The 228,741-nt window shown below is 52.3% G+C and carries 230 protein-coding genes, 7 pseudogenes, 2 CRISPR repeat arrays, 2 riboswitches and 5 other annotated features (2 of these 246 only partly in view); of the genes and pseudogenes, 53 read left to right on the forward strand and 184 right to left on the reverse strand.

Features of this window, described 5'->3' with window-relative positions:
• A protein-coding gene (locus tag GYMC52_RS13705) for an MMPL family transporter (RefSeq protein WP_013524283.1) crosses the window boundary here: on the reverse strand, positions 1–2,561 show its 5' portion. The gene continues 604 nt to the left of window position 1, outside the view; the window shows 2,561 of its 3,165 coding nt (coding positions 1–2,561); it begins with the start codon at positions 2,559–2,561; the stop codon falls past the left edge of the window.
• Positions 2,558–3,010: a MarR family winged helix-turn-helix transcriptional regulator gene (locus tag GYMC52_RS13710; protein ID WP_013524284.1), complete on the reverse strand. Its 453-nt coding sequence runs from the start codon at positions 3,008–3,010 to the stop codon at positions 2,558–2,560. The genes GYMC52_RS13705 and GYMC52_RS13710 overlap by 4 nt, the downstream gene beginning before the upstream one ends.
• A 278-nt stretch (positions 3,011–3,288) precedes the next feature.
• Between GYMC52_RS13710 and GYMC52_RS13715 the strand changes: the two genes are divergently transcribed.
• Entirely contained in the window at positions 3,289–4,569 is a 1,281-nt protein-coding gene (locus GYMC52_RS13715) for an alkaline phosphatase (RefSeq protein ID WP_013524285.1), read from the forward strand.
• A 311-nt stretch (positions 4,570–4,880) separates the two neighbouring features.
• Here GYMC52_RS13715 and crcB (GYMC52_RS13720) read toward each other — a convergent pair whose 3' ends face one another.
• From crcB (GYMC52_RS13720) to modA, 3 genes are all read right to left on the reverse strand, one after another.
• Positions 4,881–5,231: a fluoride efflux transporter CrcB gene (gene crcB / locus GYMC52_RS13720; protein ID WP_013524286.1), complete on the reverse strand. Its 351-nt coding sequence runs from the start codon at positions 5,229–5,231 to the stop codon at positions 4,881–4,883.
• Positions 5,231–5,620: a fluoride efflux transporter CrcB gene (gene crcB, locus GYMC52_RS13725; protein ID WP_013524287.1), complete on the reverse strand. Its 390-nt coding sequence runs from the start codon at positions 5,618–5,620 to the stop codon at positions 5,231–5,233. Before crcB (GYMC52_RS13725) ends, crcB (GYMC52_RS13720) begins: the two co-directional genes overlap by 1 nt.
• 45 nt (positions 5,621–5,665) lie before the next feature.
• Positions 5,666–5,728: riboswitch (Fluoride riboswitch) on the reverse strand.
• 48 nt (positions 5,729–5,776) lie between these two features.
• The gene (gene modA, locus GYMC52_RS13730; protein ID WP_013524288.1) at positions 5,777–6,568 is read right to left on the reverse strand and encodes a molybdate ABC transporter substrate-binding protein; all 792 of its coding nucleotides are present in this window, start codon (positions 6,566–6,568) and stop codon (positions 5,777–5,779) included.
• Between the two features lie 135 nt (positions 6,569–6,703).
• Here modA and GYMC52_RS13735 point away from each other — a divergent pair, with 135 nt between their 5' ends.
• The gene (locus GYMC52_RS13735; RefSeq protein ID WP_013524289.1) at positions 6,704–7,627 is read left to right on the forward strand and encodes a helix-turn-helix transcriptional regulator; all 924 of its coding nucleotides are present in this window, start codon (positions 6,704–6,706) and stop codon (positions 7,625–7,627) included.
• A gap of 112 nt (positions 7,628–7,739) precedes the next feature.
• On the opposite strand, the gene pheT is transcribed toward GYMC52_RS13735, so the two are convergent.
• The 6 genes from pheT to GYMC52_RS13765 all read right to left on the reverse strand — a co-directional run bounded on the left by pheT (position 7,740) and on the right by GYMC52_RS13765 (position 14,163).
• Positions 7,740–10,154 (reverse strand): phenylalanine--tRNA ligase subunit beta, encoded by a 2,415-nt coding sequence (pheT, locus tag GYMC52_RS13740; RefSeq protein ID WP_013524290.1) that lies wholly within the window; start codon positions 10,152–10,154, stop codon positions 7,740–7,742.
• Positions 10,155–10,175: 21 nt separating this feature from the next.
• Positions 10,176–11,210: a phenylalanine--tRNA ligase subunit alpha gene (gene pheS, locus GYMC52_RS13745; RefSeq protein WP_013144536.1), complete on the reverse strand. Its 1,035-nt coding sequence runs from the start codon at positions 11,208–11,210 to the stop codon at positions 10,176–10,178.
• Between the two features lie 100 nt (positions 11,211–11,310).
• Positions 11,311–11,546 (reverse strand) — a binding site (T-box leader).
• A 55-nt stretch (positions 11,547–11,601) separates the two neighbouring features.
• The gene (locus GYMC52_RS13750) at positions 11,602–11,973 is read right to left on the reverse strand and encodes a hypothetical protein (protein ID WP_013524291.1); all 372 of its coding nucleotides are present in this window, start codon (positions 11,971–11,973) and stop codon (positions 11,602–11,604) included.
• Between the two features lie 41 nt (positions 11,974–12,014).
• On the reverse strand, positions 12,015–12,770 hold the full coding sequence (locus tag GYMC52_RS13755; protein ID WP_013524292.1) for a TrmH family RNA methyltransferase: 756 nt from the start codon (positions 12,768–12,770) through the stop codon (positions 12,015–12,017).
• Positions 12,767–13,291 (reverse strand): peptide-methionine (S)-S-oxide reductase MsrA, encoded by a 525-nt coding sequence (gene msrA, locus GYMC52_RS13760; protein ID WP_013144533.1) that lies wholly within the window; start codon positions 13,289–13,291, stop codon positions 12,767–12,769. The genes GYMC52_RS13755 and msrA overlap by 4 nt, the downstream gene beginning before the upstream one ends.
• Before the next feature lie 128 nt (positions 13,292–13,419).
• Positions 13,420–14,163: an HI0074 family nucleotidyltransferase substrate-binding subunit gene (locus tag GYMC52_RS13765; RefSeq protein WP_013524293.1), complete on the reverse strand. Its 744-nt coding sequence runs from the start codon at positions 14,161–14,163 to the stop codon at positions 13,420–13,422.
• A 127-nt stretch (positions 14,164–14,290) separates the two neighbouring features.
• Between GYMC52_RS13765 and sspI the strand changes: the two genes are divergently transcribed.
• Together sspI and GYMC52_RS13775 are read left to right on the forward strand one after the other, a co-directional pair.
• On the forward strand, positions 14,291–14,500 hold the full coding sequence (sspI, locus tag GYMC52_RS13770) for a small acid-soluble spore protein SspI (protein WP_013524294.1): 210 nt from the start codon (positions 14,291–14,293) through the stop codon (positions 14,498–14,500).
• A gap of 195 nt (positions 14,501–14,695) precedes the next feature.
• Positions 14,696–15,232 carry a hypothetical protein gene (locus GYMC52_RS13775; RefSeq protein WP_013144530.1) on the forward strand — a complete coding sequence of 179 codons (537 nt, stop codon included), beginning with the start codon at positions 14,696–14,698 and terminating at the stop codon, positions 15,230–15,232.
• 197 nt (positions 15,233–15,429) lie between these two features.
• Here the strand turns inward: GYMC52_RS13775 and GYMC52_RS13780 are convergent, their stop codons facing one another.
• The 24 genes from GYMC52_RS13780 to GYMC52_RS13900 form a co-directional block, all read right to left on the reverse strand.
• Positions 15,430–16,518, reverse strand: a complete 1,089-nt coding sequence (locus tag GYMC52_RS13780) for a M42 family metallopeptidase (RefSeq protein ID WP_013144529.1) — start codon at positions 16,516–16,518, stop codon at positions 15,430–15,432.
• Between the two features lie 93 nt (positions 16,519–16,611).
• Positions 16,612–17,097, reverse strand: coding sequence for a dUTP diphosphatase (locus tag GYMC52_RS13785; protein WP_011232188.1), 486 nt, complete (start codon positions 17,095–17,097; stop codon positions 16,612–16,614).
• Positions 17,098–17,112: 15 nt separating this feature from the next.
• Positions 17,113–17,364, reverse strand: a complete 252-nt coding sequence (locus GYMC52_RS13790) for a DUF1294 domain-containing protein (RefSeq protein ID WP_013524295.1) — start codon at positions 17,362–17,364, stop codon at positions 17,113–17,115.
• Positions 17,365–17,421: 57 nt separating this feature from the next.
• Complete coding sequence (rplT, locus tag GYMC52_RS13795; RefSeq protein WP_011232190.1) at positions 17,422–17,781, reverse strand: 50S ribosomal protein L20; 360 nt, start codon at positions 17,779–17,781, stop codon at positions 17,422–17,424.
• Between the two features lie 25 nt (positions 17,782–17,806).
• The gene (gene rpmI / locus GYMC52_RS13800; protein ID WP_011232191.1) at positions 17,807–18,007 is read right to left on the reverse strand and encodes a 50S ribosomal protein L35; all 201 of its coding nucleotides are present in this window, start codon (positions 18,005–18,007) and stop codon (positions 17,807–17,809) included.
• A gap of 13 nt (positions 18,008–18,020) precedes the next feature.
• Positions 18,021–18,542, reverse strand: coding sequence for a translation initiation factor IF-3 (infC, locus tag GYMC52_RS13805; protein ID WP_074044349.1), 522 nt, complete (start codon positions 18,540–18,542; stop codon positions 18,021–18,023).
• 56 nt (positions 18,543–18,598) lie between these two features.
• Positions 18,599–18,732: a sequence feature (ribosomal protein L20 leader region), on the reverse strand.
• A 226-nt stretch (positions 18,733–18,958) separates the two neighbouring features.
• The gene (gene thrS / locus GYMC52_RS13810) at positions 18,959–20,917 is read right to left on the reverse strand and encodes a threonine--tRNA ligase (RefSeq protein WP_013524296.1); all 1,959 of its coding nucleotides are present in this window, start codon (positions 20,915–20,917) and stop codon (positions 18,959–18,961) included.
• A 59-nt stretch (positions 20,918–20,976) separates the two neighbouring features.
• Positions 20,977–21,207 (reverse strand) — a binding site (T-box leader).
• 45 nt (positions 21,208–21,252) lie between these two features.
• Positions 21,253–22,128, reverse strand: coding sequence for a putative sporulation protein YtxC (gene ytxC / locus GYMC52_RS13820; protein WP_011232194.1), 876 nt, complete (start codon positions 22,126–22,128; stop codon positions 21,253–21,255).
• 347 nt (positions 22,129–22,475) lie between these two features.
• Positions 22,476–23,417 carry a primosomal protein DnaI gene (gene dnaI, locus GYMC52_RS13825; protein WP_013144524.1) on the reverse strand — a complete coding sequence of 314 codons (942 nt, stop codon included), beginning with the start codon at positions 23,415–23,417 and terminating at the stop codon, positions 22,476–22,478.
• An 11-nt stretch (positions 23,418–23,428) separates the two neighbouring features.
• Complete coding sequence (locus tag GYMC52_RS13830) at positions 23,429–24,814, reverse strand: replication initiation and membrane attachment family protein (protein ID WP_013524297.1); 1,386 nt, start codon at positions 24,812–24,814, stop codon at positions 23,429–23,431.
• 104 nt (positions 24,815–24,918) lie between these two features.
• A complete protein-coding gene (nrdR, locus tag GYMC52_RS13835) occupies positions 24,919–25,380 on the reverse strand; it encodes a transcriptional regulator NrdR (RefSeq protein ID WP_013144522.1) in 462 nt (153 codons plus the stop codon).
• A gap of 67 nt (positions 25,381–25,447) precedes the next feature.
• Entirely contained in the window at positions 25,448–25,846 is a 399-nt protein-coding gene (locus tag GYMC52_RS13840; RefSeq protein ID WP_013144521.1) for a hypothetical protein, read from the reverse strand.
• Positions 25,847–25,969: 123 nt separating this feature from the next.
• On the reverse strand, positions 25,970–26,344 hold the full coding sequence (gene speD, locus GYMC52_RS13845) for an adenosylmethionine decarboxylase (protein WP_011232199.1): 375 nt from the start codon (positions 26,342–26,344) through the stop codon (positions 25,970–25,972).
• Positions 26,345–26,658: 314 nt separating this feature from the next.
• Positions 26,659–27,687 carry a glyceraldehyde-3-phosphate dehydrogenase gene (locus GYMC52_RS13850; protein ID WP_011232200.1) on the reverse strand — a complete coding sequence of 343 codons (1,029 nt, stop codon included), beginning with the start codon at positions 27,685–27,687 and terminating at the stop codon, positions 26,659–26,661.
• 116 nt (positions 27,688–27,803) lie between these two features.
• Entirely contained in the window at positions 27,804–28,409 is a 606-nt protein-coding gene (coaE, locus tag GYMC52_RS13855; protein WP_013524298.1) for a dephospho-CoA kinase, read from the reverse strand.
• Positions 28,410–28,436: 27 nt separating this feature from the next.
• Positions 28,437–29,261 carry a DNA-formamidopyrimidine glycosylase gene (gene mutM, locus GYMC52_RS13860; protein WP_013524299.1) on the reverse strand — a complete coding sequence of 275 codons (825 nt, stop codon included), beginning with the start codon at positions 29,259–29,261 and terminating at the stop codon, positions 28,437–28,439.
• A gap of 329 nt (positions 29,262–29,590) precedes the next feature.
• The gene (gene polA, locus GYMC52_RS13865) at positions 29,591–32,227 is read right to left on the reverse strand and encodes a DNA polymerase I (protein ID WP_041469283.1); all 2,637 of its coding nucleotides are present in this window, start codon (positions 32,225–32,227) and stop codon (positions 29,591–29,593) included.
• Between the two features lie 153 nt (positions 32,228–32,380).
• Positions 32,381–34,129 (reverse strand): two-component system histidine kinase PnpS, encoded by a 1,749-nt coding sequence (pnpS, locus tag GYMC52_RS13870; RefSeq protein WP_013524301.1) that lies wholly within the window; start codon positions 34,127–34,129, stop codon positions 32,381–32,383.
• Positions 34,122–34,829 (reverse strand): response regulator transcription factor, encoded by a 708-nt coding sequence (locus tag GYMC52_RS13875; protein WP_011232206.1) that lies wholly within the window; start codon positions 34,827–34,829, stop codon positions 34,122–34,124. The genes pnpS and GYMC52_RS13875 overlap by 8 nt, the downstream gene beginning before the upstream one ends.
• Before the next feature lie 207 nt (positions 34,830–35,036).
• Entirely contained in the window at positions 35,037–35,504 is a 468-nt protein-coding gene (locus GYMC52_RS13880) for a MaoC/PaaZ C-terminal domain-containing protein (protein WP_011232207.1), read from the reverse strand.
• Between the two features lie 84 nt (positions 35,505–35,588).
• The gene (gene mdh, locus GYMC52_RS13885; protein ID WP_013524302.1) at positions 35,589–36,527 is read right to left on the reverse strand and encodes a malate dehydrogenase; all 939 of its coding nucleotides are present in this window, start codon (positions 36,525–36,527) and stop codon (positions 35,589–35,591) included.
• Between the two features lie 26 nt (positions 36,528–36,553).
• Positions 36,554–37,825 carry an NADP-dependent isocitrate dehydrogenase gene (gene icd / locus GYMC52_RS13890; protein ID WP_011232209.1) on the reverse strand — a complete coding sequence of 424 codons (1,272 nt, stop codon included), beginning with the start codon at positions 37,823–37,825 and terminating at the stop codon, positions 36,554–36,556.
• Positions 37,826–37,897: 72 nt separating this feature from the next.
• Positions 37,898–39,016 carry a citrate synthase gene (gene citZ / locus GYMC52_RS13895; RefSeq protein ID WP_011232210.1) on the reverse strand — a complete coding sequence of 373 codons (1,119 nt, stop codon included), beginning with the start codon at positions 39,014–39,016 and terminating at the stop codon, positions 37,898–37,900.
• 293 nt (positions 39,017–39,309) lie between these two features.
• Positions 39,310–39,765 (reverse strand): DUF441 domain-containing protein, encoded by a 456-nt coding sequence (locus GYMC52_RS13900; protein WP_013524303.1) that lies wholly within the window; start codon positions 39,763–39,765, stop codon positions 39,310–39,312.
• Between the two features lie 93 nt (positions 39,766–39,858).
• Between GYMC52_RS13900 and ytvI the strand changes: the two genes are divergently transcribed.
• A complete protein-coding gene (gene ytvI, locus GYMC52_RS13905) occupies positions 39,859–40,977 on the forward strand; it encodes a sporulation integral membrane protein YtvI (RefSeq protein WP_013144514.1) in 1,119 nt (372 codons plus the stop codon).
• A gap of 142 nt (positions 40,978–41,119) precedes the next feature.
• Here ytvI and pyk read toward each other — a convergent pair whose 3' ends face one another.
• The 6 genes from pyk to dnaE all read right to left on the reverse strand — a co-directional run bounded on the left by pyk (position 41,120) and on the right by dnaE (position 49,955).
• Positions 41,120–42,883 (reverse strand): pyruvate kinase, encoded by a 1,764-nt coding sequence (gene pyk, locus GYMC52_RS13910; protein WP_013524304.1) that lies wholly within the window; start codon positions 42,881–42,883, stop codon positions 41,120–41,122.
• Positions 42,884–42,910: 27 nt separating this feature from the next.
• Positions 42,911–43,870: a 6-phosphofructokinase gene (pfkA, locus tag GYMC52_RS13915; RefSeq protein ID WP_011232214.1), complete on the reverse strand. Its 960-nt coding sequence runs from the start codon at positions 43,868–43,870 to the stop codon at positions 42,911–42,913.
• Between the two features lie 180 nt (positions 43,871–44,050).
• Positions 44,051–45,028, reverse strand: a complete 978-nt coding sequence (accA, locus tag GYMC52_RS13920) for an acetyl-CoA carboxylase carboxyl transferase subunit alpha (RefSeq protein WP_011232215.1) — start codon at positions 45,026–45,028, stop codon at positions 44,051–44,053.
• A complete protein-coding gene (accD, locus tag GYMC52_RS13925; RefSeq protein ID WP_013144512.1) occupies positions 45,013–45,885 on the reverse strand; it encodes an acetyl-CoA carboxylase, carboxyltransferase subunit beta in 873 nt (290 codons plus the stop codon). The genes accA and accD overlap by 16 nt, the downstream gene beginning before the upstream one ends.
• A 39-nt stretch (positions 45,886–45,924) precedes the next feature.
• Positions 45,925–46,608, reverse strand: coding sequence for a FadR/GntR family transcriptional regulator (locus tag GYMC52_RS13930; protein WP_013524305.1), 684 nt, complete (start codon positions 46,606–46,608; stop codon positions 45,925–45,927).
• A 59-nt stretch (positions 46,609–46,667) separates the two neighbouring features.
• Positions 46,668–49,955 (reverse strand): DNA polymerase III subunit alpha, encoded by a 3,288-nt coding sequence (gene dnaE / locus GYMC52_RS13935; protein WP_173346440.1) that lies wholly within the window; start codon positions 49,953–49,955, stop codon positions 46,668–46,670.
• Between the two features lie 104 nt (positions 49,956–50,059).
• On the opposite strand from dnaE, the gene GYMC52_RS13940 reads away from it, so the two are divergent.
• Entirely contained in the window at positions 50,060–50,401 is a 342-nt protein-coding gene (locus tag GYMC52_RS13940; RefSeq protein ID WP_013524307.1) for a YtrH family sporulation protein, read from the forward strand.
• Positions 50,398–50,901: a sporulation membrane protein YtrI gene (ytrI, locus tag GYMC52_RS13945; protein ID WP_013144509.1), complete on the forward strand. Its 504-nt coding sequence runs from the start codon at positions 50,398–50,400 to the stop codon at positions 50,899–50,901. Before GYMC52_RS13940 ends, ytrI begins: the two co-directional genes overlap by 4 nt.
• A 152-nt stretch (positions 50,902–51,053) precedes the next feature.
• Here ytrI and GYMC52_RS13950 read toward each other — a convergent pair whose 3' ends face one another.
• The gene (locus GYMC52_RS13950) at positions 51,054–52,001 is read right to left on the reverse strand and encodes a DHH family phosphoesterase (RefSeq protein ID WP_013524308.1); all 948 of its coding nucleotides are present in this window, start codon (positions 51,999–52,001) and stop codon (positions 51,054–51,056) included.
• Between the two features lie 100 nt (positions 52,002–52,101).
• Here GYMC52_RS13950 and GYMC52_RS13955 point away from each other — a divergent pair, with 100 nt between their 5' ends.
• Complete coding sequence (locus GYMC52_RS13955; RefSeq protein ID WP_013144507.1) at positions 52,102–52,410, forward strand: YtpI family protein; 309 nt, start codon at positions 52,102–52,104, stop codon at positions 52,408–52,410.
• Positions 52,411–52,495: 85 nt separating this feature from the next.
• Here GYMC52_RS13955 and GYMC52_RS13960 read toward each other — a convergent pair whose 3' ends face one another.
• Positions 52,496–53,803, reverse strand: a complete 1,308-nt coding sequence (locus GYMC52_RS13960; protein ID WP_013144506.1) for a CBS domain-containing protein — start codon at positions 53,801–53,803, stop codon at positions 52,496–52,498.
• A gap of 117 nt (positions 53,804–53,920) precedes the next feature.
• Positions 53,921–54,601 carry a metal-dependent hydrolase gene (locus GYMC52_RS13965; protein ID WP_013524309.1) on the reverse strand — a complete coding sequence of 227 codons (681 nt, stop codon included), beginning with the start codon at positions 54,599–54,601 and terminating at the stop codon, positions 53,921–53,923.
• Positions 54,602–54,740: 139 nt separating this feature from the next.
• On the opposite strand from GYMC52_RS13965, the gene GYMC52_RS13970 reads away from it, so the two are divergent.
• Positions 54,741–55,835, forward strand: a complete 1,095-nt coding sequence (locus GYMC52_RS13970) for a M24 family metallopeptidase (RefSeq protein ID WP_013524310.1) — start codon at positions 54,741–54,743, stop codon at positions 55,833–55,835.
• 130 nt (positions 55,836–55,965) lie between these two features.
• Here GYMC52_RS13970 and ald read toward each other — a convergent pair whose 3' ends face one another.
• The 3 genes from ald to GYMC52_RS19805 all read right to left on the reverse strand — a co-directional run bounded on the left by ald (position 55,966) and on the right by GYMC52_RS19805 (position 58,175).
• A complete protein-coding gene (ald, locus tag GYMC52_RS13975) occupies positions 55,966–57,084 on the reverse strand; it encodes an alanine dehydrogenase (protein WP_013524311.1) in 1,119 nt (372 codons plus the stop codon).
• An 89-nt stretch (positions 57,085–57,173) separates the two neighbouring features.
• Positions 57,174–57,938, reverse strand: a complete 765-nt coding sequence (locus GYMC52_RS13980; protein WP_013144502.1) for an SDR family oxidoreductase — start codon at positions 57,936–57,938, stop codon at positions 57,174–57,176.
• Between the two features lie 96 nt (positions 57,939–58,034).
• A complete protein-coding gene (locus tag GYMC52_RS19805; protein ID WP_013524312.1) occupies positions 58,035–58,175 on the reverse strand; it encodes a hypothetical protein in 141 nt (46 codons plus the stop codon).
• Positions 58,176–58,287: 112 nt separating this feature from the next.
• On the opposite strand from GYMC52_RS19805, the gene GYMC52_RS13985 reads away from it, so the two are divergent.
• A complete protein-coding gene (locus tag GYMC52_RS13985; protein WP_013524313.1) occupies positions 58,288–58,734 on the forward strand; it encodes a universal stress protein in 447 nt (148 codons plus the stop codon).
• Positions 58,735–58,820: 86 nt separating this feature from the next.
• Here the strand turns inward: GYMC52_RS13985 and argH are convergent, their stop codons facing one another.
• Entirely contained in the window at positions 58,821–60,200 is a 1,380-nt protein-coding gene (argH, locus tag GYMC52_RS13990; RefSeq protein ID WP_013524314.1) for an argininosuccinate lyase, read from the reverse strand.
• A 62-nt stretch (positions 60,201–60,262) separates the two neighbouring features.
• Positions 60,263–61,483 carry an argininosuccinate synthase gene (locus GYMC52_RS13995; protein WP_013524315.1) on the reverse strand — a complete coding sequence of 407 codons (1,221 nt, stop codon included), beginning with the start codon at positions 61,481–61,483 and terminating at the stop codon, positions 60,263–60,265.
• A gap of 180 nt (positions 61,484–61,663) precedes the next feature.
• Between GYMC52_RS13995 and GYMC52_RS14000 the strand changes: the two genes are divergently transcribed.
• Together GYMC52_RS14000 and GYMC52_RS14010 are read left to right on the forward strand one after the other, a co-directional pair.
• Positions 61,664–61,996, forward strand: coding sequence for a hypothetical protein (locus tag GYMC52_RS14000; protein WP_013524316.1), 333 nt, complete (start codon positions 61,664–61,666; stop codon positions 61,994–61,996).
• A 314-nt stretch (positions 61,997–62,310) separates the two neighbouring features.
• On the forward strand, positions 62,311–63,969 hold the full coding sequence (locus GYMC52_RS14010; RefSeq protein WP_013524318.1) for an acyl-CoA synthetase: 1,659 nt from the start codon (positions 62,311–62,313) through the stop codon (positions 63,967–63,969).
• Positions 63,970–64,013: 44 nt separating this feature from the next.
• On the opposite strand, the gene GYMC52_RS14015 is transcribed toward GYMC52_RS14010, so the two are convergent.
• The 6 genes and pseudogenes from GYMC52_RS14015 to GYMC52_RS14040 form a co-directional block, all read right to left on the reverse strand.
• Positions 64,014–65,105, reverse strand: a complete 1,092-nt coding sequence (locus tag GYMC52_RS14015; protein WP_230982703.1) for an ArsR/SmtB family transcription factor — start codon at positions 65,103–65,105, stop codon at positions 64,014–64,016.
• A gap of 38 nt (positions 65,106–65,143) precedes the next feature.
• The gene (locus tag GYMC52_RS14020; protein WP_013524319.1) at positions 65,144–66,340 is read right to left on the reverse strand and encodes an ATP-grasp domain-containing protein; all 1,197 of its coding nucleotides are present in this window, start codon (positions 66,338–66,340) and stop codon (positions 65,144–65,146) included.
• Positions 66,333–67,562 carry an ATP-grasp domain-containing protein gene (locus GYMC52_RS14025; RefSeq protein WP_013524320.1) on the reverse strand — a complete coding sequence of 410 codons (1,230 nt, stop codon included), beginning with the start codon at positions 67,560–67,562 and terminating at the stop codon, positions 66,333–66,335. The genes GYMC52_RS14020 and GYMC52_RS14025 overlap by 8 nt, the downstream gene beginning before the upstream one ends.
• The gene (locus tag GYMC52_RS14030; RefSeq protein WP_230982704.1) at positions 67,559–68,734 is read right to left on the reverse strand and encodes an MFS transporter; all 1,176 of its coding nucleotides are present in this window, start codon (positions 68,732–68,734) and stop codon (positions 67,559–67,561) included. The genes GYMC52_RS14025 and GYMC52_RS14030 overlap by 4 nt, the downstream gene beginning before the upstream one ends.
• A gap of 16 nt (positions 68,735–68,750) precedes the next feature.
• Positions 68,751–69,803 (reverse strand): annotated as a pseudogene (locus GYMC52_RS14035) (threonine aldolase family protein).
• A gap of 704 nt (positions 69,804–70,507) precedes the next feature.
• Entirely contained in the window at positions 70,508–71,029 is a 522-nt protein-coding gene (locus GYMC52_RS14040; protein WP_013524322.1) for a MogA/MoaB family molybdenum cofactor biosynthesis protein, read from the reverse strand.
• Positions 71,030–71,341: 312 nt separating this feature from the next.
• Between GYMC52_RS14040 and GYMC52_RS14045 the strand changes: the two genes are divergently transcribed.
• Positions 71,342–72,844, forward strand: coding sequence for a response regulator transcription factor (locus tag GYMC52_RS14045; protein ID WP_013524323.1), 1,503 nt, complete (start codon positions 71,342–71,344; stop codon positions 72,842–72,844).
• Between the two features lie 89 nt (positions 72,845–72,933).
• Here GYMC52_RS14045 and GYMC52_RS14050 read toward each other — a convergent pair whose 3' ends face one another.
• The 24 genes from GYMC52_RS14050 to sppA form a co-directional block, all read right to left on the reverse strand.
• Positions 72,934–74,082 (reverse strand): hypothetical protein, encoded by a 1,149-nt coding sequence (locus GYMC52_RS14050; RefSeq protein WP_013524324.1) that lies wholly within the window; start codon positions 74,080–74,082, stop codon positions 72,934–72,936.
• Positions 74,083–74,165: 83 nt separating this feature from the next.
• The gene (locus GYMC52_RS14055) at positions 74,166–75,308 is read right to left on the reverse strand and encodes a DUF6114 domain-containing protein (RefSeq protein ID WP_013524325.1); all 1,143 of its coding nucleotides are present in this window, start codon (positions 75,306–75,308) and stop codon (positions 74,166–74,168) included.
• A 274-nt stretch (positions 75,309–75,582) separates the two neighbouring features.
• A complete protein-coding gene (locus GYMC52_RS14060; RefSeq protein ID WP_013524326.1) occupies positions 75,583–76,188 on the reverse strand; it encodes a DUF6230 family protein in 606 nt (201 codons plus the stop codon).
• Between the two features lie 230 nt (positions 76,189–76,418).
• Entirely contained in the window at positions 76,419–77,327 is a 909-nt protein-coding gene (locus tag GYMC52_RS14065; protein WP_013524327.1) for a R2-like ligand-binding oxidase, read from the reverse strand.
• Between the two features lie 55 nt (positions 77,328–77,382).
• A complete protein-coding gene (locus tag GYMC52_RS14070; RefSeq protein WP_013524328.1) occupies positions 77,383–78,873 on the reverse strand; it encodes an aldehyde dehydrogenase family protein in 1,491 nt (496 codons plus the stop codon).
• A gap of 116 nt (positions 78,874–78,989) precedes the next feature.
• Positions 78,990–79,418: a hypothetical protein gene (locus GYMC52_RS14075; protein ID WP_013144482.1), complete on the reverse strand. Its 429-nt coding sequence runs from the start codon at positions 79,416–79,418 to the stop codon at positions 78,990–78,992.
• Between the two features lie 172 nt (positions 79,419–79,590).
• Entirely contained in the window at positions 79,591–80,697 is a 1,107-nt protein-coding gene (locus tag GYMC52_RS14080; RefSeq protein ID WP_013524329.1) for a Zn-dependent alcohol dehydrogenase, read from the reverse strand.
• 27 nt (positions 80,698–80,724) lie between these two features.
• Complete coding sequence (locus GYMC52_RS14085) at positions 80,725–81,051, reverse strand: hypothetical protein (RefSeq protein ID WP_013524330.1); 327 nt, start codon at positions 81,049–81,051, stop codon at positions 80,725–80,727.
• 16 nt (positions 81,052–81,067) lie between these two features.
• Entirely contained in the window at positions 81,068–82,813 is a 1,746-nt protein-coding gene (locus tag GYMC52_RS14090) for an ABC1 kinase family protein (RefSeq protein WP_013524331.1), read from the reverse strand.
• Positions 82,814–82,833: 20 nt separating this feature from the next.
• Positions 82,834–83,976 (reverse strand): thiolase family protein, encoded by a 1,143-nt coding sequence (locus GYMC52_RS14095; protein ID WP_013524332.1) that lies wholly within the window; start codon positions 83,974–83,976, stop codon positions 82,834–82,836.
• A 114-nt stretch (positions 83,977–84,090) separates the two neighbouring features.
• Complete coding sequence (locus GYMC52_RS14100) at positions 84,091–84,933, reverse strand: SDR family NAD(P)-dependent oxidoreductase (RefSeq protein WP_011232252.1); 843 nt, start codon at positions 84,931–84,933, stop codon at positions 84,091–84,093.
• A gap of 15 nt (positions 84,934–84,948) precedes the next feature.
• The gene (locus GYMC52_RS14105) at positions 84,949–85,740 is read right to left on the reverse strand and encodes an enoyl-CoA hydratase/isomerase family protein (protein ID WP_013524333.1); all 792 of its coding nucleotides are present in this window, start codon (positions 85,738–85,740) and stop codon (positions 84,949–84,951) included.
• 96 nt (positions 85,741–85,836) lie between these two features.
• On the reverse strand, positions 85,837–87,051 hold the full coding sequence (locus tag GYMC52_RS14110) for an acyl-CoA dehydrogenase family protein (protein ID WP_013524334.1): 1,215 nt from the start codon (positions 87,049–87,051) through the stop codon (positions 85,837–85,839).
• Positions 87,048–88,190: an acyl-CoA dehydrogenase family protein gene (locus GYMC52_RS14115; RefSeq protein ID WP_013524335.1), complete on the reverse strand. Its 1,143-nt coding sequence runs from the start codon at positions 88,188–88,190 to the stop codon at positions 87,048–87,050. The genes GYMC52_RS14110 and GYMC52_RS14115 overlap by 4 nt, the downstream gene beginning before the upstream one ends.
• 20 nt (positions 88,191–88,210) lie before the next feature.
• Positions 88,211–89,746: a long-chain-fatty-acid--CoA ligase gene (locus GYMC52_RS14120; protein WP_013524336.1), complete on the reverse strand. Its 1,536-nt coding sequence runs from the start codon at positions 89,744–89,746 to the stop codon at positions 88,211–88,213.
• Positions 89,747–89,881: 135 nt separating this feature from the next.
• Positions 89,882–90,232, reverse strand: a complete 351-nt coding sequence (locus tag GYMC52_RS14125) for an SCP2 sterol-binding domain-containing protein (protein ID WP_013524337.1) — start codon at positions 90,230–90,232, stop codon at positions 89,882–89,884.
• 136 nt (positions 90,233–90,368) lie between these two features.
• A complete protein-coding gene (locus GYMC52_RS14130) occupies positions 90,369–90,881 on the reverse strand; it encodes a hypothetical protein (protein WP_013524338.1) in 513 nt (170 codons plus the stop codon).
• Between the two features lie 232 nt (positions 90,882–91,113).
• Complete coding sequence (locus tag GYMC52_RS14135) at positions 91,114–92,304, reverse strand: acetate kinase (protein WP_013524339.1); 1,191 nt, start codon at positions 92,302–92,304, stop codon at positions 91,114–91,116.
• A gap of 378 nt (positions 92,305–92,682) precedes the next feature.
• A complete protein-coding gene (locus tag GYMC52_RS14140) occupies positions 92,683–93,672 on the reverse strand; it encodes a class I SAM-dependent methyltransferase (protein WP_013524340.1) in 990 nt (329 codons plus the stop codon).
• 119 nt (positions 93,673–93,791) lie between these two features.
• Entirely contained in the window at positions 93,792–94,292 is a 501-nt protein-coding gene (gene tpx / locus GYMC52_RS14145; protein WP_013524341.1) for a thiol peroxidase, read from the reverse strand.
• A 124-nt stretch (positions 94,293–94,416) separates the two neighbouring features.
• A complete protein-coding gene (ytfJ, locus tag GYMC52_RS14150) occupies positions 94,417–94,863 on the reverse strand; it encodes a GerW family sporulation protein (RefSeq protein WP_013524342.1) in 447 nt (148 codons plus the stop codon).
• Between the two features lie 11 nt (positions 94,864–94,874).
• Positions 94,875–95,564 carry a DUF2953 domain-containing protein gene (locus tag GYMC52_RS14155; protein ID WP_013524343.1) on the reverse strand — a complete coding sequence of 230 codons (690 nt, stop codon included), beginning with the start codon at positions 95,562–95,564 and terminating at the stop codon, positions 94,875–94,877.
• A 109-nt stretch (positions 95,565–95,673) separates the two neighbouring features.
• Entirely contained in the window at positions 95,674–96,144 is a 471-nt protein-coding gene (locus GYMC52_RS14160; RefSeq protein ID WP_013524344.1) for an RDD family protein, read from the reverse strand.
• Positions 96,145–96,156: 12 nt separating this feature from the next.
• Positions 96,157–97,164, reverse strand: a complete 1,008-nt coding sequence (sppA, locus tag GYMC52_RS14165; protein WP_013524345.1) for a signal peptide peptidase SppA — start codon at positions 97,162–97,164, stop codon at positions 96,157–96,159.
• A 107-nt stretch (positions 97,165–97,271) separates the two neighbouring features.
• Between sppA and GYMC52_RS14170 the strand changes: the two genes are divergently transcribed.
• Entirely contained in the window at positions 97,272–98,075 is an 804-nt protein-coding gene (locus GYMC52_RS14170; RefSeq protein WP_013524346.1) for an NAD kinase, read from the forward strand.
• Positions 98,076–98,238: 163 nt separating this feature from the next.
• On the opposite strand, the gene mbcS is transcribed toward GYMC52_RS14170, so the two are convergent.
• From mbcS to ezrA, 5 genes are all read right to left on the reverse strand, one after another.
• Entirely contained in the window at positions 98,239–99,831 is a 1,593-nt protein-coding gene (gene mbcS / locus GYMC52_RS14175; RefSeq protein WP_013144468.1) for an acyl-CoA synthetase MbcS, read from the reverse strand.
• Between the two features lie 137 nt (positions 99,832–99,968).
• Positions 99,969–100,172, reverse strand: coding sequence for an alpha/beta-type small acid-soluble spore protein (locus GYMC52_RS14180; protein ID WP_011232268.1), 204 nt, complete (start codon positions 100,170–100,172; stop codon positions 99,969–99,971).
• An 81-nt stretch (positions 100,173–100,253) separates the two neighbouring features.
• Positions 100,254–101,459, reverse strand: coding sequence for a tRNA uracil 4-sulfurtransferase ThiI (gene thiI / locus GYMC52_RS14185; protein WP_041469530.1), 1,206 nt, complete (start codon positions 101,457–101,459; stop codon positions 100,254–100,256).
• Positions 101,460–101,463: 4 nt separating this feature from the next.
• The gene (locus GYMC52_RS14190) at positions 101,464–102,609 is read right to left on the reverse strand and encodes a cysteine desulfurase family protein (protein ID WP_013524348.1); all 1,146 of its coding nucleotides are present in this window, start codon (positions 102,607–102,609) and stop codon (positions 101,464–101,466) included.
• Between the two features lie 377 nt (positions 102,610–102,986).
• Entirely contained in the window at positions 102,987–104,690 is a 1,704-nt protein-coding gene (gene ezrA, locus GYMC52_RS14195; RefSeq protein ID WP_013524349.1) for a septation ring formation regulator EzrA, read from the reverse strand.
• Between the two features lie 195 nt (positions 104,691–104,885).
• Between ezrA and hisJ the strand changes: the two genes are divergently transcribed.
• Positions 104,886–105,689 (forward strand): histidinol-phosphatase HisJ, encoded by an 804-nt coding sequence (gene hisJ, locus GYMC52_RS14200; protein WP_013524350.1) that lies wholly within the window; start codon positions 104,886–104,888, stop codon positions 105,687–105,689.
• 86 nt (positions 105,690–105,775) lie between these two features.
• Positions 105,776–106,252 (forward strand): GAF domain-containing protein, encoded by a 477-nt coding sequence (locus tag GYMC52_RS14205; RefSeq protein WP_013524351.1) that lies wholly within the window; start codon positions 105,776–105,778, stop codon positions 106,250–106,252.
• 54 nt (positions 106,253–106,306) lie between these two features.
• On the opposite strand, the gene GYMC52_RS14210 is transcribed toward GYMC52_RS14205, so the two are convergent.
• Positions 106,307–108,142, reverse strand: a complete 1,836-nt coding sequence (locus GYMC52_RS14210; protein WP_041469529.1) for a diguanylate cyclase — start codon at positions 108,140–108,142, stop codon at positions 106,307–106,309.
• Between the two features lie 335 nt (positions 108,143–108,477).
• On the opposite strand from GYMC52_RS14210, the gene rpsD reads away from it, so the two are divergent.
• Positions 108,478–109,080, forward strand: coding sequence for a 30S ribosomal protein S4 (gene rpsD, locus GYMC52_RS14215; RefSeq protein WP_013144461.1), 603 nt, complete (start codon positions 108,478–108,480; stop codon positions 109,078–109,080).
• A 46-nt stretch (positions 109,081–109,126) separates the two neighbouring features.
• On the opposite strand, the gene tyrS is transcribed toward rpsD, so the two are convergent.
• Entirely contained in the window at positions 109,127–110,386 is a 1,260-nt protein-coding gene (tyrS, locus tag GYMC52_RS14220; protein ID WP_013524353.1) for a tyrosine--tRNA ligase, read from the reverse strand.
• Positions 110,387–110,436: 50 nt separating this feature from the next.
• Positions 110,437–110,661 (reverse strand) — a binding site (T-box leader).
• Positions 110,662–110,816: 155 nt separating this feature from the next.
• Here tyrS and GYMC52_RS14225 point away from each other — a divergent pair.
• Entirely contained in the window at positions 110,817–113,567 is a 2,751-nt protein-coding gene (locus GYMC52_RS14225) for a transglycosylase domain-containing protein (protein WP_013524354.1), read from the forward strand.
• A gap of 353 nt (positions 113,568–113,920) precedes the next feature.
• Here the strand turns inward: GYMC52_RS14225 and acsA are convergent, their stop codons facing one another.
• On the reverse strand, positions 113,921–115,636 hold the full coding sequence (acsA, locus tag GYMC52_RS14230) for an acetate--CoA ligase (protein ID WP_013144457.1): 1,716 nt from the start codon (positions 115,634–115,636) through the stop codon (positions 113,921–113,923).
• A 174-nt stretch (positions 115,637–115,810) separates the two neighbouring features.
• On the opposite strand from acsA, the gene GYMC52_RS14235 reads away from it, so the two are divergent.
• The 8 genes and pseudogenes from GYMC52_RS14235 (at position 115,811) to GYMC52_RS14265 (ending at position 121,321) form a co-directional block, all read left to right on the forward strand.
• Entirely contained in the window at positions 115,811–116,443 is a 633-nt protein-coding gene (locus tag GYMC52_RS14235; protein ID WP_011232281.1) for a GNAT family N-acetyltransferase, read from the forward strand.
• Positions 116,444–116,535: 92 nt separating this feature from the next.
• Positions 116,536–117,180, forward strand: a complete 645-nt coding sequence (locus tag GYMC52_RS14240) for an acetoin utilization AcuB family protein (protein WP_013524355.1) — start codon at positions 116,536–116,538, stop codon at positions 117,178–117,180.
• Positions 117,177–118,346: an acetoin utilization protein AcuC gene (locus tag GYMC52_RS14245; protein ID WP_013524356.1), complete on the forward strand. Its 1,170-nt coding sequence runs from the start codon at positions 117,177–117,179 to the stop codon at positions 118,344–118,346. The genes GYMC52_RS14240 and GYMC52_RS14245 overlap by 4 nt, the downstream gene beginning before the upstream one ends.
• 319 nt (positions 118,347–118,665) lie before the next feature.
• Positions 118,666–118,862: pseudogene (locus GYMC52_RS20420) on the forward strand (IS1634 family transposase); the annotation flags it as partial.
• Positions 118,861–119,055, forward strand: a pseudogene (locus tag GYMC52_RS20295) (hypothetical protein); the annotation flags it as partial. The pseudogenes GYMC52_RS20420 and GYMC52_RS20295, both read left to right, overlap by 2 nt.
• An 81-nt stretch (positions 119,056–119,136) precedes the next feature.
• Positions 119,137–119,496, forward strand: a complete 360-nt coding sequence (locus GYMC52_RS14255) for a helix-turn-helix domain-containing protein (RefSeq protein WP_049777079.1) — start codon at positions 119,137–119,139, stop codon at positions 119,494–119,496.
• 16 nt (positions 119,497–119,512) lie between these two features.
• On the forward strand, positions 119,513–119,770 hold the full coding sequence (locus GYMC52_RS20045; protein WP_230982705.1) for a transposase: 258 nt from the start codon (positions 119,513–119,515) through the stop codon (positions 119,768–119,770).
• 363 nt (positions 119,771–120,133) lie between these two features.
• A complete protein-coding gene (locus GYMC52_RS14265; protein ID WP_013524357.1) occupies positions 120,134–121,321 on the forward strand; it encodes an IS701 family transposase in 1,188 nt (395 codons plus the stop codon).
• Here GYMC52_RS14265 and GYMC52_RS14270 read toward each other — a convergent pair.
• Positions 121,296–121,817 carry a hypothetical protein gene (locus tag GYMC52_RS14270; protein WP_041469272.1) on the reverse strand — a complete coding sequence of 174 codons (522 nt, stop codon included), beginning with the start codon at positions 121,815–121,817 and terminating at the stop codon, positions 121,296–121,298. The genes GYMC52_RS14265 and GYMC52_RS14270 overlap by 26 nt on opposite strands.
• A 150-nt stretch (positions 121,818–121,967) precedes the next feature.
• Here GYMC52_RS14270 and GYMC52_RS14275 point away from each other — a divergent pair, with 150 nt between their 5' ends.
• From GYMC52_RS14275 to GYMC52_RS14285, 3 genes are all read left to right on the forward strand, one after another.
• Positions 121,968–122,846 carry an IS982 family transposase gene (locus GYMC52_RS14275; protein ID WP_013523048.1) on the forward strand — a complete coding sequence of 293 codons (879 nt, stop codon included), beginning with the start codon at positions 121,968–121,970 and terminating at the stop codon, positions 122,844–122,846.
• A gap of 57 nt (positions 122,847–122,903) precedes the next feature.
• On the forward strand, positions 122,904–123,230 hold the full coding sequence (locus GYMC52_RS14280) for a winged helix-turn-helix domain-containing protein (RefSeq protein ID WP_230982706.1): 327 nt from the start codon (positions 122,904–122,906) through the stop codon (positions 123,228–123,230).
• 98 nt (positions 123,231–123,328) lie between these two features.
• Positions 123,329–124,516, forward strand: a complete 1,188-nt coding sequence (locus GYMC52_RS14285; RefSeq protein WP_012820647.1) for an IS701 family transposase — start codon at positions 123,329–123,331, stop codon at positions 124,514–124,516.
• A gap of 353 nt (positions 124,517–124,869) precedes the next feature.
• Here the strand turns inward: GYMC52_RS14285 and GYMC52_RS14295 are convergent, their stop codons facing one another.
• The 15 genes and pseudogenes from GYMC52_RS14295 to GYMC52_RS14365 form a co-directional block, all read right to left on the reverse strand.
• Positions 124,870–126,156, reverse strand: coding sequence for an MFS transporter (locus tag GYMC52_RS14295; RefSeq protein WP_230982707.1), 1,287 nt, complete (start codon positions 126,154–126,156; stop codon positions 124,870–124,872).
• A gap of 129 nt (positions 126,157–126,285) precedes the next feature.
• A pseudogene (locus GYMC52_RS19420) lies at positions 126,286–126,666 on the reverse strand (helix-turn-helix domain-containing protein); the annotation flags it as partial.
• A 10-nt stretch (positions 126,667–126,676) separates the two neighbouring features.
• Positions 126,677–127,236, reverse strand: a pseudogene (locus tag GYMC52_RS14305) (DUF6431 domain-containing protein).
• Positions 127,237–127,435: 199 nt separating this feature from the next.
• The gene (gene ccpA, locus GYMC52_RS14310; protein WP_013524359.1) at positions 127,436–128,428 is read right to left on the reverse strand and encodes a catabolite control protein A; all 993 of its coding nucleotides are present in this window, start codon (positions 128,426–128,428) and stop codon (positions 127,436–127,438) included.
• A gap of 304 nt (positions 128,429–128,732) precedes the next feature.
• A complete protein-coding gene (locus tag GYMC52_RS14315) occupies positions 128,733–129,815 on the reverse strand; it encodes a bifunctional 3-deoxy-7-phosphoheptulonate synthase/chorismate mutase (RefSeq protein ID WP_013144453.1) in 1,083 nt (360 codons plus the stop codon).
• A 211-nt stretch (positions 129,816–130,026) separates the two neighbouring features.
• The gene (gene ytxJ / locus GYMC52_RS14320) at positions 130,027–130,356 is read right to left on the reverse strand and encodes a bacillithiol system redox-active protein YtxJ (protein ID WP_013524360.1); all 330 of its coding nucleotides are present in this window, start codon (positions 130,354–130,356) and stop codon (positions 130,027–130,029) included.
• Positions 130,357–130,361: 5 nt separating this feature from the next.
• The gene (locus GYMC52_RS14325) at positions 130,362–130,757 is read right to left on the reverse strand and encodes a YtxH domain-containing protein (protein ID WP_013524361.1); all 396 of its coding nucleotides are present in this window, start codon (positions 130,755–130,757) and stop codon (positions 130,362–130,364) included.
• A gap of 15 nt (positions 130,758–130,772) precedes the next feature.
• Positions 130,773–131,186 carry a DUF948 domain-containing protein gene (locus GYMC52_RS14330; protein WP_013524362.1) on the reverse strand — a complete coding sequence of 138 codons (414 nt, stop codon included), beginning with the start codon at positions 131,184–131,186 and terminating at the stop codon, positions 130,773–130,775.
• Between the two features lie 145 nt (positions 131,187–131,331).
• Positions 131,332–132,636 carry a UDP-N-acetylmuramate--L-alanine ligase gene (gene murC / locus GYMC52_RS14335; protein WP_011232289.1) on the reverse strand — a complete coding sequence of 435 codons (1,305 nt, stop codon included), beginning with the start codon at positions 132,634–132,636 and terminating at the stop codon, positions 131,332–131,334.
• 158 nt (positions 132,637–132,794) lie between these two features.
• Entirely contained in the window at positions 132,795–135,149 is a 2,355-nt protein-coding gene (locus tag GYMC52_RS14340; RefSeq protein WP_013524363.1) for a DNA translocase FtsK, read from the reverse strand.
• A gap of 106 nt (positions 135,150–135,255) precedes the next feature.
• Positions 135,256–135,861 (reverse strand): YtpR family tRNA-binding protein, encoded by a 606-nt coding sequence (gene ytpR / locus GYMC52_RS14345; RefSeq protein WP_013524364.1) that lies wholly within the window; start codon positions 135,859–135,861, stop codon positions 135,256–135,258.
• 20 nt (positions 135,862–135,881) lie between these two features.
• Positions 135,882–136,679, reverse strand: coding sequence for a DUF1444 domain-containing protein (locus GYMC52_RS14350; protein ID WP_013524365.1), 798 nt, complete (start codon positions 136,677–136,679; stop codon positions 135,882–135,884).
• Positions 136,676–136,867 carry a hypothetical protein gene (locus tag GYMC52_RS14355; RefSeq protein ID WP_013524366.1) on the reverse strand — a complete coding sequence of 64 codons (192 nt, stop codon included), beginning with the start codon at positions 136,865–136,867 and terminating at the stop codon, positions 136,676–136,678. The genes GYMC52_RS14350 and GYMC52_RS14355 overlap by 4 nt, the downstream gene beginning before the upstream one ends.
• 40 nt (positions 136,868–136,907) lie before the next feature.
• Positions 136,908–137,438 (reverse strand): DUF84 family protein, encoded by a 531-nt coding sequence (locus GYMC52_RS14360; RefSeq protein ID WP_013524367.1) that lies wholly within the window; start codon positions 137,436–137,438, stop codon positions 136,908–136,910.
• Between the two features lie 45 nt (positions 137,439–137,483).
• Positions 137,484–138,560 (reverse strand): M42 family metallopeptidase, encoded by a 1,077-nt coding sequence (locus GYMC52_RS14365; RefSeq protein ID WP_041469267.1) that lies wholly within the window; start codon positions 138,558–138,560, stop codon positions 137,484–137,486.
• A 115-nt stretch (positions 138,561–138,675) separates the two neighbouring features.
• Here GYMC52_RS14365 and GYMC52_RS14370 point away from each other — a divergent pair, with 115 nt between their 5' ends.
• A complete protein-coding gene (locus GYMC52_RS14370) occupies positions 138,676–138,975 on the forward strand; it encodes a PepSY domain-containing protein (RefSeq protein WP_013524369.1) in 300 nt (99 codons plus the stop codon).
• On the opposite strand, the gene GYMC52_RS14375 is transcribed toward GYMC52_RS14370, so the two are convergent.
• Together GYMC52_RS14375 and trmB are read right to left on the reverse strand one after the other, a co-directional pair.
• The gene (locus GYMC52_RS14375; RefSeq protein WP_013524370.1) at positions 138,970–139,818 is read right to left on the reverse strand and encodes a YtnP family quorum-quenching lactonase; all 849 of its coding nucleotides are present in this window, start codon (positions 139,816–139,818) and stop codon (positions 138,970–138,972) included. The genes GYMC52_RS14370 and GYMC52_RS14375 overlap by 6 nt on opposite strands.
• A gap of 80 nt (positions 139,819–139,898) precedes the next feature.
• A complete protein-coding gene (gene trmB / locus GYMC52_RS14380) occupies positions 139,899–140,552 on the reverse strand; it encodes a tRNA (guanosine(46)-N7)-methyltransferase TrmB (RefSeq protein WP_013524371.1) in 654 nt (217 codons plus the stop codon).
• 208 nt (positions 140,553–140,760) lie between these two features.
• Between trmB and GYMC52_RS14385 the strand changes: the two genes are divergently transcribed.
• Entirely contained in the window at positions 140,761–141,030 is a 270-nt protein-coding gene (locus GYMC52_RS14385; RefSeq protein ID WP_013524372.1) for a YtzH-like family protein, read from the forward strand.
• A 109-nt stretch (positions 141,031–141,139) separates the two neighbouring features.
• Here GYMC52_RS14385 and GYMC52_RS14390 read toward each other — a convergent pair whose 3' ends face one another.
• The 6 genes from GYMC52_RS14390 to pepV all read right to left on the reverse strand — a co-directional run bounded on the left by GYMC52_RS14390 (position 141,140) and on the right by pepV (position 148,682).
• Positions 141,140–141,922 (reverse strand): phosphotransferase family protein, encoded by a 783-nt coding sequence (locus GYMC52_RS14390; protein ID WP_013524373.1) that lies wholly within the window; start codon positions 141,920–141,922, stop codon positions 141,140–141,142.
• Positions 141,923–142,230: 308 nt separating this feature from the next.
• Entirely contained in the window at positions 142,231–144,387 is a 2,157-nt protein-coding gene (pulA, locus tag GYMC52_RS14395) for a type I pullulanase (protein WP_013524374.1), read from the reverse strand.
• 101 nt (positions 144,388–144,488) lie between these two features.
• Positions 144,489–145,427 carry a hypothetical protein gene (locus GYMC52_RS14400; RefSeq protein WP_013524375.1) on the reverse strand — a complete coding sequence of 313 codons (939 nt, stop codon included), beginning with the start codon at positions 145,425–145,427 and terminating at the stop codon, positions 144,489–144,491.
• An 11-nt stretch (positions 145,428–145,438) separates the two neighbouring features.
• A complete protein-coding gene (gene thpR / locus GYMC52_RS14405; protein WP_013524376.1) occupies positions 145,439–146,017 on the reverse strand; it encodes an RNA 2',3'-cyclic phosphodiesterase in 579 nt (192 codons plus the stop codon).
• Positions 146,014–147,198, reverse strand: coding sequence for a maltose permease (gene malA / locus GYMC52_RS14410; RefSeq protein WP_013524377.1), 1,185 nt, complete (start codon positions 147,196–147,198; stop codon positions 146,014–146,016). The genes thpR and malA overlap by 4 nt, the downstream gene beginning before the upstream one ends.
• 68 nt (positions 147,199–147,266) lie before the next feature.
• Entirely contained in the window at positions 147,267–148,682 is a 1,416-nt protein-coding gene (gene pepV / locus GYMC52_RS14415) for a dipeptidase PepV (protein ID WP_083777766.1), read from the reverse strand.
• Positions 148,683–148,935: 253 nt separating this feature from the next.
• On the opposite strand from pepV, the gene GYMC52_RS14420 reads away from it, so the two are divergent.
• On the forward strand, positions 148,936–149,157 hold the full coding sequence (locus GYMC52_RS14420) for a DeoR family transcriptional regulator (RefSeq protein ID WP_008880936.1): 222 nt from the start codon (positions 148,936–148,938) through the stop codon (positions 149,155–149,157).
• A 94-nt stretch (positions 149,158–149,251) separates the two neighbouring features.
• Here GYMC52_RS14420 and GYMC52_RS14425 read toward each other — a convergent pair whose 3' ends face one another.
• Positions 149,252–149,998 carry a pseudouridine synthase gene (locus GYMC52_RS14425; RefSeq protein ID WP_013524379.1) on the reverse strand — a complete coding sequence of 249 codons (747 nt, stop codon included), beginning with the start codon at positions 149,996–149,998 and terminating at the stop codon, positions 149,252–149,254.
• Between the two features lie 104 nt (positions 149,999–150,102).
• On the opposite strand from GYMC52_RS14425, the gene GYMC52_RS14430 reads away from it, so the two are divergent.
• The gene (locus GYMC52_RS14430; protein WP_011232307.1) at positions 150,103–150,315 is read left to right on the forward strand and encodes a hypothetical protein; all 213 of its coding nucleotides are present in this window, start codon (positions 150,103–150,105) and stop codon (positions 150,313–150,315) included.
• A 217-nt stretch (positions 150,316–150,532) separates the two neighbouring features.
• Here the strand turns inward: GYMC52_RS14430 and GYMC52_RS14435 are convergent, their stop codons facing one another.
• Positions 150,533–152,158 (reverse strand): putative polysaccharide biosynthesis protein, encoded by a 1,626-nt coding sequence (locus GYMC52_RS14435; protein WP_013524380.1) that lies wholly within the window; start codon positions 152,156–152,158, stop codon positions 150,533–150,535.
• A 112-nt stretch (positions 152,159–152,270) separates the two neighbouring features.
• On the opposite strand from GYMC52_RS14435, the gene GYMC52_RS14440 reads away from it, so the two are divergent.
• Positions 152,271–153,581: an NAD(P)/FAD-dependent oxidoreductase gene (locus tag GYMC52_RS14440; RefSeq protein WP_013524381.1), complete on the forward strand. Its 1,311-nt coding sequence runs from the start codon at positions 152,271–152,273 to the stop codon at positions 153,579–153,581.
• 194 nt (positions 153,582–153,775) lie between these two features.
• Here the strand turns inward: GYMC52_RS14440 and GYMC52_RS14445 are convergent, their stop codons facing one another.
• From GYMC52_RS14445 to GYMC52_RS14480, 9 genes are all read right to left on the reverse strand, one after another.
• A complete protein-coding gene (locus GYMC52_RS14445; protein WP_008880941.1) occupies positions 153,776–153,955 on the reverse strand; it encodes a sporulation protein Cse60 in 180 nt (59 codons plus the stop codon).
• Between the two features lie 115 nt (positions 153,956–154,070).
• Positions 154,071–155,711: a M4 family metallopeptidase gene (locus tag GYMC52_RS14450; protein ID WP_013524383.1), complete on the reverse strand. Its 1,641-nt coding sequence runs from the start codon at positions 155,709–155,711 to the stop codon at positions 154,071–154,073.
• Positions 155,712–156,089: 378 nt separating this feature from the next.
• Positions 156,090–156,218 (reverse strand): hypothetical protein, encoded by a 129-nt coding sequence (locus GYMC52_RS20210; RefSeq protein WP_013524384.1) that lies wholly within the window; start codon positions 156,216–156,218, stop codon positions 156,090–156,092.
• A gap of 15 nt (positions 156,219–156,233) precedes the next feature.
• Complete coding sequence (locus GYMC52_RS14455; protein ID WP_013524385.1) at positions 156,234–157,508, reverse strand: helix-turn-helix domain-containing protein; 1,275 nt, start codon at positions 157,506–157,508, stop codon at positions 156,234–156,236.
• A gap of 345 nt (positions 157,509–157,853) precedes the next feature.
• Positions 157,854–158,168: a rhodanese-like domain-containing protein gene (locus GYMC52_RS14460; protein ID WP_013144427.1), complete on the reverse strand. Its 315-nt coding sequence runs from the start codon at positions 158,166–158,168 to the stop codon at positions 157,854–157,856.
• Positions 158,169–158,225: 57 nt separating this feature from the next.
• A complete protein-coding gene (gene leuS, locus GYMC52_RS14465; protein ID WP_013524386.1) occupies positions 158,226–160,643 on the reverse strand; it encodes a leucine--tRNA ligase in 2,418 nt (805 codons plus the stop codon).
• A 74-nt stretch (positions 160,644–160,717) separates the two neighbouring features.
• Positions 160,718–160,939 (reverse strand) — a binding site (T-box leader).
• Between the two features lie 91 nt (positions 160,940–161,030).
• Positions 161,031–162,230: an MDR family MFS transporter gene (locus tag GYMC52_RS14470; RefSeq protein WP_013524387.1), complete on the reverse strand. Its 1,200-nt coding sequence runs from the start codon at positions 162,228–162,230 to the stop codon at positions 161,031–161,033.
• A gap of 210 nt (positions 162,231–162,440) precedes the next feature.
• Entirely contained in the window at positions 162,441–162,605 is a 165-nt protein-coding gene (locus GYMC52_RS14475) for a hypothetical protein (RefSeq protein ID WP_013144424.1), read from the reverse strand.
• An 18-nt stretch (positions 162,606–162,623) separates the two neighbouring features.
• Positions 162,624–162,887, reverse strand: coding sequence for a YtzC family protein (locus GYMC52_RS14480; protein WP_011232317.1), 264 nt, complete (start codon positions 162,885–162,887; stop codon positions 162,624–162,626).
• A 292-nt stretch (positions 162,888–163,179) separates the two neighbouring features.
• On the opposite strand from GYMC52_RS14480, the gene GYMC52_RS14485 reads away from it, so the two are divergent.
• Positions 163,180–163,767 (forward strand): tRNA (mnm(5)s(2)U34)-methyltransferase, encoded by a 588-nt coding sequence (locus tag GYMC52_RS14485; RefSeq protein ID WP_013524388.1) that lies wholly within the window; start codon positions 163,180–163,182, stop codon positions 163,765–163,767.
• 57 nt (positions 163,768–163,824) lie between these two features.
• Here GYMC52_RS14485 and GYMC52_RS14490 read toward each other — a convergent pair whose 3' ends face one another.
• Positions 163,825–164,934 carry a tetraprenyl-beta-curcumene synthase family protein gene (locus tag GYMC52_RS14490; protein ID WP_013144422.1) on the reverse strand — a complete coding sequence of 370 codons (1,110 nt, stop codon included), beginning with the start codon at positions 164,932–164,934 and terminating at the stop codon, positions 163,825–163,827.
• Between the two features lie 338 nt (positions 164,935–165,272).
• Here GYMC52_RS14490 and GYMC52_RS14495 point away from each other — a divergent pair, with 338 nt between their 5' ends.
• On the forward strand, positions 165,273–165,821 hold the full coding sequence (locus tag GYMC52_RS14495) for a gamma carbonic anhydrase family protein (protein ID WP_013144421.1): 549 nt from the start codon (positions 165,273–165,275) through the stop codon (positions 165,819–165,821).
• A 22-nt stretch (positions 165,822–165,843) separates the two neighbouring features.
• On the opposite strand, the gene metK is transcribed toward GYMC52_RS14495, so the two are convergent.
• Positions 165,844–167,055, reverse strand: coding sequence for a methionine adenosyltransferase (gene metK, locus GYMC52_RS14500; RefSeq protein ID WP_013524389.1), 1,212 nt, complete (start codon positions 167,053–167,055; stop codon positions 165,844–165,846).
• A gap of 129 nt (positions 167,056–167,184) precedes the next feature.
• Positions 167,185–167,299, reverse strand: a riboswitch (SAM riboswitch).
• 218 nt (positions 167,300–167,517) lie between these two features.
• Between metK and pckA the strand changes: the two genes are divergently transcribed.
• From pckA to GYMC52_RS14515, 3 genes are all read left to right on the forward strand, one after another.
• The gene (pckA, locus tag GYMC52_RS14505; protein ID WP_013524390.1) at positions 167,518–169,104 is read left to right on the forward strand and encodes a phosphoenolpyruvate carboxykinase (ATP); all 1,587 of its coding nucleotides are present in this window, start codon (positions 167,518–167,520) and stop codon (positions 169,102–169,104) included.
• A gap of 376 nt (positions 169,105–169,480) precedes the next feature.
• Complete coding sequence (locus GYMC52_RS14510) at positions 169,481–170,140, forward strand: MFS transporter (RefSeq protein ID WP_230982708.1); 660 nt, start codon at positions 169,481–169,483, stop codon at positions 170,138–170,140.
• 655 nt (positions 170,141–170,795) lie between these two features.
• A CRISPR array of direct repeats spans positions 170,796–172,024; the repeat unit is 30 nt; unit sequence GTTTCAATCCCTCATAGGTACGATAAAAAC.
• Positions 172,025–172,131: 107 nt separating this feature from the next.
• Positions 172,132–173,010 (forward strand): IS982 family transposase, encoded by an 879-nt coding sequence (locus GYMC52_RS14515; protein WP_013523048.1) that lies wholly within the window; start codon positions 172,132–172,134, stop codon positions 173,008–173,010.
• A gap of 64 nt (positions 173,011–173,074) precedes the next feature.
• Positions 173,075–174,564: direct repeats of the CRISPR family, unit length 30 nt; unit sequence GTTTCAATCCCTCATAGGTACGATAAAAAC.
• A 201-nt stretch (positions 174,565–174,765) separates the two neighbouring features.
• On the opposite strand, the gene GYMC52_RS14520 is transcribed toward GYMC52_RS14515, so the two are convergent.
• The 3 genes from GYMC52_RS14520 to GYMC52_RS14530 form a co-directional block, all read right to left on the reverse strand.
• A complete protein-coding gene (locus GYMC52_RS14520; RefSeq protein ID WP_013524391.1) occupies positions 174,766–175,668 on the reverse strand; it encodes an Rpn family recombination-promoting nuclease/putative transposase in 903 nt (300 codons plus the stop codon).
• 279 nt (positions 175,669–175,947) lie between these two features.
• Positions 175,948–176,190: a DUF2584 domain-containing protein gene (locus GYMC52_RS14525; protein ID WP_013524392.1), complete on the reverse strand. Its 243-nt coding sequence runs from the start codon at positions 176,188–176,190 to the stop codon at positions 175,948–175,950.
• A gap of 92 nt (positions 176,191–176,282) precedes the next feature.
• On the reverse strand, positions 176,283–177,071 hold the full coding sequence (locus tag GYMC52_RS14530; RefSeq protein WP_013524393.1) for an alpha/beta hydrolase family protein: 789 nt from the start codon (positions 177,069–177,071) through the stop codon (positions 176,283–176,285).
• Between the two features lie 291 nt (positions 177,072–177,362).
• Here GYMC52_RS14530 and GYMC52_RS20390 point away from each other — a divergent pair.
• Positions 177,363–177,707: pseudogene (locus GYMC52_RS20390) on the forward strand (ABC transporter substrate-binding protein); the annotation flags it as partial.
• A 300-nt stretch (positions 177,708–178,007) separates the two neighbouring features.
• Here GYMC52_RS20390 and GYMC52_RS14540 read toward each other — a convergent pair.
• The 4 genes from GYMC52_RS14540 to GYMC52_RS14550 all read right to left on the reverse strand — a co-directional run bounded on the left by GYMC52_RS14540 (position 178,008) and on the right by GYMC52_RS14550 (position 180,393).
• Positions 178,008–178,604, reverse strand: a complete 597-nt coding sequence (locus GYMC52_RS14540; RefSeq protein WP_013524395.1) for a replication-relaxation family protein — start codon at positions 178,602–178,604, stop codon at positions 178,008–178,010.
• On the reverse strand, positions 178,552–179,712 hold the full coding sequence (locus GYMC52_RS14545; RefSeq protein ID WP_013524396.1) for an FtsK/SpoIIIE domain-containing protein: 1,161 nt from the start codon (positions 179,710–179,712) through the stop codon (positions 178,552–178,554). The genes GYMC52_RS14540 and GYMC52_RS14545 overlap by 53 nt, the downstream gene beginning before the upstream one ends.
• A gap of 130 nt (positions 179,713–179,842) precedes the next feature.
• A complete protein-coding gene (locus tag GYMC52_RS19810; RefSeq protein ID WP_013524397.1) occupies positions 179,843–180,013 on the reverse strand; it encodes a hypothetical protein in 171 nt (56 codons plus the stop codon).
• Positions 180,010–180,393, reverse strand: a complete 384-nt coding sequence (locus GYMC52_RS14550; protein WP_015731621.1) for a hypothetical protein — start codon at positions 180,391–180,393, stop codon at positions 180,010–180,012. Before GYMC52_RS14550 ends, GYMC52_RS19810 begins: the two co-directional genes overlap by 4 nt.
• Positions 180,394–180,629: 236 nt before the next feature.
• Here GYMC52_RS14550 and GYMC52_RS14555 point away from each other — a divergent pair, with 236 nt between their 5' ends.
• Positions 180,630–180,836, forward strand: coding sequence for a helix-turn-helix transcriptional regulator (locus GYMC52_RS14555; RefSeq protein ID WP_013524399.1), 207 nt, complete (start codon positions 180,630–180,632; stop codon positions 180,834–180,836).
• On the forward strand, positions 180,829–181,314 hold the full coding sequence (locus GYMC52_RS14560) for a PH domain-containing protein (protein ID WP_013524400.1): 486 nt from the start codon (positions 180,829–180,831) through the stop codon (positions 181,312–181,314). Before GYMC52_RS14555 ends, GYMC52_RS14560 begins: the two co-directional genes overlap by 8 nt.
• 65 nt (positions 181,315–181,379) lie before the next feature.
• On the opposite strand, the gene GYMC52_RS14565 is transcribed toward GYMC52_RS14560, so the two are convergent.
• The 46 genes from GYMC52_RS14565 to GYMC52_RS14785 all read right to left on the reverse strand — a co-directional run bounded on the left by GYMC52_RS14565 (position 181,380) and on the right by GYMC52_RS14785 (position 212,077).
• Positions 181,380–182,060 (reverse strand): N-acetylmuramoyl-L-alanine amidase, encoded by a 681-nt coding sequence (locus GYMC52_RS14565; RefSeq protein ID WP_013524401.1) that lies wholly within the window; start codon positions 182,058–182,060, stop codon positions 181,380–181,382.
• On the reverse strand, positions 182,060–182,473 hold the full coding sequence (locus GYMC52_RS14570) for a phage holin family protein (RefSeq protein ID WP_013524402.1): 414 nt from the start codon (positions 182,471–182,473) through the stop codon (positions 182,060–182,062). Before GYMC52_RS14570 ends, GYMC52_RS14565 begins: the two co-directional genes overlap by 1 nt.
• A gap of 35 nt (positions 182,474–182,508) precedes the next feature.
• Entirely contained in the window at positions 182,509–183,654 is a 1,146-nt protein-coding gene (locus GYMC52_RS14575; RefSeq protein ID WP_013524403.1) for a siphovirus ReqiPepy6 Gp37-like family protein, read from the reverse strand.
• A 71-nt stretch (positions 183,655–183,725) separates the two neighbouring features.
• Entirely contained in the window at positions 183,726–183,989 is a 264-nt protein-coding gene (locus GYMC52_RS14580) for a hypothetical protein (RefSeq protein WP_013524404.1), read from the reverse strand.
• Positions 183,989–184,462 (reverse strand): hypothetical protein, encoded by a 474-nt coding sequence (locus tag GYMC52_RS14585; protein ID WP_013524405.1) that lies wholly within the window; start codon positions 184,460–184,462, stop codon positions 183,989–183,991. Before GYMC52_RS14585 ends, GYMC52_RS14580 begins: the two co-directional genes overlap by 1 nt.
• 2 nt (positions 184,463–184,464) lie before the next feature.
• Positions 184,465–184,794 (reverse strand): hypothetical protein, encoded by a 330-nt coding sequence (locus GYMC52_RS14590; RefSeq protein ID WP_013524406.1) that lies wholly within the window; start codon positions 184,792–184,794, stop codon positions 184,465–184,467.
• Positions 184,795–185,697 (reverse strand): hypothetical protein, encoded by a 903-nt coding sequence (locus GYMC52_RS14595; RefSeq protein ID WP_013524407.1) that lies wholly within the window; start codon positions 185,695–185,697, stop codon positions 184,795–184,797.
• Positions 185,698–185,699: 2 nt separating this feature from the next.
• On the reverse strand, positions 185,700–186,563 hold the full coding sequence (locus tag GYMC52_RS14600; protein WP_013524408.1) for a phage tail family protein: 864 nt from the start codon (positions 186,561–186,563) through the stop codon (positions 185,700–185,702).
• Between the two features lies 1 nt (position 186,564).
• Positions 186,565–190,317, reverse strand: a complete 3,753-nt coding sequence (locus tag GYMC52_RS14605) for a phage tail tape measure protein (RefSeq protein ID WP_013524409.1) — start codon at positions 190,315–190,317, stop codon at positions 186,565–186,567.
• A 190-nt stretch (positions 190,318–190,507) separates the two neighbouring features.
• Positions 190,508–191,470: a DUF2726 domain-containing protein gene (locus GYMC52_RS14610; protein WP_013524410.1), complete on the reverse strand. Its 963-nt coding sequence runs from the start codon at positions 191,468–191,470 to the stop codon at positions 190,508–190,510.
• Between the two features lie 96 nt (positions 191,471–191,566).
• Positions 191,567–192,601, reverse strand: coding sequence for a phage tail tape measure protein (locus GYMC52_RS14615; RefSeq protein ID WP_041469263.1), 1,035 nt, complete (start codon positions 192,599–192,601; stop codon positions 191,567–191,569).
• Between the two features lie 196 nt (positions 192,602–192,797).
• A complete protein-coding gene (gene gpG / locus GYMC52_RS14620) occupies positions 192,798–193,088 on the reverse strand; it encodes a phage tail assembly chaperone G (RefSeq protein WP_013524412.1) in 291 nt (96 codons plus the stop codon).
• 55 nt (positions 193,089–193,143) lie between these two features.
• Positions 193,144–193,713 carry a major tail protein gene (locus tag GYMC52_RS14625; RefSeq protein ID WP_013524413.1) on the reverse strand — a complete coding sequence of 190 codons (570 nt, stop codon included), beginning with the start codon at positions 193,711–193,713 and terminating at the stop codon, positions 193,144–193,146.
• Positions 193,714–193,733: 20 nt separating this feature from the next.
• Positions 193,734–194,057, reverse strand: a complete 324-nt coding sequence (gp17, locus tag GYMC52_RS14630; protein WP_013524414.1) for a tail completion protein gp17 — start codon at positions 194,055–194,057, stop codon at positions 193,734–193,736.
• A complete protein-coding gene (locus GYMC52_RS14635) occupies positions 194,054–194,413 on the reverse strand; it encodes an HK97-gp10 family putative phage morphogenesis protein (RefSeq protein ID WP_013524415.1) in 360 nt (119 codons plus the stop codon). Before GYMC52_RS14635 ends, gp17 begins: the two co-directional genes overlap by 4 nt.
• Position 194,414: 1 nt before the next feature.
• The gene (locus tag GYMC52_RS14640) at positions 194,415–194,744 is read right to left on the reverse strand and encodes a phage head closure protein (protein ID WP_013524416.1); all 330 of its coding nucleotides are present in this window, start codon (positions 194,742–194,744) and stop codon (positions 194,415–194,417) included.
• Complete coding sequence (locus GYMC52_RS14645) at positions 194,741–195,019, reverse strand: head-tail connector protein (RefSeq protein ID WP_013524417.1); 279 nt, start codon at positions 195,017–195,019, stop codon at positions 194,741–194,743. The genes GYMC52_RS14640 and GYMC52_RS14645 overlap by 4 nt, the downstream gene beginning before the upstream one ends.
• A complete protein-coding gene (locus GYMC52_RS19815; protein WP_013524418.1) occupies positions 195,016–195,177 on the reverse strand; it encodes a hypothetical protein in 162 nt (53 codons plus the stop codon). The genes GYMC52_RS14645 and GYMC52_RS19815 overlap by 4 nt, the downstream gene beginning before the upstream one ends.
• A gap of 42 nt (positions 195,178–195,219) precedes the next feature.
• Positions 195,220–196,326: a phage major capsid protein gene (locus GYMC52_RS14650; protein WP_013524419.1), complete on the reverse strand. Its 1,107-nt coding sequence runs from the start codon at positions 196,324–196,326 to the stop codon at positions 195,220–195,222.
• 40 nt (positions 196,327–196,366) lie between these two features.
• Positions 196,367–197,101, reverse strand: coding sequence for a head maturation protease, ClpP-related (locus GYMC52_RS14655; RefSeq protein WP_013524420.1), 735 nt, complete (start codon positions 197,099–197,101; stop codon positions 196,367–196,369).
• Positions 197,101–198,342 (reverse strand): phage portal protein, encoded by a 1,242-nt coding sequence (locus tag GYMC52_RS14660; protein WP_013524421.1) that lies wholly within the window; start codon positions 198,340–198,342, stop codon positions 197,101–197,103. The genes GYMC52_RS14655 and GYMC52_RS14660 overlap by 1 nt, the downstream gene beginning before the upstream one ends.
• A gap of 33 nt (positions 198,343–198,375) precedes the next feature.
• On the reverse strand, positions 198,376–198,570 hold the full coding sequence (locus tag GYMC52_RS14665; RefSeq protein WP_013524422.1) for a hypothetical protein: 195 nt from the start codon (positions 198,568–198,570) through the stop codon (positions 198,376–198,378).
• Positions 198,571–198,574: 4 nt separating this feature from the next.
• A complete protein-coding gene (locus tag GYMC52_RS14670) occupies positions 198,575–200,275 on the reverse strand; it encodes a terminase large subunit (RefSeq protein ID WP_013524423.1) in 1,701 nt (566 codons plus the stop codon).
• Positions 200,275–200,772, reverse strand: coding sequence for a phage terminase small subunit P27 family (locus tag GYMC52_RS14675; RefSeq protein WP_013524424.1), 498 nt, complete (start codon positions 200,770–200,772; stop codon positions 200,275–200,277). Before GYMC52_RS14675 ends, GYMC52_RS14670 begins: the two co-directional genes overlap by 1 nt.
• Positions 200,773–200,861: 89 nt before the next feature.
• A complete protein-coding gene (locus GYMC52_RS14680; protein ID WP_013524425.1) occupies positions 200,862–201,269 on the reverse strand; it encodes an HNH endonuclease in 408 nt (135 codons plus the stop codon).
• 47 nt (positions 201,270–201,316) lie between these two features.
• The gene (locus GYMC52_RS14685) at positions 201,317–201,535 is read right to left on the reverse strand and encodes a hypothetical protein (RefSeq protein WP_013524426.1); all 219 of its coding nucleotides are present in this window, start codon (positions 201,533–201,535) and stop codon (positions 201,317–201,319) included.
• Between the two features lie 510 nt (positions 201,536–202,045).
• On the reverse strand, positions 202,046–202,264 hold the full coding sequence (locus tag GYMC52_RS14690) for a hypothetical protein (RefSeq protein WP_013524428.1): 219 nt from the start codon (positions 202,262–202,264) through the stop codon (positions 202,046–202,048).
• 15 nt (positions 202,265–202,279) lie between these two features.
• The gene (locus tag GYMC52_RS14695) at positions 202,280–202,726 is read right to left on the reverse strand and encodes an ArpU family phage packaging/lysis transcriptional regulator (protein ID WP_013524429.1); all 447 of its coding nucleotides are present in this window, start codon (positions 202,724–202,726) and stop codon (positions 202,280–202,282) included.
• Between the two features lie 99 nt (positions 202,727–202,825).
• Positions 202,826–203,086: a hypothetical protein gene (locus GYMC52_RS14700; protein WP_230982709.1), complete on the reverse strand. Its 261-nt coding sequence runs from the start codon at positions 203,084–203,086 to the stop codon at positions 202,826–202,828.
• Entirely contained in the window at positions 203,068–203,205 is a 138-nt protein-coding gene (locus GYMC52_RS19820) for a hypothetical protein (protein WP_013524431.1), read from the reverse strand. The genes GYMC52_RS14700 and GYMC52_RS19820 overlap by 19 nt, the downstream gene beginning before the upstream one ends.
• A 15-nt stretch (positions 203,206–203,220) precedes the next feature.
• Positions 203,221–203,649 (reverse strand): hypothetical protein, encoded by a 429-nt coding sequence (locus tag GYMC52_RS14705; protein ID WP_230982710.1) that lies wholly within the window; start codon positions 203,647–203,649, stop codon positions 203,221–203,223.
• Between the two features lie 158 nt (positions 203,650–203,807).
• Complete coding sequence (locus GYMC52_RS14710; RefSeq protein WP_013524433.1) at positions 203,808–204,128, reverse strand: hypothetical protein; 321 nt, start codon at positions 204,126–204,128, stop codon at positions 203,808–203,810.
• Positions 204,125–204,427, reverse strand: coding sequence for a hypothetical protein (locus GYMC52_RS14715; protein ID WP_015731618.1), 303 nt, complete (start codon positions 204,425–204,427; stop codon positions 204,125–204,127). The genes GYMC52_RS14710 and GYMC52_RS14715 overlap by 4 nt, the downstream gene beginning before the upstream one ends.
• Positions 204,428–204,440: 13 nt before the next feature.
• On the reverse strand, positions 204,441–204,995 hold the full coding sequence (locus tag GYMC52_RS14720; RefSeq protein ID WP_013524435.1) for a dUTP diphosphatase: 555 nt from the start codon (positions 204,993–204,995) through the stop codon (positions 204,441–204,443).
• 657 nt (positions 204,996–205,652) lie between these two features.
• Positions 205,653–206,480, reverse strand: a complete 828-nt coding sequence (locus GYMC52_RS14730) for an ATP-binding protein (RefSeq protein ID WP_013524439.1) — start codon at positions 206,478–206,480, stop codon at positions 205,653–205,655.
• Positions 206,422–207,195, reverse strand: a complete 774-nt coding sequence (locus GYMC52_RS14735) for an HTH domain-containing protein (RefSeq protein ID WP_230982771.1) — start codon at positions 207,193–207,195, stop codon at positions 206,422–206,424. Before GYMC52_RS14735 ends, GYMC52_RS14730 begins: the two co-directional genes overlap by 59 nt.
• 322 nt (positions 207,196–207,517) lie before the next feature.
• The gene (gene recT / locus GYMC52_RS14740) at positions 207,518–208,363 is read right to left on the reverse strand and encodes a recombination protein RecT (protein WP_013524442.1); all 846 of its coding nucleotides are present in this window, start codon (positions 208,361–208,363) and stop codon (positions 207,518–207,520) included.
• 15 nt (positions 208,364–208,378) lie between these two features.
• The gene (locus GYMC52_RS19825; RefSeq protein ID WP_013524443.1) at positions 208,379–208,555 is read right to left on the reverse strand and encodes a hypothetical protein; all 177 of its coding nucleotides are present in this window, start codon (positions 208,553–208,555) and stop codon (positions 208,379–208,381) included.
• Between the two features lie 9 nt (positions 208,556–208,564).
• Positions 208,565–209,500, reverse strand: a complete 936-nt coding sequence (locus tag GYMC52_RS14745) for a YqaJ viral recombinase family protein (RefSeq protein WP_013524444.1) — start codon at positions 209,498–209,500, stop codon at positions 208,565–208,567.
• Positions 209,501–209,609: 109 nt separating this feature from the next.
• Positions 209,610–209,810 (reverse strand): hypothetical protein, encoded by a 201-nt coding sequence (locus GYMC52_RS14750; RefSeq protein WP_013524445.1) that lies wholly within the window; start codon positions 209,808–209,810, stop codon positions 209,610–209,612.
• Between the two features lie 56 nt (positions 209,811–209,866).
• A complete protein-coding gene (locus tag GYMC52_RS14755) occupies positions 209,867–210,082 on the reverse strand; it encodes a hypothetical protein (RefSeq protein WP_013524446.1) in 216 nt (71 codons plus the stop codon).
• Complete coding sequence (locus GYMC52_RS14760; RefSeq protein WP_013524447.1) at positions 210,082–210,345, reverse strand: hypothetical protein; 264 nt, start codon at positions 210,343–210,345, stop codon at positions 210,082–210,084. Before GYMC52_RS14760 ends, GYMC52_RS14755 begins: the two co-directional genes overlap by 1 nt.
• A 20-nt stretch (positions 210,346–210,365) precedes the next feature.
• Positions 210,366–210,614 carry an AbrB/MazE/SpoVT family DNA-binding domain-containing protein gene (locus GYMC52_RS14765; protein ID WP_013524448.1) on the reverse strand — a complete coding sequence of 83 codons (249 nt, stop codon included), beginning with the start codon at positions 210,612–210,614 and terminating at the stop codon, positions 210,366–210,368.
• The gene (locus tag GYMC52_RS14770) at positions 210,611–211,390 is read right to left on the reverse strand and encodes a Rha family transcriptional regulator (protein ID WP_013524449.1); all 780 of its coding nucleotides are present in this window, start codon (positions 211,388–211,390) and stop codon (positions 210,611–210,613) included. Before GYMC52_RS14770 ends, GYMC52_RS14765 begins: the two co-directional genes overlap by 4 nt.
• Positions 211,391–211,440: 50 nt before the next feature.
• Complete coding sequence (locus GYMC52_RS14775) at positions 211,441–211,620, reverse strand: hypothetical protein (RefSeq protein WP_013524450.1); 180 nt, start codon at positions 211,618–211,620, stop codon at positions 211,441–211,443.
• Positions 211,621–211,858: 238 nt separating this feature from the next.
• Positions 211,859–212,077 (reverse strand): XRE family transcriptional regulator, encoded by a 219-nt coding sequence (locus GYMC52_RS14785; protein ID WP_013524452.1) that lies wholly within the window; start codon positions 212,075–212,077, stop codon positions 211,859–211,861.
• Between the two features lie 202 nt (positions 212,078–212,279).
• Between GYMC52_RS14785 and GYMC52_RS14790 the strand changes: the two genes are divergently transcribed.
• From GYMC52_RS14790 to GYMC52_RS14810, 5 genes and pseudogenes are all read left to right on the forward strand, one after another.
• Positions 212,280–212,957 carry a LexA family protein gene (locus tag GYMC52_RS14790; protein WP_013524453.1) on the forward strand — a complete coding sequence of 226 codons (678 nt, stop codon included), beginning with the start codon at positions 212,280–212,282 and terminating at the stop codon, positions 212,955–212,957.
• 69 nt (positions 212,958–213,026) lie between these two features.
• The gene (locus GYMC52_RS14795) at positions 213,027–214,415 is read left to right on the forward strand and encodes a recombinase family protein (protein ID WP_013524454.1); all 1,389 of its coding nucleotides are present in this window, start codon (positions 213,027–213,029) and stop codon (positions 214,413–214,415) included.
• 17 nt (positions 214,416–214,432) lie between these two features.
• Positions 214,433–215,119 (forward strand): annotated as a pseudogene (locus tag GYMC52_RS14800) (ABC transporter substrate-binding protein); the annotation flags it as partial.
• Positions 215,120–215,137: 18 nt separating this feature from the next.
• Positions 215,138–215,929, forward strand: a complete 792-nt coding sequence (locus tag GYMC52_RS14805) for an ABC transporter ATP-binding protein (protein ID WP_013524455.1) — start codon at positions 215,138–215,140, stop codon at positions 215,927–215,929.
• Positions 215,913–216,722 (forward strand): ABC transporter permease, encoded by an 810-nt coding sequence (locus GYMC52_RS14810; RefSeq protein ID WP_013524456.1) that lies wholly within the window; start codon positions 215,913–215,915, stop codon positions 216,720–216,722. Before GYMC52_RS14805 ends, GYMC52_RS14810 begins: the two co-directional genes overlap by 17 nt.
• 118 nt (positions 216,723–216,840) lie before the next feature.
• Here GYMC52_RS14810 and ytkD read toward each other — a convergent pair whose 3' ends face one another.
• From ytkD to GYMC52_RS14830, 4 genes are all read right to left on the reverse strand, one after another.
• A complete protein-coding gene (ytkD, locus tag GYMC52_RS14815) occupies positions 216,841–217,308 on the reverse strand; it encodes an RNA deprotection pyrophosphohydrolase (protein WP_013524457.1) in 468 nt (155 codons plus the stop codon).
• 58 nt (positions 217,309–217,366) lie between these two features.
• A complete protein-coding gene (locus GYMC52_RS14820; RefSeq protein WP_013524458.1) occupies positions 217,367–217,699 on the reverse strand; it encodes a hypothetical protein in 333 nt (110 codons plus the stop codon).
• 61 nt (positions 217,700–217,760) lie between these two features.
• Complete coding sequence (locus GYMC52_RS14825; protein ID WP_013524459.1) at positions 217,761–218,156, reverse strand: phage holin family protein; 396 nt, start codon at positions 218,154–218,156, stop codon at positions 217,761–217,763.
• A gap of 152 nt (positions 218,157–218,308) precedes the next feature.
• The gene (locus GYMC52_RS14830; RefSeq protein WP_013524460.1) at positions 218,309–218,749 is read right to left on the reverse strand and encodes a Dps family protein; all 441 of its coding nucleotides are present in this window, start codon (positions 218,747–218,749) and stop codon (positions 218,309–218,311) included.
• Between the two features lie 265 nt (positions 218,750–219,014).
• On the opposite strand from GYMC52_RS14830, the gene ytzI reads away from it, so the two are divergent.
• Positions 219,015–219,173, forward strand: a complete 159-nt coding sequence (ytzI, locus tag GYMC52_RS18910) for a YtzI protein (protein ID WP_015731617.1) — start codon at positions 219,015–219,017, stop codon at positions 219,171–219,173.
• Positions 219,174–219,195: 22 nt separating this feature from the next.
• Here the strand turns inward: ytzI and GYMC52_RS14835 are convergent, their stop codons facing one another.
• Positions 219,196–219,672 (reverse strand): S-ribosylhomocysteine lyase, encoded by a 477-nt coding sequence (locus GYMC52_RS14835; RefSeq protein WP_013524462.1) that lies wholly within the window; start codon positions 219,670–219,672, stop codon positions 219,196–219,198.
• 213 nt (positions 219,673–219,885) lie between these two features.
• On the opposite strand from GYMC52_RS14835, the gene yidD reads away from it, so the two are divergent.
• From yidD to GYMC52_RS14860, 5 genes are all read left to right on the forward strand, one after another.
• Complete coding sequence (gene yidD / locus GYMC52_RS14840; protein WP_013524463.1) at positions 219,886–220,128, forward strand: membrane protein insertion efficiency factor YidD; 243 nt, start codon at positions 219,886–219,888, stop codon at positions 220,126–220,128.
• Positions 220,129–220,215: 87 nt separating this feature from the next.
• Entirely contained in the window at positions 220,216–221,400 is a 1,185-nt protein-coding gene (locus GYMC52_RS14845; RefSeq protein ID WP_013524464.1) for a GTP-binding protein, read from the forward strand.
• A 79-nt stretch (positions 221,401–221,479) separates the two neighbouring features.
• Entirely contained in the window at positions 221,480–222,466 is a 987-nt protein-coding gene (locus tag GYMC52_RS14850; protein ID WP_013524465.1) for a metal ABC transporter substrate-binding protein, read from the forward strand.
• 282 nt (positions 222,467–222,748) lie between these two features.
• Positions 222,749–224,098, forward strand: coding sequence for a cytochrome ubiquinol oxidase subunit I (locus GYMC52_RS14855; protein ID WP_013524466.1), 1,350 nt, complete (start codon positions 222,749–222,751; stop codon positions 224,096–224,098).
• A 15-nt stretch (positions 224,099–224,113) separates the two neighbouring features.
• Complete coding sequence (locus GYMC52_RS14860; RefSeq protein WP_013524467.1) at positions 224,114–225,145, forward strand: cytochrome d ubiquinol oxidase subunit II; 1,032 nt, start codon at positions 224,114–224,116, stop codon at positions 225,143–225,145.
• Between the two features lie 106 nt (positions 225,146–225,251).
• Here the strand turns inward: GYMC52_RS14860 and GYMC52_RS14865 are convergent, their stop codons facing one another.
• On the reverse strand, positions 225,252–227,210 hold the full coding sequence (locus GYMC52_RS14865) for a beta-propeller fold lactonase family protein (RefSeq protein WP_013524468.1): 1,959 nt from the start codon (positions 227,208–227,210) through the stop codon (positions 225,252–225,254).
• A 96-nt stretch (positions 227,211–227,306) separates the two neighbouring features.
• Positions 227,307–228,741, reverse strand: the 3' portion of a protein-coding gene (locus GYMC52_RS14870; RefSeq protein WP_013524469.1) for a hypothetical protein. It continues 644 nt past the right edge of the window; only the last 1,435 of its 2,079 coding nucleotides appear in the window; the start codon falls outside the window, past its right edge; its stop codon occupies positions 227,307–227,309.

The raw sequence follows: 228,741 nt of genomic DNA on the forward strand, positions 1-228,741 counted from the left end.
ACAGCGATCGTCGCGTCTTCCCACTTCGTTCCTTTCACCGCCCGTTCGGCCGCGGCGCGAATGTCATCGATGCGGCCGAGCGCCGATGTTGAATACGGATTTTCTTTTAAAACGACATCGAACTTCACGATGCGGCGGTCTTTCGACATATACGCGTCTTTCGCCTGCGCAAAGTCTTTGCTTTCGCGCGCCTCTTTCGGCATGTGCCAGCCGGCCATTTCTTTCTCCGGGGCCGATGACAAATCGGCTAAATACGTTTCCGCCGTTCCGAGGCCGTCCGCCACTTTTTGAAGGCCGGACGCGCTTTGGTCCAAGCCATTTACAAGCTGGCCGAGCTGGCCGCCAAGCGCGGAGAAATGCTCAAGCAATTGGCGCTGGCCGCCGTTCACTTGCTCAAGCCCTCGGGAGAATTGCGGCAATTTGTCAACCGCCTGTTTCTGGCCGTCGGCCGCTTTCGTCAATCCGGCTTCGAGCTCACTAAGCCCGGCAATGACTTGATCCAAGCCGCCGTTGACCGCCGCTTGACCAGCCGCGAGTTGGGCGAACGATTCGTTCGCTTTCGCCAAACCGGCGCGCGCCTGCTCAAGCGCCCCGTTCAATTGCGTGAGGCCGTCCGCCATTTGTTTCGTCTGGCCGGACAAGGCGGCGACCGTCATTTTTGCTTGTTGGTATTGCCCATCTTGACGGAGTTCCGGATGCGACTGTTCGACTTGCCCGAGCATCGTCTGCACGGCGGCAAGCTGAGCGGCGACAGCTTTTAATCCCGCTTCGATTTGCCGGTACTGGCCGCTTAGCGCCGACAGCCCTTGTTCCGCCTGCTTGTAGCCGTCAAGCAGCTGCGTGGCGCCTTCCTGCAGCTTTTTCGCATTGTCGCGAAGCGTCACTAAGCCGTTTTTCAGCTCACCGGCGCCCATCGCTCCCCGGCGCACCCCTTGTTCAATTTGACTGAGACCGGTTTGCAGCTGGCGCAGGCCGTCTTCAAGCCGCTCCGTTCCGGAGACGAGCTGGCCGACGCCGGATGACGCCTTCTTCAGCTGCGGAGCGGACGAGGACAACTTTTGGCTTGCCGCCTCAAGGCCGGAGCCGATTTTCTCAATGCCCTCTTTGCCGGCGCCAAGGCCGCTTTTCAGCTGTTTCGCCTGTTCGGTGACAAACAGCTCCTGAATCGGCTCACCCGTCGGGCGCGTCGCCGAGCGGACGCTCGCCACGCCATCAACTTTTTCGATCTCACGGCTCATTTTCTCAATCAACGCCAGCCCTTCTTCCGAATCAAGCGGCTCTTTGCTTTTCAATACCACCTGCGTCGGCATGGCATCTCCCGGATTGAAATGATCGGCAATGATGTCAAACGCTTTGACGGAACGATAATGATCGCCGATCTCTTCCATGGAATCAAACGACAGTTTGCCATCATACGTCGCCAACACCGGCACGGTCACGACGGCGACAATCGCCAGCGCCAGAAGCGGACGGGCGAACGCAAATCGGCCAGCCGCGAGCCAAAGCCGGCTTTGCCCGTGCTCGAGCTTCCCCCGCACCGGCCAAAACAGCTTTTCGCCAAGCACCGCCATGAAAAACGGCACGAGCGTCACGAGCGCCAAAAGCAGCACCGCTACCCCAACGGCGACGGCCGCCGCCGATTGGTACAGCTTAAACGTCGACAACCCGATCGCCGCAAAGCCGATCATGACGGCAATGCCGCTTGCGGCCACCGTTTTCCCAGCCGTCCGGTACGTGGCGACGATCGCTTCCGCCCGGTCGCCGCGCTTCGCCAGTTCTTCTTTAAACCGGCTCAGCAACAAAATGCAATAGTCGGTCCCGATGCCGAACAACACGGCGACTAAAAACGTTTGCGTGAACGTCGACAGGGGGAAATTCACTTTATCTACTAAAAACGCAACGACCGACTGCGAGACGACATACGTCGCCCCGACCGCGAGCAGCGGAATGAGTGGCGCCACCGGCGAGCGGAACACGGCGAGCAACACAATTAAAATAAAGACGACCGTGATCCCCTCCGTTTTCTTCACGCCTTCCTGCGAGCTCGCTACGACATCTTCATCGATCATCCAGCCGCCGGTGAAATAATGCTCGACCTTGACGCCATCGACTGCTTTATACAGGGCGTCGGTCAATTGCTTCGCCGTCCGCCCAGCCGGGTCGATGCTGACGGAAATGAGCATCGTCGTTCCATCTTTGGAGATGAGTTCTTTTTCCAGCTCCCGGTTGGCAAACGGCGAGACGATGTTCGTGACATGAAGTTCCTCTTTTTTCTTTTCGAGCGCGTTTACCGCCCGTTCAATCTCTTTTTTATCGTCCGCCGTCAGCCCGCCTTTTTGGTAAAAGACAAGCACCGCGGATCGTTCGTTTTGCTTGTTTTCCTGGCCGTTTGCCTCTTTGATCAATTTTGCCGCCAATGACGACGAGTAGCCGTCGGGCACGCTCAGCTGCCCTTTTTCCCTGACAAGCTCGCCCATGTTCGGGGCAGTCGCCATGAGCACGGCTGCGATGATGATCCATGCCGCAAGCAAGAACCATCTTCCTTTGATGATCGCTCTCATTTTGCCTCTTCCACCTCCTGCAGCACGCGGGCCAACCGTTCATACGTACGGATGAACGTTTCAATTTCTTCTTCCGGGAAGCGGGCGATCACTTCTTCGACGAGCCGGTAGACGTTTCGGTCCATTTCCGCGATCCATGCTTCTCCTTGTTCCGTCAACGACAAGACAACGACTCGCCGGTCGCTCTCATCGCGGTCGCGGCGCAGCCAGCCTTTGTCGACGAGGCGATTCGTCATCGCCGTCACCGCGCTTTTATTCACGCCGAACATCGCCGCAAGCTCCGTTGACGTGCACGTCCCCCGCCGGCGGATGTAGCGAAGCAAATAATATTGATCGTGCGTCATCTCTTCGCAAAGACTGCCTTTGACAAGCGCCGCTCCGCGTTTCATCACGAGAAACGACACGGACAAATAGCGGTCAATCCATTCATCGATGTTTCGTCCCGGCATTGATTCACCTCCGATGGTTCAATCATTGAACAATCAACCAGATTCAACAGTAGATGGAGAGCTGTCATCCGTTTTGTTCAACTGTTGAACTATTAGTAACGATACCAAGGAAAAAAGAGAAAGTCAACAAGGAATGTTGCCAAAGGAGAAACCATTCTATCGTCCAATCTGAATAGAGAGGAAATTTTTTCAAAGCCATTACATTGCATTCACGAACGCTTAACATCTGGCTTGTACAATAAAAATGACAAAATCATCTGAAAAGGGAGAGGAGAACGATGTTCCAATCGAAACGCCGCACGGCTTTGCTCATCGCCGGGCTGAGCGCCGGACTGGCGCTGCATCAAGCCGGACAAGATGCATGGGCCGCCCCAGCGAAACAATCGAAGCCGTCTGAGGTGAAAAATGTCGTCCTTTTTGTCGGCGACGGCATGGGCACAGCGCATCGCAACGCCATTCGCCTTGCCACAAAAGGGATCGCTGGAGAATTGGAGATGGACGATATGCCATACAGCGGGCTTGTCCATACGAACTCCGCCGACTCGAAGTCATTCATCACCGACTCCGCTGCGGCGGCGACCGCGATCGCCTCAGGCGTGAAAACGTACAACGGCGCCATCTCTGTTGATCTGCAAAGAAAACCGGTGGAAACGATTTTGGAACAAGCAAAAAAAGCCGGCAAGGCAACAGGGCTTGTCACGACCGCCCAAGTGACGGACGCCACGCCGGCTGCGTTTGCCGCCCACACCGCCAATCGCTCTGCCCAAAGCGACATCGCCAAGCAATACATCGAACAAACGAAAGTGGATGTCATTTTGGGCGGCGGGGAAGATTACTGGTACCCTGCTGGAAATCCTGGCTATTACCCCGACCATCCAGCCGAAGATCCGGAAGAAGCAAGCAAAGGCACGCAAGGAAACTTGGTTGAACGCGCCAAGCAGCTCGGCTACACGTACGTCCGCACCGCCGATGAGCTGAAACAAGCGTCCGGCCGCAAGTTGCTTGGACTGTTTGCCAACGAAGAAATGTTCCAGCAGCGCCCCGAAGGAGAAGGAGATGTGTACAATCCCGTCGTGCCGCTGCCCGATATGACAAAAAAAGCGCTTGACGTGCTGTCGCAAAATAAAAAGGGCTTTTTCCTCGTTGTCGAAGAAGAAGCCATTGATGAAATGAGCCATGAAAACAACGGATCGCTCATGATCAAAGCGGGCCAGCAGCTTGACGAAGCGGTCGCCGTAGCGAAACAGTACGCCAAGCGCCATCGGGATACGCTCGTCCTCGTGCTCGCCGACCATGAATGCGGCGGCTTGACGATCGAAACGCCGGGCGGCACGGATGAGTCGGGAGACGGCAAAACGATCTCCGGCGAAGACGGCCCGTTTCCAATCGCCCGCTCTATGCAAACGTTCGCCCTCGACTGGACGACAACGGGCCACACCGCCGCCGATGTGCCGCTGACTGCCATGGGCCCGGGAGCGGAGCGATTCACCGGCATTTATGAAAATACGCGCATTCATGACATTCTCGAAGAATTATTGTTTGGAAAAAGCAAAAGATAACGCCATCCGTGTTTCGAACGTTGTCCTTCATCGATCTCCGTTTCCCCGCGAACAAATCGTTTGCGGGGAAGATTTTTCTATCCATTCATCCATACTGATTGCCTAGAAGGGCGGTGAAAAAACAATCATTCCTGCAAATCGGTCATTTTTGATCAAAGAGAAAAACAGATTTTACAAGGCTTATCAAATTGAAAAACACTGTTGTTGATTCACATTTTTCATTCAATCACCAGCCCTCTAAAAGCAAGCCAAGAACGTTCTTTTTCACAATCAACTAATTAAGAAACAATGCTTGTTTTTCGGCGCTGCAGTCACCGCCCCACGTGATAGCCAAGCCACGCGAGCCACACGCCACACAAATACGTAGCCGCCAAATAAACGACAACCTTCGCCCATTGGCGTTGCTGCATCATTTGCACGCTTTCCCATTTTAAGGTCGAAAACGTGGTGAACGCGCCCATAAAGCCCGTGCCGACAAGCAGTTTTGCGGCATCGGCGGCGCCGCTTCCAGCGAGCCAGCCGAGCAAGAAGGACCCAAGCAAGTTGACAATGAGCGTCCCTATGGGAAAACGCGGCGAACGCCGAGCCGCCCAGCGGCTGACGAGATAGCGGGCCATGGCGCCGAAAAAACCGCCGATCGCCACAAACAGCGGTGCGTACATTATCCAATCCCTTCCTTCCGTTCCGGTTGAGCGGCGGCATATCCAGCCCATGAGGCGAGCAACCCGCCAAACAGGCTGGCAGCGATATAAACGGCCGCCATGCCAAAGCGCCCTTGTTCCATCAATTCCACACATTCAACACTGAGCGTCGAAAACGTCGTATACGAGCCGACAAAGCCGGTTGTGACCGCGGTCTTCCACCATGGCGGCCATGCAGGGAGGCGGGTGAAGAAAACCGTGAGCCAGCTGAGCAAAAACGAGCCTGTCCAGTTGATGAAAAGCGTCCCGAGCGGAAAGCCGCCGACGGCGGCGGCGGGAACAACCAAACCGAGGCCATAGCGGACAAGCGCGCCGATCATGCCGGCTGCGCCGACAGCGAGATAGACCAATAAGGACCCCTCCTTCCAAAAATGAACAGACTCCTGCCGCATCCATCTGCAGCAGGAGTCATCAGCCGGAAGCCGGCGGTTATGGCGAACTCCATCGCCTATTCGATTGGCATCGCCTTTATTTTACCATATATCCCCTCCCGATGGGAAGCAGATTCAACGGCTTGGTCGGAACCCGTGTTGTTCGAATATTTGGAGCGCCTGTTCGCTCGTCAAATAATCATACAACTCCCGCGCCTCCTTGAGATGTTTGCTCGTCTTGACAACACCAAGCGGATAGATGATCGGGTCGTGCATGCCGCTTGGCACGGCGGCGGCGATCTTGACTTTGTCCGACACGAGCGCGTCCGTCCGGTACACAAACCCGGCGTCGACGTTGCCGGTTTCCACGTACGTCAGCACTTGACGAACGTCTTTCGCGTAAACGAGCTTCGCTTTCACCTGCTCCCACAGCCCCGCCTTTTCGAGCGTTTGTTTGGCGTACATGCCGGCCGGCACTGACTCGGGGATGCCGATCGCCACTCGTTTGGCGCGGGTGATGTCATCGAGCGACTGAATCGCCCCTTCTCCTTGTTTCGGAACGATGAGCACCAGCTCGTTGGCGAGCACGGTTTTTTCGTGTTTGGAATCGATCAGCCCTTCCTTTTTCAGTTCCTCAAATGGCTCGGCAGCCGCGGAGAAAAAGAGATCGACCGGCGCCCCTTCGGAAATTTGTTTTTGCAAGGCGCCCGACGCGCCAAAATTATATTGGATGCGGATGTTCGGGTGCTTTCGTTCAAACGCCGTTTTCGCTTCTTCCAGCGCTTCTTGCAGGCTGGCGGCGGCGGAGATGGTGAGCTCCACTTTGTCCGCCGATTTCGTTTGCCCAGCCCCCTCTTTCGAACCGCTGTCGCAGCCATACAAGCCGAACAACAAGACCACCGCGACAAGCCATGCCATTTTTCGCATCTACATCCCCCTTATCTCCATTCAGATTTTTATATGTAATGATATCTAATTATAAATAATGATAACTAGTTAAAAAAGAAAAATTTTTTCACATCGCTCTCTTTGCGCTACAATGAAAGAAAGGAGGATGGCATGATGACGGAGCCGCGGTCATACACGATTGAAGAAATCGCTTCCTTATTAAAAGTGTCCAAACTAACGGTGTACGATTTAGTGAAAAAAGGGAAGCTGCCCACCTTTCGCGTCGGGCGGCAAATGCGGATCACCGCGGATGATCTCAAGCGGTACATCGACTGGCAAAAAGGGGAGGCAAGCACCGTTTTTTCCGCCGTTTCACGGCCGACCGAAACCGCCTTTCGCCCCATCATCATCAGCGGTCAAGATATGGCGCTCGATTTGCTTGGCGTCCATCTCGAGAAAGGCGGCTCTTATCAATCGCTTCGCACCTATACGAGCAGCCTCAACGGGTTGATTGCGCTGTACAAAGGGCAATGTGACATCGTCAGCGTGCATTTGTTTGACGGGCAAACGGGTGAGTACAACCGCCCCTACGTTGAAAAGCTGTTGACAGGCCATGCGTACATCATGGTGAACTTGATGCGCAGGCCAATCGGGTTTTACGTGCCAAAAGGCAATCCGCGCGGCATTCAAACGTTTAGCGACTTAGGAAGGAGCGACGTCGTGATCGTCAACCGGGAAAAAGGAGCGGGGGCGCGTGTGCTCTTGGATGAACAGCTGCGCCTGCATGGACTGTCACCGTCCGCTATTCGCGGCTATGAGCGCGAGGAGACAAGCCATTTGAGCGTCGCCTCCGCGGTGGCGGCGGGTCTCGCTGATGTCGGCATCGGCACGGAAAAAGTGGCGCGAATGGCCGGCGTCGAGTTCATTCCGCTGATGAACGAACAGTATGATGTCGTCATGTTGCGGACGCCGGAGAATGAATCGCTCATCGCTTCCGTGCTGGACGTGCTCCGCTCCGATTCGTTCCGCGCCGAACTCGAAGCGCTCAGCGGGTACGATGTGTCACAAACCGGGCGCATCATGGCCGAGTACGGCTGACAGGGCATCCGCCTTTGTTGGCATCCTTCGTTTTCTGAATCCGTTTGGAAACGAGCTCTCATCAAAAAAAGCTGTTCCAAAAGCGAGTCGCTTTTTGGAACAGCTTTTCGTTTTACCCGCGCAGCACCGCGCCAAATTGTTTCTCGACTGCGGCGAGCACCCGCTCGTGGACGGCGGCGACTTCTTCATCCGTGAGCGTCCGCTCCGGATCGTAGTAGCGGAGCGAGAAGGCGAGCGATTTTTTCCCGTCCGGCAGGCGGTCGCCTTTGTAGACGTCAAAGAGGGAGACGTCTTTGACAAGCGGTTTCCCGGCTTCTTCGATCGCTTGCTTGAGGGCGCCGGCTTCGACGTTTTCATCGACGACCAAGGCAATGTCGCGCACGACGGACGGGAAGCGCGGAATCGGCTCGTAGCGGATCGCTTCGCTTTCGGCGTTCAACAGATCGGTTAAAGCGAGCTCGAACACGTACGTTTCTTTCAAATCGTACTCTTTTTGCACGGCCGGATGGAGCTGGCCGACAAAGCCGATGACCCGGCCGTCAAGCACAATGTCCGCCGTCCGTCCCGGATGCAAATCGGCGCGCTTGGCCGGTTTGTATTCGATGCGGGCGGCAAGTCCAAGCAAGTCAAACAGGCCATCCAAAATCCCTTTGGCAACGTAAAAATCAACGGCCTTTTTCTCGCCTTGCCACAAATGGGCGTGCCATAAGCCGGTGAGAACGCCGGCAAGCCGCTCTTTTTCCGCCGGTTGGACGTGTTCTCCTTTGGACAAGTAGACAGAGCCGATTTCGTACAAGGCGACGTCCTCGACTTGGCGGGCGCGGTTGTAGCTCGCCGCTTCGAGCAGATGCGGAATCAAGCTTTGCCGAAGAACGCTCCGCTCTTCGCTCATCGGCAGCGCCAAGCGGATCGGTTCGGCCGTCTCGAGCGCGAAGCGCGTCGCTTTGTCCGGGCTCGTCAACGAATACGTGATGGCTTGGAACAAGCCGGTTCCTTCCAAATAGCGGCGGACGCGGCGGCGCTTCGCTTGATGCGGCGTGAGCCCGCCCGGTTTCGCCTCAGCCACCGGCAGCGTCGCCGGCAGGCGGTCGTAGCCGTACAAACGGGCGGCTTCTTCAATGATATCTTCTTCAATCGCAATGTCGCGCCGGCGCGACGGGACGTGGATCGTGAACGTTCCGTTGTCTTCCGTAAACGGAAATTGCAAGTTCGAAAGAATCGCGGCCACTTCCTCTTTCGTCATCGCCGTGCCGAGGACGCCGTTGATGCGTTCGAGCGTGACCGTCACCACCACTGGGTCTTGGCGCCACACGCTCGCTTCGACGATGCCGCCGACGACCTCGCCGCCGGCGTATTCCGACATCAACGCCGCGGCGCGATCGAGCGCTTCTTTCGTCCGCGCTGGATCGATCCCTTTTTCAAATCGGGTGCTCGCCTCGCTGCGCAGCCCGTGGTCTTTCACAGCTTGGCGGATGATTGGGCTTGTAAAGTACGCCGCTTCAATGAACACGGTCGTCGTGTCGTCGCGCACTTCCGAATTCGCCCCGCCCATCACGCCGGCTAAGGCGACCGGCTCGCGGCCGTTGGTGATGACCAGGTGGTTCTCGGTCAGCTTCCGCTCGACATCATCAAGGGTGATGATCGTTTCGCCCGCTTTTGCACGGCGGACGACAATCTCCTTCGAACCGAGGCGGTCGTAGTCAAACGCATGAAGCGGCTGGCCGTACTCAAGCAAAATGTAGTTCGTAATGTCGACGACGTTGTTGTGCGGGCGAATGCCGGCCGCCATCAAACGCGCTTGCATCCAAAGAGGCGACGGGCCGATCCGGACGTTTTTCACAATCCGCCCGGCGTACAGCGGATTGTCTTCCGGCGCCTCAACGCGGACGGAAATGTATTCATGGACATGTTCGCTGTTTTCCTTGACCGCCGCTTCCGGCAGTTTTACATCGCGGCCGAGAATGGCGGCGACTTCATAGGCGACGCCGATCATGCTTAAACAGTCGGCGCGGTTTGGTGTCAAGGCGAGCTCTAACACTTCGTCATGCAAGCCGAGCCACTCGAGCGCATCGGCGCCGACCGGCGCGTCGCTTGGAAAGACGAAAATGCCGTCCGCGTATTCTTTCGGCACGACTTTCGTTTCGACGCCAAGCTCTTGGAGCGAACAAATCATGCCGTTCGATTCTTCGCCGCGCAACTTCGCCCGTTTGATTTTAAAGTTGCCCGGCAGCACCGCCCCGACTTTGGCGACCGCGACTTTTTGCCCTTTGGCGACGTTCGGGGCGCCGCAAATGATTCGCACCGGCTCGCCTTCGCCGAGATCGACGAGGCATTTCCGCAGTTTATCCGCGTTCGGGTGCGGCTCGCACTCGAGCACATGACCGATGACAACGCCGTTCATCCCGCGGTCAAGCGCCTCGACCCGCTCGACTTCAATGCCGCTTTTCGTAATCCGCTCCGCGAGCTCTTTGGCGGTGATGCCCGTCAAATCGACGTATTCCCCTAGCCAACGGTAAGAAACGAGCATTCCCAACTCCTCCTTTTTCTGTTACACACGCAAAAATTGCCGCAAGAAACGTAGATCGTTTTGATAGAAATGGCGGATGTCATCAATGCCGTATTTCAGCATCGCGATCCGCTCCGGCCCCATGCCGAACGCGAAGCCGGTGTACGTTTTCGAATCAAAACCGGCCATCTCAAGCACGTTCGGATGAACCATGCCGGCTCCTAAAATTTCGATCCAACCGGTGCCTTTGCAGACGCCACAGCCCCGCCCTTCGCAGCGGAAGCAGGACACATCGACTTCGACCGATGGTTCCGTGAACGGGAAAAAGCTCGGCCGGAAGCGGATGTCGCGCCCTTCCCCGAACAGCTTGCGGGCAAATTCGCGCAGCGTCCCTTTCAAATCGCTCATCCGGATGTTCCGGTCAACAACCAATCCTTCAATTTGCGTAAACTGGTGCGAATGCGTCGCATCATCGGTGTCGCGGCGATACACTTTGCCCGGGCAAATGATTTTCACTGGACCGCGCCCGCGGTGCTTTTCCATCGTCCGCGCCTGCATCGGCGACGTATGGGTGCGAAGCAAAATCTCTTCCGTGATGTAAAACGAATCTTGCATATCGCGGGCCGGATGGCCTTTCGGCAAGTTGAGCGCCTCAAAGTTGTAATAGTCGGTCTCCACTTCCGGCCCTTCGGCGACCGTATAGCCCATGCCGATAAACAAGTCTTCAATTTCTTCAATGACACGCGTCAGCGGATGCGGGTTGCCAAGACTCACAGGCCGGCCCGGCAGCGTCACATCAATCGCCTCGGCAGCCAGCTTCCGCTCCACTTCCTCCTGTTCCAGTTTCGCTTGTTTCGCTTCCAGCGCCTGTTGGATGGCCTCTCTTACTTCATTGGCAAGCGCGCCGATTTTCGGGCGCTCTTCCGGCGGCAATGCCCCCATGCCGCGCAGCACTTCGGTGATCGGCCCTTTTTTGCCTAAATAGGCGACGCGCACGTCGTTTAGCATTCTTAAGTCGCGGGCTTGGCCGATTTGTTCGAGCGCCTGGCGTTTCAGCTCGTACAGCCGTTCTTTCACATCAATCCCTCCTCATTTCAGTTGAACGCTCTCCCACTTACGCTCACGCGTAGAAGCGGGGGGCTTCTCGGTTTAAGATGATAAAAAAAACCCGCCCCCGGTAAGGGACGAGTTGTTGCTCGCGGTACCACCCTTGTTAACAGCCGAAATGCGCTGTTCACTTCATTGCGATAACGGCCGAAAGCCGGAACACCTTTACATCCCTCGTCGGGATGGTCCCGGTGTCAACTCAGGAGGTGAACTTCACTTGCGTCGGCCATAAAAACGCTCCCAGTCTATGGCGTTTTCTCCCTGGATGGCGAACAGCAAGCTACTTTTCTCCGTCATCGTTGTTGTCCGTATGGGAAATTGTCGCTATTCATTATACGCAAATGAGTGGGCAAAGGCAAGGTCAGGCCGAAATTTCTTTGCGCAGCTCATCGATTTCCGCTTCCTGTTCAATCGAGCGGATGGCAAGGCGCTCCATAATTTTTTCCTGCCGCACTTGCCCTCCCTTGAGCGCGGCGACATCTTTTTTGACCCCCAACATGTCCTTTTTCATAGCGTCCATGTCTTTTTTCATCGCATCCATGTCTTTTTTCATCGCATCCATGTCTTTTTTCATCGCCTCAACATCACTTTGGATGCGATCGACTTTGTCTTCGAGTTGTTTCACGCTTCCTTGCAGCTTGACGATATCCATGCGCATTTGTTCGATGTAGACCCCTTGAACATCAAGACGCTCAAGCACAGCGTTCAATAACGCCCGCAGTTCGCCATCCATCCGTCTCCGCCCCCCTTGTCCTATTGATTTTCCATTCTATTTTACCGCACCGCCTGCAAGGAATAAAGCAAAATTCCGGCCGCAACGGCGACGTTCAGCGACTCGGCGCGGCCGTAAATCGGGATGTACACGTTCTCTGTCGTTAGGCGCAGCAGGTCGGGTCGGACGCCGCTTCCTTCATTGCCGAAGAGCAAGGCGAACGAAGGCGATTGTGGAACGGTGCGGTAATCGACGGCGTTCTCCAAGGCGGTGCCGTACACCGGAATGCCCTGCTCCTTGAAACGCGCGATCCATTGTGCCAGATCGCCTTTGACAACCGGAAGGTGAAACAGCGACCCTTGCGTCGCCCGCACCACTTTCGGATTGTACAAGTCGGCGCATCCCTCACCGAGGATGACGGCATCGATCCCAGCGGCATCGGCGGTGCGGATCATCGTCCCAAGATTGCCCGGATCTTGCACGGCGTCAATCAGCAAGGCGGTCTTCACGCCTTCAAGCTCGGTCGACAGCTGCCGGCACACCGCGGCGATGCCTTGCGGCGTCTCCGTGCTGCTGATCGCCTTCATCACCGCTTCGGTCACGATCGTAACCGGGACACCTGTGACGTTCCAGCCGGGCGGGACAGCCGTCCGCTCATCAACGATCAGCTCGACAAGGGGCGCGTTGCTTTTTATGGCCTCTTCGACAAGATGAAACCCTTCAAGCAAAAACAATCCGGTCTCATCGCGCCCTTTTTTTGTCAGCAGCTTTTTCCATTGTTTGACGCGCGCATTTTTCGGCGATTCGATCCGCTTCACCGTTTCGTCCCCCAATGTTTGGCGATAAACTCATCGCGCCCGGACGCGGCGCGGTCTTGCTTGTAATGCTCCGGATTTTTCTTATGGTAGTTTTGATGATACTCTTCCGCCGGGTAAAACGTCGTCGCCGGCAAAATTTTCGTCACAATCGGCTTCGAGAAGCGCCCGCTTTCCTCGAGCGCCCGCTTTGACTGCTCGGCGAGCTGGCGCTGTTTTTCGTTATGGTAAAAAATCGCCGTCCGGTATTGCGGCCCGCGGTCGTGAAACTGGCCGCCGTCATCGGTCGGGTCGATTTGACACCAATACAGCTCCAAGAGCCGCTCATACGGAAAGACGTCCGGGTCGAAGGTGATTTGCACCGCTTCGTAGTGGCCGGTCGTGCCGGTTTTCACTTGCTCGTATGTCGGATTTTCCACATGTCCCCCTGTATAGCCGGAGACGATGCCGTAAATGCCATCGAGCTCCTCAAACGGCGTCACCATGCACCAAAAGCAGCCGCCGGCGAATGTCGCTTTTTCCATTGTGTCGTCACCTCATGCGTCAAGTTTCTTCCTTTGATTATAGCAAAATGTGTGCCGTTGTCATCTTTCACGACCAAAGCCAAGTTCCTTCACAAAGCCAGGCTCGTTCCGTTCCGCACGCCGGCCGCTCATGTCGCTGAGTCAAGCCGTTGTTTCATTTCGTCAAGCAAGCGGTCAAACAGCGGGATATAGTGGATGCGAATGCGTTCGTAAATGTCCATTGCGGTTTCTTCGTCATACGTATGGGACGTCCGGTTGCGGTCTTCCAGCATGCGAAGCCATGTCTCTCCGTCTTGAATCAACCCTTCCCGAAACGCCTCGCGAATCGTTTTCCTCGGACTCGTCACTTCAGCGTATCCCTGATGCTCCAAATAAAGTTTCATCCATTTCCATGCTAGTTCGTACGTGAATTCAAAGCGTTGAATGGTCGCATCAACAACAAGGTCATCCGTTTGGGCGTCTCTTGCGGCACTTTGCCGGAGTTTGGAGAGCGCCCGTTCGAAATCGTAAAATCGATCCATCAGCCGGCTCATTGTGACCATCACCTTCCCGTGCTCGTTCGTTTGAAAAATCGTCTTTCCTTCTTGGTCAATATTCATTTTTAGCTGTTCGTTGTGAATTTGATTGTAATCAACAACATCGATCGAATAAATGATCGGAAGTTCATCCAAGTCCGATTGCAGGAGGTACAGCGGGCCTCCCGGTTTTCGAAATTTGATCGCCAAATCGATATCCGATCCTTCCTTGTAATCGCCTCGTGCTCTTGAGCCGAACAAAATGACTTTTTCAATGACATCAGCATAACGGGAAAATAGATGGAGCAGTTGGCGAAATACCGTTCGTTCCAATCCATAGAGCGGTTTCTCGTCCATCGTCGCCATCACTCATTTCGGTCTAGTTTTTCCTCTATTATACCATATACGAGAGCCGCTCCATGTATAAATCCGCCGCCATTGGCAAACGATAACGGTGTACAATACGGCCAACGAGGTGAGACAAATGGATTTGAACTTGCGGGAAGCCATTATGCACAACGTAGCCAACAACTCGAAAGAGCAGCTGGAACATACGATCGAAGATGCGATCCAACGAGGCGAGGAAAAATATTTGCCCGGCCTCGGTGTCCTCTTTGAAGCCATTTGGACGCATGCCAATGAGCAGCAAAAAGACATGATGCTCACAACACTCGAGCAGGCGGTTAAACAGTAACCGCCTGCTTTTTCTTGCTCTTTCGCCCAACGCTTCTCTGTTCAAAAAGATCGAATCTCCAGCCGTTTGAGGAAGATGCCACGAAATCATTTCTGTCGGGAACAACCTACCGCCTATGTGGTTTTTTAATTTTATGCTACAAATAACTAGAATCATAGGAATCAATATGATAAAATTCACAAAAAAGAGAAAGGAATGATAATTTTGAAAAAATGGGCGTCTCTCATTCTCTTCCTGTTCCTGTTTACCATCCCTTTCAGCGTGTCGGGCGCCAGTTCATCCGCTCTTACAGATGCTGTAAACAAGCAGTTTAAAGACACTTTGACTTACTACAAAAACGGCTCTGTCCAAATTCTAGACAGCATCACCACATCAGCTGAAGTAGCCGAAAACAACACGACCGAAGCGAAAACGGTGAAAGTCGTGTTGGCCCAAGGGAGCGAAATTCGGGACAGCATTTTCATTTTTCACACCAAACAAATTTTTTATTACGATGTTGATGGCCAAACCCTTCTAGACTCGGCTTCCCTCACCAAAAATGACGCCATCAAACAATTTGAGAAAAAGCATAAAAATGAACTAGGCAAAAAGCTGAGCCCGTTCTCCTTTACCATTCTGCTCGTTGCTTTGCTGCTGACCATCACGTTTCCGCCGCTTGCGGCCGTTCTGTTCTACGGCGATGCTTCCACATCGCATCGACATGCATCCAAAGCCGTAGGCCTAAAAGCTTGACTTTCCCTCCCACGTCCTTGCAGGGGAAAGCAGGGGAGAATCCATCTTTCGTGAAGCAGGTGCGGTTACGGGCACACTTGCCTCATCCACCTGAACCTCTCCACACGGCAACGCCCACAACCGCCCCGTCTGCCAAACAGGACCAGCTGGCTTCATGGGCATACTGCCAAAAACACCGGCCGAATCGGCCGGTGTTTTTATTCGTCAAACGTCAGTTGTTTCACTTTGTCGGCGTCAAGCCGTTTGATCACCTCAACAAGCAGCTTGACCGTGTTTTCGTAGTCGTCGCGGTGCAAAATGGCGGCGTGCGAGTGGATGTAGCGCGTCGGGATGGCAATCGTGAGCGACGGAACGCCGATGCCGGTTAAGTGAATCGCTCCCGCGTCCGTACCGCCGCCTGGCATGGCGTCAAAATGGTGCGGAATGTTCAGCTCTTCCGCCACTTCGATGACAAATTCGCGCAAGCCGCGGTGCGACACCATCGTTGCGTCGTACAAGACGATGTGCGGGCCGGCGCCGAGTTTGCCCATCGCTTCTTTTTCCGACACGCCCGGCGTATCGCCGGCAATGCCGACATCAACAGCAAACGCGATATCTGGCTGAATGAATTGGGCGGCCGTGCGCGCGCCGCGCAAGCCGACTTCTTCCTGCACCGTGCCGACGCCGTATACCGTGTTTGGATGGTCGACGCCTTTCAGCTGCTTGAGCACATCGATGGCGACCGCACAGCCGATCCGGTTGTCCCATGCTTTCGCGAGCAGCATTTTTTCATTGTTCAATACCGTAAATTCAAAATACGGCACGATCATATCGCCCGGGCGGACGCCCCACTCCATCGCTTCCTCGCGGCTTGTCGCGCCGATGTCGATGAACATATCTTTGATTTCCACCGGTTTTTTGCGCGCCTCCGGCGGCAGAATGTGCGGCGGCTTCGAACCGATGACGCCGGTGATGTCGCCTTTTTTCGTCACGATCGTCACGCGCTGGGCGAGCATTACTTGGCTCCACCATCCGCCAAGCGTTTGGAAGCGGATGAATCCTTTGTCGTCGATTTGCGTCACCATAAAGCCGACTTCATCCAAATGGCCGGCGATCATCACTTTCGGCCCGCCCGATTTCCCTTCTTTTTTGGCGATCAAGCTGCCGAGGCCATCCGTTGTCACTTCATCCGCATACGGAGCTATGTATGTCTTCATCACATCGCGCGCTTCCCGCTCATTGCCCGGGACGCCTTTCGCATCGGTCAGCGCTTTCAGCATCGTCAACGTTTCGTCCAACTTCGCCATCTTGGCACCCCTTTCCGGTTTTGTCCACTTTTTTATTATACTTGAAAAGGCTGACGATTGGCAAAATGAATCATTCGCCACCCGAAAAAAAGATCAGTAGCGCTCGTTTTGCCGCTTGTGGTTCACTTCATTTTTCCGCCGATACGCCGCCTCGATGTCGTCGGAAGAAAAACCGAGCGCCACGCCAAGCCGCCAATACTCCGCAAACAGCGCATCATATTCCCCTCGCGCTCTCGTCTCCCCGAACCGCTCGGCGGCGCGAAACACGGCAAGAAACTGCTCGACAAGCGGCCGTCCCGCCGACGGAGCTTCGTTTTCTTCATAAAACAAGCCGCACTCCAGCCCGAGCGACAATAAAAAATGCAAGCCGTCAACATATTCCTCAAGCACTCGCTCGGCTGGCGCGGGCGGTTTGATGCTCCAAAATTTAAAGCAACGCGTCTCATTCGCGAGTTCACCCAGCTCCACAAGAAAGGCGAGCTGCTTGCGGGCAAACAAATCTTCCTCCATCAAGCCATGCTCCGTTTCAATGCGCCGATCCAACATGCGCTGCATATCGTAAAGCAAAGGCCAATTCATTCTCTCCTCCCCTTTCTACCTCATCCATCGCCAATAGAGAAACAGCTCCACCGCTGCCAACAGCGGCAAGCCATAGCCAAAAGCCCGATGGCGCGTTTTATGGCGAAACGTGTACATGCCCGCCATTGCCCCCAGAGCTCCGCCCAACCACGCCAGCAGCCAAAGCGTCCGCTCGGCGGTGCGAAAGCGGCGGCGCTTCGCCTTGTATTTGTCGACCCCCATCACGAAAAAAGCGAGAAGATTGATCGCTATCCCGTATTGTACCATATCGATCCCTTTCCTTGATAAGAAAATGGCCACCCTGATCAAGGATGGCCATCGTTGTTATTTATTCAAATTCGCTTTCGCCAAGTCGGCGAGTTGGGCGAACGCGGCTTGGTCGTTCACCGCCAAGTCGGCGAGCATTTTCCGGTTCACTTCCACGCCGGCCAGCTTCAAGCCGTGCATCAAACGGCTGTAGGACAAGCCATTTTGGCGAGCCGCTGCGTTGATGCGGACAATCCACAGTTTGCGGAAGTCGCGCTTCCGTTGACGGCGGTCGCGATACGCATACATGAGCGATTTCATCACTTGTTGGTTCGCGACTCTATATAATGCGTGTTTCGCGCCGAAATAGCCTTTTGCGAGTTTTAACACTTTTTTGCGACGTCTGCGCGTCACTGGTCCACCTTTTACGCGTGGCATAATCGTTCCCTCCTATAGTCGGTCGTTATTTCAAGTTGTCAAGCATTTGGCGGATGCGTTTGAAATCGCCAGGCGAGACAAGCGTCGCTTTGCGGAGATGACGCTTTTGTTTTTTCGTTTTATTGGCAAACAAGTGGCTCGTGTACGCGTGGCCGCGTTTTAATTTGCCGCTGGCCGTTTTTTTGAACCGTTTCGCCGAGCCGCGGTGAGTTTTCATTTTTGGCATCGCAGGTTCCTCCTTACTTGTTGTCGTTTTTCGGTGCGAGCACTAAAAACATGTTGCGCCCGTCCATTTTCGGCGCCGTTTCGACAACGGCAATGTCGGCGCACGCTTCCGAGAAGCGGTCAAGGACGCGCTGCCCAATTTCTTTATGGGTGATCGCCCGACCTTTAAAGCGGATCGTCGCCTTCACTTTATCGCCTTTTTCCAAAAACTTGCGCGCATTGCGCAGCTTCGTGTTGAAGTCATGCTCCTCGATCGTCGGGCTGAGGCGCACCTCTTTGACGTTGATCACTTTTTGTTTTTTGCGCGCTTCTTTCTCTTTCTTCTGCTGCTCGAAGCGGAATTTGCCGTAGTCCATGATGCGGCAAACGGGCGGTTTGGCGTTCGGCGCGACAAGCACAAGATCCAAGTTGCGTCTTGCCGCAATCTCAAGCGCCTCCTGCTTCGACTTGATGCCAAGCTGTTCGCCGTTTTGGTCGATCAAGCGCACTTCACGGGCACGAATTTGTTCGTTGATAATAAAATCTTTGCTAATAATGAGCCACCTCCAAGGTTTTTTCCGACTGGCTTGTTTGCCAGCAGAGCCCCACTTCCAGCCAAAAAAAAGCGCAGATGCACAAAGCACCCGCGCAGTACGTCCTTACACTCGCATTGACGAACCGTAACAACCTGCCAACAGCCGTCTTGGCGTCGGTCAGGTGAGAAGCGGGGTGCTTCTGCTTTTGTTACAAACAAGCAATCATTCCACTTTATACACTATACCACCTTGGCGATGGCATGTCAAGGAGCGGATCTTGATAAACACAACGCCCTTTATTATAGCGGATCAACATTCAATTGGCAAGAGAAAATCTTGTTCACGCCGCCATTTCTTTGAAAAACCGCCCATGACATGGGCCATCGCCACCGTTGCTTCCTTGTGGCGCTTGAACGTTTATGTCGCCTGTCAACGGTTTATTGCGCTTTCCCTAATCTTGTCCGTTTTTCCCGCACATCGTCAGCGAGCAAGGCCATAAACTCGTCAAGCCCCATCGTCCGGCTTTCTTTTTCTCCATAGCGGCGGACGTTGACCGCTCGCTCAGACACTTCTTTATCGCCGACAACGAGCATGTACGGGATTTTTTGCATTTGCGCTTCGCGGATTTTATAGCCGATTTTTTCGTCGCGCTCGTCGACTTCGACGCGGAAGCCGCGTTCTTTCAGCGTCCGCTGCACGTCATACGCGTAATCGAGGTGCGCCTCCGGCGACACGGGGATCACTTTGACTTGAACCGGGGCGAGCCATGTCGGAAACGCGCCTTTATACTCCTCGATGAGGAACGCGACAAACCGCTCCATCGTCGAGACGACGCCGCGATGGATGACGACCGGACGATGCGGCTTCCCATCCTCGCCAATGTACGTCAAATCAAAGCGCTCGGGCAACAGGAAGTCAAGCTGCACCGTCGAGAGCGTCTCGTCTTTGCCAAGCGCCGTGCGCACTTGCACATCGAGCTTCGGCCCGTAAAACGCCGCTTCCCCTTCCGCTTCGTAGTAGTCGAGGCCGAGCTCGTCCATGGCTTCCCGCAGCATGCGTTGGGCTTTTTCCCACATTTCATCGTCATCGTAATATTTTTCTTTGTCATGCGGATCGCGGTAAGACAAGCGGAACGAGTATTCCTCAATGCCGAAATCCTTATAGACTTCCAAAATCAAGTTGACGACGCGCTTGAACTCGTCTTTGATTTGGTCCGGGCGCACGAAAATGTGGGCGTCGTTGAGCGTCATGCCGCGGACGCGCTGCAGGCCGGTAAGCGCTCCAGACATTTCATAGCGGTGCATCGTGCCGAGCTCGGCGATGCGGATCGGCAGCTCGCGGTAGCTGTGCAGCTTGCTTTTGTAAATCATCATATGGTGCGGGCAGTTCATCGGACGAAGCACAAGTTCTTCGTTGTCCATCTCCATCGGCGGGAACATGTTTTCTTTGTAATGGTCCCAATGGCCCGATGTCTTGTACAGCTCGACGCTGCCGAGCACCGGTGTGTAGACATGATCGTATCCGAGCGCCACTTCTTTGTCGACGATGTACCGTTCGATAATGCGGCGGATCGTCGCTCCTTTCGGCAGCCATAGCGGCAAGCCTTGTCCGACTTGTTGCGATGTCGTAAACAGCTCAAGCTCTTTGCCGAGCTTCCGGTGATCGCGCTCTTTCGCTTCTTCAAGCAGGCGCAAATAACGATCCAAGTCTTCCTTTTTGAAAAAGGCCGTGCCGTAGATGCGCTGCAGCATTTTGTTGTTGCTGTCGCCGCGCCAGTAGGCCCCCGAGATGCTGAGCAGCTTGAACTCTTTGATTTTTCCAGTCGACGGCACGTGCACGCCGCGGCAAAGGTCGAAAAACTCGCCTTGCTCATAAATCGAAATCGGCTCGCCTTCCGGAATATCGGCGATCAACTCGAGCTTCAACTCATCGCCGATTTCTTCATACAGCCGGATGGCTTCTTCGCGGCTCACTTCTTTGCGGACGATGTCCAAATTTTCTTTGACAATCTTGCGCATTTCCGCTTCGATTTTCGGGAGGTCGTCTGGCGTCAGCTTATGCTCCATGTCGATATCATAGTAAAAGCCGTTTTCAATGACCGGACCGACGCCGAGCTTGACGTTGCCATACAGCCGCTTGATCGCCTGCGCCATTAAGTGGGCGGTGCTATGGCGCAAAATGTCAAGCGCCTCCGGCATGTCTTGGGTAATGATGACAAGCTCGCCATCTTCGTGAAGCGGCGTGCGCAAATCAACGAACCGGCCGTTCAGTTTGCCGGCGATCGCTTTTTTCTTCAGCCCCGGGCTGATCGAGGCAGCGACGTCTTCCGTCGTCGTCCCCTTCGGAAACTCCTTTTCCGCCCCATCTGGGAACGTGATGCGAATGACGTCTGGCATCGGCAATCACTCCTTTGTCATGATGATGAAAATGGAAAAATAAAAAAACTCCTCCCTCCTAAAGGGACGAGTTTTCATCGTGGTTCCACCCTTCTTCCCATGGCAACGCCTCGCCATGCCATGGCTCAACAAGAATAACGGTCGTCCACCGGCGGCAACTACTGGGCGTTGCGTTCGCTGCCGCAGCTCTGAGGGGGTAAGCGCATTTTTCGTGTTAGGAAGGTTCCAGCCGCTGCCTTCCCTCTCTGGAAACCGTAAAAATGCGCCCATGTCCTCGTCATCGCTTGTATTCATCCATATTCATGACGTCATTATAGCGAAAACAGCAGGAAAAATCAAGCTTCTCCCCCATTTCCAGCGTTGGCGGCAAACAAGCGGGAAAAATCGGCGCGGCGGCAGACGATCAGCCGTTCTTGAAACACGTTTTGCAGTGTCTGCACCATGCCGTCATCCGGATGATCGGTGTACAGCTCAATTTCCGCCGGAGCGAGCGAGACAAGCGGAGCGAGCACCGATGCATCAATATACATCGGCTGGCTGAAGACGAGATGGCGGTCGATCAACTGTCTCACTTCCGCCGCCGACAGCTCCCGCCGCTCGCTGTCGTAAAATACGAAGTGCGGCGGATCGTGCACCAAATACAGGCGCGGCCATTGCGGCGTCCGGCCAGCCAGGCAGTCGCGCAGCATTTGCACAAAATTTTGATACTCCTGCTCCAGCTTGTATTCATCAATCGCCAGCTCGACATAATGTTGGAGGCGCTCCATATACGGCTTTAACCGGAACGTAACGAACGAAGAAAACGAAAATGACAAGCCGTCGCGCAAAAAGGAGGCAAAAGCGTCGCGCAACATCACGGTGCGCGAGGCGGCAAACGCCGCGCTTTTCCGGTAATCGCGCCGCTCGCCGTCCAAAAACGAATGAGCGAGGGCCAAAATTTGCTGCTGTTCTTCGACGTCGCGGAAATAAAAAACATTGGCAATGATGGATAGCAGCAGCCGGTCTTCCATCACCTCCTGCATAAACGCCGTCATCGCTGGGATGATATGCTCCTCAAGCACACGCTTCTCCTCGCCCTGTATGTAAACCGCCACGGTTTTGTTCCCGTCATAAGCGGCATGAAACAGCGGACCGTCATCCGGTTGCCGGTGATCTAGCAGCCCAACCAATTTTTCCGCCTCGCTTGCCTCGTCAAAATGGATTTCGATCACCCGCTGTCCCCCCTTTAGCCCGAAAGGAATGCTTGGTTTATATATATGGGGACAACGGGCTGTTTAGACTAAAAAACCACAAAGCTTAGCGGCGTTCATTGTTCGAGGAGAGGGTGCCCCAAAAGGATCGGGATACCCTTTCTTATTACCGTATACAGGCATAAAACAATTAAATAAGAAACAATATGTTGTGTTTTGTTTAAGGGAAATTACCCTTTTGGGTCAGACCCAGTCGGCAAACGAACCGCTTGCCGACTACGGCAGAAAAGCTAGAAACAGAACCTGCTCAACTAGTTTTTATGGGTTAATCAACATGCCTGTGCAAACGGCAACGTTTCAAATCGCCTTTATATATTTTGCTCGCGGCGGTTCGGTCCAGTGATTTCAATCGGATAGGCCAAATAGCGGATTCGCTCCATAATGCGCGCCGCCTTCACCTTCTCTTCTTCGCCGCGCTGCGAATACGTCAAATGATGGGCGAGCTGCTGCATATCAAAGTTCGACGTGAAAAACGTCGGCAAGTTTTCAAACATCCGGTATTGCAAGATCGGGCCAAACACATCATCGCGCACCCAGCTTGACATCGCCTCCGCCCCAAGGTCATCGAGCATCAGCACCGGCACTTTTTTGATATAATCAAGCTTTTCGTTCATCGTCTGGTCTTGAAGCGAATGTTTCATCTCACGAAACAGCTCGGGCACGTAGACGATCAGCGACGAAACGTTTCGCTTCGCCAGCTCGTTGGCGATCGCGGCGAGCAAATACGTTTTGCCCACCCCAAACGATCCGTGCAAATACAAGCCTTTCATTTTTTTCCCTGGCTCGTATTCCGCCACAAACCGCTCGGCAAATCGGATCGCTTTGATCCGCCCATCGTCATTGAGATCGACGTCAGAGAGCGAAGCACGCAAGATTTCGCGCGGCATGAACATGCTTTGAATGAGCGACTCTTGCCGTTTTCGCTCGTCATGCTGCACTTTTTTTGGGCAACGGTCGTACTCAACGTCGATCCTTCCACCGTTGACCACCAAATTTGGATGGTACCCCGGCAGCATGTTGTTGCATCGCTCAAGGCCCGGACATTGGCGGCAATTCCCGTGCTGCTCGATGAACTCATACAGCTTCATCAAGCTGCGGTCAACCGCATCGGCCGACAATTGCCGTTCGTGCGCCCGCAAAAACGGCTGCACGTCCGGATGCTCCAAAATGTAGCGTTTCATTTGTTCGTAGCGTTGTTTAAACCGTTGATTGCCAAGCAACCGCTGCAACAGGTGGTTTACTCGTTCCATGGCTTTTCCCTCTATGATTCATCACGGTATTTTTTCAGCCGTTCCTCAAGCTCTTTGCGCGCCTGTTCGACGTCAAAATCATCATCATCCGGCTGGCTGTAATCCATGTTCAGCCAGTCCGGGACGATTTCCGTGCGCACGACTTTGCGCACCGTCCGCGTCCCTTTTTCCTTTTCGTTCGCCCAGTTTTGGTATGTTTTCGCCTCTTCTTTCGCCAGTTCCATTGCTTCCTTCACGGTTTTCACCTTTTTGCGCGCCCAATGGCTGGCGATTTTTTCTACGTATTTTTTCGACAGCTTCATATTCGTCCGGAGCATGACATAATAAATGAGCACGTTGACAACTCCGGGGAGCAGCTGCTGCTGGAACATAATGTCTTCGATCAACTGCAAATCAGCAAGCGACGGCTCAGCGCCGCCTGAAATCTCTTTCAGCAGCTGGCGCGGGGAAATTGTTTCCAGCTGTTTCATTAGTTGCTCCTCTTTTGTGCGCGGTTCGATGTTTTCCATCGTCCGGTAGGCGAGCGGCTGCACTCGTTCGACGAGGCGCGGCTCGACACCGCCATGTTCGAGCTCATACCATTCGCGCGCCGCCCGGCGCAACGCGTCAATATCGATATGATATGCCGGATCGATGACGCCAAGGACCAGTTTTTGCATCTCAAGCGGCGGAATGCCGTATAAAAACGCCAGCTTTTTAATCGCTTCCTTCACTTTCGCTGTCACAGCCCGGCGCGGCACAAGCTGCTTGGACAGGCCGGCAAAAAACAGCTCAAAGTCGAATACACCATCATCGAGCACATACGACGCCTCATCCCGCCTGATGTGATCCTTCCCTTCAAGCAGCTCGGGCCCGGCTTCTTCGCTGAGGCCGGCGAAGATTTGTTCAGCGGGCACGGCCGAAAACACGTCGGAAAACGACCGCGTCACCTGGGTGAATTTCGTTTCATCAATGGACGGACGGGCAAAAAAGTTGCTCAGCTGGATAAACAAGTGGCGGCCGACTTGCCGGCGCAAAAAAACGCTCAACATCTCGTCGCGGAAAAACTGGTCTGGCGCCAGCGGCGGACGCAGCTCATAAAGAAACAGCTTCGGTTCATCCGCCTCTTTAGCGTGGACGTATGTGTCGAGCAGCCCGATTCCTTCGAGTTTCAACCGTTCGCTGTAAATGTCCGGCAGTCCGCACTGCATGAGCGCCATAAGCCGATGATGGGTCGCTTCCTGGCCGTCAAGCAGCTCAAGCTCCCCCCAAAGCGTCATATAAAGCGCCAACGCCCGGCAGCCGATGAGCGGCTGGTAAAGCAGCGTCAGCACTTTACGGTCCACCTCTTGCAACACCCCACGGCTTTGCACGGTATAACGGTCGACAGCAATCAGCTCTTTCCAATGGTGTTGCATCGCTCCGACCTTCCATTCCGCCGTATTCGTTTCAAACCGGCTCTCCCCTTTCCTGCCGAAAAGACGTTGAAAAAAGGGCTTGCCGCCTAACGCCAAAGCCCTTTTTACCGTTGCCCTTTTTTGATCAGCTCTTTCAGTTCTTCAATGAACACATTAATATCTTTAAACTGCCGATAGACGGAAGCGAAGCGGACATAGGCGACCTCATCGATGTGTGACAGGCGCTCCATCACCATTTCGCCGATCGTTTCGCTTTTCACTTCCGAGACGCCTTGATTGCGCAGTTCGCGCTCAATTTCCTGCGTCACTTTTTCAAGCTCCTCGAGCGCCACCGGCCGCTTCTCGCACGCTTTGATCAAGCCGCGCAAAATTTTCTCCCGGCTGAATTCTTCGCGCGTTCCCTCTTTTTTCACAACAATCAGCGGCGGCTCCTCGATCCGCTCAAACGTCGTAAACCGATAATGGCACTGTTCGCACTCCCGCCGGCGGCGGATCGAACGACCCTCTTCAACCGGGCGCGAGTCAAGCACGCGCGTGCCTTGATGATGGCATGAAGGACATCGCATAACATCCACTCCGTTGATCTTCTTATTTTCTATCATACCGGAATGGACGAAAGCAGACAAGATATAGTTAGCTGTTCAGTCCGGAACCGATATAGGGCAGGCGGGCGTCGAGCTTCCGATACAAATCGAGAATGACCGCCCGGCTATGCCCAAAATCAAACGGCAATAGCTTCGTCTCCGTCGTCGCGGAAAAGTCGACCGCCGTTTCAAACGGCCGCACGGAAATGACGGTAGCGACGATGAACAACTTTTTGCCGCGCCTTGTTTGCGCACAAATTTCGCCGCGCTCTTCGGAAACAGAAACGAGCTCGGCGTCGGGCAGCGACGAGAGCAGCTCCTTGACCGCATCGATGACGGCGCGGTTCGTCGCTTTGTAATAATGGCTTCTTAGCTCTTCATCTTCATGATTTTCCCGCGTTTCACAATGGTTTGTGAAGGCGTATTTGAGTGTTTTCCACATGCTCATTGCCACGTCTCCCTAGTCATTCTTTTTCTTCCATCATACCATGATTTTCGCCGCTGTTGTACCGCCGAGGGCGCAAAAAAAGGAGCGTTTCGCTTACGCTCCTTTCGGTTTATCATGATCCAATTACAGCGCCTGCGCCTTTTTCACTTCGATTGGGCGCATGCCGCGCGGAAGTTCAATCGTTTCCCGCGTTTGCGCGCCCAGCATTTCGGCAATGTAATCGGCGGCAATCGTCGGGTCTAAATGGCCGCATGTATACACATCAATGCTCGCATAGCCGTGTTCGGGAAACGTGTGAATCGTCAAATGCGATTCCGAAATAATGACGACCCCGCTTACGCCTTGCGGAGCGAATTTATGGAACGCCACTTCGCGAATCTCCGCTCCCGACTTTAACGCGGCGTCAACGAACGTTTTTTCAATAAAATCAATATCATTCAGTTTGTCAAAGTCGCATCCCCAAAGTTCCGAGATAACGTGACGACCCATCGTGTCCATGAAAAGAATCCCCCTTTAACCAATTTTCTCAAACAAATAAAAAAACAGAAGGTGAGTTGCAAAATGGCATGTATAACTACCACGGGGGAAAGTTAGTCCTAAGAGGTCCTAACCCTTTAAGTAGTCACATTACCCTTGCCGTTAAGAAGTTCACGAGACATAGTATACTTTGTTTAGGGGGTTTTTGCAACATGCTTTTTTAATTTTTTTGCATAAAAAAGAGAAAAAGCGCCCACGCCCGCACCGTGGCCCGATCCGTTTGTGCGGATCGCAAAAGCCATAGCGCAGGCGGCGCGCTTCACATCGAACCGCTGTTACGCATTGACGCTGAGACGCTCATTCATTTTGGCCGCGACAAGATGGGCTAAATCAACGACGCGGCACGAATAGCCCCATTCATTGTCATACCAAGCGAGCACTTTCACTTTTCGCCCTTCCATCACCATCGTCGACAGGCCGTCGATAATCGCAGAATGCGGATTCGTATTGAAATCGATCGAGACAAGCGGCTCCATCGTGAAATCCAAGATGCCTTTCAATGGGCCGTTGGCAGCGCGGATCAGCGCCTCGTTCACCTCATCAACCGTCACATCGCGCTTCAAGTCGACGACCAAGTCGACGAGCGAGACGTTCGGCGTCGGGACGCGGAGCGCCATGCCATGAAGCTTCCCTTTTAAATGCGGCAGCACTAGGCCAAGCGCTTTCGCCGCTCCCGTTGTCGTCGGGATGATCGACTGCGCGCATGAGCGGGCGCGGCGCAAATCTTTATGCGGGTTGTCGATGTTTTTTTGGTCGTTCGTATACGCGTGAACCGTCGTCATCAGGCCGTTTTCAATCCCAAACGCTTCATCGAGCACTTTGACGACCGGAGCCAAACAGTTTGTCGTACACGAGGCGTTCGAAATGATGAAATGGCGGTCGATGTCAAGCATATGCTCGTTGACGCCAACGACGATCGTCACATCTTCATTTTTGCCCGGGGCGGTTAAAATGACGCGCTTCGCCCCTGCCTCAAGGTGAAGGCTCGCCTTTTCACGATCGTTGAATTTTCCGGTCGCTTCAATCACAATATCGATATCAAGCTCTTTCCACGGCAGCTGTTTCGGGTCGCGCGAGTTTAACAGCCTCACTTTTTTGCCGTTGACGAGCAGGCCGTCTTCCAAGGCGATGACCTCACCGTCAAATTTGCCGTGGTTTGAGTCATATTTCACTAAATGGGCTAACGTTTCCGGCGGATAGCTGGCGTTCACCGCCACAATGTCGAGATCAGGGGAATTGATGGCGCGCCGGAACACCATCCGTCCGATTCGTCCGAAACCGTTAATCGCCACTTTCGCCTTCATTCACTTTGTTCTCCTCTCATATATGTTATACTATTTTCTTATATTTGTATAAATAGTATATCATATTTTTAGGAAATGTGGAGAACAAAATGACTGAAAGCGAACAAAAAAGACGCCTATTTTTCCAAGGCGCCCCATTGTTTCAAAATAGCCAACAGCTGACGGCGTGTCTCTTCCCTCGTTCCGTTATTGTTGATGACCGCGTCGGCCCGCTTCATTTTTTCCGCCAGCGGCCATTGAGCGCGAATGCGGGCGCGCGCTTCTTCCTCAGTGAACCCGTTCCGCTCCATCAGCCGGCGAAGCTGGATGTCATCGTCAACATACACGACAAGTACTTTATCGACCCAGGATGTCAATCCGCTTTCAAATAAAAGCGGAATGTCCAATACGACCGTTTTCGCCCCGGAACGGACGAGCGCTTCTTTCTCCGCGAGCATTTTCTGACGCACCGCCGGGTGAACGATGGCGTTTAGCTTTTTCCGTTCTTCTTCGTTGTTGAACACGATCGCCCCGAGTTTCGCCCGATCGATCTCTCCATTTGTCTGCAAAATGCCCGGACCGAAGGCGGCGACAATCTGACGGTAGGCGTCTTCCCCCGGTCGGACGACGGCGCGCGCCGCTTCGTCAGCATCAATGACCGGAAGGCCGAGCTCGCGCATCATCGCGCTCACCGTGCTTTTGCCGCTGGCGATCCCGCCGGTCAATCCGATCGTCAACGTCATGGAACCCCTCTCCTTTTTACGCGCCGCCTAGCGCTGGCAGCGCGGGCAATAATGCGTGCCGCGGCCGGCGACGACCGTTTTTTCAATCGGCGTGCCGCATCGTTTGCATGGCTCTCCTTTGCGTCCGTAGACGAACAAGCTATGCTGAAACGCACCCGCTTCCCCTTGCGTGTTCACGTACGTGCGCACCGTGCTTCCCCCTTTCATGACCGCCTCGCCGATCGTCGCCACCATTTCCTCATGCAGGCGCTCGATCTCTTTGCTGGAGAGCGAGGCGGCCGGCCGGCCGGGAAGAATGCCGGCGCGAAACAGCGATTCGTCGACATAAATATTGCCAAACCCAGCCACGACCGTCTGATCAAGGAGCAACGCTTTGACCGGCCGTTTCGTTTTCACCGCCCGCTCCGCCAATACAGCTGGGGAAAACGCCGGGGAAAGCGGCTCCGGCCCAAGCTCAGCAAGCGGCGGCCGGCGGTCAGCTTCTTCTTTGGCATAAACGTGCATCGTTCCGAACTTGCGCACGTCGCGGTAACGGAGTTCGCTGCCGTCCGTGAAGCAAAACACGACGTGCGTATGCGGTTCGAGCGGCTCGAGGGCAGAAGCAACGGCGTAGCGCCCTTCCATGCGCAAATGGGAAATGAGCGCATCGCGGTCGAGCAGGAATTTCAAAAATTTCCCTCTCCGTTCCAAACCACGCACCGTCTGTCCGATCATTCTTGCCGCAAACGCCTCGGGGTCTCGCGGATGGCGGATGATGTTCGGCCAAAAGATGCGCACATCCTCAATCGTTTTTCCGACAATAAGCGGCAAAAGCGTACGACGGATCGTTTCCACCTCCGGCAATTCCGGCATGGCGATCCCCCCTTTCCTCCGTTTTCCTGCATCGTTCCCGCCGACGCTTTCACATTGACGCCGGTTCATCCGCCGAGAGAAAGATTCTCCATGGGGCGGCAGCTGTTTCGCTCCAATTCATCGACCCGCAGCCGAGAATCGTCGCACCGAAAGATTCTGCCTAAAAGGCCGGTGAGAAACGCTGATTTTCACAAAATCGGTCATGTTGGTTGAGAAGGACGGCTCGATGTTCAAGGCTTCCCAACTGGAGAAGAGTCGTTGTGAAACTGCTTTTTCATTCCATCACAGGCCTTCTTAGGGATGCCGGCGCTCCACACCAAGACTTCTCTTTATTTCGCATCATACCACGTCGAGCCATAATGGTAATCGACTTTGAGCGGCACGCGAAGTGTGACCGCTTGCTCCATCACTTCCGGAACGAGCCGGCACAGCCGCTCCATCTCTTCTTTCGGCGCCTCCAAAATGAGCTCGTCATGCACCTGCAGCAAAAGGCGCGCTTGCAGCCGCTCTTCCTTCAGTCTGGCGTTCAGATCGATCATCGCCTTTTTAATAATGTCAGCGGCGCTCCCTTGAATCGGCGTGTTCATCGCCATCCGTTCAGCAAAACTGCGGACGTTGAAGTTGCGGCTCGTGATATCCGGCAAATAGCGGCGCCGATGCAGCAGCGTCGTCACATACCCTTTCTGTTTTGCTTCTTGCACAATGTTTTCCATATACCGCTTCACGCCAGGGAAGCTTTCGAAGTAGCGCTCGATGAATTCAGCCGCCTCTTTGCGCGAAATATTTAAGTTTTGCGCCAAGCCGTAATCACTGATCCCGTAAACGATCCCAAAGTTGACCGCCTTCGCCTGACGGCGCATGTTGGGCGTCACTTCGTCCTCGCTCACTTGGAAAATGTCCATCGCTGTTTTCGTATGGATATCCAAATCGCGGCGGAACGCTTCCATTAAATTGTCATCTTCCGCAATATGGGCGAGGACGCGCAACTCAATTTGCGAGTAGTCGGCGGCGAAAATGAGCCAATCAGACTCCGATGGCACGAACGCTTGGCGGATTTTCCGTCCTTCCTCAAGCCGAATCGGAATGTTTTGCAAGTTCGGCTCCGTCGAGCTGAGCCGTCCGGTTTGCGTCAACGCCTGATTGAAAATCGTATGCACCTTCTTTGTATCGGGTCGCACGACTTTCAGCAATCCTTCAATATACGTCGACTGCAACTTGCCAAGCTGGCGGTAATGCAAAATGTTTTCCACGATCTCGTGATAAGGCGCAAGTTTTTCAAGCACATCCGCCGAAGTGGAGTAGCCAGTTTTCGTTTTTTTCAAGACGGGCAGCTGCAGTTTTTCAAATAAAATGACGCCGAGCTGTTTCGGTGAATTGATGTTGAATTCTTGGCCGGCGAGCTCATAAATGCGCTGCTCGACCGTGCCGAGCTGCTCGGCGAGCTCTTCGCCCATCTGTTCGAGCCGCTTCGTATCCACTTTCACTCCGGCAAATTCCATTTCCGCCAAAATCGAAGACAACGGCTGCTCGAGCTCGACGAGCAACCGATCTTGTTCGTTGCGGCGCAGCTCATCCAAAAACGGCCGTTCGAGCGCCCAAATCGCCGCCGCCTTGCGGACCAAATGCTCGGCTAGCACTGGCTCATCCGGCACGGCCCGCTTCGCCCCTTTGCCATACACCGCTTCATCCGGGCGCACCGCTTCGTATTGCTTCATTTTTGCTGCGGCAGCCACATCATCAACACCTTGCGCCGGATCAAGCAAATAGGCGGCCAGCAATAAATCAAAGGAAACGCCGCATAGCTCAATTCCTTTCCATTTCAAGGCGACTGCCGCGCGCTTTGAGTCAAACATGCTTTTTTTCTTCGTTTCATCACCAAGCCAGGCGACAAACTGCGGATCGGCAAGCGCCGTCTCCGGGCGCAGGAAAAACCGTCCATGTTCGTTGACCACAGCGATGCCGACGATCGGCGCATCATGATAATTTTCCTCGACCACTTCAACGACAAGCGCCGCCTTGTCGGCAAGCATCTCCTCCGTCACGCGGTCAGCAAGCGTAAATGCCATCTTGGCAAGCGGTTTTTCCTCTTCTGATGACGGCGATTCCATTTTCTCTAAAAACGATTGAAACCCAAGCTCTTTAAATAAAGCGACCACTTTCTCCCGGTCTTCCCCTTGATAGGCGATGTCATCAAGCGAGAGCTCGACCGGGGCGTCGCGGCGAATGGCGGCGAGCTTTTTGCTTAACAGCGCCATCTCCCGGTGTTGGCGCAGCGTTTCTTTCAACTTTTCGCCTTTGATCTCGTCAATGGAGGCAAGCACATTTTCGACCGTGCCGAATTGCCTGAGCAGCTTGACCGCCGTCTTTTCCCCGATGCCCGGCACTCCGGGGATGTTGTCCGATTTGTCGCCCATCAATCCTTTCAAATCAACGATTTGTTCCGGAGTTAAGCCGTATTTTTCGCGGACCGTCTCCGGCGTGTATGGTTCGATATCGGTAATCCCTTTTTTCGTAATGTCCACCGTCACATGGGGGGAGGCGAGCTGGGTCAGATCGCGGTCGCCGGAAATGACTTTCACCTCAAACCCTTCCTGCTCAGCGCGGGCGGCAAGCGTTCCGATAATATCGTCCGCTTCGTAGTTCTCGAGTTCATAGGCGGGGATGCGATACGCCCTCAGCAGCTCGCGCAACAGCGGAAACTGCTCCGACAGCTCCGGTGGCGTCTGCTGGCGCCCACCTTTATACTCTTGAAACGCTTCATGCCGGAACGTCGTTTTCCCGGCGTCAAACGCGACAAGCATATGAGTTGGCTCTTCTTCCGCCAAAATTTTATTCAACATCATCGTAAACCCGTAGACGGCGTTCGTATGGATGCCTTTGTCGTTATGCAAAAGCGGCAAGGCAAAAAAGGCGCGGTACGCCACGCTGCTGCCGTCGATTAAAACAAGCTTTTTTTTCAATCTCATCCCTCCTCGGATGCTTCCTTGTCCTATTGTACCATGCCTGCGGCTTGCCTTGAACGCTCTCCCACCATGATGGGAGGCGCCGATTCATCCCCTGCTTACGCTCACGCTGAAAAATGGGAGGCTTCTCAGTTGGAGATGATCAAAAGAAGCCGGCTACCGCCCCGGCTTTGGAAAATGGATCGTGAACACGGTGCCGCGCCCCACTTTGCTCGCTACGGTAATATATCCATGGTGAGCCTCAACCAAATGTTTCACAATCGCCAGGCCCAACCCCGTTCCGCCGGAATCGCGGCTGCGCGCCTTGTCGACGCGGTAAAAACGCTCAAAAATGCGCGGGATTTCCTTTTCCTCAATGCCGATTCCGGTGTCTTTCACATGGATCAGCACTTCTTTCTCCGTCTCTTCCGCCTCGACAGCGACCCGTCCGTGCTCCGGCGTATACGTGATGGCGTTGGCGAGCAAGTTCAGCAAAATTTGCTTCATCCGATTTCTGTCACCGCGGATGACAAGCCCGGATGGCGATTCGATATGCAAATCAATTTGTTTTTCCGCCGCTTTTTGGCGAAACACAGCAGCCGCTTCGGCGATGACTTGAGCGATATCCACGTCTTCGAGTTGCAGCTGAAATCCGTGCTGCTCGATTTTCGACAAGTCCAACAGTTCCTCAACGAGCGTTTGCAGCCGTTCGCTTTCTTTTAAGATGATGGTCAAAAAATGTTCGAGCGCCGCTTCATCCTTCATGGCGCCATCCAATAGCGTTTCGGCGAATCCTTTGATGGACGTCACCGGCGTTTTCAATTCGTGCGAAACGTTGGCGACAAAGTCTTTGCGGATTTGCTCAAGACGCTTCAGCTCCGTAATGTCGTGAAACACGACGACAATCCCTTTCCATTCGGCGTTCGTGCCAATGATGGGAGCCCCGTATACATCGAAATGTTTCCGCTCGATGCCAATCGTCAGCCGCATATGCCGGCGCATCGTCGTTTCGGTGATGAAAATATCATCGATAAACCGGACGATGTCGCCATGCGGCAGCACATCGGCGTACGGACGGTGCAAACAATCCGACGGATCGAGATGAAACTGAGTCTGGAACGCCCGATTGATGAGAGAAATATGTCCGCGGTGGTCAATAAACAACAGGCCGCTGCCGACGTTTTCAATGAGCGTGTGAAGCCGATCGGTCTGAATTTCCCGCGCCCTGCTCATCTCCTGCAAATGGCGGGCCAGCCGGTTGATCGAGCGCACAAGCATCCCGGCCTCGTTATATTCACCATCGGGCACACGGGCGGCGTAATTGCCTTTTTCCAGCTCAAACGCCACTTTCGTCGCTTCTTCAATCGGCTTCATATATTGATTGGCGATTTTCCAGACGAGGGCGATGATGACAACGAGCGCCATCCCGAGGCTGCTCGTGAGCACGCCCCAAATTTGCTCGTTTACTTTTTTGAGTGAGCTCGTCGGTGTGCTTAAAACGACGTACCCGCTCCGCTCACCGCGCTCGTACGGGACGATGTAGTAATAGACGTCGTTTGTTTTTTCAATCACGGAAAAACGGGGAAACTGCTTTTTGCGCAAAATCGCGCGGACGATGCGCCCATGGTCTTTGTCGCTGATCGCTGCGACGCGACCGCTGTCAAACCGCACCCGTTCTTCTTTATCGAGCACGGTGATGCGGGACGACAGCTCATTCCCCATTTCCTGCAAATCGGCGCGGATTTGCTCGAGCGGTTCATTTTCAAGCAAAATCGCAAGCGCTTGGGCCTCTTTTTCCATCCGTTTGTTCATCGTCTCGGCGTAAAAATCTTTCAGCAATTGCCCGAGCAAAAGCCCGAGGGCGATCAACACTGTGGCGATGAGCGTCACGAGCCAAAACAAAAGGCGGGTGCGGAAGCTATTCATGCCGCTTCGGTTCCTCCAACTTGTAGCCAAGGCCGCGCACCGTTTTAATGTACATCGGTTTTTTCGTATCGGTTTCGATCTTCTCGCGCAAGTGGCTGATATGGACGTCGACAATGCGTGTATCGCCGGCAAACTCGTAGTTCCACACGGCGCTGAGCAGCTGGTCGCGCGTCAACACCCGCCCTTTATGGCGAGCCAAATAAAGGAGCAACTCAAACTCTTTCGGCGTCAGCTCAAGCGGCTTGCCGCCGATCGTTGCTTCATAGCGTTCCGGAAAAATTTCCAGCTCGCCAACAACAAGCCGCTCGCTCGATTCAGCCGCCGGCTGAACGATCTCCGTGCGGCGCAAAATCGCCTTGACGCGGGCAATGACTTCGCGCGGGCTGAACGGCTTTGTCATATAGTCGTCGGCGCCAAGCTCAAGACCAAGCACTTTGTCAAATTCATCATCGCGAGCCGTCAACATTAAAATCGGCGTCATGATTTGCTGCTGGCGAAGCCGCTTGCACACATCAACGCCGTCAAGCTTCGGCAGCATCAAGTCCAAAATAATGAGCGCCGGCTGCTCGGACGCTACTTTCACGAGCGCCTCTTCGCCATCGTGAGCGGTCACGACGTGAAATCCGGCTTTCTCCAAATTGTACGACAACAGAGTCACAATCGGCTGTTCGTCATCGACAACTAAAATTTTTCGTCCCATGCCGCTCCTCCATCCCGTCCAATGGTTTCTGCCTTTATGATACCACAATTGACGCCATGATTCGGACAAAAAAAGAAAAAAGGGCGTTTTCCTGCGGACAGGTTGCCCGCGGAAAACTGCCCCTCGCGTTTGGTTGGCTTCCTTTGGCGGAAAGCGGCATGAAACTCCCCCTTTGTTTCGAAGTGGGGGACTGCTTTCAACATGAGGTCAAAAGTTCTCGAGCACCCGCCCGTCTAGGCGCGGCAACGTATGCGGCGGGCAGACAGACAGCGTTCCGTCAAGCACCGTTTCCGCACCGCGCGTCGCCATGACGGACAACGTCACGCAATGGCCCGCCTCATCGACATCGGCGACTTCGAGCAAAAATTCGAGCGTTTCATAATGATAAACTGGGCGGAGAAAGCGAAGATCCTGCCGCGTAATGTAGCTGCCCGGGCCTGGCAAATATTTGGAGACCGCGGAAGTGATCATCCCCGTCAACATGACCGGCGGCACGACCGGTTTTCCAAACGGCGTCTGTGAAGCATAATCATGCTGGATATAGAGCGGATTGGCATCATCCGTCAGCCCAAGATAAAGAAGCAAGTCTTTGTCTTCGATGGCGGCTTGGAACACGAGCTTTTCCCCCGCTTGAATTTCCCCGATCCGTCTCCCGAGCTTTCGTTTTTTCAACATGTTCCCACCCCTTCGTTGTCTAGAAAGCGCTTTCATTGACTGTGGGCAAAAATCCGGGGCAATGCCCGAATTTTTGCCTCGCCGCTATTCCAGCATGCGCATGACATTTTTAACGGATTCGACGGATTTGGCGAGCGCCGCTTTTTCCTCTTCGGTCAGCTCGAGCTCGATCACTTTCTCGATGCCGTTGCCGCCGAGGATCGTCGGCACGCCCAAATAAATGCCTTCATAGCCGTATTCGCCTTCAAGGTAGGCGATCGCCGGCAAAATGCGGCGCTGGTCTTTCAAAATCGCTTCGACCATTTCGACAAGCGAGGCGGCCGGTGCGTAGTAGGCGCTGCCGTTGCCGAGCAGGTTGACGATTTCACCGCCGCCTTTGCGCGTCCGCTCAACGATGGCGTCCAAACGATCTTTCGGAATGAGTTTTTCGAGCGGAATGCCGCCGGCGTACGAGTAGCGGACGAGCGGCACCATGTCATCGCCATGGCCGCCTAAAACAAACCCAGTGACATCTTTTACCGAAATGTTCAGCTCCTCGGCGACGAACGTGCGGAAGCGCGCCGTATCCAAGACGCCCGACTGGCCGATGACGCGGTTTTTCGGAAACCCGGACTCTTTAAACACCGTGTATGTCATTGCATCGACCGGGTTCGTCAAGACGATGATGTAGCAGTTCGGCGAGTATTTGACGACTTCCTTCGTCACTTGCTTCATAATTTTTTGGTTCGTCGTCACCAAATCGTCGCGGCTCATGCCCGGCTTGCGGGCGATGCCTGCTGTGATGACGACGATGTCGGAATCGGCTGTGTCAGCGTAATCCGATGTGCCGATGATATTCGCGTCAAAGCCGAGCACCGGGCTTGCCTCGAGCATATCGAGCGCCTTCCCTTTCGTTGGGTTCTCAAGCTGCGGAATATCGACCAACACGACGTCGCCGAGCTCTTTTTGCGCCAAAAGGAACGCCGTCGTCGCCCCCGTGAATCCGGCGCCGATCACCGAGATTTTTTTCCGTTTCATCGCCATCGTTTGCCATCCCTTTCCTTCAAAGGTTAGTCCATATTGCGGATGAGCGCATCAGCAAATTCGGAGCATTTCACTTCCGTCGCCCCTTCCATCAGGCGGGCGAAGTCATACGTGACGATTTTCGCGGCGATGGTTTTCTCCATCGCTTTGATGATCAATTTCGCTGCTTCGTTCCAACCAAGATGCTCAAACATCATGACGCCCGAGAGAATGACGGACGACGGGTTGACTTTGTCAAGCCCTGCGTATTTCGGCGCCGTGCCGTGCGTCGCTTCGAAAATCGCGTGGCCGGTTTCGTAGTTGATGTTTGCCCCCGGCGCGATGCCGATGCCGCCGACTTGAGCGGCCAGCGCGTCGGAAATGTAGTCGCCGTTTAAGTTCATCGTCGCGATGACGTCAAATTCGCGCGGACGCGTCAAAATTTGTTGCAGGAAGATGTCGGCGATGACATCTTTGATAATGATTTTGCCGGACGCTTCCGCATCAGCAAGCGCTTTGTTCGCCGCTTCCTTGCCTTCCGTTTCAACGATTCGGTCGTATTGCGCCCACGTGAACACTTTGTCGGCGAATTCTTCCTCCGCCAGTTCATAACCCCAGTTTTTAAACGCGCCTTCGGTGAATTTCATAATATTCCCTTTATGAACGAGCGTCACCGACTTGCGGCCGTGTTCGATCGCGTAGTTGATCGCCGCGCGCACAAGCCGTTTCGTCCCTTGTTCGGAAATCGGTTTAATGCCGATGCCGGACGTTTCCGGGAAGCGGATTTTGCGCACGCCCATTTCATTTTGCAAAAAGTCGATGACTTTTTTCACTTCCGGCGTGCCTTTGGCATATTCAATGCCAGCGTAGATGTCTTCCGTGTTTTCCCGGAAAATGACCATATCGGTGTCTTCCGGGCGTTTCACCGGCGACGGAACGCCTGGGAAGTAGCGAACCGGACGCAAGCAGACAAACAGGTCGAGCTCTTGGCGGAGCGCGACGTTCAGCGAGCGGATGCCGCCGCCGACCGGCGTCGTCAACGGCCCTTTAATGGCGATTATGTATTCGCGGATCGTCTCAAGCGTTTCATCCGGAAGCCAGCTGCCCGTCAGCTTGTACGCTTTTTCACCAGCGAGCACTTCCTTCCAAACGATTTTTTTCTCACCTTTGTACGCTTTTTCCACCGCTGCTTCGAGCACGCGCGAAGCGGCCGCCCAAATGTCCGGGCCGGTTCCATCCCCCTCGATGAACGGAATGATCGGGTTGTTCGGAACGTTGAGCACACCATTTTGGACTGTAATTTTTTCTCCTTGCGTCACGAGCAAAACCCCCAATGCAGTTTTTTTATAAAAAGGCGTGAAGGCGCGCCTTCACCGCCTTGTCCACTTGTTTTAGCCGCGCTCGTCGATCGGCACGTACGCCCGCTTGCCTGGGCCGGTGTACTCAGCGCGCGGACGGATGAGACGGTTGTTGTCGTATTGTTCCAAGATGTGAGCCAACCATCCCGAGGTGCGGCTGACGGCAAAAATCGGCGTAAACAAATCATGATCGATTCCTAAACAATGGTAAACCGAGGCGGAATAAAAGTCAACGTTCGGCGGCAGCGCTTTTTCCGATGTGACGATTTCTTCAATCTTTGTCGACATTTCATACCAATGCGGCTCGCCGACGAGCTTCGTCAGTTTTTCCGACATTTTTTTCAAATGTTTGGCGCGCGGGTCGCCTTTTCGGTAAACGCGATGGCCAAAGCCCATAATTTTTTCTTTGTTGGCGAGCTTTCTGCGGATGTATGGCTCGACGTTGTCGACCGTGCCGATTTCCGTCAACATTTTCATCACCGCTTCGTTCGCCCCGCCGTGAAGCGGTCCTTTCAAGGCTCCGATCGCCGCCGTGATGCCGGAATAAATATCGGACAGCGTGGCTACGCAGACACGCGCCGTGAACGTCGACGCGTTCAACTCGTGGTCGGCATGCAGCACGAGCGCCTTGTTGAACGCTTCCGTGGCGATGTCGTCTGGTTCTTTGCCGGTCAGCATGTACAAGAAATTGGCGGCAAAGCTCAAATCTTTGCGCGGCGCAACCGGTTCCAACCCTTTGCGCACGCGGGCGAAGGCGGTGACAATCGTCGGGATTTTCGCCTGCAGGCGAATGGCTTTCCGATAATTCGCCTCTTTCGTCATCACATCCGCCTCTTCGTCATACAAGCCGAGAAGCGATACCGCGGTGCGCAAAGCCGCCATCGGATGCACCTTGTCAATCGGATACAGCTTGAAGTGTTCAATGATTTCATTTGGAATTTCAGCGTTTTCCGCCAACTGTTTCTTTAATTCCTCAAGCTGCTCTTTCGTCGGCAGTTCGCGATGCCAAAGCAAATAAACGACTTCTTCGAAGGAAGCGTTTTCGGCTAAATCGTCAATGTCATAACCGACATACGTCAACGTGTCATCGATGATCGAACTGATGCTTGAAGTTGTGGCCACAACTCCCTCTAACCCACGGGTTACTGTCATGTTCAATCTCCCCTTCTCTTCATAAGTTCCAGCCATAACGACCGATGGCCGATGAGCGCTTGCTCGAAATGGAGGCAAAAACAAACGCGCGCGCGAAAGTGCTTACATGAAGCCGGCGACAACCGCCCCGTCGCAACAGCTGCACAATGCTTGGCCGAAAACTCACTCACGTTTATTATTATAAACAATTATCAGACTTTTGTCAGCTGTCACACGTCAAAAGAAATGATGATCAGGAATAAAACGGAAATCCATTCATCTCAAAACGGAGGATCCCACACGCCGCCTGATGATCAAAAATATTCTACCATTTTGATGACCGTATAGGCAATGCCAGCGCCGATCAATGGACCAACCGCCACCCCATGAAACAGCGAAACCGCGAGGATGGTGCCGAATGCAAGCGCGGCGGTCATATGCGGGTCATTGGCAAGGAGCGTTACTCCATTTTTGGCGATCAAGGCGACAAAAATGCCAGATGCGAGCGCCACCCAGGCCGACAACGACTGCAGAGAGCCGACAAGCTGCCGAAAGCCGATCTCCCCAGAAGCGATGGGAGCGAGCACGGCGATCGTAATGACCGTCACTCCCCAGTTGATCCCTTTGGACTGAATGATCGGCAGCACTCTTTGATCCAAGCCGACAAGTTTGATGGCCAACAGCACAACGACGGCGACAATAAGCGACTTGTTTTTCGCAAGAAAGCCGAGCGCAAGCAACAACAATAAAAACAACGCCGGTTCGTTCACGGTCGTCCGTCCTTTCCTATGAAACTTGTCTTTTTGCTTCCCCGTAAGAAAACGTGTAATATATCAATATGGAACGTCGTTGGAGGTGAAACATTGTCCCGAGTTTATGTTGATCGCTTTTTGCGCTTTTTTCTTGTCATCGCCGCTGTCGCGCTCGGCGCCATCGCTGCGTACTACATCGCGACGGTGACGTATCCGTTCATCATCGCCTTTTTCATCGCGATGATCATCAACCCGCTCGTCGATGCTTTGGAGCGGAAAGCGAAAATGCCGCGCTGGCTCGCGGTCAGCGTCACGCTCATCATGTTGTTTGCCGCGGTCGCCGGCTTGGTCACGCTTCTTGTTGCCGAAATCGTTTCGGGAACGCAATATTTAGCCCGCGTCGTGCCGGAAAAATTTCAAGCATTGATCACGTACATGGAGACGTTCGTCGCCGACCAAATCATCCCGATTTACAAAGATTTGGCCGGGATGTTTAAAAGTTTAAGCGCCACCCAACAGGATACGATTATGCAAAACATTCAAGCCGTCGGAAAAAAAATTGGGACGACGGTTGGTGAATTTGTCCAGAGCATCCTGCAAAACATTCCGCAGCTTCTCGCCTGGCTGCCGAATGCCGCGACCGTGTTTATTTTTTCGCTGTTGGCGACGTTTTTCATCAGCAAAGACTGGCGGCGTCTTGTGCGCATGGCGCAGCAATGGCTGCCGACGAAAGCCCGCACAAGCGGAAAAACGGTGTTTCTTGATTTAAAGCGGGCGCTGTTTGGCTTTATCAAAGCGCAGGCGACGCTCATTTCGATTACGACGGTCATCGTGTTGATCGGCTTGCTTATTTTGCGCGTCGATTACGCCATTACGATCGCATTGATCATCGGGTTCGTCGATCTTTTGCCATATTTGGGAACGGGGATTGTATTTGTTCCTTGGATCATTTACACCATGGCTAGCGGCGACATTCCGTTTGCCATCGGATTGGGCGTGCTGTATGTCGTCGTCCTCGTCCAACGGCAAATCATGGAGCCGAAAGTGCTTTCTTCAACGATCGGCCTCGATCCGCTCGCCACGCTCATCGCCTTGTTCGTCGGCTTCAAGCTGCTCGGCTTTCTCGGCTTGATTGCCGGCCCCGTCGCGCTTGTCATCATCCGCACGCTCCATAGCGCCAATGTTTTTCGTGATCTTTGGCGCTTTATTATCGGCAAGCCGACCACGTAATCGAAGGGAGCTGTCTCAAAAGCTCGGCTTTCTATAATAGGAATACAATCTTTCGTTTCACAAAGATGTTTAATGGGTATACAGGACGATGCGAAAGGGTGTCCCGCTGCTTTTGGGACACCCTGTTTTGCTGCAACGTCCGTTACAACACGCTCGCATGGCCGCGGTAGACGGCGCCAAAGCCGCCATCGACCGTGATCTCTTGCCCATCTTTAAACAAGCTTGTGGCATTTTCCACCCCGACGACGACCGGAATGCCAAGGCTTAAGCCGACGACCGCCGCATGGCTCGTCAACCCGCCTTCCTCAGTAATGATCGCCGCTGCTTTTTCGAGAGCCGGCATCATATCGGCATCGGTGCTGATGGTGACTAAAATGCCGCCCTCTACCATTTTTCGGCACGCCTCTTCCGCCGTTTTGGCGACGACCGCCTTGCCGAATGCCGACTTGCGGCCGATGCCTTGCCCTTTGGCAAGCAAGTCGCTGATGACGTGCACTTTCATTAAGTTCGTCGATCCCGTTTCGCCGACCGGCACGCCGGCCGTGATGACGACCAAGTCGCCGTGCTTCACCAAGCCGGAGCGCACTGCCGCGTCGACCGCCACATCGAGCATTTCATCGGTTGTATTGACATGCGGTGCTTCTTTCGTATACACGCCCCAAATGAGCGCCAGCCGCCGCGAGACCGCTTCGTTTGATGTCACCGCGATGATCGGGGCTTTCGGGCGGTATTTCGCCACCATCTGCGGCGTTTTTCCGCTCACCGTCGGCGTCACGATCGCCGCGACATCCAAATTGAGCGCCGTGTGGGCGACCGATTGGCCGATGGCATCGGTGATCGTCGTTCGGCTCTCTTTCGTGCGCTGGGACAAAATGTCGCGATGCTCCAACGCCTGCTCGGTGCGGAGCGCGATTTGGTGCATCGTCCTTACCGCTTCGACCGGATACTGGCCGGCTGCGGTTTCTCCGGAAAGCATGACGGCGTCGGTGCCGTCAAAAATGGCGTTGGCGACATCGCTCGCCTCAGCCCGCGTCGGCCGCGGATTGCGCTGCATCGAGTCGAGCATTTGCGTCGCTGTGATGACCGGCTTGCCAAGCATGTTGCACTTTTTAATGAGCATTTTTTGAATGAGAGGCACTTCCTCAGCCGGAATCTCAACGCCAAGGTCGCCGCGCGCCACCATGAGGCCATCGGCGGCTTCCAAAATTTCATCGATGTTGGCGACGCCTTCTTCATTTTCAATTTTCGCGATAATTTGGATATGTAAGGCGTCATTCGCCTCGAGCAGCTCGCGGATTTCGAGCACATCAGACGCCCGGCGCACAAACGAGGCGGCGATGAAGTCGATGCCTTGGCGGATGCCAAATAAAATATCGGCTCGGTCCTTCTCGGTGATGCCCGGCAAATTGACACGCACGCCGGGGACATTGACCCCTTTTTTGTTTTTGAGCACACCGCTGTTTAAGACGGTCGTGACAATTTCTCCAGCTTGCTTGTCGACCGCGTTGACTTCAAGGCCGATCAACCCGTCGTCCAGCAAAATTTTCGAACCAACGGACACATCATCGATCAGCCCCGGATAGGTGACAGAAATTTTTTCCGGCGTGCCGAGCACTTCGCTCATCGAAATGATGAGCTTTGCCCCTTCCTTCAGTTCGATGGCGCCGTTCTCCATATTGTGCGTGCGGATTTCCGGACCTTTCGTATCGAGCAAAATGGCGACCGTTTGGCCCGTCCGCCTCGCCGCCTCGCGAATGTTGGCGATGCGCCGCCCGTGTTCCTCATGATCTCCGTGCGAAAAGTTGAGGCGCGCCACGTTCATCCCCGCTTCGATCAATTGCACGAGCTTGTCTACGCTCTCGCTTGCCGGCCCGATCGTACAGACGATTTTCGTTTTCCGCTTCATCACTTCTTCTTCCTTTCCCCTCGGGAATTAAATCGACAGCTCTTTCGACAATGTATACATCCGCTGATCGACCGTATGTGTTTTCGCCAACGCTTCGGCAATGTCATGGTCAACGATTTGGTTGTTTTGAATGCCAACGCAGCGGCCGCCTTTGCCTTCAAGGAGCAGCTCGACCGCACGGGCGCCGAGGCGGCTCGCTAACACGCGGTCAAACGCCGTCGGCGATCCGCCGCGCTGCACGTGGCCAAGCACCGTCACGCGCGTCTCAAAGCCGGTCGCCTCTTGAATTTGCCGGCCGAAGTCGACGCCGCTGCCGACTCCCTCGGCGACGATGATGATGCTGTGTTTTTTGCCGCGTTCATGGCCGCGCTTCAAGCGAGCGATGATGTCGTCCATGTCGTAGTCCGCTTCCGGAATCAAAATCGTCTCCGCCCCTCCGGCAAGCCCCGACCATAGCGCAATATCGCCGGCATGGCGGCCCATCACTTCGACGACGTACGTCCGCTCATGCGACGTCGCCGTGTCGCGGATTTTGTCAATGGCGTCAATGACCGTATTGAGCGCGGTGTCAAAACCGATCGTGAAATCGGTGCCTGGAATGTCGTTGTCGATCGTCCCGGGCACGCCGACGCACGGGAAGCCGTGCTCCGTCAATTTTTTCGCCCCTTGATACGACCCGTCGCCGCCGATGACGACCAGCCCTTCAATGCCGTGCTTTTTCAGCTGCTCGATCCCCTTTTTCTGTCCTTCTTCCGTCTTAAACTCCGGGCAGCGCGCGGTATAAAGGATGGTGCCGCCGCGATGGATGATGTCCCCGACGTCCCCGACTTCCAGCTTTTTGATATTGCCGGCGATCAACCCGGCATACCCGTGGTAGATTCCGTACACTTCCACCCCATGGTAAATCGCTTTGCGGACGACAGCGCGAATGGCCGCATTCATGCCCGGCGAGTCGCCGCCGCTTGTCAACACACCAATCCGTTTCATCATTTCCACCTCGTTTGCATCGAATTGCACACGTCCGACCTCATACGTCTTCTTGAACATCCCTAATGTACCATGAACAACAGCGGAACACAATATAGAAGCGATCGCTGAAACGGCTTACAAAAGTGGATTTTTTTCACGATAGAACAAAGCTGTCCCGCGACGGAGACAGCTTTTTCCTTATCTTGCCCGAATCGTTTCCGGCAAAAACGACACTTGGCCCATTTGTTTAAATTTTTCATAGCGCTGCCGGACGAGCTCTTCGCCGTCAAGCGCCAACAGCTGTTTGAGCGAACGGCGCAGCACGCGGTCAATTTCTTTCGCCTGCTCGTCGGCGTTGCGATGAGCGCCGCCTTTGACTTCTGGAATGATTTCATCGATGACGCCGAGCGCCTTTAAGTCATGAGCGGTGATTTTCATCGTTTCCGCCGCCCGCTGCGCCAATGAGGCGTCTTTCCACAAAATCGCCGCCGCCCCTTCCGGCGAGATGACCGAGTACGTCGAGTTTTCCAGCATATGGATATGATTGCCGACGCCAAGGGCAAGCGCCCCGCCGCTTCCGCCCTCTCCGATGACGATGCAGACGACAGGCACCGTGAGCCCAGCCATTTCAAACAAGTTGCGGGCGATCGCCTCGCTTTGCCCGCGCTCTTCGGCCGCTTTGCCCGGGTAGGCGCCTTTCGTGTCGATAAAGCAGATGATCGGCCGCGAAAACTTTTCTGCCTGCTTCATGAGCCGCAACGCCTTCCGGTACCCTTCCGGATGCGGCATGCCAAAGTTGCGGCGCAAGTTTTCTTTCGTATCTTTGCCGCGCTGGTGGCCGATGACCGTCACGGGGAGTCCGTCGTATTTGGCGATGCCGCCGACGATCGCCTCGTCATCGCCAAAGCAGCGGTCGCCGTGGCACTCAAGAAAGTTCGTAAACAACCGCTCGATGTAATCGAGCGTCGTCGGCCGCTGCGGGTGGCGGGCGATTTGCACGCGGTCCCACGGCGTCAAATTCGCATAAATCTCGTTTTCCAGCTTGGCGAGGCGCGCCTCAAGCTTTTCGATTTCCGCCGATAAATCGACGTCCGCCGTTTTCATGAACTCTTTCAACTCTTGAATTTTGCGGCGCAGCTCGACAAGCGGCTTTTCGAATTCTAATTCCGCCACCATCCCTCTTCCCCTCCTTTTTGATGAATATCCAAGACGACCGCAAGCGTTTCTTTCAGCTCGTGGCGGTGAATGACGGCATCAAGCTGCCCGTGCTTCAGCAAAAACTCCGCCGTCTGGAAATCGTCCGGCAGCTCTTCGCGCACCGTCTGCTCGATGACGCGGCGGCCGGCAAAACCAATGAGCGCCCCCGGCTCGGCAAAGTTATAATCCCCAAGCGAGGCGAAGCTCGCCGATACACCGCCGGTCGTCGGGTGGGTCATGACGGAGATGAACAAGCCGCCGTCGTTGCTGAACCGTTTGAGCGCCGCGCTTGTTTTCGCCATTTGCATGAGGCTCAACACCCCTTCCTGCATGCGGGCGCCGCCGGAAGCGGTGAAAATGAGAAACGGCATCTGCTGTTCGCGCGCCCGTTCGACGGCGCGGGTGATTTTTTCGCCGACGACCGAGCCCATGCTGCCCATGCGAAACGATGAATCCATGACAGCAATGACGAGCGGATGGCCGTCAAGCGCTCCTTCGCCGGTGACGACCGCCTCGTTCAGCCCTGACTTGCGCCGGTCTTCTTCCAGTTTTTCGATGTAGCCCGGAAAGCCGAGCGGATTGACCGAGATCATATCGGCGTCATACTCGCGGAAGCTGCCGTCATCAAGAAGGCTTGCAATCCGTTCACGCGCCGGCATCGGATGATGGTAGCCGCAGCTTAGGCAAACGCGCAAGTTTTTGATCAACTCTTTTGTATACATAATTTTCTTGCATTGCGGACATTTCGTCATCACGCCTTCCGGCACTTCATGCCTCGCTTGTTCTGAAGGCAGCGGTGCATACTTTTTCTTTTTCACAAACAAGTCTTTCCACACGAGGGAGCCCCTCCTTTGCGTTTTCGCCTCTCTACTACTTTATCGAAAATGGACATCATTGTTTGTCAAACGATGTCCGGCCCGTTTCGACAACGGCGAAGGCCGTTGCGCCTCCCAAACGGCGACAGTCTCCGCCGGATCTTGCCTTTCCAAAGCGGCGAGCAGCTGTTCATAACCGGCGTCGGCAAGGGGCGGCTCGGGCGCAAATGAAGCGGCAAACCCCGACAGCACCCGCCAAATGCGGGCGAGCAAAACATTGCCAGCCGCTTCCACCACCGTCTCGAAAAACCGCGCGAAATCAATCGGTTTTTGACGAACGATTTTTTTCAACTCGTCTACGTCCTCCGCGCTCCGGCGCCGACACGCAAGGGCAAGCAACAGGCGCTCGATGAGCCATTTTGTTTCCGCCAAATCGGCCTTTGCCCGTTCGTTTTCCAACAAAAACATCGCCAACAGGTCGATCAGCTGGTGGCTGCCAACCTCACGCATATACCTCCCCTCGCCGCGCCGCGTTTCAATCAAGCCGAGAAATTCAAGCGCCCGCAACGCCTCGCGCACCGATGAACGCCCGACGCCGAACCGTTCGGCCAGCTCGCGCTCCGACGGCAGCTTGTCGCCAGGGGCTAAGTTGTCTTCCGCCATCATGCGGTGGATATGTTTCAACGTCTCGGCATACACGTTCTCCTCTTTGATACAATGACCCCTCTCCTTCGCTTCATCCACTGGTCTGACCACCTAATGGTTATACGATATAACAAAATAGCGAAATAGTAAAGAGTGACTTATTTGACAGCGACGCGCCCAGCACCGAATAGAGAGAGCAATTCGTCGACAAGCGGCGCGGTGAAGTCAACCGCATACCGTTCCGGCAGGCGGAGAAGCTTCCGCTTCGCTTCGTCGTATAAATAAACCGGAATGCTTCCGTGGTGTTGTTCGAGCAGCTGCTTCAACGCCGCAAGCCGCGGTCCGTCCGATAGCGCATGGCCTGCGTTAATATACAGCGCTGACACGAGCAGGCGCTCGGCGCGGCGGATGATGAGCTGACGCCGTCCGCCGCGCACCTCAATCGTTCCGGCAAGCAATACAAACTGTCCTTCTTTCAATATGTCCGCCGCGCGGCGGTAAACGTTCGGAAACGCCACCGCCTCCAATTCCCCGCTCTCATCGCCGACGGTGAAAAACGCCATTTCTTCACCCTGCTTTGTTCTCGTTTTCCGTATGCGGACGACCGCTCCCCCGACTACAGTTGACGGACCTTGCACATCGGCAACACACACCGCCCCCGCCGCTTGCAGCAACGGGCGGCACACCGCCGCCGGATGCGGGGTGACGGCGAAGCCAAGAAACTCCGCTTCCCGCCGCCGCCGTTCGGACAAAGGCCACGAATGTGCGGCAGCATATTTCGGTTTTAACGACAGCCCTCCGGCTTCGAGCGCCTGAACCCATTGCGCATGTTCGATCGCAATGTCAATGCTGGCAAGAAGCGAAGCCCGATCTGCACCGAACTCGTCAAACGCTCCAACGGAAATGAGCGCCTCGAGCGCCGGGCGCCCGAGCCCTTTTGGCAGCAGGCGAACAGCGAAATCAAAGAAGTCGGCAAACGGTCCGTTCGCTTTCCGCTCCTCGACAATCAGCTTCGCCGCCGAGCCGACTTGCTTCACCATCGCGAGCCCAAGGCGAATGGCACTCCCCTCCACAAAAGAGCGAAAACCGCTTTTGTTGACCGACGGCAAAAGGACGTTGATCCCTTTTCGCGCCGCCTCCCAATAGTATACCGCCGCTTTTTCTCGGTCGCCGGAAGCATTGGTGAGCATGACCGCATAAAAACAAAGCGGGTAATGAGCTTTCATATACGCCATCGCATACGACAACAGCGCATAGCTGACCGCGTGGCTTCGGTTGAAGCCGTAATCGGCAAAGCGGACGATGTGTCGGTACAGTTCCTCGGCGACTGCTTTCGGATAGCCGTTCGCCACGCAGCCGGCGACAAACGCCTGGTGCTGCTTGGCAAGCAGCGCTTTCTCTTTTTTCGCCACCGCCCGGCGAAGCACGTCCGCTTGTCCGAGCGAAAATCCGGCAAGCCGGGCGGCGATTTGCATAATTTGCTCCTGGTAGATCAACACCCCGTATGTGGGCGCCAAAATCGTCTCAAGATCAGGATGGGCATAGGACACCGGCTCTTCCCCGCGCTTGCGCCGGATGTAAACGGGGATCATTTGCATCGGCCCCGGACGATACAAGGCATTGACGGCGACGACATCTTCCAATTGCGACGGCCGCAGCTCGGCGAGCACGCGCTTCATCCCGCTTGATTCGAGCTGGAAAATGCCGTTTGTATCTCCAGCGCCAAGCAGCGCGTACGTTTTTTCATCATTGAGCGGCAGCGTGCGGATGTCAAACGGCTTTCCTGTCTGCCGCTCGATCAAACGCACGATCTGCTCGATCAACGTGAGCGTGCGCAAACCGAGAAAATCAATTTTCAGCAATCCAAGCGCTTCAAGCGCCCCCATCGCGTATTGCGTCAGCGGCCATTCGCCATGGCTTGGCTGCAGCGGCACGAAGCGAACGAGCGGCTCCGGGCTGATGATGACACCAGCAGCGTGGATCGACGTATGGCGCGGCAGCCCTTCCAGTTTTTGCGCAACAGCCAGCCACTCTCTCCCTTGCGGAACCGCTGCCACCGCGCGCCGAAAAGCGGCGGACTCGGCATGCCATTGACGAAGCGTCACACTTTGTTTGCTCGGCAAGAGCGCCGCAACCTGTTCCGCCTCCCGCCCAGGGACGCCAAGCGCTTTGGCCGTCTCGCGCAGCGCCGCTTTGGCGCCGAACGTGCCGAACGTAATGATTTGCGCAACGCGGTCGCGCCCGTATTTATCCGCCACATAGCGAATCACTTCTTCGCGCCGGCCATCAGGAAAATCCAAGTCAATATCCGGCACCGACGCCCGCTCCGGATTTAAAAACCGTTCAAACAAAAGCCCATACTTGATCGGATCGACATCGGTGATCGACAATGCGTAGGCGACAAGCGACCCGGCCGCCGAACCGCGGCCCGGGCCGGTTAAGATGCCGCGTCGGCGGGCGTAGGCGAGCACATCGGCGACGATCAAAAAATAGTCGCTGAAATGAAGCGACTGAATCACATCCAGCTCATGCGAAAGCCGACGCCAGTAGCGCTCATCGGCCGACGGCACGCGTCGGGCGAGCCCTTGTTCCGATAAGCGGCGCAAATAACTGTCGGCCGTCTCTCCGTCCGGAACGGGGTACGCCGGCAGCCGCCAGCCGCCAAACTCGATCTGCAGCTCGCATTGATCGGCGATCGCCAGGCTGTTCTCGAGCGCCTCCGGCAAGTCCGCAAACCGGCGCGCCATCTCCTCTGGCCCCGCCAAATAGCGGCCGTTATCGTCCTCAATGTCAGCGAGCAGCGCGCCGCGGCCGATGGCCTGCAAGCAACGCCACGCCACGGCATCGCTGCGCTCCACGTAACGGACGTCGTTCGTCGCCACGATCGGGACGCCGGTTTCCTCCGCCAGCTGCAACAACCCGGCTTCATATGGGGCTCGCGTTTGCTCGCCGCGCTGAACGGCGACATACAGCCGTCCTGGAAACAGCTGATGATAACGGCCAAGCGCCTCTTTCGCCCGCTCCCATTCCCCAGCGGCCACAAGCGACTCGACGCGTCCCTCGCTTCCGGGAGTGATGGCGATGATGCCGCCGCTTAAGCGCACAAGAGCGGCTTCCTCCATATGCTTTGTTTCCCCCATTTGCATCATGGTGCTGATTTCAAGCAAATGGCGATACCCCTCTTCATTGGCGGCCAACAGCACGAGCGGGAACGCTTCCTCCCCAGAAAGAGCGACATCAGCCGTCACGCCGATAATCGGGCGAATGCCGTTCTGCTTGCATTCCCGGTAAAACGGAATAGCGCCATACAACACATTCCGGTCGGTGAGCGCGAGCGCTTGATAGCCGAGCTGTTTCGCCCTCGCTGCAAGCGCCTCCACCGCCGCCGCACTTTGAAACAAACTGTATCCGCTCAACACATGCAAGTGGACGAACACAATGACCATCCCTCCCTCATCCGTGCGCTTGACGGGCGAAAACTTTTTTCACGGCTACATACTCCGTCCACCCTATTGATATACATAGATAAAAGAAAGGACGGGAAAAACACATGAACGAAAAAACAGCTTTTTTGCCAGCGTTTATTCAAAGCTATTTTATCGCCGTCGGCGTGCTGCTTGGCGGCGCCATCATCGGCGCGCTCGGAGCGTTTTTGAGCGGGGGCCAGCCGCTGACGGCCATGTATCGGTTAGCCGGCGATTTGCGCATTTGGGCGGTCGTCGCCGCCATCGGCGGGACGTTTGACACGTTTTACGTCGTTGAGCGAGGGCTGTTTTTAGGGGAAACGAAAGACATCGTGCGGCAATTTTTGCTCATTTTGTCCGCCATGGGCGGAGCACAGACCGGAGTGGCGATCATCACGTGGCTGACACAGGAGCACATTTCGCCATGAGAATTCCTCCGTATTACCAATACCCGTCATGGCAGCGCTTTTTTGCCGGCGCGGCGATCGGAGCGCTCATCAGTTGGTTTGTCTTTTTGTATATTTTCGGCGTCTTGCAGGAAAAACAAGTGCGGCACGTCAATGAGCTCAACGAACAGATCGCCGATTTGCAAAACGAAATTCGCATTTGGCAGGAAGACTATATTCATTACAATAAGGAAATGAAAAAAAAGCTGACCGTGCAGGACGTTTCCGTCCATCTCGCCAACGCCGAGCAATATAAACTTGATTCATACACGACGTTTCGCATTGAAGACAGCGTCAAAGAAGATTTGTCCCATTTGATTACGAAAGATATCGAAACGGTGTACAACAGCCGCGAACTGATTGAGCGGGCAATTGAAAACAAAACGTATACGATCCACGAGAAGACATACCGGCTTGAACTTCACACACTCACGATCTTTACCTTGTTGGCCGTCGAAGTGAAACTGACGCCGCTTCCGTAGAGCGCGCCTTGCCGCCCCATTCCGCCGCGGTGGAGTGCCAAACAAGCGCGTCTTGCGGGAAAAGAGGGTGTCCCGAAAGCCTTCGGGACGCCTTCTCCTATCAACATGACGCTTCATTTGAAACAACAACTTTTTAAAACCACCCGTTTCCGTCACCGCTCAGCCCGACAGACCGCTTTTACGTCTTCAATCACGCGATCCGCTTCCTCCCAAGAAGCAATGGACGCACCGGCTGCGAGCGGATGGCCGCCGCCGCCGTAGCGTTTGGCGACCACATTGATGACCGGCCCTTTGGAACGGAAGCGGACGCGGATTTCCCGTTCTTCCTCAATGAAAAACACCCAGGCGACAATGCCGTCAATATTGCCGAGCAAACTGACGAGCTGCGACGCCTCAAGCGGGGTGACGCCGTATTCCTCAAGCAGCGCCCGCGGCATTTTCACAGCCGCCACCCCTTCCTCGATCATAAAGTTCGACAACACATAACCGCTTAAGCGGGCGAGCGGCAAGCTCGTCCGATACAATCCGTCGTACAATTCCGTCAGCGAAAAGCCGTACGAAATGAGCTCCCCAGCGTAGCGGAACGTTTTTTCACTTGTGCGCGGAAACAAAAAGCGGCCCGTATCGCCGACAATGCCGGCGTAAATGAGACGCGCCGCCTCAACGGTCATCGTCAACCCTTCCTCTTTCCCCGCCAAATAAAACTCATAAATCATCTCGCTTGTCGAACTGGCGGCGGTATCGACCCACATAATGTCGCCATACGGCGTGTCGTTCGGATGATGGTCAATTTTAATGAGCTTTCGCCCGAGCCGATAGCGGCTGTCGCAAATCCGCTCCTCATTAGCTGTATCGCAGACGATCACGAGCGCCTGCGCGTACACAGAATCATCAATGACATCCATGTTCCGCAAAAACGACAGCGACGGATCGTCCGTTCCGACCGCGTACACCCTTTTTTTCGGAAACGACGCCCGAAGCAACGCCGCCAACCCGCCTTGCGACCCGTACGCGTCCGGGTCCGGGCGAACATGGCGGTGGATGATGATCGTGTCAAATTCACGAATCGCATCAAGAATTTGTTGATGAACCGGTTTCATTAGTTCTTCCCCTTTAGTCACCTGTCATATTCAACCGCTGGCATTTTTCCCTGCTTCTATGTACAATGAAAAAAGAAATGAACAACGGAGGGACCCAACCATGCCAGCCCTGGTTATTTTCATTATATTTTCCTTTTCGTTTTACGTCTATTATAAAATCCGCTACGTCCGCTCCCATCGTCCGATGGAACGCCGCTTTCTCTCGGCGAAATCGAGCATGGCGCTTGGACTGTTTGTTGCCTTGTTCGGGATCAACCAATTGTTTTTGTATCAGACAACCGTGACCTATATCATCTGCGCCATTTTTATCGCCTTAGGCTTCGGGAGCGTTTGGGCCGGCTACCGCGCCTACCGCTGCTATCTGCCGCAGGCGGTCGAAGAGGCAAAGGAAGCGGCAAAACAAGGGTAATGCCGTTTGGTGTATGCGCCGGCCAACGATAAAGGAAAAGGATGTTCCAATGAGGAAGTGGACATCCTTTTTTTGCCTTTACCGTTTATCGGTCGATCAGCTGGCACATCATCATGGCTTTGCCGACAAGATCACCTTCGTTATACACTTCGACATCCACTTTCCCGAACTTGCGCCCGAGCTCTAAAAGCTTTGCCCGCACGTCGACCGTGCTGTCGATTTGCACCGGCTTGATGAAGTAAATCGTGATATTTTCCATCACCAAATCGCCGCGTTTGTACGCGCGAAGCATGCGCGCCGCTGCTTCGGTGACGATTGTCGTAAACACGCCGTACGAGAGCGTCCCTAAATAGTTCGTCATCTGCGGCGTAATCGTGCAGCGAAACAGCGTTTCTTTGTCGCCTGACTCACGAAACTGGGCGGTGATGAGATCATCGATCGTCTCCCCGACTTGCGGCTGGCGCTGCGCCATTTGCAGCGCTTTTAACACGTCTTGGCGGCTGATGATCCCTTGCAGCCGGTTATAGTCATCCACCACCGGGAGAAGCTCAATTCCTTCCCATACCATAATATGAGAAGCAAACGCCACTGACGTTTTTCCGTTCACCGTAATCGGCTGCTTCGTCATCACCTTTTCGATCGGCAGCTGCCGGTCGACATCCAGCACGTCTTTTGCCGTCACAACCCCTTGCACTTTCAGCTCATCATCGACGACCGGGAACCGGCTATGGCGCGTCTCTTTGTTCAACGCATACCACCGCTCAATCGGATCATTGACGCGCAAGTACGCTGTTTTGTCAAGCGGAATGAGAATATCCTCGACCAACACAATTTCTTTTTTGATGAGCTGGTCGTAAATCGCCCGGTTGATCATCGTCGCGACCGTAAACGTGTCATAGCTCGTCGAAATGATCGGCAGCTGCCGCTCATCGGCGAGCTTTTTCACGTGGTCGGCCGTGTCAAACCCGCCGGTGATGAGCACGGCCGCCCCCGCCTGAAGCGCCAGCTCGTGCGCCTTCGTCCGGTTGCCGACGATAAGCAAATCCCCTGCGCCCGTATAGCGCATCATCGCCTCCAGCTGCATTGCGCCGATGACAAAACGGTTGAGCGTCTTATGCAGCCCTTCACGTCCGCCAAGCACTTGGCCGTCCACAATGTTGACAACCTCGGCGTACGTAAGCTTCTCAATGTTTTCCTTCCGTTTCTTCTCAATCCGGATCGTGCCGACGCGTTCAATCGTGCTCACATACCCTTTGTTCTCGGCGTCCTTGATCGCCCGGTACGCCGTCCCTTCGCTTACGCCCATTTCCTTGGCGATCTGCCGGACAGAAATTTTCTCGCCGATCGGCAGCCGGTGGATGTATTCCAAAATTTGCTCGTGTTTTGTCGCCAACGGTTCTTCACCCTTTACGCGTTTGTTACTTTCATTATAACGGGCCTGGCGGCGGGGATTCAACGGTCGCGCCGGCCATCATAAAGCGCCCTTCCCAAAGCGGGAAGGGCGCCTCTGTTACAGCTCGATGCTTTCCCCCGGTTTCAACGCGCGGCCGACGCCCTGCGGAAGGAGCGAGACGAACCGCTCGGGGTCTTGGGTGATCGGTGGGAACGTGTTGTAATGGATCGGCACGACGAGTTTCGCCCCGAGCCACTCGGCGGCGACCGCCGCGTCTTCCGGCCCCATCGTGAAGCTGTCCCCAATCGGCAAAAAGGCGACATCGATGTTATGGCGCTCGCCGATCAGCTTCATGTCGGAAAACAGCCCGGTATCGCCGGCATGATAGATCGTTTTGCCTTCGGCCGTGAACAAAATGCCGGTCGGCATGCCTAAATAAATGATTTGCTTGTCGTCCGTCACAAACCCGGAGCTGTGGAACGCCTGCGTGAACTTGACCGTGCCAAAGTCAAATTCGCGCGCCCCGCCGATGTTCATGCCAAACGTCTCGACGCCTTGCCAGCTTAAATACGTCGCCAGCTCAAATGTGGCCACGACAAGGGCGTTGTTCCGCTTGGCGATTTCAACCGTATCGCCGACATGATCCCCGTGCCCGTGCGTCAACAAAATGACATCCGCTTTCACATCCGCCGCGTTCAAATCGGTCGTCGTATTGCCGGTGATGAACGGGTCGATCAAAATCGTTTTTCCGTTCGTCTCAATGCGGACGACCGAATGGCCATGGTAGCTGATTTTCATCGTCACATCTCTCCTTTCCACTACACATGATTCGCCGCCATCCATCCATTTCCTTCTTTTCCCGCCTGTCCATTTACAAACGGCCCGTTTCTTGGTACGCTCAAAACGGACGATCACGAAAAAAGGAAGGAAGGGAACGATGAACCAACGGCTGGATGCTTTTTCATCATGGCTTCAACATCATGATGATTCATTTGCCTTCATTACGTCAAGCGCCAACGTTTTTTATTTGAGCGGCTTTTTTTGCGATCCACACGAGCGGCTGCTTGCATTGCTTGTCTTCCCTGACGGCGAGCCCGCGCTCGTCTGTCCGCAAATGGAAGTCCCGCGCGCCCGCCGGAGCGGCTTTGGGTATACGGTGATCGGCTACGACGACAGCACCGACCCATGGGAAGAGATCGGGCGCCATCTCGAAGCGCGCGGCGCAAAACCCGGCTTGATTGCCATCGAGAAAAACCATTTGTCGTTCGCCCGTTTCGAGCGTCTCTCGGCATTGTTTCCAAACGCCGCATGGAACGACGCCGAAGAAAAGCTGCGCCAGCTTCGCCTGATCAAGGATGAGCAGGAAATGAAGGTGTTGCGCCAGGCGGCGGAACTTGCCGACAAAGCGATCGAAATCGGCGTCTCGGCCATCCGCCCGGGCGTGACGGAGCTCGAACTTGTCGCTGTTATTGAATATGAGCTGAAAAAACTCGGCGTTGAAGGGATGTCGTTTCCCACGACCGTGCTCACGGGCGCAAAATCAGCCGATCCGCACGGCGTGCCGGGAACGGCGGCGGTCGCACCGGGGGATTTCGTGCTGTTCGATTTAGGCGTCATCGTCGATGGGTATTGCTCCGACATTACCCGCACCGTCGTCTGTCAGACGGCAAGCGACGAACAGCGGCTCATTTACGATACCGTTCGGCGCGCCCAGCAGGCGGCGATCGACGCCTGCCGCCCGCAAACCGCGATGGGCGAGATCGACCGCGCCGCCCGAAACGTCATCGAACAAGCCGGCTACGGAGACTATTTCACCCACCGCGTCGGGCACGGCTTAGGGATCGAGATCCACGAATACCCATCGCTTCATGGCGCCAACAACGAACCGCTCGCCCCCGGCATGGTGTTTACAATCGAACCGGGCATTTACGTCCCATCCATCGGCGGCGTGCGCATTGAAGACGACGTCGCGGTCACGGATCATGGGGTTGAGGTGTTGACGTCGTTTTCGAAGGAGTTGATCATTGTTTAACGAGAGAGGCCATTGGCAAAAGCTGCCGCGAATGAGCGCATCAAAAAAGCTGTCCACCGGCCCGATCCCCAAGCCGATTCGGACAGCTTTGTTTTCTCATCGCCATCAAGGCGGCTCCATCTTCATGATTTCATCCGTGCAACAACGAATGAACATCCGTATACGGCATGTTGTGCGCCGCCGCGACCGCTTCGTACACGATGTGCCCGTCGAGCGTGTTGATCCCTTTTAACAGCGCCGGGTTATCCAAGCACGCGGCGCGGTAGCCTTTGTTGGCGATTTGCAAGGCGTATGGGATCGTGACGTTCGTAAGCGCGAATGTCGACGTGCGCGGCACAGCGCCCGGCATGTTCGCGACGGCGTAATGGACGACGCCGTGCTTGACGTATGTCGGATCGTCGTGCGTCGTGACGCGGTCGGTCGTTTCGAAAATGCCGCCTTGGTCAATGGCGACGTCGACCAACACCGAACCTGGCGTCATCGAGCGCACCATCTCTTCCGTCACAAGCTTTGGCGCTTTCGCCCCCGGGATCAAGACGGCGCCGACGACCAAATCCGATTCCCGCACGCATTCGGCGATATGATACGAGTTGGACATCAACGTCGTCACTTGGTCGCCGAACAAATCATCGAGCTCGCGCAGCCGCTCGGCGTTAATGTCCAAAATCGTCACGTCCGCCCCGAGGCCGACCGCGATTTTCGCCGCGTTCGTCCCCGCTGTGCCGCCGCCGATGATCGTCACTTTGCCGCGCCGCACCCCGGGCACGCCGCCAAGCAAAATGCCTTTCCCGCCGTGCGGCTTCTCGAGAAACTGGGCTCCGACTTGCACCGACATGCGGCCGGCGACTTCACTCATCGGCGTCAACAGCGGCAGCGAGCCGTTCGCAAGCTGCACCGTCTCGTAAGCGATGCCGACCACTTTTTGCTCGACGAGCGCTTTCGTGAGCGCTTCGGCCGCGGCTAAATGCAAATACGTAAACAAAATCAATCCGGGGCGAAAATAGCGGAACTCCTCAGGCAGCGGTTCTTTCACTTTCAACACCATCTCCGCCGCCCAGGCATCTTCCGCTTTCGTCACGATCACTGCCCCGGCTTTTTCATATTCAGCGTCGGAAAACCCCGACCCAGCGCCGGCTTCCGTCTCCACATACACGTCATGCCCCGCTTTGACGAGCGTCATCACGCCTGCCGGAGTGATGGCGACGCGGTTTTCATTGTTTTTGATTTCTTTTGGAATGCCGATCTTCATCACTTTTTCCTCCTTTTTCCTTCCCGCTTCTTCTTTTATTGTGCCCCGTTTCGCGCAAAAGCAAACGAAAAAAGGAGGAGGCGCTGTTCTCAACGGAAAAGGTGGCGGTAAATGACGTTCGCTCCGCCGGTGACGTCAATGACGGCGCCGGTGATGAAATCCGAGTCGTCCTCGCATAAAAACGCGATCACGCGGGCGATATCTTCGCCAGTCCCCGGGCGCCCGACCGGCGTTTCCGCATCCCTTCTCGCGCGGGCGTCGGCGATCCCCGCCTCTTTCATGGCGCCGACAATGTTGCCCGGGCACACCATATTGGCGGTAATTCCATATTCCGCCTCTTCCAGGGCGATCGTTTTCGTCAGCGACACAAGCCCGACTTTCGCCGCGCCGAACGCCGAGCGGTGCACCCAGCCCGGGGCATCCGCCGCTCCTTGAAATCCGTACGTAATGATGCGGCCAAACCGCTGTTTTCGCATAATCGGGATCGTCCGCCTCACTAAATGGAAGACCGAGCTCAAATTGCCTTCAATCATTTCGTACCATTCGTCTTCCGTATAATCGGCCAGCTTTTTCCGCTCAAAAATGTACGGCCCTGCATTGTTGATGAGGCAGTCAATGCGGCCGAACCGCTCCATGGCGGCGTCCACAAGCGCCGCTAAATCGTTTTTGTCCGTCACATCTCCCTGCACAAACTGGAGGCGGTCAGCGGCGCCGCGGTACTTCTCGGCAAGCGAGCGCACCGCCTGTTCATCGCTCCGGTAGTTCACCGTCACCGAGTAGCCTTTATCAAGCAGCAGCTCGGTCACTTTTCTCCCCAATCCTTTCGCTCCGGCCGTAATCAAGGCGTGCCGCACCCTTCTCCCTCCTCGTCGCGATTTGCTGTCTCATTTTTACTTTACTATAAACCGGGGCGAATACAAAAAAATAACCATAACGCGTAGGCGCTATGGCTATTCGCCGACTTCGCGGCGCGGGTCGTAATACGATTCATCCTCGTCAACAATGCCGCTTTCATACGACTCGGTAATTTGCTCGGTGATCGTCCGCACTTCCTCCTCATCGTACGGCCAGTCATTATACCGCTTTTCCATTGCTCTTCCTCCCCTGTTCACAAAATCTCAATATATGGCCTAGTTTCTCGTCAAAGGGCGATGGGTATACCATATATAGAGATAGCATTTTTCACCAAAGGGAGGGGAGAACATGACCATGGCCTACCAAACGATCGTCGTCGCCGTCGATGGCTCGAAGGAAGCGGAATGGGCGTTGAAAAAAGCGATCCAAATCGCCAAGCGCAACGGAGCGAAACTCATTTTGACCCACATCATCGATTTGCGCGGGTTCACAACCGTGGAAGCGCACGATTACGCCCTCGCCGAACGATGTGAGCAATATGCGAACGAACTTCTGGAACGGTATAAAAACGAAGCCATCGCCGCCGGGCTCGACGATGTGGACATCGCGGTCGAATTCGGCTCGCCGAAAGTGAAAATCGCCAAAGACGTCGCTCCGAAATACAAAGCCGACCTCATCGTTTGCGGGGCGACCGGGTTGAACGCTGTCGAACGGCTCTTGATCGGCAGCGTTTCCGAAAACATCGTCCGCCATGCGAAATGCGATGTGCTCGTTGTAAGGACGCCGAAAGAATAATGTCTTCGTCACACGAAGCAGATGGACCGAAAAACTTCCTTGTCCGATGCGAAAACATGTGACGGTCAAAAAAGAACACCCCGCCGTTACGGGGTGCTAAGCAACTGTTTCGCCTTCGCCAGCGCCGCGCGCACTTCGGCAAAACCGGTGCCGCCGGCGCTGTTGCGGCGGTTGACGGCCGTGCGCGGGTTCAAGGCGTCATAAATATCGGCTTCAAACAGCGGCGACGCTTCCTTATACACCTCAAGCGGCAAATCGGCCAAAAAGACGCCTTGTTCGATGCAATGCAAGACGAGCTTTCCGACGACCTCATGCGCCTCGCGGAACGGGACGCCTTTTGCCGCCAAGTAATCGGCAAGCTCGGTCGCGTTCGAAAAGTCTTGTTTCGTCGCCCGCTCCATCACGTCCGTGCGCACGTTCATCGTCTCAATCATGCCGGTGAAAATTTTCAGCGACCCGATGACCGTCTTCACCGTATCGAACATGCCTTCTTTATCTTCTTGCATATCTTTGTTGTAGGCGAGCGGCAGCCCTTTCATCACCGTCAACAAGGCCATTAAGTGCCCATACACGCGCCCGGTTTTGCCGCGGATGAGTTCGGCCATGTCCGGGTTTTTCTTTTGCGGCATGATGCTGCTGCCAGTCGCAAACGCATCATCCAGCTCAATGAACTGAAACTCTTGGCTTGACCAAAGAATCAACTCCTCGGCCAACCGCGACAGGTGCATCATGAGCATCGAACTGTTGCTTAAAAATTCGATGATGAAATCGCGGTCGCTCACTGCATCAAGGCTGTTTTCGTAAATATCGGCAAAGCCCAAAAGCTCCGCCGTCCGATGCCGGTCGATCGGAAACGTCGTCCCGGCGAGCGCCCCGGCGCCGAGCGGCGAGCGGTTGATGCGCTTTTGCGACTCGGAAAACCGCTCATAATCGCGCTCGAGCATCCAAAAATAAGCCAGCAGATGGTGGGCGAACGAAATCGGCTGCGCCCGCTGCAAATGCGTATATCCAGGCATGATCGTTTCGACATGCTTTTCGGCTTGAGCGACAAGCGCCCGCTGCAGCCCGCGGATGAGGCCGAGAATCTCTTCAACCCGCTTGCGCAAGTATAGATGCATATCGGTCGCCACTTGGTCGTTCCGGCTCCGTCCAGTGTGCAGCTTGCCGCCGACCGGTCCGATGTCGTCGATGAGCATTTTTTCAATGTTTAAATGAATGTCCTCGTAGGCAATGGAAAATTCGAGCTCCCCTTGCTTCGCCTTTTCCAACAGGCGGATGAGCCCGCCTTTGATCTGCTCCACATCGTCTTCAGGCAGGATGCCGCATTCGCCAAGCATCGTCACATGGGCAAGGCTGCCTTCAATGTCTTCTTCAACGAGCTCTTGGTCGAATGGGATCGACGCGCCAAACTCGTCGACCCATTCTTCCGCTGTTTTCGTAAACCGTCCGCCCCAAAGCTTTTTCACGAATCTCGCCGCAGAGGAATGCGACTTCCTCCTTCCTTTCATGAAGTTCCCTTCATTTTCCTTCATTGGCCGGTCGGCACCGACGCCTTGTTTTGCTTGTTCACGATGCTGTGCACTTTCGTCGGCAGGCCGTACAGCGAAATGAATCCGACCGCCGCTTGATGGTCAAATTCATCTTCGGACGTGTATGTTGCCAATTTTTCATCATAGAGCGAGAACGGCGATTTGCGCCCTTCGACGATCGCATGGCCTTTAAACAGCTTCACGCGCACGACGCCGGTGACGTTTTTCTGCGTTTCTTTCAAAAACGCGACCAACGCGTCTTTCAGCGGTGAGAACCAAAGACCGTTGTAAATGACTTCGGCGATTTTTTGTTCGATGATCGGTTTGAAATGGGCGACTTCTCTCACCAATGTCAAGTCTTCCAGCTCTTTATGCGCTTTAATGAGCGTGATCGCCCCGGGGCATTCGTACACTTCGCGCGACTTGATGCCGACAAGGCGGTTTTCGACGTGGTCGATGCGGCCGACGCCATGCTTGCCGGCCAACGCGTTCAGCTCCAAAATCAATTGCGCAAGCGGATACGCCTTCCCGTTTAACGTCACCGGCACGCCTTGTTCAAAGCCGATCTCGATGACATCGGGCACATCCGGCGCGTTCTCAAGCGAAGCCGTCAGCTCATACGCCTCTTCCGGCGGCGCCGCCCACGGGTCTTCCAAAATGCCGCACTCGTTGCTTCGTCCCCACAAGTTTTGGTCGATGGAAAACGGGCTGTCAAGGTCAACCGGAATCGGAATGCCGTGCTTTTTCGCGTATTCGATTTCTTCCTCGCGCGACCAGCTCCACTCGCGCACCGGGGCAATCACTTCCAAATCTGGATTGAGCGCTTTGATCGACACTTCAAAGCGCACTTGGTCGTTCCCTTTCCCCGTGCAGCCGTGAGCCACCGCCACCGCGCCTTCGAGCTCGGCGATTTCAACGAGTTTTTTCGCGATGAGCGGACGCGACAGCGCCGAAACGAGCGGATATTTCCCTTCGTACAACGCGTTCGCCTGCAAGGCGATGAGCGCATACTCGTTCGCAAATTCGTCTTTGACGTCGATGACATACGATTTGATCGCCCCGACTTTGAGCGCTTTTTCTTTCACGAAATCGAGGTCTTTCCCTTCCCCAAGGTCCAAGCAGCACGCGATCACATCATATCCGCGCTCCTGGAGCCACTTGATCGCGACTGATGTATCTAAACCGCCAGAGTATGCCAGCACCAATTTCGGATTTGCCATGGTCGTTCTCCTCTCCTTTCACATAAATATACTTAAACATAAATAAATATTCAAATTTAATACATTATCACTTTATCAGCTTTCGGATCATTTTTCAATACACATTCATAAAAAAGCATAAAAATTCCACCACGCTCTAAGGGGACGTTTCATATAATAGAAGAAAAGGAGGCCATGAGGATGAACGGCATCTTCATCGAAGACAAACGGCTCGGCATCCGCCTGCCGCATCTGGACAAGCCTTGGGAGGACTACAGCCCAAACGAACAAGAGGCGATTTTACTGGAATGGGAAACGATCCGCGGCTTGATCCCCGACCGCATCGCCGAACTGGAGCGGGAAATCAACAAAAAACAAGACGAACTCGGCCAAGAAGCGGATTTCGCGCGCTCGTGCCAGCTCAATGCTGACATCGCCGAACTCGCTTCGATCGTCAACGATTTGTGGATTTGGTATCGCATTGTTCCATCCGTTTCATCGCGACACGGAAAAAAGCGGGTCGAAAAACCATAACACCCCATAACAAATAAGCGCCGATGCCGCTTATCCCTTTTTGAAGACGGCAGACAAACCATGCGGCCCGATTTTGACCAGAAGATCGGGGATTGATGCAGCGGATTCCGTTGCGATGACAAAGGATACGCTGTCGCAAACGAAAGCTTTCTTCGCGATTGAGAGGAGCGCTCAAGCTGGGGAGCTCCTCTTTTTTCATTCTATCCCCTTTCTCCAATGGTTTCCATTTATTATCCTTAAAAAATATATTGAATTTTATTTCTATTTTAATTATTATTGATTTGACTCCTTTTCACACAACGGAGGGATCAGACATGGCCAACAATCTATCACCTGCCTCACTCATTCAATCATTTTCTTGGGATCAGGCATTCGCTCATTACGACTGGGATCCCCGCAGCCGGTTCAACGCCGCCCATGAAGTATGCGACCGGTATGCCGAGGATCCGAACCGCATTGCGCTGTTTTATGAAAACGCTTTAGGAGAGCAAAAAACGATCACCTATCGACAATTGCGCGATTGGTCCAACCAAATGGCGAACGTGTTCCGCAAGCTGGGCGTGAAAAAAGGGGATCGCGTCTGCGCGCTGATGCCGAAAAACCCGGCCCTTGTCGTCTACATTTTGGCGGCTTGGAAAGTCGGCGCCGTGTATGTGCCGCTCTTTACCGCGTTTGGCCCACAGGCGATTGAATATCGCATCAACCATTCCGAGGCGAAAGTCCTCTTGACGAACAAGGAACAGCGCGCCAAACTGCCGCCGCGGGACAACATGCCGACATTGGAACACATTTTTGTCATTGACGGACCGTCTCATGATCAAGACCAGCCATTTTGGGAAACGCTTTCGAAAGAGTCGACTGAGCACTCGATCGAAGAAACGACGGTCGACGATCTGCTCGCGATTCAGTATACGTCCGGCTCGACCGGGATGCCAAAAGGCGCCATGTGGCCGCATAACGTGCTCATCAACATTTATCCGTATATGCGCTATGCGATTGGCCTGCGCGATGACGATGTCTTTTTCGGCGGGGCGGATCCGGGCTGGGCGTACGGGCTGATCTTTTGCACCTTCGCGCCGATGGCCTTTGGCGTGCCGATCGTCTTTTACGAAGGGCCGTTTAAGCCGGAGACGTGCTATTCCTTGATGGAAAAATACCGGGTGACCAATTTCGCGTACGCCCCGACCGCGTACCGGGCGATGGCGGCGGCCGGCGCGGACGTCATTCGCCGCTATCAACTGAACGTGCGCGCCATGAGCTCGGCCGGCGAGCCGCTCAATCCGGAAGTCATCCGCTTTTTCCAAGAGCACGTGGGCGTTACGATCCATGACCATTATGGCTTGTCGGAAACGTTGATGCTGATCGGAAACTTCAACGCCGCCGAGATGGAAATCCGGCCCGGATCGATGGGATGGCCGCTGCCGGGCTTTGACGTGGCCCTGCTCGATGAGAATGGAACCCCAGTCGCCGACGGCGAAGTCGGACAAATTGCCTTTAACACCGACTCGATCCCCAACGTCTTTAAGGGGTATTGGAAAGACCCTGAAAAAACCGCCGAGCGGCTCGTCGGCAAGTGGTTTTTGACCGGCGATTTGGCGACAAAAGACGAAGACGGGTATTTCTGGTTCCAAGGACGGGCGGACGACATCATCTCGAGCGCCGGCTACCGCATCGGGCCGTTTGAAATCGAAAGCTGCCTCCTTGAGCATCCGGCTGTCGTCGAAGCAGCCGCCGTCGGGAAGCCGGATCCCGTCAAAGGGGAAATCGTCAAAGCGTTTGTCGTGCTCAGAGAAGGCTTTGCGCCGTCGGACGAGCTGGCCGACGAGCTGTCCTTGTTCGTCAAAACGCGCTTATCCAAGCATGAATACCCGCGCGAAGTCGAATTTGTCGCCGAACTGCCGAAAACGCCGAGCGGAAAAATCCAGCGGTTCATCCTGCGCAATCAAGAAAGGGAAAAGTCAATCAAGGCTTAACCGGCAAAGGAGGATGCCCCGACAACGGAGCATCCTCTTGGCCGTTATGGCTCATCGTTTCCGATGCCCAAGATCTTCTTTAAAACGGAGCAATAGTTCTTCACTTCCTTTTCGTTGATCTCATAGAGGTGATAACCGTTTTCTTTCCGCTCCATGATCAGATTGGATTGCTTCAGGAGATTTAAATGCCGTGAAACGGTAGCAACCGTAATATTTAACTGATCGGCCATCTCCTGCGACTTCATGTTTTCTTCATTCGCAATAAATGACAATATTTTCATCCGAACGATTTCAGACAATGATTTGGCAATATCGGCAACATACTGAAGCTGCTCCTCATCATATCGGATCTCCATCCGATTTCCGCTCAAGGAAAGCTCTTTCCCGTTTATATAATGCCTTATATCATAAATAATATGAAGTTCACCGAGCCCCCAAACCAAAATAAATTTCGGTGACACAAAATACGAGGGATACAGTTTGATCAACTTCGTCTCTTTCGTCGGAAACTGTTCTGGGATTGGGTAATCGTACAATAGTTTTCGAACCATTTTCTCAATCCCCGACTGGTTGAGTTCCGCTCTCAATCGCTCATTCGCCTGATCCCAAAGAGGGGACAGGATTGGCTCAATATGGACGTAGCATTGCTGATAAAAATGTTCCCAAAGATAGGTCAGTTCCTGCAAATATTGCTCATAGTTCTGCGCGAATTCAAGCTGTTCGGCATTCACAAATCCGCCCAACGACGTGATTTTCGAGCGAATTTCATCGAACGGGGAAGCGGTTTGCGTTAGACAAATCTCGATCTCCTTTTCAGACAAGTAACGACCGAATAAATAATACAAAAACTCATACTGGGACACACGGTCGATATATGCCATGAGTTGAGAAAAGGTATGAGGAGCAGGCAAATCGACCAAAAATTCTGCGAGCTGTGCCCCATACTCATACCGACCGTAAAATTTTTTCAGCAACGATTCATGTTCCCGAAAAAACTGCTCAAAACGAGCAACCGGGAAATGAGGTTCACCATCCATTTTTCCCGATGAAATGTAACACTTCCTTAAACACGCCATCATTTCAAATAAAGAAGAGGTCGATAGTTCTACTTTACAATAATGGTTCACTTCTTCCATTGTGTATACAGCCATTCGACATCCCATACTTTCTGTTTTTATTCATGAACAATTTGATACTTCAACTGATCAACAAAATTGTCGCATAACCGCTGGCATTCTTCAACTGTCGACGAACAAACAATCACATGACCGGAGCGCGTATAAGAGTCCACCGTTTTCTTTATATGATCCCCTACTTGATAGTAGATGGCCCAATCTCGGATATATTCTCGATTGACTTCTGTGTCAAGAGAGATTTGTCGCAACATGCCCTCTGGAAACATAAAGAACTTGACAAGGCTTGCTTTTTTATAAATCGGTTTTACATCGGGCGGCATTTGGTTCATATAAGATAAAATTCCTAACTCATACTGGTTGAAACCAGACGCTAATTGATGTAAATAAGGGATAAAATCTCCCCCCGGTCTCGTATGCATTTCAATCACCACTGGTCTATCTTCTTCCACATCCCATTTAATCTCAATATGCCCCGGTCCATATTGGACATTCAACAAATGCAACACTTTCATCACCACTTGTTCGATTCGTTTGACTTTCTGTTGTTCCAGTCTCGCCGGCACAATATGCCCAGTCTCTATAAAGTGAGGTTTTCCGGTTGTTTGTTTTTCGGTTATTCCTAAAATGAAATGGGTTCCTCTCCAAGATACCGTCTCCACACTATATTCCGGGCCTTTAATATACGGCTCCAAGATCCACTCGTGAGGATGATCTTGATTTCTCTTTAACCATTTTTCCCACTCCTGTTGATTGGAAATATAATCAACCTCTTTGCTTCCAAATCCGTCAACCGGTTTGATGATGGCCGGCCTTGAATATGGAAACTGTTTAGGAAGAACAGATACCTTGCCACTCACAACGTCTAATCGTAATTCCGGATCCTTCCGCAAAATCTGGCGCATCAATTCTTTATTCCTCGTATTCACGACCGTTTCGAGCGAATTCGTTGGCAATTGCAACCTTTCACTAATATAAGCAGCCGTCTCTAGCCCTAATTCTGTAAAGCTTACGACGAGCTCCACTGTTTGATATAAACTCATGATTTTCTCAACAGTACAAAACACCTCTGTTTTCTCTGCAATGTCACGAACATAAAATACAACTTCGGCCAACTGCGCTATTTCCTTATCAATGCTTGAATACCGATCCGCGACAATAATGGGTTTGAGTCCACATTGAAATGCTGCTTCCGCTCCATAACGGCTTGCCCCTAAAATGATGATGTATTTATTCATGTACAATCCCCCATTCCAATCGATCCATCGCCTCTTGTGTCGAGGAGATCACGTTTTCCATACTATCGCCTTCTGCCATGACAAACCCTAACCTTTGGTAGCTGCTTTTAATTCCATTCGCCTTAAACGGCAACTTCCCTATACTTATCCTTTTTACTCCCGCTACTTTTTGCGCTTCCTCCATTCCCCTAACCGTTTGATATATCCCCTGTTCAACAGGGAGGATAAACTTAATGGCGGCATAGCGTTGTCTAGTGATCGTTACCTCTTCATATGTCCCGATTGATTGTAAAACAACATGTCTAACCATATCCACCCCTGCAGCGAATTCTACTAATTCGGGGATGCAGTCACCAGCCAGTCTAGGATTGACTTCAACCAAATATAAGTTGTTTCCGCGAACAAAAAATTCTATATGAGCCGCTCCATAGTTTAACCCCAATAGGTCCAGCAGTTTTTTGCATCTTTCTTCTAAATCGGAAAAAGGATTTAGTTTCGGACCCGTTACATGTCCACATTCAACGGCATGAGGACCGTACGTTTCTTTTTTCGTAACGGATATTAATTTCCAGCCATCAACTGTGTATAACATCTCGGCTGAAAATTCTTGTCCTTCAATCCATTCTTCAATCAGCCATTTCCTGGCCAGTTCATATCCGCGTTCATTACGCTGTCTTTGCCATTCGTGGCGCAGGGGCAGTTCTAAATCACGACGATTTTGACAAATCGTCACCCCATTACTTCCACTATCATCTACAGGTTTGATGACACAAGGAAACGAGATCTCCAAATTTATGATTTCGTCAGGATGATGGATGATATGGAAAGCAGGTTGCAAAAACTCTCTAAAATGTTGACTTTTTAGATAAGTTCTCATTATATGTTTATAACGAGCCCTTTTCAATGCTTCGATATCGTGACCCCTCACTCCCAAATAACTCGCTAATTCAGCAACTGGAATCAAGTGATAATCATCAAAAGCGAGGATTCCGGCAAATTTCACCTCAGAGCGTGCCAGTTCTTCTTTCATTCGATCCGTATCATACGTATTGATGATGACGACTTGATCAGCGAAGTTCAGCGGATGATCATCTGTCATTGCGCTATATTGTTCTAGGTTCATCGTCCAAAAATGGATTTTATAACCTAGTTGTTTAGCGATTTTCATCGCCTTCGTACCGGTACCTGTTGTATTCGTCTCGACAAATAACAAGTGCATCATCGACAGTCCTTTCTCTCTACTTGATTTTTATTCGTGAAGAAAGACATTTTTCTATATGGCAGCTGAAACATATAGCCAATAAAAATCACAATGCCTATCATGGTCAAGTAGAAAAAGGTTTGATGTCCAACGTACTGATATAAATTCAAACCAACGAATCCACCGATAGACTCCCACATTCCCCAAAGCACCCCTGATATTCCGAAGGCCCATGAAGAGCTTAACACCCCCTTTTTTTCTACAATCTGATGATCAATCGTAGGAACCCAAATGATTTCTGCGATGCTGAATAGGATCACGCTAACAAAGATGATCCAAAAATGATGTGAAATCCATAGCAAGAAATAAGATGCAGTGATAAGCACCAAAGCCAGCGCGTACCAATACTCCATTTTCCATTTCGGCTGTATTTTTGGATAGAAACCTTGAAGTGCAATAATCGTCACCGCATTCACCGTAAAAAACAACCCAATCGTTTTTCCTGAAAAATGTTGAGAAACGACAACAGGAAAAGTTGTAAATAGTTGTGTGTACAAAAACCAAAATAACCCTGAAAAAGCAATAAATCTTATAAAGATAAAGAAATGCGGGTCCGATCTGCTGTTTTTCACAAATTGTACGATATTGATTCCCTTCTCTGCATCCTCAATGGTGATGCGAGGCAATAGCAACGAAACCCCCCCGGCCAAAACATAACAAACAATCGCCGCAATGATGATACCAAAAGAATTCCAGTCCAATAACCATCCACCTAGAAAAGGACCAATGGAAGCACCGACGTTGACAGCAATGTTTAATAACGCAAAAGCCTGCAGCCTCTCATTTTCCTCTAATAAGGAAATATGTGTTTTCAAGCTTACATTGTAAAGCGAGATCGATATCCCCAATAGCAACACGATCACGAATATCAATGTATAAGAATGAATGATCGTTAACATTGTTAGCAACAAAGCGGATCCCCATAGACCAACGATAAGACTGTTTTTGATCCCAAACTTGTTGACAACTCCCCCAACCAGCACATTACCCGCCTTCGATACAAACGTAAATGCCGCCACTGCCAAACTGGTTTCCGTAATATCCAGATCTTTCATTTTAACTAGCCATAAAGAAAGCAACGGAACATACACAAAAAAACCAACGGAATTGAAAACCCTGATGCCAAACGTCAAAATTCCCTCATTAACCTTAAGAAACATACATGACCCCTCTCGTCAACTCTTTGCATACTGCTTCAATAATATTAGCTGCTTCATCTTCATTAACATTTCTACTAACCACAATCCTTACTTCATCAGGTAACCAAGGAAATAAAAGCAAGCCTTTTTTCTTGCACCTATCGACAAACTCAAATGAACTTATATGAAAGTTATTCACATGAAAAAAGATCATATTTGTTTCAACAGCATGAGGATCAACATACAGCCCATCTATTTTCGATAACATCATTGCTAATTTTTTAGTAAGCAGATGGTCTGTACGCAAATGGGATATATGATGTTTTAAAGCATACAGCGCCGCAGCTGCATACATACCTATTTGATGAAACCCGGCTCCAAATTGTTTTCTGTAAATCCTAGCTTTGCTGATCACTTCTTTTCTTCCCATAAGCATCGACCCAAATGGAGCGCCAAGTCCTTTTGCAAAACATACACTAAGTGAATCCACAAATTTTGCATAGTCCCTTAATGGAATGTTCGTTGCTACGTGTGCATTAAACAACCTTGCTCCATCCATATGTAAAGATATATTCTTCTCTCTCGTAAACCCATATAGTTGCTCAATTACTTTCAGAGGGAATATTTTCCCTTGATAATGATTAATCGTGTTCTCAATGGAAACTAATTGAGGGTGAGCGTAAAAAGGACCTCTAGGTTTAGAATGAATTAACTCCTCAACATGTTCGACTCTTAGGATCCCATCGGCTGTTCTGCATGTATGCAAAACGACTCTACTTAACATGGCAATCGAAGCACTTTCGTAAAAGTTTATATGATAGTTTGTTTCTGTAATCACTTCATTCCCTTCCGTTACTTGTGACTTTATAGCCAATTGATTAGCCATTGTACCTGTCGGAACAAACAGAGCATCCTCCACATGAAACAATTGTTTGCAATATTATTCCAATTCAATAACACTGCTGTCCTCTCCATAACAATCATCACCTACCAATGCATTAGCAATAACATTCCTCATTTCCTCTGTAGGCAAAGTCAATGTATCGCTTCTCAAGTCAATCATCGAACATCCCTCCTATAATTACGTAATTACGTAATTACGTAATTACGTAATTAATATTACTACTAATCCATTTTTTTGTCAACATTAAGAATAAAAAAGATGTGTTCGGCTCTTCACCAAAAGGTGTTGCTTGACTATTTCAAAACATGCCTTTCCGTTTAGTTAAGGAAAAATCAGCAAATCGATCTTTTGAATACATGGCGATACAATACAAAATCTTGCTTATCAAGTACACGTTGTGGTGATGAACCATGTGTTTACTAAACTGGAAACGAATCATATTCACTCTTTAACTATGGAAGAAAACATAAACTGTGGAAGAAAACATAAATTGATAAAACACAGGGGGGATTTTGAGAAAATCTCCAACCTCCACACGTGAGGACAAATGGTAGTTAGATGAATATTTGCTGTCTTTGTAAGGAAGCTAAATCGTAGGATGCATAAGGACACGAAGTCGAATTTGTCGCCGAACTGCCGAAAACGCCGAGCGGAAAAATCCAGCGGTTCATCCTGCGCAATCAAGAGCGGGAAAAATGCATCAAGGCTTGATGAATGAAAGAGGGTGTCCCAAAAGGATCGGGACACCCTTTCTTATTACCGTATATAGGTATAAAACAATCATTAAGAAACAATATGTTGTGTTTTGTTAAGGAAAATGACCCTTTTGGGTCAGCCCCTTTTTCGCTTATGTTCTCTTTTCGTCAACGCGGCGCCCTATCCTTTCGAATCTCCCGCACCACATGCCCAAGCTCAGGCAAAATGAGCTTCGTCATCGCGAGGCGCACAGCGCCGGTGGAGCCGGGAGTGCAAAAGACGGCGGTGTCCATCGCCACGCCGGCGACGGCGCGCGACAGCATGGCGGCCGGACCGATGTCTTCGGTGTAGCTCAAGAAGCGGAACAGCTCGCCAAAGCCGACGAGTTCTTTCTCAAGCAGCGCACCGACCGTTTCGATCGTCACGTCGCGCTTGGCGATGCCGGTGCCGCCGTTCGTGAGCACCGCATCGACATCGGCGCGGCGGCAGCCGTCAAACACTGCCTCGCGAATGGCGTCCGCTTCGTCTTTGACGATCTCATAGCCGACGACCTCATGCCCGGCTTCCGTGAGCAGCTCGATCATCAGCCTGCCGCTTCGGTCGGTTTCCTCCGTTCTCGTGTCGCTGACGGTGATGACTTTGCAGCGGACGGTTTTGGGGGCTTCTTGTTTATGTTCGCTTGTGCTCATCGGTTCACGATCCCCCTTTCTTTATTTTTTTGTCTCTATCGTACACAACTGAAATACGGTTCGCAAATCATTTGTATCATAATAAACAGAATTGTTATAATATTATTAATTATATTACCACGACGATAAAAGGCCGTTCCACAGTCGGTTGCTCTTGTTCTCAAAACCTTTGGACTCGTTTTTCTCTCCCGACCTTGACAAATATCCGTCGCTCAAGATGCCCGTTTTTATGGAAAGACCGCCGGACAAAACGAAAGCGATTTTATTTTTTGGAACAAAAAACAAGTCAAGAAACATAAGGAGGGAAAACGAATGAACTTGCGCTTGTCAAGCCAATTGGACGCCATTTTGAAAGAAGGATGGGAGACGATTCGCCAACACCGCGACGACATTTTATCCGCTTGGCTGGACAAATGCGGCGAACTGGAGGACAAGCAGCACGCCGCCGCTCAGCCTTTGCGGCTTGCCATTGACACGTTCTCTTCGCAATGGCTTGGCCCAGTGAAGGATATCGCCGAATGGCTGGCGTCGTTTCAACGCGAATGGGAAAAACGAAACGGGGAGCTGTCGCCCAACCAGTCCACCGCCATCTTGTCAATGATGGAAAACGTGGTTCACGAAACCATCCAATCGGCTGGCGTTGTGGAATTTCGCGTCCATCAAGCTGTTCAATACGTCTTTTCGAGGCTTCATGAGTCCGTCAATGCTTCTGACTGCTCGTCATTCGATTTGGAGCAGTTTCTTGGGCAAATCGTTTCATCTAAACAGTTGCCGATCATATGGATCGCCCAGCTGTCCAGAACAGCGGACGGTGGGTTCGTCGTCGCCAAATGGTATGGAAATGCGGGTGATGCACTCACAGACAGCAGCATGTACGGGGAAACGATTTTCGTTTTATGTGAACACATTCTTTCCCGCATGGATGCCAGCGGAAAACGGTTGATTCCACTTCCGTGGGGGAGCGATCTTTTGCTCGTTTGCGCCGAAGGAGAAGAACGGCTCATCATCCCATTTCTTCTTCACGCCTTCGAACAGTTTCAAGCCGCCCAGAAGGTCTCCATTCGCACGAGAGAGCAACATCTTTGGAAAGACGCCGTCTTGCTGTTTGACCAATGGATTATGCGGGCCAAATCGCTCCACCAAGCGATTGAATACATTTCAACCGGATTTGTCACCTACTTGCCGTTTGAACGATGTGCACTGTTCGCCTATTCGAGCACTCATGAAAGCGGATTCGGACTGTACGGTTATCAACTGAACAATCATGAAATCAAAAGCATTCATGAACACATTGATAGCCTTCCATTCATTAAGCAATACATTCAGCGGCTACAGCTGCTTGGCCGCCAGATGACAAACGTGCCGCCGATTTATGTCCGCCATGCAGCGCAAGGATTGCCGATGAAGTATGTGAAGCAGTTTCAACTTGAATCGATTGTCATCGCTCCCATTTACGCGCCTTCGGAAAATCGTCTCATCGGCGCCGCCATTTTGGATTGCGGCCCAAAGACGTCCTTTCAATTGTCCAATGACCTCTACACAGCGGTGATGAAATTCGGACAAAGCGCGGGGGAGATTTTGTCCAAATGCAACGGAGGGCGTTCCGATCTCGTTCAGCCAATGCCGCATTTATCACCGAGAGAAATTGAGGTGCTGAAGCTCGTTGCCGAAGGAGCGTCGACGTATGAGGCAGCGAGACGGCTTCATTTGAGCGAGTACACGGTGCGCGATTATGTTTCGGCCATTTTGCAAAAAATGAACGCCAAAAACCGGACGGAAGCGATCGTCAAGGCGATTCGCGACGGAATCATTTAACGAATCGCCGGATATGCGCTTCTCGAGGGAATCATTTCACACCGGGAGGGCAAGGCCTCAACCCCCTTGCCCTCTCGATTTCTATGTCTTTATGGGGTGGCTTCCCCGTCTGTTCCTGATGAAGAAAGCGGCGGTCGGAAACGTTCTTCCGCACTATTTCCTCCATCATCCGGTTTTCGCTTCAACCATTCAGCCACCGCATCCAGTCTCCCTTCCAAATCGTGCACTATTTGACTCCAAACCTCTTCATCCTTCTCCTGCTCATCAAGCCGCCGCTTGATGCCATCAAGCGATGAACGCAAATCCGACAGAAGATCCATCGCTTCCGATCGTTCGCCGAGGTTTAACTTTTCTGCTACATAAGAAGCCGTTTTCTTCCATAAAGCATCTTGTTCATTCCATTTCTCTATGTCTTGACTAAGGGCGATCCTTTGTTGATCAAGCATTTGTTTCCAATCGCGAAAGTGCATCAGTACTTCTTCATATTTCGTCTGCTCTTTTCCTTCAGCTGTTTGACCGCCCGACATGGCTTGCTCAAGCTGTTTGAGGGAAGCCGAAACGGTGCTTTGTTTTTCCACAAGCACTGCCCATTCGTCCGTTCTGTCTTTTATGCGCTTCTCAAGCGCCCGAACATTAGCTTGCATCGTCTCCACCATGCGAGCAGCGCTGTTGTCGCCTTGCTTTTGCTCATCAAGCTGCCAGATGAGCCGTTCAGCTTCTTGGGCGAGATCCGTTTGTTCAAGTGCCTTTTGCTCCGCTTGCATCCGAGATGCTCCGGAAAATGAGGCTGACAGCGACATGCCGGGAATGGAGAGGCGGGAAGCCGTCATTTTCGTCGCCACCAATGTGACGTCTTTCAAACATTGCTTAACCGGAAATCCATCCAAACAAAGCCCTCCGAACTTCAATTTCGTCACATCAAGCTTCATCCAGGTGGCGCTCGCCGTTTCTCCCGCTCGAATCGACAACACGATTGTCCCTTGCGGCGTGTCGACGACCCGTTCCATTGACAAGCCGCTGATGTCAGCTTGAATGAAAGCGATCGGAAGCTTGCCGACGATTACTTTCGGCGAACCAAGGATAATCCCGCCTAAATCGAAGATGCCGACCACTTTGTCAGCATGAATGACAAATCCTTGTTCTTCCCCAGCGGCAAGTGAGCGCCCCCCGCCAAGCGGCAGACAGAGAAGAAGCGTCAAAGCAAGAAGCAACATTTTCAGTCCTTTGATGGATCCCATTTGCTTCCTCCCTCTAAAAAAGATTTTCGACCTCTTAGGGGTGTCGAAAAACTATTTTTCGACAAATTCCCTTATACTTTTCTTTATCCTGTCATCATGGACGAATGCGGCGGGAGAGGAGAGGTGGGAGGAGATGAATCACGGCTCGATTTTTTGGCCTGCTCACCGCTCCATCCGACGACAAGCGCCCCTCCCAAAAGCCCGATGATCCCTCCGATGATCAAGCCTCCTGCGGCGCCAACGAAAGAAAGAATGGAAGCAACAATGAGAAAACTGCCGATTGTTACGTGACTTTGCGGCTTGATGATGCTTAAAATGGCCAAAACGATCATTACTAGCCCCGTCACCACCCCAGCCCACATCAGTCCGCTTCCAGGAAGCAGCAGCATCGGAAGCACGCTGATGCCGACAATCAAGACGAATATCGCGCCAATGATCGCCAACATAGACCCCAGCACGGGGCGATGGCGGTTGGCGGCCAGCAACCATCCAACAGCATACGGCAACAACCAACCCAAGATATACGACAACAGAGGGCCGACAACGCGGGAGGCGGTGTGAACAGATAAAAAACCGTAATGGAACAACGAAGCGGCGCCGATGACCACCATTCCCCCTGCAAGCAACCCTCTCCCCATGCGGCGAGCAGATGCCCGCGCTTGCTTCCATGTTTCGGTCTTTCTCTTTTTCCAGCTGATGCAAATGACGTATCCGAGCAACACGAGAGCAAGAACGATGGATGACTGAACGGCCATAGAAATGGAGCCCGCCCATGTTTGCCACGGTGCCGCCCGTTCAGCAGCAAAAAGAACGTTCAAAGCGAAAAATGTTGCCATGGAGGCACCGAAAAACATCCAGACATAATGGAAACGTGTGCGAATATAGCGTCCTTGTTCTTCTTGGCGAATGATAATGCGAGGAGCGAAAAAAGCCGCCAGAGCGCTGCTCGCCATCCCTCCGACCGCCGCGCCGACAACCCCAAACGACACCCACTGGCTTCCTCCAACAAGCAGCCCGGGCAGAAAAGCAGCGGTTCCATATTTCAGCCGCATCAAAGCGGTTGGACGTTCGAGAAGCGGCCAGACAACGGCCGCGAGAACGACCGCCAGCACTGATCCGCCCCACACCGCTCCGCCCGCTCCCCCCTGGAGCGCGATTCCGCCGATAAACGCGCCCGTCAGCGCACCAATGACCGCTATTTGCATCATCTCGAACGCCTTTCTCATTGTCCAGCCCCCCCTTTATCCGTTTTCATTTTTCCTTTAGCGAATGACGATGGAGAACAAGTTGAACACTCTGCGTTCTCTTTTTTTCCATCCTTTTTGATCAACGTGATGCAGCCTATCTATACGATGAAGGAAGAAGAAAACGGTTTTGTCTGAAAAGAAACAGTGCAATCCTTATACCGAAATCAATCATGACGCACGGAACAAGATAACAAGCTCATTTTGGGAGGAATAGGAGATGGACCGCCCCATCCAAGCGATGGATCAGACCGGATTAAAAATCGCCGACACGGCTGCCGTCTTTCATGTTGGCTATCACTTTCAACTTCATGTTTGGAATGGTGATCGCCCCTGCTGACATGTAATGCGTGTTCAAACTCGGCTTATCAAGAGTCAAGTTCGGTGCGCTCAAATCGATGACATTGAGCGGGTTGTCGGTTTTATGCTCTTGCGTCTCCAAGCCGGCAAATGACGTGCTGTCCGCTTGAATGCCAGTGACGCGCAGTTTTAAATTTTGCCCGCTCACATTGCCGCCCGTGACGACAACATCAATGCTTTTAATGCCGTAAGCGCCGAGCGCCGATTCGGTGTTAATGTTTTTCGTCAGCACCAAGTTGGTAATGTTCGCCGATGCCAAGTCGATGGCGGCCTGTCCCCAAGCCCCTCTTTGTTCGGTTTCACCGATGGCGGGGTACAGTTTAAACCCAGTGCCCGTAATTTTATCTGCACTAATTGTAAATCCCCCGACTCCTGACAGCGGAAACGCGGCAAACGCCGTCCCTGACAAAAGCAACATGGCAACTAGGGCGATTACCGCGAGAAATCCCGCTCCGCCCGCAATAGCGAATCGTTTTGGATTGACCGCAAACAAGCTTCCCATTTTTTATGCCCCCTTTGTGTGACAAACTTGGATTCATTCCTATTCCCCCCAAAATAAACACCTTGTTTTTCTTCAAAACCAGCCACAACTCAAGCGAATTTTCCTGACACGCCGCACGCATCGCGCGCCTCTTTGCTGTTGTTTTTCCGCCAACCCCCAAAGGATGCTGGCGCAGATCCGTTTTCCTCTGCTTTTAGGGTCAGGCGGGCGGACCAACCCGCCCGTCCACTCTATGATTCAGCAACTGTTTTTTCAAGCTCTTCGATGCTGTCAACCCGCTTCGCCCGGCTGATTTGTTTTTTGCGGATGTTGAACTGTTTGACGACATAGTTGTTCAGCATGTCGTAGTCGATCTCGAGCGCATATGTGCGGGCGAGCTGCTGCTGGCGCTTTCCGAGCTCGGTCAAATAGGCGACGTAGCCGACGACATGCGGCCATAATTCGTCCATATATTGGATGAACAAGTCGTAATACCGCTCATTTTCATTGACGAGCCGCTGGATCGTATAAAGGCCGAATTGGATATGGCGGCCTTCGTCCATGTTCAAGTAATCGATTCCTTGCAAAAGGCCAGGGAACAGCCCGGCTTTTTTGTAAATTTGCCGAAACGTGTAATAGCCCGATTCGGCGAGCGTCCCTTCGACGATCATGTTGTAGACGGTGGCGGCGCGGATGACCGCTTCCGGCGAGTCGTCGGTGTACAGCCGGTTCATCGCTTCCGGCAGCGCTTCGTAAAAAATGCGTTTATAATGGTCGTTATGGAAGACGGACAAGTCCATGGCCCCGATGCCGACTTCCTGCTGCCAGCGGGAAAACATCTCGACGTGTTTCGCTTCATCGTGCATAAACGTCGTCAAAAACATCACATCTTCGAGCCGCCCTTGGCGCGCGAGGGCGTGGGCCATCGGCAAAATGTCGAGCGTCACCGCCTCTTCCCCGGCCGAGAAGCCGGCGACGAGCGGCAGCGCCGCGATCTTTTCTTCGCTTGTCAAACGGGCGAAATCTTCTTTGTCTTGGCTGAAATCGATGTCCGCCGGATTCCACTTCCCGTTTCGCTTCGCTTTTTCATACAGTTTGTACATTGGATGCTCCCAATCGATCGTTCCTTTCACCGTTTGAAAGCCGTCATGATGGACCATCGTGATCTCCCTCCTCTTATGAAAAATCGATCGTGATGCGCCGCTGTTCGTCCTTTTAAAACAACGTCATCGGCCGTTCATTGAGGTCGCAAATGACCGTTTTCGTTTCTAAATACGCTTCAAGCGCCTGCATCCCGAGCTCGCGGCCGAGGCCGCTCTGCTTATAACCGCCAAACGGCGCAGTCGGCGACAGCACTTGGTACGTGTTGATCCACACGGTTCCGCTTTTCACCCGCCGCGCTAAGCGGAGCGCCCGTTTGATGTCATTCGTCCAAACCGCCGCCGCCAAGCCGTAAATCGTATCGTTGGCAATGGAGGCGGCTTCCTCTTCATCTTGAAACGGAATGACAGCGGCGACCGGCCCGAAAATTTCTTCACGGGCGATGCACATCGATGGCGATACATCGGCAAAGACGGTCGGTCCAATGAAATAGCCGCCGCCAAGCCCATCTAAAGCGCTCCCTCCCGCAACGAGCTTCGCCCCTTCCTGCTTGCCGATGTCAATGTAGCGCAATACTTTCTCGTATTGCTCCCGGCTGATGACGGGGCCAAGGTCGCTGCGCGCATCCGTGCCGGGCCCGACTTTCAGCTTTTTCGCTTTGCTGGCCAACAGCTCGACAAACGTTTCGTAAACCGGCCGTTCGACTAAAATGCGGCTTCCCGCTTGGCACACTTGCCCTGAATTGTAGAACACGCCAAACAGCGCGCTTTTCGCCGCCTGTTCAAGATCCGCGTCCGCAAAGATGATATTCGGCGACTTCCCGCCAAGCTCGAGCGTCACCCGCTTAATGTGGGGAGCGGCCGCTTGCAAGATGCGGCGCCCGGTTTCCGTTTCGCCGGTAAACGCGATTTTCGGCACGCCAGGGTGGCTGACGAGCGCTTTTCCGGCCTCATCGAGTCCAGGCAGGACGTTGATGACGCCTTCCGGCACGCCGGCCTCATGGCAAATCTCAGCAAGCTTCAACGCCGTCAGCGGCGTTTCCGGCGCCGGTTTTAACACCATCGTACAGCCCGCCGCCAGCGCTGGGGCGATTTTCCACGTCGGCATCAAAAGCGGAAAGTTCCACGGGGTGATGAGCCCAGCCACCCCGATCGGCTCCTTCATCGTCCACGCCATATAATCCGGCGCCGAGCCGGCGACGGAAAACGGCAGCACCTCCCCTTGCGGCTTGACGACGAGCGAGGCGAAAAAGTCGAAGCAGTCGGCGGCAAGCGGAATTTCAATAAACAACGCTAGATTGATCGGCATGCCGTTTTCCCGCGTCATGAGCTGCGCGAGTTCATCATGATGCTGGCGGATCAGTTCGGCGATGCGCCGCAAGATGCGCCCGCGCTCGAGCGGCGGAATCGACAGCCAACGCCGGTCCGAAAACGCCTCTTCGGCGATGGCGACCGCCGCGTCGACATCTTTTTCCCCGGCGTTGGCCACACGGGCCGTCACTTGGCCTGTCGCCGGGTCGATGACGTCAAACATCGCGCCATCCGCCGCCGGCCGCCATTCTCCTCCAATCCATAAACCAGCTTCTGTTGTTTTCATAGAAATCATCGTCGTTTCTCCTTTCCCAACCGCTATATCGGGCGCAAAGCCGATGGAGACAGCGCGTTTTCAAGTGCTTACAGCGCCCCTGGCGACATCCCGCCATGCATTCCCAAGCTCGCCTGCTATGGCAACAAGTCGCTCCGCCCGATTTCCTGCAAATATTCGCGGTACGCCGGGTAAATGGCGTCAAGCTGCGGCAATACTTTCAAGGCGTTCACAAGCGGCCCTTGCACTTTGATTTGCTGGCGGGCGAGCGCCTGCTGCAAATCAAGCTTGCCGAGCCAAAATTTGTGCCCGACATCCGCCGTCTGCTCAAAAATGAGCTCCGGGTGCAGCGCTGTTTCGCCGCAGACAATTTTCAATTTCCCGTTTTCCTGCGCCCATGTAATTTTCGCTTCCGGCTTATGGAAAATGTATTGGACAAACGCGTCATATCCAGGTCCTAGCTCCGTCGCCGCAATCAATTCTTTTGACTCTTCCGTTTCGGCCACGCGTTCAAAAAAGCGGCCGAGAACGTCGTATACTTCCTGCTCGCTTTGAAACACCGGCATGTCAATCCCCCTCTCGTCTCGATCGTTCCACGTTTTTTTCGATCCCCTTGTTTGCCCGCCCAAACACCGGCCTTCCCGTTTTCGCCCAAGGGCAGATGGAACGCCCTCTTTCCGACCGCCCAACGGCTTCTCTTGTTTGTTCACCCAAACGCACGCGGGGCGGCTTGTCGTCTCATTCTTCAAAGCGAATGATGCCGCGAATGTTTTGCCCGCTCTTTAAGGCGGCGAATCCGTCGTTGATTTGGTCGAGCGAATAGACGGCGCTGATGAGCGGTTCGAGCTTCAGCTTGCCCGCCGCGTACAAATCAAGCAGCTTCGGGTAGTCAACCGGCGGATTGCCTTGGCCAAGCCAAGAACCGGTCAACGTTTTGGATTGGGACGGCAGCGAAAAGGCGTTGATCTCCACCGTTTCATGCGGCGCGGCGATGCCGACGATGACCGTCGTTCCCGCTTTTCGCGTCATGTTGTATGCGTCGGCCATCGTCTCCGGGCGGCCGATCGCTTCAAACGCATAGTCGACGCCGATGCCGTCGGTCAAGTCGAGCACGGCGCTGACGGCATCGTCCTTGCGGGCGTTTACGGTGTGCGTCGCCCCGAACGTTTTCGTCATCGCTAATTTTTCATCGACGACATCAATGGCAATAATTTGTTTCGCCCCCGCTAACGCGGCTCCTTGAATGATATTGAATCCGACGCCGCCGGCGCCAATCACAGCGACTGTGCTGCCCGGGCGGAGGCGGGCCGTATGAATGACCGCCCCCACCCCGGTCATGACGCTGCAGCTGATCAATGCCGCCAACTCAAACGGCACATCCCGACGGATCGGGATGGCTGCCTGCTCCGGCACGATGGTGTATTCGCTGAACGCGCCGGCGGTTAAAAACTGATACACCGGCTTCCCTTGCCACGAAAAACGCGTCGTCCCATCCGGCAGCGTGCCGGTCGCCGTCAGCCGCGCCGCTTCCTCGCATAGATCGGGCCGCCCGGTGCGGCAATAGCTGCACGTCCCGCATGACGGCACCCAATTGAGCACCACATGGTCGCCTTGTTTGACACTTGTCACCCCTTCCCCGACTTCCTCGACAATGCCCGCGCCTTCGTGGCCGAGCACAATGGGAAGCGGGAGCGGCAATTGCCCTTGAACCACATGCCAATCGCTATGGCAAAGGCCCGCCGCTTTCATTTTCACTTTGACTTCCCCGCGCTTGGGGCTTGCCAAATCCAGTTCTTCGATTGACAGCGGCTCCCCGTAGCGGTGCAATACTGCGGCTTTTGCCATGTCGTTCCCTCCTTTTCCATCCGCCCATTACGCCCGCTTGCCGGCCATATCCGCTTCCTCTTCACGGATGCCGCGGCCCCGCAATGCATCCAAATAGGCGTCCCATTCCTGCTTGAGCGTTTCTTTCAGCTTGAAAAGGCCGATGACGAGCGGCCGGGTCGAATGGTCTTGCAAAAACACATCGCGGATGACATCCTCAAACTCTTCCTTTTTCCCCGGCAGGCCGTGGTCTTTCCCATACAGCAAATGCTTATCGAGCAACCGTCGGATCGTCGGGCTTCCCGGCCCGCCGCTTTGCCGGTAAAACGCCTCGATGCGCTTTGACATTGTCAGGTCTTCTTGTTCCTCGCGCATGTTCCTTCCCCCCTCTTTAAAATCGCGGCCGCTGTTTGCGCGTCCGGAACAGCCGCCAGCCAAGGAAAACGACCAAGATGACAGAAGCGGCCAACCCGATGTTGGCGATCGTCGTTTTCTCCATGCCGAGAAACGTTCCGCCCGGGATGCTGGCGACAATAAACCCGGTGGCCATAATGATGGCAAACGCGATGATGGAAAGCGCCAGCCGGTTGGCGATTTGGTTGAGCGTATTGCGCGTCACCGGGTCGGTTTGGACTTGCACGGTCATGCGCCATTTGTTTTCGGCCATCGTCTCCAACACTTTGTTGAACCGGCGCGGGAAAGTGGCGATCATTTCCGCCGTTTCAGCGACAAGACTCGCGTTGGCGCGAAAATTAAAGCGCTTTCCGAGGATGCTTTTTAAAATCGGAATTTCATACGCCTCAACGACTTCGCCGTACGAAATTTCCGGGCAAATCCAGCGCGCCGTCCCTTCGGTGGCGGAAAATCCTTTCGCCCAAAGCGCCAAGCCGTTCGGGACTTTGCAGTAGTTGCGGAGCCCGATCGCCGTCGCTTCAAGGACGAGGCGGCCGTAGTTGTAGCGGCTGCTCCCTTGATGGGCGGACACATAGTTTAACGTCAACGTCCGCAGTTCATCTTTCAATTTGACAACATCGGTGTAAATGGTGGGCGACATCAGTTCCATAAACACTTCGGCGGCGTCTTCCGCCTGATTGAGCTGGATGTGCAAAATGACACGCATCAAAATTTGCGCCATCACGCTGTCCATCCGCCCGGTCATCCCCCAGTCGATGATGACCGCCTTTTTCGTCCGTTTGTCGATCATAATGTTGGAACCGTGGGCATCCGCATGATAATGGCCGTCGAGCATCGTTTGCACGTAATGATGGACAAGATCGATCATGATGTTGACCCGCTCTTCGAAGGTGAGAAAATCGACGGGGAAGTCTTTAATGAGCCAGCCGTCAATGTATTCCATGATCAAGACGCTTTTCGTCGCTTCGTACACGTGCGGAACCTTGACATGTTCAGCCCTCCTTTCGTACTTTTGCTTCATTTCTTGCATTTTTCTTGCTTCTTCCGTCATGTCAAGCTCATCCATGGCGCTGCTGTAATAATCTTGCACGAGCCCCCCGAGGTCAAGGGCGGCCTGCAGTTCGGGCGGCAGCCGCTTTTGCAGGCGGGCAGCCATTTTTTTAATGATGGCGATGTCGGTTTGAAACAGCTTTTCGACCGTCGGGCGCACGACTTTAACAGCCACAACGGGTCCGTCTTTTAATTTGGCTTTGTACACTTGGGCGAGCGACGCCGAACCGAGCGGCTCCTCTTCAATCCAGTCAAACGTCGCCAAGCCGTCAGGCAGCTCCCGCTCCAAAATGTACTCGATTTTGGCAAACTCAATGGGCGGCACCCGGTCAAGCAATTTCTCCAGCTCAAGCGTAATCGGCTCTGGCAATAAGTCTTGCCTTGTGACAAGCACCTGCCCGAGCTTGATGAACGTCGGGCCGAGCTCCTCAAACGCTAGGCGCAGCCTCCGGCCGATATGGCGCAAATATTGTTTGTCTTCCTCGTTCCCTCGCAGCTTGCGGGCAATGGCGTCGCCAAGCACCATGCCAAGCCCGTTTTTGACAAGCACAGCGATGATTTTCCGCCGCCGTTTTCCCGCCGTAATGGCAGCCAGCTCCTCTTCAATGGCAGCGCCAATGGCCGCAAAGTCGCGCGCCGGTTTTGGCTTGGCCGTTTCGAGTGATGCGTGCAACCCGCTTCCCTCCTTTCTGCTTACAGCCGCTCGATGATCGTGGCGGTTGCCATGCCAAAGCCGATGCACATCACTTGCAATCCGTATGTCCCGTCCATGTCCTCAAGCTCATGGAGCAGCGTTGTCATCAGCCGGGCGCCGCTCGCGCCGAGCGGATGGCCGAGGGCGATCGCCCCGCCGCGCGGATTGACCTTTGTCATATCCGGCTCGAGCTCCCGCTCCCACGCCTTGACGACGGAAGCGAACGCTTCATTGACCTCGATCGCATCCATCTGATCGAGGCGCAAACCGGCCTTTTGCAAAACGCTTCTCGTCGCGGGAATAATGCCGGTGAGCATCATGACCGGATCTTCTCCGACGACCGCGCGGGCGACGATGCGGGCTCTAGGACGCAGGCCAAGCTGCCGGGCTTTCTCCGCCGACATGAGCAGCACGCCGGCCGCTCCATCACTGACTTGACTGGAATTGCCGGCGGTGATGACGCCGCCTTTCGGCTGGAATGACGGCGTTAACGCCGCTAACTTTTCGAGCGAGGTGTCGCGCCGAATCCCTTCATCGCGGGCAAAGCGCACCGCGCCATCTTCTCCCGGCACGTCAAGCGGAATGATTTCCCGCTCAAACATCCCGCGGTCGGTTGCCGCCGCCGCTTTTTCATGGCTGGCGAGCGAAAATTCGTCCAGTTCTTCCCGCGACAATCCCCATTTTTTCGCGATCATCTCCGCAGAAATCCCTTGCGGCACGATGTTGTACCGACTTGTCAGCTGGCGGCTGAACCGCCCCATGTCGCTTCCCATCGGAACGCGCGTCATGCTTTCGACCCCGGCGGCGATGGCGATGTCGATGTCGCCGGCCAAAATCGCCTGCGCCGCGCTATGAATCGCCTGTTGGCTCGAGCCGCACATCCGATTTAAGGAAAACGCCGGCACTCCGACCGGAAATCCGGCGGCGAGCACCGCCTGGCGAGCGATGTTGCCCCCTTGCTCTCCGGTCATCGTCACACAGCCCACGACAACGTCTTCAACTAGACTGGCATCGATCCCGTTCCGGTCGACAAGCGCCCGCAGCACCGGAACAAGCAAATCGACCGGATGGACGCTTGAGAGCGCCCCTTTTTTCTTGCCGATCGCCGTGCGCACGGCGTCAACAATCACCACTTCCCTCATGCCGCTCCTCCTGTTCCGTATCAAAATCGAACCGTTTTCCTGCGCGGCTAGAGCCGCCGCAAGCCTCTCTTCCTATGTCCAAATCGCCACATTCCAAAGCGGGCCGCTTATTCATCAGAACGTAAACAATTCGATGCCGCCTGAAACATTCAACCCAATCCCCGTGATGTACTTCGCTTTATCGGAACAAAGGAACACGATGGCGTTGGCGACGTCTTCCGGTTCGCCCGGGCGGCGGAACGCCGTGCGCTGGATCATCCGCTCGTTCATTTTCGGATTGCCCATGCGGAACGCTTCTGTATTGATGATGCCCGGCACGATGGCGTTGACGGTGATGCCGTAGCGCGCCCCCTCGAGCGCCATGCTTTTCGTAAAGCTCAACACCGCTCCTTTCGTGGCCGAATAGCTCGCCTGTCCGAAGCCGCCAAGCGTCCCGGCGACGGACGACATGTTGATGATCCGCCCCCATCCTTGCTCTTTCATATACGGCCATACCGCTTTTGTACAGTTGTACGTGCCGGTCAGGTTCACCCGCAAATCGCGCTCCCAAAACTCATCGTTTTGCTTTTCGATTTGCGAAACGTGGTCGAGCGTGCCGGCGTTGTTGACCAAAATATCAATGGAGCCAAACTCTTCTTTGACGCGGGCAAACACTTCTTTCACTTGCTCGCGGTCGGTGACGTCCATTTTGAGAGCCAGCGCCCGCCGCCCCATGGCACGAATGTCTTCCGCTGTCTTTTCGGCGTACACCACTTTTGTACTCTGCATCACTTGTGAGAGCGGCCCATATTTTTGCGCCGTCTGTTTGCTTTCTTCATCCGATTCGAGCAAAATATCGGTAATGACGACATCCGCTCCCGCTTCGGCAAGCGCCAAGGCATCCGCGCGCCCGAGGCCGCGTGAGGCGCCGGTGACGACCGCCACTTTTCCTTTCAGCAGTTCCGCCCATGACGACATCGGTGATCCCTCCGTTTAACGTAAAAATTGCGGTTGTTTCTTTTGGAAAAACGCCGCCAGCCCAATCGCCGGCTCTCCTGTCTTAAACGTTGCCGCAAATGACGCCGCTTCGATGCCAAATCCATCCTCTGGAAGCCCCTCAGCCGCATAGATGGCCCGCTTGGCAAGCCCCATCGCCCGCACGGCCCCTTCTGACAGTTGCTCGGCAAACGCCGCCGCCTCTTCTTCCAACCGCTCCGGGGGCGTGATGCGATGAATGAGGCCGAGTTCGAGCGCTTCTTGCGGGTTAAGCCGTCTGGCGAGAAAAATGAGTTCCGTCGCTTTCGCCCGCCCGACGAGGCGCGTCAGCCGCTGCGTGCCGCCCGCGCCAGGGATCAGGCCGAGCGAGACTTCCGTCAGGCCGATCTTGCCGCCGCCCATGATGCGGAAATCGCACGCCAGCGCCAATTCGCAACCGCCGCCGAGCGCGTAGCCGTTGATGGCCGCGATGACCGGCTTCGGCATCGTCGCGAATCGGTCGAAGCAGCGCTGCATGCGGGCGCTTTGTTCGGCGATGCCCGCTTCATTGCCGGCAAACTGGGTTCCTCGCTGAATCATATCCTTTAAATCAGCGCCGGCGAGAAACGTTTTCGGATGGGCCGACGCGATCACGACAACGCGCACCCCGCGGTCGGCTTCCAATTCATCGGCTGCTTTCTCCAATTCTTCCATTAACCGCTCGCTAATGGCGTTCGCCGGCGGGTTGTCGATCATCACCCAAGCGACTCCTTTGTTTCGCCGCTCGATGCGCAGCGTTTCATAAGGCATCGGAATTCCCCCTTTCGTTCGATCGAACTGGCAACTTCACAAATGATCATCGCTCTCCACCGCGAGCGGAGATGTTTGGGTCGCCTCCTCGCTCTTCTATACGTGCACGCCGTATGGCGCATACAACCGTCTTGCTGTGACAAGGCGTTGGATTTGCTGCGTGCCTTCGAAAATATCGAACACTTTCACATCGCGGTACAATTTCTCGACCAAATGTCCGTCAAGGCCGACGGGCCCGAGCAGTTCAAGGCACATAGCGCATACATGAAGCGCCATTTTCCCGGCCACGGCTTTGCAGACGGCCGCTTCCATCGCATTCGGCTCGCCAATGTCGGCTTTCCACGCCGCTTCCCACGTCAACAGGCGAGCAGCGTCAATCTCTTGCTCCGCCTCGGCAAGCAGGGCGGCTGCTTCATAGTACAACCGTCCTTGTTTCGGGTACTCGCTGCGAACGATGTCAAGCGTATATTCATAGGCGGCGCGGGCGATGCCGACGGCCATGGCCGCGACGATCGGCCTCGTGCTGTCAAATGTTTTCATCGCCACTTGGAAACCGGACGGTTTATTCGCATTTGCGCTATACAACTCTTCACCGCCAAGCAAATTTTCATCAGGAACAAAGCAGTCTTCAAACAAGAGCTCCGCCGTTTCATTGGCGCGCAAACCCATCTTATGGACGGTGCGGGTCGCGACAAATCCCGGCGTCCCTTTTTCGACGACAAACGCCCGGTGCCCGGCGCGGCCCAACTTCGGATCAACCGTGGCGAACACGACGACCCAAGAAGCGCGGGCGCCGTTGGTGATGAAAATTTTTTGCCCGTTTAATACATAGCCGCCGTCCACTTTTTTCGCCGTCGTGCGGATGCCGGACGCGTCCGAGCCGGCTTCCGGTTCCGTCAAGGCGTAAGCTCCCCAGCGCGGCTCCTCCTTCGTGAAAATGGACAAAAACCGCTGTTTTTGCTCGGGCGTGCCGCTCGATTGAATCGGCGGCCCGCCAAGGCCAGGGCCGGGAAGGGAAAGGGCGATGCCTGGGCATCCCCACGCGAGCTCCTCAGCGGCGATGACGGCCACGCGGTTGCCTTCGCGCTCTTTTTTCTCTTTCTTTCCTTCCGCATGAGACGGCGGACGCCCTCCGCCAAACGAAGACGCATTCAGCTGGATGCCCATTTTGTTGACTTTTTGCAGCCATTCGTCCGGCACCCGCCCGAGCCGGTCGGCCTCCAGCGCGATCGGGCGCACTTCATGTTTAGCAAACCAATGAACGAGTTCTTTGATTTGTTTTTGCTGCGGTGAGAATTCAAAGGATATCATGGCGCCACCCTCTCTTTCCGTTTGCCCAGCAGCTGTTCGCCGCGGCGGATGAGCCAGTCTCGCTCCCGGCCGTACAGCATCACTTGCGCCTGGGCGTCGCGCATCCATTTTTCGGCCGGATATTCTTGCACATATCCGTGCCCGCCGAGCATTTGCACCGCTTGGTCGGTGACATAGCGCAGCGAACGATGGGCGCGCGCCAGCGACCGCCATGCAAAGCCGTTCGCCTGTTCATCCCCTCGGTCAACCGCAAAAGCGGCTTGCCATACAAGCCATTTCGCCCCGCGGCAGGCAAACGCCATCTCCGCGATCGTAAACGACACGCCTTGAAACTTGGCGATCTCTTGCCCGAATGCCTTTCTTCCCGCGGTGTATTCAATGGTGTAATCAAGCGCCGCCTCCATCAAGCCGACTTCCTTCGCCGCTTCGATGACTTGGTTTCGGGCGCGCACGCGGTTGAGCAATGCATCCGCTTCCGAGCCGCAGGCAACGAGTTGTTCCGGACCGGCGTACACTTCCGCAAACCGAAGGCGAGCGATGCCGGCAGCCAGCAGCCCAAGCCTTATGTCTCCTTCTTCGATCTCCCATACTCGCTCATCCAAAGCGAGCAATACCGTTTCTTCTTCTTCGTCCCTAGCGGCGATGACCGCCCAGTCGGCTTTCGACGCCAAGCGGACTGGAGACGACACTCCGTCCACAATATATCCGCTGCCGCGCCGGCGCACGCGAATCGCTTCTTTCAGCGGTTCTTTTTGTTCCGCTTCGTCGATCCAGGCGACAGTCGGCCATCCTCCTTTCGCCATCTCCCGGTACCGGTGCCACACGCGGTGCTCGGAAGACAGACGAAAGAGGGAAGACGCCTCCCCGGCCCCCGGAAGCCCTTGAATGACGCCTAAATCGCCATAGCTGAGCCCTTGCCAAATGATCGCTTGCGACAGAAGCGGCAGTTCCAAGCCTCCCCACGATTCCGGGAGCTCGAGCGCCGACAAGCCGAGCTCATCCACCCGGTCACTCAAGTCAACCGAAACGGTCCGGCGTTTCTCGCACTCTCTCGCGGCCGGGCGGATTTTCTCGACGGCAAGGCTGCGGGCGACTTGAAAAAACGCCTGTTCTTCTTCAGTCGGTTGAAACGAAATCACCTTGTCCCTCTCCTTTTCCATTACGATTGGACAGCGGGAATAAACTCGCTGGCCCATTCACGCAGCTTCTTTTTGTCGATTTTGCCGATGATGTTTTTCGGCAGGTAGCCGACCTTTTTCAAAAAGCGCGGGCTTTTGTATTTCGCCACCCGCTTTTGGCAAAACTCGATCAGCTCCTCTTCGGTCACTTGGGCCCCACGCCGGACGACGACATACGCGGCGACTTCTTCCCCCATTTTCGGCGAAGGGACGCCGACAACGCCGGCTTCAAGCACATCCGGATGGGACATCAGCAGTTCCTCGATATCGCGCGGATAAATATTGAATCCGCCGCGAATGATGACATCTTTTTTCCGGTCGACGATAAACACGTACCCATCTTCATCGATGCGCGCCATGTCGCCGGTATACAGCCAGCCGTCGCGCAACGCTTGGCGGGTCTCTTCGTCTTTTCCGTAGTAGCCTTGGAAAATGTTCGGGCCGGAAACAATCAGTTCTCCGACTTCGTTCGGCGGCAGGCGGTTGCCGTGTTCATCGACGACCGCCACTTGCACGCCAGGCAACGGAAGCCCGACCGACCCCGGTTTGATCGTCTGCGTCGGATCGGTCGCCGTCACAATCGGCGCCGCCTCGGACAGCCCGTACCCCTCCAAAATCAGGCAATTGAACTTGCGTTGAAACTGCTCCGCCAATGGGCGCGGCAATGACGCCGAACCGGACACGCACGCGACCAAGCTGGACGTGTCATAGCGGTCCGCCTCGGGGCAATAGCACAACGCATGGAACATCGCTGGCACCATCGCCGTATGCGTCACCCGATGCCGTTCGATCGTCTCCAGTACTTTTTTCGGCTCGAAATACGGCAGGAGGACGATCTTGTCGCCCAATAACAGCGCGACGTTCATCATCGTGAAGCCGAACGCGTGGGAGATCGGCAGCACGCCAAGACCGACGCGGTCATATTCGGTCGGCAGCCGCTTCGCCATCTCGGCCGCTGCTTCTGCGTTGGCATACAAGTTGCGGTGCGTCAGCACGACCCCTTTCGGCTGTCCGGTCGTTCCCGATGTGTAAAGCAAGGCGGCAGGAGCGTTTTCGGTGACTGCCGCCAGCGGCATGCTGGCAGGAGCTTGCTCCATTCTCGTTCGCAGCGAGCGCGGTGAATGAGGATCGTCGATCGTAAACATCATCGGAGGCGCCGGCAAGCCATTGGCGGCCTCTTTCGCTTTCGCCCACAGCATTTCCGCCGTCAGCACAACTTTCGGTTCGCAATCTTGAAAAATGTAATGGAGCTCCTGCGTCTGCAACAGCGGCAACACCGGCACGACAACCGCTCCTGCTTTCAAGACGCCGCTGAAGGCGACTACTACTTCCGGGCTGTTCGGCATCGTTACAACAACGCGGTCGCCCGGCTTGACCCCAAGTTCAATCAACGCATGAGCCAGCTGGGACGAACGGGCGTCGCAGTCCACGTTCGTATATTCGTTTCCTTCAAAAATCAGTGCCGGATAAGGACCGAACCGCTCGATATTTTTCGTCCAAACCGTTCGTAAATCCATTCCCCCGTCTCCTTTAACCAAATTAGGCGGGCCTGCGAAAAAGGCCAAGCCCGCCGCCTTTCGTCTCCTTTTTTCTGACGGTCGGCGCTGTTGTCAATGCACGGAAAAACATGCTGGCCGGCTTTCTTGTTGTGCTTATTGGTTTTGATTGGCGCTGTTGTAGGCGGACAGCACTTCTTGGAGCCGCAGCGCCAGCCCCATGTCCCCGTCAATGCGAAGCCGCCCGCTCATAAACGCTTCCGTTCCGTTGAGCTCGCCGTCCACCATTTTTTTAAAATCCTCGCTGTCCAGGCTGAGCGTGCAATCCGGCGTTTCTTGCTCCCCTTCAATGACAAATCCAGCGTCTGGGCGAAGGACGACTTGGTACACCCCCGCATCAGACCCGCTTAAGTTAAACTGGTACACCGCGACAACCCCATCGGCGCGGGATGGGTCTTCCCTCAATTGCGAATCGATCAGTTGGAAAATGTCTCTTACCGTCGTCATCTTCATAGCCTCCTTAAAAATTTAGAACTGTCTGAAATTTCATTTTATACTTTTACTATATCGCGTTTCCATTTCATGTCCTATCCCGAAAATCGTCGGAACTTTCTTTCCTCCCTCGCGGCGCTCCCCGATGTTTTTACGCCTTTAAAGCATGGAGAAGCGCGCGCTCATCGATCAGTTCCAAATAGCGCCGATAAAGCGGAAACGTCGGCACGATGCGCGGCAACAGCTGCAGTGCCTTCGCTTTCGATCCTTTTGCCTTCATTTTTCCGGTCATGAGCGCCAATGGAACGTTGATGTTGCCGCCCCAAAATTGGTGGGCGATATCGCCGGTCGTCTTGATGGCGACATCAGGCGCATCGATTGCCTGCCCGAAATAAATGGCGTAGTTTTCACCGGTTTCCGTCCGCCTCGCATCGATGCTGATGACCGCCCCCGGATCGGTCAAATAAAAGACGAACGCGGCGCGGGAACGGCGGATTTGCTCGCCGATGCGGTTGATTTGCTCCACCTCATCGCCGTATTCCTGATACGCCGGATGCTGTCCCCACCAGCTGCGCAGCTCCATTTCCGTCCTTGGGCGCGACGGAATTTGCATAAACTCGCCGATCACCCGATACACATGAGCATCATCACGAAATAATGCCATATCCGTTCACTCCCTTCAACCGAGTATGCACTCTCATTTTGGCGTGAAACAACGCCGCCGGCAATTCCGACGATTGCCGGGGAGACGAAAAACGCAAGACATCTCCCTCCCGAGTTGTTGAAACACGAATCAAGCGCACCAAAGCGGCAAAACAAAAAAATGGCTACCCCGTTTGTTTGGGGCAGCCGTTTTGGCCAACATGGCTGCAACGATTCTTTTTATGACAATCCGCTTACAAATTCGCCAGCCGCATGACGTCGCGGGCGATCATCAACTCTTCATTGGTCGGGATGACGAGCACTTTGACCGGCGAGTGCGGATAGCTGATGAACGCTTCTTTGCCGCGCACTTTGTTTAGGATGGGATCCCAGTAAACTCCCATAAACTCGAGGCCGCGCAACACTTTCGCCCGCACGACTTCGCTGTTTTCGCCGATGCCGGCGGTGAAGATGATGGCATCGACCCCGCACATGCGCGCCGCATATGAGCCGATGTACTTATGAATGCGGTTCGCAAACACTTCAAGTGCCAGTTCCGCGCGCTCATTTCCTTCGGCGGCCGCTTTTTCCAAGTCGCGCAAATCGCTCGAGATGCCGGATATGCCGAGCATGCCGCTCTTTTTGTTCAGCACGTCAATCACTTCATCCGCAGTCATTCCCGTTTTTTCCATAATGTACGGGATGAGCGCCGGGTCGATGTTGCCGGAGCGCGTTCCCATCGCCACGCCGGCTAATGGCGTAAAGCCCATGGACGTGTCGATCGACTTGCCGCCTTCAACCGCCGCGATGCTCGCCCCGTTGCCTAAATGGCACGAGATGAGGCGCAGCTGTTCGATCGGCCGGCCGAGAAGCTCCGCCGCCCGCTGGGTGACGTATTTGTGCGACGTGCCGTGGAATCCGTACTTGCGGATGCCGAATTTTGTGTAATACTCATATGGCAAGCTGTATAAAAACGACTGTTCCGGCATCGTCTGGTGGAACGCCGTGTCAAACACCGCCACGGCCGGCACGTCCGGCAGCACTTCCTGAAACGCCCGAATGCCGACGAGGTTGGCCGGGTTATGGAGCGGGGCGAGCTCGGACACTTCTTCAATTTGCTTGATGACGTCCTCGGTGATGAGCACCGAATCACTGAACTTCTCCCCGCCGTGGACGACGCGGTGCCCGATGCCGTCAATTTCGTCAAACGAACGGATAATGCCGTAGCGAATGAGCTTATCCAGCAGCATTTTAACGGCCGCGGCATGATCCGGAATCGCCGTCACTTCTTGATGTTTTTCACCGTTTACGACAATGGTGAAAATCGCGTCATCAAAGCCAATCCGTTCGACGACCCCTTTGGTCAACACCGTTTCTGCCGGTATCTCAAACAGCTGGAATTTCAACGAGGAACTTCCCGCATTAATGGCTAGCACTTTCGCCATCGAAAACACAGCTCCTTTTTGGCCAAAATCCGCTCGCGCTTACCGTTAGTGTGCGCGATTGGGCGCCGTTTCACTATGCCTTTTTCATTGTATGCCTCCCGTTTTCGCGTTTCAAGCGCGGCTTTGTTTCGCAACCGGTTGCAAGAAAAAGTTTTTATGTTGTGAAAAATGAAAACGGAGCTGACCGAAAAGGTCGGTGAAAAACAGCGATTCTTCGATGAAGAAAAGAGCAACATTTATCATCTTGAGCCGAGAAGACCCCCACTTCCACGCGTGAGCGCAAGGGGAGGAAGATGCAACCTCTCGTTTTGTGAAGGGGCTTGACGGCCTATACGGTGATCAAAAAGGGCGTCCCGCTGCGTTTGGGACACCCTCTTGTCACTGTTCTTTTTCCGCGGTGATCCAGGCGTCGATTTTCGCCATCATCGCCTGCATCGCCGATTTGTTGGAAAACCGCGGCAGCTCGACAAGCAGCACGTGTTTTGGCTTTTTGACGTTCGGCCCTTTCTTTTGCAAAATCAACACGCTTTTTGCCGCCTGATCGTTTTTAAACATCGACAGCGGCAGCTGCAAGACTCCTTGGACAATGGCCGCCTCTTTTAAAAATTCGTTCAGCTGCCCCGCCTGCGGGCTTGAGAACAACGTATTCGGGATGAGGAAAAACAAGTAGCCGCCCTCTTTCGTATAGCGCAAGCTTTGCTCGATGAACAAATGATGGGCATACGATCGGCCTTCCTTCGCTTTTAAGGCGAAGCGGGCGGCATTGTCGTCATCCGGGTAATAGCCGACCGGCAGATCGCAGACGACGACGTCAACCGGCTCAACAAACAGCGGCCTTAGGCTGTCTTGGTTAAACAGCTGCACCGGATGCTTTTGCAAGTTCGCGTTGACGTACGCCAATTTGACAAGCAGATCATCGACATCGCTGCCGTAGCTCGCCGCCTGTTTTCCCCGAAGGCCGTTTAACACCGCCGTCAATAAATTCGCCGTGCCGACGGCCGGGTCGAGGATCTTAAGCGCCAAATGCGAGCGCGTAAACTCGCGGACCAAATACGCCAAAAACAAACTGACCGCATCCGGAGTCATTTGGTGGTGCGGCTGAACATGCTTGCGCATCCCTTTTAACACCGCAAGCTGAAACGCCTTGCGGATTTCTTCGTTTTGAAACCGTTCCAGCATCAGTTCGCGATACTGCTTTTTCAGCCGTTTCGCGTTCAGCTCGCTCACCTCATCTTGCAGCACGTCGCCGTGGAACAAATTCTCCCCCGTCTCCGCGACGGCTTCTAAATACGTGCATTGCAATTCTTCTTGCAAAAGTTGGGCCGTTTCATCGAATACCGTGAACAACCGTTCGACTGGCGTCATCATCTGTACGCCCCCACCTTTCTGCCAACGTCCCTTCTGTATATTGTACGACCGTCCGCCTCGCGCCGCAAGAAAAGCGCCGATAGGAACGAAAAGGCCCCGAACGGGTCGGGGCCTTTTCATTATTTCGCCGCTTTCGCCGCTTCAATCGCCGCTTCGTAGTTCGGATGGTTCGTCACTTCCGGCACGTATTCGACATACGTCACTGTGTCATTGCTGTCGATGACAAACACGGCGCGGGCAAGCAGGCGCAGTTCTTTGATCAAGACGCCGTATGCTTGTCCGAACGAAACATCGCGATGGTCGGACAACACTTGAACGTTCTCAATGCCGGCGGCGCCGCACCACCGCTTTTGCGCAAACGGCAAATCGACGCTGATCGTCAACACTTTCACATTGTCGAGCTTTGCCGCTTCCTCGTTAAACCGGCGCGTTTGCGCGTCGCAAACCCCGGTGTCGAGCGACGGAACAACGCTGATCAGGCGGATGTGCCCTTTCGTATCCGCGAGCGTCACTTCCTGCAAGTTTTGATCAAGCACGGTGAAATCCGGCGCTTTGTCGCCGACTTTCACTTCGTTGCCGACAAGCGTCACCGGCTGCCCTTTAAACGTCACATAGGCCATGGGTTCTCTCCCCCTTTAGAAAAAATATGTACTACTTCCATACTAAAACGCGGAACGGAATTTTTCAACGATTTTGTCCGTTCATGACAGCGGACAAACAAAAGGCCGGACGCCAACGGTCCGGCTAAATGTCAAAGTCGTCTGCTTTTTGGCCTGCGGCGCCGTCTTTCTTGTTTTTCTTCAGCATCGCCTGAATCTTCTCAAACGCCTGCGGCGCAACATCGAGAATTTTTTCGTATAAGTGCGTGCTTTCATCCAAATGGAGCAGCTTCACCCCGGACGAGTTGACGACGAGAAACGCAATCGGCGTAATCGAGACGCCGCCGCCGCTGCCGCCGCCAAACGGATGCCCGTTCCCGTCGGCTTGCGCCCCTTGGTGGCCATTTTGTTGGCCGTCAAGCATAAACTCGCTGCCGCCGGCGGCAAAGCCAAACCCGACTTTCGAAACGGTCAAAATGACACTGCCGTCAGGCGTCTCCACCGGATCGCCGATAATCGTATTGACGTCGATCATTTGTTTTAAGTTTTCCATCGCTGTTGTCATCAGCCCTTGAATCGGATGGTTCGTCATCGTCATTCCTCCTAGTAGCCTTCATTTGCCTGCTTGGCCGCCAATGGGTTTCGCTTTGGCAGCCGCCGTCCGCGCCAATGTTTGACCACTCGCAATCCTGCTACCATAGCATGCCCGATTCGAAACTGAATCATACATAAAAACACCGTTTCCGAAGCGGCCCGATCGTAGGCCGGAACGATGGCGACAGCCGGAGTTGTTTTTATGTTCATATAGCGGCTCGCAGCGCCGATGATCATGTATTTCAGCGACCAGCCAAGCCCCACGAGCAAGCCCGTTGACGCGGCGTCGCCGGTGCCGATTCTCGTTTTCCACTCCCATTTCGTAATCGTCACGTGGCGGTAAAATTGTTTCATAATTTCATGCAAGTCGACGACTTGCTCGAGAAACCGTTTCAGCTGCCGAAACAGGTCGGCGATTTTTTTTAGGGTCAATTTCCCTTTCTTTTCCTCCTTCCCGCGCGTTCCCTCCACTCCTTTTTTATGGAGAAACGCCACTCCCGGCGCATCCGGATCCATGTCCAGCTTGATGAGCGGAATGCGGACGGTGTAGCGGAGGAGGCCAAACAGCGTGCGCACCACGATTTTGCATTCATCGTCGTCTTTCATATGGCGAAACACGACCGTCACCGATACTTTCATCCAGGCGACAAGAAGAAGCAAAAGAACAACCGTTGCGATGACCGCGATGACTGCTTTCAATGTCCGCCCTCCCTTTCATCATCCATTGTCGCCATCTAGAAAAAAAATAAACCTGCCGTTTCGGCAGGCGGACATTGGTTGACGTTCTGTTCTTGATGCAGGCGGATTGTTACTCGCGGACGACGATCGTATCCGCGAACTGGTCATGCATCCCTTTTTTCTTTTCGGAAAACGCAACAAACAAAAAACCGATGAACAGCAATTTTTTCGCGATGAATTTGCCGACGACTTCGCGAAACAACACGGTCAGCCAGGTGAGCGGCTCGCCGCGCTCATCGACCACTTTTAAGCCGAACACCATTTTGCCAAGCGTCTGCCCAAACGCTTTCGTCATCAACACGAAATAGGCGTAAAAGACGACGGCGGCCGCGACCGCCGCTGGCGCGAACAAACCGTCCTGCGCAAGCGGCCAATCGAACAGGCGAAAAAGCGGCCAAACGATGAGCCGGTTGAGGCTCGAGACAACAATGACATCAAGGCAATACGCCCAAAAACGAAGCCAAAAGCCGCCGTAGCAGAGGGGTCGCTCTGCCGGCGGGAGATGATCCGCCAGCGTCGCCGTTATTTGCATGTCCGTCATGTTTCCACTCCTTTATTCGGCGTATAAATACATAAGCCGCGGCGAGGATGGGCGCGACAACAGGCGGATGAGCCCGGCCGCCTCGCTGTCCGGCTTCATCCGGTTCGACACCATCTCAAAGAGAGAGCTCCACGGCGCATCGTTCACGTATTTTACGACTTGAGCGCCGGTTAAATGATGCTCTTTTTTGAGCGCAGCGATCGCGTCATCCAAGTAGCCGAACTCGTCGACAAGGCGGAGCTCCTTCGCCTGTCGCCCGTCATAAATGCGGCCGTCCGCCAGCTTGCGCACCGTGTCTTCCGGCAGCTTTCTCCCTTTGGCTACCACATCAACAAACGCATCATACGAATCATTGATCAGCCGCTGCAAAATCTCCCGTTCCGCTTCGGTCATTTTGCGCGCCGGATTCATGATGTCTTTGTACGGCCCGCTTTTGATCGTGACAAGCTCCACGCCGTACTTCTTTGCCAGCCCTTCATAGTTGACGCTTTGCATGATGACGCCGATGGAGCCGGTGATCGTCTCCGGGCTGGCGAAAATTTTATCGCCGGCCGCCGCGATATAGTAACCGCCCGAGGCGGCCATGGCCCCCATCGATACGTAAATCGGCTTGTTCGTCTTCTTTTTCAGCTTCATCAGCTGATCGTAAATTTCCGCGCTTTCCGCGACACCGCCGCCCGGCGAATTGATGCGCAAGATGATCGCTTTGACGTCTTGATCCTCTTTCGCCTGTTTGATCATTTGCAAAAACGTTTGGTGGTTGTACTGTGATGAGGAAAGAAACGACTCCGCTTCCCCCGCATCTTGAATAACTCCGTTCACTTCCAACACAGCGATTTTTTTCAACGGGTCGCCCTCGGCGATGACTTCTTCGCTAAATGGCGACTCCATGAGCGCCAGCCAGCTTTCCGACCAGCCGCCGGCCTTGTCGGACAAAAGAACGCCAACCGCTTGAACAAGCACCGAGATCACAAACAAGGCGGCGGCGATGGCCAACGCGGTCCATCGTTTTCGATTCATCGTCTTCCCCCCTGCATCGGCTGCCCATATTTTTAGAATCCTGGCAAACGTGGTACAATATTCATTGTACATCGATTGATTAGATGATGCCAGCAGGAGGGCAAAACATGGATATGGAACGCAACCGTCTTTATTTTTTTTATAAGCGCGACGACAAGCTCATCGAACGGGTGAAGCCGCTCATTGAGCTGGCAGAGCGCGGTCCGTTTGTTGTCGTCGGCGACTATCGGGAAGCGAACATCATCGTCAGCATCGGGGATGACGGCGCGTTTTTGCAGGCGGTGCGGCAGACGGGATTTCTTCCTGACCGTTTGTACGTCGGCGTGTCCGTCTTGCCGGCGCGCGGGTTTTACTGCGATTTCCATATTGACGACATCGATCATATGGTGGAAGCGGCGAAAAATTGGAAACTCGAAGTGCGGCGCTACCCAATCATCGAAGTGACGATCGACGGCGCGGCTTCGTTTTTCTGCTTAAACGAATGTTCGATCCGCTCGCAAATCATTAAAACGATGGCGATCGACGTTTTCATCGACGACTTGCATTTCGAGACGTTCCGCGGCGACGGCATCATCGTTTCGACGCCGACCGGCAGCACCGGCTACAATAAATCGGTGCACGGAGCGGTCGTCGATCCGCTCTTGCCGTGCTTTCAAGTGAGCGAACTCGCCTCGCTCAACAGCAACCGCTATCGGACGCTCGGCTCGCCGTTCATTTTGAGCGGCTCGCGGACGTTGACGCTGAAAATGTCGGAAGAAACAAGCCATTTTCCGATCATCGGCCTCGACAATGAAGCGCTCAGCATCCAGCATATTGAGCGGATTGACATTCGTTTAAGCGACCGGGTGGTCAAAACGGTGCGCTTGAAAGACAATTCGTTCTGGGATAAAGTGAAACGCGTCTTTTTGTGAAGTGTGTGTCTGTTCTCCCGGCGAAACACCGGATCTAAAATGGCGAATCCGTTCGACGCGCATGCGGCAAGAGGGTGTCTCGCAACGAGACACCCTCTTGTTTGGCCGCCGCGCGGACATCGCTCCGCTTCTGGCAACGGCCAGCTCAACCGGCTCTTTCTGCTTACGACGACCGGCCGGCAAGGCGGGCTTCCCGCTCGCGCAGCTCGACGCGGCGGATTTTTCCGGACGCCGTTTTCGGCAAATCGTCGACAAACTCGATTTTGCGCGGGTATTTGTACGGCGCCGTCAACTGTTTCACATGTTCTTGCAGGGCCGGAATCAGAGACGGATCGTCTTTGTCGACCCCGTCGCGCAGCACGACAAACGCTTTGACAACATGGCCGCGCACTTCATCCGGACTGGCGACGACGGCGCACTCTTTTACGGCTGGGTGCTTGACAAGCGCGTCTTCGACTTCAAACGGGCCGATCGTATAGCCGGCGCTGATGATGATGTCATCCCCGCGGCCTTCAAACCAGAAATAGCCGTCTTCGTCTTTGCGCGCTTTGTCTCCCGTAATGTAGTAGTCGCCGCGGAACTGCATCGCTGTCCGCTCCGGATCTTTGTAATAATACTTAAACAGCGCCGGCGTCTCGATATGGACGGCGATGTCGCCGACTTGTCCGGGCGGGCACGGCTCGCCGTTTTCATCGATAATTTCGACGCGGTTGCCTGGCGTCGGTTTCCCCATCGAACCCGGCTTGATGGGCATTCCTTTCATGACGCCGACAAGCAGCGTGTTTTCTGTCTGGCCGTAGCCGTCGCGCACTTCGACGCCGAAATGCTTGGCAAACGTGTCGATCACTTCGCGGTTGAGCGGCTCTCCGGCGGACACGGCGCTGTGCAAATGAGATAGATGATAGCGGCCGATGTCCGGCACTTTCGCCATCAAACGATACTCGGTCGGCGTGCAGCACAGCACATTGATGTTGTATTTTTCCAATAGCTGCAAATATTTTTCCGGCTCAAAGCGGCCGTAGTAGACGAAACCGGTCGCCCCCGAGCCGAGCACCGATAAAAACGGGCTCCAAATCCATTTTTGCCATCCCGGTCCGGCCGTCGCCCAAACGAGGTCGCCTTCTTCAATGCACAGCCAGTTTTTCGCAGCCGTGCGCAAGTGGGCATACGCCCAACCATGGCAATGGACGACCCCTTTCGGATTGCCGGTCGTGCCGGATGTGTACGACAAAAACGCCATATCATCGCGCGAGGTATCCGCCGCCTCAAGCGTTTCGCTCTCTTTGGCCATGGCGTCTTCAAGCGGAATCCATCCGTCCCGGGGTTCCCCGATGACGAACTTCGTCAAACGTTCGATGCCGTCAATCGGCGCAAATTCGTCCGTATACGGCGCATAAGCGACAACCGCTTTCGCTTCGCTATGGACGAGCCGATATTGCAAATCCTTTGTCCGCAGCATCTCCGAGCTTGGGATGACGACAAGCCCGGCTTTGAGCGCCCCTATATACACTTCGTATGTTTCAATGAGGCGCGGCATCATGACGAGCACTTTATCGCCTTTTTCGAGCCCATGCGATAAGAAAGCGTTTCCAATTTGGTTGGCGCGCGCCATCAAGCGGCCGTATGTAATCTCTTTCGTTTCGCCTTGCTCGCTCTCCCATTTCAACGCGATCCGATCCGGGCCGGCGGCCGCATGCCGTTCCATTTCCGATGTTAAATTGTAGCGCTCGGGAGCAATCAAGTCTTCCCGCCTCATCGTTCCTCTCCCCCTCTGTCTTGTTTCGCCTTGGTCGGCATCTTTATTATACAAAATAGTCATTCTATTTTGAATACCGTTTTTCTCATATGAAAGCGGCGGGGAATGCCCCCGCCGCGTAAGCCATCATTATGAAATTAGAATTGGCGTGCGCCGCCCAATTGTTGCTGCGCCATGGCTACGAGACGTTTCGTGATCTCGCCGCCGACCGAACCGTTGGCGCGCGAAGTCGTGTCAGCGCCTAAGTTCACGCCAAATTCTTGAGCGATCTCATATTTCATTTGCTCCAGCGCTTGTTGCGCACCCGGAACGAGCAGTTGATTGCTGTTGTTGCGTGCCATCTGTTTTCACCTCCTTGTACCTATAGAATGTGTGAAAACAGATGGCGATATGCAGCGATGCTTTTTGGTAAATTTTGAGATTCAAAACAGCTCGGCAAACTCATCGCCCTGCCCTGTTTCTTCATCAATGACGAGCGTTTCTGTGTCATTGACTGCCTTTTCCAGAAGCGGAGCGAGGTCGAGCTGGCTCTCATAATGGAGCACTTTTTCTTTTTTCGGCTTCGTTTTCGGCGCTCTTGGCGTAAAAATGGTGCAACAGTCTTCATACGGAAGAATGGAAATATCATGTGTGCCGATTTGCTTCGCCAGCTCGATAATTTCAAGTTTATCCATCGAAACAAGCGGGCGCAAAATCGGGGTATTTGTCACCTCATTGATCACGTACATGCTTTCTAGCGTCTGGCTCGCGACTTGGCCGAGGCTTTCGCCCGTGACGATCGCCAACGCCCGCTGGCGGCGGCGCAACGCATCGGTGATCCTAAGCATCGCCCGCCGAGTGGAAATGAGCGAGTACTCGTTCGGAACTCCTTGATAAATGGCTTGTTGCACTTCCGTAAACGGCACGATGTGAAGCTTGATTCTCCCGCCGTATGTCGTCAACTTGCGCACAAGGTCAATCACTTTTTGCTTCGCCCGTTCGCTTGTAAACGGCGGGCTGAAAAAGTGGACGGCCTCGATTTCCAAGCCGCGCTTCATCGACAAATATCCCGCGACCGGGCTGTCGATGCCGCCGGAGAGCATGAGCATCGCCTTGCCGCTCGTCCCGACCGGCAGGCCGCCGGCGCCGAAAATGTCGCGGCACGTGATATACGTCCCGTCTTGGCGCACTTCAATGCGCACGTCAATATCCGGCTCGCGCACGTTGACCCTAAGCCCGTCCGTCTGCCGCAAAATATGCGCCCCCACCTCGTAGTTCAGCTCGTCGCTTCGATACGGAAACTGCTTGTCGACGCGGCGGGCGCTCACTTTAAACGTTTTTCCTTTGTATGGGAGCTGGCGGACGGCGGCGAGCGCCGTTTCCTTAATGGCGTCCAAATCGTTTTCGCACTTCATCGCCAGGCTGAACGAATGAATGCCAAAAACGGTTTTCAGCTTTTCGATGATCGGTTCATGCGGCTCGCCGTTTAATAAAATGTACATTCGGTCGCGCATATATTCAATCTGAATCCGCTCGAACGCCTGCAGTTTGCGGGCAATGTTGCTTTTAAGACGCCGGACGAAGATGTTCCGATTTTTTCCTTTCGTCGTCATTTCTCCGTAGCGGATCAAAATGCGGTCATAGTTCATCATCTTATTCCGTTACCTCGCTTAATGTTTTGATCGCCTGCTTGATCGCTGCCACCGCCGGCGCGATTTCTTCCCGGCTGTTGTCAAACGACAAGCTGATGCGAATGCCGCGCTCGGCTCGGTCTTCACCAAGCCCCATAGCCAAAAGCGTCTTGCTCGGCGCCTTTTTTTTTGATGAACAGGCCGACGTCGTGGAGACATAGATTCCGCTTTTCTCCAGTTCGTGAACAAACACTTCCGGCTTGATGCCGCTTTTCAGCGAAAAATTGATGATGTGAGGAGCGGCGCCATCGCGCGGCGTGTTGATCTCGATGTCCGGAATCGCCGAGAGCGCTTCAAGCCACTCGTCTTTTAGCGCCTGAAGCCGGCCGATGTCCCGCTCATACCGCTCCATGGCCAAGCGAAGCGCCTTTGCCATCGCCACGATGGCGGCGACGTTCTCCGTTCCGGACCGAAGCTGCCGCTCCTGCCCGCCGCCGGCAATCAACGGCGCCAAGCGGACGCCTTCACGGACGTAAAGCAAGCCGGCGCCGCGCAATCCGTGAAATTTATGCGCCGATATCGTGCATAAATCAACACCGGCTTGCTTCAAGTCGAGCGGCACTTTGCTGATCCCTTGCACCCGATCGACGTGAAACAATGTTTTCGGATAGCGGGACAAGAGGGCGCCGATTTCTTCGATCGGCTGCACCGTGCCAACTTCGTTATTGACGTGCATAACCGACACGAGAATCGTATCGTCGCGCAGCGCGCGTTCCACTTGCTCAACCGATACCCTTCCTTCGCGGTCGACCGGCAAGTACGTCACCTCAAAACCAAGCTCCTCAAGCTGGCGGCACGGTTCAGCGACAGACGGATGCTCGATTTTCGTCGTAATGATATGCCGGCCGCGCCGCTGATATTGCCAGGCGACCCCTTTGATGGCGAAATTGTTCGCCTCCGTTCCGCCGGAGGTAAAAACGATTTCGTTCGGCTTAACGCGCAGCATGGCGGCGATTTGTTCACGCGCCTGCGCCAAAAGCCGCTCCGCCTTCATGCCCAGCCCATGGAGCGACGACGGATTGGCAAAATAGTTCGTTGCGACGGCGACGAACGAATCGACCACCTCGGGAAATGGTTTGGTCGTCGCACTGTTGTCAAGATAAATCATCGCTTCCATCCTCCGCTCATTGCCGGCAAAATATCGCTGTACATCGTCCATCTTAACCAAAACAGGCGCCAATCGGCAACGAAAACACACAGTCATTTACATTATTCACAAAAAACCCATTGAACAATCTCCCACCTGCGCTTAGAGGTGGGAGATTCTTGGGAACACCCGCCCTACGGCAGGCTGTCAGCCAAGCCATCCCCGTGCGTCCCACGGTTTGGCTGCCTTACGAAGACAGCAAACGAAGCCCCTCATTCAAGATATTCCGGGCGGCGTTCTTGTTCGAGGGAAGAGGCAGAAAAGCTTGTGTTCAGCCATATGATTCTGTGTTTTTTAGTCAAATAATGGATAATCAATACTCGTGATCGGGTGGTTTATCACTGTTCCCGGCTGTTATCCTCCTGCCATAATTTCTGCACACGGTCAAACGCGCCCGGCTCGACTTCTTCAACGGCCGCCACCGCCTGCCGGAGCGCCTCCTCATAATCATAATGGCGAAATAAAAATTCGGCTTCTTCCAGCCCTTTGCGGACCGCTGGATAGCGGCGTCGGTAGCGGTTGCCGTATTGAATCGTCCGCTCCGCCAGCGTCGCCTGTTCGATCATTTCCACCGTCCGCTCATACAACCGTTCCACAGCCGCTTTCGCCTCCTCCAACGCTTGGTCGACCGCCGGCATGTCAAGCGGCTTTTCTTCAAGACGCGCGGCAACGGCTTGCAAGCTGCGTCTCGCTTCCGCCAATTCAAGCGCATACGGTTCAGGCAGCCCCGGCAGCCGGCTTTTTTGCACAAGGCGGAGCGCCTCGGCCAATGTTTTTCTCATGCCGTCAAGCTTTTCGCGGGCGATCAATTCGTCTTTGCGCAGCGTCTGCAGCATCGTTCGAAACTGTTCATGCTCTTCCTTCATGAGGTCGATTTGGGACACAAGCTGCTCAAGCTCCTCTTTTAGGAGCGAATACGCTGTTTTCGCCTCGGCAACGCGGTCTTGAATGAGAAAAAACCGCTTTTGCAACTGGTGCAGCTGCTTTTCGATGCTCCGGTACTTTTCGAGGTCGCTTGGCGCCAAATGGTAGCTTTGCTGGACGAACAGCGCCTCGGCCTCGGTTTCCTTCGCCTCGGCGGCGAGCTCCTGAAGCATGCCGCTGAGGCGCGGCATTTCCGTTTGCACATATTGATGCGCGAGCACTTCGTTTTCGAGCAAATCGTAGAGCGCGTCGATCTCTTCTTTCAGCTCAGCGACAATCTGCTTCGCTTCTTCGATGCGCAGCCCATGGATCATGGCCAGACATTGCTTGATTTTTTCCCGTTTTTCCTGAAGCGTGCGCTCCATGTGCAAATGGTCAAGGATGTATCCGCGCTCTTCCATCTCTCGATAGCCATCAGCCAACTCAGCGAGCTGAGCTGGCAACGACGTTTGGCATTCGCCAAGAAGTTTAGGAATTTCTTCCATCATGGATGTGAGCCGGCCGAGCTCTTCCTTCAGCGTCAGAACCACATCGCGCGCCGCCAAATAGTTGCCGGCTTCCGTCAATTCGGCAAACCGCTGAAACTGCTTTTCCGCTTCCGTTAAACGGACGTCAAGCAAGTCGGCAGCCGAACCGAACGTATAACGGTAAGCAAGCAGCGCCTTTTTCGCTTCCCGGTGAGCCGCACGCAGCTCCTCGATCTCCGCCCGGCTTTGTTCCTCGCTGCCGATCAACTCATTCACTTCATGAATGATTTCATGCACTTCTTCCTCAAGACGACGCAATCCGTCGGCGATCTGCCCAAGCAGCCGGCGCGCCTGCCGGTAGCGGTATTTGTCGAGCAGCCGCTCCGCGTCAAACAGCTGTTCTTCCACATTCGGCAGCTTCACTGCCACAATGTCGTCCCATTGCTGGCGCCATCGTTCAAACAGCTGCTCCGTCTCCCCTGTCATATTCAGCTGTTTCACTTTCGCCAGCTCATCCGGCACCGGCCGGTTCATCAAGTTGATTTTCCATTCCTCGAGCCGATCGATTTCCCGGTACATCCGCTTCCGGTACACATGATTATATATGATTGCCCCCGCTCCGAGGAGCAGAACGATCCATGCCATTCCCATCCGCTGATGCCCTCCTTGCATTCAAGCTACTTCTATCGAACAAACGAAAATAGCGGAGAAGGCAAAAATATATGTTTTTCAATGTTTTTATGATACCATGTTAACGACATTTTTTGACCAAAATTTTTATTTTTTTTACAAGAATCTTCACTATTTTTGCTATGATACATAAGGGAGAAAGGAGGAAAATCGATCATGCGCGACGGGCATATTCATACGCCGTTTTGTCCGCACGGAAGCCAAGATCCGCTTGAGGCCTATGTAGAGCGCGCGATCGAACTGGGCTATACCGACATTTCCTTTACGGAGCACGCCCCGCTTCCTGAGCGGTTTATCGATCCAACGCCCAACCAGGACTGTTCGATGAAGCTTAGCCAGCTTGAGCGCTATTTGCACGCCGTCGCTGAGGTGAAAGCCCGCTACCGAAACGACATTGCCATCCGTGTCGGGCTCGAAGTCGATTTTATTCCTGGCTTTGAGGAAGAAACAACCCGCCTGCTCGACGAGGTCGGCCCGCTGCTTGACGACAGCATTTTATCGGTTCACTTTTTGGCCCACGAAGGGCAATATGTATGCCTTGATTACAGCGAAGATATGTTCGCCGACATCGTCCGCTTGTTCGGATCGGTCGAACGCGTCCACCGCGCCTACTACGAAACGGTGCGGCAATCGATCCGCACGGAGCTTGGCCGCTACAAACCGAGACGCATCGGCCATATGACGCTTGTGCGCAAGTTCCAACGCCGTTTCCCATGCTTGGAACCAATGGATGAGTGGATTGTTGCCATTCTCGATGACATCAAGCAGTTCGGCTATGAATTGGACTACAACGGCGCCGGCGCCGCCAAACCGCTCTGCCTTGAGCCGTATCCGCCGGGCGGCGTGATCGCCGAGGCGCGGCGGCGGGGCATCCCGATCGTCTACGGATCCGACGCCCATCGCGCCGCCGACTTGCACCAGGGGCGTGAGGAAATGGAGCGCACGGCGCTTTCGGACTGACAGCCGCATATAGCCAATCGCCCGCATTCCATTTACTTCCTGTCCGGTATTGGGATCGGAACTTGTTGAAAAAGGAGGATTGTTTCATGTTCCATCCAATCGCTTACAGAGGAACGCGCGAAGAAAATTACCAACTCGTCATCGAGCAGTTAAAGGCGCTCATTGCCGGAGAGCCGAATTTCATCGCCAACTTGGCGAACGCGGCGGCCTTGCTCAACCAGTTTTTCACCGACATCAATTGGGTCGGGTTTTATCTCGCAGAAGGCCAGGAGCTTGTGCTTGGCCCGTTCCAAGGCTTGCCGGCATGCGTGCGCATTCCGTTCGGCAAGGGGGTGTGCGGCACGGCGGCCGCCGAGCGGCGGACGGTGGTCGTTCCGGACGTTCACCAATTCCCGGGCCATATCGCCTGCGATGCGGCGTCTCAATCGGAAATCGTCGTGCCGCTCATCAAAGACGGACGCGTCATCGGCGTTCTTGACATCGACAGCCCGGTGAAAAACCGCTTCGATGACATCGACCGCCGCTACTTGGAGCAGTTTGCCAGCGTGCTCATGTCCGCCTGACGAAAAAAGCGCACCAAGCGCGAAGAAGGAATCCGCTTGCCCGGATTCCTTTTTTTACACCTTATACACATGACCGTCATCGTGCACAAAAATGCAGTTTTTTCCCATCTCCTTCGCCATATAAAGCGCGGCGTCAGCTCGTTTGAACAGCTGCTCTGCATCTTGAAAGCCGCCATGCCCCCACCATGATATGCCGCACGACACGGTCACCGCCGGGATCGTTTGCTCCCGCACTTTTTCCATGATGCGCCGGGCGACGGCAACGGCGTAGGACAGCGGCACGTTCGGCAAATACACCGCCAGCTCTTCCCCGCCCCAACGCGCCGCCACATCGCCATCGCGAATGTTGGCGCGCATCGTCTCTGCCACTTGAACAAGCACTTCATCGCCTGTTTGATGGCCGTACACATCGTTGATTTGCTTAAAGTTGTCAATGTCAAGCAAAATGAACGCTCCCGACGCATCGGTTCCCATCGACTGTTGGATCCGCTCATCCAAGTAGCGGCGCGTATGCAGCTTTGTCAAATAATCGGTGACCACCAGCTTCTCAAGCTCTTCGCGCAGCATCGCGTTCATAAACGCCAGCGTTGAATGTTGAACGAGCGATTCCAAAAGCTTAAACATCTCAAACGTAAATCGGTATGGCTCGCTGGCGAGCGCAATGCACAGTCCCTTCGTTTCTTTGTTTTGCTGCATCGGCGCCGCCATGATGGAGCGAAACGAACCGAAAGCGGACACGCATACATCGCCGGCAAATAAAATGTCATTTCCGCTTTGGCGCCGCTTTTCCACCCATTCGATATAGGGCTCGGACCGATAGTCGAAAAAAAACGGCGTGCTGCCTGGCAAAAGCTCCCGCTTGCCGTTGGCAAACAAGAAAAAACCGACTTCTTCCGCGCCGAACGATTGTTGGATTTGCGATATCATGTACTCAATGGCTTCATGAAGCCGCGGCCGGGCGTTCAATTGGCGCATTGTGTCGTTGATCAGCTGCAAATCGGCGACAAGCCGGCGCGACTGTTCATACAACTTGGCGTTCTCCAGCGCGCTTCCAGCCGTGCTCGCCAGCAGCGAAATAAAATGAATCTCCCGTTTTGGAAATGGCGCAGCGTATGGGGCGATAATTTCAATCACCCCATACACCGCCTGCACCCCTTTAATCGGGGCGTACAGCACCGAGCGCGGCGGCGCCTCCATCTCCTCGCATTGCACTTGTCCAGTCAAAAACGCCCGCAACGCCGCCGTCTGTTTTTCCCTTTCATCCAATACAAGCGTTTTAATCGGCAAATTTCCGCGCAGATGGTTGTCATGCGACAACAGAAGGTGGTAGGTGAACGATGGATAGACGTTTTGCAGCGTGCGGATAATTTCTTCAAGCACAACATCGATATGCATCGAGGAATGAATTTTTGCAGCGAAGCGATGCAGCTGTCCATACCGTTTCTCTTCGCCCTCTCCTTGCAGCACCGCGCTAAGTTTCCGAAACAATCGCGCCAAATCCGTCCGGATCTCCCACAACAACCGCTCGTCAAAACCGCCATCTTTTCGATACATCAGCTCGACCATCGCCGGCGCCTCATCGGAAAGCATGAAAAAGAGCCGGGCCGCCATATGCGGCCCACCGGCATCGACAACCACTACTTCACGCTCTCCTTCAGCCGCGATCAGCCCAACGTCCGGCGTCCCAACCGCGGCCGCTTCCGGATAAAAGGCAGCCCGCACCGGGTCGTACGAATAAAAAACGGCTTGCTCGAGCGCCAGCTCTTCTTTCAGCAGCGCGAGCAACTCGCCCGCCGCCGCCGAAAACGGCCCGTCGTCCTGAAACGCCAAAAACCAGTGGAAAAATTTTTGTTTAAACGATTCATACCGCTTCATTTCATCCTTGTTCATCGCCTTTTCCACCCAAACCAGCATCATCATTCCATAACGAGAGAATGGGATGACAAATTTTTTCTAAAAATTGCATCTTTTATTATATCATAAGAATAGAAAAGAAGGGAAACAAAATGTTGACTTTATCCTCTAAAAATCATATAATAGCCTTTGTGTAAAATATAGCAGCCTTTGTGCCCACCTTTATGGTTCATTTTGTTCCTCGGCCCGCCGAGGTGCATCGTGTAACTCTTAGCTGCGAGAGCGAGGATGCATGAAAACAAAATGGCCATAATTGTTGGCGCACATCTGCTTTTATTTTACGGGAATAAAAGCGTAAGGAGGAGCAACGAATGGCTCGTTATACTGGTCCAATGTGGAAAGTTTCCCGCCGCCTCGGCATCTCGTTGAGCGGCACGGGGAAAGAATTGCAAAAACGTCCGTATCCGCCTGGCCAACATGGTCCGGGGCAACGGCGGAAATTGTCAGAATATGGCTTGCAGCTGCAAGAAAAACAAAAGCTGCGCCATATGTACGGCGTGAACGAACGCCAATTCCGCAAAACGTTTGAAGAAGCAGGCAAAATGCCGGGCAAACACGGCGAAAACTTCATGATTTTGTTAGAATCGCGCCTAGACAACCTCGTCTATCGCTTAGGGTTGGCCCGCACGCGCCGTCAAGCCCGCCAGCTCGTGACGCACGGCCACATTTTGGTCGACGGCAGCCGCGTCAACATCCCGTCGTACCGCGTCAAACCGGGACAAACGATCGCCGTTCGCGAAAAATCGCGCAACTTGCAAGTGATTAAAGAAGCGCTCGAAGCGAACAACTACATTCCAGATTACTTGACGTTCAATCCAGAAAAAATGGAAGGGACGTACACCCGCTTGCCGGAGCGTTCCGAACTGCCGGCGGAAATCAACGAAGCGCTCATCGTCGAGTTCTACTCGCGTTAAGGCGCAAAAAAGATCCGAAATGCATCGGCATTTCGGATCTTTTTTCTTAGGCGTAGCGAATCAAATAATACTTTTTCTTCCCGCGGCGGATGACCGTAAACCGCCCCTCAAGGCGGTGTTCAGCCGTTAATATGGCTCCGACGTCTTGAAGGCGCTCGCCGTTGACGTAAATGGCGCCGTTTTGGATGTCTTCGCGCGCTTGCCGCTTCGATGGCGAAATGCCGGCAGAAACGAGCAGCTCGACAAGCGGAACGTCGCCTCCTTCATGAACGAATGACGGCACATCTTTGAACCCTTGCTCAATTTCCGCCGCTGTCAAATTGCCAATATCGCCGCTAAAGAGCGCTTCAGAAATGCGGACCGCTTGCCTGAGCGCCTCTTCGCCGTGCACGAGCTTTGTCACTTCCTCAGCAAGCGCCTTTTGCGCCGCCCGCTTCTCTGGGGCCTCACGAAGCTCTTGTTCAAGCGCTTCGATTTCCTCTTTCGACAGGAACGTAAAGTACTTCAAGTAACGGATCACATCGCGGTCATCGGTGTTGATCCAAAACTGGTAAAACTCGTACGGCGACGTTTTCTCTTTATCGAGCCAAATCGTGCCGCTTTCCGTTTTCCCGAATTTCGTGCCGTCCGCTTTCGTCACAAGCGGGATCGTCAAGCCAAACGCCCGCGCCTCGCCTTTCGTTTTGCGAATAAGCTCAAGCCCTGCCGTGATGTTGCCCCATTGGTCGCTCCCGCCGATTTGCAGGCGGCATCCTTCCGTCTCGTACAGGCGGAGAAAATCGTATGCCTGCAGCATCATATAGCTGAACTCGGTAAATGAAATGCCCGTCTCGATGCGCGATTGCACCGACTCTTTCGCCATCATGTAGTTGACGCTGAAATGCTTGCCGACGTCGCGCAAAAACGTAATGACATCCAGCGGCCCGATCCAGTCGTAGTTGTTTTTGATTTTCGCCGGATTGCCGTCCGCTTCAAAGTCCAAAAAGCGGGAGAGCTGCTCTTGAATGCGCGCGCTCCACGCCTCGACGGTTTCTTTGGCATTGAGAGTGCGCTCGCTTTTTTTCCCGCTCGGATCGCCGATCAACCCAGTGGCCCCTCCGACTAGCGCAATCGGTTGATGGCCCGCCTGCTGGAAGCGGCGCAGCGTCAAAATGGCGGCCAAGTTGCCGATATGCAAACTGTCCGCCGTCGGGTCAAACCCGCAGTAGAGCGTCACCCGCTCTTCCTTCAACAGCTCTCGGAGCCCGTCCTCATCGGTCGTTTGGTTGACGAGTCCGCGCCATTGCAATTCCGCAAGCAAATCCATGTCCTTCACCTCTCTATGAATGTCATAAAAAAGAAAACACCCGCCCGTGATGAAGGGGCGAGTGTTCGTCGCGGTACCACCCTACTTAGAAAGCATGGTGCTTTCTCACTCATTTGGGTAACGGCGCCGGCCGGCGGATGGCTACTAGGTGCCAAAACCGTTCGCCATCGCTGCTCAGGGAGGTAATTCACGCCTGCCTGTGGACTGGCTCGCACCGTCCGCCAGCTCTCTGCACCAGGGAGACAGCCGCTACTTATTCCCATCATCGCTTTCTCATATGAAATATATACATTCTTATTACCATAGCAATGCACCCGCTGTCAACCGTAACGCTTTTCGCACAAACGGCGAAAAATCAGCAAAATTCCACAATGTTTTCCCTTCCTATGGTATACTTATATATAATGACTTGCCGCATAGGGGGGCTGGCATGAAGCGAAACCAACTTTCCATTTCTCTTGAAAAAGCGTGGCATTATTTTTCCCTTACATACGATGTGGTTTGGAACGTCATCTTAATTTTGCTCATCGCCGCGCTCTGCCTCATTTGCTTTTCCATCGGCGCCGGCGCCGGCTATTTTGCCTTTTTGGTCAAAGATATGCCCGTTCCCTCGCCCGACGAGATGAAAAAGGAGATTTACAGCTACGGCGAAACAAGCCATATGTACTTTGACGGCGGCGTGTATTTAGGGCGGTTCCGGTCTGACCTCGACCGCGAGGCGGTGCGCCTGTCCGACGTGTCTCCGTACGTCGTGCAAGCCATTATCGCGACCGAAGACGAACATTTTTATGAACATCACGGCGTCGTTCCGAAGGCCGTCATCCGCGCCGTGTTTCAAGAGCTGACCAACTCGCCGGTCAAAAGCGGCGGGAGCACGCTCACGCAGCAGCTCGTCAAAAACCAGATGTTGACGAACGAGGTGTCGTTTGAGCGGAAGGCGAAAGAAATGCTGCTTTCGCTTCGTCTGGAGAAATTTTTTTCCAAAGAAGACATTTTAGAGGCGTATTTAAACGTCGTTCCGTTCGGCCGCAATTCTTCAGGGCGCAACATCGCCGGCATCCAAGCCGCGGCCCAAGGCGTCTTTGGCGTCAACGCCAAAGAGTTGAATCTCGCTCAAGCGGCGTTTTTGGCCGGGCTCCCGCAAAACCCGTTCGTCTACACCCCGTTTGCCGCTGACGGCAGCGTCAAACCGGACCTCTCGGCGGGATTGAAACGGATGAAAACGGTGCTTTACCGGATGAAACGGGCCGGCTACATCTCGGAAAAACAGTATAAGGAAGCGCTTTCCTATGATGTGGCGAAGCATTTGGCCGCCCCGAAGCCGTCGCCGTTTGAACAATATCCGTTTTTGACGATGGAGATTGAGCGGCGGGCGAAAGAGGTGCTCGCCGAGACGTTCGCCAAGCGCGACGGTTATAAGCCGGAAGAAGTGCAGCGCGACCCCGCTCGTTTCCGCCGCTATCTCGGCGAAGCGGAAAAAGAGCTGCGCCAAGGCGGATATCGGATTTATACGACAATCGACAAAAAGATTTATGAACAAATGCAGCGCATCGCCGCCCGCTACCCGTATTACGGAAGCGACAATGTGTATTACACCAAAGACAAGAAAACAGGAAAAACGATCCCCCATCGCCAACCGGTCGAAGTCGGGGCGATGCTCATCGAAAACAAAACGGGAAAAATCATCAGCTTCGTCGGCGGACGCGATTATGGGCGCGAGCAGTTGAATCACGCCACCCAGGCGCACCGGTCCAACGGGTCAACGATGAAACCGCTCTTAGTATACGCGCCGGCGATGGAGATGGGCGTCATCCAGCCGGCGACGATCATTCCTGACTTGCCGCTTTCGATCGGTTCGTATACACCGAAAAACGCGGACGGAAAAACGCACGGGCTCGTCACAGCGCGCTATGCCTTGCAGCAATCGTTCAACATTCCGGCCGTTCGGACGTATCGAAAAATTCAATCCCGCCATCCGATCGACTATTTGCATAAAATGGGGATCACGAGCGTTTCGAAGCAAGAAGAAGCCAATCCGGCTTTGGCGATCGGCGGGACGCACATTGGCGTCACGGTCGAGGAAAACGTCAACGCCTATGCGACGTTCGCCAATTACGGATCGTTTGTGGACGCCTACATGATTGAGAAGATTGTGGACAAAAACGGAAAGATCGTTTACAAACATCAAAGCAAACCCGTCCCGGTGTTTTCGCCGCAAACGTCGTACTTGATGATCGATATGATGCGCGACGTGCTTCACGGCGGAACGGCCTCGTCGGTGCCGCGCTACTTGACCTTTTCCGCCGATTGGGCGGGAAAAACCGGGACATCGCAAGACAAGCGCGATTCGTGGTTTATCGCCGTCAATCCGAACGTCACGTTCGGCGTTTGGATCGGCTATGACCGGCCGGCGCCGCTTGAGTCCCGCTACAAAGGGCTTTCCTACAGCCAGCGCACCCAGCTGTTATGGGCGCGGTTGATCAATGCTGCCTATCAAGAAAACCCGAAGCTCATCGCTCCGCCGAAGCGGTTTCTCATGCCAGGCGGCATCGTCCGCCGCGCTTACTGCGCCGCGAGCGGCTTCAGCCCGTCGGCCGCGTGCGAAAAAGCCGGGCTCGTCCGCTACGATCTGTACAATACGAAGTTTGCGCCGCGGGAAGGAAGCGGCGAGGAAGTGATGGAAAGCCGGGTCGTCGTCATCGGCGGACGCCGCTATGTGGCGCTTGAGACGACGCCGGAAGAGTTTGTCACTCGCGAAGTGATCGTGAATCCGAAGCTTCTCGCCGATTGGGGGATCAACGGAGAGGGGCAGGCGGGCGATGCATCGCTCGTCTCCACATTAAAGGAAAACGGCCGTCCTCCGGCTCCACCCGCCGCTCGGCTTGCAGGGGGCAAGCTCGTCTGGAATCGCCATAACGAGCCGGATGTCATCGGCTACCGCGTTTATCTAGTGAACGAAACGGGGGAACGACGCCTCGCCGCCGCTGTTAAAGCGGACGAGGCGGCCTCGTTTTCGCCGCTGCAGCCGGGCGCCGCGTACTGCGTCACTGCTGTGGACATCGCCGGACAGGAATCGGCGCCGTCGAACCCCGTTTCGCTGCCGTCCGCCTCGCCGCCCAATTCCGGTCATCAAAAGAGCGGCGAGCCGTCTTCTCCCCCGCCGTCGGGTGACGTGGAGTGACAAGGAGCTGACCCAAAAGATTGTCTTTCTTTGATTGGCTTTCTTTAGAAGATGCCATTCGTTTTGAACAAAGAGTTGGCGCGTATATATGGTGATCGAAAAGGGTGTCCCGATCCTTGTTGGGACACCCTTTCTTGTTTTGTGAAGATGGGGAAAGCACAACGATTTTCGGCAAATGGATGGTTCTTAAGCGAAGAGGAAACGGGCATGTATCAGGTTTTTCAAATGGAGACATCACGCTGTTGGCCGCATTTTCCGTTCCATCACCGTCTTTGCAGCCGCCCCGCTTCGGCCTCAGCCTGAAAAGAACAACAGCGCCTGGAACAGCGGATGTTCCAGACGCTTTTCGCTCATCAGTCTTCCATCGTCGACAAATCGCCGGTCGGCAAGTTGAGCTCCCACGCTTTTAAGACGCGGCGCATGATTTTCCCGCTCCGCGTTTTCGGCAGTTTGTCGCGGAACTCGATCTCACGCGGCGCGGCATGAGCGGCGAGCCCTTTTTTGACGAACTGGCGGATGTCTTCTTTCAGTTCCTCGGACGGCTCGTACCCTTCGCGAAGCGCGATGAACGCTTTGATGATTTCCCCGCGCACCGGATCCGGCTTGCCGATGACGCCGGCTTCGGCAACGGCCGGATGCTCGACGAGCTTGCTCTCCACTTCAAACGGCCCAACGCGCTCGCCGGATGTGTTGATGACATCGTCAACGCGGCCTTGGAACCAGAAGTAGCCGTCTTCATCCATGTAGGCCGAATCGCCGGATACGTACCAGTCGCCGATAAAGTACGATTCATATTTTTGCGGGTTGTTCCAAATCGTTTTCATCATCGACGGCCAGCCTTTTTTGATGGCCAAGTTGCCCATCCGGTACGGCGGCAGGACGTTTCCTTGGTCATCAATGATCGCCGCCTCGACGCCTGGGATCGGTTTCCCCATCGATCCCGGCTTGATTTCCATGCACGGGTAGTTGCAAATGAGATGCCCGCCTGTTTCCGTCATCCACCACGTATCATGGATGCGGCGGCCGAACACTTTCATCCCCCAGCGGATGACTTCCGGGTTGAGCGGCTCGCCGACGCTTAAAATGTGGCGGAGCGAGCTTAAATCATATTTTTTCACGACTTCATCGCCGGCTCCCATCAGCATGCGGAACGCCGTCGGCGCGCTGTACCAGACGGTGACGCCGAAATCTTGGATCGTTTGATACCAAGCATCCGGGCTGAAGCGGCCGCCGACGATGACGCTTGACGCTCCGCACAGCCACGGGCCGAAGATGCCGTACGACGTCCCGGTCACCCACCCCGGGTCAGCCGTGCACCAGTAAATGTCATCTTCTTTTAAGTCGAGCACCCATTTCGCCGTTTGATAGTGCTGAATCATCGCGTTATGGACGTGCAAAACGCCTTTCGGCTTGCCGGTCGAACCGGATGTGTAATGCAAAATCAAGCCGTCTTGGCGGTCGACCCATTCGATGTCGAAGTGCTTGCTTGCCTCATTCATCCGCTTTTTCAAATCGATGTACGGCCCTTCCTCGACAATGCCGTCGCCAACCAAAAAGACGTACTTCAACTCCGGCAAATCGCCGACCGGCACGCGCGGCAAGAGCTCCGGCGTCGTCACGATCGCTTTCGCCCCGCTGTCTTCGAGGCGGTCGCGCACCGCGCCTTCCATGAACGCCTCAAACAGCGGACCGACGATGGCGCCGGTTTTGATGATGCCCAAAACCGCAAAGTACAATTCCGGAGAGCGCGGCATGAACACGAACACACGGTCGCCTTTCTGAATGTCCGCCGCCTGTTTTAAGACGTTCGCCACTTTATTGGACATCTCTTTCATTTCTTTGAACGTATATTTCTCGTTCCGCACCGCGTCGCGGTAATAGAGCGCCACTTTATTTTTACGGAACGACTCAGCATGGCGGTCGATCGCCTCATACGCCATGTTGACTCGGCCCGTTTCATGCCAAGAAAACTCTTTCTCCACTTCCGACCATTGAAACTGTTTATATGTTTCTTCGTAGTTTTTCAAATTGTAGTCCCCTTGTATGACGGGAAGCCGTTCTGTGTTCATTCTCCGATCCCCCTTATGTAAGTGATTACATTTCTATTATAGTCGATTGAAAACCATTTCTCAATTTTTAAAATATTCCTTGTCCCCGCTTTTTTGAAATTTTTTTGAACCGCGCCAGCCGGCGCCATTTTTATGTATAATGGAAGCAGAACGACCAATTCAGGTGGTGGACGAATGGAACATAAAAAAACGTATAACGCCAAAGAGCTGAAAACCCCGAAAGGAACGCTCCTCATTGAAGGGCCGGTGACGCCGGAAGCGTTGGCCAGCTACGAATTCCACCATGACCTCACTTCCTTCCGCCCGCCTGCCAAACAGCACAAAGCGTTGATCGAAATCGCCAAGCTGCCGGAAGGGCGGATCATCATCGCCCGCCGCGGCGAGGTGATTGTCGGATATGTGACGTTTTTGTATCCCGATCCGCTTGAGCGTTGGTCGGAAGGGAACATGGAAAATTTGCTCGAGCTTGGCGCCATTGAAGTCATTCCGGAGTTCCGCGGGTTTGGCGTCGGAAAAAATTTGTTGATCGTCTCGATGATGGACGACGCCATGGAAGACTACATCATCATTACAACTGAATATTACTGGCATTGGGATTTAAAAGGCACGGGGCTGAACGTATGGGAGTACCGAAAAGTGATGGAGAAAATGATGAACGCCGGCGGGCTCGTCTGGTATGCGACCGACGACCCGGAAATTTGCTCCCATCCGGCGAACTGCCTCATGGTCCGCATCGGCAAACGGGTCGACGCCGAATCGATTCAACGGTTCGACCGGCTTCGGTTTATGAACCGCTATATGTACTAGCTGAAATTCTCGGCTGTCCGGACGTTTGCGCCCGCCTTGTCGGTTGCGGGCGGCGCGCATGAAATGCCACGCACAAAGGGGAGAGGAGAACGATGCTTGTCGAACAAATCATGAAAGCGCCGGTCGTGACGCTTTGTCCCACGAATACGATCGCCGAAGCGCTGCAGCTGCTAAGACATCACCGCATCCGCCATCTGCCGGTCGTCGACGGGGAAGGACGTCTTCTGGGGCTTGTGACGAGCCAAGATTTGCGCGACGCGAGCCCGTCCATTTTCCATCTTCATGAACATCTTGAAGACTTGCAAAAACCGGTCAGCACGATTATGAAAACCGACCTCATCGTCGGCCATCCGCTCGATTTCGTCGAGGAGGTGGCGGCGCTCTTTTACGAACACCGAATCGGCTGCCTGCCGATCGTCAATCACGGGAAACTCGTCGGCATCATCACGCAAACGGATTTGCTCCGCACGTTCATTGAATTGACCGGCGTTCACCAGCCGGGGTCGCAAATCGAGATCAAAGTGCCGAACGAAACCGGCATGTTAAGCAAAGCGGCGGCCATCATCAGCGAGCGCCATGTGAACATCGCCAGCGTCTTGGTGTATCCAGCTCCGGATCCGAATGAGAAAATTTTAGTTTTCCGCGTGCAGACGATGAATCCGCTTCCATTGATCCGCGATTTGCAAAACGCCGGCTATCACGTGCTATGGCCGAACTTGCCGGGGGTTACGTCATGAGCCGAAACTGCGCATTCGTCTATAGCGAGCAATTTCTTCAGTACAAATTTCATGACGACCATCCGTTCAACCAGCTGCGGGTCAAAATGACATACGACTTGCTTTGCACGCTCGGCGCGCTCGAAGACCGCCAGATCGTCGCCCCGCGCATGGCGACCGATGACGAGCTGGCGCTCATTCACGACCGCTCCTACATCGAGGCGGTGAAAGCGGCCGGGCGCGGCGAACTGTCGGAAGCGGCGGCGCAAAACTACGGCCTTGGCACCGAGGATACGCCGATTTTCCCAAACATGCACGAAGCGAGCGCTCTTTTGGTCGGCAGCACCCTCACCGCCGTCGACGCGGTTCTTTCCGGAGCGGCCGAGCATGCGCTCAACCTTGGCGGCGGTCTGCACCACGGCTTCCGCGGCAAAGCATCCGGCTTTTGCGTCTACAACGACAGCGCGGTCGCCATTCAATACATCCGGGAGAAATACGGACTGCGCGTGTTGTACGTCGACACGGACGCCCACCACGGCGACGGGGTGCAATGGGCGTTTTACGACGATCCGAACGTTTGCACGTTTTCCATTCATGAAACGGGGCGCTATTTGTTCCCAGGGACCGGAAATGTCAACGAGCGCGGCTTAGGCGCGGGCTACGGCTATTCGTTCAACATTCCCGTTGATGCGTTCACGGAAGACGAATCATGGATCGCCGCCTATACGACCGCGCTTCGGGAAATCGCCGACTTTTTCCGCCCGGATGTCATCGTGACGCAAAACGGCGTCGACGCCCACTATTACGATCCGCTCACCCATTTGTCGGTGACGATGAAAACGTACCGCGCCATTCCGAAGCTCGCGCACGAAATCGCGCATGAATATTGCGGCGGACGCTGGATCGCCGTCGGCGGCGGCGGCTATGACATCTGGCGCGTCGTGCCGCGGGCATGGGCGCTCCTTTGGCTCGAGATGACGGGACAAGCCGATGTGTCCGGCCCGCTGCCGGATGAGTGGCGCGAACGTTGGCAACCGCTTTCACCCGTCGCGCTTCCTCTTGAGTGGGACGACCCGGATGACTTGTATCCCCCGATCCCGCGCAAGGCGGAGATCAGCGAAAAAAATGCGCAAACGGTGGAAAAGGCGTTGTATTTCATTCGCAGCCAGAAGTCGAGACAACCATAAAAAACGCCGCCTCCCTTGGCAAGCAGGGGAGGCGGACTCGTATTTTGCGTTGCCCTTCGTTCCAATCACATGCTCACCCATCGCCTTAGTCGGCAAGCATACAGATTTCCCTTGCTGGCGGCTGCATGCAGAGCCAATTTCCTTCACTCTACCCGAGTTCGACTGTTTTGAAGCCCTTTCAGGCAAATAAAAATGGCCAAAATGCGGTTATATCAAGGATTTCGCGATACGGATCCTAGAAAAAAACGTTGAATTTCATAGGCACACGACTTGGCAATTTATCCTTTCAAAAAAGCCAAATATTGTTTATCATATAGACATGTACATACGACGAGTCACACGCAAAAACAAAGACAGAACGACCGTGACGTATCTCCAGCTTGCTTACAACGAATGGGATTCGAAGCCAAATAGGCGAAAGCAAAGGTGATAGATTCGTTTGGGTGCGAAGACGAGGTGGATCGCGCTGTCTTGGAACGTCTGGCCAAAAGCATTTCGCGATTCCTTTCCCCTGACTCATGAATCAAGGCCAAAAGTAAGAGACGAATGCGAGCGTCTCATGCTTGGACATTTTTCTTCCAAAAACGGCGACCTTTATCAACGAACCGAACTGACGACCAAACAAGCTCAACTCTTTACGGCTCTAGGGCTGGAGCCTCCTCCGAAGATCCTAGGCATCCATCCTCGCGCCTATATACATGCTCATTGAAAAGTTAACCTTCGTATAAGTGGTGCCCACTCCGGTTATACTGTTCCTAAGTAAAAGAATGGAAAAGAAGCGGAATTCTGCATGAAACGTCTCAAAATCACCAACGATCACGGATGGACACCTCGGACACTTCGCAAACAGGAACGGAAAATCAAAAACACCCTTCTTCGCCAACGGGTGATGGCGGTTCACCTAGTCATGGAAGGCTATTTGGGCAAAGAGGTGGCCTCCATGGTCAAGGTGTGCCGCCAAACCGTTTCCCATTATGTGTCGCTGTTTAACGAAGGCGGCTTTGAACTCCTGCTTCATCGGGATTTTGCCCCTGGGCGGGAGCCGTTTCTCACCGAAGAACAGCAGGAAGAGATCAAACTGGTGAAAGGCGATCCGGATCGACAAAAGAATGTTGAGAAACAGATCGACTTCATAAAAAAACTTAATTGATCCTGATACGGTCTTGTTGTACCTTGATGAAACCCATATCCGCTCTTACCATGTCCTGCGGTCCACATGGTCGGAAGTCGGCCATCAAAAACAAGTGCCGACGTTCGGCCATCATGCCCACGTATCGCTGTTGGGCGCGGTCAACATCCACGATGGCGAAACGGTGCTTCATCAATTGCCTAGTCGCTGTCGAACTCGGGATATAGAAAAAATAAACATCCCGATGGTTACTGAAATTCTGTTATATCTTACAATAAATTACACAATATTATAAGCTAAAACACTATTCTTTACTGAATCAAGGTGTTTATATATAGCTTGAATCATATTCTCAATTAAAGTTTCATCAAAAGAAGCATTAAATAAAGATTTACAATAAGATTCAATACCTTTATCGTTACTCTGTAAAAAGGCTCGAATCTTACGGTCAAGAATATCTAATTGTCCTTTATACTGTTCATACATGAAGATCGCAAGCATGGCTGCAATATTTTCGACAACTAGTTCTTTAAAATCAAACTGTAGATGAGCAAATTCACTAACATAAATTGACAACCAAACAAAAAAGGAGACATGAACCGGACTCCTTGGATAAAATAGATGTGCTCACAACTACCTACAAGGAGGTTCATGTCTCATGAATAGATTAGCACATCACCAAGGAATCTACAAGTTTTTCTTCACGTTGGGGTTGACGCTGCAACTTTCCAAACCGGTCTTGAAGCACCTCGTTCACCTTGTCGATGCCTTGACCACCAAGGGATTCTCGGGAACGTTGACCGATGTCCATCACTGGAGCTTTCATCCGAATCATCGAACGACGCTCAGTCACTTTTTCACGAAAAGCCCTTGGAACGAGGAAAGGCTGCTTGGGAAGCTTCAAGAGTGGATCCTTTCCCAGGTCGAACGACTGGCCAAACGGAAAAATCAACCCCTTTTTGTTTCAATTGATGATACGATTTGCCAAAAAACGAAGCCTTCGTCACGGGCTGCACACGCCATTCAAGGGTGTGATTGGCACTATTCGCATAAAGATCATCAATCGGTTTGGGGGCATTCGCTCGTTTGGCTGATGGTGCACACCTTCACGCAGGCGTTTCCGTTCGCGTTCCGCTTGTATGACAAGAAGGCCGGAAGAAGCAAAATCAACCTGGCGATGGAGATGCTTTCCTCGATCAAGGTGAAGCTGACTCAGCCGGTGTATGTGCTCATGGATTCGTGGTACCCGTCCAAAACGCTCATCGAAGCCTGCCTGAAAAAGGGATTCCATGTCATCGCCATGCTCAAGACGAACCGGATTCTTTATCCGAAAGGCATCGCCATCCAAGCCAAGCAGTTCGCCCGCTATGTCGAGCCCCAAGACACCCGCCTCGTCACGGTGGGGAAGGAGCGTTGCCGCGTGTATCGTTATGAGGGGGCGATCCATGGCCTCGATGATGCGGTGGTGCTGCTGGCTTGGAAGGCGGATCAGCCGATGACGCCGGAACATCTCCATTGCGTCTTGAGCACCGACCGGGGGCTCGGGGACGAAGACATCTTGCGTTACTATGCTCAGCGTTGGACGATCGAGTGCTTTTTCCGGCAGGCGAAAGATCAACTGAAGCTTGATGGATACCGGGTCCGCCACGTTCGGGCGGTGAAACGGTATTGGGCGGTGGTGCTCTTGGCCTCTGTGTACAGCATCGCCGAATCCCGACAAACCCTCTCCGCCGGGCTGGAGCTTCTCCGGTCGCGGAAAGACCACAGCGTCGTGGAGTTCATTTATGACGCCGCGAAGCAAGGAATTCCCATTGATGTGATCAAAAAACAGCTCCGTATCGCGTAAGGGGTACCCTGTTTGTCTCTCTAACTATGGAAATTATTGTAATGAAAAAATGCTCATCTACAGAATCAAAGATAAAAGGAGGATTGAGGAAAATATTTAAGTAAGAATTCTCTTCATTCTCAAATGATACATTCGGTAATAATTTCTTTTTGGTCTCTTTACGTATCTCAAGAAATGTATCTAAGTCTAAATGGAAATTCTTTTGAATATGTTTGATCACATTGTGCTCTAACTCAAATACTCCAAAGGAAGAGGTAATTAACTTATTTAATCGATGTAAATAATGAAACAAGAAGGCCTCTTTCATATCCTGTTCGATTGTTTCATCGTTCAATAGACTTACATTAAAAATAATTTCAGTAAGAATCGCCAATGATTCGTTTATCACTTGCTGACTTTTATTGAAGAAGTTGGAATTATACTTTTGATTGTAATAGGAATGTCCAATTTCATGTACTAAATTTTGTAAGGCTGTCATGGAATCAAAATAGTCCACTACAATCCTACTTTCCTTTGTAAGAGGGAAGTAGTATGTTTTATAACCCGTGGTGCTAGATAAAACTCAGACAAGCATAAAAATAGCCCTTGCTGGCGGATCTCCAGTAGAATGAAAGTGTCACCCAACATTCGAAAGGAGAGATCCCCCATGCAAGAGCACTTTCATTTTACTACAGATCCAGCCAAACTTCAAAAACAATATGCCGCTATTTTCTGTTTTGTTTCTGCTCAACTGTCGTTGATTCAAATGTATCTTCATCGCCGCAACCGTCACTTGGTCAAGCAAAAAGACGAAGTGGTCATGGCGGTTCACCTTTTGGGGAAGCTGCTGGGCTTTTCTTCTGAACGAGCCTGGCATCGCTTTGTCACGGGAAATTTGTTCACAAACGGCTCGTTTCTTGAACGCTCCCGATACAACCGCCGCTGCCGAGCGCTTGGCTTCGCGGTCAAATGGATTCGTCATGAACTAGCCAAACGTGGCCAACACCATGCTTATGCCGTTGTCGACAGTTTGCCTCTTCCGTTGTGCCATCCCGCGAGAATGCAGCGCGTCAAGCGATTTCGAGGGATCGCGGATATGGGGTATTGTGCTTCCAAAAAGCAATGGTACTACGGTTTCAAGCTGCATCTTCAAGTGACCAATCAAGGGCTGGCCATGGGCTATGTCGTGACGGAAGCGTCCTGCCACGACGTCAAAGCGGCTGAAACGGTGATGACTCAAATCCCTCATCCCTACAACTTTGGAGACAAAGGGTACATCAGCCGCGCTCTTCGAGAAAAGCTGTATGAAGAACACCAAGCCGCGTTCTGGACACCGTCTCGACACAATCAAAAGCACGGCCCATCCAAGGCATGGGAAGAATGGATCAGGAAAAAACGCAAAGTCATCGAGACGGTGTTTTCGATTCTCGTGGACCAATACCGGATCACCGACATTCGGGCGAATTCCATTGCCGGGTTTGAAGTGGCACTCGATGGCATCTTGGTGGCTTATTCCCTGGTCACACTAGGGCTGGTTGAGCGCTGACGCTCAACTAGCACCACGGGTTTGGTATACTTTTATTTAGTAGAGAGGTGAAAAAAATTGATAAAAAATAGTTTGGATGTAGCAAAGTTGCTGTTCGATCCTAGGATAGATAAAATACTGAAATGTTTTAAATATACGCCTAAAACGGTCAAAGAAGCTGCTGAGGAATTAAATGAGAAACCTTCGCGATTATACTATCACATTAATAAATTAGTTGATTTAGAACTACTAAAAGTGACAGAACAGAAGATGGTAAACAACTTTATGGAGAAATACTATTCTTCCGCTCACCTGTATAAAAGTGACTCATACATGAGTTTTGAAGGAGAATTTGCAGTTAAAAATAAAGACTTCTTAATTACTGTAGATGAGCAAATTCACTAACATAAATTGACAACCAAACAAAAAAGGAGACATGAACCGGACTCCTTGGGTAAAATAGATGTGCACAAAACCCATTCACACAAGGAGGTTCATGTCTCATGAATAGATTAGCACATCACCAAGGAATCCACAAGTTTTTCTTCACTTTGGGGTTGACGCTGCAGCTTTCCAAACCGGTCATCAAGCATCTCATTCATATCGTCGATGCCTTGACCACCAAGGGATTCTCGGGAACATTGACCGATATTCATCACTGGAGCTTTCATCCGAATCATCGAACGACGCTCAGTCACTTTTTCACGAAAAGCCCTTGGGATGAGGAAAGGCTGCTTGGGAAGCTTCAAGAGTGGATCCTCCGCCGAATCGAGCGCCTGGTCGAGCGAAAGAATCAGCCTCTTTTTGTCTCGATTGATGATACGATTTGCCAAAAAACGAAGCCTTCGTCACGGGCAACGCACGCCATTCAAGGGTGTGGTTGGCATTTCTCTCACAAAGATCATCAATCGGTTTGGGGGCATTCGCTCGTTTGGCTGATGGTGCACACCTTGACACAAGCGTTTCCGTTTGCGTTCCGCCTGTATGACAAGAAAGCGGGAAAAAGCAAGATCGACCTGGCCATCGAGATGCTTTCTTCGCTCAAAGTGAAGCGGGCTCAGCCGGTGTATGTGCTCATGGATTCGTGGTATCCGTCCAAAAAGCTCATTGAAGCCTGCTTGAAACAGGGATTCCATGTCATCGCCATGCTCAAGACGAACCGGATTCTCTACCCGAAAGGCATCGCCATCCAAGCCAAGCAGTTCGCCCGCTATGTCGAGTCCGAAGACACCCGCCTCGTCACGGTGGGTCAGGAGCGTTATCGCGTGTATCGCTATGAGGGGGCGATCCATGGCCTCGATGACGCGGTGGTGCTGCTGGCTTGGAAGGCGGATCAGCCGATGGCGCCGGAACATCTCCATGTCGTCTTGAGCACCGATCGGGAGCTCGGGGACGAAGACATCTTGCGTTACTATGCTCAGCGTTGGACGATCGAGTGCTTTTTCCGGCAGGCGAAAGATCAACTGAAGCTTGATGGATACCGCGTTCGCCACATTCGGGCGGTGAAACGGTATTGGGCGGTGGTGCTGCTCTCCTGCGTGTATAGCATCGCCGAATCCCGACAAAACCTCTCCGCCGGGCTGGAGCTTCTTCGGTCGCGGAAAGACCACAGCGTCGTCGAGTTCATTTATGACGCTGCGAAGCAAGATATTCCCATTGATGTGATCAAAAAACAGCTCCGTATCGCGTAAGGGGTACCCTGTTTGTCTCTCTAACCATGGAAATTATTGTAATGAAAAATGCTCATCTACAGTTAATTAATCAAATTCTGTTCAACATTAATCAAGGAATTAATGTCTTTAAATCCGACCTCGAAAATCAATCGGAAACACCCCAATCCAATGCCATGTATTCACAATTTGAAGTTAATTTGACCATGGAAGAGTGGCAACATATTCATAATGAAATTAGGAAGTTGGTCAAGCAAAGGGACAAAACCCCATCTTCAGAGACAAATGAGTATTCATTTATATTACTCTCCTACAACAAAAATCATCAGTCAAAATCCTAAAAAGAACCGACTTTTTAGTCGGTTCCTTTTTCTTTAAGATTCTTCAACAGAAACACCCTTCATTTCTTCAATACTACTTTTTTCATTTTTGATATGTAGAGATTTGTAATACTTTGTTAAAGGAAACACAAGGCTAAAGACAAGGAGGCAGGCTCCCCCAATCACAATCGCCCATATGGAACCAATATGATTAGCGATAAATCCTCCTGAATATAAACCTATTAAACTACTTAGGTTTATCACAGTTATGAGGATTCCAGTCACCCTGCCTAGTATTTCTTTCGGTACAGATTGCAATAGTAGGCTATTAACAGGAACATTAATGAAAGTATTAGTAAATCCGATAATCGCAAGCCAAATATAAACAGGTACTAATGGTAAAAGAAGGTGTGCTTTGTAGGTAGGAATAACCAAAAAACACATGATACCAATAAAAATAAAAGTAAATATAACTAAGCTACTTGATTTTATTTTTTCCATAATCTTCGGAACGAGAAGTGATCCAACCACAGCTGTAAATCCGAAAACAGTCTGAAGTGTACCGAAATGTAGCTCCCCTACTTTAAAGTCATTGAGCAATAAAGGATAAATATTTGTGTTGATGAAACTAAAAACAAAGATCCCTACAATCAACAGACTAAACAATCCAATAAGCACTGTACTGGAAGAGATAGTTTTAACTCCTTCTTTCAAAGCTTCTTTATAGGATTGTTTTTGCCTTTCACCTTCTTTAGAACATATATCAGTTGGTATTCTAATGAAAAAGAGAATTAGAGCAGAGAGTAAGAATGTTAATGAATCAAGAATTAGCATAAATGAATAGTGCTTGGTTAATAGTAATACCCCACCTATCGATGGAGCAATAATTGATATAGCCATCGTGGTGGATTGAGAGAGGCTTACTGCATTCGGGATTGATTCATTATCCATAATCCTTGGTATGGTGGCTGATTTAGCAGGTTCAAAAAATACTGTACCTACTCCTAATAACAAAGTAAAAAGGATGAGTAAAACAAGAGAAGACTGAGCAAAAATCATCCCTATTAAGATGACAAATCTATAAATATCTGCTAAAATCATTACTCTTTTCTTCGGAAATTTGTCGATAATAGGACCTACAAATGTCCCCAATATTACATTCGGCAGATAACGTGCTATCAATACATAGCTAAACACCAATGGACTATCGGATGTCTTCGAAGCAAGATAAAGAATGAGCAACGATGTAATTCCGTCTCCTAACTCAGATATTACCTGCGACAACCAAAGTTTTCGGTATGATGCGTTTTTTAGAATACTAAACAAATTTAACCCCTCCATTTTATTTTTTTTTAATGATAAAAATATTTTAAATGATTATTATTACCAAGTAAAGGGGTTACTGCTTCCGTGAAAATGCGTGCGCCTAGATGAGTCATTTTCATGCCGGGTGGAGGGCAAAACGTTGCCTATGAGAATTTTCTTTAATTTTCCATTAACTCGAATCATGGGCCCGTGGGATAAGTCCCCTTGCCATAGCTCATTGATCTGGTCATACGCAAAGCGTTTTCGCTCCGGCATCGGCAAGATTTCTTTTCCCACCAGGTTGTGTTTTTTCAACAGTCGGTATATAGTAAAGTATGAGAGGGTGGTGGGAATGTCCCCCTGCTTGGTGAGTTGTTCGTAGAATAGGGTCACGGGCATGGTGGGATGTTCCTTCCTCAATGCTAGAATATGATCCTCATCATCGGGGGACAGACGTCTGGAGCGGCCGCGGTCCGAACGGCGCTTCGGCTTCAAGACGTCGAAGCCCCCTTTTTTGTATCGGGCGCACCAATCCAGAATCGTCTTCTCCAGAAAATCAGGAAGCGATTTGATTCGCAAACAGATGCCATCCTTCGTGTGTCCACAGGTCTTGGATGATCGAGCCCCCCCGTCCCTCCAAGGTCTGCATCCACCAGACCGCCCGTTCTGTTCTTGGGTTCCCCACAGGGCCGATGATCCCCCACCTTCTCGCCGCCGCGTGATGCAAGCGGGAGAGATTCCGTAAAAATCCTCGGACATAAAACAAGATGACCTCCTTAGCGGGACAGACGATCTGTTTGGTCTTCGCTCCTTGTCTTGACGTTTCGAGCCATGCTTTGACCGCTTGCCAGATGACCGACCGTGTATATTGAACATACGGGAGGAGGAAAGAAGGCAGCACACTCACAGTTTTGCGGCATTCTCGCGAGCGTATCGTGCGATCCAAAGGCGATACTCCCCCTCTGCCGTCAACGCATAGCGTTGGTAGTATCCGTGACGGCGCAAGGGGCGGCGGGATGGACAGTGGGGACATTGGTTCACGTCGGGAAAATCGTTCCCTTTCCCACGATCCGTATACGTTTGAATGTCAATGCCAAAGTCGTGAAACTGGATCACACTTCCTCCCCCCTCCTTAAAACGAATGGAAATCTTCGTCCGAAACAATTCACAAAAAAATTAGCACATTCCTTCAGAAAAGGGGAGAGGGCTTTCTGAAAGAATGTGCAAAAAAAATAGACGTTTTGTGCTGAAATAAAATGATAATTTACAATACAATAATGAAAAAAGAGCCGATCCAAGGGATCAGCTCTTTTTGTCATCGCGTCGACTCCCGCACTTCAAGCCGGTGCGGCAAGACAACGATATGGTGGTCCACTGGCTCTTTGTTCATATACTTCGTCAAGAGCCGCATCGCCACCGCTCCGATGTCGTACATCGGCTGCACGACGGTCGTCAGCCGCGGCCGCACCATCGTCGCCAATCGCGTGTTGTCAAAGCCGACGACTTCCAGTTCATCCGGCACGCGCACCCCGTGGTCTTGGGCGCTGTGGATGATGCCGAGCGCCATTTCGTCCGTGCCGGCAAACACTGCCGTCGGCCGTTCGGCAAGCTCCGTGATTTTCTCATACGCCTCCAAGCCGGAGTCGTACGAGTTGTCGCCCTCAATGACGAGCTCTTCCTCATACGGCGCGCCGTGTTCCTCAAGCGCGCGCCGGTAGCCAGCCAACTTCCGCTGGTTGATCGGGTCGTCAGTCGGACCGGTCACATAGACAATGCGGCGGTTTCCTTTTTCCAGCAAATACGTCACGGCTTCAAACGCCGCCTGCTCGTAGTCGATGTTGACCGAGGGAATCTCGTTCGGTCCAATCGTCGCCGCAAGCACGATCGGCACCGACGATTTTTGAAATTCGGCGACGTGCTCTTCGGTGATCGTCCCGCCCATAAACAACAGGCCGTCCACTTGCTTGGCGAGCATCGTGTTGAGCAAATGCAGCTCTTTTTCTTTGTTTTGGTCGGAGTTGCTCAAAATGATGTTGTACTTGTACATCGTGGCGATGTCCTCAATGCCGCGCGCCAGTTCGGCGAAGAAAATGCTCGAAATATCCGGGATGATCACTCCGACCGTCGTCGTTTTTTTGCTGGCGAGCCCCCGCGCCACGGCGTTCGGGCGGTAGCCGAGCCGTTCGATGGCCTCAAGCACTTTTTTCCTCGTCGACGGTTTGACGTTCGGGTTGCCATTGACGACGCGCGAGACGGTCGCCATCGAGACGTTCGCCTCCCGCGCCACATCATAAATCGTTACCGTCATTTTGTTTCACTCCTTTTCGCTCGATCCGATAACCGGTCAAAATCCGAATGTATGTACAACTATCATACGATACATTATCGCCAACTCGCAACGAAATCGCAACCATTTTGCCGGTTTGTTCACAAACCGTTCACGAGTAGTTTATCCGAAATCGGCCATCGGCATGAAAGAGAAGCCGTCATTTCACTGTCTTCTTTCGGCAATCGGCTTCCATCCGCACCCAAAACAGAAGACGTCCCCAACACGATGGGACGTCTTTTCATGTGGAAATGTCGCACCTTGCTTTTTTGCCGGCCTCGCTCTCTTACGCCCGAACGAACTGACGTTGGAACGCGCGCACTTCTTCCATAAACTCGTTGAATTGGGCGATGTCCATTTGCTGGGCGGAATCGGACAAGGCGACGGCCGGGTCCGGATGCACTTCGGCCATGACGCCGTCGGCGCCGATCGCCAAGGCCGCTTTGGCGCACGGGATGAGCAGATCGCGCCGCCCCGTTGAGTGGGTGACATCGACGAACACCGGCAAGTGCGTTTCTTTCTTCAAAATCGGCACAGCCGAAATGTCGAGCGTGTTGCGCGTCGCCCGCTCGTACGTACGGATGCCGCGCTCGCACAAAATGATCTGCCCGTTTCCTTGCGACATGATGTACTCAGCGGCGTTGATGAATTCTTCGATCGTCGCCGCCAAGCCACGCTTCAGCAAAATCGGCTTATTCACTTGGCCGGCTGCCTTAAGCAGCTCAAAGTTTTGCATGTTGCGCGCGCCGATTTGGATGACGTCAATATAGTCCAAGGCGATTTCAATGTCCGCCGGCGTGACGATTTCACTGATGACCGCCAAATCAAACTCATCGGCGATCCGTTTCAAAATTTTCAGTCCTTCCACGCCGAGCCCTTGGAAATCGTACGGCGACGTGCGCGGTTTGTAGGCGCCGCCGCGCAGCAGCTTGATCCCTTGTTTTTTCACGGCCTCCGCCACCGCAGCGACTTGTTCATAGCTTTCCACAGCGCACGGGCCCATGACGAAATATTGATTGCCGTCGCCGATTCGCTCGCCTTTCACTTCAACAATCGTGTTTTCCGGATGCTTTTTCCGTGAGACGAGAAGCGCCTTGCGGTGATCGTCTTCCTGCAGCTCAAGCGCTGCTTTAAAAATTTCCTTGAAAATGTGCTGCAGCGTCGACGTTTCAAACGGCCCATCGTTATGCTCGGAAATGAGATCCAACATTTTCCGTTCGCGCACCGGGTCGTAGCGGTGCGTCCCTTGCGCTTCTTTAATTTTTCCGATCTCCTGAACGAGCCGTCCCCGTTCATTGATCAGTTTCAACAGCTGCAAGTTGATCTCATCGACTCGCGCCCGCAGTTCGTCTAATCTCTCATTGCTCATGCTTTTCTCATCCTTTCGCCAAGTGTAGTGCATTGTTTTCGCCGCTTGCCGGCAAGCGGCGCCCCCGTCTTGGAGAGCGAAGTCGTTTAATTAGTGTTTATTATAATCGATGGAGCTATCGTTGTCACGAAAAAAATGCTTTTTTGATTAAACGCTTTTAAGCAATAAAGCAAAAAGTGTGCAAAAAACCGCCCGCAGTAAAGGCGGACGGTCAAGCGCCGACATGCTCCGAGAGCGCGCCATACGTAATGGCCCAATGGGACGCATGCCAGACGACGCGGCCGTTTTCAAACAGCAGCACTTGCGGCGACTCGTGTTTCACCCCGGTCGTTTCGGCGATATAGTTGGAGAGCGGCCGCGCCTCTTGGACGTACAGACAATATATGGGAAGCTCTGGATGGTCTGCGGCGAACTTCTCGCATTCGCCAAACGCCGCCTGGCTGATCGGGCAGGTGAGGCTATGCTTGACGAACAAAAAACGCTCCGTTTCCTTCATGACGCGGTCAAACTGTTCGATCGTCTCCAGCTTCTCCATTCCCATCTCTCTCACTCCGCTTCTTTTCGCGATGTGATGTTTTGCTCGGCGTCATCAAGCGCCGCCTCGGCTTCCTCAAGCAGCTTTTGCAGCGTTTCCCGGTCGGCTGGCCCGGCGGATGGCGGAATCGGAATCGTCGCCTCCTTGGCTTCCTCTCCATCGTTTTCCCCGCCAGCTGGCGCCGGCGAGGATTTCAACGGAATGAAGCTGGCGATTTCCTTCGTTTTCTCTTTCGCCGTTTCGATCCATTCCGCAGCCGTATCTTTTACGGGCTCCCATCTGCCTGCATGATTCCACTCCTCGAGCCATTTCCGCCCTTTTTCGCTCGTCAAAAACAACGCAGTAGCCGCGCCGGCGATGCCGCCGACAAGCGCGCCAAGCAAAAATCCACCGTTATTTTTCGCCATTCGATACACCCTCCTTTAACGATTGTTTTTTCTCCATTTTTCCCTTAAATCGAGCAAAACATTTGTCCAGCGCAAGGCCTTCACCCATTTTCCTTGCCCCAGGCCCGCCCGCGCCGACAAACCGGCAGCCGCCTGCCGAAGCGCGCGGTTGAGCGAACGGATCGTGCCGCCGATCTCTCCGACCGCTTCGATTGCGCCATTTAGCGTTTCTGCTTTTTTTTGCACATCGCTGGCGATGCCGTTGGCCGTATGGAGAAGTTCACGAACTTCTTTCGCCACCGTTTGCACTTGCTCATCGGCATGGTCGATCGCCGCCGTCAGCCGGCGCAGCGTTTCCTGCAAAACGATGAGCGTCTTGGCTATGTAAACGACAAGCAGCAAAAAAGCCAGCGCGATGAGCGCCACGCTTCCATACAAAAGCCATTCCACCCGATTCCCTCCTTGCCCATTCGAACGTTTCATTCCCTTTGTACCCATCTTTTCCCGCTTTCAAACTTCGACATAGAAAAGACGGCTTCCTTTTTGAAACAGGAAAAACGGGCCATCTTCATCACAGCCCGTTCCCTGTCGGCCGTCAGGCGGAAAGAACGGCCCGTTCGTACGCTTGTTGAAACTTTTGAATGTCGCCGGCGCCCATGAACACCAACACCGCGTCTTGATGCTGCTTCAACACGGCTACGTTTTGTTCCTCAAGCAGCTGGGAACGCGGAATTTGCGCCTGCAAATCACGGATCGTCAGCTTGCCCTCATGTTCGCGCGCCGAGCCGAAAATGTCGCACAAATACACGTGGTCCGCTTGCAGCAAACTTTCGGCAAACTCGCGCAAAAACGTCTGCGTCCGTGTATACGTATGCGGCTGAAAAATCGCCACCACTTCGCGTCCCGGATATTTTTGCCTTGCCGCCTCCAATGTCGCCGTAATTTCGCGTGGATGATGCGCATAATCATCGATCAGCACCTGACGGCCGACCGTTTTTTCACTGAAGCGGCGCTTCACGCCTTGGAACGTTTGCAGCCGCTTGGCGATTGTGCCCGCATCCACCCCTTCGTAGTGGCAGAGGGCGATCACGGCGAGAGCATTCAATACGTTATGAGTGCCGAAGCGCGGAATGGCAAACGAAGCGAAAAATGTGTTGCGCACGAACACATCAAACGCCATCCCTTCCGTCGTCTTGACGATATTGCGCGCCTGAAAATCGTTTTCTTCGCCGAATCCATAAAACAAAATCGGCACTTTCGCCTGAATGTTCGGCAAATACGGATCATCCCCGCAGGCGACGATCGCTTTTTTTACTTGATTCGCCATTTGCTGGAAAGCGGAAAACACATCATCGACATTGGCAAAATAATCTGGGTGATCAAAGTCAATATTTGTCATGATCGCATAATCTGGAAAGTAGGAAAGGAAGTGCCGGCGGTATTCGCACGCTTCAAACACAAAGTATTTGCTCCCTGGCTCTCCTTTTCCCGTGCCGTCTCCGATCAAATAGGACGTTGGATGGGCTCCTTGCATCACATGGGCAAGCAACCCCGTCGTCGTCGTCTTTCCATGCGAACCGGTCACCGCGATGCTCGTAAACTTGCCTGCCAGCTGGCCTAAAAAGCGATGGTAACGAATGACAGGCACACCAAGCTGACGGGCTGCCTCGATTTCCTCATGCGTATCCGGAAATGCGTTGCCGGCAATGACCGTATAACCTGGGCGAATATTGTCTTTCGAAAAAGGCAGCACCGGGATTCCCCGCTCTTCAAGCGCCTTTTGCGTGAAAAACCATTTCTCTACATCCGACCCTTGCACCGTATAGCCAAGGTCATGAAGCACTTGCGCGAGCGCGCTCATCCCCGTGCCTTTAATGCCTACAAAATGGTAAGCTGTCATCGTTAAGCCCTCCAACCATCGTCTCTCTGTAAGACAGTATATGATATCCATCTCGTTTTGCCATTTCTCTCATTGCGGTGCACCATCCATTTCATTTCCTCATTATAGCACGCAAGGAGGCAAAACACTACCGCCCGCCCAAAGGAGGCCGCCCGCCCTCAGCTGTTCTGCTCGCGCCAGCGCTCCCACTCGTCCTCGCTCATCAACACATCGCGCGGTTTGCTGCCGCGCGCCTCCGAAATCAACCCTCGTTCCTCCATCATCTCGATCAACCGGGCGGCGCGGTTGTAGCCGATGCGGAAATGACGCTGCAGGCTCGATGTCGACGCCCCTCCTTGGGCGATGACAAACCGGCACGCTTCCTCGAACAGTTCGTCATCCTCGCCGCCCATCGACGCCGTTTGCCGAAAATCGTCCGGATCAAACAGATAGGATGGGCCTTGCTTCTCTTTCACGTGCGCTGCCACCCGCTCGATTTCCTCATCAGAAATAAAGCAGCCTTGCAGCCGCACCGGCTTGGCCGAACCATTTTCCAAAAACAGCATATCGCCGCGCCCAAGCAGCCGCTCAGCCCCATTCACATCTAAAATGGTGCGCGAATCGACTTGGGAGGAGACGGAAAACGCGATGCGCGTCGGAATGTTCGCCTTGATCAACCCGGTTAGAACATCGACCGACGGCCGCTGCGTCGCGATCAGCAGATGGATGCCGCACGCCCGCGCCTTTTGCGCCAGCCGGCAAATCGATTCTTCGACATCGGCTGGGGCGGCCATCATCAGGTCGGCGAGCTCATCAATGACGATGACGATATACGGCAGCGGCGGCTCGCTGCTTCCGCGTTCGCGAAGATGGGCGTTATACTTTTCAATATCGCGCACGCCGGCGTGGACAAACTGTTCATACCGCCGTTCCATTTCGCCGACTGCCCACTTGAGCGCCCCCGCCGCCGCCTTCGCCTCGGTGATCACCGGGCTGAGCAAATGCGGCAGCCCGTTGTACGGCGCCAGTTCGACCATTTTTGGATCAATGAGCAGCCATTTCACTTCGTGCGGCGCTGCTTTATACAACATGCTGATAAGCATCGCGTTCATGCATACGCTTTTTCCCGACCCGGTCGCCCCGGCGATCAGCCCATGCGGCATTTTTCGGATGTCAGTCACGACCGGCGCACCGCTAATGTCAAGCCCAAGCGCCACGGTAAGCGGCGATGGGCTTTTACGGAACGCTTCGCTTTCTAAAATTTCCCGCAGACGCACCGGACGGCTCGTTCGGTTCGGCACTTCAATGCCAATCGTCCGTTTTCCCGGGATCGGCGCCTCGATGCGAATATCTTTCGCCGCCAGACTGAGTTTGATATCATCGATTAAACTCGTAATCTTGCTCACTTTCACTCCTAAATCCGGCTGCACTTCAAACCGCGTCACCGTCGGTCCTTGCGTCGCCCCAACGACTTTGGCGCCGATATGGAAGCTCGCAAACGTCCGGTCCAAACGCTGGCATTGGTCGCGAAGCCACTGCTCGTCGCGTTCGGCCGCTTTCTCGGGCGGTTCAAGAAGCGCCAATGGCGGCAGTACGCAGCCGTTCGATCGATTCGCCGCCTTTTCTTCGAGTTTGCGCCAATCTTGCTTTAACATGATCACATTATACGGGATGCGCGTTCGTTCGGGGCGGGAAGCCTCTTCTCGGCAAACAGGCGCCGCCGAGTGACGGATTTCGCGATCTGGGGTCTTCTCCCGCTGTTCTGTCGAAGAAGCGCGCCCTCCGTCGCCATTCCTCATCTGTGACGGCACCCCTCGTCCTTCGCTCTCCAAGCCGCCGTCTGTTGCGTGCGGCGCGCGTTCGTTGCCTCGTTCGTCCAGCTCCTGCCCTTTCTTTTCATCCGCCTCGGCATCACGTTCTTCCTGCCCTGCCGCCGGCGCCAGCTCATGTTTTCCTTCCGTTTCCATAACAGCCGCGGGCATCGCTCCGCTCGCGTCTTCGTTCCATTCCTCTGCCCCCTTGGCCAAAGGCGCCTCTTCTTTTGGCGGTTCAGCCGCCCGGCTTTCCGTGCCCTCTCGCGCGTCTCGCCGTGTCGCTTCTCCGCGGAGGGCCTCTTCCCGAACCGCCTCATCGCTCCGATTCTCTATGTCCCCCGCACCGGTCAGCTCGGGTTCATCCGCTCGTTGCCGCTGTTTCCCCCGATTCCGATCATATCCAAAAACCGGGGATGGCACATCAGACGGGCGGAACGGCCGTTTTTCCGCTATTTCCCTTGAAACGCCAGCCGACGGGCGCCGACTCGGCAGCGGCCGGGATGCCTCGCTTTTCGCCCGCCCCGGCCTTTCCCGATTTTCACCCGGCTGGTCATCCGGAATCAACGGAAAGCGGAAGCGGCCTTGCGGATATTGGTAAATGACATTCACCGCGCCGCGTTCGGGCATGCCGGCCGACAGCCGGGAATTCGTTCGCTGTTCGTTCCCTTCCTCTTCCTCGTCGCTCGTGAGAAAACGAAGCCATCGTTTCCAAAATTTCATCCATCACGTCACTCTTTCTTTGCCTTCATTGTCGGAAAAAATGCCACTGGCGTCGTTCCAGTGGCGAAACAACAGTCGGAATCCGTCTGCACCGCCCGTCGGAACGTCAAAAAACGAACGGCTGGCCGACCTCATACTCATCGGACAGCACCAAAATGCCTTTCTCCTGCGGGGCGTTTGGCAGCCCAAGCTCGCGGGCCGAACAAATCATGCCGGATGACCGGACGCCGCGCAGCTCGCTTTCTTGAATGACGAGGCCGTTTGGCATCACGGCGCCGATTTTGGCGACGACGACTTTTTGCCCTTCGGCGACGTTCGGCGCTCCGCAGACGATTTGCAGCACCTCATCGCCGACATCGACTTGGCAGACGCTCAATTTATCGGCGTTCGGATGCTTCGTTTTCTCTTTCACATATCCGACGACAAACTTCGGCGACAAGTCAGCTTCGATCGGTTCGTCAAAACCGTTTTTCGCCAAGATGTCGTTGATGACGCCGACGAGCTCCTCATTCACTTCCAGCGGACCGTTGCCGGAAAACGGATAGTACGAAGACGCAGAAAAAATGTTATAGCCGACCGTCTCGCCCGTCCGTTCGGACATGATGCGGACGACATCGCCTTGTCTGACAAACGTCCGTTCCTCATCCGCCGCCGGTTTCAGCGACACGAGCAACACGTCGCCGACCCCTTCTCGGTTGTAAAACACGTTCATCGCTCTCTTCCTCCTTGTCGCTACGTTCTCCGTTTTTTTCCTAAAATGAAAATCGGTTCAAGTTCCCCATTTTCGTATAAAAACGACAGCGCCGTGATCGGCACGCGGCCGCCGGCAAAAAAGCTCATCGTCATTTGCGCGAGCACGTCATAACCGATGTCGTTGCGCACATCAGCGATAACAAGCACATCTTGATGCGGAACAGCGACGGCCATCGTTCCTTCCACGCGCGCCCGCATATCGGCCAAAAACGATTCGTTTAAAATGCGGCTCGCATCATACCCGTCATTGGTGTTCACAAAATAAAACACGTTGTCCGCCACCCGGTCCTCTTTCACCGGCGTCGGCAGCGACCTGACGTTGAAACGGGCGATTTCCTTCACCCGCTCGCGGCTCCAGTTGTCTTTCTCCAGCATGCGCTCATCAATCAAGCGATACGTTTTGCCTAGGTCGAGCGCATAGTAAATGCGCGTTTCGGCTGTATGATCATCAAACAGCAACGGGACGCCTTCTTTCGTCTCCGTCGGAAACGACGCCGAGCGAATGACGGGATAAATGTTCCGCTCGTTTCCGGAAAGCGCCGCGTCTTCCTCCATCGTTTTCAACGTTTGCTCCACATAATAAACGACTTCGCGCACCGCCTCGTCTTTTTGTTCGTGCCATTTGGCGATCACGCCGGGAAGCGAGATCGTGACGCCTTTTTTCGTGCGGCGGTCTTCGACGCGCATCGCGTCTTGCTTGGCGTCAAAGCGAAACGTCCAGTGCGGGTGGGCGACGAGACGTTCTTTAATCTTCTCATACATTTGCCGGCTGTTCATTCGTGTTCCTCCTTGTTTTGCCGGCGCCCGTGCCTTCCGTTTCCCCCTTTCGGCCGGGGCTTGGCCAAGGGCGCATCCGGCGTTGACAATGCCTGGCCATGCCCGCGCGGCGTTTTCCACCGTTTGGCGCCGCCCCTCGCTTTGCCGGCCGCTCGATCCAGCTCCTTGGTGGAACGCGGCCCGCTCATTCAGCCGGCCGCCATCATCGGCATGACCGTTCGTTATTTATCATACATGGAACGACCCGTTTTGACAAAGCCATTCATATTGACCGGCCAAAAGCTCGACGATGTGGGAAAACATCGCCGAGCGGTCAACGCGCCCGTTCGTCAACACGCCGACCGCACCTTCTTTCCGCCGAACGTTCCTCCTCCCGGTGTACGCTTCCATCACGTCGCCGAGCTCGCGCCCCGCCTCGATGCCGGCGCCGACGTCCGGCGGGAGGGCGAGGCGGGCGCCGGCGGCGGCCACCACCACTCCGTTTCGGTCAGCGAGCGCCCCCCAGTTGCACAGCCACCATTGCCCATCGATCTTCGTCACGCCGCCTTCCAATCCGATGCCGATGTCCGCCTCCGCCGCTTCGAGCGCCCGTTTGGCGCGCCCGATGGCGCCAAGCCGCGTCTCCTCATCGGACAGCGGCTGCGCGGAAACGCCTGATGGCACCTCAAGCGATACAATGCGGTATTCCTTTTCCGAAAGCACCGCCCGAACGGCGGCGATTTTCGCTTCGTTGTTCGTTCCAACCGCAACAGTTTTCATCCAATGCCCTCCTTGTCATGGAAAAGGAGAAGCGTTCGCTTCTCCTCAGCTGTTTTGGCGAATCGTCTCGACCGTCGTCCGGTCGCACCGTTTGACGAGCTCAACGATGAGCTGTTTGGCCGCCGCGTAATCATCGATATGAATGATCGACGCATGCGTATGAATGTAGCGGGCGCAAATGCCGATCACGGCCGACGGCACGCCGCGGTTGGCGATATGGACCCGCCCGGCGTCGGTTCCGCCGCCTGGGGAAATGAAAAACTGATACGGGACGCCAATCGTTTCCGCGGTGTCAAGCACAAACTCGCGCATGCCGCGGTGCGTAATCATCGTCCGGTCGTACAAGCGGATGAGCGCCCCTTTGCCGATATGGCCGAACGCCTGCTTGTCGCCGGACATGTCGTTGGCCGGGCTGGCTTCCAAGGCGAAAAAGATATCCGGGTTGATCATCGCCGCCGCCGTCTGGGCCCCACGCAGCCCAACCTCTTCCTGCACGGTCGCTCCAGCGTACAAGACGTTCGGCACTGTTTCGCCGTTCAGCTCTTTTAACAGCTCGATCGCCAACCCGCAGCCAAACCGATTGTCCCACGCTTTTGCCATCACGGTTTTTCCGTTGGCAAGCAAAGTAAACGGGCTGACCGGCACGATCGGCTGACCGGGGCGGACGCCGACTCGTTCGGCATCTTCACGGCTTTCCGCTCCGATGTCAATCAACATGTTTTTCATCTCCATTGGTTTCTTGCGCTGCTCCTCATCAAGCAAATGCGGCGGAATCGACCCGATCACGCCGATGACCGGCCCTCCGTCCGTGATAATCTGCACGCGCTGAGAGAGCAGCACTTGATCCCACCAGCCGCCGAGCGGCTGAAACCGAATCATGCCATTGTCGGTGATCGCCGTTACCATAAACCCGACTTCATCCATATGGCCGGCGACCATCACCGTCGGGCCCGCCTCATCACCGCGTTTGACGCCAAAAAGGCTCCCGAGGCGGTCTTGCACAATGTCGTCGGCGTATTTCGCGAGCTCTTGGCGCATAAATTGCCGCACCGGGTGCTCATAGCCCGGCGCTCCCGGAAGCTCGGTCAACGTTTGAAACAATCGCAGCGTTTCTTCCTTCATCATCGGTCTTCCTTTCTGTTCTCGACTCGATTCGGGTTCGCTTTGTTCTCCTTACATGTTCCGTCAAAATCGGCTATACTAAACGATAGCGACAGAAGCAAGGAGGGAATACTTGATGGCTTGGAAAAAATGGCTCGTTGGCGCCGCCGTCGGCGCGGCCGCCATCTATGCGATCCGCTCCGCTTCCAAACCGGCGCTTCTTTCCCCGGAACAAGCGCTGGCCATGGCCAAACGCGCGCTTGGCGGCCGGCGGGCCATCCGCGGTTCCTGGATTCAATCCGCCCCGGAGCGGTATGAGAAAAACGGCCTGGCGTACACCGTATACCGCGGCGGCGTCTGCCGCGACGACGGGGATGACGAGTTTTTCATCAACGCCTACACGGGAGCCATCGTGGACGCCAAGCCGCTGTCATAGCGGCCGCTCCCGCTTCACGGCGGCGGCCATCGTCCCGTCTTCCTGCCATTTCACAGCCCGATAGTAGGCATCATGGTAGAAGGTAAACCACGCATTTTGCTTTACGCCGTACGGGAGCCATCGCTGTTTGGCAAAAATCGAATCCATGGGGTAATCGTCGTACGCCATCACCCAAAGGACGTTTTGATGGGCGTGCGTGCCAAGCAAATCGCCAAGATGAATGGCCATCTCCCCGTCTGATTCGATGAGCACGATCGCATGCCCAGCGCTATGCCCGCCGGTATGGATGAGGCGGATGCCAGGAACGACTTCCGTTTCCTTTGTAAACGGAACGACTTGATCCGCGATCGGCTCCCAATTTTCTTTCCAATACGTATTGCGCGATCGGATGTTTGGGTTTCGCATTTCCTCCCACTCGACATCCGAGGTGATGATCGCCGCGCGCGGAAACGCCGGCACGAGCCGTCCGTCTTCCCAAACGGTCAATCCGCACGCATGGTCAAAATGCAAATGGGTCATGATGACGATGTCGATGTCGCGCCGCGTCAGCCCAAGCCCAGCGAGCGATTCATCAATCGCTGATTCTTCCGTGACGCCGAAGTTGCGCTTTTGCTTGTCGGTCAGCTTGCCGTTGCCGATGCCGGATTCAATGAGCAGCCGTTTTCCATAGGCTTCCACCAAAATCGGATCGGTGCGCAGCTCGATTTGATTGTTGTCGTTCGGCGGATATTTTTTCGACCAAAGCGGTTTCGGCACGACGCCAAACATCGCCCCGCCGTCAAGATGGGTGACGCCGCCCCGAAGCCATGTCAATGTGACTTGTCCAATTCGCAACTGTTCCATTTCCTCTCTCCCCCCTCCACTAGTGTACCATTTTCTCCATCAATCGGAAATAGAAAAAGACCCGACCAATCGGTTCGGGCCTATGACGACCGCCGCGGCGGGCGCACCGCCTCGCATCGGTAAATGCGGTTTTCTTTGGCGGAAAATTTTTCCTCATACTCTGTCATGACATTGTCCGTCATGCCGCTTTGATGCAAGTCGAGCTGGACCGATGCGAGCACAAACCCATATTGCGACAAACTGACAAGCGAGTATTCGAAAAACGATTGATTGTCCGTTTTCAAATGGATGTCTCCGTCTTCCGCCAAAATGCGGTCATAGAGCGCCAAAAAGTCCCGATACGTCAGCCGCCGCTTTTCGTGCCGCTTTTTCGGCCATGGGTCGGAAAAGTTCAAATAAATGCGCGACACTTCCCCGTCGGCAAAAAACGCGGTCAGATCTTTCGCATTGGCGTTCAGCAGCTTGACGTTCGCGAGCCCGCTTTCGATCAGTTTGTCAAGCGCGGACACGAGCACGCTCGGGTACAGCTCGATGCCGATGAAATTGACATCTGGATGAAGTTTGGCCATTTCCGTGATAAATTTGCCTTTCCCCGTCCCGATCTCCACATGGATCGGCCGATCACGGCCGAACAGCTCGCGCCATCGCCCGCGCTTTGTTTCGGGATCGGGAATGACGTATTGCGGATACGCGGCGATTTTGTCTTTCGCCCACGGTTTGTTGCGCAAACGCATATTGACACCTCAGCCTTGTTTCCGTTTGTTGGTTTGACGATACCACACTCGCGCCAAAGAAGCAAACGCGAAAAAACGCCCGGGCTTGAACGCTCTCCCACCTACGCTCACGCGTGGAAGCAGGGGGTCTTTTCGGTTTCGAATAATAAACTCAGCTCGATCCGGGCATGATAAAACCGTACAGCCTGGCGAAAGGATGGTGACCAGCATGCCGCTCGACTATAACCATCAATTGACCGTACTTCGCGACATTTTATCCGAACATCAGCTCGATTGCTGCGGAACGGTTTCCGAATGCGAACAAATTGAACGGCTCGCCAAATCGCTGCTCGCCAACGATGAGGTGAACAGCCAAGTCAAGCAAATTCTCCCCCATATTTACGCTTATGGCCAAGGCGGGAAATACAGCGCTGACTTAAACGCCCACATTTCCGCCCACCAAGGCCAGCTCGCCGATTGGGTGAATGGGCTGTCCTGACCGCGGCGTCTCCGTCATCGACAGCGGGAACAAACGGCGCGGCGACAACCGAACGCAGCGATCGCGCCGCCCCCGGCGCCGGCCGTTCGGACGCTGAGGCCTCGCTTGGTCAACTCTCTACCATGACGCGCTTCAATAACTCCAACGACTGCTCCTTTTCTTTTTGGCCGTCCTTCCCTTTCGGCCAAAACAGCGAGTGCAACGTATGAGCGATCGTATACCACTTTAGGCGGAGGCCAAGCTCCTCGCTCCATGCCCATCCATATCGGTCGAGCCATGCTTCCCATTCGACGCGCGGAATGTACAGATGAAGCAGCATGCCGATGTCGATCGCCGGATCAGCGATCATCGCTCCGTCCCAATCGATCAAGTACAGCGTGCCATCGTCGGCCAGCAGCCAATTGTTATGATTGATGTCACAGTGGCAGACAACATATTCGCCATCCGGCAATGACGAAACATGCTGTTCAAGCCAGTCAAGCGCCTGACAGACGACAGAACCACCGGCCGGATGGCGCCGCTGTTGCTCAGCGAGGAGAGCGAGCATTTTCTTTGCGCGCAGTGGAGATTTGCCGAGCCGCTTCAGCATCGTCACCAGCTCTTTTGAACGATGGATTTTCCTTAGCAGCGCCGCCACTTGCTCGCTTCCCATCTCCCACGGCTTCAGCTCCCGGCCGTTCAGCCATTGCTGGGCCGTAAACACATCGCCGTTTTCGAGCCGCTTCGTCCATACAAGCTTCGGGACGATGCCCTCGGCCGACAATACAGCAAGAAACGGAGAAGAATTCCGCTTTAAAAACAATTTCTTTCCTTCATATTCCGCAAAATACGCATCCCCTGTAGCGCCGCCAGCGGGAGTGATCTCCCACTCCTTACCTAGTAACTGTTCCAAGCGTGTTCACCTGCGACTTAAAAATAGAAACGTCTCCGTTTGCTTCTCGCGCCCAAATAAAAAGGACGGCCAGGCCGCGTCCTTCTTCCGTCCATTTTACTTGTATTATACTGAAATACCGCTCCGGCATGCAAACATTTTTCTCGGCAAACGCCTTGCTTAAAACTGCCAAAGCGGAAGCGCCCCGCGGCTCCCACTCCGGTCGGCCGCCCTTTCCCGTTTCGCCTCAACGGCGGCATGTTTCATCAGATCGATAACCACCGCTCCTCTGCAAACCTTGAGACGATTCCGGCGCGCCGTCTGAGCGGTCACCCTGCAGGCTGGACGAGCACCCATGTGCCGACGCCGTCGAGCCGAAGCATGCCGCGCGCTTGGCCAAAGGGCGTTGTCCCGCATCGCTGTCCGTCGCATACAACCGCCCACTCGCGCTCGTCGGGGAGCGCAATGGCGGTCTCTTTCTCCTCGTTATGATGCACGACGATGATGTCCTCCCAAGGCCCATAGACGGCGACATCATGCAGCCGATAGGCGATGACCGACGGCAGAAGCGGCTCAAGAAACGTGAAATGGCGCAGCACTTCCGCTTCCGTCGCGAGGCGGAAGGCACCATGCGCGCGGCGAAGAGCGATCAATCCTTGAACGTAGCAGACGTCGTCTTCATAGCGGCTTTTCCGCTCCCAATCCAGCTGATTGACCGCATCCGGCGATCGGTAGCTGTTCCCATCGCCGCCTTTCGTCCGATAAAACTCTTGGCCGCTGTGCAAAAACGGAATGCCTTGCGCCAACAGAACGATCGCCGTCGCCAGCTTTTGCCGCTTCCGCCGGAGCCATTCGGGCTCATCATGGTTGGCCGCCTCCATCTTATCCCAAAACGTATGGTTGTCATGGCATTCGACGTAATTGATCGACTGACGCGGGTGGCAAAACAGCCCGCCGAGCGCTCGCAAGCTCCCGGCAATGGCGAGCTTCACCTGTTCTCGCCCGCCTGGGTTGCCGAGGGCGAACCCACGGTCCGGCAAATGAAAGGTGCTCCCTTTCACCGCATCGCGAAACCGGTCATTGAAATAAGCGAAGCGCGGCAGCTGCTTGGCGTTGGCCATCGTCGCCTTTTGTTCCGGTGGAAGGGGCGTCGGCAAATCCCAACCTTCCCCATACACAAGGATCGACGGATCGATGGCGTCGAGGGCATCACGCACCGCTTTCATCGTCTCGATATCGTGCACGCCCATCAAATCAAAGCGAAACCCGTCAATGCCATATTCTTTCGCCCAAAATACAACCGAATCGACGATCCAGCGGCGCGCCATCCGCCGCTCCGAAGCGATGTCGTTGCCGACGCCGGTGCCGTTGGCCGGTTGGCCATAGGCGTCGTAGCGGAAGTAATAGCCGGGAACGAGCCTCTCAAGCGGCGATTGCTCCCGGTCGTAGACATGGTTGTAGACCGCATCCATCACGACGCGCAATCCGCTTTCATGCAACGTGCGGATCGCCTGTTTCAACTCGATGATGCGCGCGTATGGATCCGCTGGATCGGTCGCATAACTCCCTTCCGGCGCGTATAGATGAAGGGGATTGTATCCCCAGTTGTAAGCCGCTTGTGGGTCGCGCTCATCAACCCCGGCAAAATCGGTAAACGGCATGAGCTGCACATGGGTGACGCCCAGCTCTTTGACATACGAAAGCCCGGTGGCCGTCCCGTTCGGCCCGCTTGTGTTCGTTTCAGCCAGCCCGAGATACTTCCCTTTATGGACGGCGCCGCTGTCCGGGTGGCTCGTAAAGTCGCGGATGCTCAGTTCATAAATGATGGCATCGGTCGGCGAACAGAGCGGCGGAAGCGGCGAAGAGGGCGGCGCCAGCTTCGTTTTCTCCCAGTCGATCACGACGCCGAACTCGCCATTGATCGAAACAGCAGTCGCATACGGGTCCACCGCCTCGCGCCATACGCGGTTGATGCAGGCGATATACGTGTAACGCGCTCGCTCCCAATCGCCGGGGACGGCGGCTGACCATACGCCGCGCTCGCCGCGCTCAAGCGGCACGCAATGAACCTCGCCGAGATGCGGATGAACAAGCTTGACGTTGACCGCGGTGGCGGTCGGCGCCCATACGCGAAACACCGCCTGTTCTTTGGAATACTCCACTCCTAACGGCCCATCATAGAAAAACCGATCATCAAATGCAGGAGTGCGCACAACGGCGCCGATTTGAACATCGGTCTCCTCCCCGCGGCAAGAACGCACCCAGTATGTCGCTCCAAACTCGAACGCGGATGCAAACCGGCACTCATATTTCACCGTCTCCCCAACATCCTCGACGTGCTGCACGGACAGCGGAATCTCCTCGCCGCTCGGCGCCACGAGCGTAAACGGCGCCATTCCATCAAAGCCGAGCGATTTCGGCGCAAGCACAACGATTTGATCCATCTCGTCCAAATAGGCGGCAAACGTTCGGCTGATGTGAAGCATGTGCGTTCACCCCTTTTTTCTCCGGTTAATACCATCATACGTAAAAGAAAAAGGGCGGTGCCAAATCATCGGCCGGTCGCCCTATCGATGCACAGATGTTTCTATTGTTGCCCTTCCTCGCCGCTCATATTCCCGTCATGGCGGCGGTCGTAAAAGCTGGCGCAATGGCGAAGCAGCGCCTCAGCCGCTTTCAGCTGCCCGTGCCGAAGCGGGAGAGCGGAGCGGCGCAGGCGGGAAAACCACTCGTCATAATTTCGCTTATCAATATAGCGGATAAACGGAAAAAGACCGCCGCTGTCAATGTAGCCGGAGCGGTTTAACAGCACGAGATGGATCGGCCAATCGACCCCATGTTTGCGAAAAATCTCCGAAACGATCTGCTCCGTCCGCCGCAGCGACACGACCGGGTTGACCAGCCTCGTTTCGTTCGTTCCGGCCTGTTCCACCCAAAACCGGCCGGTTGACGCCATGACGATGTTGTCCGGCCTTCCTTCGACGAAGGCAATGCACCAGAGCGCGGATGGCGTCAACATCATCGTCTCCAGCTCCACCGGCGCCTTGCCGACCATCGCCACCGGCCGGTAAAAGCATAAATGCGTATCCGGAAACCGCTGCAAAAAATATTTCAACGTCTCATCGCCATACACGGCCTCATCGAGGGAGGAAACGCACATCATCGTGGAACTCGCCCATTTCAGCTGCAACTCGAACAACTCATCCAAAAACTGCTGTTTCAATTCCTCCAGAGTAGCCGCCGGACGAGCCATCGGCGCAAGAGAAAACGTCTCTTCTTCCGTAAGCGCGGCACGGCGGCGCCATCGTTTCGTCAGCCGTTCCCACCATGACGGTTTGTCAAGCCAAACATCCCACGTCTCGCCCGTTTCAAGCCATCCGCTGGCCTCAGCCGTTCGTTCGGCTTGCCACCGCGCTTTTGCCTGCTCCCATTGCCGCTGCTTGAGCCGGATGAATTCCGGTACATAATAGTACACATCCGTTTCGTAGCGGGAAATGCAATCCATGAGTTTAACGAGCTGACCCATTGTTTCACCTGCTATTTCCGGCCATTCATCGGCGCGCCAAGCAACGGGAACACGGCGATCGCTTCGTACTTCGGCGTCCGTTCCATATTCGTCCGATACAGCACGATCTCAGGCACCGAAAACACCGCCTTGGCCGCGGCAAGCGAACGGAGGCGATCCGGGCGAAACGGTTCGGCTCCCTGCCATTTGCGGGCAATCGTAATATGCGGGGCAAACGGCCGCCGGTCCAAGGAAAACCCAAGCTTCATGCACGCTTCATACACGTCGCGCCGCAATCCATTCAACGCTTCTTCCGTTTCGACTCCTTGCCAAAAAACGCGAGGCGCCGTCCGCTCCCCGAACGTCCCAAGCCCGGCAAGCACCAGGGAAAACGGGGCGCTTTTGGCGGCGACGGCGGCCATCGCTTCGCACAGCGGCGCCATTTTCCCCCGCGGCACATCGCCTAAAAACGCGAGGGTGATATGATAGTCCTCTTCATGCACCCATGTGCGAAACGGCAGCGACGACGCCGCATCCCCCGAAAATCGGGCAATGGCTTGTTTCGCTTCAGACGTCAGCGGAACAGCGATAAAATAATGGCTTCGTTTCACTTCTCTTCACCTGCCGTTCGTTCTCGTTTTGCGAGCAAAAGGAGCACGAGCACACCCACGATCGTGCAGATGCCAAAAAACAAGTAGACAGCGCCGATCTGCCAACGCTCAAGCAAATATCCGCCCGCCAGCGCGCAAAACCACGCGCCAAGGCCGTTGCCGACCGCTGAGTATAACGCCACGGCCGTCGCCTGCACCCGCTCCGGCGCCAAGCGGCGCGCATATTGAAGCGCCGTCGGGATCGCCAGCCCGACCGAGCAGCCTTGGACGACCGTCGTTACATACACAAACCAAAGCGGCGGGTCGACCGCGTACGACAGCCAGCGAACCGCGGAGATGAGCGCGGCCAATAGAAGAAGCCGCACCATGCCGAAACGGCCGATGAGCCGATCCGCCGCTTTCATAAACGGCGCCTCGCTGCCGGCGGCAAACAAAAAGGCGAGGCCGATGCCGGTCAGCGTGCCGCCAAGCTCGTGGATCAACAGCCCGAAATAGGAATTGTTGGCATAAATCGGACCAAACAGCAAAAATGTTGCGACAAGCAAGAGCTGAAATGAGCGGACGGACAGCAGCCGGCGCACATCCCGAAGCGTCAACGCCCCCGGCGCCGCCATCGGGTAGCGCGGCAGGCGGGTGGCCAAAACAGACGCGGCCAACAGCGCCAACGAAAAGGCGTAAAAAATGACCGCAAACGCGACATGATCGGACAGCCATCCGACAACCAACACCGACGCGGCAAACCCGATCGACCCCCAAAGCCGAATCGCCCCGTAGTTTCCTCCCTGTTCGTGCACGTGGCGAAGGGCGAGACTGTCGGAGAGCGGAACGATGGCGCTTTGCGCCGCCGAAAGCAGCACGGTCAGGGCGACGAACACCCGGTAGCTTCCGGCCAGCGAATAAAGAAGCCCAAACAGCGCTGTCACCCCGAGCGCCAGCGTCAACAGTTCGACCGGTTTGCGCGTATAATCGGCCGCCGTGCCCCAAAGCGGCTGGGCCGCCATCGTCACGATCGGGGGAAGCGACATGATCCAGCCGATCGCCGCCCCCGAAAGGCGCGCCTCTTCCTGCAAATAGACGGACAAAAGCGGAAACAACGCGCCAAAAGCAAAAAAGATGAGAAAATAAAAGAGCGGGAACACCTGTTTTCGCACCGCCGCCTCACGTTTGAACGCCGCTTCCATCCCGTCCCCCCTTTCGTTCAAACAACGCCCGCCCCGCTCTCTTTTTCGCCGGGGCGGCGGACCGCCGTTTATTTCGCCAGCTCGTAAATCGCCTGCGCGTAAATGGCCGTCGCTTTCACCAAATCGTCGATTTCGATATACTCATCTTTCTGGTGAGCGACATCCGGGCGGCCCGGAAACAACGCGCCAAACGCCACCCCGGCGGTCAAGGCGCGGGCGTATGTGCCGCCGCCGATGGCCAAAAGCCGGGCCGGCTCGCCCGTCTGCTCTTCGTAGACGCGCTGAAGCGTGCGGACAAGCTCGTGGTTCGGGTCGATATAATGAGGCTTCGTATCGCTGAACCGGCTGAGCGCGAATCCATGTTCAGCTGCGGCGCCAGCGAGCGTCCGGCGGATCGCCTCGCCGTCGGCCGTCACCGGATAGCGGATGTTCAGCCCAATCGTTCCGCCATGCCGCCGGTCATACGACAGCACCCCGACGTTGACCGTCAAGTCGCCGCTTTGTTCGTCGCGATACGCAAGGCCAAGCCGCCGGCCGCGGGCATCGCCGAAAAAGGCGGAGGCCACAAACTGAACGAACGGCCGGCTTCGGCCATCGAGCGGAAGCGACGCCAAAAACTGCGCCAAATAGACGCCGGCGTTTTTGCCGCGCTCCGGCTCGGCGCCATGAGCGGACACCCCTTCCAATTGAAAGACAATGGCCCCTTCGCTTTGCCTGATGCTCCCCTTTACGCCGCGCTCCCGGCAAAACTGTTCATAGAGGCCAAGCAGTTCCTCCGTCCGTCCCGCTCCTTCCACCACCGCTTCGGCCGCATCCGGCACCATGTTGTAGCGGCGCCCAGCTTGGAATGAGGCAAGCGCGAACCCTTCCGCCTCCGCCGATTCAAGCGGGCGGTATGCCAAATCAGCGTCAATGATTCCTTTTTCGGCATGAATGATCGGAAAATCAGCATCCGGCGCAAATCCGACATCCGGCATTTCTTCATGACGGAAATAGTGCTCTACGCACCGCCAGTCGCTTTCCTCATCGCCCCCGATGATAAGCCGCACCCGCTTGCCAAGCGGCAGCCCGAGGTCATGGATGATTTTCATCGCGTAAAACGCCGCGACGGTCGGCCCTTTGTCATCGATCGCGCCGCGCCCGTAAAGGCGGCCATCGCGCACCTCAGCGGCAAACGGATCCATCGTCCAGCCGTCTCCGGGCGGCACGACGTCGATATGGCCGAGCACGCCGACAAGTTTCTCCCCATGCCCCATTTCGATATGCCCGGCAAACCCGTCCACATTTTTGATGCGAAACCCTTCCTCCCGGCCGCGGCGAAGCATATGCTCAAGCGCCTCGGCCACCTTGGGCCCAAACGGCGCGCCCGGCTGCGCCTGCTGATCATCGCGGACGCTCGGAATGCGGACAAGCGCTTGCACGTCGCGGACAAGATCGTCTTTCCGTTTCTTCGCTTCGTTCATCCAGTCGATGTTCAACGCCATTCTTCCTTTCTGCCCCAATGTTCTTTGTTGCCAACGTACCACATCCAAAACGGGAAGTCAAAATGTTTCGTTTGTTGCCGAACTATTTCCGTTTTGAAACAAAAAGTTTAAATTTTTGGTGAATACGGGCAAACGGGTAGCATTTTCTCTCCCATTTCGTGTACAATGATAGTAAACACATAGACAAAGACATCTCTCATCTGCTAGCGGTCGGTTGTGCCATGCGAATGATGCTAAGATAGGGAGTGGTCTTTTGAAACCTTCAACACACCGGATGCTGACCCGCATCAAATCCGTGTATATGTACATTAGCGAAAAAGGGACGGTTACGACCCAAGAACTTGTTGATGAGTTCGGCACCACCCCACGAACGATCCAGCGCGACTTGAACGTGCTTATGTACAACGATCTCGTTCGCAGCCCAAGCAAGGGCAAATGGACGACCACAAACAAAAAAGTGCGCATCTCTTCGTAACCCGGTGCCAATAGGGTAGGCAAGATGGGAGATGAACGCAAACCATTTTTCCACAGATGAATATCCACTATTTTTCCATAAAAAAGGAACCGCGTCAGGTTCCTTTTTTTTCGTCCGTCTCCGGCCGGTATTGCTTCAACATGTCCACCTCTTCGTCCGTCAATTCCCGATACTCGCCGACGGCCAAATCCGGGTCAAGGGCGAGCGGCCCCATTTGAATTCGTTTTAAATAGACGACCCGCTTGCCGACCGCTTGAAACATCCGCTTCACTTGATGGAACTTCCCTTCGGTGATCGTCACCTCGACATCGGAACGAAGGCCGGATTTCAACACAACGAGCTTGGCCGGCTTTGTTTCATAGCCGTCATCAAGGACGACGCCGCGCTGAAACGCCGCGACATCCGCTTCCGTCACTTCCCCGCCCACGACGGCAAAATACGTTTTCGGCACGTGTTTTTTCGGCGACAACAGCTGATGGGCGAGCTGGCCGTCATTCGTCAAGAGCAGCAGCCCTTCCGTATCTTTGTCAAGCCGCCCGACCGGAAACGGGCAAAATGCCCGATCTTCTTCTTCAAGCAAATCGACGACCGTCTCTTCCACGGCATCTTCCGTCGCGGAAACGACCCCCGAAGGCTTATTCATCATCAAGTAAATGAATGGCTTGTACTCGACCGTTTCTCCCCAAACGGTCACGATTTGCTCATCCGGCCGCACTTTCGTTTTCGCATCACGGACCGGCGCGCCGTCCACTTTCACCGCTCCGGACTTGAGCAACTTTTTCACTTCCTTCCTCGTCCCATACCCCATATGGGCGAGCAGCTTGTCAATGCGCAGCTCCACAAATCTCCCTCCTAAAAATATGGCCTTCATTAGGCGTTCATCTAGTCCGCTTCCGCCTTCCCCCCATACACTGTGAAGGAAACATCAAGAAGGGGGATTTGCCGATGAATGAATATTACTATTATGTCCCAACGTTGGATGATTACCGTCAACAGCCGCCAGCCAGCCAATTTTGGCCCGGATACCCAGGCGGGCCATTCGCCAACTGGGCGCGGCGCATCGAACGGCTTGAGCGGGCCGTCGAACGGCTCGACCGCCGGCTCGACCGGGTGGAAAGCCGCCTCGATCGCATCGAACGCCGGCTCGGCCTGTCGTAAGCGAAATGGAGAAAGAAGGCGGGGACGACCGCCTTCTTCTTTTTTTTGCCGCAAGCCGAACGGCATGGGGGAGGGCGAAAAACAGCCGTCGTCGAACCCTTTCGCTCGGGCGCCGCGATGTTCGCAAGAAGCGCCGTCCGCCGGGCTCCCGGCCTAAACGAGCCGCTTCTAGGAAACGGCCGTCCGGTCAACGGCCGATCCCCCCATACACCCTCGTCTACGATACCGCCTTTTTCTCTTTCCGGCGCCAAAACGCAAACCGGTCGCCAAACAGCGCCGAAAACAACCCGGAGCGGATGCTGAGAAACAAGTAGACGGCCGCCCCGACCGCTGCGCCGATGGAAACAGCGCCCACCGATTCAGCGGTGCCGGCGCGGTAATCGATCCATCGGGACGCCAGCGCCTCGACCCCCATAACCGCCGCTGACATCGCCGCCGTCAGGATGGCCATAAACGCCGTCCGGCGGGCGACAAACCGATAGCGGTAGCGCGTGCGGCGCTGAATGACCCATAAGTTGAACGCCACCGAGACGAAATAGCCCGCCATCGTGGCCACAATGGCCCCGACGGCCGACCATTTCATAATGAGCGGCGTGTTGAGCAAAAGCTTCACAAGCAAGCCGGCTGTCAAACTGACGACCGTAAACCGCTGCTCGTTGATGCCTTGCATGATCGCCGCCGTCACAGAAAACAAAGCGTACAAAATCGCCGCCGGCGCATACCAGCGCAACACTTGTTCACCAAGCGGATCATAGCTGTAAAACGAGCTGTACACCGGCCCTGCAAGCACCGCCATGCCAATCACCGCCGGGAGCGTTAAAAACATGAGCACTTGAAACGTCTGGTTCAAATATTGCCGCAGCGCTTTCCGATCTTGCGCGACATACGCTTTCGTAATCGTCGGGATGAGCGCCAAGCTGAACGAGGTCGCGAGCGTCACGGGTATGATGACGAGCTTTTGCGCCCACATGTTGAACACGGAATACGCGTGCTCCGAGATGTTCCCGCGGCCCGCCGCCGCCATCGCGTGATTGAACGTAAACTGATCGACGAGCTGGTACAGCGACATCGACAAGCCGACAAAAACAAACGGAATCGAAGAAAGAAGCAGCTCTTTATACATCGCCAAAAGCGACACGTCCGCTTCGCCGCGGTCACGCGCAAGCAGCGACTGCAAATGCGGACGCCGCTTCCACCAATAGACAAGCAACACCAAAAGCCCCGCCGCCGCCCCGACAAACGCGGCAAACGTCGCCGCGCTCACAGCGGAGACGATCGAGCCGTCCATCAGGCGCAAAATGACGTAGCACGCCCCAAGCAAAAACGCGATGCGCGCGATTTGTTCGACGACTTGCGACAGCGCCGTCGGGCCCATCGACTCATGTCCTTGGAAAAATCCGCGGATCAAGCTCATCACCGGCACGATGAGGAGCGCAAAGCTGACCGCGCGGATGACGGCCGTGACGTCGTCGACCGAGTTGACGTTCGTTTTCGCATCGATGACGTGCGGCGCCAAGATGGGCGCCAGGGCGTACAAAATGAGCCATGAGGCGATGCCGCTTGCGATCATCAAGACAAGGCCGGAGCGAAAGAGCCGATAGCCGACGCCGTATTCCCCAAGCGCGTTGTATTTCGACACAAACTTTGACACCGCCACCGGCAGCCCGCCGGTCGCCAAGCTCAAAAAAATTTGGTACGGCACATAGCCGTATCCGTACAGCGCCCCGCCGCGCTCGCCGACAAGATGGTAAAACGGGATGACGTAAAATAAACCAAGAAGGCGAGAAATCATCACGCCAGCCGTTAAAATAAACGTGCCGCGCAGCAGTTTCGATGTTGACATATGACCCCTTCCCTAGCCATGGACGTTGAAAATGACAACGTATCTATTTTACCATAGTTGTCAATGGAACGAAAAATATCGGCCACGCGCAGAAAGAAAGGGTGGAATGAACATGGGATACGACGTCATCATCATCGGCGGCGGTCCGTCCGGGCTCATGGCGGCCATCGGCGCCGGCGAAGAAGGGGCGAAGGTGCTCTTGTTGGAAAAAGGAACGAAGCTCGGGCGCAAGCTCGCCATCTCCGGCGGCGGACGCTGCAACGTGACGAATCGGCTGCCGGTGGATGAAATGGTCCGCCATATTCCCGGCAACGGCCGCTTTTTATACAGCGCCTTTTCCGTATTTAACAATGAAGACATCATCCGCTTTTTTGAGCGGCTCGGCGTGCCGCTCAAGGAGGAAGACCACGGCCGCATGTTTCCCAAAAGCGACAGCGCCCAGTCGGTCGTCGACGCGCTTGTTCGCGAATTGTCGCGCCTTGGCGTCGATGTTCGGCTTGAATCGCCAGTGGCGGACGTGTTGTATGAACAAGGAAAAACAGTCGGTGTCACGCTGAAAAGCGGGGAGACGATCCACGCCCGTGCGGTTGTCGTCGCCGTCGGCGGCAAATCGGTGCCGCAAACCGGCTCAACGGGCGACGGCTATCCGTGGGCGGAAAAAGCGGGCCACACGGTGACCGAATTGTTTCCAACCGAAGTTCCGATCGTCTCGCATGAGCCGTTCATCCAAGAGCGGACGCTGCAAGGCTTGTCGCTGCGCGACGTCGCGTTAAGCGTCTTAAAGCCGAACGGCAAGCCGATCATCACCCACCGGATGGATATGCTGTTTACGCACTTCGGCATTTCCGGCCCAGCTGCTCTCCGCTGCAGCCAGTTTGTCGTTAAGGCGTTGAAAAAAGCGGCGGGCGGCGCGGTCGAAATGAGCATCGACGCGCTTCCGGACGTGACGCAGGAAGAGCTGTTTCAATATTTCGCCAAGCTGTGCAAAGAGGAGCCGAAAAAGGCGATGAAAACGATCGCCAAAACGGTGCTTCCCGAGCGGTACGCCGTCTTTTTGCTCGAGCGGGCCGGCATCGACCCGCACGCCTCTGCCGGCACGGTCGGCCATGAGGCGCTGCGGGCGTTTGTCCGACAGTGCAAACAATTTACCTTTTACGTCCACGGCACGCTGCCGCTTGAGAAAGCATTCGTCACCGGCGGCGGCGTGTCGGTCAAAGAAATTGAGCCGAAAACAATGGCCTCCAAATGCATGGCCGGCCTTTACTTTTGCGGGGAAATTTTGGACATTCACGGCTACACGGGCGGCTACAACATCACCGCCGCCCTTGTCACCGGGCGGCTCGCCGGCGTGAACGCCGCCCGCTATGCATTGGCGGAAAAAAACGGGGCGAGCGGCTCCGCGGGGCAGACAGCAACGAATTGACCGCCGTCCTCATGCCCCTCGGGCGCTCCGGGGCGTCCGCTGACATTCCGACAACGCCCGTCTTCAAGGCGGGCGATCGCAAAATTTCGCCGCCTGAAATGGAAATGCCGCAACGAAAAAAGCGTCGCCCCCTTTGGGGGGGATCAGCATGAAAACGGCCCAAAGAATCCCGCAGTCTGGAGCCGTGTGGAGTGTCAAGTCCGGTAAATGACCATGGCGGAAAAACAGTAGATTTGCTCGCCTTCCGATTCCATCGCCGCCACGCTGTACTTGACATCGATCAACTGTCCGTCTTTCAATCGGGCTAAAAAATCATTGACCGCCGCTTCCAAATCTTTTTCATGCTCTTTATCAAACACTTTCACTTTGTACATCGCCATTCCCCCGTTTTCTTTTTCCTTTTCCACGCATTTAGGGAAAATCCTGCCCACAAAAGGCGTCACGCGCCCCCGAACAGCGGGACGCGTGACGTCAGAAACTTCATTCGTCTTAATACACTCCAACCGCATTGAACGCCTGTTTCACCGAGTTGACTTCTTGGCTTGTCGACCCGTACAAATCAGCGGCCGCTTGCACGCAGGCGGCGCGCAGCTGGCTGAAGTTCGACGTCGGCGTCAAATAGTAGACAAGCGCCCGGTAGAAAATTTTCCCCATTTTGTCGCGGCCGATGCCGGTGACGCTCACGCCGTAATGGACGCCGCCTTGGCTGAGCAAATACGCCGCTTTATTGATGATGCCGCTGTTTGTATGGACGCCGCCGTTGTCTTGCGTTCCGGTGTACCGTTTGGAATAATGATCCGGATCGCCGTATTTCGCCGGGTCGGACATCGAGCGGAGCGCATCGCCGGCGATCCCAGGCGTGTAAATGTCTTCGCCGATCTCCCAGTCCGGGTTGCGGTTGGCGTAGAACTCCACGAGCGTGCCGAAAATATCGGACATCGCTTCATTGATGGCGCCGGATTCGTTTTGGTAAACAAGCCCGGCCGTATAATCCGTCACCGCATGGGTCAGCTCATGCCCAACGACGTCAATGCCGCCGGAAAACGGCAAAAACGTCTGTCCGTCGCCATCGCCGTACACCATTTGCGAACCGTTCCAAAACGCGTTGTTGTAGCCGCGGCCGTAATGGACGGTCGAACGGATGGCGGCGTTGCTGCCGTCATAGCTCAGCCGGCCGTGCACATTTTTGTAGTAATCATACACGACGCCGGCGTAATAATGGGCGTCCACGGCCGCCGCGTCATAGCTGGCGAAAAATTGGTTGTCGCCATCGGCCCACAAGCTGCCGGGCAAAACGGTGCGGTTTCGTCCGTCATACGTAAAAATGCCGCTGCCGCGCGTATTGTCTTGCAAATAGTAGTAGCCGTAATACGAGGAATACGTCGTATTGATATATTTCTGATCCCCCAACACACCGCGGCCCACGCCGACCGTCGACGCGCCGGCGACCGACTGCCCGCCGCCCGGCTTCGCCTCGTCCATTTGGTTCCATTTGTTCAACACTTTTCCGTCCGCGGCATCGATCATGTAGATCCAGTTGCCTGGGACAGGGGTTAAAAAGCGGACATTGACTTCATAGGCGAGGCGCGGGGTCTCCCCATCCGGATAGATGACAAGCCGCGTTGGTTTTCCCTCTTCGGCCGCCGGCCGTTCTTTCGTCACCGCATCAGCCACATCTTGTTTCGCGATCATTTCCGCTTGTTGAACGGAAATGGCAGCTTCTGTTTTCAACGTTCGTTTGTCCAAATTCGGAATGAGCGTACCCGACAAAGAGGACAATTCGCCATCGTTGACATGGGCAACGAGCACGGCGCCATACACTGGGATGCCGTGATAGCGCTGTTCAAAACGCATGACCGTATGGCCGAGTTCATCCGTTTGTTTGCCAATCAAGCTCAGCCGTTCGCGGGCTTGTCCACCAAGCTGGAACGTATTCTTCTCTTGATCAAGATAACGGTAAACCAATTCTTCCGGAGCATCCTCGCCTTTTAACAGCGGACCAGAAACGAACGATGGCGTCTTCCACTGTTCGTTCCACACCATTGATCTTTCCTTCGCTGAAGCCCCGAGCGGCCAAGCCATCAATCCAAACGCCAACCCAATCGCGCCAAGCATCGCCCGTTTGTTCATTCCCTTTACCCCTTTCTTATATTTTCAAATTATTTATTCTAATAAAAATTTTATTACAATATATTTTGATTGGGTATTGGGAAAATGATCGGGCGACATGCGGCCTGATCCGGCAGCCTATTTTCCGTTTTTCCCTCTTTGCGGCTTTCCGCCTGCGACAAAACGGCCAAAGTGAAACACGACCGACAGCGAAGCTGCCAAGCGAAAAAACGACTCATCCTTTTCGCTTGAGCCGACGGATTTCCACAGGACGTGCTTTGACGGACGAAACAAAAAAACCGACTCATCCCCCGCTTTCGCACCGTGGCGAAAACAGGAGACGGATCGGTTCGAAGAAGATCAACACAGACAGGCAAAGCGCCAATCCGGCCGCTTCTTTTATCGGGCGATCACGGTCGGCGGCGGATGCTCATCTTTTGCCGCCTCTTTCACCCCGATGCCTTGGCCAAAGGCCGAAGCGAGGCCAAGGACGGCGAGAGCGACGATCACAACGACCCGCTTTTTCACGAGCTTCACCTCCTTTCAAACGCCGGTTTGCGTCCGCAAGAGGGAGCAGCTTAGCTGATAATATTGGGCCGCCTGCTTGTATTGGCGCCTCCGCATATAACAATCCGCCAAATATTCGGCATACAACGACGCGTCGTCATACTCCTTCTTTTTTTGGAAATAGGGAATCGCCTCCTGTTTGAGCAGCCGCTCCAACGGTTCATCTTCTTCGCTCAAAAGCAGCCGGTAAATGGAAAAATGCAAATAATACTCATAATGCTCGGACGCGCCGGTAGGGGCTTGTGCGAGCTGTTTCCACCCTTCCTCGACAGCCATCGACGCTTTGCGATAATGCTTGGCATCACAATGCACGCGAACGAGCGACAAAAGCGTGATGAGCCGAGCATCCAGCGGGGCGTCCGCTTTATAGATCAAACTGTTCTCATAATGTTGCACCGCCTCGCGGTATTGACGTTTCATTCCTTTCAAGTGGCCGAGATTGTGTTCCACAATCCCAAGAAGCCGTCGATCATCCACCATCCTCGCCGCCTTTTGGGCCAACAGGCAATGGTCGACCGCTTTGTCGATCTCCCCGCAGCGCCGATGGCAAATCGCCAGCAGCACATGGCATTCGGCGCTCCGCCGCAAGTCGTATTCCGCCTGGCTGAGCGCCAGCGCGCGCTCGGCGTATTGAAGGCATTGAAACCATTTCCACAGACGGCTGAAAGCAAGCGCCGACAAGTAAGCCAAATCAGCTTCCTCCCCGCTCGTTTTCCATTCTCCCTTCAACAACTGTTCTGCCTTTTGATAACAATGCAAGGCGTCATCGTACTTTTCTTGGCAATAATACAAAAGGCCAAAAAATTTCCAATAATAATAGCGCATGTCATCACTCAACGACCCATACCAGTCCCGCACGCTTTGCGCCGCCGTTTCCGCCCCCTTTTTGTCGCCAAGAAGCAGCAAATACCGGATTCGCATCAGCTGAAAATAAATCATGGCTTCGGCATCCCCAGACTGCTCGCATCGTTCTTTGACCGTTTCATACATTTCCCGCGCGGCAGGCACATCACGGTTCGTCATCGCCTTATACCACGACATCACCCATTCGAACCATGAAGGCATTGTTTCGTTTCCACCCGGCCGGATGTCCAGCCGCCGAAACAGCCATTCGAGCACCTCTTGGCTCGGTATGACTTGGTTATTCTCAATTTTCGATAAATAAGAAACCGAAATAATGCCTTCAGCCGTTTCTTCTTGGGTCAGGCCTTTCATCAAGCGGGCGAATTTCAAGCGGTCGCCGAGTTTCAACAGAGAGCTCCTCCTTCGAACAAGTGTCTGATTTTACCGAAAATTATATCCTTTCCTTTTTTTTCTTGCATCACACTTTGGTACTAAAACAAAATGGAAAAAGCGCCCCAAAAAGCTGGGACGCTTTTTCTCTCCTACCCCGCAAGCGGACCGGGGAAGCGCAAGCCGCCGACGCATGAAAAGGCCCGCGGCAGCCAGCCATTCCTCTGCCTCTTGACTGAACGGGGCCGTTCGGATGGATCCATTTCCCATCCGCTGACACGTTCCGTCGTTTTGGTCTCGACAAAAACGGGATCACTTGGATGACGGCCCGCCGCCATGTCCTGTTCTTTGAGCCGGAAGCGCTTATCGCTTCGGCACCGTTTCGCCTTCCCACTCGAGCATGCCGCCCGTCATGTTGCGGACGCGATAGCCGAGCTCTTGCAAGTAGCGGCAAACGTTTTCGCTCCGCCGCCCGGAGCGGCAGACGAAAATATATTCTTCGTTGCGGTCGAATTCCTCAAGCCGATCGGGGATGTCACCCATTTTAATATGCTTCGCGCCGGGGATCATGCCGAGGGCGACTTCCTCGTCTTCGCGCACATCGACAATGTTCAGCTTTTCGCCGCGTTCGAGTTTTTCTTTCACTTCAGCCGGCGTGATTTCCTTGATCTCTTCCATGGCAGATCGACCCCTTTCGTTGGTGGATAGGGAGCGGGCTGAAGCCCGCCCTCATCATTAGTTGGCGACGATATTGACGAGCTTGCCGGGGACGGCGATCACTTTGCGCACCGTTTTGCCCTCAAGCTGCTCTTTGATTTTTTCATCGGCGAGCGCCCGCTCCTCGAGCGCTTCTTTTGGCAAGTCAACTGGCACGTGCAAACGCGACCGCACTTTGCCGTTGATTTGCACGACGATTTCCACGACGTCCTCGACAAGCTTCGTTTCATCATACGTCGGCCACGGTTCATAGGCGATCGTGTCCGTGTGGCCAAGCTTTTGCCACAGCTCCTCGCCGATGTGCGGGCAGACCGGCGACAAGAGCTTGACGAAGCCTTCCATGTATTCTTTTTTCATTTGCTCCGCTTTGTACGCTTCGTTGATGAACACCATAAGCTGCGAAATGGCGGTGTTAAAGCGGAGCGCTTCATAGTCTTCCGTCACTTTTTTCACCGTTTGGTGATAGACGCGCTCGAGCGTATCGTTCGCCGGTTCGTCGACAATGTTCGGGTTCAGTTCGCCATTCTCGGTGACAAAGAGTCTCCAGACGCGGTCGAGGAAGCGCCGCGCCCCGTCAAGCCCTTTCGTCGACCAAGCGATCGACGCCTCAAGCGGCCCCATGAACATTTCATACAGCCGCAAGGTGTCGGCCCCATGGCTTTCGATGATGTCGTCCGGGTTGACGACGTTGCCTTTTGATTTGCTCATTTTTTCGTTGTTTTCGCCTAAAATCATCCCTTGGTTGAACAGCTTTTGGAACGGTTCTTTCGTCGGCACGATGCCAAGGTCATAAAGAAACTTATGCCAGAAGCGGGCATAAAGCAAATGCAGGACCGCGTGCTCCGCCCCGCCGATGTAGACATCGACCGGCAGCCACTTTTTCAGCTTTTCTGGATCGGCGAGCTGCTTGTCGTTGTGCGGGTCGATGTAGCGCAAATAATACCAGCAGCTTCCGGCCCATTGCGGCATCGTGTTCGTTTCGCGCCGCCCTTTTTTCCCGGTTTTCGGGTCGACAACATTGACCCATTCTTCGATGTTGGCCAGCGGCGACTCGCCCGTTCCCGACGGACGGATTTCATCCGTTTTCGGCAACACAAGCGGCAATTCCTCTTCCGGCACCGGCGTCATCGTGCCGTCTTCCCAATGGATGATCGGAATCGGCTCGCCCCAGTAGCGCTGGCGGCTGAACAGCCAGTCGCGCAGCCGGTACGACACTTTTTTCCGCCCTTTGCCGTGCTCCTCAAGCCAGGCGATCATTTTGTCGATCGCTTCCTGCTTGTTCAAGCCGTTCAAAAACTCGGAGTTGATATGCTCGCCATCTCCGGTGTACGCTTCCTTTTCGATATTCCCACCGGCGACGACTTCTTTCATCGGCAAGTGGAATTTTTTTGCAAACTCGTAGTCGCGCTCATCGTGCGCCGGCACGGCCATGATCGCTCCGGTGCCGTAGCTCATCAAGACGTAGTCGGCGATCCAAATCGGAAGCCGATCGCCGGTGACCGGGTGAATGGCGTATGCGCCGGTGAACACGCCCGTTTTTTCTTTCGCCAAATCGGTGCGCTCAAGGTCGCTTTTGCTTTGAATTTCCTTTAAGTAGGCGTCAACGGCTGGCTTTTGCTCCGGCGTCGTGATTTTCTCAACGAGCGGATGCTCCGGCGCCAAGACGGTGTACGTCGCGCCAAACAGCGTATCCGGACGCGTCGTGAACACGGTGAATGTTTCGTCATGGCCGTCGACGGCAAACTCGATTTCCGCTCCTTCCGAACGGCCAATCCAGTTGCGCTGCATCTCTTTAATGCTTTCCGGCCAGTCGAGCTCTTCCAAATCTTCAAGCAGGCGGTCGGCGTAGGCGGTGATTTTCAGCATCCATTGCCGCATCGGCTTGCGGATGACCGGATGCCCGCCGCGCTCGCTCCGGCCGTTGATCACCTCTTCGTTCGCCAGCACCGTGCCGAGCGCCGGGCACCAGTTGACCGGCACTTCATCCATGTAGGCGAGCCCTTTTTCATACAGCTTCAAGAAAATCCATTGCGTCCATTTGTAATAGTTCGGGTCGGTCGTATTGATCTCCCGGTCCCAGTCGTACGAAAAGCCAAGCGACTTGATTTGCCGGCGGAAATTGTCGATGTTTTTTTGCGTAAACTCCGCCGGGTCGTTGCCGGTATCGAGCGCATATTGCTCAGCCGGCAGCCCGAACGCGTCCCAGCCCATCGGGTGAAGGACGTTGTACCCTTGCATCCGCTTCATGCGCGCCAAAATATCGGTCGCCGTATATCCTTCCGGATGGCCGACGTGCAAGCCGGCGCCGGATGGATACGGGAACATGTCGAGAACGTAAAACTTCGGCTTGTCATCATCATCGGGCGTGCGGAACGTTTTGTTTTTCTCCCAATAGTCCTGCCATTTTTGTTCAATTTCGCGGTGGTTGAAGCTCATCGCAGCACTCCTCCTATCAAGTTCTACTTGCATCATTGACGAAAATATGTACAAAAAAACCCCCCATCCCCACGCAAAGGGACGAGAGGCGCGCTTCCCGCGGTACCACCCTTTTTGGCGCGCCAAACGGCGCACCCGCTTTCTTCCTTAACGCGGATGGACGGCCGGCGCTGTCGATGACCGTTCGCGCCGGCAACTCCGAGGCGAGTTCACGGGCCGACTTCGGTTGACTCGCACCATCCGTCAACTCTCTGCCGTCCGTCGGGCCCGCTACTATTCCTCTTCACCGTTATTCGCCTTATTCGCGCATGAATCGACCGATGAGTGGACAGAATGACAAATTTATTATTATTTTAAAAAATTTGTCGATCAATTGCAAGCCGAAATCTATACGGAAGCCGCGGTTTTTTCATCCGCGTTCTCCGTCCGCTTCGACAGCCGACGATCATGCAAAAGCGCGGCCAGCACCGCCAATAAGGCAAACAATGCTAACATCATGATGAGCAGCTTCATTCCAAACAGATCGGCGACCGAGCCGCCGATGACCGGTCCGATCATCCGTCCGGCCGTGGCCGTTCCGTTGACGATTCCTTGGTAAAACCCGGCCTTCCCCGGCGGCGCCCATTCGTTCACCGCGGCCGGAATCGCCGGCCAGACGATCATCTCGGCGATCGTGAGCACAATCATGGACGCGGCAAACTCTGCAAACGAATGCGCCCCCAACAGCATGGCAAACGAAACGGCGAAAATAAGAAAACCGATCACGATTTGCCGCTTCAACGTCGGCATGAAGCGGCGGATGACCGCTGACAACAGCGGCTGGGCCAAGACGATCAACGCGCCGTTGATCGTCCAAAGCAAGCTGTACTGCCCGACCGGTATCCCGAGCTCGCGCGTATAGGCGGCGATCGTCGTCGACCATTGGACATAGCTCAACCAACACAGTCCATAGCCGGCGCAAAGAAGGACGAGGGCGCGGATGTGTGCCCGGGACGCCTCGTCCCCCGTCCGGCCCTCCCGCTCTTTTTTCCGCCGCGGCGGCAGCGGAACGCGGCGCAGCCCAGCCACAACCGTAAACAAAAACGCGGCATACAACAAAAGGTTGGCGAAAAAAACGAGCGAGAACGAATATGAAGCAACAAGCCCGCCAAGCGCCGAACCGACGGCGACGCCGATGTTTTGCGCGACATACAAGGCGTTGAACGCCCGCCGCCCCCCTTCCGGCCAAATCGTCCCGGCATACGCCGACGCCGCCGGAAAGACGACGCCGCTGCCAACGCCGACAAACGCCAAAAACACCGCATAATGCGGCCAACCGTGCCAAACGCTTAAGCCGGCAAGCGCGGCCATCGTCAACACCGCCCCGGCCAACAAAACGCGAAAACCGCCGATCCGGTCAAACAAAAAGCCGCCGGCCAAGCTGCCGATGACGCTTCCCCCAGAGTTGAGCATGAGCACGACACCAGCGACAGCGAGCGGCTGGCCGAGCTGTTCGTGCAAATAGATCGTGTTTAGCGGCCATAGAAACGACGCCCCTGTCACATTGAGCGCCATGCCGACAAGCAGCCACCAAAGAGCGCGGGGCATCGGTCATCATCCTTTTCTGGCTTTTATTTTGAGTTCCGAAATAATTGTAGGGGAAAACAGGAAAAAATGCAATCAAAAAGGCGGAGCGTTCCAATGCGTCCGCCACTTTTTTGCCAAACTAACTCCCCACAGAAACAATGGCTTTTGAAGCGGGGCTCCTGCGCGAAAAGAAGAACAAGACGGAGCGGCTTCCGCCCCTTTGGCTTGTCGTCACCCGTTCCGCTGCTTGGAGCGGATCGGTTGGCCGCCCGTTTCCTCGTATTGCTTTTTCGCCAGCTTCACCGGGTCAAAGTCTTGACCAAGCTCAAGATCGTTATTGTTTTGGCCGCTAGGTGTTTTTTGTTCCGGATTCGTTTGTTTCAAGCGTCGCTTCATGTCGTGTTCCTCCTCGTTTCAGCGGTCAAGCAAAATCATGTCGTTTTGCAATTGCTCCAGTTGGAGCCGCATCCGATGCAGCTGCTCGCGCTGCTGGGCGTTGCAGCTTCGCGCCAAGTGCGCCAAATCGATGACCGTCTGCTCGAGCATCTGCTGGGCGTTGGTGTATTCGGTGATGTTGTAATGCTCCTGCTTTTGCGCTTCTGTATATTGCTCTTTCGCGTAGCGGATCACATCTTCACACCGCTGCAAAAATTCCTCAACGGATTGTCTTGTCGCCATGCGCTCACCTCGTTTCGTGATATTCCCTCATGTTTACTATGCGCCGCATAGGCCGGCCGTATCACGCCAATGATTGGCAGCGGTCGATTTTCCATGAAGTTTTTGTTACAATGCCGACGTGGGGATCTTCGTTCAGCTCAATCAGGCCGATGTCGGTCAGCTCAAGGTTTTCTGTCACGCCGGCGTAGAGGATGGCGAGGCTTTAGGGAAAAGCGATGGCATCCGACATCTTTGGCGCAGCGACACGCCTGCCAACGTAAACGATGAAACGATCACAAGGAGGGGCCAACCGATGGCTTTGATGAACATTTTGCCGTTTGCCCGCTTTTTGCTTGATCAAGCGGTCAACGAAGGCGACATCGCCGTCGACGCGACCGTCGGCAACGGGCACGACACCGTGTATTTGGCCGAACGCGTCGGGGAGACAGGCCATGTGTTCGGCTTTGACATTCAGCCTGAGGCCATCACCGCCGCTTCCGCCCGCCTCGCGGAACATGGGCTATGCGGGCGGGCGACGTTGTTCGAGCGAAGCCATAGTGAACTGCTTGAGGCGCTTCCCGCCGATGTACACGGGCGCATCGCCGGCGCGGTGTTCAACCTCGGCTATTTGCCGGGCGGCAATAAGCAAATCGTCACCCAGCCGGAATCGACGATCGAAGCGGTCCGCCAGTTGCTTTCCGTCATGAAGCCGGGCGGCGTCATCGTTCTTGTCGTCTACCACGGCCATCCGGAAGGAAAGCGCGAACGCGACGCGCTCCTTGATTACGTCCGCTCTCTTGATCAACGGCGCGTCCATGCCTTGAAATACGAATTCATCAATCGGCAAAACAACCCGCCGTTTTTGATCGCGCTCGAGAATCGGGCGGATGGGGGCGCCTGATTCCGTCCGATCCGCCGACGAACCACTGCCCTCGCCAATACAAGCAAACGGCCGCCCTTATGAAAAGGACAGCCGTTTTTGCCGCTCCTGCCAAAAGCGGTATGCTTTTCCGTTCCAATAGAAAAACTGCGACGCCGCCCCGCCGGCGCGGACGAGCCGGCGCGCCAGCCGGCGCAACCCGCGCTGCTTTTTCACCTTGGCATCCGACAAATACAACCCAAGAAGCCCTCGGTGAATAAGGCGGTGAAACTCGCCGTGCGGAAGGGCGCCGACATGGCGGTCGGCCTCTTCGATGAAATGGCAAAGCCGCTCAAGCATCACCGTTTCATTCGGATAGTAAAAGCAAAAGTTTAAATCGCCGCCGTCCCGGTCTTCCTCCTGATCGATCAAATAGTCGAGCAAAATGTGCAGTCCTTGAATGTACGGAAAATAACCGTCGCGCACTTGTCTCGCCATCTCCGGCGGCAACGATTCGCCAAACGCATAGGCGACGAGGCAGAAAATGCCGAGCGTCGAACCGGAGCAGGCGGAAAACTCATACCATTCCATCGGCGGCAAGGCGTCTTTGTATTGCGCGAACCATTTCTCCAGCCGCGGCACCCGCTCGCTCGCTTCGACATGTTTATGCACTTGCAAGTCGCAATAATATCCGGCCAATTCATGCAAAAATGGGGCGATCGTCTCATAATGGCGCACCGTCTCGAGCACCTTTTGGCACGTGCGGACGAGCGCCGGCAAATAGCCGCCGTCTTCCTGTTCGCGGCGATGGCGGTAATAGTTCGACGGCTCCGCGCCGATCGTCAAAGCGTCCGGCATCGAATCGTGCAAGGCGCGAAAGTCGAGCGGATCGAGCGAGGTGCTGCGGTCGCACAAATTATCCAAATAATCGCTGATCGTCTGGTAAGCAACGATAAAGCGGATGCAATCCTCCATGTTTTCTCCGGCCAAGAGCGCCAAAATGGAGCCGCCTTCGCAATGGAACGTTTTCGAAGCGATGCTCGCCAAGGCCTGGCGCCGCAATTCCGGGTCGGGAATGCGCTCGGCCTGGCGCCGCCAATAGGCAAGCTCGCGGTGGACAAGCGGAAGCACGTCACGATACACCATTTTCATCAAGGCGATGGGGTTTTTCGGAATGTTCAATCGGCTCACCTCAGGTGCAAACACCATGGTCTCGTCTCCTAGCATTTCCATCTTATCGGCAACCAAAATCGTTTCGCGTCTGAACAGCCTGCGATCTCGTCTTCCAGTATTGCCATCAATGCGGCCGGGGCAAACCATAAAAGGGTTGGCGATGGAATGAAAAAGCCGCTCAACAACGGTTCTTCTCACGTTGAGAAGCTTTGTGAAATCGGATCTTCTTTCCCGATCCCAACCACTCATCGGGCGAAACGAAACGTTTTTCACCAATCCCGATCAGGCGCGCTCGCTTTCGTTGGCGATTTGGACGCAGCGTTGTACAATACATGGTGAACGATCGATTTTGCAACAGAAAGGAACGAACGCCCATGATTTACCCATACAAAGGCAAAACGCCGCAAATTGCCGCCTCCGCCTTTATCGCCGACTATGTGACGATCACCGGCGATGTCGTGATCGGCGAAGAGACGAGCATTTGGTTCAATACCGTCATTCGCGGCGATGTGGCGCCAACGGTGATTGGCAACCGGGTCAATATTCAAGATAACTCAATTTTGCATCAAAGTCCAAACAATCCGCTTATCATTGAAGACGGTGTAACAGTCGGCCATCAAGTCATTTTGCACAGCGCCATCGTTCGCAAAAACGCGCTCATCGGCATGGGCTCGATCATTTTGGACCGCGCGGAAATCGGGGAAGGCGCGTTTATCGGCGCCGGCAGTTTAGTGCCGCCGGGCAAAAAAATTCCGCCCAACACGCTCGCCCTCGGCCGGCCGGCGAAAGTCGTCCGCGAACTGACGGAAGACGACATCCGCGAAATGGAGCGCATACGCCGCGAATATGTCGAGAAAGGGCAGTATTACAAAGCGCTGCAGCAACAGCGGACATCGTGCGCCAACAAAAAAGAGCTGCCGTGATCAGGCAGCTCTTTTTCTTTCATCACTTGTCCGCCAACGCCAGCGCTTGTTCTTTCAACAAGGCGGCTTTGTCGGTGCGCTCCCACGGCAGGTCGATGTCCGTACGCCCAAAATGGCCGTAAGCAGCCGTCTGTTTGTAAATCGGGCGGCGAAGGTCGAGCATTTTGATGATGCCCGCCGGGCGGAGATCGAAGTTGTTGCGCACGACCTCAATCAAAATGTCTTCCGACACTTTGCCGGTGCCGAACGTATCGATCGAAATCGAAACTGGGCGGGCGACGCCGATCGCGTAGGCAAGCTGCACTTCGCATTTGTCGGCCAGTCCTGCCGCGACGATGTTTTTCGCGACATAGCGGGCCGCATACGCCGCCGAGCGGTCGACTTTCGTCGGATCTTTGCCCGAGAACGCGCCACCGCCGTGGCGGGCGTAGCCGCCGTACGTATCGACGATGATTTTGCGCCCCGTCAACCCAGCATCCCCTTGCGGACCGCCGATGACAAACCGTCCTGTCGGGTTGATGAAATATTTCGTGTTCTCATCAAGCAGCTCCGCGGGCACGACCGGCTCGATGACCTGTTCTTTAATGTCGCGCTGGATTTGCTCTTGCGTAATTTCCGGATGGTGCTGCGCGGAAACGACGATCGTATCGACGCGCACCGGTTTGCCGTTTTCATCGTATTCGATCGTCACTTGTGTTTTCCCGTCCGGCCGCAAGTACGGCAAGACGTCCGTTTTGCGCACTTCCGCCAATCGGCGCGCCAAGCGGTGCGCAAGCGAAATCGGCAGCGGCATCAATTCTTCCGTCTCATTGCAGGCGAACCCAAACATCAATCCTTGGTCGCCGGCGCCGATCGCTTCAATTTCCTCGTCAGTCATCTGACCTTCGCGCGCCTCGAGCGCCCGGTCCACCCCCATCGCAATGTCCGGCGATTGTTCGTCAATCGACGTCAGCACCGCGCACGTATCAGCGTCAAATCCGTATTTGGCGCGCGTGTAGCCGATCTCCCGGACCGTATCGCGGACGATGCGCGGAATGTCCACGTATGTTGATGTCGTGATTTCCCCGCTCACGAGCACCAGCCCGGTCGTGACGCTCGTTTCGCAGGCGACGCGGGCGTTCGGATCTTTTTCCAAAATGGCATCCAAAATGGCGTCAGAAATTTGGTCGCAAATTTTATCCGGATGTCCTTCCGTCACAGACTCTGAAGTAAACAAGCGGCGTTTGGCTGACATTCGGTTTGTTTCCTCCTCTTGGCATAATGTGGCGACACGGAACTCATTTCCCTTTTTCCCTTCGCAATATAAAAAACCTTTCCTGTAACGGCTGAGGAAAGGTCATGGCAATCGTATTGCTTCCTTTCACTCTTATCGTTCAAGGACTGCGCCTTGCCACAGGTTAGCACCATTTCACACATGTACAGTTGTGACGGTTGCTGGGCTTCATCGGGCCTGTCCCTCCACCGGCTCGGGATAAGAGTATCCGTTCAATGACTTATCTTATCGCAATGGAATCGGCAAAGTCAACTATCAAAATTCATTTTTTATCATTTCCAGCCGCGAAAATTCTTTCCTCAAGAAAATCGACACATTGGGCAAAATAAAGTTTGAAAAACCCACACAATTAGTATGGACTATTAATAAAAATGTGTTATACTATTTTCAAGAGTGATTTCAAAAAGAAGGCAGGTTTTGAATATGGGGATCGCAAACATGACGAACAAGCTTGATTTATTGCTGCAAAAACCGTACGTGCATCATCAACTGTCCGTCGCCGAGCTCGTTGAGAAAGTCCTGCAGCGGAACGAAGGACGGCTGACGCACACCGGAGCCGTCGCGGTGACAACCGGCAAGTACACAGGGCGGTCGCCGAAAGACAAATACATCGTCGAAGAACCGTCAACGAAGCAAACGATCGACTGGGGAGCGGTCAACCAGCCGATGTCTCCGGAGACGTTTGATAAACTGTACGACAAAGTGCTCGACTATTTAATGAAGAAAGATGAACTGTTCGTGTTTAAAGGCTTTGCCGGCGCCGATCCGAAATACCGGCTGCCGATTCAAGTCGTCAACGAATTCGCCTGGCACAACTTGTTCGTCCATCAGCTGTTCATCCGGCCGAGCGCCGAGGAGCTCGCCGCGCATGAGCCGCAATTCACCGTCATTTGCGCGCCGAACTTTAAAGCCGACCCGAAAGTTGACGGCACGCGCTCGGAAGCGTTCATCATCATCTCGTTTGAACGGCGCACCGTGTTGATCGGCGGCACCGAGTATGCCGGCGAAATGAAAAAATCGATTTTCTCGGTGATGAACTATTTGCTGCCGGAACAAGGCATCCTGCCGATGCACTGCTCGGCCAACGTCGGCCAGGAAGGCGACGTCGCCCTCTTTTTCGGCTTGTCGGGAACGGGAAAAACGACGCTCTCGACCGACCCGAACCGCCGCTTGATCGGGGATGATGAACACGGCTGGTCAAGCCGCGGCATTTTCAACATCGAAGGCGGCTGCTATGCGAAATGCATCAACCTATCGCGCGAGAAAGAGCCGCAAATTTTTGACGCCATCGGCTTCGGCGCGGTGCTCGAAAACGTCGTTCTCGATGACGCGACGCGGGTGCCGAATTACGACGACGGCACGCTGACGGAAAACACGCGCGCCGCCTACCCGCTTCAGGCGATCCAAAACATCATCGATCCGAGCGTCGCCGGCCATCCGTCCACGATCGTGTTTTTGACGGCTGATGCGTTCGGCGTCCTGCCGCCGATCAGCAAGCTGACGCGCGAACAAGCGATGTACCATTTCTTAAGCGGCTACACAAGCAAACTCGCCGGCACCGAACGCGGCGTCACCGAACCGGAAGCAACGTTCTCAACGTGCTTTGGCGCACCGTTTTTGCCGCGCCCGGCCATTGAGTACGCGGAAATGCTCGGGCAAAAAATCGCCGAACACAACGTTCGCGTCTTTTTGGTCAACACCGGCTGGACAGGGGGACCGTACGGCGTCGGCAGCCGCATGAAGCTCGCCTACACCCGGGCGATGGTGCAAGCCGCCGTCGAAGGGGAGCTGGACAACGCCGAAACGGTGCAAGACCCGATTTTCGGCCTCGCCATCCCAACCCACGTCCCCGGCGTGCCGGATGAAGTCCTGCAGCCGCAAAACACATGGGCCGACAAACAAGCATACGAACAAAAAGCAAAAGAGCTGGCGCAAAAATTCCGCGCCAACTTCCAAAAATTCGCCCACATCGATCCGTCCATTGAAAAACTCGGCGGACCGCTCGTGTAACAAGAACCCGGCCGGACACGGTATTCCCTGTCCGGCTGTTTTTTTATTTCTTTCCTTTGCTTTGGGCCTCACATTTCGCCCCCTTCCCACGAAAATCGGGAGGATTTTTTCATTCTGATGCCGAACAAATCCTTGACAAACAAGGGAAGTTGTAGGAATAAAAATAGACTCCACACAGAATAGGGGGAGGCTTCCATTGCTTCAGTATATCCATTTACCTTTAGCAGATTGTTGAAAATCAACCCGTTTTCCTTCGCTCCATCGTTTTGGGGCGTGGCCAAAAGCCAGTTTCATCAAAGACTGAAGATCTGATTTTTGGTTCATTTTGACTATTCCATCACCAGTCGTTTCGATGATCAAAGAGAGGATTGAGGTCATGAAAAATAAAACATTTCATTTCCTTTGGATCGGACAATCTTTCGCAAATTTCGGAGATGTGTTCTACATTGTTTCCGTTGTCTCTTACCTATATCATTTGACATCGAAAGCCATGGCTGCCGCATTAGTCCCTTTTTTCGTTACATTGTCGTTATTTATTAGCGGAATCGTCGCACCGATATTTTTCGAAAAATATAAACTAAAAACGTTATTGTCCTACGGACAAATGTGTAAAACATTTCTGCTGCTTTTTCTCTTGCTGTTTTTGCACTGGGGTGCGGAACATTACACTGCGATCGTTTATGTTTTTGTATCATTGATCGCTTTTTTAGATGGGATCAATAATCCGATTAAAAACTCCCTCGTTCCTTTTATCGTTTCCAAGGAGGAAATCTTGAAAGCCAACAGTTTTTTAAACACGTTAGACCAATTCATCAAACTTAGCGCATGGCCGATCGGGAGTTTGATTGTCAGTGTAGGGTCGCCGTTCCTTTTAATCAATATCACCTTATTGTTCTATGTCGTCTCAAGCATTCTTTTGTATTGTTTGGCCCGTTTTGTATCGCTATTGTCACACTGTTATTTGGCACAACGACGCACGGTGCGCTGGCGCTTATGTATTCCACCCTGTATGGGATCATCGAACAATGGAAAGTGATTTGCCTTCAGACGATTCTGCAAAAAAATGCCCGGATGGACGCTCTGCCTCATGTTTTTTCCGTGCAGGGAGTCATTAGTTCCGTAACGTTCGGGATTTCCGCCTTATTGATGAGCTTTATAGCCGATGTTTACGGGATTCGCTTTTCGTTTTATTTGTCTGTTTGCTGCTTTTTGATCAGCGGCTGGATCAGTTATCGTCAGCGGAAAATCTGGAGTTTTGATACGGGGCTGACCCAAAAGAGCGGTAATGCTTCTATCTGAGGTAACATGGAAAAATAGGCCATCGCGAAAAACCCGGTAAAATCAAGGGTTTCAGAGACGGTCTCTTTCACATACTTCGGTGAAATTTCATCAAAAAGGGCTTTTATGTCAGCCCCATTCTTGAGCCGCCCACGTCCTTATCTATTTCTGGTTCGGACAACGCCCACGTTTAGAGGTGTGTCATCACCCCGTCCCACCGAGGTAGTGTGTACCCTAATGGGCGGCGCGCCTGTAACCAGCGCACTAGGTTCGGCGCCCAAGCCCGAAATCGCTTTGGCGATGGTCAGATCCGACCCATCGAAAGCGGAACGATTGCAAATAAAGAGTTTCCATGTTTAATCATACGGCAGGGCGCAAACCCAAAAGGGGAATTTGCGCTCCTGCCTTTTTCAATTTCAATCCCTCATAGGTACGATAAAAACCCCCATTCCGTACATGATTAAACAACTTTCCAAATAGTTTCAATCCCTCATAGGTACGATAAAAACTTTGTGGTGTCGTTCGTTTTCGCAGTAATGAAGAAAGTTTCAATCCCTCATAGGTACGATAAAAACTTTCATCCAGACAACAAGATGGGCAGCTTCTTCGTGAGTTTCAATCCCTCATAGGTACGATAAAAACAGAAGATGAAGACGAAGCACTCGATTTATTTGGCGGGTTTCAATCCCTCATAGGTACGATAAAAACATCATTGACCGACTCGCTCGCTATGAAGCGGACATGTGTTTCAATCCCTCATAGGTACGATAAAAACATGTGTCATTTCAAATCCCCCCTTGGTTTTGTCTTGGGAGTTTCAATCCCTCATAGGTACGATAAAAACGTATTTGAATTTGGCGGAAAAGACTATGCATGGGATAGGTTTCAATCCCTCATAGGTACGATAAAAACACGCTGTCGTACAGTCGTCCGATTTCAAAGAACAGGGTTTCAATCCCTCATAGGTACGATAAAAACGGGAAAAGCCCACCAGACGCGCCAAGGATGACCAAGTTTCAATCCCTCATAGGTACGATAAAAACATTAACATGACCGCTACATACGCAAAAGTATTATAGTTTCAATCCCTCATAGGTACGATAAAAACCCGCAAGAGGGTTTGCGGAAGCACGTTGAACCGGAAAAAGTTTCAATCCCTCATAGGTACGATAAAAACGGCACGACCACCAGCCGAACCATGCCTGTTCAAGTGGTTTCAATCCCTCATAGGTACGATAAAAACGGCGAGGTTCTTCAGCGTGCTTTCTTCGTCCTGTCCAAGTTTCAATCCCTCATAGGTACGATAAAAACGCCAGCCGGAACAGCCACAACAGCAGGATTTGCCTGTTTCAATCCCTCATAGGTACGATAAAAACAGACATCCAAAGAAACAGACGTACGACGCGGAATAGTTTCAATCCCTCATAGGTACGATAAAAACCCCATTGACGATAAAAAGAAACCCGGACGCTCGCAGGGTTTCAATCCCTCATAGGTACGATAAAAACTCATGCGCGCATCCTCCGCTGGTACGCCTAGCGACCGGTTTCAATCCCTCATAGGTACGATAAAAACTCGAATTTTTAAAGGAACTCAAGAAGTCTATACACTGTTTCAATCCCTCATAGGTACGATAAAAACTTTACCCGTGGTGCTAGATAAAACTCAGACAAGCATAAAAATAGCCCTTGCTGGCGGATCTCCAGTAGAATGAAAGTGTCACCCAACATTCGAAAGGAGAGATCCCCCATGCAAGAGCACTTTCATTTTACTACAGATCCAGCCAAACTTCAAAAACAATATGCCGCTATTTTCTGTTTTGTTTCTGCTCAACTGTCGTTGATTCAAATGTATCTTCATCGCCGCAACCGTCACTTGGTCAAGCAAAAAGACGAAGTGGTCATGGCGGTTCACCTTTTGGGGAAGCTGCTGGGCTTTTCTTCTGAACGAGCCTGGCATCGCTTTGTCACGGGAAATTTGTTCACAAACGGCTCGTTTCTTGAACGCTCCCGATACAACCGCCGCTGCCGAGCGCTTGGCTTCGCGGTCAAATGGATTCGTCATGAACTAGCCAAACGTGGCCAACACCATGCTTATGCCGTTGTTGACAGTTTGCCTCTTCCGTTGTGCCATCCCGCGAGAATGCAGCGCGTCAAGCGATTTCGAGGGATCGCGGATATGGGGTATTGTGCTTCCAAAAAGCAATGGTACTACGGTTTCAAGCTGCATCTTCAAGTGACCAATCAAGGGCTGGCCATGGGCTATGTCGTGACGGAAGCGTCCTGCCACGACGTCAAAGCGGCTGAAACGGTGATGACTCAAATCCCTCATCCCTACAACTTTGGAGACAAAGGGTACATCAGCCGCGCTCTTCGAGAAAAGCTGTATGAAGAACACCAAGCCGCGTTCTGGACACCGTCTCGACACAATCAAAAGCACGGCCCATCCAAGGCATGGGAAGAATGGATCAGGAAAAAACGCAAAGTCATCGAGACGGTGTTTTCGATTCTCGTGGACCAATACCGGATCACCGACATTCGGGCGAATTCCATTGCCGGGTTTGAAGTGGCACTCGATGGCATCTTGGTGGCTTATTCCCTGGTCACACTAGGGCTGGTTGAGCGCTGACGCTCAACTAGCACCACGGGTAAAAACTTTGTCTTCTCGGAAAGCGCCAGGTTGTCATCCATTGGTTTCAATCCCTCATAGGTACGATAAAAACCAACTGTTCGTCTGTCATCAACCCTTTGGACAGTTCCGCGTTTCAATCCCTCATAGGTACGATAAAAACTGTTTCTAAGGTGCCTGACTCTTTTACTCCTTTATGTTTCAATCCCTCATAGGTACGATAAAAACTCCCGGGAAAGTACAAGGCTGTTTATGAAGCCAGCTCAGTTTCAATCCCTCATAGGTACGATAAAAACTGAATTCGTTTTAACTCGAGATTTAGGTCGGTTATTTTGTTTCAATCCCTCATAGGTACGATAAAAACTTTTTATGCCCAATGAGATTTTTGAAGATTTGCAAAGGTTTCAATCCCTCATAGGTACGATAAAAACCTTGGCATGAGCGAGCGGAAATATTATCGGTTGAAGTGTTTCAATCCCTCATAGGTACGATAAAAACCGGCAATTGCGTTGCCGGTACTTGTCCATTTGCGTCGTTTCAATCCCTCATAGGTACGATAAAAACAACCGCGGCAGTGTATCGCTTCCATTCGTCGTCCGGTTTCAATCCCTCATAGGTACGATAAAAACGGCCGTGCCGCTGGCTTTTTGGTGCTGAAGTCGAAGTTTCAATCCCTCATAGGTACGATAAAAACTGAGCGGGTCACTCTCGATGTATTCCCCGCTTGAATGGTTTCAATCCCTCATAGGTACGATAAAAACGGACGAAAGGAGTATTATTTATGAAACTTGAAACATGTTTCAATCCCTCATAGGTACGATAAAAACGGCAAGGTGTCACTGGTCGGGTACTGCGTGCAAAAGAGTTTCAATCCCTCATAGGTACGATAAAAACTGGTATCGTAAACTTCAGTGGCTGATTTGAATTTGGTTTCAATCCCTCATAGGTACGATAAAAACAATGCGGTCGTTGCGGCGCTTGGATGAACGGGAAGGCGTTTCAATCCCTCATAGGTACGATAAAAACGTGCGCTGGGTATTGCGTTTTGTTAGATATATAGATGTTTCAATCCCTCATAGGTACGATAAAAACGCAGTCGCGAGCAGATCATTGTATTGTTGTTCCGTGTTTCAATCCCTCATAGGTACGATAAAAACATCCCCACGCGTAGACTTTACCATCCACCGTCAACGGTTTCAATCCCTCATAGGTACGATAAAAACGGCTCGACGTTCGTGTGGGGCGAGGACGTGACAAAAATGTTTCAATCCCTCATAGGTACGATAAAAACTTGACAATCCGCAGACGGCCAACGCGGAGGGGTTTTTGTTTCAATCCCTCATAGGTACGATAAAAACTAACTTTTTCAAAAATTGGTCATAATGCCGTACTAGGTTTCAATCCCTCATAGGTACGATAAAAACTAGTCTGGGCTCTCCATCATCCCCACCATCCCAACGTTTCAATCCCTCATAGGTACGATAAAAACTACCGAACCACGCCTGTTCAAGTGCAAGGGCTGTCGTTTCAATCCCTCATAGGTACGATAAAAACCCCAAAAATGCTTGTTGTATCAAGCATTTCGATCTAGCGCTGTTTTCAGAATACCACGTTTCAAAAATTCTGTCAATAACCTTCAACCTCGATGGCTGTAAGTCTGAGCCGCCAAAAACCATTGTCGTCGATCCCCCGGGGTTTTCGCACGATTGGAGGTCGACGACAATGTGGGGATTGACGGCGAAGAGTCTGCTCTGCTTACCCCTTTACCCGTTCGATCTTCTCAACCGGCAGCCCAGTCAGTTCGTGGATCGTGTCGACATCATACCCTTTCGCCAGCATTCTCTTCACCACGTCGAGCTTCCCTTCCTCAATCCCTTTTTGGCGCCCTTGCTTCATCCCTTGTTTGACTCCTTGTTGAATTCCCTTTTCCATCCCCCGCTGTTCGTATGAGACGATGAGCTCCATCACACGCTTTGCTTCCTTCGTTTCCATTTGGCTCACCTCATTTCGCAGTTTGGCTTCCTCCTCTTCGGACAACCGCAAATACGTTTCAAAAAAGCCGAACAACAGCCGCTGTTTCGCTTCATCCAGCTCGAGGCGGACGAGCATGCGCAAAAATTCTTTTTTCACTTCGACCTTTTCTTCTTCATTATACCCCATTTTGCTTAACAAGGCAGCGGCGACGGGATTGTCATGGCGGATGTACGCGCGCCACGGCAGTTTGCGCAGCTCCACCGTCAGAAAGCGGAAGTCAAGAACGGTCAAAAACGGAAACTGGACGACCAATGAGGAAGGTTCATCGTGGTGTTCATCATAGCTGAAGATGGCGATCGGAAGAATGCGGCGGCGGTATTTTTGAAACAAGCGGCTGAAGTAGAGGAACATTCGCTCGGGGAAGGTCCGCTGGGTGTAGCTTTGATGCTCGACATGAACAATGACGAGCCCGTCTTCCCCTTTTACCTTTGTTTCGACCAACAAGTCGACGCGGTGCTTCTCTCCGGCTGTCACGTCGGTAAACAGTTCTTCTGAGAGGAAAGAAAGGCGGTGAACGTCGATGTGCTCGTACACGTTGGGAAAGAAAAGAAGCAAAAACTCTTCGAAAAACGTCGACAGCAGCTCTTTGAACAACCGGTCGTGATCGATTCGCGGTTTAGCCACGTTTCCCCTCCTTGCGGCATCGAATTCATCGTATGATATTCGCTCTCCGCGGCCAAACTCCTTCTCCTCCCCCCTACTTTTTTATGGTATGATCAAACGTCGCACAGGAAATCCTCAAGCAAAGGCTATTTTTATGCTTGTCTGAATCGGCCTGACGCCACAAGTTAACTATAGACGGAAAAAACTTGAGCCAAGAGCGCAAACCGTTCTTCCGTTTGCGCTCCTGTCCGATGAACCCGTTCAGCGCTCATTCAGCCGCTTCGTGGTGTGCAGCCTCGTTCAATTCGTCGAATACAGGCTGACGAGCTCATACGTCACCGTCGTCCGGCTGCCTTCCCATTCGAGCTTTCTCACGACCGCGACGCCGCTCGCTTCGCTTTGCACCGTCCGGCGCACTTCAAGCGGCACGTCAAGCGGATACAAGCGGTAGCCTTCTTTTTTCAACACAAACACATTTCCTTGAACGCGCTGTTCCTTTCCTTTTGTCACAATGACCGTCTGCAGCTCCATCGGCATGCCCATATGATTCCAACCTCCTTGGCACCCCATCGATTCGTTGGCGGCCGCGCCGCCACCCGAGCGGCGCGCGCAGCCGCCCCTCTAGTTGTATCGTATCACATTGTCGGCTGTTGTTTCATCCATTCCGTGAGCCTTTGCACCGTCTCGCGATTGGCTTGCGGCGGAAAATAGTGAGTGAACTCAGGAAAGTACCAAGCCGTGACCGGTTTGCCGAGCTGCTTCAGCCGCCGCTCAAGCCGCCAAGCGTGCTCAATCGATACGTTCTCATCGCGCCCGCCGTGGATGATGAGCACCGGGGCCTTGAGCCGTTCCAGATGGTAGAGCGGCGTGCGGTGCCGGTAGCGCTCCGGGCATTTGTTCGGCGTCCCGCCGATGACGCGCTTCATCATCCGCCGCAAGTCAGGCCGCTCCCAATACGTAAGCTCCAGATCCGCCACCCCGCCCCAGACCGCCACCGAACAGACCCCTTCGGCCATTAGGGCGGCATGGAGCGCCATCGCCCCGCCGCGGGAGAAGCCGAACATGTGAACGCGCCCGGGATGGACGAGCGGATGGCGGCGAAGGAGATGAAACCCAGCGAGCGCGTCATAGCGGTCGTCGCCGGCGAAATCTTCGTTTCCTTCTCCGCCCCCATTGCCGCGATAGAGCGGAGCGAAGACGACAAACCCTTGCGAAGCGAATTGGACAAGGCGCGGCACTCGCACCTGCCCCACATTTTTAATCCCGCCGCGCAAATACAAGAAGCCGTCATACACCTTATTTTGTTTCGGCACAGCCAAAAATCCTTTCACCTTCAGCCCTTGGGACATATAGGTGACAAAGAACACATCGATTCCCGGATGCGGCGACGGAAACCGATATTGGTCAATGATGTCCCCGTCCATACGCCTGCCTCCTTCCTACGCGAAAACAGCTGATGCGAACCACCCGTCATCATCCCCCAACGCCTTCTTTCATTAGGGCAAGTGGGGATGTCCGACTGCCTCGCTGTTGGTGCATGCCGCCCCTTGGCCGAGCGTCAGCTTGAAAAAGCCCTGGAGCGCGAGGAGCGTCCCGACCGCCGCCCGTTCTCGTTCGACCGCCCATTTTTTCTAGGCATTCACACATTTTTGCTGCGTGCATACGATAAGGTGAAACCACGGTTTACCGCATGCGAACCAAGGGGGTTAACGAACATGAAAAAATGGGCCGTATGGTTATGCTCGCTTCTGCTGCTTTTGCCGCTTTCCGCCTGCACGAATGACGGGGGCCAAAGCGAAAAGCCGCTCAAAAAAGTGCGGCTCGCCGAAGTGACGCACTCGATTTTTTACGCACCGCAGTACGTCGCCCTGGCAAAAGGCTTCTTTAAAGAAGAGGGGCTGGATGTCGAACTGACGACGACATGGGGCGGCGACAAAACGATGACGACGCTGCTTTCCGGCGGCGCGGACATCGCCCTTGTCGGCTCGGAAACGTCGATTTACGTCTACAGCCAAGGAACGGACGACCCGGTCATCAACTTTGCCCATGTAAACTTAACTCTCACACAGGTTTATAACACCTTGGCTCCCCTTGCTAATGATACTACATTAGCCGCAATCGAAAAACAAAAAGGCGGATCACTCCGCCTTCTTTTCTTCTTCCGTTGTTTTCAAACGGCGCTTCCCCACATCTCTTCGAGCGCGTCTTCGAAAAACTCCAATGCAGCCAATATGCCGCTGACAAAAGCCTGTTCCTGTTCATCGTCAGTCTCGATCATCGCATATTGCAGTCGGTGATCCGCGACCGTCGCTTGCAATAACAACAATTTCACCAAAATGTCAATCATGCTTTCTCCTCCTTCACGCTTTCAGTAAACATTCACAATGAACACCATATTCCTTCGTGATCGCTTCAATCTGTCGTTTCTTCATTTGGGATACAGTGTAGAACAGCAGAACAGGTTCACCGAGTTGCTGTCGCTGGATAAACCGGAACAAGTATGCATAGCGTTCGATTTTTCTCTTGTTCTCGACCATCTTTTGTGTAATATCTACTTCCAGGAAGCACATTTTTCCCTGGTACGTAAACCGTGCATCGGACACAACGCTGTATTCCTTGCCGCCTTCTTTCCAGCGTGTCTTTGCTTCCGCTTTCCAATCGTGCGGATAGTGGTAAAAAATATAGATGTCATTTCGCATGACGATGTGTTCAAGCGGGCTGTTGCGGCGTACGGTCACCTCACCGCCCACCATTTCAGCGCCGGCTTTATTGAGATAGTACACATCTTCGCCGATCCGTTTGGTATGCGTGTACTCTCGAAGTCCTTGTAAAATGCGGTTGGCGTTTCGTTTGCTCCCTAAATCAAACATGTGTTGAATTTGGGAGCGAGAAAGGGCCTGGAGGCTATTCAAAGCGTATAAAATCCTCGTTTGCCGTTCGGTGAGCCGGCTTTTCAACGCGGTACACCTCCAATCTTCTTTCCATCTCCTCATCATCAATCAATGGAGTTTGCACGATCATTTTCTCGTGTGTTTTGATAATCGCCCGGCCTTTTATGTCAGACGGCAATTCTTCTGCTCCGTAGTCATCGATCGCTACTTGTGACGCGTAGCCAGTCGGCAGGCGGAATGTGATTTTCAAGTCCGCGTTTTGTTTCACCTGTCTCGGCAACGTGTCGGAAGTTGGGTACTGCGTGCAAAAAATGAGCCGTATGCCGAGCGCACCACCAATACGCGCTATTTCCCCGAGCGTGTGCTGGCACGCTGCAAGCATATCCTTATGCTCTTTCGTCATGAAACGGTCGGGCGCGAGTTGTGCCCCTTCGTCAACAATGACGAACAGGCGCTTCTGAATCGGTGTATTCACCACGTTAGACCATCCATTTTTCTTGAATTCAGCTTCTTGTTGCTCCATGAATACTTTTACCTTACCCAGCACGTTAAACGCCTCTACAGGGCTACTAGCGACGTCTACGACCTGTTTCAGATTTTTATATCTCCCAAACTCTAGCCCGCCTTTCATATCGAGAATGACAAAGGACGCATCGTCCGGGTGGTGTTCAATAAGATACGTCATGATGTTTTTGAGCATGACCGTTTTTCCGAACCGCGTCGTTCCGCTAATCGTGCAGTGCGGCGTTTTGTCAAAATCATGGAAGCACCAGCCTTTTTCATTCAAGCCTAACGGGATCACCCAACCATTTTGATCCGGCACATCTTTATACAGTACTTTTTCCGGCATCTCGCGGTGAAACACGTCAATGTACAGCCATTTTTTGAACGTCACTTCCACATATCGGTCGAGCGTCGCCTCTAGCACTTCCTTGACCGGTTCAAGCATTTTTTTGGTCAATCCCAGCGGAACACGGTACACATATCGGGTGTACAAGTCTTTTTTCTCTTTTGCGACGAGCTTCGGATAGACGTGCTCATCGCGGACAGTTGTCCCCACTTTTAAGTGTCTAAAGGCAGTTTCTATATCGCGTTCATAATCTTCTTGTCTTCTCCGGCCAAATACAACGGCAGTCGCCCCGACGGCCAAGGGAAGAAGGAAAAATTCAAGCATCAACATCACCCCTGGAGAGAAAAACTATCCCAAGCATCGGGTATATTCCCGATAGCTTGTGTATACAATAGAATACAGGAACATGGACCCGCTCACCCGTGTTCTGTGGGGGAATGTGCGAGGGTAGACATCACAAGAACCAAATGGACAGCTGATGAATGAAATAGAGTAAGCCCCCGCATATTCCCGCCTGCATACCCACATTCAAGATAAAAGACACGCTTTCCTTGTCTACCCATCCTTTGTTCTCCGCATAGGCAATTCCGATCAACACAAGCCCACCGCCGATCACTTCGATCATTTTCGCTGCCCCCTCATGTTGTATTTCACAAAATCCTCGTCATCCATCATCTGTCTTGCGTACTCCGCAATCAATGACTTGGGAATCTGAATGTATTCTTCTTTGTCATCCTCGATGTGCCCCAGCTCCTTGCCAATCCGCTGGTATAGTGAGTAGTAGCCTTTGTACTCCCTGCTGCCGACTTCGAACCGTTCAATGTAGTCAAACAGCTTCTGTTTCTTCTCCTTCGTGTCCGCGCCACGATACAGCTCTTTCAAGTAATCCGAACTGTGCAGATAAGGAGTTTGGTCCAGGTACTCGAACTCGTTCATTTTTCGATGACGTTTTCGATGTTCGGCATATGCTTGGAAAATACTTTGAAATACTCCCTCGCCTTCCAATCGATGTTCCTCCTCTCATTCCCTTTTTCTCTGAAATCTTGCATGATTGCTGCTGTTTAAAGAAAACGGGTACATTGCGGAGAATTCGTTTTGGTATGGTAAAGAGTATGAGGGAGAGTTTGTCCAATATATCTTGTCCTTAAAATTTTTTTGATCTTTTTATCAAAAAATTTGTAAGAGGAATCAAAACAAATTTGAAGAAATGGTACATGTAGCAAATGGAGGAGTAATATATTATGAGAAATCGAATTTCCTACTTAATCAAAGCGAGGGGATTGAAGCAAAATCATATAGCACAAAAAATGGGAGTAACCGAGCAAACATTTTCAAATTGGTGTAGAAATGTCACGCAGCCGGATTTACTGGAGTCGTATCAACTTTCTAAGTTATTGGGCGTACCTATGGAAGAATTAGTTGAGGAGGAAAAAGAGGACAATGGCTAAACTCGAGAAGTTGGTCAATTTAGCTAAAGAACATCTTGAACCAGGCGAACAAGTAGTTGCAAGTGTTTTGGGAGCATACGAAACAAAAATTATGGGTAAAGATACCGTAATGAATGGTGTTTTTTTGGCAACAGATAGACGGCTTGTTTTCTATGGGAAAAGAACCTTTGGAGGATATGATCTCGAGTTCTTCCCATATGAAAACATTAGCTCCACCGAAATCGGAAAAGGATTAATGGGCCATAAGGTGTCTTTCTTTGCTTCTGGAAATAAAGTAAAAATGAAATGGATCCAACAAGGGGATTTTGACAAGTTTATTAATCACGTTAAGCAAAGTATTGGGAAAAAGCCGAGTAGTAATAATGCAGCAATTGCAAGTGTGGCGGATGAATTGAAGAAATTCGCGGAACTCAAAGAAATGGGAGTTATTACGGAAGAAGAATTTGAAGCGAAGAAAAAACAATTGTTAGGAATTTGAGCCTTTCTCATACGAGAGGGGCTTTTTGTATTAGAAACAAAAAAAGCCCTGCCGTTTGGCAGGGACTACACAATAGTCGCTGGATACCCTTTTTTCTTCAGCTCATCGGCCAGCCGTTTTGCATTTTCGGGATCAGCAAACGCCCCTACTTGCACACGGTACAATTTTCCGTCAGACACTTTTTGTTTCGTCTGCGGCTTTGCTTTTTTCTTGAGACCGAAAGCTTTGACAATTCCTTGCACGTGGCCGTATGCGACTTGTTGCAGGAACTGTTCGGATTTCAATTTTGCTGCGTCATTAGCGTTATCAATAAACAAGTTTTCCGTGAGAATCGCTGGCATGTTCGTTTCACGCAATACGGCATAGTTCGCGCGTTTCTTGCCGCGGTCAGTCACATTGCCGATTGCTTTCATGAGCTCCTGGTGAATCACGTTTTGATAAGCGATCGTCGCCGGGCTGACGTTACCGTTATAGATGTAACTTTCGAATCCGGTTCCCCCGCCAGCGTTAATGTGAACAGAAATGAGTAAATCAGCTTTCAATTTATTTGCAATCGCCGCACGTTCGGAAAGTTCAAGAAAACGGTCATCCGTCCGTGTGTAGTGTACTTCCGCGCCTTCATACTCCCCAAGCATCTTGCCGATATGTTTTACGATAGCGAGTGTCAAATCCTTCTCCCTCAACCCATTCGCAACCGCACCAGGATCGTGACCGCCATGACCAGCATCAAGAACAATACGTACCATCATTTCCCCTCTCCTTTCTCGCTTCTTCCTTTCAGCACCTCAACTGCCTGTTTGATTTGCTCTGGCACAGGCAATCCAATCCGACCTGCATTTTCAACAATCGAGAGCAACTCATTCGCTAAATAAAAAAAGATCGTCGCATCTCGGAATAACCCATTCGTTCCGACCGCACGATCAATCAAGTGCCCAACTGCTACAAGCACGAAAATCATGATTTTTTTTGGAATACGCTTGAACCCAACGGCGCTTCTCAACGTTCCTTCTTTTGATGCCGCCAGCACGCCCGTGACATAATCCATGATAACAAATGCCAGCAAGATGCCAAGCAGTTCTGACCATCCACCGAAAAGATACCCAACCACGGCCCCAAGCGCGGCCGCGCCGGTTTTAAATACAACATCTAATCGTTCCATTTTATCTCCGCCTTTCTAAACAAAATAAAAAATCCCTATTTTCGGACTTCTCCACTAATTTGAGCCAATTCCTGTTTCAATTTTTTCACCAGCGTTGGCCGGCTCTCGCCAAAAGTCGCCTCGATTTGAAAACCGCCTGGTTCGTATATTTCTTTTATTTCGGTGATGCGCGCATCTCTTGTCACTCCCCATTCCCGGTTTTGAATGGTGACTATATCACCAAGGTCATAATCAATTTCGTACTTGAAAGGCGAATTCGTGAGAATTTGCCCCTCGAGGAAAAATTCCTCGGCGTACTCCGAAAGCTTTTGCTGTCCTCTCTGTTGCAACTTTGCGATGATTTCAGCTTCTGGGAGTGCTTGCTGATTTTCGTCTTGCTCCGCTACATCTCTTGCATCAATGAATGTTTCAATTCGAGAAAGTCCTTCGGCTTCGCCAACTTCAACTACACGTCTGTCTTCTCCTTCCCCTTGTCCTGCGATATAGCCATAGTTCTTGTAGTTATAGTCAGATTCAACAAAACTCAATTGTTTCAGACTCTCGAATTGCGGACTAAAAATAACAGGCGGATTCTCTGTCTGATTGACTGTGAGATTCCGCCCTTCAAAAACATCAAATATCCATTTTTTCTGCTGAATATCAAGAAAGACATCCCATCCAAGCCCGCTTGTTTTCGAGATTTCAATGAGCTCATCGGCAAGGTTTTTGAACCGCGATTCCCAGCTGATAGAGGAACCGCGTTGCTGGTCCGAAGCAATCACGATCATGTCAATTTTTCGTTTAGTATCAACTGGATTTACAATGTGATTGTTCACGTAATGCTTCATTACGGCTTCCGCAGCTCCGCTTGCTCGGTCGTGGCTATCGCCGGCAGGAGGAACCGTAATCCGTTGCGCCATGACTCCTTTCAGCGCAATGCCTTTTATGAGCCAGTTTTCCGATGCCTTTCCGTTTTCATCAAGCTCAATTTCACGATGGCGGATGATACCAACCTTGTTCCTGCTTGCACCGAGCATAATGAGATTGCCGCGTTGCAGAAGCTCCGTATGTCGTTTATGCCGGTTGATACGCAATTCAAACTCGCCGACTTCGTGCCATCGACGAGTAAAAAGAAGTGATTCGTAGTTGTCGATTTCGGCTAAAAGGTCAAGAATCGGTGTCAAAATCCGAACTGGTTTCATAGTTCACCACCTAATAAAAAAACACCGCTAAAATCGGTGTTGTGTCGCATTATCGTCCGAATATGACGTACCTACGGTTTAGCTGTATTATTATAAACAATTTCACCAGTTTCAGGATCAATATAAGCGTCTACTACAATTGTTTTGGTTTCAACATCTACGTGATATTCAATAGCTGTGTCAAAATGATTTTCATTGTATCCATATGGAAGGTCAATGAATTCTATTTTGTCAGGCCGTAAATCATCTCGAAGGGCTCCTTCCATTTGGTATAATGAATTATTTAATACATAACCGGTATATGGGTTGTATATAATGCGTGTACCTATTTGCATTATTCCCACGCCTCCCATCCATATGATATATCAACGTATCCAATCATTATTTTGAATCCGTCTGACAGAATTTGATTACTTCCATCATTTATAAGTGCATAGTCAGGATAGTGATTACTGTTATCAATTTTTGATGAAGCCCCTATTAAATATTTTCCATAACCTCCGTAATGTCCAGCGCTTTCTTTTATTAAGAAACGTAAAAAACCTATTCCTCCTGTGGCAAATTTCACCTTTACAATGGATGGTGTAAAACCTAATCCTGTTATTGTTGCAATACCTGTTGAGCCACTCCATCCTGTTCCGGTTGCATATCTTTTTCCTGTATTTACATTCGCAATCTTATCCGCTAATGCTTGCAATGATTCTGTTCTACTTGCTGATACACCTTTATTCGTTAGGTTTGTTGCCATTATTCTTTTTATTACATCTATAAAATCAACGCGATATTCTTCAAGTTTTTTCATCCCCATGATTACGACACCTCTACGCCACTGATATAAACCGTAATCGCATTAGCTGTCACTTGTGCCGCTGAAATGACATCTCCCGATCCTAATACAGCCGATAAGTTAATGACCGCTGTATCATTTGCGGATACAGTATATTGAGAGATGACTTTGTTTGCTGCACTTGCTCCATTCCCGCTTGGAACAAAGTAAATATCAATCTTTGCATCTGTTCCTGTTGTATTGCAGAGTATTATATTCTTCACGATCGTTTTATAAGTGGCGGGTACTTGATACAACGCACCTATTGTTGTTCCCGGTTGACCTATATACAATCGTTTCGGAGTTGTTGCCAATTACATCGCCCCCATCCAATAGAGAATTTCAAGGTCGTTTGCTTTTGCTTGTGCTGCGTTCCAAGCGTCTTTTTCTGCTTGGGTAACATGCTTCGTAGTATCAGCCAAATGCGAAGCAAAATCTTCTTGAGAAGCAACAGTAACACCTACATCAGCGCCCGTTAGATACGATTCGCCTTGAGCATTAGAAAAGAAAGTGTTCCAAGCGTTTTGAATTTGAGTAAACCATGTATTCCAACTAGTGTCATAGTTTGTTGTGTTTGTATTAAACCAATCATTCCATTGCTGTTGGAATTGAGGAAGCTTTGTGTCTAGCCACGTTTGCCAATTCTCTTCAAACTCTGCTGATTTTGCGTTGTAATGTGCTTGGAATTGATTAAATATTTCGGTCGTATCCGCTTGAATTAACGAGTTAACAAGCCCACAAACATTATTATCAAGCCGTTCATCTGTAATTTGATAGGCTTCAATATACGATTTCCCTGCTTCAATCCGAACTTGCGCAAGCGAAATTTCATATACATTGTCATTCCTCGTAAGCGCTGGCGGTGTCGGTGTTGCGCTTGGTGTTCCTTTCAGCACTTTAGCGTTGATTGCACGCACTTCTAGACTTTTATCTAACCGCAAAACAATGCGGTCAATCCGGTCATATTGCGTATCGGGAAGATCATGCGTCAGATAAAACGGACCGCCCTCAATTTTGTACATATATCCCTCTATCCAAGCAAAACCCTCGTTGATATAGGTCATGATATTAGTTCCATCACAACCAACCTGAAGATTTGTTCCACCGTTGAATATGCCATTAGTAAGCAATCTACGAAAATACTCCGCAAACTCATCTGCGGAGTAATAACGTTCATCTTCGGGTGTACTATCAAAAAAGCGACTATATTCAGGCATGATTACACCCCCACATATCTATTTCTAAACGCGATAACGACCCTCGATTTCGTGCTGTCGTTGTTTGAGTTGTATTCAAGTTCATTGTCACCTACTTGTAACTGGAAGAACGACGATTCTAAGTCAATCCAGTTGAACACATTCGTTTGTACACCATTTTTATCTTCAATCACGACTGACTTTTTCCCAAATGTTGTGTCGATGATGAGTTTGTCACTTTCGCCTAGCTCACGATTTACGCGGATAAATTCACCTGTTGTATTGTTTTTGACGATCGGGTTGATAGCAGGCCCATAAAATGTGATAGTCACGGGAGTCGGTACATCACCTTTATTCTGTAAAATTCTTCTAAAGCTTCGTTGTGAAAAGCGTGAACCTAAAAACAAAGGAAACGATAGCCCGCCCATGAGAAAAGACATTTGCCTGCTGGTGTAGAATGAATCCAGCCAAAACGGTTCAGGGCAAAGTAAATTCACAAGTGCCTTCTGGAACCTTGGTCCACGATTCTCTTTTCCGGCCGGAAAAGATGGTACTCCATCCGGAATAGCTTCAATTTCTCGAATAGTTTCGCCGTTTTCATATCGAAGTACGCCTTTCCCTAGCTTTGGATTGAAGACAGAAGCAAGAAATTGGCGTTGCTGCAGTAATGTCGCTGTGTCACTTGCCAGAATCGCAATTTCCAATGAGATAGCGCGTTCTTGCAAAACGGAATCAATGTATGTTGATCCGTCCTGGAATGGAGCCTTTTGTGTTTGAATATCAGCATCCACGTCACCAAGCCCATCAATAGACTGCAAAAGAAAAGGAGCTGATGATTTCAGCTCCACTGATTGACCTCTTGCATTTGTAAAGATGATTCGCTGCATATCATAGCCCCCATTCCATTGCAAGCTGACGACTCACTTGAAGATTCTTTCGAGCAACTTCAGACGGCGTTGGCGCAGTTGAGTGGAAATGGAAATGCTGTTCTATTTTCGCACCGGCCAGTTTTGGAATGTTGATCGTCGTTGCTGTAGGAGTTACAGCTCTTCCGAAAGAACCAGCAGCCACAGTCGGAATCGTTGCCTGCGCCATTCTGTTCGTTGCAGAAACAACAGCACTGATATTTCTTGAGATGCCTTCGGCCAAGCCAACAGGAATCCACTTTCCTAACTTCATCATGACACGGGAAGGTGAATTGATCTCAAGTGCTGATTGTATCGTCGCTCTGACTGTATCGGCGATTTCCCGTGCCTTGTTTTGTAAAGGTTCAATCATAGAGTCCAGTCCCTGAATCAATCCTTGCATCGAGTTCTTCCCGATGTCCTCCATGCTTGCGGACATGAGATCGAACTCTGTCTTTGTGCCTTCCGTGATTTCCCTTACTTTTGCCATCCATTCTTTTTTGTGCTGTTCGAGTTCAGCGTTAGCTTGTGCCCTCAAATAGACGATCTTGTCGACATATTCTTTGTTCAATCGCTCAAGTTCAGCATTTGCCTGCGTACGTAGCTCGGTGATTTTGTTAATGTAGTCTGTTTTTGCTTTTTCCAGTTCCTCATTTGCTGTTAGTCGCAACTGTTGAATTTTCAATTGTGTCTGTTGGCGCATGCCCTCAAGTTCATTGATCGCTTGAGTCTTCGCAAGAGCATTTTTCTCACGCCACAACTGAACGTATTGCTGCAGCTCACTGTCAGAAAGGGAATTGAGTGCCGCGATTTCGTCAACCGCTTTTGGTCCCATATCACGAAGCTCTTGAAGAAGTCCTTCATCAACTCCACGCGTTGCAAGAGAAGAAATATTTTTCTGCCAATCTTTGAACGCACTGACCTGATCGGAGAGATTTTTGAGTAAGCCTTGTCCGGTTACGTCATTTTTTCTCTTGAATTCATCGAACAGCCCTGCAAAGCTATACAACGATTTCGTGCGGTCTTCGACTGCTTTTTGATATTCCTCTGTCAGCTTTCGTTCTTCTTCCGCAAGACGATCATTGATTTCTTTGACTTTTGCTTCATATTCTTCTCTCGCTTTGATTTCGTCTTGAAGCAGACGGTCGTTGATTTCCTTTACTCTTGTTTCATACTCTTCTTTCGCTTTCAACTCGTCTTGGTACAATCGTTCATTGATTTCTTTCACTTGTTCAGCGTATTCGTTGTTGAGAGCTGTCAATTTGTCGTGAATCTCTTTCTTCACACGATAGATTTCTCGTTCGTAATACTTGCGCTCTTCTGACCCTTCCTTGTACTTTTTGATGTAGCTCTCATACAACTCAAGCTCCTCTTTGAGAGAAAGGTTGTTGAAGTATTTGCGATCCTCGATATACTGTTTTTCCTTCTCAAACTGTTGCTTGAGAAGTTCGTTTTTGACGCGGACAATTTCTTTTTCTATTTCAATCCGTTCTTTGGAGCCTTCTTTGTACTTTTTCGCAAGGGTTTGCCATGCTTTAAGCTCCTGATCTAACGACAACTGACCTAGTGCTCGCTTGTCCTCAATAGCCTTTTTCGCATCCTCAAATTGCTTTTTCGCAATAGCCGCTTGCTCTTTTGCACGTTGATCCTCAATTTTTTTAATCTCCAGCTGAACCTTCCGTACTTGATCTGGTGTTTTCGCATATTCTTTTTGGATTTTTCGAAGCTCGGAAATATATTGTGAAGAGTCGATTTTGCCTAATTTAAAATTCGTTTGCGCCTTCGCAAAAGCTTCATTAAACGCTTTTTTGTTTGCATCGGCTAGTTGCTTTGCATACTTCTGTTGAATTCTATAAATTTCCTTATTAGCGCGCTCTACAGCATTCGGCACGGTCGCATACTGCTTTTTTAGCTTTTCAAATTCATCGATTGCCTGCTTTGCATTGATTTTTTTTGCATCAAAGCGATATTGAATGTTCCGGAATGCCTGCTCAAACGCTTTTTTCGCTGCTTCTGCGGTCTTTTTCGACGATTGTTCAACGTATTTTTTCTGGGACTCAATCCCTTTTGCAAAACCTTCACCAGTGTGTTTTCCTAGTTTTTCGGTTTCACGAGATGGAGAATGGATATCGAGTACATTTCTGATTGTTCTTGTGACGGAATTAGCTATGTCCCTCACTTTTTCTACAACAGCCGAAGCCATCGAAGAAATACCGTTGGCAAGACCTTGAATGATGTTTTTTCCGATAGAATACAAATTAATCCCTTTTAAGAAACTCACAGCGCTATTCCACATGTCTGTTATTGTCGATTTGATACCGCTCATGGTGGAGGAAACAGTGCTTTTCATAGTGGAAAATGCGCTGCTTACCGTTGATTTTGCTGTGTTTACCGCTGTTGAAATAGACGATTTGATCCCATTCCAAACAGATGAAGCCAATGACTTAACCGTATTAAACACTGATGATGTCGTCGATTTGATATTTCCCCAAGCAGAACTTACAAATCCTTTGATTGCAGAAACTGCACCAGAAAAGATTGATTTTATTCCGTTCCATATGGAAGAAAGCGCGTTTTTTAGGTTGTTGAAGATAGCTTTTGCATCGTTTAAAAGGCTTTTAAAGTCACCTGTCACAAGGTCAACGATGAGAAGGACGGCACCGAGGAAAATGTTTTTAATCGCCTGCCACACACCGCTAAAGTATTGCTTTAATCCATTCAGAATGGTTTGCAATCCGCCTTTCATGCCATTAAAGATGTTGGTTATTCCATTAATAAAAGGTGTGATGATCGCCATCACACCGTCTTTAATCGCGTTCCATATGCTGATGGTTGCTTGTTTGATGTTTTCCCATGCCTGAGATGTCGTCTGTTTGACATTTTCCCAAGCAGTCGAAAAAGATTGTTTAATACTTTCTAACGTAGTGCTAAACCATTCTGAAATAGCGCCCCATATTTCGATTGCCTTTGCCTTAATGGTGTCCCAATTTTTCCACAGCGCTATCCCTGCTACCGTAAGTCCTGCGATTGCCGCTACAGCAATACCAATTGGACCGGTGATGATCGCCATCGCTCCACCTGCCGCCGCAATGGCGCCAGATACAGCTCCAAACGCTGCCGTAAGAGCACCGATTCCGCTTGCTGCCGTCCCGATCACTGCAAGCACCACGCCGATCGCCGCACCTAAAGCCGCTAACACAGCTGATACCGCCCCAATGGTCGCGATCGTTTTCTGAGTAGACGGCGATAGATTATTGAACCAATCCACAAGCTGTTGGATATATCCAGCCACCTTTTGAATTGCCGGAGCCAGAGCATTTCCGATCTTGATTTGTGCCGTTTCAAATGCTCCTTGCAGTTCTTCAAGTGAACCTTTCAAGTTGTCCTTCATTTTTGCGGCAGCTTCTTGTGATGCACCAGCTGAATTTTGTAGTGATTTCGTGAGTTGATCTAATTTTTGCGGTCCGGCTTCCACTACCGTTAACATTCCACTCGCGGCTTCTGTACCGAAAATGGTGGACAATGCCGCTAATTTTTGCGCATTGCTCATATTTTTTGTTTTTTCAGCCAGTTGCCCGATGATATTGCTGAACGGCAACATTTTTCCTTTGGCGTCGGTTATTTTCACACCTAAAGCTTCAAGTGTATTTGCCGCTTCCCTCGGCGGATCGGAAAGACGAATTAAAGCAGCACGCAAGGTTGTTCCGGCCTGTTCGCCACGGATACCATTATTCAAATTGTTATCGTCAGGCTCTTTATCCTGACCTCTGGGGCTTTCGCCGCATTACGGGATGTCGATTCATCCCCAGTTCAGACTATATCTTCACCCTCGACTTTACGTTAGGGTGGCGGGCGCTCGTGGATATTTCACCATACAAAAAAGACCGCTCTTACAAGTGCGGTCTTTTTTGGTTAGGTTACTCTATCTAGTCGTTACACCTTCCTGCCGTTTCCGGACAGGCTTGGCTCGGTATTTTCATAGACTGAAGCGCTTTGGCTAAATCAGCTTTTATGTCGGCGGAAATATAGGGAATTCTAATCAAAGGGATATTATTTTTCGCGCAAAACTCATTTTTTATTTTATCGTTGGCGATGGTTCTCTCGAATTCTTTGCGACCGAATTTAGGGTGAAAATGTTGTTCCCCATCAAATTCAATCAAGCAAACAAGGGTATCGCCGTTAAATATCGCAAAATCAAAAGGTAATGGCCTAATATTTCGGCATTCCTTTATACGATACTGGCTTTTGAAAGTATATCCGTTTTCGAGCAAAAATTTTCTTATAACTTCTTCACCTTTAGATGTTTTACAGTGCGGACACCTCGAATTCATCGAAGATAAGAAATGGTTTGGTGTTACCTCGAAGGTGTTGCCGCATTTTCGATGAAGCATCTTAACATTAACATCCTTGCCTTTGTAATCACTCAAAACAATGTATTCATCACCAACTTTTTCATAAACCTCTTTTTTGAATTGTTCAGTGGTTTTTCTGAATCTTTGGCTCATTTTCTTCAATCTACACTTTGGGCATCTCTGACCTAACAAAAAAGCTTTAGCAACCATATCGAAAACATGACCACATTCATTGTGAATAAATCTTATTTTCGCGTGTGTGTTTTTATATTCCCCTAATACTGAGTATTCATCGCCAACGAGACTTTTAACTTCCTCTTTGTACATCTCGGTTGTTTTTTTGTTGACGCCAAAACATTTTGGACATCCATGACCTTTAGTAAAAGGCCAAGGAGAAACGTCCCATATAGTGCCACATTTATTATGTCTGACAGTGATTTTAGTTCTTCTGTTCACGTATCTACCTAAAACATCGTATTCGTCACCATGAACCTCTTTAACCCTTTGACAAAATTCCTCATGGCTTAATTTACGCATAATAGAACCTCCGTTAACCTTTGATTCTATTATACCATAAATTCCGGCATTAGCCAAAGCTTCAGCCCTTAGAATCTACCGAATTCACCCGCTGTTTTATGCTGCAAGTTTCCTTGCAACCGGCCAAATATCTTCAGCCATGATCTCCGTGGCGGCTGCCAATTGTTCTAATGATATCCCCAATTGTTTTGCGATCGGAGCCGCGTATTTAAAGGTGTACTGCATATCTTGTACACCCGCAGCCGAATCGTTCGCTGCTTGTGCGAGAATATCGGCTACCCGGCTTGCTTCGCTTGCAGATAGACCGAACGCATTCAACGCCGCTGATACCGTTTCGGCAACAAGTGCCATATCTTCGCCAGACGCTTCCGCAGCCGAAATAATCCCTGGCATGGCCGCTAGAATCTGATTCGTGTTGTATCCCATTGCGGCCATAATTTCCATTCCTTGTGCGACTTCGGTTGCCGACTTGGAAGTCGATGCACCGAGATCAAGAGCCGCTTGTTCCAACTTTTCTATTTCCGCTGGAGTAGCACCAGCAACGGCTCCAACACGGTCAAGCTGCGCTTCAAAGTCCATTGATTTTTTAACCGCGAAACCAAGCGCCCCACCGATTGCTGTTGTTACGGCTCCAAACGACATGGCAATTCCTTGACCAGCTGATTGCATTCGGCTTCCTAAGTCTTGCATCCGCTGACTAACTTCATTGAGCTTTGCGTGCATTTTGTCCCAGACTGTCGCGTTTTTGTTGACATCTTGGGACAATTTATCTAGCTTGGCGCTAGTTTGTTGAAGCTCATTCTCTAGCTTTTTGAGTTCACCGACCGCTTTGTTGTACTGAATCAGTAACTTTTCCGTTTCAGCTGCTTCTTTCCCTTTGGTTGCTGCTGATTCTTCGTATCTACGCTTCAACTCTTGCACTCTAGCGCTTTGCAAGGCTATTTTTCTAGTCAACATATCTGACTTAGCCTGCAAGCCTTCCAGTGTGTTTTCAAAACCCTTGATTGAACCGCCGGCCGCCTTAAACTCACTTTCAACAGCTTTCAATTTTCTGTTTACTTCAGCAAGGCTACGGGTGAAATTTGCGCTATCCAAGCCAAGCGATACGCGTAAAATTCCAACCTCTGCCATGTTTTCACCTCACTTTCTTAGAGCAATCGCTCTATGACAGCACGTTCAGCACGTTCTTTTTTCTCTTCCTCATAGTTCAGAAGTTCAAAATAAAAACCGATGTCCATCTCATCAACGAGATACATCGGTATGCCTTGCTTAATATGCGAAAGATAAAACTCTTTAATTGCATCATATGGGTCTATTTCAGACCCTTTTATGCGTTTGGGTCTTTATCTTTCCCAACAGTACCAACAACTTTATTGATACAATCCAGAATTGTCGGTATGAGTTTATCAGCAGGAACACCATCGTAAATGTCATCAATAGTAAACTGATTGTTAAATAGTTCAACCACATAGGAAACAAGAACATCTAATGTTTCAACATCAACGTCGTTTAAGTCGTATTTTTTAGTAATCTCTAACGCCCGACGAAACATACGAGCTTTTACAAACGGAACCGTAAATGTTTTTTCCTCACCGTTAATGAAAAGGGTAATTTTCATTTTCCTTACCTCCTGTTAAATGAAATAAAAAAAGAGAGAAGAAAAAATCTTCTCTCTATGGTGTCGTAGGTGCTTGATATACAGCATTAAACCAGTTTTGAATAACTGTTTGGTCAACATCTGTATCAGTAGTTACAACAGATGCACGCCACTTGTCATCATATTCGCGTGGCACAAATTTCGCCTTGATTGTCGGTGTTTGAAATTCAACTTTATCCCCTTTTGTTTTTGCTTGATCTTCTGGCAACTGGAATTTCCCTTTGTAGAGCCACACGAGTTTTTCGCCGCCTTTTGAAAGAGGCATACTAAATCCCAAAGCGACATATGGAGCAGTGTCTGTACTCTTATCTTCAATTACTCCATCACTATTGGCAGTTTTCCCTAAAAGCAAAGCATACATTTCAGATGAAAGATCGTCGATTCCTAATTCGACTTCAATTTCTCCAAGGGATTCTGCTACTTCTGCTGCCTTATCATCAGCATATAACGTTTCACTAGTTACCTGTGGAGTAATTTTTGCCTCGATAGCAAGTGCTAATCTTTGAGGCGCATCATATGTTACGCCTGTTTTATCGTCCTTCGTTAGTTTTGCAACATGCAAATTTTTCAAACCGATTGTTGCCATCTTAACTCCTCCTTTGAAATTTATGAAGCATAAGAAAACCGGAGCACCTTGTGAAAGATTTTGGTGTCCGGTTCATATAACTCGGTTTCAAATGTCCGGCGAAATCCCGCCGCAGTCATTAAGTCTTTAACTTGTTGCACAATCGCCGTGTAGTCGCCTTTTGACCACACATCGACTTGTATGAAATGCGCTGTTTGCTGTTCTTCGTCATCCGCATTGAGAGCAGAAAACTGATTGTATTCAAAAAACGTGATGTATGTTGTCGCTGTGCCTGAATAGGTTTGGAAATCGACAGGAACACCAATGGGCTTCAGTGTATCTTTAATCAGTTTGTTGATACTCATAAGCCCAGCTCCCTGCGAATGACATCCGCCATTTTCTGCTGTACTTGTTCTTTGCTTTCTTCAAAAGCAGGCTGAAGAAATGGTCTGGCCGCCATTTTTGATGTTCCGAATTCAAGAAAAAGACCATAGAAACGGTCACGATCTGGACCGATGTCTACGGTTCCATCTTCTTTGACATCAGAAATCACGATGTTTTCGGCAAGCTTTCCTGTGTCCCTCGGCGCTCTTTCCGATGCCGCCTGCTGAATGATTTCAGCACCAGCCAGCAGAGCGTCTTGTTTAACACGATCAGCTTCCGTTCCGAGCTGTTCAAGCCGATGTAACAGCTCCTGCATCCCATGAAGTTGGAGGCTCATGCTATACGACCTCCTTTGCAATGATCGTCAGCGTGATGTTCTGCTCATCATCGTTTATTACGGACAAAATTTCAAATGTTCGATCCTTGTACTTGATACGCATGTCTGGATTGATACCGGTTGTGTATCGAATGACAAAACGAACCGTATTTTCGTTTTGTGTTGTGGCAGCTTCGTAGTATTCGCGTCCTTGGAGTGTCTTTATCATAGCCCAGACGGTTTTTACGTCTTGCCATCGCTGGCTGTCTTCAAGAGGAAAGCCGTTTTCGTTTGTAGCGTTCTCATCGCATTTCTGAAAGGTGATGCGGTGACGGAAAAGACCTGGATTCATGATGTGTCACCGCCATACGTCAACTGCATGAGAATACTATTGATGATGGGGCGTATTTGGTCGCTCGCCTTTCCGATCATTTCCCTGTTTTCGTACCAGTCAGAGATGAGCGTCATGCAGAACAGCTTGGCCAAATGATTATTTTCGTCATACTCAACGCCTGTCGCGTTTTTAAGATACGTTTCCGCCGCTTTAATCAACGTTGTCAATAGCGCGTCATCCTCGCTGAAATCAATCCGCAACCAATTTTTTACCTCGTCTAAAGAAACGATCATTCTTCCACCTTCGCTTCTTTAGCTTCCTCCGCTTTCACTTCCTCCACGTATCCGAATCGAATGAGTTTTTCGGCCAATTTCTTCGGTAGGTTAGCTTCATCGCCCTTTTTCAAGTTATAGCCAATGCCAATGCAATCAATGAGAGCCTTCACCTTCATATCATCACCCCTTTAAAGAAAAAGAGGGGATTCCCCCTCTCATTAAGATAAAGTGACTTGTCCAAAAATGAACGCTTCGTCATCTCGCATTTTCACTTCTTCGCGTTCAATTGCACGCCATAAAGTAACGTCAGTTTGAAAAGCATCCATCGCAACATTAGATGACATGACTTCAACTTCCTGACGATCGAACATCACGATACCTTCTTTCAAATCGCCAATGATGATCGGCGCTTTTGTTCCTGATGTTGTATCACTCGGTAAGTCTTTATTCGATACCATCACAACCGGCACACCAAACAATTGTTTCCCGGTTGGTGAAGAAACAGAAGGTTGCAACAAATAATTGCCTGTAGCGTCTTTTTGGGTATCTAGCCAGTTAAAACCATCTTGATTCGTGATGATGCTTGATGTGTATCGGAAAGCAGGGTCAAGCTGAACATTTAGAGCCGCTTTAATATCATCTACATCAGCGATTGCTGTTTTCGCTTTTGAAGCGAGAATAGAAAGGATTAGCTTGTTACGAGTGACGCGTGATTCATCGCCGATCCAGCGAATGAGTGTGTTCACAATCGCTTCAGTGCTATCTTTCAGCAACTCGTTTGTCACGCGGAAGAAACCAGCATATTTTTTCACGTTGTAAGTGAGAACCGTGAATTGTGGAGTAGCTTTCTCCGGAATTTCGCCGTTTTCCGGCACTTCAACAAATCCTGTTTGTTGCGAACGCTTCTTGAAAACTCGAGAACCGCTCAATGTCGTCACCGGTTCAACTGTAATCAAGTTTTGTAAAGCGTCTTTTGATTGGCGTAACTCATTGATTTTTGTTTGGATGTCTTGCGGAACGGTATAACCGCCGTCTGTTCCGCTGCCTTCGCTCATGGCGTTACGGAATTTAGTGCGGATGTGATTAACGAATGCCTCAACCTCATTTTCTTTTACTTGTACAGTTGGTTTTAACGGTTCTTTATCTTGGATTTTTCCTTTTTCCTGTTCATACAAGTCTTTTGCGATGTCAAACTTTTCCTGCAGCGCAACGATTTCCTCTTTTAGTTTTTTGGCTTCCTCAATTTTATTTTCAGCTAACAATTTGCGGGCTTCTTCCTTCTTGTTGTTAATCTGTTCTAACAGTTCGCGTAATTCCTTCGGCATGTTCGTTTCCTCCTTTTTGTTTTTGTGCAATAAAAAAGAACTAGATAAGGTCTAGTTCCAATAACAGCCTTTCTTTTTCGTCTTGCTCCCTTTGCTTGTTAAGCAATTCTACCGCGTGGCGAATGGATTGATTCGCGCTATTCACGACAGCTAGGCGATTGAAAGCGAATTGGCTCATATTCGCCACGTCTAACGGTTGATCTTGATACAAGATGCCATCTGCAAAACCCTCTTTGACCGCTACATTAGCCGACATCCATGTTTCATCGTCCATCATTTGCGAGATTTTGCTGCGCGATCTGCCAGTTTTTAAGGCATATGCATTCACGATGGATTCTTTAATAGTGTCTAGGATGTCAGCGACTTTTCGCAAATCATGCATATTGCCATAGGCCGCTGTTAACGGATTATGAATCATCATTACGGCCATTGGTGACATTAGCACCTCGTCACCCGCCATTGCGATAACAGACGCCGCGCTCATCGCCTTGCTGTCGATCTTGACGGTGACTTTCCCGTCATGTTCTTTTAGCGCATTATAAATGCCTGCCGCCGCGAATACACTGCCGCCGTAGCTGTCAATCCATACGGTGATATCGCGGCCTTTGAATTGGCTTAACTCCTCTTTAAATGCGTTTGGTGATGTTGACGGCATACCAAACCATTCGTATAGCCACGCTTCGTCATCGTCTACAATGTCACCTTCGATGCGAAGCTCTACGCTCTCCGGTTCTGTTTCAGTCGCTTGGTTGACAATGAACTTCCAAAACGGCATCAACCTTCACCTCCTTTCACTCCATAATTCGCGCCAAGCATACTCAACGGAATGTAGTTTCCATTGGCCATTAACACATCGCCGTAATCATCAGCAGGCATGTCAATATAATCACGCGCCTCATTCGGTTTCAAAATCGCATTTTGAACCGCTGTTGCTAAACTTTCAATCTGCGTCTTAATATCCGCTCGTAGAATGACGTTGACATTGAACTTAAAAAAGTACCCTTGATTAATCATCTGGGTACTCAAAATCTTGTATGTGATTTCTTCCTCGTATTGCTTGAGGATATAGAGCAGCGTGTCCACATAAAAAGCCAAGTTCTGCGCTTCTGCTGACGCATAACTTGACTTCTCATAATCGTTGATTTGATTTGGTTTGATTCCAAACGCCGCCGCGATTTGCAGGGCGGTGTATTTCTTTAACTCAAAAAACTGGCTATCGGTCAGCTTAATGTCTAACGGCACCAACTTCATCCCCAACGGCACCGGGATGATCTTTCCGGCGTTTTTCGAGCCGTTTGCGAACTGCTCGAACCCTTTTACAAGGCGATCGCGTGCAGAGGGGTCTAAATCACCTGTATATTCGAGCACCGCTTTACCTGTCAATCCTGTTTTGTAAAGGTTGTTCATGAATTTTTGGCTTTCCAGCGCGCCGTCCACCGTGTTTTTCAAGATGTCCCGAACTGACATGCCGGTGATGCCGTCAAACGTCGCCGACGTCTTAAAATGTAACACCTCATCGTTGCCAAAGACATATAGCTTGCCGTCATACGGGTCGTTGTATCGATACCATATTGCGTTCTTTTTCCCTAAAATCCCTTGATCGTCCACAACGATGACGACGTGCTTGCTTGGCATTATCCACATATCTTGCAGTACCGGTCCGTCGTACCGGCACCATACATACGCGTTGCCGTAGTGGTTCCGGTTCATTTCCACCGTTGACCAAAAGACGCTGCTTGTCATGTACGGGTTCGGCCGGAGTTTTAAGATGTAGTAGACATCCTCTTTATCGCTTTTCACGATGCCGCGATCGGTGCGTTGATACATCTTTAGAGGTAATTTTCCCAAGCTCTCGGACAGGATTTTTAAACAAGCGAAATATGTTGCCTCAGCCAATTGATCTTTTGGTGTATCCGGATCAATGCCGAGCCATTGCAATAAAAGAGGATTGTTTAAATCTACCGTCTGGCTCTCGTTTTTTACCCTTCTTTTTAACGCGCTTCTAACAAACCCCACATTCTCACCTCCTTTACAAAGAAGTTGCTGCTATCACCGTTTCGCAAACGCAAAGCCAAAAAGCAAAAATATCGCTCCAAGTAAATAATTCCCGGCTGTTTCTCCAAAGTGATGATAAGTGTTGTATAGGATAATCACAACGCCGATCAAAATTAAAAAGTCCTCTAACCATTCGGTTAAAAGACTTTTAAGCATCTTCGTAACAAAACTTTTAAGCGCCTTGGCCATTCGCTCACCATCCCATCATGTTCAAGTATTCTTCCGTAATTTTGTTAATGTCTATGGTTTCAGTTTTCAACATCGCCCTCACATGTGCGTTAATAACCGCTGCAATCGGGTCAATGCGTTCAGTTGACCTACTTTTATCTAACATGATGTTTTCATTGGCATCCTGCTTTGTAACTGCGTTAGAGATTGCCCATGTCAATACAGGATTGTTGTTGTGAATAACATTTCCTTGATATACTTGCTCACGAAAATCTTTTGTTGCGCCGCCTAATGTTTGGAAACCTTGTCGAATCTCGACCACCGTGTACCCTTCCGCTTCCATGTCTTGCATGAATTGCGTCGCGTTCCACGGGTCGGCGCAGATTTCTCGCACTTTCACGTTGTATTGTTGTTCAAAGTTCTTGATATACGACTTAATAAAGTTGTAATCCACTACCGCTCCCGGTGTGGTTGTAATCCATCCTTGTTTCACCCATAAGTCATATGGTACTTTATCCGTTTTTCTTTTCCGTTCCAGTGTATCTTCCGGCATAAAACTATGGCTTAATACGATGTATTTGCCATCCTTTTTGAAGATAAAACCAACGCTCGTTAAGTCGATTTTTGCGGATAGGTCCACGCCAACGGTACATTCTAATCCTTCGATAATGGATAAATCAAAATCTTGGCCACATTCCGCCCATTTAGACATATCCATATAGCCATTGTCTTTCATATCTACCCATCTATTCATGTTTTTCGTGAGGAAGTTTCTCATCTTTTCGGGAACGTCTAAAGCTGTTTTTAATTCTCCACGCAAAAAATTAACCCCTTCCTCGTATGAACAAAGGATAGGGTTTGCTTTTTCCCAGTTTCGTTCATCTTTTATATCATCGTCTTTGTCCAATTCGTTTATCATCACAAAGTATTCATCGTTTTCAATCGGATTGTTTGGATCCAGTATTTTCGAAACGTATTGATACTCAACGGAATAACAAGGATGTTTTAATTCGAACCCTGCCGTTGTAATAATCATCATCAACGGTTGCGGTCTTGCACCCATACCGGACACAAGAACGTCGTAAATTTCACTAGTCGAATGCGCGTGGTATTCGTCAATAATCCCGCATTGTACGTTCAACCCATCTCCTGTTTTCCCAGCATCTTTGGAAAGTGCGGCAATAAAAGAACCGCTTTTTAGGTGTTCGATTTTGCCGTAAGCAATTTTGTACTTACCTCTCAGAAAGTCACATCCTTGTATTTGTGCCTTGATCTCATTCCAAACGATCTTACTTTGCTCCGTTTTGGTCGCTCCAATATACACTTCCGCCATGCTTTCTCCAAATGCGAATGCTTCATATGAACCAACACACGCAAGGGATTGCGATTTAGCATTTTTGCGTGCTACTTGCCAATATGCTTTTTTGAATCGACGCAGTCCTGTTTCCTTATGCACCCATCCGTAAATATTACTGAAAACAAATATTTGAATGGGAGCTGGCTCAATTCGTTGACCCGCTAACTTCCCTTTTGTGTGTTTAAAAAGCGTCATCCAATTGAGAAAGCGAAGCGCCTTTTCTTCATCGAATACATACGGGAATTCGTCCGTGCCCTCTCGCTCAACATCACGCAAAAATCGCCGACACGCCCATTTGTGTTTTTGACAAGCAATGATGTCACCATTTAAAACGTCGTGACAATAATCAATCATCCATTGTTTCAACATCAAATATCACCAAATAACTTTTCTTCCGGTGTCGGCTCTCTTTCTTCTTTCTTCGGCATCGCAAGTTTTGCCCTAGACGCTGGTGTCAATCCAAATTCAGCTGCCAAGCTTTTCATTTGTTCATGCAACTGCTTTTTCTTGGTGAGAAGAGGATGAGGAACTTTATTTGTTTCGGCCGCTTTGTTGGTGTATTCGACCATAAGCCCCTCTTCAGCGATGATCCGGGTGCACTCGATATAGTTGACATAGGCATCGCAGTACAGCGCCAACGCGTCCACGTCGATATTGGTCAACAGATCGAGATCCTGCATCTCTTTGACGATCCGCTTAAACTCTTTCTTGGCCTCATCGCTAAGCCATGCAGGCGGCTTCACTTTGTTTGCTTTTGGTTTCAACCGCTTTTCGGCTTCTACCCGCTGTTCGATTTCTTTTTTCGTCAATCGGTTTTTATTCCCTTGCAACAAATGCAGCTGAATCGGCATCGCTTTTCGTCCCATCACGTTCTCACCTCCTGCTTACCCCCCTTTTACGAGAAAAAACGAATTTTGTGCGCGCTGAGGGGCCCGCGCGGTCCCGGGCGAGCCGTCTAAAACTTTTTGACCCGCCCCTCCCCGTATTTTTTCTTGTCTTCGGCAGTTTTCTTGTTGTGACAGGCATTGCATAACGACTGCAGATTGCCCAACGATAGGCGTAACGACCAATCAACCCTAACAGGAACGATATGGTCCACAACATCTGCTGGCGTGATTCGCTTTTCCTTCAGACAGCTCTGGCACAAATAGTTATCACGCATTAACGCTGCTTGCCTTACCCTTTGCCATTCCCTGCTGTGATAAAACTCACGCGCTTTCTGATCGCGGATATGTTCATCATAATACCGATGTCGTTCTGCTTTATATTGTTGTTCTTTATGCTTATGCTGCTCGCAATATCTATCCCTTGTTAAGTTAGTGCAACCGATCTTATTGCATGGTTTTAGTGGTCTACTCGGCATAAAATCACTCCAAATAAAAAAGCACCCGATTGAATCGGATGCTTTAATTAATATATGCTCTTAACTGCTTTAACTTTTGCAAATTCACTAACAGTGATCATTTTAACATCCTCTATGTTAAACTCGTAAAGAACTCCTCTTTCCTCAAACCTTACAACTTTTTCAGCTTTCGCAGCTATCATTGCATCTTCTTTAGATTCTGCCTCAATAATCCGAGTTGCGGTCAAATCTTTATTAAAATGGTATGTCACTTTATATTTCACCATTCATATTCCTCCTTTCGCCCTACTCAATACGACAAAAGGAGGAATTTTCCTACATCAATTTTTCGTCAAGTTTTGACATCGTCTCCTCTAAATTAGGTAATGATATTATTTAGAACGTGCTTAGGGAGGAATAAATGATGCAAGATGAAATCATCTGGATTTTGACAGTAATAAATTTGTGTTTAAACATTTTGAATAACTTAATTTTGTTGCTTAAAAAAGAAAAAATTATAAGCGAATTATAATAATACAAACATCATTTACTTCCTCCTAATCGCCCCACGCACTCGCTTGTACGTATCTCTGTGAACGCCCATCAAGTCGAGGAGTTCCCGTCGACTCAATTTCTCTTTTCGTTTTTTCTTTCGTTTTTTCATGTTCATCACTCCAAAATAAAAACGCCACCCCGATCGGAGTGACGCCCTGCTTCATCATTTCCACGCTACCATCATAACACGTCTAAACAGAAATATTCTGTCATCTTTCTATCATTTTTCCTTCACTTTTCCGTCAGTTTTCTGTCATCCATCCGCGCTCGGCCGCCACCTTTTTAGCTTCCTCGATTGTGTCGCAGGTAGCGACCACGCGCCAATATGGCCCGTCGATTCCGGCTCGATCCCACGGCGGACAAGTCGCCACTCCTTCATATCGAACGACATACTTTCCGTTCCGGCACAATACGATTTGACCGGTCCACATTTCATTTGATTTGCTCCATACGACTTTCATCTCGCCCATCCTTTCTTAATAGTCCTTGTATACTTCAATCCGCAACGCAAAAGCGAGCTTGTAGAATGCTCTCTCACGCTCACGATAGTATTTTGACTCACTGATGCACATTTCGTTGTACACATCGTAGTCACGCGGTTCCTCTATACTCATATATCGTCTCACGATCAATTCTCGCTGTAGTTTTGTTAGGCGATTCACTGCACGCACAATTCGGTTCATGTATTCGTCACGCTCACGCTCAAAATCAACTTTTCTGATCACTGCACTCTCGGTCGACGAATGAAACGCATTTGTCTGCGACGGCGGCACAAGTGAATATGTCTGTGTTACGCGCGGGAGATACTCGTCTGGCACGGTCAACATGTATATCCGGTATTTTTCAAGCGCTGCCTCGACTGCTTCTTTTGTTTTCTCGCCGTCAACATCGCGAAGGAATGACATCTGTTTATACTTTACCAACCGGACCACTCCCGTTATAATATTGTCAAGGATTCCTATTGTATTCACCGTCATTGACCGGGAGAAGTCCGGTCTTTTTTAGGTCCGGACCTTATTTTGTTATGTCCGGACTTTCCTCATAAACTCCAGCCAATGCATCCGGATCCTCGCTGCTGTTTTAGGTCCGATCCCCGGGATTTCCTCAATCCGCCCAAGCCATTCCAGCATGAGTTTTGTGTCCAACTCATTTTGCTGTTTGGCTCCTGCTTCAAATCCGCGATTCCATGCTGTCATTACATCCGGATAAAAGGGAGAAGAAAATTTCTCCCTCTCGCGTTTGATTTTGCGTAGTGATTTGCCCATCACATCACCAGCTTCCAACCATTTTTCAACCGTGCGTCTAGCTCATATTTCCGCAATTCCTCATACAGCCAAACTTTCTGTCCATCCTCCACCCGAAACAGCAGATATCCTTTCCGTTTCCTTTTCTGCTTCTTCATGGACAGCCCCCATTTTTAAGCCCCGTAAACGTCCTTCTGCAATTTCTCCAGCGCATACAAACGTAACGCTCTCAATTCCTTGTGCAAGCCGATCCACTCGTCCGAATAGCGATCATTGCGTTCGGTCAGTTCTGATACAAGTTCTTTCAGTCTCTGAATCTCGTTTTCGAGAATGAGATTTTCTTTGTGCAACTGCTCTTTGTCCGCCATCGTCGTTTCAAACAACTCTTTCCAATGCCCGACTTCCTTTTCCATATTCGCTTTCAATTCCTCCAGCTGCTTCTTCAGCTCATCACGCTCGGCCACAACTTCCTCATATTTCGCGTATGCGATCACTTTCGGCTTTTGTTGTTCCACTTCTTTCGCCTCCTTCAAGATATCATCAAGATTTTCACCGGCACGTAATCGTTCTAACTGCTCCGGCGTCAGCTGATACGTCCGCACCGTTGTATCTATCCCGTGTGGCCGATTCCGAAACGAGGCGCCCCCGAACGATAAGACGACACACTCGTAAAACGGCTCGTCATATCTATCCTCTCCTACCAACCTTTATTCCGCCTCGCAATCTCAAAAAGTCAACCTTGTAGTTATCGTCCGTGAAATCAAATATCGTGAGCTGGTTCATCCTCTCCCACTCCCATCAACTCCAATAGCTTATCCATGGTCATCAACACAATCCACGGCTTTCGATCGGCTCGATACAGCACCACATCAGGATTGGACTGCTCCAGCCAATCATACGCCTGTTTCATCCCGCTTTTCCGCCGTTTCACCTCCGCACGCCAGCCGTTTGGCAGGATGACGTCATTTCCGTATTCCCCGCCCATGCTCCCCGACAACGGCACACGTTTGGCGCCGGGGATGAGGGAGACAATCTCCCGTTCCCCGACATAGCCTTTTCGTTTCGATTTCCGTCCGCTCATTCTTCCACTTCCTTGTACAAACCACTTAATTCTGCTTGCATACACTTCAAATGTCTTATATGTTTATTGCGCTTCTTGCTGTGCCTCGTGTACTCGATAAGTTTTTCCATCTTTTGTATTTCACGCTCATATTCCCTGATTAAAATTACCGGTCTCATAACCTCATACATTTTTGAAATGATCGGTTCAACTCCCCCGATGATCTTGTTTACAACTTCTGAAAAATCATGTCCGTTCGTTGAAAAACGCTCGATGATTTCGTTTGCAATTTCCGAAAAATTCTTTTGTTCTGTCATCATATATTCATCCCCTTCAATATCCCCTTTCTTGCCGGGCGATGTTTTCTTCGTGTTTCTGCATGTATGCTTCTTCGATTTGTTCCCATGTGAAGCCGAGCATTTCGCCAAGTCCGATGAAATAATCCCAAATGACGACGTATTCTGTGATGTCAGTCTGCAAGCGTACTGTACAATCGAATAAGTCTATAAACTGATCTATAATTGACTCTCTTTTCCATGGTTCGATTTGTTCCCATTCCAACGTTCCAATGTTTTCATCAAGCCCAATGCTCAAAAGGAAATGCAAGCAGTCTACGTATTCTTCAAGAAGTGGATTCTTATACTCCACAATAGGCTCTATTACACCATCAACCATTTTCTGACTCGTTACAACTTCGATACGAGTTCTCGGCTTTTGGTCATTGCTCCAATATTTGAAGAATCTTGCCTCATTCGCCAACTCCCCAAGCTCCACCATCAACGCAAGGATTTTCTTCGCAAGCCGATCTTCACCCGGTTTCCGCGGATGCTCTTTTTCGATGTGTTCGTCAAGTTTGCGTTGTAGTTCAAACAGTTTAGCTAAATTCAACGCTTTTCACCTCGTTAGTTTTAATCTCGTTACGCGAAAACCAAATACGCCAAAACTATAAGGAGAACTACTATGCCTAGGACACATACAATTGCTGTAGCCGTCAAAAAGACGTCCCACATATATCGGTTCATCTCATTCCCTCCAGCTAGGCTTATAGTTATTCACACTTGCAGACGCCTGTTTTTTCCTTGTAAGGCGTTTTTCTCGCTTTCAAATACTTTCTATTTCCCTCGCAAGAAAAACGCCATACGGGCTAAAATTTGAAGAATTCGAGCATGTTAGTTTTTTAGTTTTTGCATCGCAAGCACATGGCGCAACGTGTAGTAGTCCAAATCGTAAACGGATTGCCCGTCGTATTCACGGATTCCACGATCAAGTAGCTGCCGAATCATCATTTGGCGTTTAAGCTCTTTCGTGAGTTGAACCTTTTCATAGAGGATGCCCAACGTGATCACCTGCCTCCCAAACAATATCCTGTGTGATCCCCAATCGCTCACAGGCCTCCGCCAGACGTTTGCGCCACTCTCGCATCTTTATCTCCTCTTCCTGCCGCACCTTCTCCGCATCCTCGCAGTTGCATGAGGTCACCAGCCACGCTCCGCTCATCACCCTTGTGTATAGCCGTCCCGTTCCATCGCACTTCACGCACATGGTTTATGCCCCCTTTAGCCTGAAATCATCACCCTCGACTTCGAGGAGGTATGGACCGCACTGCCCGAGCAGCCGGCTGGCGGACGCATAGCCGATTTTTTCGCTCAATGTTCCACGATCTTCGTTAGAATTGAACACGATTGGCTTTTGTTTACGATAACGTTCGTTGATGATTTGGTAGTACAGCGATTCTTTAGTTTCAGACCATTTCGCTTTGCCGATGTCATCCCAAACTAAAACATCTGCATCAATGGCACTTTGCAGGAGTCGATTGAGCGTTTCTCCCTCGTCGTTCATCCTTTTGGCTTGGCTAAGCTCGTCCATGAATGTGACATCTGAAACCACCAACACATTGAATCCGTCCTTAATGAGCCGCTTGGCCAGCGCGATCTGCAAATGGGTTTTGCCGACGCCGAAGTTGTTATGCTGTTGCTTCATCTCTGCTCGTTGGCCGGCCGGCAGTTCTCGAAGGCGTTGTTCCCCTAGTACTGCGATGAACCCTAAATTTTTGTCAGACAACTTTTTCGTCCCGTTCTCCGTACCAAATTCTTGCAGATAATTGAGTGACATGTCATACATATCCTGTTGATATGGTGCTGATCGTCTGAAGTTTTCGAAATTCGCGTGCACGAATTCGTCCGGAATGAGCGCTTGCTTGAATCGGCGTCTCCAAGCTTTTCGTTCTCTGCATTCACAAGGCCGGGCGAATTCATAGCCGCGCTCATCCCGATAGAAGATGAACTCCGCATCTTTACACTTGTGACACTCGTAGTCACCCCTTCCATCCCCAAGCTCGTCGGGCTGCTTCGGCTTCTCGGAGGATTTGCTCATATGTCTTTCCGCCTTCTGCTGAAGGTCGGCTAACACCTCGGCGATGCTTGTGAATCGTTCCGCCATCCGTGCTCTCTCCTTTTTGCTCGTGATATTTGCTAAGGACCACTTTACGCACGTACTCAAAAGAATTGATCCCGTCGCCGTTGAATTTCGGTTGGTACTCGTCAAACACTTCGTCGATCAGCGAAAGAATGTCATCCAATGGGATTGGCTCTCGCAGAAGCCCTTCTATTGCTTCCTCATCTTTAGGGGAAAGCGATAGTCCTTTTCCCCTACGCTGAATATATTTGTTAGCAATTGCTCTTTTTGATCGGTCTGCCATATGGGCTTCTCTTATATCATCATCTATTTTTCTATCAGTTATATTTTTTATATCTTTTATATCTTTATTAGATGTGCCGGATGTGGCACTTCTCTCGGACAAATATGGCACTTCTCTATGTTCAGATGTGCCATTTTTGGCACTTCTCTCGTCGTGAGATAGGCCATTTTTGTCCTCTCTCTCGTCAAAAGATGTGCCGTTTTTGTCACTTCTGCTTTTATGGGTGAACTTCTTCGATTTTCTAACTTTATAAATTTCACCATAAGGAGCACGGACCGTTTCGATGTAACCTTCATCTTTTAGTCGAGCAATATTTCTTTTTACGGTCCGTTCGCTTCCGCCAAGTTCGGCAGCGATTTCTGCGAGTTTCACTGGCCTTCCGCCGAGCACGATGCCCAACGTTTCACCTTCTTCCTGCACTTCTTTGGTTACTTTGGAGACAAGCCATAAAAACTCCCAAATGGCCGGTCCGATCCGTTCTCGATGTTCCGGGGTAAGAAGTCCTGTGTAGACAGGGAAGTAAAAACTGTCGGGCATCGTATCACCTCGGCTTTCCTATTTCCTCACACAAATCGCAAACCCGTCTTTCACGCTTTTTACGGTATATTCCGGATACCGACGCATATACTCTAGTACCAACCGTTTGAAATGCTCTTTGTTTTGAGCCTCCTCCCAAATCCATCTTGGGAGGAGGATTTTGTATTGTGGCTGCTCATTCAGCATCGAAGACGATCTCCTCTTGCCGTGGTTCCTCGGACTGCGGCTGCGGATCGATCACCTCGTATGCCTCGGCTTCGATGTAGTCAACCGGTTCCGGATCAGCTGTGATGTCCTTCTTCACCGTCTCGTCTTGCACAACAGCTTGCTGAATTTCAATCGATATCGGCAAGTATTTCCACATATGACGGATGACAGTTTTCTTGGCCATTTCCTCATAGTCCGTTACCCACGGACCGTTATTGGCTGCTTTTGAACGCTTGCGGCGTTTTTCAATCTCTTCTTTAGGCATGAATTCGAATTGATAGCCGCCGTCTTTGAAATGAGCAACTGCATATGCACCAATGAACTCACCACGGTTTGTCATTGCCGGCTTATGAACGAGCTTCGGATGTAAGCCGTATTCATATTCGAATGTGTCGTTCGAGTAAACAGCATGAGCATAAATGCTTTCGATGTTTCCACTGCGCCTTGCCAGGTCGATCATACCTTTATAGCCGATGATGAATTGCACATCAGATTGACCCGTTTTTCCGTTCTTGAATGGTACCAGGTAGCAATGCCCGATGAGTCCCGGCTCCAACCCAAGCTGTGCTGCTTGCATCACCGCGCCGAGAAGAGAAGGAACCGAGCATTCCAACAGTTTCGGATTGGTCCGGATCGTTGTCAGCGCGATGCGCGCCATCCGATCAGCATCCATGTGCTTTGGTAGAGCCTTTTCAATCTCCGGACCCATCTTTTTCAGATATGCCGCAATCGTTTGGGCTGGAGAAGGAGGCGCCGCCTCCGTATTCTTCGCTTTGTTTGCGAGTTGAGTTTTTAGCGTTTGATTTGTTGCCATACTCTTATGACCTCCCTATTTCTTTTTGAATTGTTGCGCCGCAGGGCAAGTTGCCCAGTGAGGGATATGTCCTTTGACAACTTCGCCCTTCGCAGTCACTACAGTTATGATTTCAATATCCACCGGCATGGCTTTGCCGGCAGGCGTTTTAATCCACTCGATTTCCTTGCCACAACCTTTGCATTTGGCCATATCATTCACCTACTTGATGGAGAATCGCCGTGATACCGTTTCTTTGACGACCTCTTGGTATATTTCCGGATACTTCGCTTTGAGCAACTTTGTATCAACACGGCTGCTACGAACGTTTTTCCATGTTATGATTCGCTCGCCGGCAAAAGCTTTTTCATATTCGCCAAGCATTGCTTTCAGTTGATTTTCTGCCTCTTTTCTGCGTGTGGCAGCTTCCTCTTCCTCTTGCTTGGCCTGCTCATACTTAGCAATCAGTTCTGACGCGCCAGGGGGAAGTTCGATTTCCTCCTCAAACTTCGCTGTCGGATAAAGAACTTTCAACAAATCACTCGAAGCATCCGAACCGTCAAACATCGGTGGATTTTTCTTGAGAACGTGATTGTTCCAAAAGTTCAATTCAATCTCGATGAGATATTGGATAATCTCCTCATCACGCTCAATTTTCTTGTAGATGAACTTGTTGCCGCCGATCAGAACCGCAATCCACCATGAATCGAAGCCCGTGATAGCCATATAATGCTGGCATTGAATGAGATATTGCGCCGGAACCTCGTCATTTTTCCATTCGTCTTTGAGATGTTCACTAGCTGTTTTGCACTCAAGCCCCTCTTTCCGGCCGACAATGAGGCGATCGACGTTCGCGATCATGAATGGATGCTCCGGATGTTGCAGGATCGCGTTCTTTCGTCGTACTTTCAATCCAGTCCGCTTGCTGAACTCTTGAGCCACGACATCCTCTAGCATCGTACCCCAGTAGGCCGCTTCGCTGTTCACGTTCTCCCCTGGGGCCTGTCCGATTTTTTCGAGATACACAGCCACAGGAGATTTCCATTTGTTCAATCCTGCAATTGCCGAAGCGTCACTCCCGCCGATCCCCTTCCGGCGAGCCTGCAGCCACTCCTCGTGGCTCATTTCGTTCGTGTTGGCTAAGATGACAGCTTCCAAGTTTCACACCTCCATTTGATTTTTTCGAGGCGATCCTGTACTATGTAAGTAACAGTTCATAGGGGAATCACCTCTTCGAAGCGCCTCGCTCTCTCCAGCGGGGCGTTTTTCATGCCTGCTTCGCTTGGCCGAACTTGCCACAATAGTCATAGGCGCACCATGCGTCTTGGTGGATCATCAAGCCATCTACAAACTCAATGACGTCATCTACCTCGACGATCTCACCGCCGCACCCCTCGCAATATCCTACGACGCGTGGTTCTTCCTGTCGGATCGGGTGCCGATCGGAAATGATTGGATTCTCGATCATGCCGGTTCACCTCCTTTCAGTGTTTGCCTGTCCTTGTGTAGGTAGATGGAAATGTGTTATATTGTGATTGGGCTGGTTTTTCTGTGTTGCAACGCCGCTTTGAGGCATTTGCGGCGGATTGCAACTTTTTGTTTTTCCCGTTTCAGCACGGCCACTTCATTCCAATTCCGGCGTTGGCTATGAAGCTCGATTTCTTGCGCCAAACGGGCTTCCCAGCGCAAAAGATTCATATATTCATCCCAAGATGGATTGAAATAGTTAGGTGTATACATCACTCATTCCCCTTTCCGATAATGATTGCAATATCAACACCGCGTTCTTTCATCGTTTCGACAAGTTGCACTAATTGGTCATGCTCCTTTTTCCGCTTGATAAGCTCGTCCAAGTCACGTTTGCAACGTTCAAATTCCTTCACCCAGCGCTCGGCTTCGTCGATTCTATCCATCATTGCTGCGGATAAAGCGCGATGTAAGCTGAGTTGACAACAGTTTTTCAGTTTAAGAGCCAGATCCTCGTCTTTTGGGAGGACGTTCATGATTTCGTCTCTCCTTTCACTTATTCCATGATGTCCCCGATGATCGCTAAAGCTGTGTCGTCATCGACCATATCAGCTAGGGATTTCAATCCTTCGATCACGGCGAGCTTTTTCTGCTCTGCACCGTATTCCCGGAGTAGCAATCCTTTATCGGTTGCAAACATTTCGATCGGTGTCCCGGTGTTCCAGCCGTGTACGCGGCGGATTTCCATTGGAATGGTGATGCGTCCTAAATGGTCGATTCTGCGGACGATTCCCAGTGGTTTCATTTCACGGTCACCTCCATTTCAGCTTGGATAATATCTTTAACTCTACGCTGCCATTTCAGCTGATACACCATTTTCCCACTTTCCAACTGAATCGGCTCGGAACTGCTGTATTTCTTCCCTTCCACCGTCGCTACCCATTCGCCGCCGACGCGCCATTGCAATCCGGCTTTTTGGAGAAGTTTATTGACTTCTTTTCCGGAAAGCGCCGGTTCAAACATCTTGCCGATCTGCGTTGGTGTGACCAGCTGCATTTCGAATTCTTCCGTCATCCGTTTTTCAATTTTGTTTTCAAGTTGTTCAATCCGGCTATTTTGGCGAGCGTTATCTTCTTCAAGAGCTTTGATTTTTCGTTCCTGCTCAACCATTTGCTGCGCGTATAGGAGCAACATTTCCGCCTGGGTTTTTGGTTGTAACACCTGCTGTTGTTTTTGCAATGCCTCTTTCATGCGATTGAATTCGTTGATATATCGAACCTTCACCAACATAGCCCGTTGCGTTGTATAGCCCATGGTCACAAGCATGAAAGCATCGAAGTTTAGAAGAAACTTCGTATAAATCTGACCGTTTGCCGCCTTGTATTCGCATCGCTCAAATTTGAGCGATGAAAAATCAATCCCTAATTCACGAGCTTCTTCTGATGTTTTTAAGACATCGATGTTGTTAATTGTATTTTCGATGTCACGTTTAACATTTTTATGTTCTTTTCCGAACATTTCCGCGACTGTAAGACTATCAGTCAAAACCTCATCATTTTGAATGAAAACTAAATCGCTCATTTTCTCGTTCCTCCCCTACTTGTCCATTTTCTTCCGAAAAGGAACGCCCCTCACAGGGCAGCCGGATCATATTCCCGGTCAATCCGCTCGTGCAATTCGCGTTTGAACCGCATGAGTTCGTCGTGCAGGCTGTAGTCGCGGGATTTTGCCACTTCGGCAACAGTTCTCGTATAGAAAGCGATCGCTTCTTCAAGTTTGGCGAAGTCATACGCGCTGGGTAGTTTTGGCATTTGTGTTCACCTCCTTTTGTTTACTTTCGTTTTCCTTGACCATCCTTACATAAATTTCAATGAAGCGATCTAACGCTTCTTTAGATGGTTCCTTCCGGCCCACGCACCGCACTACTACTTCCTGCGGTCTTCTTGTTCTTTTTTGCTTTCTCATGCTGACCATCTCCTTTGTAGGAGATGTATGCAAAGAAACGATGTGTACAGCCTTGCGAGTCACCGACAAATTATACACACCACCTTATGCGGTTTTTCCTTTAGACCCGTCCGACGCAAACAGATACTCTAAATCAAGGTCTGGAAAGAATTCCTTCTTGATCTTCAGCGCCTCGTCGTAATAAAACCGGAACTTCCCGTTTATCTTGTCGCTTGCTGTTGAGCGCCGGACATTCAACAACTCGGCAATATCCTTCACCATTACTCCCCTCCGGGCCATTTCTGCCTTAAGGTTTTTATACAATGTTTTTCCACCTCCTGTTTATCGATTGAACGCAATTTCGTTCGATCTAACTTTAATATAAACGCATTTTCGTTCAAAGTCAATAGATTTTTCATAAAAAATGAACAAAATTTCGTTACATCCACTTCACATGAACGAAATTTAGTGCTAGATTATAAATGTACGCTTTTTCGTACATACTTAATTAAAGGAGGTGATAGAAGTGACAAAAGAAGAGATTGTTGAACATCTAATGAAGAAAGCTGGATACAGCAGCCGGAGACAATTTGCAGAAGCCATCGGCATTCCACCTACCACTCTCAATTCCATGCTGACAAGAGGATTGGGGAAAGCCTCAATTGATAATGTCCTAAAAGTGTGCAAGGGGCTGGGTATTACGGTGGAAGAGCTTGAGATGATGGAGGCAAACGGATGGTCAGAGCCAAGACGCGATCAAAACAAACCACATTCTATTAAACTAGAACTTCCTTTATACGGAAGTATCGCGGCTGGCGCGCTTTCGACTGTTGATCCAGTCACTAAAGACAATGTGGAGTATATAGCTTTGCCGAAGCACATGTTAGGGAAATATTCGGACAGCAAAGATTTGTTCGCCTTAAAGGTGAACGGCGAAAGCATGAACAAAATAATCCCTAACGGATCGTATGTTGTTTGCAAGCCCATCGAGATAGGGGAACTGAAAGAAGACGACATCGTCATTTTTAGCCACGATAATGAATACTCGATGAAACGATTCAGGAAAGATGAAGATAATCGATTGTTGATCTTTAGTCCTGAATCAACCTTCAAAAAGTATCATGATATTGTCGTTCCATATGACACAGTTAATGATCTTAAAATCTATGCTAAAGTCATATGGTATGCCGTATTATTAGATTGAGTCTTTAGCGCTAAAGATTTAATCAGGGCGGGCGACGGCTCGCCCGTTTTTGTTAAGGGGGATTATCCGATGAAAGTCGCCATTTATGTTCGGGTCAGTACAGACGAGCAAGCGAAAGAGGGGTTTTCGATCCCCGCACAACGCGAACGGCTTCGTGCGTTTTGTGCAAGCCAAGGTTGGGAGATTGTGCAGGAGTACATCGAAGAAGGTTGGTCTGCAAAGGATTTAGATCGCCCGCAAATGCAACGGTTACTTAAAGACATAAAGAAAGGAAATATCGATATTGTACTAGTTTACCGGTTAGACCGATTAACAAGATCTGTATTGGACTTGTATTTGTTGCTTCAGACGTTTGAAAAGTACAATGTAGCGTTTCGTTCAGCGACCGAGGTATATGACACTTCCACAGCGATGGGGAGGCTATTCATCACGCTTGTCGCCGCGCTGGCGCAATGGGAGCGTGAAAACCTTGCTGAGCGCGTAAAGTTCGGCATCGAGCAAATGATTGATGAGGGAAAAAAACCTGGAGGGCACTCTCCGTATGGATATAAATTCGATAAAGATTTTAATTGTACGATTATCGAAGAAGAAGCGGACGTTGTTCGGATGATTTACCGCATGTATTGCGACGGATACGGCTACCGAAGCATCGCGGATCGGCTGAATGAACTAATGGTTAAGCCGCGAATCGCAAAAGAGTGGAACCACAATTCTGTACGCGACATTTTGACGAATGACATTTACATCGGTACGTATCGATGGGGAGATAAGGTTGTCCCTAACAATCACCCGCCAATTATTAGCGAAACGCTATTTAAAAAAGCACAGAAGGAAAAAGAAAAAAGAGGAGTGGATCGGAAAAGAGTGGGGAAGTTCCTTTTTACCGGTCTTTTACAATGCGGGAATTGTGGTGGACATAAAATGCAGGGGCATTTCGATAAACGTGAACAGAAAACATACTACCGCTGTACAAAATGCCATCGAATTACGAACGAAAAAAACATTTTAGAGCCCTTGCTCGATGAAATTCAGCTGCTTATCACCTCGAAAGAGTATTTTATGTCCAAGTTTTCTGACCGATACGACCAGCAGGAAGTGGTCGACGTCTCCGCTCTAACAAAGGAGCTGGAGAAAATAAAAAGGCAGAAAGAAAAATGGTACGATTTGTATATGGACGATCGCAATCCGATCCCAAAAGAGGAACTGTTTGCAAAAATCAATGAATTAAACAAGAAAGAAGAAGAAATTTATAGCAAGTTGAGCGAGGTTGAGGAGGATAAAGAGCCCGTTGAGGAGAAATATAATCGATTAAGCAAGATGATCGATTTTAAACAGCAATTTGAACAAGCGAACGATTTCACTAAAAAAGAACTGCTATTTAGCATTTTCGAAAAGATCGTGATATACAGGGAAAAAGGGAAACTCAAGAAGATTACTCTTGATTACACCCTAAAATAAGCTGAACCTGCGTAAAAGTTAAGGTTAGGCAACTGACCCAGACGGACGGAACGTTTCTCGTCTCGCGCAAAAAAATCGGCCACTTTACATGGGAGATGTTGAAAGGAAGCACGTTCCTCGGTCAACGGAAAGGCGGCATGCCGCAAATGGTCGGCGAGTTTGTGCTGAAAAAACACGGCATTGACCCGCATCAAGATTTGAAGCTGATCCAAAACGTTGATTTCGCCAACATCGCCAACGCCTTTGCGAGCGGGACGGGCGATTTCGTCCAGCTGTTTGAGCCGACGGCAAGCCTTTTCGAACAAGAAGGGAAAGGCTATATCGTCGCTTCATTCGGCACGGAGTCCGGACGCGTTCCGTACACATCGTACATGGCGAAACGAAGCTACATGAACGAAAACAAAGACGTGATCGAAAAATTTACGCGCGCGATCTACAAAGCGCAGCAATGGGTCGAATCGCACAGCGCAGCTGAGGTGGCGAAAGCCATTCAGCCGTATTTCAAAGACACCGATTTGGCTTTGATCGAAAAAGTCGTCGACCGCTACAAAAGCCAAGGGACCTACGCGACCGATCCGATTTTGGATGAAGAAGAATGGAACAACTTGCAAACCATTATGGCCGAAGCCGGCGAGCTGCCGAAGCGCATCGACCTGAACACGCTTGTTGATTCGTCGTTTGCCAAAAACGCGATAAACAAGTGACGAAAGCGGGTGAACGAAATGTTTCTTGTCATCGACCGCCTTTCGCACACGTATTTGACAAAAACGACCGCTGTCACTGCGCTCGATGACGTGTCGCTGTCCGTCGAGAAAGGAGAATTTGTCTCCTTTCTCGGCCCAAGCGGCTGCGGCAAAACGACGCTTTTGTCCATCATCGCTGGGCTGATTGAACCGACGGAAGGAACGATCTTCATCGAAGGCAACCCGCTGCGGACGGCTGAAACAGATGTCCCGACGACACGCCGGGCGGTCGGCTACATGCTTCAGCAAGACTATTTGTTTCCGTGGAAAACGATCGAAGAAAACATCCTTCTCGGGTTGAAAATCACCGACACGCTGACCGCTGACACGAAAGAACGGGCGCTCGCTCTGCTGGCGGAGATCGGCCTAGCCGGCGTCGAGTCGTATTACCCGAGCCAGCTGTCCGGCGGCATGCGCCAGCGTGCGGCGCTCGTGCGCACGTTGGCGACCGACCCGAAGCTGCTTTTGCTTGATGAACCGTTTTCCGCCCTCGATCAACAAACAAAGCTGAAACTGGAAGAACTCGTTTGGAAGACGTTAAAACAATACGAAAAAACAGCGGTGCTCGTCACCCATGACATCGAAGAAGCCATCGCCATGAGCGACCGCATTTTCTTGTTTTCGCCGCGCCCCGGCCGCCTTGTGCGGACGTTTGTCATCCCGGATGAACTGCGCTGCCGCCCGCCGCTTGCCGCCCGCCAGCATCCATCGTTTCCAGCGCTCTTTCAATCCATTTGGAAGGAGATGGAGGCCCTTGAATCCGCCCAATAAACGCATTGAAGCGCTGCACACAGAATACCTCGCCGTCTTGCGCAAAGAACATCGGATCATCCGCCTTTGGCAGACGGTGCTGCTTGTCGCCTTTTTCGCCGTCTGGGAAGCGGCAAGCCGCTTCCATTGGGTCGATCCCCTTCTATTTAGTTCTCCATCCGCCATCGCCAAGCTGTTTGTCGAAAAAATGAGCGATCACTCTCTATTCGCCCATACATGGGCGACGCTGTTTGAGACCCTGCTCGGATTTTTCATCGGCACGGCCGGCGGGGCGCTGATTGGCGCGCTTCTTTGGTGGTTTCCGCGTCTGGCGAAGACGCTTGATCCATACTTAGTCGTCTTCAACGCCATGCCAAAAGTCGCCCTCGGGCCGATTTTGATCGTTGCGCTCGGGCCGGGCTTGACGTCGATTGTCGCCATGGGCGTCGTCATTTCCATCATTATCACGACGATCGTCGTCTATTCGGCGTTCCAAGAGGTCGATCCGAACTATTTGAAAGTATTGCGGACGTTCGGCGCCACCCGCTACCAGTGCTTTCAAGAGGCGGTGCTGCCGGCGTCGTTCCCGGCGATCATTTCGACGTTGAAAGTGAACGTCGGCCTCGCTTGGGTCGGCGTCATCACCGGCGAGTTTCTCGTCTCGAAACAAGGGCTCGGCTATTTAATCATTTACGGCTTCCAAGTGTTCAACTTCACGCTTGTATTGATGAGCCTGCTCATCGTCGCCTTGCTGTCGACCTTGATGTATCAGCTTGTCGCCTTGATCGAGAAAAAATGGGGAAACCGCCGCTAGCGGGACGCCCGCCGAATGTTGACGGGCGTCTCGTTTCATTCCTGTCGTCCCAATGAGCCGGCATCCGCCGCTTTTGGGAAGCCCATCTTTGGGAGCCGCCGCCGATCGGCGCCCCTTTTCAATCGATCAGCCCGCGCTGTTTCAACTCGGCAAGCGAAAGCGAAAGGACATCGTCTTTCATGATATAGCTGAACCGATCATCCGTGCGGATGTCATCCGGCAGCGCCTCAAGCAGCACCGGGCCGTTCGTTTCCAAATACGACCCCCGCTCGACGAGCGCAGCGATGTCGGCAAAATAAATGTTTTTCACGATATCCGGCTCCACTTTATATTGGCCGATGTATTCGAGCCGGCCGACGATTCCCCCCGTTTCTTCCATCACTTCGCGGGCCGCGGCTTCCGCCGCTGTTTCCCCTTCTTCCACCTTGCCGCCGGGAAACTCAAGGCCGCGGCGCGGATGATCCGTCAACAGCCATCGCCCGCCATAGCGGCAAATGACCCATACATGCCCGGGGGAGGGGGAAAACGGATGATCCGCAAAGGCCAGCCGAACGCGATGTCCGTAATAATCGCGAAATTCATGCATCGGACTCTCCCCTTTCCTCTCCCCATTATACAGAAAAACGCCGCTCGACTCGCGGCGTTTACTCTTCTTTTTCGTCCGGAAGGATGCCCATCGAGCGGATGTGCGCTTTCGCTTCGTCGTTGCCGAGCTCATAAATCATTTTGTAAATGTCGACAATCGTCCGGTCGTAAGCATCGTTTTCCCGATCATAATGGTATTGGATGTACGGCACATGGGTGCGCCAAAACGCCTGCCAGTCGGTCGAATAATTTTGATCAAAATATTCGCGCAGCTGGGTGATTTCCTCATCCGTTGCTTCAATTTGGAAGTCCCACGGCGAAGCGGTTTTCAACTGGGAAATTTCCCCGTGCGCCATTGAGACGTAATACGTCTTTTTTTGTTCATCTGCCACCTTCGTCCACTCCTTCTTTTGCTCTTTTTGCTTAGTGTGGGGCAATCGGGGAAAAATATGCTTATTTTATTTCATCTTTCAACAGCTCGATCGCCTTGCGCAGCACGGACGGGATCGGAACGCCCGCCCGGCCGGCGTTTTCCACAATCGAGATAAACTCATTGGCGATATAGAAAAAAATGATCGCATCGCGGATTACATGCATGTTCCATCCAATGGCCAAATCGACGAGATGCGATGCTGCCACCAGAACGAAAATCAACAGTTTGCGGATGATGCCGCGAAAGCCGACTTGACTTGACAGCTTGCCTTCGACCGCGCTGGCGGCAATGCCGGTAAGGTAGTCGACAATGACCAAAGCAAGCAAAATCACGACAAATGAGTCCACGCTGCCGACAAACAGCGACAGAAACGAACCGAACAGCGACACGGCAACCATCGGGATCGGCTTGTTCACGCTCCCCCCTCCTTGAACATAGGATACGCGTAACTATCGTATGCCCGGAGGGGAGAACGCGGCGCGGCGCATTCCCTAAAAAATCGCCCTTTTTCGACAAAGAAAGGGCAAAGCAAAAGGCCGTCCCCCGACCTGAGGACAGCCTCCTCTTCTTATCGTCCTAAGAACGATTTCAACATCCAGACGTGTTTTTCCAAGCTGCGATGAATGCCAAGCAGCATATCCCCCGTCGTTTCATCGTTCACTTCATCCGCCAGCTTCATGCCTTCTTTCAATTCGCCGATCATCGTTTCAAAGTCGCCGACAATCGAAGCCACCATTTGCTCCGCCGTTTCCGTCCCGGCCGCTTCTTTGACGGACGCCTGCTTGAGGCAGTCTTTCATCGTCGCCACGGGCTTGCCGCCGAGCGCCAACAGCCGCTCGGCCAGGGCGTCAATGTGGGTCGCGGCTTCGTTGTACAGCTCTTCGAATTTTTCATGCAGCGTGAAAAACTGCGGCCCGGTGACATACCAATGATAGTTGTGCAATTTCACGTACAACACAGTCCAGTTGGCGATTTGCTTGTTGACAAGATCGATCAGTCGGGTTGCCATCCTCTCACTCCTCCTCATGGTTCTTGTACCCAGCTGGCTTGTTGATGAAACATGGAAAACGTGCCGATGGATAGCTTTCCCCGATTCCGCCGGAAATATGAATAGTCCAAGGCAAGCGGAAGAGGAAAAAAGCAGCCGCCCGTCTCGGTGGACGCAGACGCGCCCGGTCCGTTTGCCGGAGGGGCGGGAAGAAAAAGACGAAGCAGCGCGGCGGGGAAGACGCTTTTTGTATGTTATAATGGAAAGAAAAAAGGTGGGTCTTATCATGTACTGGACATTAGCCGTTTGCCTCATCATCGCCGCTGCCGTTCTCGCTTTAGCGGTCATCACGACTTCCAAAGCGTACGCGTACAAGCATACGGTCGATCCGCTCCCGAATGAACGCGGCGGCGAACAACAAGCCGGCCCGAAGCAGCCGCAGTAGCGGCGCGGGGCCGGCTTGTTCATCAACCAAACACCTTTTTCAACTCTTCTTTCTCTTGCGAAAGCCAAAAGCGCATCAGCTGTTTGGCCGCCTCTAGATCATGCAGCTTCGCTTGGCCGCATTGCCGCTCGGTCGCGGCTGGCACTTCCGTCGCGGCGAGCGCGTCCTTCATGGCTTCTTCCAACAAATCGATGACCTCGTCCACGGTCGGCGAGCCGCTCACGACAAGATAAAACCCGGTTTGGCAGCCCATCGGCGAGATGTCGATAATATCGAAATGATTGTATTTCGCCGCATGTCGGCGCAGCGTATACGCCAACAGATGTTCGAGCGTATGAATCGCGGCCGGGTCCATCGCTTCTTTGTTCGGCTGGCAAAAGCGAATGTCAAACTTATTGACGACGCCGTCGCTGCCGACTTTGTGAACGCCGCAATGCCGAACGTACGGCGCTTTGACCGCGCAATGGTCCAATTCAAAGCTTTCCACCGGTGAAGGCATGTCAATCACTCCTAGCTATTTTGATCCTCTTTCTTTATCATAACCAAAACGAGGGGCGTCCCGCATCTTTTTTGCCTCTCGCTTGGCGTCTATGCCCAAAAAGCAAGGTCTGGGCGAGCGCCCCCATTCCGAGCGAACGACAGTCGTTTTGCTTGAACAAAAGAACGGTTTGTTCTATTGTAATCATGATGATCACAGAAAGGAGAACTGTACATGGGCCAATGGCTGATTTGGTGCATCCGTTTTTATCAACGCTTCCTTTCTCCGCTCAAGCCGCCGACATGCCGCTTTTATCCGACCTGCTCGAACTATGGCATCGAAGCGATCCGGCGCTTTGGCGCCATAAAAGGGGGATGGCTGACGGCGAAGCGCATTTTGAAATGCCACCCGTTCCATCCGGGCGGGCTTGACCCTGTCCCTGAACCGACCCATCATCTGAAAAGAAAAAATAACTAAAAAACTATTGCCTTGGGCTTTATTTTTTTGTATGATGGATCGTGTTAAATCGTAATGATTACTATTTTCAAAATGGAGGGGCTATAGATGAACAAAATTCCTGTCACTGTATTAAGCGGTTACTTAGGATCAGGAAAAACGACTTTGCTTCATCATATTTTGCACAATCGGGAAGGAAAAAAAATCGCCGTCATTGTCAACGATATGAGTGAAATCAATATTGATGCCGAACTCGTTCGGCAAAACGGCTTTTTCCGCACCGAAGAAAAGCTCATCCAAATTCAAAATGGCTGTATTTGCTGCACCTTGCGGGAGGATTTAATCAAAGCGGTCGATCAGCTTGTCGAAAACGGGGAAATCGACTATATTGTCATTGAATCTTCCGGAATCAGCGAACCCATTCCCGTTGCGCAAACGTTTACGTATTTGGATGAGGAACTTGGAATCGATCTATCCCGAAAATGCCGATTGGACACCATGGTGACGGTTGTCGACGCCAACCGTTTTTGGACGGACTTTTCCTCGGGCGAAACCTTGCTCGACCGCCAACAGGCCGTCGATGAAACGGACAGCCGCGAAATTGCGGATTTGCTCATTGAACAAATCGAGTTCGCCAATGTCATTGTCGTGAATAAAATCGATCTTGTTTCGCCGGAGGAAGTTCAAAAACTGCAAAAAGTGCTCCAAAAGCTGAATCCAGAAGCCGTCATCATCCCGGCAACTTTCGGCCAAGTGCCGCTCGATTCCATTTTAAACACCCACTTATTTGATTTTGAAAAAGCGAGCCAATCAGCCGGCTGGATCAAAGAGCTGAATGAAGAGCACACACCCGAGACTGAACAATACGGCATCTCTTCCTTTGTTTATCGAAGAAAGCGGCCGTTTCATCCGGAACGTTTGATGAATTGGCTTGAAAACTGGCCCACAGAAGTGGTTCGCGCGAAAGGATTTATTTGGCTCGCGTCTTGGAACGACTGGTGCATTCTCCTATCGCAAGCAGGGACATCCATCTCCATGCAAGCAGCGGGACGATGGATGGCTTCCTATCCAGAAGAGGACATAAAACAGCTGTTGCAAGAAGAGGAAGCATGGCAGGAAAAGTGGGATGACACCTACGGCGATCGCTTGACCGAACTCGTGTTGATTGGCATCCATATGAACGCAGATCGCATCGAACGCTCGCTGGACCAATGCTTGCTGACCGATGAGGAGATGAAGGAAGATTGGACGCTGTTGCCCAATCCGTTTCCTTCATTGATTCCTTCGGCCTAAACGGTGATCCACCATTTTCAAATCGTAATGATTACGATATAATAAATGCGGACATCTTTATTCCAGAAAGGAGTTCAACATGAGAGCAACGTCCATCATTTTGTCTTTCCTTTTGGCGGCAAGCGCCTTGCTATACGGCTGTCAATCGAAGCCAGAAACAAAAGAGGGCCAAACATCGAACGATCAGCTAACGATTTATACAACCGTCTATCCGCTTGAAGACTTTACGAAAAAAATCGGCGGCGACGCTGTGAACGTCAAAAGCGTTTACCCGCCGGGAGTTGAAGCCCATACGTTCGAACCGACAACCAAAACCGTGCAGCAGATTGCCGATGCGGACGCCTTCATTTACATTGGCCACGGGATGGAACCGTTCGCCGAAAAACTGCAGGAAACATTACAAAATGAGCACGTCCGATTTCTCGTGGCTACAAACGGCATCGAATTGCTTGAATCGAACCATGAACAGGAGCATGCGCATGGCGAAGGGCACAAAGACGAACACGGAGAGGGACATGAGGAAGAACATGGCCATGAACACGGAGACAAAGATCCTCACGTATGGCTTGACCCCATCCGATCCATTGCGATCGCCAAGAACATCCGCGATTTGCTGATTGAACTGAAACCTGAAAAAAAAGACCTGTTTATGCAAAACTTTGAAACGTTAAAGATGAAACTCGAGCGCCTTGACGGGCAATTCCGTTCAACAGTGGAGAAAGCTCCTAGAAAAGAGATACTCGTTTCCCATCAAGCCTACGGATATTGGGAAGACCGCTACGGAATCAAACAGCTGAGCGTTTCCGGGCTTTCTCCGAGCAACGAACCATCGCAAAAAGAGCTGACTCAGCTCATCCAGACAGCCAAACAGCATCACATCCGCTATGTCATTTTCGAACAAAATGTTCATCCCAAAACGGCGGAAGTGATTCAGAACGAAATCGGCGCCAAGCCGCTCCGTCTGCATAACTTGGAATCGCTGACCGATGAAGATCGAAAAGCCCACAAAGATTACTTTGCCCTTATGGCCGAGAATCTCCGCGTGCTGCAAAAAGCCCTTCATTGAAATACAACCGCCTGCCTCTTTCGATTGAGGCAGGCGGTTTCGTTTCCCTTCCAGACCATCCTTCCCTAAAATAAGGGCTCTTCACCAAAAGTTGTACTTGATTTTTTCTGAACATACCCCATTTACGCTTGTGAGGGAAAATCAACAAGTCCGTGATTTTGGCACATCTTTGTGCAGGAAACCGTATTGCTTGTCAAGTACATGTTGTGGTGAAGAGCCAAAATAAGGAATAATCAAAGAAAAAATGGAAAACCATAAGAAAAAAGAAAGGGATGTTGTGAAATGGATGACGTGATCATTGCCCGCAGCTTATTCGGGACGACGATGGCGTTTCATATCATTTTCGCCACACTTGGAGTCGGAATCCCGATCATGATTTTGCTGGCGGAACTTTTATACCAAAAGACAAAAGATTATGATTATGCCGTCATGGCGAAACGCTGGACGAAAGGGTTGGCCGTATTGCTTGGAGTGGCCATTCCGTCAGGCACCATCGCTGGGGTGCAGTTGTCGCTCCTATGGCCGGGCTTTATGGAAGTGATCGGAAAAGTGATGTCCCTCCCGTTTCAAATTGAAATTTACGCCTTTTTTATTGAAGCGTTGTTTATGTCCATTTATGTGTACGCCGCTGACCGCATCTCTCCGTTGATGCGGATTGTGAGCGTGTTTTTTGTCGCGCTTGGCGCCAGCGCTTCCGCCATTTTAATTACCAACGTGCACGCTTTTGAAGGCACGCCGGCGGGATTTCGGATCGAAAACGGCGAAATCGTGGATGTCGACCCATGGGCGGCCTTTTTCAATCCAAGCTTTTTCGTCACGGCCGGACATGTCGTCCTGTCCGCCTATATGACCGGAGCCTTTGTGTTGGCATCAATCGCCGCTTACCAGCTGTTGCGCGTCTCCCAAAACGAGCAAGTGCGGCGTTTTCACCAAAAAGCGCTCAAGCTCTCGTTGACGGTCGGCGGCGTATTCTCGCTGTTGACCGCCATCAACGGGCATGAATCGGCCCAACTCCTTCATCAATACCAGCCGGAAAAACTAGCGGCGGCCGAAGGGCTGTTTGAAACCCAATCCCATGCCCCGTTAGCCATCGGCGGATTTACCGATGCAAAAACGCAATCCGTAAAGTGGGCCATTGAAATTCCGTGGGCGCTCAGCTTTTTGGCCGGCAACCGTTTCGACACCGTCGTCAAAGGGCTGAACGATTTTCCGAAAGAATGGTGGCCGCCGCTGTTTGTCCATACGCTATTTAACGCCATGGTGGGCATCGGCGTGCTTCTCCTGTTCCTGTCGGCGGCCGCGCTGGTCTGGCAGAAATGGCGGAAGCGGCCTGCCTTTCCGCGCTGGCTCCTATATAGTTTTGTCGCCGCCGGGCCGCTTTCCATGATCGGCATTGAATGCGGCTGGATTTTTGCCTGCACCGGAAGGCAGCCATGGGTCATTTACCGGATGATGAAAACGGAAGAAGCCGTCACGCAAACAGGAAATTTAGCGGTCTTGTTTGCTTTGTTTGTGGCGATTTACATCCTATTGAGCATCGCCGTGGCGCTCGTGCTTCGCTATTATTTCCGCCGCCATCCGGTGGCGGACGAGCTGCGCAAACCGCCCAATGAAGGCACGCTGCCCGTCTAGAAAGGAGAACGATTCATGACCAATGAGCTGATTGCCATTACCGTGCTATGGGGGTTTATTTTCATTTATGCCGTCATGGCGACGATGGACTTTGGCGCCGGTTTTTGGTCGATGGTCTATATCCATCGCGAAAAAGCGAATGCCACCAAGATTGCGAACCGCTATTTATCGCCCACCTGGGAGGTGACCAATGTCTTTATCGTCGCGATTGTGGTCGCCTTGTTCAGTTTTTTTCCCGGCGCCGCCTTCCTGCTTGGGACGGTGCTTCTTGTCCCCGGCAGCATCATTTTGATCTTGCTCGCGATCCGCAGCGCCTTTCTCGTGTTTGCCCACGTCGCCAAAGAATATGAAAAAGCGCTCACCTATATTTCCGGCATCACCGGGATCATCATCCCGGCCTTGCTCATTAGCGTGCTGCCCATTACGCATGGAGAATTCATCGACATCCGCAAGGGCGTCCCGACTCTCGATTTGGAGCGCTTCTTTACAAGCCCCCATGCCTATTCCTTCATGGGCTTTGCGATTTCGAGCACGCTGTTTCTGTCTTCTCTCTTATTGGCGGATTACTCTCTTGAAGCAGGAGACCGGGAAGCCTACCGCCTGTATCGGCGCGACGCTTGGATCACGGGGCCCCTCTCGTTGTTGATGGCGGGGGGCATGATGCTGACGATGCGCTACGAAGCCAAATGGCTGTATGACAGGATGATGGAGTATTGGCCGTGGCTGATCGGTTCGGTGGCGATGTTCGCCGCCGCGGGCATCGCCCTTCTCTTGCCGTCTTCTCGGCACCCTCATGTCAGAGGGAGGCCTCGGCTCGCGGTCATCGCGATTGTCATTCAATATTTTCTGGCTAGTTACGCCTATGGAAAAGCCCATCTGCCCTATATGGTGCATCCGGATGTCACGATCGAGTCGGCCTTTACCCATCCGGATACATTCCGGGCGCTGTTTGCCTCCTACATCGTGGGCTTTCTCATTTTGTTTCCCGGCTTCGTCTATTTCTGGCGTTTGTTTATGCACGATAAGCGCTATGTACGGCCAAAATAACAAGGAAAAAGGTGTCCCCAACACGCGTGGGACACCTTCCTTTATGACGGTGCTATCTTCTGCCCTGCAGAAAGAAAAGCACCCTTTTCCTCACCCATCACTCTCACTATTGCAGCGAGCGGACATAGGCCGCAATGGCCGCAATTTCTCCCGGCGTCAATGTTTGCACTTCTTTCGTCCGATGGCGCCGGATTGCTTCCTCGATCGTTTTCGCGCTGCCGTCATGCAAATACGGGGCTGTCGCCCATACGCCGCGCAGCGTCGGCGTATCCCACTGCTTGGGCGTCCGCGGGTTTGTGAACCGGGCGCGGGCGTCGCCTTTGGAGGCGCGGTCCTTCGGATTGGCCGTGCCGATGTCGTGCAAGTAGGCGGTATTGGCAGTCGTCAATTTCCCGTCCGGCCCGACCGCCTTGACGCTGTCGGTGAAATACTCGCCCCCATGGCAGCTTAAGCAATTCCCTTTCCCGTTAAACAGGCGCTCCCCTTCCTTCGCTTCCGCCGTCAAGCTGCCGTCCGCCTTTCGATACGGGCTTTTCGGCACGGGGAACGAGCGCGGGTCGTTCAAGTAGGCGAGAATGGCGTCAAACATATGCTGGACGTTCGGCGGCAGCGGCTTGGACGGGTCGATCGCCGTCATGCCGCCCATCTCGCCTTGCACGGTATGAATGTAGTCGGTAAAATCGTCGCGCGACCCATCCCACATAAACAGCCCGGTTTTCGTCGCCAAAATATTGCTCGGCACGTTGCGCGGTCCTTTCGCCGTCATGAGCGTCAAGCCGTTGATGTCGCCGTCGCTATGGCACGAAGCGCAGCTCATCCAATTGTTCCCTGTGATGTTGATGGCAAACTCGTCGCTGTTGGCGCTGTAAAAGATCGTTTTTCCTTCACGCACGAGCGGGGAGAGCGAATCTTTCGCAATGAGGCGGATCGTGCCGCTCTCCTGCTTCGCTTTCGCATATGGGCTTTTTCCTCCGGTTTTGATCACGGCCAAATCATGGCTCATGGCGTTGTGGACGTAAAGCGTCTCCCCATCCGGCGAAATCGCGACCCCGCGCGGATTGTTGCCGTGGATGCGGCGCAAAATTTGCGTCGCCTTGCCGCCGCGTCGCAAGTCAAAGACGACGAGGTCCTCGCTTCCAGACATGACCGCGTACGCTTTGCCGCCGTCCGGGGAAAACGCCACATCGTACGGATTGGAGACGATGATCGTCTCGTTATGAACATCCGTGACATTGATCGCGGCAAACAGCTCTTTCCGCTCGTCCGGCAGCTCAACGTCTTTCGTTGCATCAATGACCGAGATGGCCGGAAAGACCGTTTCCTCAAATTGGATCGGCGTATCGATGTTCGTCAATAAGTGCAGAATATACGCTTTTTTGCCGTCCGGGGCGATGACGATTTGCTCAAGCGTGTTCGGAATGCCTTGGCTTTTTTTTCGATCGGCTTTGTCCGGCGACGGGGCGAGGGCGATTTCCTTGACCGCCCGCCGTTTCTTTGTGTCAATCACGGTGACTTTGGCCGCCAAATATTGCGTCACGTACAGCTTCCTTCCGTCCGCTGTCAGCGCCAGCGCCCGCGGCCGATCGCCCGCTTGGATGTCTTTGGTCCGCTTCCCGCTCTCGGCGTCAAACACCGAGACCGTGCCCGAGCGGTAGTTGGCGACATATACTTCCGCCCCATCCGGACTGGTGACGATGCCGAACGGCTCGATCCCCGTTTTCCAACGGTCGACGACTTTCCGCTTGTCAAGCGACACGACGTCCACTTCATCATCGTACATGCAGGAAACATACAGCGTCCGTCCATCCGGGCTGAGCGCCAGCTGGCGCGGTTCGCGGCCGACGGGAATTTCCGCTTCCTTCGTTTTGGTTTTCGCGTTGATGATTGTCACTGTATCCACATCGATGTTGGCGGTGTAGACATAGCGCCCGTCGCTGCTTACGGCGATGTTGTCGCCGTGCGCCGGGGCGTGTCTGACCACTTTTGGCTGCTCATGCCATGCCTTTTCGTCCTGACAGCCGGCCAACAGCGCGGCGATCGCCGCGGCGAACCACCATTTTCGCATTTCAATATTCCCCCGTTTTTTCACGAAAATGATAACCATCCTCAATTTTACAAAGAAAAGCGGCGAATCTCAATCGTATTCGCCGCTTTCTTTCTGTTATTTGTTGCCGGATCCAACGTTGACCTTGACCGTCCGCAACACCGGCGCCACGCCGTATGGGCCGCCGGCCGCCTGCACTTGCGGCACATGGTCGCGGTCGGTGTTGCCCAATTTTTTCCCTTTGATGTAGACATCTCCCGTATCCCAAAACTCGCTTGCCTGCATCCCTTCCTGAAGCGTCGGGCCATCGACGATCCGGTCGTAAAAGTCGACGAAGCGGGAGATGATCGTTTCGCGGTCAAGGGATTTCGCCGTCTCATCCGCTTGGTCGTTGTTCAAGTTTTGCAGCGCCACGCGGAACACCCCCGACAACGCGCCGGCGAGCCACGGGGTGTACTTGTCCTCTTTTTCTCCCGTATGGTACACGTGCCATTTTTGATCCCAAAAATGGCGGTCCATCGCCTCATAAACAAGGCGCGCCGCATCGCGGTACGCTTCGTCTTTCGTCGCCAAAAACGCTGCCGTCAGCCCGCGGATCGCGCCAAGCTGGGCAAGAAGCGTCGGCTCGTCTTGATCCGGCCCTTGGCCGATCGTATAGCCGTTGGCGACAAGCCCGTCTTTTCGCATCAAGTTGTGCATGATAAAATCCGCTTGCCGGCGGATGAGCTCGAGCGCCCGCTTTCCTTCCGGCGTGCCGAGCCCTTTGGCGCTCTCTCCGCTCGCATAGCCGACCGGCATCCCGTCAATCGCCCGTTCGAAGATGCGGAGCGCTTCCATTGTATAGCCGGCTTGGAACGTATCGACCCGATTTCCTTGCGTTCGCCCGTCATGTTCTGTCACAAACGCGCCCGCTTTTTCATTGAAATGCATGGCATCGATGTTGCGGAACACTTGCAGCAGCACGTCGCGGTTGACGGAATACGGGTCATCGGCCACGCGGTCGTTGGCTGGATCGGCATCCACATTTTCTTTTGCCGCTTTCGGGAACGGTTTTCCGTCAAACACGGCCAAAAACGCGGGGTTTTGGTTTTTGTTTTCCGGCCGCTGGTCGGTCATGCCGAAAAACTCCGCCGCCGGCCATAGCATGAGCCATTGGTCCTCAAGCAAGCTGCGGGGATCTTTGACGACCAACTTCGCCGCATCCGGCGCCAGCTCGCTTCCCCCTTCAGCCACTTCCACCGCGTGCGGCAAATAGACGAATCCCCCGCTTGGGTTGTAGCGGCTGCCGGCTGCCTTCGTCAACGCCTGTTGCTTCGCATCATAAAATAAATGGTCACGGATAAAAGCCAGCTTGTTCCATATTTGTTCCGTCAAAATCATCCCTTGCATCCCGTCGGCGGAGCTGACGCCAAGAGCGACTTTCCCGCTTTGATCGTCGTTTGGCGTTTTCGCCTCCACCTCTTCATCGCTGTCTTTTTGATGAAAATTCCCCAAAAAGTCGCCGGCCCAAAGCGCTTGCTTCAAAAAGACGCCGCCGTAAGCCGATGGCGTG

Source organism: Geobacillus sp. Y412MC52 (genome assembly GCF_000174795.2).
GTDB lineage: Bacteria > Bacillota > Bacilli > Bacillales > Anoxybacillaceae > Geobacillus > Geobacillus thermoleovorans.

Excerpts from the sequence above, each read along its gene's own strand:
- GYMC52_RS13710 (WP_013524284.1), bottom strand. The coding sequence starts at position 3,010 with ATGCCGGGACGAAACATCGATGAATGGATTGACCGCTATTTGTCCGTG.
- GYMC52_RS13715 (WP_013524285.1), top strand. The coding sequence starts at position 3,289 with ATGTTCCAATCGAAACGCCGCACGGCTTTGCTCATCGCCGGGCTGAGC.
- crcB (WP_013524286.1), bottom strand. The coding sequence starts at position 5,231 with ATGTACGCACCGCTGTTTGTGGCGATCGGCGGTTTTTTCGGCGCCATG.
- modA (WP_013524288.1), bottom strand. The coding sequence starts at position 6,568 with ATGCGAAAAATGGCATGGCTTGTCGCGGTGGTCTTGTTGTTCGGCTTG.
- GYMC52_RS13735 (WP_013524289.1), top strand. The coding sequence starts at position 6,704 with ATGACGGAGCCGCGGTCATACACGATTGAAGAAATCGCTTCCTTATTA.
- pheT (WP_013524290.1), bottom strand. The coding sequence starts at position 10,154 with ATGCTCGTTTCTTACCGTTGGCTAGGGGAATACGTCGATTTGACGGGC.
- GYMC52_RS13750 (WP_013524291.1), bottom strand. The coding sequence starts at position 11,973 with ATGGATGGCGAACTGCGGGCGTTATTGAACGCTGTGCTTGAGCGTCTT.
- msrA (WP_013144533.1), bottom strand. The coding sequence starts at position 13,291 with ATGGAAAAAGCGACATTCGCCGGCGGCTGCTTTTGGTGCATGGTGACG.
- GYMC52_RS13765 (WP_013524293.1), bottom strand. The coding sequence starts at position 14,163 with ATGGACGAGAAACCGCTCTATGGATTGGAACGAACGGTATTTCGCCAA.
- sspI (WP_013524294.1), top strand. The coding sequence starts at position 14,291 with ATGGATTTGAACTTGCGGGAAGCCATTATGCACAACGTAGCCAACAAC.
- GYMC52_RS13775 (WP_013144530.1), top strand. The coding sequence starts at position 14,696 with ATGATAATTTTGAAAAAATGGGCGTCTCTCATTCTCTTCCTGTTCCTG.
- GYMC52_RS13780 (WP_013144529.1), bottom strand. The coding sequence starts at position 16,518 with ATGGCGAAGTTGGACGAAACGTTGACGATGCTGAAAGCGCTGACCGAT.
- GYMC52_RS13785 (WP_011232188.1), bottom strand. The coding sequence starts at position 17,097 with ATGAATTGGCCTTTGCTTTACGATATGCAGCGCATGTTGGATCGGCGC.
- GYMC52_RS13790 (WP_013524295.1), bottom strand. The coding sequence starts at position 17,364 with ATGGTACAATACGGGATAGCGATCAATCTTCTCGCTTTTTTCGTGATG.
- rplT (WP_011232190.1), bottom strand. The coding sequence starts at position 17,781 with ATGCCACGCGTAAAAGGTGGACCAGTGACGCGCAGACGTCGCAAAAAA.
- rpmI (WP_011232191.1), bottom strand. The coding sequence starts at position 18,007 with ATGCCAAAAATGAAAACTCACCGCGGCTCGGCGAAACGGTTCAAAAAA.
- thrS (WP_013524296.1), bottom strand. The coding sequence starts at position 20,917 with ATGCCAGACGTCATTCGCATCACGTTCCCAGATGGGGCGGAAAAGGAG.
- dnaI (WP_013144524.1), bottom strand. The coding sequence starts at position 23,417 with ATGGAACGAGTAAACCACCTGTTGCAGCGGTTGCTTGGCAATCAACGG.
- GYMC52_RS13830 (WP_013524297.1), bottom strand. The coding sequence starts at position 24,814 with ATGCAACACCATTGGAAAGAGCTGATTGCTGTCGACCGTTATACCGTG.
- nrdR (WP_013144522.1), bottom strand. The coding sequence starts at position 25,380 with ATGCGATGTCCTTCATGCCATCATCAAGGCACGCGCGTGCTTGACTCG.
- GYMC52_RS13840 (WP_013144521.1), bottom strand. The coding sequence starts at position 25,846 with ATGAGCATGTGGAAAACACTCAAATACGCCTTCACAAACCATTGTGAA.
- speD (WP_011232199.1), bottom strand. The coding sequence starts at position 26,344 with ATGGACACGATGGGTCGTCACGTTATCTCGGAACTTTGGGGATGCGAC.
- GYMC52_RS13850 (WP_011232200.1), bottom strand. The coding sequence starts at position 27,687 with ATGAAGGCGAAAGTGGCGATTAACGGTTTCGGACGAATCGGACGGATG.
- coaE (WP_013524298.1), bottom strand. The coding sequence starts at position 28,409 with ATGACGTTGACGATCGGATTGACCGGCGGGATCGCCAGCGGCAAAAGC.
- mutM (WP_013524299.1), bottom strand. The coding sequence starts at position 29,261 with ATGCCGGAATTGCCGGAGGTGGAAACGATCCGTCGTACGCTTTTGCCG.
- polA (WP_041469283.1), bottom strand. The coding sequence starts at position 32,227 with ATGAGATTGAAAAAAAAGCTTGTTTTAATCGACGGCAGCAGCGTGGCG.
- pnpS (WP_013524301.1), bottom strand. The coding sequence starts at position 34,129 with ATGAATAGCTTCCGCACCCGCCTTTTGTTTTGGCTCGTGACGCTCATC.
- GYMC52_RS13875 (WP_011232206.1), bottom strand. The coding sequence starts at position 34,829 with ATGGGACGAAAAATTTTAGTTGTCGATGACGAACAGCCGATTGTGACT.
- GYMC52_RS13880 (WP_011232207.1), bottom strand. The coding sequence starts at position 35,504 with ATGTTGAAAAAACGAAAGCTCGGGAGACGGATCGGGGAAATTCAAGCG.
- mdh (WP_013524302.1), bottom strand. The coding sequence starts at position 36,527 with ATGGCGATGAAACGGAAAAAAATCTCGGTGATCGGCGCCGGATTCACG.
- citZ (WP_011232210.1), bottom strand. The coding sequence starts at position 39,016 with ATGACAGTAACCCGTGGGTTAGAGGGAGTTGTGGCCACAACTTCAAGC.
- pyk (WP_013524304.1), bottom strand. The coding sequence starts at position 42,883 with ATGAAGCGGAAAACGAAAATCGTCTGTACGATCGGGCCGGCAAGCGAG.
- pfkA (WP_011232214.1), bottom strand. The coding sequence starts at position 43,870 with ATGAAACGGATTGGTGTGTTGACAAGCGGCGGCGACTCGCCGGGCATG.
- accA (WP_011232215.1), bottom strand. The coding sequence starts at position 45,028 with ATGGTGGCGGAATTAGAATTCGAAAAGCCGCTTGTCGAGCTGCGCCGC.
- dnaE (WP_173346440.1), bottom strand. The coding sequence starts at position 49,955 with ATGGTCATTGTGTTCGTCCACTTGCATGTGTTGAGCGGATACAGTTTG.
- GYMC52_RS13940 (WP_013524307.1), top strand. The coding sequence starts at position 50,060 with ATGAACGAAAAAACAGCTTTTTTGCCAGCGTTTATTCAAAGCTATTTT.
- ytrI (WP_013144509.1), top strand. The coding sequence starts at position 50,398 with ATGAGAATTCCTCCGTATTACCAATACCCGTCATGGCAGCGCTTTTTT.
- GYMC52_RS13950 (WP_013524308.1), bottom strand. The coding sequence starts at position 52,001 with ATGAAACCGGTTCATCAACAAATTCTTGATGCGATTCGTGAATTTGAC.
- GYMC52_RS13955 (WP_013144507.1), top strand. The coding sequence starts at position 52,102 with ATGCCAGCCCTGGTTATTTTCATTATATTTTCCTTTTCGTTTTACGTC.
- GYMC52_RS13965 (WP_013524309.1), bottom strand. The coding sequence starts at position 54,601 with ATGAAAATCAGCTACCATGGCCATTCGGTCGTCCGCATTGAGACGAAC.
- GYMC52_RS13970 (WP_013524310.1), top strand. The coding sequence starts at position 54,741 with ATGAACCAACGGCTGGATGCTTTTTCATCATGGCTTCAACATCATGAT.
- ald (WP_013524311.1), bottom strand. The coding sequence starts at position 57,084 with ATGAAGATCGGCATTCCAAAAGAAATCAAAAACAATGAAAACCGCGTC.
- GYMC52_RS19805 (WP_013524312.1), bottom strand. The coding sequence starts at position 58,175 with ATGGAAAAGCGGTATAATGACTGGCCGTACGATGAGGAGGAAGTGCGG.
- GYMC52_RS13985 (WP_013524313.1), top strand. The coding sequence starts at position 58,288 with ATGACCATGGCCTACCAAACGATCGTCGTCGCCGTCGATGGCTCGAAG.
- GYMC52_RS13995 (WP_013524315.1), bottom strand. The coding sequence starts at position 61,483 with ATGGCAAATCCGAAATTGGTGCTGGCATACTCTGGCGGTTTAGATACA.
- GYMC52_RS14000 (WP_013524316.1), top strand. The coding sequence starts at position 61,664 with ATGAACGGCATCTTCATCGAAGACAAACGGCTCGGCATCCGCCTGCCG.
- GYMC52_RS14010 (WP_013524318.1), top strand. The coding sequence starts at position 62,311 with ATGGCCAACAATCTATCACCTGCCTCACTCATTCAATCATTTTCTTGG.
- GYMC52_RS14015 (WP_230982703.1), bottom strand. The coding sequence starts at position 65,105 with ATGGAAGAAGTGAACCATTATTGTAAAGTAGAACTATCGACCTCTTCT.
- GYMC52_RS14020 (WP_013524319.1), bottom strand. The coding sequence starts at position 66,340 with ATGAATAAATACATCATCATTTTAGGGGCAAGCCGTTATGGAGCGGAA.
- GYMC52_RS14025 (WP_013524320.1), bottom strand. The coding sequence starts at position 67,562 with ATGATGCACTTGTTATTTGTCGAGACGAATACAACAGGTACCGGTACG.
- GYMC52_RS14040 (WP_013524322.1), bottom strand. The coding sequence starts at position 71,029 with ATGAGCACAAGCGAACATAAACAAGAAGCCCCCAAAACCGTCCGCTGC.
- GYMC52_RS14045 (WP_013524323.1), top strand. The coding sequence starts at position 71,342 with ATGAACTTGCGCTTGTCAAGCCAATTGGACGCCATTTTGAAAGAAGGA.
- GYMC52_RS14050 (WP_013524324.1), bottom strand. The coding sequence starts at position 74,082 with ATGGGATCCATCAAAGGACTGAAAATGTTGCTTCTTGCTTTGACGCTT.
- GYMC52_RS14055 (WP_013524325.1), bottom strand. The coding sequence starts at position 75,308 with ATGAGAAAGGCGTTCGAGATGATGCAAATAGCGGTCATTGGTGCGCTG.
- GYMC52_RS14060 (WP_013524326.1), bottom strand. The coding sequence starts at position 76,188 with ATGGGAAGCTTGTTTGCGGTCAATCCAAAACGATTCGCTATTGCGGGC.
- GYMC52_RS14065 (WP_013524327.1), bottom strand. The coding sequence starts at position 77,327 with ATGGTCCATCATGACGGCTTTCAAACGGTGAAAGGAACGATCGATTGG.
- GYMC52_RS14070 (WP_013524328.1), bottom strand. The coding sequence starts at position 78,873 with ATGATTTCTATGAAAACAACAGAAGCTGGTTTATGGATTGGAGGAGAA.
- GYMC52_RS14075 (WP_013144482.1), bottom strand. The coding sequence starts at position 79,418 with ATGCCGGTGTTTCAAAGCGAGCAGGAAGTATACGACGTTCTCGGCCGC.
- GYMC52_RS14080 (WP_013524329.1), bottom strand. The coding sequence starts at position 80,697 with ATGGCAAAAGCCGCAGTATTGCACCGCTACGGGGAGCCGCTGTCAATC.
- GYMC52_RS14085 (WP_013524330.1), bottom strand. The coding sequence starts at position 81,051 with ATGCGCGAGGAACAAGAAGACCTGACAATGTCAAAGCGCATCGAGGCG.
- GYMC52_RS14095 (WP_013524332.1), bottom strand. The coding sequence starts at position 83,976 with ATGAGGGAAGTGGTGATTGTTGACGCCGTGCGCACGGCGATCGGCAAG.
- GYMC52_RS14100 (WP_011232252.1), bottom strand. The coding sequence starts at position 84,933 with ATGTCGTCATGGGCGGAACTGCTGAAAGGAAAAGTGGCGGTCGTCACC.
- GYMC52_RS14105 (WP_013524333.1), bottom strand. The coding sequence starts at position 85,740 with ATGCCTTATGAAACGCTGCGCATCGAGCGGCGAAACAAAGGAGTCGCT.
- GYMC52_RS14110 (WP_013524334.1), bottom strand. The coding sequence starts at position 87,051 with ATGATATCCTTTGAATTCTCACCGCAGCAAAAACAAATCAAAGAACTC.
- GYMC52_RS14120 (WP_013524336.1), bottom strand. The coding sequence starts at position 89,746 with ATGGATTTACGAACGGTTTGGACGAAAAATATCGAGCGGTTCGGTCCT.
- GYMC52_RS14125 (WP_013524337.1), bottom strand. The coding sequence starts at position 90,232 with ATGACGACGGTAAGAGACATTTTCCAACTGATCGATTCGCAATTGAGG.
- GYMC52_RS14130 (WP_013524338.1), bottom strand. The coding sequence starts at position 90,881 with ATGGCATTATTTCGTGATGATGCTCATGTGTATCGGGTGATCGGCGAG.
- GYMC52_RS14135 (WP_013524339.1), bottom strand. The coding sequence starts at position 92,304 with ATGGCGAAAGTGCTAGCCATTAATGCGGGAAGTTCCTCGTTGAAATTC.
- GYMC52_RS14140 (WP_013524340.1), bottom strand. The coding sequence starts at position 93,672 with ATGATGACGCCAGTCGAACGGTTGTTCACGGTATTCGATGAAACGGCC.
- tpx (WP_013524341.1), bottom strand. The coding sequence starts at position 94,292 with ATGGCCTATGTGACGTTTAAAGGGCAGCCGGTGACGCTTGTCGGCAAC.
- ytfJ (WP_013524342.1), bottom strand. The coding sequence starts at position 94,863 with ATGACGAACCATCCGATTCAAGGGCTGATGACAACAGCGATGGAAAAC.
- GYMC52_RS14160 (WP_013524344.1), bottom strand. The coding sequence starts at position 96,144 with ATGACGGACATGCAAATAACGGCGACGCTGGCGGATCATCTCCCGCCG.
- sppA (WP_013524345.1), bottom strand. The coding sequence starts at position 97,164 with ATGAATCGAAAACGATGGACCGCGTTGGCCATCGCCGCCGCCTTGTTT.
- GYMC52_RS14170 (WP_013524346.1), top strand. The coding sequence starts at position 97,272 with ATGGATATGGAACGCAACCGTCTTTATTTTTTTTATAAGCGCGACGAC.
- mbcS (WP_013144468.1), bottom strand. The coding sequence starts at position 99,831 with ATGAGGCGGGAAGACTTGATTGCTCCCGAGCGCTACAATTTAACATCG.
- GYMC52_RS14180 (WP_011232268.1), bottom strand. The coding sequence starts at position 100,172 with ATGGCACGCAACAACAGCAATCAACTGCTCGTTCCGGGTGCGCAACAA.
- thiI (WP_041469530.1), bottom strand. The coding sequence starts at position 101,459 with ATGAACTATGACCGCATTTTGATCCGCTACGGAGAAATGACGACGAAA.
- GYMC52_RS14190 (WP_013524348.1), bottom strand. The coding sequence starts at position 102,609 with ATGATTTATCTTGACAACAGTGCGACGACCAAACCATTTCCCGAGGTG.
- ezrA (WP_013524349.1), bottom strand. The coding sequence starts at position 104,690 with ATGGGAATGGCATGGATCGTTCTGCTCCTCGGAGCGGGGGCAATCATA.
- hisJ (WP_013524350.1), top strand. The coding sequence starts at position 104,886 with ATGCGCGACGGGCATATTCATACGCCGTTTTGTCCGCACGGAAGCCAA.
- GYMC52_RS14205 (WP_013524351.1), top strand. The coding sequence starts at position 105,776 with ATGTTCCATCCAATCGCTTACAGAGGAACGCGCGAAGAAAATTACCAA.
- GYMC52_RS14210 (WP_041469529.1), bottom strand. The coding sequence starts at position 108,142 with ATGAACAAGGATGAAATGAAGCGGTATGAATCGTTTAAACAAAAATTT.
- rpsD (WP_013144461.1), top strand. The coding sequence starts at position 108,478 with ATGGCTCGTTATACTGGTCCAATGTGGAAAGTTTCCCGCCGCCTCGGC.
- tyrS (WP_013524353.1), bottom strand. The coding sequence starts at position 110,386 with ATGGATTTGCTTGCGGAATTGCAATGGCGCGGACTCGTCAACCAAACG.
- GYMC52_RS14225 (WP_013524354.1), top strand. The coding sequence starts at position 110,817 with ATGAAGCGAAACCAACTTTCCATTTCTCTTGAAAAAGCGTGGCATTAT.
- acsA (WP_013144457.1), bottom strand. The coding sequence starts at position 115,636 with ATGAACACAGAACGGCTTCCCGTCATACAAGGGGACTACAATTTGAAA.
- GYMC52_RS14235 (WP_011232281.1), top strand. The coding sequence starts at position 115,811 with ATGGAACATAAAAAAACGTATAACGCCAAAGAGCTGAAAACCCCGAAA.
- GYMC52_RS14240 (WP_013524355.1), top strand. The coding sequence starts at position 116,536 with ATGCTTGTCGAACAAATCATGAAAGCGCCGGTCGTGACGCTTTGTCCC.
- GYMC52_RS14245 (WP_013524356.1), top strand. The coding sequence starts at position 117,177 with ATGAGCCGAAACTGCGCATTCGTCTATAGCGAGCAATTTCTTCAGTAC.
- GYMC52_RS14255 (WP_049777079.1), top strand. The coding sequence starts at position 119,137 with ATGAAACGTCTCAAAATCACCAACGATCACGGATGGACACCTCGGACA.
- GYMC52_RS14265 (WP_013524357.1), top strand. The coding sequence starts at position 120,134 with ATGAATAGATTAGCACATCACCAAGGAATCTACAAGTTTTTCTTCACG.
- GYMC52_RS14275 (WP_013523048.1), top strand. The coding sequence starts at position 121,968 with ATGCAAGAGCACTTTCATTTTACTACAGATCCAGCCAAACTTCAAAAA.
- GYMC52_RS14285 (WP_012820647.1), top strand. The coding sequence starts at position 123,329 with ATGAATAGATTAGCACATCACCAAGGAATCCACAAGTTTTTCTTCACT.
- GYMC52_RS14295 (WP_230982707.1), bottom strand. The coding sequence starts at position 126,156 with ATGGAGGGGTTAAATTTGTTTAGTATTCTAAAAAACGCATCATACCGA.
- ccpA (WP_013524359.1), bottom strand. The coding sequence starts at position 128,428 with ATGACGGTAACGATTTATGATGTGGCGCGGGAGGCGAACGTCTCGATG.
- GYMC52_RS14315 (WP_013144453.1), bottom strand. The coding sequence starts at position 129,815 with ATGAGCAATGAGAGATTAGACGAACTGCGGGCGCGAGTCGATGAGATC.
- ytxJ (WP_013524360.1), bottom strand. The coding sequence starts at position 130,356 with ATGGGAATGGAGAAGCTGGAGACGATCGAACAGTTTGACCGCGTCATG.
- GYMC52_RS14325 (WP_013524361.1), bottom strand. The coding sequence starts at position 130,757 with ATGGCGAAAAATAACGGTGGATTTTTGCTTGGCGCGCTTGTCGGCGGC.
- murC (WP_011232289.1), bottom strand. The coding sequence starts at position 132,636 with ATGACAGCTTACCATTTTGTAGGCATTAAAGGCACGGGGATGAGCGCG.
- GYMC52_RS14340 (WP_013524363.1), bottom strand. The coding sequence starts at position 135,149 with ATGAAATTTTGGAAACGATGGCTTCGTTTTCTCACGAGCGACGAGGAA.
- ytpR (WP_013524364.1), bottom strand. The coding sequence starts at position 135,861 with ATGAACGTGTTTTACAACCGAGAAGGGGTCGGCGACGTGTTGCTCGTG.
- GYMC52_RS14350 (WP_013524365.1), bottom strand. The coding sequence starts at position 136,679 with ATGAACAGCCGGCAAATGTATGAGAAGATTAAAGAACGTCTCGTCGCC.
- GYMC52_RS14355 (WP_013524366.1), bottom strand. The coding sequence starts at position 136,867 with ATGAGCGGGCCGCGTTCCACCAAGGAGCTGGATCGAGCGGCCGGCAAA.
- GYMC52_RS14360 (WP_013524367.1), bottom strand. The coding sequence starts at position 137,438 with ATGAAAACTGTTGCGGTTGGAACGAACAACGAAGCGAAAATCGCCGCC.
- GYMC52_RS14365 (WP_041469267.1), bottom strand. The coding sequence starts at position 138,560 with ATGAAGGAAGAAACGCTGCGATTGTTTCAAACGTTGACCGAGCTTCCG.
- GYMC52_RS14370 (WP_013524369.1), top strand. The coding sequence starts at position 138,676 with ATGGCTTGGAAAAAATGGCTCGTTGGCGCCGCCGTCGGCGCGGCCGCC.
- GYMC52_RS14375 (WP_013524370.1), bottom strand. The coding sequence starts at position 139,818 with ATGGAACAGTTGCGAATTGGACAAGTCACATTGACATGGCTTCGGGGC.
- trmB (WP_013524371.1), bottom strand. The coding sequence starts at position 140,552 with ATGCGTTTGCGCAACAAACCGTGGGCGAAAGACAAAATCGCCGCGTAT.
- GYMC52_RS14385 (WP_013524372.1), top strand. The coding sequence starts at position 140,761 with ATGCCGCTCGACTATAACCATCAATTGACCGTACTTCGCGACATTTTA.
- pulA (WP_013524374.1), bottom strand. The coding sequence starts at position 144,387 with ATGCTTCACATCAGCCGAACGTTTGCCGCCTATTTGGACGAGATGGAT.
- GYMC52_RS14400 (WP_013524375.1), bottom strand. The coding sequence starts at position 145,427 with ATGGGTCAGCTCGTTAAACTCATGGATTGCATTTCCCGCTACGAAACG.
- malA (WP_013524377.1), bottom strand. The coding sequence starts at position 147,198 with ATGGAAGCGGCGTTCAAACGTGAGGCGGCGGTGCGAAAACAGGTGTTC.
- pepV (WP_083777766.1), bottom strand. The coding sequence starts at position 148,682 with ATGGCGTTGAACATCGACTGGATGAACGAAGCGAAGAAACGGAAAGAC.
- GYMC52_RS14430 (WP_011232307.1), top strand. The coding sequence starts at position 150,103 with ATGAATGAATATTACTATTATGTCCCAACGTTGGATGATTACCGTCAA.
- GYMC52_RS14435 (WP_013524380.1), bottom strand. The coding sequence starts at position 152,158 with ATGTCAACATCGAAACTGCTGCGCGGCACGTTTATTTTAACGGCTGGC.
- GYMC52_RS14440 (WP_013524381.1), top strand. The coding sequence starts at position 152,271 with ATGGGATACGACGTCATCATCATCGGCGGCGGTCCGTCCGGGCTCATG.
- GYMC52_RS14445 (WP_008880941.1), bottom strand. The coding sequence starts at position 153,955 with ATGTACAAAGTGAAAGTGTTTGATAAAGAGCATGAAAAAGATTTGGAA.
- GYMC52_RS14450 (WP_013524383.1), bottom strand. The coding sequence starts at position 155,711 with ATGAACAAACGGGCGATGCTTGGCGCGATTGGGTTGGCGTTTGGATTG.
- GYMC52_RS14460 (WP_013144427.1), bottom strand. The coding sequence starts at position 158,168 with ATGGAAGAGATCAAGGAAATCACGCCGGCTGAAGTGAAAGAAAAACTC.
- leuS (WP_013524386.1), bottom strand. The coding sequence starts at position 160,643 with ATGAGCTTCAACCACCGCGAAATTGAACAAAAATGGCAGGACTATTGG.
- GYMC52_RS14470 (WP_013524387.1), bottom strand. The coding sequence starts at position 162,230 with ATGCCCCGCGCTCTTTGGTGGCTGCTTGTCGGCATGGCGCTCAATGTG.
- GYMC52_RS14475 (WP_013144424.1), bottom strand. The coding sequence starts at position 162,605 with ATGAAGCGACGCTTGAAACAAACGAATCCGGAACAAAAAACACCTAGC.
- GYMC52_RS14480 (WP_011232317.1), bottom strand. The coding sequence starts at position 162,887 with ATGGCGACAAGACAATCCGTTGAGGAATTTTTGCAGCGGTGTGAAGAT.
- GYMC52_RS14485 (WP_013524388.1), top strand. The coding sequence starts at position 163,180 with ATGGCTTTGATGAACATTTTGCCGTTTGCCCGCTTTTTGCTTGATCAA.
- GYMC52_RS14490 (WP_013144422.1), bottom strand. The coding sequence starts at position 164,934 with ATGGTGTTTGCACCTGAGGTGAGCCGATTGAACATTCCGAAAAACCCC.
- GYMC52_RS14495 (WP_013144421.1), top strand. The coding sequence starts at position 165,273 with ATGATTTACCCATACAAAGGCAAAACGCCGCAAATTGCCGCCTCCGCC.
- metK (WP_013524389.1), bottom strand. The coding sequence starts at position 167,055 with ATGTCAGCCAAACGCCGCTTGTTTACTTCAGAGTCTGTGACGGAAGGA.
- pckA (WP_013524390.1), top strand. The coding sequence starts at position 167,518 with ATGGGGATCGCAAACATGACGAACAAGCTTGATTTATTGCTGCAAAAA.
- GYMC52_RS14510 (WP_230982708.1), top strand. The coding sequence starts at position 169,481 with ATGAAAAATAAAACATTTCATTTCCTTTGGATCGGACAATCTTTCGCA.
- GYMC52_RS14515 (WP_013523048.1), top strand. The coding sequence starts at position 172,132 with ATGCAAGAGCACTTTCATTTTACTACAGATCCAGCCAAACTTCAAAAA.
- GYMC52_RS14525 (WP_013524392.1), bottom strand. The coding sequence starts at position 176,190 with ATGGGCATGCCGATGGAGCTGCAGACGGTCATTGTGACAAAAGGAAAG.
- GYMC52_RS14530 (WP_013524393.1), bottom strand. The coding sequence starts at position 177,071 with ATGGACGGGGACATCATTGACCAATATCGGTTTCCGTCGCCGCATCCG.
- GYMC52_RS14545 (WP_013524396.1), bottom strand. The coding sequence starts at position 179,712 with ATGCTTGAATTTTTCCTTCTTCCCTTGGCCGTCGGGGCGACTGCCGTT.
- GYMC52_RS19810 (WP_013524397.1), bottom strand. The coding sequence starts at position 180,013 with ATGATCGAAGTGATCGGCGGTGGGCTTGTGTTGATCGGAATTGCCTAT.
- GYMC52_RS14555 (WP_013524399.1), top strand. The coding sequence starts at position 180,630 with ATGAGAAATCGAATTTCCTACTTAATCAAAGCGAGGGGATTGAAGCAA.
- GYMC52_RS14560 (WP_013524400.1), top strand. The coding sequence starts at position 180,829 with ATGGCTAAACTCGAGAAGTTGGTCAATTTAGCTAAAGAACATCTTGAA.
- GYMC52_RS14565 (WP_013524401.1), bottom strand. The coding sequence starts at position 182,060 with ATGGTACGTATTGTTCTTGATGCTGGTCATGGCGGTCACGATCCTGGT.
- GYMC52_RS14570 (WP_013524402.1), bottom strand. The coding sequence starts at position 182,473 with ATGGAACGATTAGATGTTGTATTTAAAACCGGCGCGGCCGCGCTTGGG.
- GYMC52_RS14575 (WP_013524403.1), bottom strand. The coding sequence starts at position 183,654 with ATGAAACCAGTTCGGATTTTGACACCGATTCTTGACCTTTTAGCCGAA.
- GYMC52_RS14580 (WP_013524404.1), bottom strand. The coding sequence starts at position 183,989 with ATGCAAATAGGTACACGCATTATATACAACCCATATACCGGTTATGTA.
- GYMC52_RS14585 (WP_013524405.1), bottom strand. The coding sequence starts at position 184,462 with ATGGGGATGAAAAAACTTGAAGAATATCGCGTTGATTTTATAGATGTA.
- GYMC52_RS14595 (WP_013524407.1), bottom strand. The coding sequence starts at position 185,697 with ATGCCTGAATATAGTCGCTTTTTTGATAGTACACCCGAAGATGAACGT.
- GYMC52_RS14600 (WP_013524408.1), bottom strand. The coding sequence starts at position 186,563 with ATGCAGCGAATCATCTTTACAAATGCAAGAGGTCAATCAGTGGAGCTG.
- GYMC52_RS14610 (WP_013524410.1), bottom strand. The coding sequence starts at position 191,470 with ATGCGTAAATTAAGCCATGAGGAATTTTGTCAAAGGGTTAAAGAGGTT.
- GYMC52_RS14615 (WP_041469263.1), bottom strand. The coding sequence starts at position 192,601 with ATGGCAGAGGTTGGAATTTTACGCGTATCGCTTGGCTTGGATAGCGCA.
- gpG (WP_013524412.1), bottom strand. The coding sequence starts at position 193,088 with ATGAAAATTACCCTTTTCATTAACGGTGAGGAAAAAACATTTACGGTT.
- GYMC52_RS14625 (WP_013524413.1), bottom strand. The coding sequence starts at position 193,713 with ATGGCAACAATCGGTTTGAAAAATTTGCATGTTGCAAAACTAACGAAG.
- gp17 (WP_013524414.1), bottom strand. The coding sequence starts at position 194,057 with ATGAGTATCAACAAACTGATTAAAGATACACTGAAGCCCATTGGTGTT.
- GYMC52_RS14635 (WP_013524415.1), bottom strand. The coding sequence starts at position 194,413 with ATGAGCCTCCAACTTCATGGGATGCAGGAGCTGTTACATCGGCTTGAA.
- GYMC52_RS14640 (WP_013524416.1), bottom strand. The coding sequence starts at position 194,744 with ATGAATCCAGGTCTTTTCCGTCACCGCATCACCTTTCAGAAATGCGAT.
- GYMC52_RS14645 (WP_013524417.1), bottom strand. The coding sequence starts at position 195,019 with ATGATCGTTTCTTTAGACGAGGTAAAAAATTGGTTGCGGATTGATTTC.
- GYMC52_RS19815 (WP_013524418.1), bottom strand. The coding sequence starts at position 195,177 with ATGAAGGTGAAGGCTCTCATTGATTGCATTGGCATTGGCTATAACTTG.
- GYMC52_RS14650 (WP_013524419.1), bottom strand. The coding sequence starts at position 196,326 with ATGCCGAAGGAATTACGCGAACTGTTAGAACAGATTAACAACAAGAAG.
- GYMC52_RS14655 (WP_013524420.1), bottom strand. The coding sequence starts at position 197,101 with ATGCCGTTTTGGAAGTTCATTGTCAACCAAGCGACTGAAACAGAACCG.
- GYMC52_RS14665 (WP_013524422.1), bottom strand. The coding sequence starts at position 198,570 with ATGGCCAAGGCGCTTAAAAGTTTTGTTACGAAGATGCTTAAAAGTCTT.
- GYMC52_RS14670 (WP_013524423.1), bottom strand. The coding sequence starts at position 200,275 with ATGTTGAAACAATGGATGATTGATTATTGTCACGACGTTTTAAATGGT.
- GYMC52_RS14675 (WP_013524424.1), bottom strand. The coding sequence starts at position 200,772 with ATGGGACGAAAAGCGATGCCGATTCAGCTGCATTTGTTGCAAGGGAAT.
- GYMC52_RS14680 (WP_013524425.1), bottom strand. The coding sequence starts at position 201,269 with ATGCCGAGTAGACCACTAAAACCATGCAATAAGATCGGTTGCACTAAC.
- GYMC52_RS14685 (WP_013524426.1), bottom strand. The coding sequence starts at position 201,535 with ATGGTGAAATATAAAGTGACATACCATTTTAATAAAGATTTGACCGCA.
- GYMC52_RS14690 (WP_013524428.1), bottom strand. The coding sequence starts at position 202,264 with ATGAAAGTCGTATGGAGCAAATCAAATGAAATGTGGACCGGTCAAATC.
- GYMC52_RS19820 (WP_013524431.1), bottom strand. The coding sequence starts at position 203,205 with ATGAAGAAGCAGAAAAGGAAACGGAAAGGATATCTGCTGTTTCGGGTG.
- GYMC52_RS14710 (WP_013524433.1), bottom strand. The coding sequence starts at position 204,128 with ATGAGCGGACGGAAATCGAAACGAAAAGGCTATGTCGGGGAACGGGAG.
- GYMC52_RS14715 (WP_015731618.1), bottom strand. The coding sequence starts at position 204,427 with ATGATGACAGAACAAAAGAATTTTTCGGAAATTGCAAACGAAATCATC.
- GYMC52_RS14730 (WP_013524439.1), bottom strand. The coding sequence starts at position 206,480 with ATGAGCAAATCCTCCGAGAAGCCGAAGCAGCCCGACGAGCTTGGGGAT.
- recT (WP_013524442.1), bottom strand. The coding sequence starts at position 208,363 with ATGGCAACAAATCAAACGCTAAAAACTCAACTCGCAAACAAAGCGAAG.
- GYMC52_RS19825 (WP_013524443.1), bottom strand. The coding sequence starts at position 208,555 with ATGGCCAAATGCAAAGGTTGTGGCAAGGAAATCGAGTGGATTAAAACG.
- GYMC52_RS14750 (WP_013524445.1), bottom strand. The coding sequence starts at position 209,810 with ATGATCGAGAATCCAATCATTTCCGATCGGCACCCGATCCGACAGGAA.
- GYMC52_RS14755 (WP_013524446.1), bottom strand. The coding sequence starts at position 210,082 with ATGTATACACCTAACTATTTCAATCCATCTTGGGATGAATATATGAAT.
- GYMC52_RS14760 (WP_013524447.1), bottom strand. The coding sequence starts at position 210,345 with ATGAACGTCCTCCCAAAAGACGAGGATCTGGCTCTTAAACTGAAAAAC.
- GYMC52_RS14765 (WP_013524448.1), bottom strand. The coding sequence starts at position 210,614 with ATGAAACCACTGGGAATCGTCCGCAGAATCGACCATTTAGGACGCATC.
- GYMC52_RS14770 (WP_013524449.1), bottom strand. The coding sequence starts at position 211,390 with ATGAGCGATTTAGTTTTCATTCAAAATGATGAGGTTTTGACTGATAGT.
- GYMC52_RS14775 (WP_013524450.1), bottom strand. The coding sequence starts at position 211,620 with ATGCCAAAACTACCCAGCGCGTATGACTTCGCCAAACTTGAAGAAGCG.
- GYMC52_RS14795 (WP_013524454.1), top strand. The coding sequence starts at position 213,027 with ATGAAAGTCGCCATTTATGTTCGGGTCAGTACAGACGAGCAAGCGAAA.
- GYMC52_RS14805 (WP_013524455.1), top strand. The coding sequence starts at position 215,138 with ATGTTTCTTGTCATCGACCGCCTTTCGCACACGTATTTGACAAAAACG.
- ytkD (WP_013524457.1), bottom strand. The coding sequence starts at position 217,308 with ATGCATGAATTTCGCGATTATTACGGACATCGCGTTCGGCTGGCCTTT.
- GYMC52_RS14830 (WP_013524460.1), bottom strand. The coding sequence starts at position 218,749 with ATGGCAACCCGACTGATCGATCTTGTCAACAAGCAAATCGCCAACTGG.
- ytzI (WP_015731617.1), top strand. The coding sequence starts at position 219,015 with ATGTACTGGACATTAGCCGTTTGCCTCATCATCGCCGCTGCCGTTCTC.
- GYMC52_RS14835 (WP_013524462.1), bottom strand. The coding sequence starts at position 219,672 with ATGCCTTCACCGGTGGAAAGCTTTGAATTGGACCATTGCGCGGTCAAA.
- yidD (WP_013524463.1), top strand. The coding sequence starts at position 219,886 with ATGGGCCAATGGCTGATTTGGTGCATCCGTTTTTATCAACGCTTCCTT.
- GYMC52_RS14845 (WP_013524464.1), top strand. The coding sequence starts at position 220,216 with ATGAACAAAATTCCTGTCACTGTATTAAGCGGTTACTTAGGATCAGGA.
- GYMC52_RS14850 (WP_013524465.1), top strand. The coding sequence starts at position 221,480 with ATGAGAGCAACGTCCATCATTTTGTCTTTCCTTTTGGCGGCAAGCGCC.
- GYMC52_RS14855 (WP_013524466.1), top strand. The coding sequence starts at position 222,749 with ATGGATGACGTGATCATTGCCCGCAGCTTATTCGGGACGACGATGGCG.
- GYMC52_RS14860 (WP_013524467.1), top strand. The coding sequence starts at position 224,114 with ATGACCAATGAGCTGATTGCCATTACCGTGCTATGGGGGTTTATTTTC.
- GYMC52_RS14865 (WP_013524468.1), bottom strand. The coding sequence starts at position 227,210 with ATGCGAAAATGGTGGTTCGCCGCGGCGATCGCCGCGCTGTTGGCCGGC.